General features: G+C 55.4%; 203 protein-coding genes, 2 tRNA genes, 1 other RNA gene and 1 riboswitch (2 of these 207 running past the window's edge). Of the genes, 137 read left to right on the top strand and 69 right to left on the bottom strand.

Features of this window, described 5'->3' with window-relative positions:
* The 22 genes from QOY30_RS11435 to QOY30_RS11330 form a co-directional block, all read left to right on the top strand.
* Nucleotides 1-217, top strand: partial view of an NADH-quinone oxidoreductase subunit A gene (locus tag QOY30_RS11435; protein WP_283744749.1) — the 3' portion only. It extends 140 nt beyond the left edge of the window; only the last 217 of its 357 coding nucleotides appear in the window; the start codon falls outside the window, past its left edge; it ends in the stop codon at nucleotides 215-217.
* Nucleotides 208-687 carry a NuoB/complex I 20 kDa subunit family protein gene (locus QOY30_RS11430; RefSeq protein WP_283744748.1) on the top strand — a complete coding sequence of 160 codons (480 nt, stop codon included), beginning with the start codon at nucleotides 208-210 and terminating at the stop codon, nucleotides 685-687. The genes QOY30_RS11435 and QOY30_RS11430 overlap by 10 nt, the downstream gene beginning before the upstream one ends.
* Nucleotides 688-693: 6 nt before the next feature.
* Entirely contained in the window at nucleotides 694-1,323 is a 630-nt protein-coding gene (locus tag QOY30_RS11425) for an NADH-quinone oxidoreductase subunit C (protein ID WP_283744747.1), read from the top strand.
* Between the two features lie 21 nt (nucleotides 1,324-1,344).
* A complete protein-coding gene (locus tag QOY30_RS11420) occupies nucleotides 1,345-2,598 on the top strand; it encodes an NADH-quinone oxidoreductase subunit D (RefSeq protein ID WP_283744746.1) in 1,254 nt (417 codons plus the stop codon).
* Nucleotides 2,598-3,077 carry an NADH-quinone oxidoreductase subunit NuoE gene (nuoE, locus tag QOY30_RS11415; RefSeq protein WP_283744745.1) on the top strand — a complete coding sequence of 160 codons (480 nt, stop codon included), beginning with the start codon at nucleotides 2,598-2,600 and terminating at the stop codon, nucleotides 3,075-3,077. The genes QOY30_RS11420 and nuoE overlap by 1 nt, the downstream gene beginning before the upstream one ends.
* A gap of 23 nt (nucleotides 3,078-3,100) precedes the next feature.
* The gene (gene nuoF / locus QOY30_RS11410; RefSeq protein WP_502958711.1) at nucleotides 3,101-4,339 is read left to right on the top strand and encodes an NADH-quinone oxidoreductase subunit NuoF; all 1,239 of its coding nucleotides are present in this window, start codon (nucleotides 3,101-3,103) and stop codon (nucleotides 4,337-4,339) included.
* Between the two features lie 20 nt (nucleotides 4,340-4,359).
* Nucleotides 4,360-6,666 carry an NADH-quinone oxidoreductase subunit NuoG gene (gene nuoG / locus QOY30_RS11405; protein ID WP_283744742.1) on the top strand — a complete coding sequence of 769 codons (2,307 nt, stop codon included), beginning with the start codon at nucleotides 4,360-4,362 and terminating at the stop codon, nucleotides 6,664-6,666.
* A complete protein-coding gene (gene nuoH / locus QOY30_RS11400) occupies nucleotides 6,663-7,763 on the top strand; it encodes an NADH-quinone oxidoreductase subunit NuoH (RefSeq protein ID WP_283744741.1) in 1,101 nt (366 codons plus the stop codon). Before nuoG ends, nuoH begins: the two co-directional genes overlap by 4 nt.
* Before the next feature lie 17 nt (nucleotides 7,764-7,780).
* Nucleotides 7,781-8,269, top strand: a complete 489-nt coding sequence (nuoI, locus tag QOY30_RS11395) for an NADH-quinone oxidoreductase subunit NuoI (RefSeq protein WP_283744740.1) — start codon at nucleotides 7,781-7,783, stop codon at nucleotides 8,267-8,269.
* 112 nt (nucleotides 8,270-8,381) lie between these two features.
* Nucleotides 8,382-9,029 (top strand): NADH-quinone oxidoreductase subunit J, encoded by a 648-nt coding sequence (locus QOY30_RS11390; protein ID WP_502958689.1) that lies wholly within the window; start codon nucleotides 8,382-8,384, stop codon nucleotides 9,027-9,029.
* A gap of 15 nt (nucleotides 9,030-9,044) precedes the next feature.
* The gene (gene nuoK / locus QOY30_RS11385) at nucleotides 9,045-9,356 is read left to right on the top strand and encodes an NADH-quinone oxidoreductase subunit NuoK (protein WP_283744739.1); all 312 of its coding nucleotides are present in this window, start codon (nucleotides 9,045-9,047) and stop codon (nucleotides 9,354-9,356) included.
* A 5-nt stretch (nucleotides 9,357-9,361) separates the two neighbouring features.
* Entirely contained in the window at nucleotides 9,362-11,362 is a 2,001-nt protein-coding gene (gene nuoL, locus QOY30_RS11380; RefSeq protein ID WP_283744738.1) for an NADH-quinone oxidoreductase subunit L, read from the top strand.
* 32 nt (nucleotides 11,363-11,394) lie between these two features.
* A complete protein-coding gene (locus QOY30_RS11375; protein ID WP_283744737.1) occupies nucleotides 11,395-12,888 on the top strand; it encodes an NADH-quinone oxidoreductase subunit M in 1,494 nt (497 codons plus the stop codon).
* Between the two features lie 7 nt (nucleotides 12,889-12,895).
* Nucleotides 12,896-14,344, top strand: coding sequence for an NADH-quinone oxidoreductase subunit NuoN (nuoN, locus tag QOY30_RS11370; protein WP_283744736.1), 1,449 nt, complete (start codon nucleotides 12,896-12,898; stop codon nucleotides 14,342-14,344).
* A 64-nt stretch (nucleotides 14,345-14,408) separates the two neighbouring features.
* Entirely contained in the window at nucleotides 14,409-14,960 is a 552-nt protein-coding gene (locus tag QOY30_RS11365) for an NUDIX domain-containing protein (RefSeq protein ID WP_283744735.1), read from the top strand.
* A 164-nt stretch (nucleotides 14,961-15,124) separates the two neighbouring features.
* Complete coding sequence (locus QOY30_RS11360) at nucleotides 15,125-16,327, top strand: ammonium transporter (protein WP_283744734.1); 1,203 nt, start codon at nucleotides 15,125-15,127, stop codon at nucleotides 16,325-16,327.
* Between the two features lie 693 nt (nucleotides 16,328-17,020).
* On the top strand, nucleotides 17,021-19,495 hold the full coding sequence (gene hsdR, locus QOY30_RS11355) for an EcoAI/FtnUII family type I restriction enzme subunit R (protein ID WP_283744733.1): 2,475 nt from the start codon (nucleotides 17,021-17,023) through the stop codon (nucleotides 19,493-19,495).
* A 17-nt stretch (nucleotides 19,496-19,512) separates the two neighbouring features.
* Complete coding sequence (locus tag QOY30_RS11350) at nucleotides 19,513-21,297, top strand: class I SAM-dependent DNA methyltransferase (RefSeq protein ID WP_283744732.1); 1,785 nt, start codon at nucleotides 19,513-19,515, stop codon at nucleotides 21,295-21,297.
* On the top strand, nucleotides 21,290-22,336 hold the full coding sequence (locus tag QOY30_RS11345) for a PDDEXK nuclease domain-containing protein (protein ID WP_283744731.1): 1,047 nt from the start codon (nucleotides 21,290-21,292) through the stop codon (nucleotides 22,334-22,336). Before QOY30_RS11350 ends, QOY30_RS11345 begins: the two co-directional genes overlap by 8 nt.
* Complete coding sequence (locus QOY30_RS11340; RefSeq protein ID WP_283744730.1) at nucleotides 22,336-24,264, top strand: restriction endonuclease subunit S; 1,929 nt, start codon at nucleotides 22,336-22,338, stop codon at nucleotides 24,262-24,264. The genes QOY30_RS11345 and QOY30_RS11340 overlap by 1 nt, the downstream gene beginning before the upstream one ends.
* Before the next feature lies 1 nt (nucleotide 24,265).
* The gene (locus tag QOY30_RS11335; RefSeq protein ID WP_283744729.1) at nucleotides 24,266-25,888 is read left to right on the top strand and encodes an AAA family ATPase; all 1,623 of its coding nucleotides are present in this window, start codon (nucleotides 24,266-24,268) and stop codon (nucleotides 25,886-25,888) included.
* On the top strand, nucleotides 25,885-26,742 hold the full coding sequence (locus tag QOY30_RS11330; RefSeq protein ID WP_283744728.1) for an HNH endonuclease family protein: 858 nt from the start codon (nucleotides 25,885-25,887) through the stop codon (nucleotides 26,740-26,742). The genes QOY30_RS11335 and QOY30_RS11330 overlap by 4 nt, the downstream gene beginning before the upstream one ends.
* Nucleotides 26,743-26,915: 173 nt before the next feature.
* On the opposite strand, the gene QOY30_RS11325 is transcribed toward QOY30_RS11330, so the two are convergent.
* From QOY30_RS11325 to QOY30_RS11300, 6 genes are all read right to left on the bottom strand, one after another.
* On the bottom strand, nucleotides 26,916-28,376 hold the full coding sequence (locus QOY30_RS11325) for an efflux transporter outer membrane subunit (RefSeq protein ID WP_283744727.1): 1,461 nt from the start codon (nucleotides 28,374-28,376) through the stop codon (nucleotides 26,916-26,918).
* Nucleotides 28,373-29,263, bottom strand: a complete 891-nt coding sequence (locus tag QOY30_RS11320; RefSeq protein ID WP_283744726.1) for an efflux RND transporter periplasmic adaptor subunit — start codon at nucleotides 29,261-29,263, stop codon at nucleotides 28,373-28,375. Before QOY30_RS11320 ends, QOY30_RS11325 begins: the two co-directional genes overlap by 4 nt.
* Before the next feature lie 8 nt (nucleotides 29,264-29,271).
* Nucleotides 29,272-29,478 carry a DUF1656 domain-containing protein gene (locus QOY30_RS11315; RefSeq protein ID WP_283744725.1) on the bottom strand — a complete coding sequence of 69 codons (207 nt, stop codon included), beginning with the start codon at nucleotides 29,476-29,478 and terminating at the stop codon, nucleotides 29,272-29,274.
* Entirely contained in the window at nucleotides 29,475-31,502 is a 2,028-nt protein-coding gene (locus QOY30_RS11310) for an FUSC family protein (RefSeq protein ID WP_283744724.1), read from the bottom strand. Before QOY30_RS11310 ends, QOY30_RS11315 begins: the two co-directional genes overlap by 4 nt.
* 4 nt (nucleotides 31,503-31,506) lie before the next feature.
* On the bottom strand, nucleotides 31,507-31,977 hold the full coding sequence (locus QOY30_RS11305) for a MarR family winged helix-turn-helix transcriptional regulator (protein ID WP_283744723.1): 471 nt from the start codon (nucleotides 31,975-31,977) through the stop codon (nucleotides 31,507-31,509).
* 241 nt (nucleotides 31,978-32,218) lie between these two features.
* Entirely contained in the window at nucleotides 32,219-33,607 is a 1,389-nt protein-coding gene (locus QOY30_RS11300; RefSeq protein ID WP_283744722.1) for an Hsp70 family protein, read from the bottom strand.
* A gap of 160 nt (nucleotides 33,608-33,767) precedes the next feature.
* Between QOY30_RS11300 and QOY30_RS11295 the strand changes: the two genes are divergently transcribed.
* Nucleotides 33,768-33,998, top strand: a complete 231-nt coding sequence (locus QOY30_RS11295; protein ID WP_283744721.1) for a hypothetical protein — start codon at nucleotides 33,768-33,770, stop codon at nucleotides 33,996-33,998.
* A 104-nt stretch (nucleotides 33,999-34,102) separates the two neighbouring features.
* Nucleotides 34,103-34,531: a bacteriohemerythrin gene (locus QOY30_RS11290; RefSeq protein WP_283744720.1), complete on the top strand. Its 429-nt coding sequence runs from the start codon at nucleotides 34,103-34,105 to the stop codon at nucleotides 34,529-34,531.
* 127 nt (nucleotides 34,532-34,658) lie between these two features.
* Here the strand turns inward: QOY30_RS11290 and QOY30_RS11285 are convergent, their stop codons facing one another.
* Nucleotides 34,659-35,492 (bottom strand): prohibitin family protein, encoded by an 834-nt coding sequence (locus tag QOY30_RS11285; RefSeq protein WP_283744719.1) that lies wholly within the window; start codon nucleotides 35,490-35,492, stop codon nucleotides 34,659-34,661.
* 306 nt (nucleotides 35,493-35,798) lie between these two features.
* Nucleotides 35,799-35,879, top strand: a riboswitch (cyclic di-GMP riboswitch).
* A 132-nt stretch (nucleotides 35,880-36,011) separates the two neighbouring features.
* On the opposite strand from QOY30_RS11285, the gene QOY30_RS11280 reads away from it, so the two are divergent.
* Both QOY30_RS11280 and QOY30_RS11275 read left to right on the top strand, forming a co-directional pair.
* Complete coding sequence (locus tag QOY30_RS11280) at nucleotides 36,012-36,527, top strand: bacteriohemerythrin (RefSeq protein WP_283744718.1); 516 nt, start codon at nucleotides 36,012-36,014, stop codon at nucleotides 36,525-36,527.
* Nucleotides 36,528-36,712: 185 nt separating this feature from the next.
* Nucleotides 36,713-37,291: a rhomboid family intramembrane serine protease gene (locus tag QOY30_RS11275; RefSeq protein ID WP_283744717.1), complete on the top strand. Its 579-nt coding sequence runs from the start codon at nucleotides 36,713-36,715 to the stop codon at nucleotides 37,289-37,291.
* Nucleotides 37,292-37,300: 9 nt separating this feature from the next.
* On the opposite strand, the gene QOY30_RS11270 is transcribed toward QOY30_RS11275, so the two are convergent.
* The 6 genes from QOY30_RS11270 to QOY30_RS11245 all read right to left on the bottom strand — a co-directional run bounded on the left by QOY30_RS11270 (nucleotide 37,301) and on the right by QOY30_RS11245 (nucleotide 41,640).
* The gene (locus tag QOY30_RS11270; RefSeq protein ID WP_283744716.1) at nucleotides 37,301-38,407 is read right to left on the bottom strand and encodes an NAD(P)/FAD-dependent oxidoreductase; all 1,107 of its coding nucleotides are present in this window, start codon (nucleotides 38,405-38,407) and stop codon (nucleotides 37,301-37,303) included.
* The gene (locus tag QOY30_RS11265) at nucleotides 38,394-39,716 is read right to left on the bottom strand and encodes an SAM-dependent methyltransferase (RefSeq protein WP_283744715.1); all 1,323 of its coding nucleotides are present in this window, start codon (nucleotides 39,714-39,716) and stop codon (nucleotides 38,394-38,396) included. The genes QOY30_RS11270 and QOY30_RS11265 overlap by 14 nt, the downstream gene beginning before the upstream one ends.
* Before the next feature lie 218 nt (nucleotides 39,717-39,934).
* Nucleotides 39,935-40,141, bottom strand: coding sequence for an SAP domain-containing protein (locus tag QOY30_RS11260; protein ID WP_283744714.1), 207 nt, complete (start codon nucleotides 40,139-40,141; stop codon nucleotides 39,935-39,937).
* Nucleotides 40,142-40,434: 293 nt separating this feature from the next.
* Entirely contained in the window at nucleotides 40,435-40,686 is a 252-nt protein-coding gene (locus tag QOY30_RS11255) for a hypothetical protein (RefSeq protein ID WP_283744713.1), read from the bottom strand.
* A 139-nt stretch (nucleotides 40,687-40,825) separates the two neighbouring features.
* Nucleotides 40,826-41,113, bottom strand: a complete 288-nt coding sequence (locus tag QOY30_RS11250; protein WP_283744712.1) for a hypothetical protein — start codon at nucleotides 41,111-41,113, stop codon at nucleotides 40,826-40,828.
* 83 nt (nucleotides 41,114-41,196) lie between these two features.
* Nucleotides 41,197-41,640 carry a universal stress protein gene (locus QOY30_RS11245; RefSeq protein WP_283744711.1) on the bottom strand — a complete coding sequence of 148 codons (444 nt, stop codon included), beginning with the start codon at nucleotides 41,638-41,640 and terminating at the stop codon, nucleotides 41,197-41,199.
* 450 nt (nucleotides 41,641-42,090) lie between these two features.
* Here QOY30_RS11245 and QOY30_RS11240 point away from each other — a divergent pair, with 450 nt between their 5' ends.
* Nucleotides 42,091-43,575: a tetratricopeptide repeat protein gene (locus QOY30_RS11240; RefSeq protein WP_283744710.1), complete on the top strand. Its 1,485-nt coding sequence runs from the start codon at nucleotides 42,091-42,093 to the stop codon at nucleotides 43,573-43,575.
* A gap of 120 nt (nucleotides 43,576-43,695) precedes the next feature.
* Here the strand turns inward: QOY30_RS11240 and QOY30_RS11235 are convergent, their stop codons facing one another.
* Nucleotides 43,696-44,781, bottom strand: coding sequence for a TIGR03790 family protein (locus tag QOY30_RS11235; protein WP_283744709.1), 1,086 nt, complete (start codon nucleotides 44,779-44,781; stop codon nucleotides 43,696-43,698).
* Between the two features lie 259 nt (nucleotides 44,782-45,040).
* Between QOY30_RS11235 and pal the strand changes: the two genes are divergently transcribed.
* The 4 genes from pal (at nucleotide 45,041) to QOY30_RS11215 (ending at nucleotide 47,999) form a co-directional block, all read left to right on the top strand.
* Nucleotides 45,041-45,553 carry a peptidoglycan-associated lipoprotein Pal gene (gene pal, locus QOY30_RS11230; protein WP_283744708.1) on the top strand — a complete coding sequence of 171 codons (513 nt, stop codon included), beginning with the start codon at nucleotides 45,041-45,043 and terminating at the stop codon, nucleotides 45,551-45,553.
* 409 nt (nucleotides 45,554-45,962) lie between these two features.
* Complete coding sequence (locus QOY30_RS11225) at nucleotides 45,963-46,385, top strand: bacteriohemerythrin (protein ID WP_283744707.1); 423 nt, start codon at nucleotides 45,963-45,965, stop codon at nucleotides 46,383-46,385.
* A gap of 76 nt (nucleotides 46,386-46,461) precedes the next feature.
* Nucleotides 46,462-46,734 (top strand): hypothetical protein, encoded by a 273-nt coding sequence (locus QOY30_RS11220; RefSeq protein ID WP_283744706.1) that lies wholly within the window; start codon nucleotides 46,462-46,464, stop codon nucleotides 46,732-46,734.
* 227 nt (nucleotides 46,735-46,961) lie between these two features.
* Nucleotides 46,962-47,999 (top strand): GGDEF domain-containing protein, encoded by a 1,038-nt coding sequence (locus QOY30_RS11215; protein ID WP_283744705.1) that lies wholly within the window; start codon nucleotides 46,962-46,964, stop codon nucleotides 47,997-47,999.
* 125 nt (nucleotides 48,000-48,124) lie between these two features.
* On the opposite strand, the gene QOY30_RS11210 is transcribed toward QOY30_RS11215, so the two are convergent.
* Nucleotides 48,125-48,511 (bottom strand): hypothetical protein, encoded by a 387-nt coding sequence (locus tag QOY30_RS11210; protein ID WP_283744704.1) that lies wholly within the window; start codon nucleotides 48,509-48,511, stop codon nucleotides 48,125-48,127.
* Nucleotides 48,512-48,764: 253 nt separating this feature from the next.
* Between QOY30_RS11210 and QOY30_RS11205 the strand changes: the two genes are divergently transcribed.
* The 3 genes from QOY30_RS11205 to QOY30_RS11195 all read left to right on the top strand — a co-directional run bounded on the left by QOY30_RS11205 (nucleotide 48,765) and on the right by QOY30_RS11195 (nucleotide 50,424).
* Nucleotides 48,765-49,166 carry a surface-adhesin E family protein gene (locus QOY30_RS11205; RefSeq protein WP_283744703.1) on the top strand — a complete coding sequence of 134 codons (402 nt, stop codon included), beginning with the start codon at nucleotides 48,765-48,767 and terminating at the stop codon, nucleotides 49,164-49,166.
* A gap of 83 nt (nucleotides 49,167-49,249) precedes the next feature.
* Entirely contained in the window at nucleotides 49,250-49,879 is a 630-nt protein-coding gene (locus tag QOY30_RS11200; protein WP_283744702.1) for a CBS domain-containing protein, read from the top strand.
* 23 nt (nucleotides 49,880-49,902) lie between these two features.
* Entirely contained in the window at nucleotides 49,903-50,424 is a 522-nt protein-coding gene (locus tag QOY30_RS11195; protein ID WP_283744701.1) for an HPP family protein, read from the top strand.
* Nucleotides 50,425-50,504: 80 nt separating this feature from the next.
* On the opposite strand, the gene QOY30_RS11190 is transcribed toward QOY30_RS11195, so the two are convergent.
* Together QOY30_RS11190 and QOY30_RS11185 are read right to left on the bottom strand one after the other, a co-directional pair.
* A complete protein-coding gene (locus QOY30_RS11190) occupies nucleotides 50,505-51,323 on the bottom strand; it encodes a M48 family metallopeptidase (protein WP_283744700.1) in 819 nt (272 codons plus the stop codon).
* Nucleotides 51,324-51,486: 163 nt separating this feature from the next.
* Nucleotides 51,487-51,792: a PepSY domain-containing protein gene (locus QOY30_RS11185; protein ID WP_283744699.1), complete on the bottom strand. Its 306-nt coding sequence runs from the start codon at nucleotides 51,790-51,792 to the stop codon at nucleotides 51,487-51,489.
* A gap of 231 nt (nucleotides 51,793-52,023) precedes the next feature.
* Here QOY30_RS11185 and QOY30_RS11180 point away from each other — a divergent pair, with 231 nt between their 5' ends.
* Nucleotides 52,024-52,431 carry a hypothetical protein gene (locus QOY30_RS11180; RefSeq protein WP_283744698.1) on the top strand — a complete coding sequence of 136 codons (408 nt, stop codon included), beginning with the start codon at nucleotides 52,024-52,026 and terminating at the stop codon, nucleotides 52,429-52,431.
* 116 nt (nucleotides 52,432-52,547) lie between these two features.
* On the opposite strand, the gene QOY30_RS11175 is transcribed toward QOY30_RS11180, so the two are convergent.
* The gene (locus tag QOY30_RS11175) at nucleotides 52,548-53,048 is read right to left on the bottom strand and encodes a hypothetical protein (RefSeq protein ID WP_283744696.1); all 501 of its coding nucleotides are present in this window, start codon (nucleotides 53,046-53,048) and stop codon (nucleotides 52,548-52,550) included.
* Nucleotides 53,049-53,198: 150 nt separating this feature from the next.
* Between QOY30_RS11175 and QOY30_RS11170 the strand changes: the two genes are divergently transcribed.
* The 7 genes from QOY30_RS11170 to QOY30_RS11140 all read left to right on the top strand — a co-directional run bounded on the left by QOY30_RS11170 (nucleotide 53,199) and on the right by QOY30_RS11140 (nucleotide 60,022).
* Nucleotides 53,199-53,795, top strand: coding sequence for a LexA family protein (locus QOY30_RS11170; protein WP_283744695.1), 597 nt, complete (start codon nucleotides 53,199-53,201; stop codon nucleotides 53,793-53,795).
* Between the two features lie 74 nt (nucleotides 53,796-53,869).
* Complete coding sequence (locus QOY30_RS11165; RefSeq protein WP_283744694.1) at nucleotides 53,870-54,664, top strand: 3'-5' exonuclease; 795 nt, start codon at nucleotides 53,870-53,872, stop codon at nucleotides 54,662-54,664.
* 228 nt (nucleotides 54,665-54,892) lie between these two features.
* On the top strand, nucleotides 54,893-56,197 hold the full coding sequence (gene rlmD / locus QOY30_RS11160; protein ID WP_283744693.1) for a 23S rRNA (uracil(1939)-C(5))-methyltransferase RlmD: 1,305 nt from the start codon (nucleotides 54,893-54,895) through the stop codon (nucleotides 56,195-56,197).
* 108 nt (nucleotides 56,198-56,305) lie between these two features.
* On the top strand, nucleotides 56,306-57,904 hold the full coding sequence (locus QOY30_RS11155; RefSeq protein ID WP_283744692.1) for a bifunctional aminoglycoside phosphotransferase/ATP-binding protein: 1,599 nt from the start codon (nucleotides 56,306-56,308) through the stop codon (nucleotides 57,902-57,904).
* Between the two features lie 52 nt (nucleotides 57,905-57,956).
* Nucleotides 57,957-58,982: an ATP-dependent Clp protease ATP-binding subunit ClpX gene (clpX, locus tag QOY30_RS11150; protein WP_283744691.1), complete on the top strand. Its 1,026-nt coding sequence runs from the start codon at nucleotides 57,957-57,959 to the stop codon at nucleotides 58,980-58,982.
* A gap of 214 nt (nucleotides 58,983-59,196) precedes the next feature.
* Nucleotides 59,197-59,502, top strand: a complete 306-nt coding sequence (locus QOY30_RS11145) for a glutathione S-transferase N-terminal domain-containing protein (protein ID WP_349496688.1) — start codon at nucleotides 59,197-59,199, stop codon at nucleotides 59,500-59,502.
* A gap of 289 nt (nucleotides 59,503-59,791) precedes the next feature.
* Nucleotides 59,792-60,022 carry a hypothetical protein gene (locus QOY30_RS11140; protein ID WP_283744689.1) on the top strand — a complete coding sequence of 77 codons (231 nt, stop codon included), beginning with the start codon at nucleotides 59,792-59,794 and terminating at the stop codon, nucleotides 60,020-60,022.
* Between the two features lie 124 nt (nucleotides 60,023-60,146).
* Here QOY30_RS11140 and QOY30_RS11135 read toward each other — a convergent pair whose 3' ends face one another.
* From QOY30_RS11135 to QOY30_RS11080, 12 genes are all read right to left on the bottom strand, one after another.
* The gene (locus QOY30_RS11135) at nucleotides 60,147-60,275 is read right to left on the bottom strand and encodes a hypothetical protein (RefSeq protein WP_283744688.1); all 129 of its coding nucleotides are present in this window, start codon (nucleotides 60,273-60,275) and stop codon (nucleotides 60,147-60,149) included.
* Between the two features lie 126 nt (nucleotides 60,276-60,401).
* Nucleotides 60,402-60,839: a helix-turn-helix domain-containing protein gene (locus QOY30_RS11130; RefSeq protein ID WP_283744687.1), complete on the bottom strand. Its 438-nt coding sequence runs from the start codon at nucleotides 60,837-60,839 to the stop codon at nucleotides 60,402-60,404.
* 479 nt (nucleotides 60,840-61,318) lie between these two features.
* Nucleotides 61,319-63,082, bottom strand: a complete 1,764-nt coding sequence (locus QOY30_RS11125) for a sensor domain-containing protein (protein WP_283744686.1) — start codon at nucleotides 63,080-63,082, stop codon at nucleotides 61,319-61,321.
* Between the two features lie 35 nt (nucleotides 63,083-63,117).
* Nucleotides 63,118-63,537, bottom strand: coding sequence for a hypothetical protein (locus QOY30_RS11120; RefSeq protein WP_283744685.1), 420 nt, complete (start codon nucleotides 63,535-63,537; stop codon nucleotides 63,118-63,120).
* A 72-nt stretch (nucleotides 63,538-63,609) separates the two neighbouring features.
* Nucleotides 63,610-66,639, bottom strand: coding sequence for a bacteriohemerythrin (locus QOY30_RS11115; RefSeq protein WP_283744684.1), 3,030 nt, complete (start codon nucleotides 66,637-66,639; stop codon nucleotides 63,610-63,612).
* Between the two features lie 10 nt (nucleotides 66,640-66,649).
* A complete protein-coding gene (locus QOY30_RS11110) occupies nucleotides 66,650-68,449 on the bottom strand; it encodes a methyl-accepting chemotaxis protein (RefSeq protein ID WP_283744683.1) in 1,800 nt (599 codons plus the stop codon).
* Nucleotides 68,450-68,496: 47 nt separating this feature from the next.
* Complete coding sequence (locus tag QOY30_RS11105) at nucleotides 68,497-68,739, bottom strand: hypothetical protein (RefSeq protein ID WP_283744682.1); 243 nt, start codon at nucleotides 68,737-68,739, stop codon at nucleotides 68,497-68,499.
* Nucleotides 68,740-68,798: 59 nt separating this feature from the next.
* Complete coding sequence (gene lldP, locus QOY30_RS11100) at nucleotides 68,799-70,439, bottom strand: L-lactate permease (protein WP_283744681.1); 1,641 nt, start codon at nucleotides 70,437-70,439, stop codon at nucleotides 68,799-68,801.
* A gap of 65 nt (nucleotides 70,440-70,504) precedes the next feature.
* Nucleotides 70,505-73,279, bottom strand: a complete 2,775-nt coding sequence (locus QOY30_RS11095; RefSeq protein ID WP_283744680.1) for an FAD-binding and (Fe-S)-binding domain-containing protein — start codon at nucleotides 73,277-73,279, stop codon at nucleotides 70,505-70,507.
* Nucleotides 73,276-74,709: a LutB/LldF family L-lactate oxidation iron-sulfur protein gene (locus tag QOY30_RS11090; protein ID WP_283744679.1), complete on the bottom strand. Its 1,434-nt coding sequence runs from the start codon at nucleotides 74,707-74,709 to the stop codon at nucleotides 73,276-73,278. Before QOY30_RS11090 ends, QOY30_RS11095 begins: the two co-directional genes overlap by 4 nt.
* Nucleotides 74,706-75,377: a LutC/YkgG family protein gene (locus tag QOY30_RS11085; RefSeq protein ID WP_283744678.1), complete on the bottom strand. Its 672-nt coding sequence runs from the start codon at nucleotides 75,375-75,377 to the stop codon at nucleotides 74,706-74,708. Before QOY30_RS11085 ends, QOY30_RS11090 begins: the two co-directional genes overlap by 4 nt.
* Nucleotides 75,374-76,177, bottom strand: a complete 804-nt coding sequence (locus QOY30_RS11080; RefSeq protein WP_283744677.1) for a (Fe-S)-binding protein — start codon at nucleotides 76,175-76,177, stop codon at nucleotides 75,374-75,376. The genes QOY30_RS11085 and QOY30_RS11080 overlap by 4 nt, the downstream gene beginning before the upstream one ends.
* Before the next feature lie 153 nt (nucleotides 76,178-76,330).
* Between QOY30_RS11080 and QOY30_RS11075 the strand changes: the two genes are divergently transcribed.
* Entirely contained in the window at nucleotides 76,331-77,095 is a 765-nt protein-coding gene (locus QOY30_RS11075; protein ID WP_283744676.1) for an FCD domain-containing protein, read from the top strand.
* A 391-nt stretch (nucleotides 77,096-77,486) separates the two neighbouring features.
* Here QOY30_RS11075 and QOY30_RS11070 read toward each other — a convergent pair whose 3' ends face one another.
* Together QOY30_RS11070 and lplT are read right to left on the bottom strand one after the other, a co-directional pair.
* On the bottom strand, nucleotides 77,487-78,788 hold the full coding sequence (locus tag QOY30_RS11070; RefSeq protein WP_283744675.1) for a hemolysin family protein: 1,302 nt from the start codon (nucleotides 78,786-78,788) through the stop codon (nucleotides 77,487-77,489).
* 20 nt (nucleotides 78,789-78,808) lie between these two features.
* On the bottom strand, nucleotides 78,809-80,047 hold the full coding sequence (gene lplT / locus QOY30_RS11065; RefSeq protein ID WP_283744674.1) for a lysophospholipid transporter LplT: 1,239 nt from the start codon (nucleotides 80,045-80,047) through the stop codon (nucleotides 78,809-78,811).
* 320 nt (nucleotides 80,048-80,367) lie between these two features.
* Here lplT and alr point away from each other — a divergent pair, with 320 nt between their 5' ends.
* The gene (gene alr / locus QOY30_RS11060) at nucleotides 80,368-81,432 is read left to right on the top strand and encodes an alanine racemase (protein ID WP_283744673.1); all 1,065 of its coding nucleotides are present in this window, start codon (nucleotides 80,368-80,370) and stop codon (nucleotides 81,430-81,432) included.
* On the opposite strand, the gene QOY30_RS11055 is transcribed toward alr, so the two are convergent.
* Nucleotides 81,429-85,631, bottom strand: a complete 4,203-nt coding sequence (locus QOY30_RS11055) for a PAS domain S-box protein (RefSeq protein ID WP_283744672.1) — start codon at nucleotides 85,629-85,631, stop codon at nucleotides 81,429-81,431. The genes alr and QOY30_RS11055 overlap by 4 nt on opposite strands.
* 1,013 nt (nucleotides 85,632-86,644) lie before the next feature.
* Here QOY30_RS11055 and QOY30_RS11050 point away from each other — a divergent pair.
* The gene (locus tag QOY30_RS11050; protein WP_283744671.1) at nucleotides 86,645-86,971 is read left to right on the top strand and encodes a cupin domain-containing protein; all 327 of its coding nucleotides are present in this window, start codon (nucleotides 86,645-86,647) and stop codon (nucleotides 86,969-86,971) included.
* Nucleotides 86,972-86,983: 12 nt separating this feature from the next.
* On the opposite strand, the gene QOY30_RS11045 is transcribed toward QOY30_RS11050, so the two are convergent.
* Entirely contained in the window at nucleotides 86,984-87,955 is a 972-nt protein-coding gene (locus tag QOY30_RS11045) for a helix-turn-helix domain-containing protein (protein WP_283744670.1), read from the bottom strand.
* 106 nt (nucleotides 87,956-88,061) lie between these two features.
* On the opposite strand from QOY30_RS11045, the gene QOY30_RS11040 reads away from it, so the two are divergent.
* The 3 genes from QOY30_RS11040 to QOY30_RS11030 are packed head-to-tail and all read left to right on the top strand — an operon-like array spanning nucleotide 88,062 to nucleotide 90,385.
* Nucleotides 88,062-88,688 (top strand): cysteine hydrolase family protein, encoded by a 627-nt coding sequence (locus tag QOY30_RS11040; protein WP_283744669.1) that lies wholly within the window; start codon nucleotides 88,062-88,064, stop codon nucleotides 88,686-88,688.
* The gene (locus QOY30_RS11035; protein ID WP_283744668.1) at nucleotides 88,685-89,572 is read left to right on the top strand and encodes a GNAT family N-acetyltransferase; all 888 of its coding nucleotides are present in this window, start codon (nucleotides 88,685-88,687) and stop codon (nucleotides 89,570-89,572) included. Before QOY30_RS11040 ends, QOY30_RS11035 begins: the two co-directional genes overlap by 4 nt.
* A 42-nt stretch (nucleotides 89,573-89,614) precedes the next feature.
* Nucleotides 89,615-90,385, top strand: coding sequence for a haloacid dehalogenase type II (locus tag QOY30_RS11030; protein ID WP_283744667.1), 771 nt, complete (start codon nucleotides 89,615-89,617; stop codon nucleotides 90,383-90,385).
* Between the two features lie 96 nt (nucleotides 90,386-90,481).
* Here the strand turns inward: QOY30_RS11030 and QOY30_RS11025 are convergent.
* Nucleotides 90,482-90,556: transfer RNA gene (locus tag QOY30_RS11025), tRNA-Arg, on the bottom strand.
* A 77-nt stretch (nucleotides 90,557-90,633) separates the two neighbouring features.
* Here QOY30_RS11025 and QOY30_RS11020 point away from each other — a divergent pair.
* From QOY30_RS11020 to QOY30_RS11010, 3 genes are read left to right on the top strand one after another with little or no spacing between them, the layout of a single operon-like run.
* Nucleotides 90,634-91,173: a peroxiredoxin gene (locus tag QOY30_RS11020; protein ID WP_283744666.1), complete on the top strand. Its 540-nt coding sequence runs from the start codon at nucleotides 90,634-90,636 to the stop codon at nucleotides 91,171-91,173.
* Nucleotides 91,173-91,619 (top strand): hypothetical protein, encoded by a 447-nt coding sequence (locus QOY30_RS11015; RefSeq protein WP_283744665.1) that lies wholly within the window; start codon nucleotides 91,173-91,175, stop codon nucleotides 91,617-91,619. The genes QOY30_RS11020 and QOY30_RS11015 overlap by 1 nt, the downstream gene beginning before the upstream one ends.
* Nucleotides 91,620-93,518, top strand: coding sequence for an ATP-binding cassette domain-containing protein (locus QOY30_RS11010; RefSeq protein WP_283744664.1), 1,899 nt, complete (start codon nucleotides 91,620-91,622; stop codon nucleotides 93,516-93,518). It abuts the gene before it with no gap.
* 46 nt (nucleotides 93,519-93,564) lie between these two features.
* On the opposite strand, the gene QOY30_RS11005 is transcribed toward QOY30_RS11010, so the two are convergent.
* The 7 genes from QOY30_RS11005 to grpE all read right to left on the bottom strand — a co-directional run bounded on the left by QOY30_RS11005 (nucleotide 93,565) and on the right by grpE (nucleotide 100,448).
* Nucleotides 93,565-94,107: a peroxiredoxin gene (locus QOY30_RS11005; protein ID WP_283744663.1), complete on the bottom strand. Its 543-nt coding sequence runs from the start codon at nucleotides 94,105-94,107 to the stop codon at nucleotides 93,565-93,567.
* A 133-nt stretch (nucleotides 94,108-94,240) separates the two neighbouring features.
* A complete protein-coding gene (locus QOY30_RS11000; RefSeq protein ID WP_283744662.1) occupies nucleotides 94,241-95,137 on the bottom strand; it encodes a hypothetical protein in 897 nt (298 codons plus the stop codon).
* Nucleotides 95,138-95,175: 38 nt separating this feature from the next.
* Nucleotides 95,176-95,904 carry a DUF6588 family protein gene (locus QOY30_RS10995; RefSeq protein WP_283744661.1) on the bottom strand — a complete coding sequence of 243 codons (729 nt, stop codon included), beginning with the start codon at nucleotides 95,902-95,904 and terminating at the stop codon, nucleotides 95,176-95,178.
* A 90-nt stretch (nucleotides 95,905-95,994) separates the two neighbouring features.
* The gene (locus QOY30_RS10990; protein WP_283744660.1) at nucleotides 95,995-96,567 is read right to left on the bottom strand and encodes a LemA family protein; all 573 of its coding nucleotides are present in this window, start codon (nucleotides 96,565-96,567) and stop codon (nucleotides 95,995-95,997) included.
* Between the two features lie 70 nt (nucleotides 96,568-96,637).
* Nucleotides 96,638-97,762, bottom strand: coding sequence for a molecular chaperone DnaJ (dnaJ, locus tag QOY30_RS10985; RefSeq protein WP_283744659.1), 1,125 nt, complete (start codon nucleotides 97,760-97,762; stop codon nucleotides 96,638-96,640).
* A 79-nt stretch (nucleotides 97,763-97,841) separates the two neighbouring features.
* Complete coding sequence (dnaK, locus tag QOY30_RS10980; protein ID WP_283744658.1) at nucleotides 97,842-99,770, bottom strand: molecular chaperone DnaK; 1,929 nt, start codon at nucleotides 99,768-99,770, stop codon at nucleotides 97,842-97,844.
* A 93-nt stretch (nucleotides 99,771-99,863) separates the two neighbouring features.
* Complete coding sequence (gene grpE, locus QOY30_RS10975) at nucleotides 99,864-100,448, bottom strand: nucleotide exchange factor GrpE (protein ID WP_283744657.1); 585 nt, start codon at nucleotides 100,446-100,448, stop codon at nucleotides 99,864-99,866.
* A 62-nt stretch (nucleotides 100,449-100,510) separates the two neighbouring features.
* Here grpE and QOY30_RS10970 point away from each other — a divergent pair, with 62 nt between their 5' ends.
* Nucleotides 100,511-101,677 carry an MFS transporter gene (locus tag QOY30_RS10970; protein WP_283744656.1) on the top strand — a complete coding sequence of 389 codons (1,167 nt, stop codon included), beginning with the start codon at nucleotides 100,511-100,513 and terminating at the stop codon, nucleotides 101,675-101,677.
* On the opposite strand, the gene QOY30_RS10965 is transcribed toward QOY30_RS10970, so the two are convergent.
* Nucleotides 101,678-102,139 (bottom strand): Lrp/AsnC family transcriptional regulator, encoded by a 462-nt coding sequence (locus QOY30_RS10965; RefSeq protein ID WP_283744655.1) that lies wholly within the window; start codon nucleotides 102,137-102,139, stop codon nucleotides 101,678-101,680.
* A 176-nt stretch (nucleotides 102,140-102,315) separates the two neighbouring features.
* Between QOY30_RS10965 and leuA the strand changes: the two genes are divergently transcribed.
* The 25 genes from leuA (at nucleotide 102,316) to QOY30_RS10840 (ending at nucleotide 129,531) form a co-directional block, all read left to right on the top strand.
* Nucleotides 102,316-104,013: a 2-isopropylmalate synthase gene (gene leuA / locus QOY30_RS10960; protein WP_283744654.1), complete on the top strand. Its 1,698-nt coding sequence runs from the start codon at nucleotides 102,316-102,318 to the stop codon at nucleotides 104,011-104,013.
* 169 nt (nucleotides 104,014-104,182) lie between these two features.
* Complete coding sequence (gene leuC, locus QOY30_RS10955; protein ID WP_283744653.1) at nucleotides 104,183-105,586, top strand: 3-isopropylmalate dehydratase large subunit; 1,404 nt, start codon at nucleotides 104,183-104,185, stop codon at nucleotides 105,584-105,586.
* A gap of 3 nt (nucleotides 105,587-105,589) precedes the next feature.
* Entirely contained in the window at nucleotides 105,590-105,826 is a 237-nt protein-coding gene (locus QOY30_RS10950; protein WP_283744652.1) for a hypothetical protein, read from the top strand.
* Complete coding sequence (gene leuD / locus QOY30_RS10945) at nucleotides 105,826-106,464, top strand: 3-isopropylmalate dehydratase small subunit (RefSeq protein ID WP_283746058.1); 639 nt, start codon at nucleotides 105,826-105,828, stop codon at nucleotides 106,462-106,464. Before QOY30_RS10950 ends, leuD begins: the two co-directional genes overlap by 1 nt.
* Before the next feature lie 18 nt (nucleotides 106,465-106,482).
* Nucleotides 106,483-107,547, top strand: coding sequence for a 3-isopropylmalate dehydrogenase (gene leuB, locus QOY30_RS10940; RefSeq protein WP_283744651.1), 1,065 nt, complete (start codon nucleotides 106,483-106,485; stop codon nucleotides 107,545-107,547).
* A gap of 123 nt (nucleotides 107,548-107,670) precedes the next feature.
* The gene (asd, locus tag QOY30_RS10935; protein WP_283744650.1) at nucleotides 107,671-108,774 is read left to right on the top strand and encodes an aspartate-semialdehyde dehydrogenase; all 1,104 of its coding nucleotides are present in this window, start codon (nucleotides 107,671-107,673) and stop codon (nucleotides 108,772-108,774) included.
* A 169-nt stretch (nucleotides 108,775-108,943) separates the two neighbouring features.
* Entirely contained in the window at nucleotides 108,944-111,595 is a 2,652-nt protein-coding gene (locus QOY30_RS10930; RefSeq protein WP_283744649.1) for a motility hub landmark protein FimV, read from the top strand.
* A gap of 55 nt (nucleotides 111,596-111,650) precedes the next feature.
* A complete protein-coding gene (locus QOY30_RS10925) occupies nucleotides 111,651-112,271 on the top strand; it encodes a CbiQ family ECF transporter T component (protein ID WP_283744648.1) in 621 nt (206 codons plus the stop codon).
* Nucleotides 112,268-113,038 carry a tRNA pseudouridine(38-40) synthase TruA gene (truA, locus tag QOY30_RS10920; RefSeq protein ID WP_283744647.1) on the top strand — a complete coding sequence of 257 codons (771 nt, stop codon included), beginning with the start codon at nucleotides 112,268-112,270 and terminating at the stop codon, nucleotides 113,036-113,038. The genes QOY30_RS10925 and truA overlap by 4 nt, the downstream gene beginning before the upstream one ends.
* A gap of 20 nt (nucleotides 113,039-113,058) precedes the next feature.
* On the top strand, nucleotides 113,059-113,694 hold the full coding sequence (locus QOY30_RS10915) for a phosphoribosylanthranilate isomerase (protein WP_283744646.1): 636 nt from the start codon (nucleotides 113,059-113,061) through the stop codon (nucleotides 113,692-113,694).
* Entirely contained in the window at nucleotides 113,669-114,883 is a 1,215-nt protein-coding gene (gene trpB / locus QOY30_RS10910) for a tryptophan synthase subunit beta (RefSeq protein ID WP_283744645.1), read from the top strand. The genes QOY30_RS10915 and trpB overlap by 26 nt, the downstream gene beginning before the upstream one ends.
* Nucleotides 114,880-115,677, top strand: a complete 798-nt coding sequence (gene trpA / locus QOY30_RS10905) for a tryptophan synthase subunit alpha (RefSeq protein ID WP_283744644.1) — start codon at nucleotides 114,880-114,882, stop codon at nucleotides 115,675-115,677. The genes trpB and trpA overlap by 4 nt, the downstream gene beginning before the upstream one ends.
* Nucleotides 115,678-115,689: 12 nt before the next feature.
* Complete coding sequence (gene accD, locus QOY30_RS10900) at nucleotides 115,690-116,574, top strand: acetyl-CoA carboxylase, carboxyltransferase subunit beta (RefSeq protein WP_283744643.1); 885 nt, start codon at nucleotides 115,690-115,692, stop codon at nucleotides 116,572-116,574.
* 5 nt (nucleotides 116,575-116,579) lie between these two features.
* Nucleotides 116,580-116,930 carry a DUF3147 family protein gene (locus tag QOY30_RS10895; protein WP_283744642.1) on the top strand — a complete coding sequence of 117 codons (351 nt, stop codon included), beginning with the start codon at nucleotides 116,580-116,582 and terminating at the stop codon, nucleotides 116,928-116,930.
* Between the two features lie 14 nt (nucleotides 116,931-116,944).
* Nucleotides 116,945-118,210, top strand: a complete 1,266-nt coding sequence (folC, locus tag QOY30_RS10890) for a bifunctional tetrahydrofolate synthase/dihydrofolate synthase (RefSeq protein ID WP_283744641.1) — start codon at nucleotides 116,945-116,947, stop codon at nucleotides 118,208-118,210.
* A gap of 18 nt (nucleotides 118,211-118,228) precedes the next feature.
* Nucleotides 118,229-118,891: an SPOR domain-containing protein gene (locus QOY30_RS10885; RefSeq protein WP_283744640.1), complete on the top strand. Its 663-nt coding sequence runs from the start codon at nucleotides 118,229-118,231 to the stop codon at nucleotides 118,889-118,891.
* An 8-nt stretch (nucleotides 118,892-118,899) separates the two neighbouring features.
* Nucleotides 118,900-119,379, top strand: a complete 480-nt coding sequence (locus QOY30_RS10880) for a CvpA family protein (RefSeq protein ID WP_283744639.1) — start codon at nucleotides 118,900-118,902, stop codon at nucleotides 119,377-119,379.
* A gap of 34 nt (nucleotides 119,380-119,413) precedes the next feature.
* Entirely contained in the window at nucleotides 119,414-120,940 is a 1,527-nt protein-coding gene (gene purF, locus QOY30_RS10875) for an amidophosphoribosyltransferase (protein ID WP_283744638.1), read from the top strand.
* Between the two features lie 174 nt (nucleotides 120,941-121,114).
* Entirely contained in the window at nucleotides 121,115-122,281 is a 1,167-nt protein-coding gene (locus QOY30_RS10870) for an O-succinylhomoserine sulfhydrylase (RefSeq protein WP_283744637.1), read from the top strand.
* 2 nt (nucleotides 122,282-122,283) lie between these two features.
* On the top strand, nucleotides 122,284-122,826 hold the full coding sequence (locus tag QOY30_RS10865) for a CinA family protein (RefSeq protein ID WP_283746057.1): 543 nt from the start codon (nucleotides 122,284-122,286) through the stop codon (nucleotides 122,824-122,826).
* A gap of 85 nt (nucleotides 122,827-122,911) precedes the next feature.
* A complete protein-coding gene (recA, locus tag QOY30_RS10860) occupies nucleotides 122,912-123,991 on the top strand; it encodes a recombinase RecA (RefSeq protein WP_283744636.1) in 1,080 nt (359 codons plus the stop codon).
* Nucleotides 123,975-124,436 carry a recombination regulator RecX gene (recX, locus tag QOY30_RS10855; RefSeq protein ID WP_283744635.1) on the top strand — a complete coding sequence of 154 codons (462 nt, stop codon included), beginning with the start codon at nucleotides 123,975-123,977 and terminating at the stop codon, nucleotides 124,434-124,436. The genes recA and recX overlap by 17 nt, the downstream gene beginning before the upstream one ends.
* A 92-nt stretch (nucleotides 124,437-124,528) precedes the next feature.
* Nucleotides 124,529-127,150 carry an alanine--tRNA ligase gene (gene alaS, locus QOY30_RS10850; RefSeq protein WP_283744634.1) on the top strand — a complete coding sequence of 874 codons (2,622 nt, stop codon included), beginning with the start codon at nucleotides 124,529-124,531 and terminating at the stop codon, nucleotides 127,148-127,150.
* Between the two features lie 162 nt (nucleotides 127,151-127,312).
* Entirely contained in the window at nucleotides 127,313-127,771 is a 459-nt protein-coding gene (locus tag QOY30_RS10845; protein WP_283744633.1) for a response regulator, read from the top strand.
* 41 nt (nucleotides 127,772-127,812) lie between these two features.
* Nucleotides 127,813-129,531, top strand: coding sequence for a sensor domain-containing diguanylate cyclase (locus tag QOY30_RS10840; protein ID WP_283744632.1), 1,719 nt, complete (start codon nucleotides 127,813-127,815; stop codon nucleotides 129,529-129,531).
* Between the two features lie 2 nt (nucleotides 129,532-129,533).
* Here the strand turns inward: QOY30_RS10840 and QOY30_RS10835 are convergent, their stop codons facing one another.
* The 4 genes from QOY30_RS10835 to QOY30_RS10820 are packed head-to-tail and all read right to left on the bottom strand — an operon-like array spanning nucleotide 129,534 to nucleotide 133,105.
* Complete coding sequence (locus QOY30_RS10835) at nucleotides 129,534-130,910, bottom strand: phosphomannomutase/phosphoglucomutase (RefSeq protein WP_283744631.1); 1,377 nt, start codon at nucleotides 130,908-130,910, stop codon at nucleotides 129,534-129,536.
* Nucleotides 130,907-131,926 carry a lipopolysaccharide heptosyltransferase II gene (gene waaF / locus QOY30_RS10830; protein WP_283744630.1) on the bottom strand — a complete coding sequence of 340 codons (1,020 nt, stop codon included), beginning with the start codon at nucleotides 131,924-131,926 and terminating at the stop codon, nucleotides 130,907-130,909. Before waaF ends, QOY30_RS10835 begins: the two co-directional genes overlap by 4 nt.
* A 33-nt stretch (nucleotides 131,927-131,959) precedes the next feature.
* Nucleotides 131,960-132,160 (bottom strand): zinc-finger domain-containing protein, encoded by a 201-nt coding sequence (locus tag QOY30_RS10825; protein WP_283744629.1) that lies wholly within the window; start codon nucleotides 132,158-132,160, stop codon nucleotides 131,960-131,962.
* A 24-nt stretch (nucleotides 132,161-132,184) separates the two neighbouring features.
* A complete protein-coding gene (locus tag QOY30_RS10820) occupies nucleotides 132,185-133,105 on the bottom strand; it encodes a branched-chain amino acid transaminase (protein ID WP_283744628.1) in 921 nt (306 codons plus the stop codon).
* Here QOY30_RS10820 and QOY30_RS10815 point away from each other — a divergent pair.
* On the top strand, nucleotides 133,104-133,307 hold the full coding sequence (locus tag QOY30_RS10815) for a hypothetical protein (RefSeq protein WP_283744627.1): 204 nt from the start codon (nucleotides 133,104-133,106) through the stop codon (nucleotides 133,305-133,307). The genes QOY30_RS10820 and QOY30_RS10815 overlap by 2 nt on opposite strands.
* Entirely contained in the window at nucleotides 133,282-134,598 is a 1,317-nt protein-coding gene (locus QOY30_RS10810) for an adenylate/guanylate cyclase domain-containing protein (RefSeq protein ID WP_283744626.1), read from the top strand. The genes QOY30_RS10815 and QOY30_RS10810 overlap by 26 nt, the downstream gene beginning before the upstream one ends.
* On the opposite strand, the gene QOY30_RS10805 is transcribed toward QOY30_RS10810, so the two are convergent.
* Nucleotides 134,595-135,341 (bottom strand): [protein-PII] uridylyltransferase family protein, encoded by a 747-nt coding sequence (locus tag QOY30_RS10805; protein ID WP_283744625.1) that lies wholly within the window; start codon nucleotides 135,339-135,341, stop codon nucleotides 134,595-134,597. The genes QOY30_RS10810 and QOY30_RS10805 overlap by 4 nt on opposite strands.
* Nucleotides 135,295-137,298: a bifunctional [glutamate--ammonia ligase]-adenylyl-L-tyrosine phosphorylase/[glutamate--ammonia-ligase] adenylyltransferase gene (gene glnE, locus QOY30_RS10800; RefSeq protein WP_283744624.1), complete on the bottom strand. Its 2,004-nt coding sequence runs from the start codon at nucleotides 137,296-137,298 to the stop codon at nucleotides 135,295-135,297. Before glnE ends, QOY30_RS10805 begins: the two co-directional genes overlap by 47 nt.
* A 140-nt stretch (nucleotides 137,299-137,438) precedes the next feature.
* Here glnE and QOY30_RS10795 point away from each other — a divergent pair, with 140 nt between their 5' ends.
* The 9 genes from QOY30_RS10795 to QOY30_RS10755 all read left to right on the top strand — a co-directional run bounded on the left by QOY30_RS10795 (nucleotide 137,439) and on the right by QOY30_RS10755 (nucleotide 154,843).
* Nucleotides 137,439-141,281 (top strand): YhdP family protein, encoded by a 3,843-nt coding sequence (locus QOY30_RS10795; protein WP_283744623.1) that lies wholly within the window; start codon nucleotides 137,439-137,441, stop codon nucleotides 141,279-141,281.
* Nucleotides 141,282-141,341: 60 nt separating this feature from the next.
* Nucleotides 141,342-142,211 (top strand): carbon-nitrogen hydrolase family protein, encoded by an 870-nt coding sequence (locus tag QOY30_RS10790; protein WP_283744622.1) that lies wholly within the window; start codon nucleotides 141,342-141,344, stop codon nucleotides 142,209-142,211.
* Complete coding sequence (gene tldD / locus QOY30_RS10785) at nucleotides 142,208-143,644, top strand: metalloprotease TldD (RefSeq protein ID WP_283744621.1); 1,437 nt, start codon at nucleotides 142,208-142,210, stop codon at nucleotides 143,642-143,644. Before QOY30_RS10790 ends, tldD begins: the two co-directional genes overlap by 4 nt.
* 118 nt (nucleotides 143,645-143,762) lie before the next feature.
* Nucleotides 143,763-144,689: a bifunctional riboflavin kinase/FAD synthetase gene (locus tag QOY30_RS10780; RefSeq protein WP_283744620.1), complete on the top strand. Its 927-nt coding sequence runs from the start codon at nucleotides 143,763-143,765 to the stop codon at nucleotides 144,687-144,689.
* Nucleotides 144,682-147,549, top strand: a complete 2,868-nt coding sequence (ileS, locus tag QOY30_RS10775; protein WP_283744619.1) for an isoleucine--tRNA ligase — start codon at nucleotides 144,682-144,684, stop codon at nucleotides 147,547-147,549. Before QOY30_RS10780 ends, ileS begins: the two co-directional genes overlap by 8 nt.
* The gene (lspA, locus tag QOY30_RS10770) at nucleotides 147,542-148,018 is read left to right on the top strand and encodes a signal peptidase II (RefSeq protein WP_283744618.1); all 477 of its coding nucleotides are present in this window, start codon (nucleotides 147,542-147,544) and stop codon (nucleotides 148,016-148,018) included. Before ileS ends, lspA begins: the two co-directional genes overlap by 8 nt.
* On the top strand, nucleotides 147,999-148,928 hold the full coding sequence (ispH, locus tag QOY30_RS10765) for a 4-hydroxy-3-methylbut-2-enyl diphosphate reductase (RefSeq protein WP_283744617.1): 930 nt from the start codon (nucleotides 147,999-148,001) through the stop codon (nucleotides 148,926-148,928). Before lspA ends, ispH begins: the two co-directional genes overlap by 20 nt.
* A 196-nt stretch (nucleotides 148,929-149,124) precedes the next feature.
* Complete coding sequence (locus QOY30_RS10760) at nucleotides 149,125-154,398, top strand: pilus assembly protein (protein ID WP_283744616.1); 5,274 nt, start codon at nucleotides 149,125-149,127, stop codon at nucleotides 154,396-154,398.
* Nucleotides 154,399-154,414: 16 nt separating this feature from the next.
* Complete coding sequence (locus QOY30_RS10755) at nucleotides 154,415-154,843, top strand: type IV pilin protein (RefSeq protein WP_283744615.1); 429 nt, start codon at nucleotides 154,415-154,417, stop codon at nucleotides 154,841-154,843.
* A 384-nt stretch (nucleotides 154,844-155,227) separates the two neighbouring features.
* Here QOY30_RS10755 and QOY30_RS10750 read toward each other — a convergent pair whose 3' ends face one another.
* Genes QOY30_RS10750 through QOY30_RS10735 form a run of 4 tightly spaced genes read right to left on the bottom strand, consistent with a single transcriptional unit; the run spans nucleotide 155,228 to nucleotide 158,072 of the window.
* Complete coding sequence (locus QOY30_RS10750; RefSeq protein WP_283744614.1) at nucleotides 155,228-155,803, bottom strand: pilus assembly PilX family protein; 576 nt, start codon at nucleotides 155,801-155,803, stop codon at nucleotides 155,228-155,230.
* A 10-nt stretch (nucleotides 155,804-155,813) separates the two neighbouring features.
* Nucleotides 155,814-156,812: a PilW family protein gene (locus QOY30_RS10745; RefSeq protein WP_283744613.1), complete on the bottom strand. Its 999-nt coding sequence runs from the start codon at nucleotides 156,810-156,812 to the stop codon at nucleotides 155,814-155,816.
* Nucleotides 156,791-157,372, bottom strand: a complete 582-nt coding sequence (gene pilV, locus QOY30_RS10740; protein ID WP_283744612.1) for a type IV pilus modification protein PilV — start codon at nucleotides 157,370-157,372, stop codon at nucleotides 156,791-156,793. Before pilV ends, QOY30_RS10745 begins: the two co-directional genes overlap by 22 nt.
* A gap of 28 nt (nucleotides 157,373-157,400) precedes the next feature.
* The gene (locus QOY30_RS10735) at nucleotides 157,401-158,072 is read right to left on the bottom strand and encodes a GspH/FimT family pseudopilin (RefSeq protein WP_283744611.1); all 672 of its coding nucleotides are present in this window, start codon (nucleotides 158,070-158,072) and stop codon (nucleotides 157,401-157,403) included.
* A 485-nt stretch (nucleotides 158,073-158,557) separates the two neighbouring features.
* On the opposite strand from QOY30_RS10735, the gene QOY30_RS10730 reads away from it, so the two are divergent.
* The 8 genes from QOY30_RS10730 (at nucleotide 158,558) to efp (ending at nucleotide 165,799) form a co-directional block, all read left to right on the top strand.
* Nucleotides 158,558-159,592, top strand: coding sequence for an NAD(P)/FAD-dependent oxidoreductase (locus QOY30_RS10730; RefSeq protein ID WP_283744610.1), 1,035 nt, complete (start codon nucleotides 158,558-158,560; stop codon nucleotides 159,590-159,592).
* A 45-nt stretch (nucleotides 159,593-159,637) separates the two neighbouring features.
* Nucleotides 159,638-159,713: transfer RNA gene (locus QOY30_RS10725), tRNA-Thr, on the top strand.
* Nucleotides 159,714-159,754: 41 nt separating this feature from the next.
* Nucleotides 159,755-160,936, top strand: a complete 1,182-nt coding sequence (locus tag QOY30_RS10720; RefSeq protein ID WP_283744609.1) for an efflux RND transporter periplasmic adaptor subunit — start codon at nucleotides 159,755-159,757, stop codon at nucleotides 160,934-160,936.
* Nucleotides 160,933-161,613: an ABC transporter ATP-binding protein gene (locus QOY30_RS10715; RefSeq protein WP_283744608.1), complete on the top strand. Its 681-nt coding sequence runs from the start codon at nucleotides 160,933-160,935 to the stop codon at nucleotides 161,611-161,613. Before QOY30_RS10720 ends, QOY30_RS10715 begins: the two co-directional genes overlap by 4 nt.
* Nucleotides 161,610-162,818 (top strand): ABC transporter permease, encoded by a 1,209-nt coding sequence (locus tag QOY30_RS10710; RefSeq protein WP_283744607.1) that lies wholly within the window; start codon nucleotides 161,610-161,612, stop codon nucleotides 162,816-162,818. The genes QOY30_RS10715 and QOY30_RS10710 overlap by 4 nt, the downstream gene beginning before the upstream one ends.
* Nucleotides 162,819-162,821: 3 nt before the next feature.
* Nucleotides 162,822-164,021, top strand: a complete 1,200-nt coding sequence (locus QOY30_RS10705) for an ABC transporter permease (protein WP_283744606.1) — start codon at nucleotides 162,822-162,824, stop codon at nucleotides 164,019-164,021.
* Nucleotides 164,011-165,150 carry an elongation factor P maturation arginine rhamnosyltransferase EarP gene (gene earP, locus QOY30_RS10700; protein WP_283744605.1) on the top strand — a complete coding sequence of 380 codons (1,140 nt, stop codon included), beginning with the start codon at nucleotides 164,011-164,013 and terminating at the stop codon, nucleotides 165,148-165,150. Before QOY30_RS10705 ends, earP begins: the two co-directional genes overlap by 11 nt.
* Nucleotides 165,151-165,241: 91 nt before the next feature.
* On the top strand, nucleotides 165,242-165,799 hold the full coding sequence (efp, locus tag QOY30_RS10695; RefSeq protein ID WP_283744604.1) for an elongation factor P: 558 nt from the start codon (nucleotides 165,242-165,244) through the stop codon (nucleotides 165,797-165,799).
* Nucleotides 165,800-165,873: 74 nt separating this feature from the next.
* On the opposite strand, the gene QOY30_RS10690 is transcribed toward efp, so the two are convergent.
* On the bottom strand, nucleotides 165,874-166,776 hold the full coding sequence (locus tag QOY30_RS10690; RefSeq protein ID WP_283744603.1) for a D-hexose-6-phosphate mutarotase: 903 nt from the start codon (nucleotides 166,774-166,776) through the stop codon (nucleotides 165,874-165,876).
* A 35-nt stretch (nucleotides 166,777-166,811) separates the two neighbouring features.
* Nucleotides 166,812-168,596: a type IV pilus assembly ATPase TfpB gene (gene tfpB / locus QOY30_RS10685; RefSeq protein ID WP_283744602.1), complete on the bottom strand. Its 1,785-nt coding sequence runs from the start codon at nucleotides 168,594-168,596 to the stop codon at nucleotides 166,812-166,814.
* A 241-nt stretch (nucleotides 168,597-168,837) separates the two neighbouring features.
* Between tfpB and QOY30_RS10680 the strand changes: the two genes are divergently transcribed.
* On the top strand, nucleotides 168,838-169,794 hold the full coding sequence (locus QOY30_RS10680; RefSeq protein WP_283744601.1) for an alpha/beta hydrolase family protein: 957 nt from the start codon (nucleotides 168,838-168,840) through the stop codon (nucleotides 169,792-169,794).
* Nucleotides 169,795-169,853: 59 nt separating this feature from the next.
* Nucleotides 169,854-170,192: a DUF4156 domain-containing protein gene (locus tag QOY30_RS10675; RefSeq protein WP_283744600.1), complete on the top strand. Its 339-nt coding sequence runs from the start codon at nucleotides 169,854-169,856 to the stop codon at nucleotides 170,190-170,192.
* 164 nt (nucleotides 170,193-170,356) lie between these two features.
* Here the strand turns inward: QOY30_RS10675 and QOY30_RS10670 are convergent, their stop codons facing one another.
* Nucleotides 170,357-170,650, bottom strand: a complete 294-nt coding sequence (locus QOY30_RS10670) for a putative quinol monooxygenase (RefSeq protein WP_283744599.1) — start codon at nucleotides 170,648-170,650, stop codon at nucleotides 170,357-170,359.
* Nucleotides 170,651-170,902: 252 nt separating this feature from the next.
* On the opposite strand from QOY30_RS10670, the gene QOY30_RS10665 reads away from it, so the two are divergent.
* From QOY30_RS10665 to QOY30_RS10630, 8 genes are all read left to right on the top strand, one after another.
* Nucleotides 170,903-171,478, top strand: a complete 576-nt coding sequence (locus QOY30_RS10665; protein WP_283744598.1) for an ANTAR domain-containing response regulator — start codon at nucleotides 170,903-170,905, stop codon at nucleotides 171,476-171,478.
* 315 nt (nucleotides 171,479-171,793) lie between these two features.
* Nucleotides 171,794-173,068 carry a CmpA/NrtA family ABC transporter substrate-binding protein gene (locus QOY30_RS10660; RefSeq protein ID WP_283744597.1) on the top strand — a complete coding sequence of 425 codons (1,275 nt, stop codon included), beginning with the start codon at nucleotides 171,794-171,796 and terminating at the stop codon, nucleotides 173,066-173,068.
* A gap of 393 nt (nucleotides 173,069-173,461) precedes the next feature.
* A complete protein-coding gene (locus QOY30_RS10655; protein ID WP_283744596.1) occupies nucleotides 173,462-174,673 on the top strand; it encodes a nitrate/nitrite transporter in 1,212 nt (403 codons plus the stop codon).
* Nucleotides 174,674-174,727: 54 nt separating this feature from the next.
* Nucleotides 174,728-176,416 carry a bifunctional protein-serine/threonine kinase/phosphatase gene (locus QOY30_RS10650; protein WP_283744595.1) on the top strand — a complete coding sequence of 563 codons (1,689 nt, stop codon included), beginning with the start codon at nucleotides 174,728-174,730 and terminating at the stop codon, nucleotides 176,414-176,416.
* A 247-nt stretch (nucleotides 176,417-176,663) separates the two neighbouring features.
* Entirely contained in the window at nucleotides 176,664-179,111 is a 2,448-nt protein-coding gene (nirB, locus tag QOY30_RS10645) for a nitrite reductase large subunit NirB (RefSeq protein ID WP_283744594.1), read from the top strand.
* Between the two features lie 10 nt (nucleotides 179,112-179,121).
* Nucleotides 179,122-179,448, top strand: coding sequence for a nitrite reductase small subunit NirD (gene nirD, locus QOY30_RS10640; RefSeq protein WP_283744593.1), 327 nt, complete (start codon nucleotides 179,122-179,124; stop codon nucleotides 179,446-179,448).
* A 58-nt stretch (nucleotides 179,449-179,506) separates the two neighbouring features.
* Complete coding sequence (gene nirC, locus QOY30_RS10635) at nucleotides 179,507-180,328, top strand: nitrite transporter NirC (protein ID WP_283744592.1); 822 nt, start codon at nucleotides 179,507-179,509, stop codon at nucleotides 180,326-180,328.
* A 2-nt stretch (nucleotides 180,329-180,330) separates the two neighbouring features.
* Nucleotides 180,331-183,093: a nitrate reductase gene (locus QOY30_RS10630; protein WP_283744591.1), complete on the top strand. Its 2,763-nt coding sequence runs from the start codon at nucleotides 180,331-180,333 to the stop codon at nucleotides 183,091-183,093.
* A gap of 344 nt (nucleotides 183,094-183,437) precedes the next feature.
* On the opposite strand, the gene QOY30_RS10625 is transcribed toward QOY30_RS10630, so the two are convergent.
* Nucleotides 183,438-186,851, bottom strand: coding sequence for a hypothetical protein (locus QOY30_RS10625; RefSeq protein WP_283744590.1), 3,414 nt, complete (start codon nucleotides 186,849-186,851; stop codon nucleotides 183,438-183,440).
* Nucleotides 186,852-186,983: 132 nt separating this feature from the next.
* Complete coding sequence (locus tag QOY30_RS10620) at nucleotides 186,984-189,245, bottom strand: CHAT domain-containing protein (protein WP_283744589.1); 2,262 nt, start codon at nucleotides 189,243-189,245, stop codon at nucleotides 186,984-186,986.
* A 165-nt stretch (nucleotides 189,246-189,410) separates the two neighbouring features.
* On the opposite strand from QOY30_RS10620, the gene QOY30_RS10615 reads away from it, so the two are divergent.
* A complete protein-coding gene (locus tag QOY30_RS10615) occupies nucleotides 189,411-191,291 on the top strand; it encodes a patatin-like phospholipase family protein (RefSeq protein ID WP_283744588.1) in 1,881 nt (626 codons plus the stop codon).
* A 381-nt stretch (nucleotides 191,292-191,672) separates the two neighbouring features.
* On the opposite strand, the gene QOY30_RS10610 is transcribed toward QOY30_RS10615, so the two are convergent.
* Together QOY30_RS10610 and QOY30_RS10605 are read right to left on the bottom strand one after the other, a co-directional pair.
* The gene (locus QOY30_RS10610; RefSeq protein ID WP_283744587.1) at nucleotides 191,673-192,185 is read right to left on the bottom strand and encodes a hypothetical protein; all 513 of its coding nucleotides are present in this window, start codon (nucleotides 192,183-192,185) and stop codon (nucleotides 191,673-191,675) included.
* A gap of 77 nt (nucleotides 192,186-192,262) precedes the next feature.
* Nucleotides 192,263-192,616, bottom strand: a complete 354-nt coding sequence (locus QOY30_RS10605; RefSeq protein ID WP_283744586.1) for a CZB domain-containing protein — start codon at nucleotides 192,614-192,616, stop codon at nucleotides 192,263-192,265.
* A 197-nt stretch (nucleotides 192,617-192,813) separates the two neighbouring features.
* Here QOY30_RS10605 and QOY30_RS10600 point away from each other — a divergent pair, with 197 nt between their 5' ends.
* Nucleotides 192,814-194,307 (top strand): 2Fe-2S iron-sulfur cluster-binding protein, encoded by a 1,494-nt coding sequence (locus QOY30_RS10600; protein ID WP_283744585.1) that lies wholly within the window; start codon nucleotides 192,814-192,816, stop codon nucleotides 194,305-194,307.
* A 100-nt stretch (nucleotides 194,308-194,407) separates the two neighbouring features.
* Here the strand turns inward: QOY30_RS10600 and QOY30_RS10595 are convergent, their stop codons facing one another.
* Together QOY30_RS10595 and QOY30_RS10590 are read right to left on the bottom strand one after the other, a co-directional pair.
* A complete protein-coding gene (locus QOY30_RS10595) occupies nucleotides 194,408-195,490 on the bottom strand; it encodes a hypothetical protein (RefSeq protein ID WP_283744584.1) in 1,083 nt (360 codons plus the stop codon).
* A gap of 148 nt (nucleotides 195,491-195,638) precedes the next feature.
* The gene (locus QOY30_RS10590; protein WP_283744583.1) at nucleotides 195,639-196,322 is read right to left on the bottom strand and encodes a GntR family transcriptional regulator; all 684 of its coding nucleotides are present in this window, start codon (nucleotides 196,320-196,322) and stop codon (nucleotides 195,639-195,641) included.
* A gap of 341 nt (nucleotides 196,323-196,663) precedes the next feature.
* On the opposite strand from QOY30_RS10590, the gene dctP reads away from it, so the two are divergent.
* The 14 genes from dctP (at nucleotide 196,664) to QOY30_RS10520 (ending at nucleotide 208,868) form a co-directional block, all read left to right on the top strand.
* Entirely contained in the window at nucleotides 196,664-197,689 is a 1,026-nt protein-coding gene (dctP, locus tag QOY30_RS10585; RefSeq protein WP_283744582.1) for a TRAP transporter substrate-binding protein DctP, read from the top strand.
* Complete coding sequence (locus tag QOY30_RS10580; RefSeq protein WP_283744581.1) at nucleotides 197,686-198,243, top strand: TRAP transporter small permease; 558 nt, start codon at nucleotides 197,686-197,688, stop codon at nucleotides 198,241-198,243. Before dctP ends, QOY30_RS10580 begins: the two co-directional genes overlap by 4 nt.
* Entirely contained in the window at nucleotides 198,240-199,595 is a 1,356-nt protein-coding gene (locus tag QOY30_RS10575) for a TRAP transporter large permease (protein ID WP_283744580.1), read from the top strand. Before QOY30_RS10580 ends, QOY30_RS10575 begins: the two co-directional genes overlap by 4 nt.
* Nucleotides 199,596-199,620: 25 nt before the next feature.
* Nucleotides 199,621-201,282, top strand: coding sequence for a malonate decarboxylase subunit alpha (gene mdcA, locus QOY30_RS10570; RefSeq protein ID WP_283744579.1), 1,662 nt, complete (start codon nucleotides 199,621-199,623; stop codon nucleotides 201,280-201,282).
* A 14-nt stretch (nucleotides 201,283-201,296) separates the two neighbouring features.
* The gene (gene mdcC, locus QOY30_RS10565) at nucleotides 201,297-201,614 is read left to right on the top strand and encodes a malonate decarboxylase acyl carrier protein (protein WP_283744578.1); all 318 of its coding nucleotides are present in this window, start codon (nucleotides 201,297-201,299) and stop codon (nucleotides 201,612-201,614) included.
* Complete coding sequence (locus QOY30_RS10560) at nucleotides 201,611-202,507, top strand: biotin-independent malonate decarboxylase subunit beta (RefSeq protein ID WP_283744577.1); 897 nt, start codon at nucleotides 201,611-201,613, stop codon at nucleotides 202,505-202,507. The genes mdcC and QOY30_RS10560 overlap by 4 nt, the downstream gene beginning before the upstream one ends.
* Entirely contained in the window at nucleotides 202,504-203,226 is a 723-nt protein-coding gene (gene mdcE / locus QOY30_RS10555; protein ID WP_283744576.1) for a biotin-independent malonate decarboxylase subunit gamma, read from the top strand. The genes QOY30_RS10560 and mdcE overlap by 4 nt, the downstream gene beginning before the upstream one ends.
* A complete protein-coding gene (mdcG, locus tag QOY30_RS10550) occupies nucleotides 203,223-203,900 on the top strand; it encodes a malonate decarboxylase holo-[acyl-carrier-protein] synthase (protein ID WP_283744575.1) in 678 nt (225 codons plus the stop codon). The genes mdcE and mdcG overlap by 4 nt, the downstream gene beginning before the upstream one ends.
* A 1-nt stretch (nucleotide 203,901) precedes the next feature.
* A complete protein-coding gene (gene mdcB, locus QOY30_RS10545; RefSeq protein ID WP_283744574.1) occupies nucleotides 203,902-204,789 on the top strand; it encodes a triphosphoribosyl-dephospho-CoA synthase MdcB in 888 nt (295 codons plus the stop codon).
* A 1-nt stretch (nucleotide 204,790) separates the two neighbouring features.
* Entirely contained in the window at nucleotides 204,791-205,723 is a 933-nt protein-coding gene (locus QOY30_RS10540) for an ACP S-malonyltransferase (protein ID WP_283744573.1), read from the top strand.
* Nucleotides 205,724-205,790: 67 nt separating this feature from the next.
* Nucleotides 205,791-206,597 carry a sulfite exporter TauE/SafE family protein gene (locus QOY30_RS10535; protein ID WP_283744572.1) on the top strand — a complete coding sequence of 269 codons (807 nt, stop codon included), beginning with the start codon at nucleotides 205,791-205,793 and terminating at the stop codon, nucleotides 206,595-206,597.
* Between the two features lie 18 nt (nucleotides 206,598-206,615).
* Nucleotides 206,616-206,876 carry a hypothetical protein gene (locus tag QOY30_RS10530; protein ID WP_283744571.1) on the top strand — a complete coding sequence of 87 codons (261 nt, stop codon included), beginning with the start codon at nucleotides 206,616-206,618 and terminating at the stop codon, nucleotides 206,874-206,876.
* A 100-nt stretch (nucleotides 206,877-206,976) separates the two neighbouring features.
* Nucleotides 206,977-207,864 (top strand): ABC transporter ATP-binding protein, encoded by an 888-nt coding sequence (locus QOY30_RS10525; RefSeq protein WP_283744570.1) that lies wholly within the window; start codon nucleotides 206,977-206,979, stop codon nucleotides 207,862-207,864.
* Entirely contained in the window at nucleotides 207,861-208,868 is a 1,008-nt protein-coding gene (locus QOY30_RS10520; RefSeq protein WP_283744569.1) for an ABC transporter permease, read from the top strand. The genes QOY30_RS10525 and QOY30_RS10520 overlap by 4 nt, the downstream gene beginning before the upstream one ends.
* Nucleotides 208,869-208,912: 44 nt before the next feature.
* Here the strand turns inward: QOY30_RS10520 and QOY30_RS10515 are convergent, their stop codons facing one another.
* Nucleotides 208,913-209,263: a c-type cytochrome gene (locus QOY30_RS10515; RefSeq protein WP_283744568.1), complete on the bottom strand. Its 351-nt coding sequence runs from the start codon at nucleotides 209,261-209,263 to the stop codon at nucleotides 208,913-208,915.
* A gap of 537 nt (nucleotides 209,264-209,800) precedes the next feature.
* Nucleotides 209,801-211,474 carry a methyl-accepting chemotaxis protein gene (locus QOY30_RS10510; RefSeq protein ID WP_283744567.1) on the bottom strand — a complete coding sequence of 558 codons (1,674 nt, stop codon included), beginning with the start codon at nucleotides 211,472-211,474 and terminating at the stop codon, nucleotides 209,801-209,803.
* Nucleotides 211,475-211,879: 405 nt separating this feature from the next.
* Here QOY30_RS10510 and QOY30_RS10505 point away from each other — a divergent pair, with 405 nt between their 5' ends.
* Nucleotides 211,880-212,689, top strand: a complete 810-nt coding sequence (locus QOY30_RS10505; protein ID WP_283744566.1) for a hypothetical protein — start codon at nucleotides 211,880-211,882, stop codon at nucleotides 212,687-212,689.
* A gap of 2 nt (nucleotides 212,690-212,691) precedes the next feature.
* Here QOY30_RS10505 and QOY30_RS10500 read toward each other — a convergent pair whose 3' ends face one another.
* The 3 genes from QOY30_RS10500 to QOY30_RS10490 form a co-directional block, all read right to left on the bottom strand.
* Complete coding sequence (locus QOY30_RS10500; protein WP_283744565.1) at nucleotides 212,692-213,417, bottom strand: pseudouridine synthase; 726 nt, start codon at nucleotides 213,415-213,417, stop codon at nucleotides 212,692-212,694.
* Between the two features lie 13 nt (nucleotides 213,418-213,430).
* On the bottom strand, nucleotides 213,431-214,027 hold the full coding sequence (locus QOY30_RS10495; protein WP_283744564.1) for a malonic semialdehyde reductase: 597 nt from the start codon (nucleotides 214,025-214,027) through the stop codon (nucleotides 213,431-213,433).
* A gap of 64 nt (nucleotides 214,028-214,091) precedes the next feature.
* A complete protein-coding gene (locus QOY30_RS10490; RefSeq protein WP_283744563.1) occupies nucleotides 214,092-215,411 on the bottom strand; it encodes an MFS transporter in 1,320 nt (439 codons plus the stop codon).
* A 117-nt stretch (nucleotides 215,412-215,528) separates the two neighbouring features.
* Here QOY30_RS10490 and QOY30_RS10485 point away from each other — a divergent pair, with 117 nt between their 5' ends.
* Entirely contained in the window at nucleotides 215,529-217,319 is a 1,791-nt protein-coding gene (locus QOY30_RS10485) for an N-acetylglutaminylglutamine amidotransferase (protein ID WP_283744562.1), read from the top strand.
* A 235-nt stretch (nucleotides 217,320-217,554) separates the two neighbouring features.
* A complete protein-coding gene (locus tag QOY30_RS10480) occupies nucleotides 217,555-218,430 on the top strand; it encodes a DMT family transporter (protein ID WP_283744561.1) in 876 nt (291 codons plus the stop codon).
* Between the two features lie 72 nt (nucleotides 218,431-218,502).
* Here the strand turns inward: QOY30_RS10480 and QOY30_RS10475 are convergent, their stop codons facing one another.
* Nucleotides 218,503-218,892 carry a hypothetical protein gene (locus QOY30_RS10475; protein ID WP_283744560.1) on the bottom strand — a complete coding sequence of 130 codons (390 nt, stop codon included), beginning with the start codon at nucleotides 218,890-218,892 and terminating at the stop codon, nucleotides 218,503-218,505.
* A 219-nt stretch (nucleotides 218,893-219,111) separates the two neighbouring features.
* Here QOY30_RS10475 and QOY30_RS10470 point away from each other — a divergent pair, with 219 nt between their 5' ends.
* The 4 genes from QOY30_RS10470 (at nucleotide 219,112) to QOY30_RS10455 (ending at nucleotide 222,539) form a co-directional block, all read left to right on the top strand.
* On the top strand, nucleotides 219,112-219,384 hold the full coding sequence (locus QOY30_RS10470; protein WP_283744559.1) for a hypothetical protein: 273 nt from the start codon (nucleotides 219,112-219,114) through the stop codon (nucleotides 219,382-219,384).
* A 62-nt stretch (nucleotides 219,385-219,446) separates the two neighbouring features.
* Nucleotides 219,447-221,270, top strand: coding sequence for a bifunctional tRNA (5-methylaminomethyl-2-thiouridine)(34)-methyltransferase MnmC2/FAD-dependent 5-carboxymethylaminomethyl-2-thiouridine(34) oxidoreductase MnmC1 (gene mnmC / locus QOY30_RS10465; protein WP_283744558.1), 1,824 nt, complete (start codon nucleotides 219,447-219,449; stop codon nucleotides 221,268-221,270).
* Nucleotides 221,271-221,276: 6 nt separating this feature from the next.
* Entirely contained in the window at nucleotides 221,277-222,119 is an 843-nt protein-coding gene (locus QOY30_RS10460) for a class I SAM-dependent methyltransferase (RefSeq protein WP_283744557.1), read from the top strand.
* 15 nt (nucleotides 222,120-222,134) lie between these two features.
* A complete protein-coding gene (locus QOY30_RS10455; protein ID WP_283744556.1) occupies nucleotides 222,135-222,539 on the top strand; it encodes a group II truncated hemoglobin in 405 nt (134 codons plus the stop codon).
* Here the strand turns inward: QOY30_RS10455 and ylqF are convergent.
* Nucleotides 222,521-223,426: a ribosome biogenesis GTPase YlqF gene (gene ylqF, locus QOY30_RS10450; RefSeq protein WP_283744555.1), complete on the bottom strand. Its 906-nt coding sequence runs from the start codon at nucleotides 223,424-223,426 to the stop codon at nucleotides 222,521-222,523. The genes QOY30_RS10455 and ylqF overlap by 19 nt on opposite strands.
* 284 nt (nucleotides 223,427-223,710) lie before the next feature.
* On the opposite strand from ylqF, the gene QOY30_RS10445 reads away from it, so the two are divergent.
* From QOY30_RS10445 to QOY30_RS10410, 8 genes are all read left to right on the top strand, one after another.
* Nucleotides 223,711-225,237, top strand: a complete 1,527-nt coding sequence (locus tag QOY30_RS10445) for a fumarate hydratase (RefSeq protein WP_283744554.1) — start codon at nucleotides 223,711-223,713, stop codon at nucleotides 225,235-225,237.
* Between the two features lie 189 nt (nucleotides 225,238-225,426).
* Nucleotides 225,427-225,525, top strand: an RNA gene (gene ffs, locus QOY30_RS10440) — signal recognition particle sRNA small type.
* A gap of 44 nt (nucleotides 225,526-225,569) precedes the next feature.
* Nucleotides 225,570-227,171 (top strand): DNA polymerase III subunit gamma/tau, encoded by a 1,602-nt coding sequence (dnaX, locus tag QOY30_RS10435; RefSeq protein WP_283744553.1) that lies wholly within the window; start codon nucleotides 225,570-225,572, stop codon nucleotides 227,169-227,171.
* 20 nt (nucleotides 227,172-227,191) lie between these two features.
* Nucleotides 227,192-227,515, top strand: coding sequence for a YbaB/EbfC family nucleoid-associated protein (locus QOY30_RS10430; protein ID WP_283744552.1), 324 nt, complete (start codon nucleotides 227,192-227,194; stop codon nucleotides 227,513-227,515).
* A complete protein-coding gene (gene recR, locus QOY30_RS10425) occupies nucleotides 227,515-228,114 on the top strand; it encodes a recombination mediator RecR (RefSeq protein WP_283744551.1) in 600 nt (199 codons plus the stop codon). Before QOY30_RS10430 ends, recR begins: the two co-directional genes overlap by 1 nt.
* Nucleotides 228,111-228,953: a pseudouridine synthase gene (locus QOY30_RS10420; RefSeq protein ID WP_502958688.1), complete on the top strand. Its 843-nt coding sequence runs from the start codon at nucleotides 228,111-228,113 to the stop codon at nucleotides 228,951-228,953. Before recR ends, QOY30_RS10420 begins: the two co-directional genes overlap by 4 nt.
* Nucleotides 228,954-229,052: 99 nt before the next feature.
* Nucleotides 229,053-230,309 carry an adenylate/guanylate cyclase domain-containing protein gene (locus QOY30_RS10415; RefSeq protein ID WP_283744550.1) on the top strand — a complete coding sequence of 419 codons (1,257 nt, stop codon included), beginning with the start codon at nucleotides 229,053-229,055 and terminating at the stop codon, nucleotides 230,307-230,309.
* 35 nt (nucleotides 230,310-230,344) lie between these two features.
* Nucleotides 230,345-230,686 carry the 5' portion of a TssQ family T6SS-associated lipoprotein gene (locus QOY30_RS10410; protein ID WP_283744549.1) on the top strand. The gene runs 57 nt beyond the window's last position, so only the first 342 of its 399 coding nucleotides appear in the window; the start codon lies at nucleotides 230,345-230,347; its stop codon lies beyond the right edge, outside the window.

Below are 230,686 nucleotides of genomic sequence, written 5' to 3'. Positions count from 1 at the left end.
AGCATTCGAAGACGCGCGCATGAAGTTCGATGTGCGTTTTTATCTTGTAGCCATCCTGTTCATCCTGTTCGATCTTGAAATCGCCTTTCTTTTCCCATGGGCGATCGTGCTGAAAGAGATCGGAACATTCGGTTTTGTTTCCATGATGATTTTTTTGGCTATCCTCGTGGTTGGCTTTATTTATGAATGGATGAAAGGAGCCTTGGAATGGGAATAGAAGGCGTTCTGAATAAAGGATTCATCACGGCAAATGCCGATGCGGTAATCAACTATGTGCGTACCGGTTCGCTGTGGCCGATGACTTTTGGCTTGGCCTGCTGCGCGGTGGAGATGATGCATGCCGTTGCACCCCGTTACGACTTATCCCGTTTTGGAGCCGAGGTGTTTCGTCCAAGTCCAAGGCAATCGGACTTGATGATAGTGGCTGGAACGCTGTGCAACAAGATGGCACCGGCCTTGCGTAAAGTCTACGACCAAATGGCCGAACCTCGTTATGTGATATCGATGGGTTCCTGTGCCAACGGTGGTGGTTATTACCATTATTCCTATTCTGTGGTGCGCGGGTGCGATCGCATCGTTCCGGTGGATATCTACGTTCCCGGTTGCCCGCCGACTGCCGAGGCCCTGATCTACGGCATTATCCAGCTGCAGAACAAGATTAAACGCACCAACACCATTGCGCGATAGGAAGATATGGCTACCGACCTGAACATACTTTCCGCAAATCTGAATGAGGCTTTCTCGGGCAAAGTTGTCAGCCTGGTAGAGCATTTAAGCGAACTTACCCTGGTGGTTAATGCCGCAGATATGCTCGGTGTTTTCACTCGCCTGCGCGACGATGCCGACCTGCGTTTCGAAGCACTGGTCGATGTATGCGGCATCGACTATTCAACCTATGGCAGCGAGTTGTGCGAGGACGGCAGGTATCTGCCCGATGCGCCGCGCGTTGGTGCCAGATTTGCTGCTGTCTATCACCTGCTGTCAGTCACTCACAACATTCGTCTGCGCGTCCGCGTATTTGCGGACGATGACGCGATGCCGGTTTTGAATTCAGTTACCGGAATATGGCCGTCCGCCAACTGGTATGAGCGCGAGGCGTTCGACCTGTTCGGCATCATCTTCGTCGGACACCCCGACCTGCGCCGCATCCTCACCGATTACGGTTTTGTCGGCAACCCGTTCCGCAAGGACTTTCCGTTATCCGGCACCGTTGAGATGCGCTACGACGCCGCGCAGCAGCGCGTGGTTTATGAGCCGGTGACGGTGGAGCCGCGCGAAATCACGCCGCGCACGATGCGCGAAGAGAATTACGGTCGTTCCTAACCGAACAAAAAAGGCAACGTTATGGCTGAGATAAAAAACTACACCATGAACTTCGGTCCGCAGCATCCTGCCGCACACGGCGTGTTGCGTCTGGTACTGGAGCTTGATGGCGAAGTGATTGAACGTGCCGACCCGCACATCGGTCTGTTGCACCGCGCGACCGAGAAACTGGCCGAGCACAAGACTTTCCTGCAGTCTGTTCCTTACATGGATCGATTGGACTACGTGTCCATGATGCTCAACGAGCATGCGTATGTGATGGCGATCGAGAAACTGGCGGGCATTCAGGTGCCGGTCCGGGCGCAGTACATCCGCGTCATGTTCGACGAAATCACGCGTATCCTGAACCATCTGTTGTGGCTTGGCGCTTCCGCCCTCGACTGTGGCGCAATGTCCCCGATGTTTTACACCTTCCGCGAGCGCGAAGATTTGATGGATGCCTACGAAGCGGTTTCCGGCGCACGTTTGCATGCGTCTTACTACCGTCCGGGTGGTGTATATCGCGACCTGCCGGATTCCATGCCGCAATATCAGGCGAGCAAAATTCACAATGCGGCAGCGGTGAAGAAGATGAACGAGAACCGCCAGGGTTCTTTGCTGGATTTCATGGACGACTTCACCAACCGTTTCCCCGGCCTTATTGACGAATACGAGACGCTGCTTACCGACAACCGCATCTGGAAGCAGCGCACGGTGGGTATCGGTGTCGTGTCGCCGGAACGTGCACTGGCGCTGGGCTTTACCGGTCCGATGCTGCGCGGTTCGGGAGTGGTGTGGGATCTGCGCAAAAAACAGCCTTACGAAGTTTATGACCGTATCGACTTCGACATCCCTGTGGGTGTCGAGGGCGATTGCTACGACCGTTATCTGGTGCGCGTTGAAGAAATGCGGCAAAGCAACCGCATCATCAAGCAATGTGTCGATTGGCTGCGCAAGAATCCGGGGCTGGTAATGACGGATGATCTCAAGTTCGCGCCGCCAAAACGCGAATCCATGAAAAATAACATGGAAGAACTGATTCACCATTTCAAGCTGTTCAGCGAAGGTTTTCATGTGCCCGCGGGCGAAGTGTATGCCGCCGTCGAGCATTCCAAAGGCGAGTTCGGCATCTATATGGTGTCGGATGGTGCGAACAAACCTTATCGCATGAAGATACGGTCGGCCGGGTTCCCCCATCTGTCCGGTTTGGACGAGATGGTGCGCGGGCACATGATCGCCGATGTGGTGGCCATTATCGGTACGCAAGACATCGTTTTTGGGGAGATAGACCGCTGATGTTATCCCAACAGATCACCACGCTCATCGACAAAGAGCTGAAAAAGTACCCTGCCGATCAGCGCCAGTCAGCCGTGATGGCTGCGTTGCGTTTCGTGCAGGATGAAAAAAACTGGATTGCTCCCGAAGACATGGCGGACATTGCCGTTTATCTGGGTATGCCGCAGATGGCAGTGTACGAAGTGGCAACTTTTTATCACATGTATCTGCTCAAACCGATGGGCAAGTACACGCTGACGGTATGTACCAATCTGTCGTGCCAGTTATGCGGCGCGGACGACACGCTGGCGCATTTGAACAAAAGGCTCGGCATCGGCCTCGGTGAAATCACTGCGGACGGAAAATTCGGTCTGCGCGAGGGAGAGTGCATGGGTGCCTGTGTGGACGCGCCTATGTTCACCATCAACAACAAGAAACTGTGCGGTCGTTTGACCAGCGAGAAGATCGACCAGATTCTGGCGGAACTGGATAAGCAATGAGCGAACCCATCATTCTCACCACGATGCATTTCGACCAGCCGTGGACGCTGGAGAACTATCTCAAAGTCGGCGGTTATCAGGCGCTGCGCAAGATACTGACCGAAAAAATAGCGCCGGAAACAATCATTGCCGAAGTGAAGAATTCCGGCCTGCGCGGTCGCGGCGGTGCGGGCTTCCCTACCGGTTTGAAGTGGAGCTTCATGCCGCGCAACTATGAGGGCGAAAAATATCTGGTATGCAATTCGGACGAAGGCGAGCCGGGTACCTGCAAAGACCGCGATATCTTGCGCTACAACCCGCATCAACTCATCGAAGGCATGGCCATCGCTGCTTACACGATGGGCGTGAAGACCGGTTACAACTACGTGCACGGGGAAATCTTCGAAGCCTACGAACGCATGGAAGCCGCCTGCGAAGAAGCGCGCAAAGCGGGCTATCTGGGCAAAAATATCCTCGGTTTCGATTTCGAGTTCGATCTGCACAACCACATGGGCTATGGTGCCTACGTCTGCGGCGAAGAGACGGCATTGCTCGAATCGCTGGAAGGGAAAAAAGGCCAGCCGCGTTTCAAACCGCCTTTCCCCGCCAGTTTTGGCCTGTACGGCAAACCGACCACCATCAACAATACCGAAACTTTTGCCAGCATTCCTTACATCATTCGCGAAGGCGGTCAAAAGTTTGCCAGTCTGGGTGTGACCAACAGTGGTGGCGTCAAGCTATTCTCCGTGTCGGGCCATGTTAACAAGCCCGGCAACTTCGAAGTGCCGCTGGGCACACCATTCAAGAAACTGCTTGAAATGGCCGGAGGGGTGCGTAACGGGCATAAGTTGAAGGCGGTGATTCCCGGCGGTTCATCCATGCCGGTGCTGCCGGCCGAGATCATGATGGATCTCAACATGGATTTCGACTCGGTGCAAAAGGCGGGCTCCTATCTGGGGACCGGCGCCATCATCGTGATGGACGAGACCACCTGTATGGTAAAGGCGCTGGAGCGCCTGTCCTATTTCTATTACGAAGAATCCTGCGGTCAATGCACACCGTGCCGTGAAGGCACCGGCTGGCTGTACCGCATCATCCACCGTATCGAACACGGCGAAGGCAGGCCGGAAGATCTGGATCTGCTGCTCGATTTGTGCGGCAACATCGCCGGGCGCACGATTTGCGCATTGGGTGATGCAGCGGCGTGGCCGGTGCAGGGTTTCCTCAAACATTATCGGGCAGAGTTCGAATATCACATCGAACACAAACGCTGCTTGGTGTAAGGCTGACGGACGGGTGAGCAATGATCAATATTGAAATTGACGGCAAGCAGATACAGACTGAAAACGGTTCGACCGTGATCGAGGCCGCGCATTCAGCCGGCATCACCATCCCGCATTTCTGCTACCACAAGAAACTTTCCATCGCTGCCAATTGCCGCATGTGCCTGGTGCAAGTGGAGAAGGCGCCGAAGCCGTTACCCGCCTGTGCCACACCGGTGGCCGAAGGCATGAAGGTGTTCACACATTCCGAGCAGGCAGTGAAAGCGCAAAAAGGCGTGATGGAATTCCTGCTGATAAATCATCCGCTGGATTGCCCGATCTGCGACCAGGGCGGCGAGTGCACGCTGCAGGACATGTCGATTGGATACGGTGGCGGACATTCCCGCTATCACGAAGAAAAACGCATGGTGCTGAGCAAGGATATCGGCCCGCTGGTGTCGGCGGAAGAAATGAGCCGCTGTATCAACTGTACCCGTTGCGTTCGTTTCGGTCAGGAGATCGGCGGTCAGATGGAATTGGGGCAGGCGTTCCGCGGCGAGCACGCCGAGATCATGTCCTTCGTCACCGGTGCCGTGAATTCGGAATTGTCCGGCAACATGATCGACCTGTGTCCGGTTGGCGCATTGACCAGCAAGCCGTTCCGCTACAAGGCGCGTTCCTGGGAATTGTCGCGCCGCCGTTCTGTGAGCGCGCATGACAGTCTTGGTTCGGGACTTGCGGTGCAAACCAAGAACAACCTCGTCATGCGCGTATTGCCCATCGAGAATGATGACATCAACGAATGCTGGCTGTCGGACAGGGATCGTTTCGCCTATGAAGGCCTGAATACCAGTGACCGCCTGACCAAGCCGATGATCAAGCAGGATGGCAAGTGGCTGGAAGTGGAATGGCAAGTCGCGCTGGAATACGCGGCGAATGGTTTGCGTCAAATTTCAGAAGAAGCGGGGGCTGAGCAGGTTGGGGCGCTGGCAACAGCCAACTCCACACTGGAAGAACTCTACCTGCTGCAAAAACTCGTGCGCGGCATAGGCAGCCAGAACGTGGATTTCCGCCTGCGCCAATCCGATTTCAGTAACGACGGCAAACAGCAGGGTGCGCCCTGGCTGGGCATGTCTGTCGCCGATGTCAGTCGCGCCGATCGTTTCCTGATCGTCGGCAGCTTCCTGCGCAAGGATCATCCCTTGCTGGCTGCCCGTATAAGGCTGGTCGTGAAAAAGGGTGCGCAAGTCAATATCATTCATTCCGCCGACGACGACCTGTTAATGAAGGTGGCGAACAGGACCATCGTTGCACCGGATTCCATGGTCGAAATGTTGACCCAGGTTTCCAAGGCGCTAACAGCAGAGAAGCAAGGTCAGAGCGCGAGCGGAGAAGCGGGGGCGATTGCCAAGAGTTTGGCCAGCGGCCAACGTGTGGCTGTATTCCTCGGCAATTTCGCGCAACAGCATCCGCAAGCTGCACAACTGCAGGCATTGGCGCAACAGATCGCGGCACTGAGCAACGGCAAGTTCGGTTTCCTCGGCGAAGCTGCGAACAGCGTCGGCGGATATCTGGCGCAAGCCACGCCTGGCGCCAAAGGATTGAATGCGGCTTCCATGCTGGCATCACCGCGCAAGGCTTATATATTGCTGAACGTGGAGCCGGAGCTGGATTGTGCCGACCCGCAACAAGCCATCGGAGCTATCAAGTCTGCCGACACCGTGATCGTGCTGTCTGCCTACAAGCACCGTGCAACGGAATACGCCGACGTGCTGCTGCCCATCGCGCCGTTCACCGAGACATCAGGCACTTTTGTCAGCAGCGAAGGCCGCGTGCAAAGTTTCAAGGGAGCAGTCAAGCCGCTGGGCGAAGCGCGTCCGGCGTGGAAGGTGTTGCGCGTGCTGGGCAATCTGCTGAAGGTGGAAGGTTTCGATCAGGACACATCGGAAGCGGTGCGCGACGAAGCACTGAAAGATATAGATGTTGCCGCCAAATTGAACAATGCCATCGGCGGAGTCGAGGTCAAAGTTGCACCGGCCGCAAATGGCCTGCAGCGCGTGAGCGACGTGCCGATCTACGCGACGGATGCCGTCGTGCGCCGTTCCGCCCCCCTGCAAGCCACTGCGGATGCTGCAATGCCGCAGGCATGGCTGCATAGTGACGAACTGAAGAAACTTGGCGTACAAGCCGGTACAACCGTCAAGATCAGCCAGGGGCTGGGTAGTGCAAACCTGGTGGCTGCTGCGGACGATAAATTGCCCAGGGGCGTGGTGCGTGTGGCGGCGGGCCACGCCGCGACTGCGGCGCTGGGTGCGATGTTTGGAACGATTACCGTGGAGCGTGCATGATGGAAGCCCAGATCCTGCAATTCTTTCAATGGTTCTGGAACCAGTTCGGACTCTGGGATGTATTGTGGAGCTACATCGGGCCGGTGTGGCCGGTGATATGGACGGTGGTGAAGATAGTCGCCATCGTTGCGCCCGTCATGATCGGCGTGGCTTACTTCACGTTGGCCGAGCGCAAGGTGTTGGGTTTCATGCAGGTACGGCCCGGCCCCAACCGTGTGGGCTGGTGGGGGCTGTTGCAACCGATTGCGGATGGCGTCAAGTTGTTGTGCAAGGAAATCATCATTCCGACCCGCGCCAACAAATTCCTGTTCCTGTTGGCGCCGGTATTGTCGCTTTCGACTGCACTGGCGGCATGGGCAGTCGTGCCTTTCGGCGATGAATTGACTCTGGCGAACGTGAATGCGGGATTGCTCTACCTGCTGACGATGACCTCGCTTGGCGTGTACGGCATCATCATCGCCGGTTGGTCGTCCAACTCCAAATATGCCTTCCTCGGCGCCTTGCGTTCCGCCGCACAGATCGTTTCGTATGAGCTGGCCATGGGCTTTGCATTGGTGTGTGTGTTGCTGGCTGCACAGAGCATGAATCTGGGTGATATCGTGCGCGGGCAGGGCGGCGGCTACGGTCTGTTCCACTGGTATTTCATTCCGCTGTTCCCGATGTTCGTGGTGTATTTCATTGCGGGTGTGGCCGAGACCAACCGCGCACCGTTCGACATGGCAGAAGGGGAGTCCGAAATTGTGGCCGGTTTCCACGTGGAATATTCCGGCATGGGCTTTGCGATCTTCTTCCTGGCCGAATACGCCAACATGATATTGATCGCGGCGTTGGCCACCGTATTGTTCCTTGGCGGCTGGCTCAATCCGTTCCATAACTGGCCGGTATTGGGTGAGTTCACCGATCATATTCCCGGCTTGTTCTGGATGATCGGCAAGATGTTCGTCTTCATGTTCATGTTCCTGTGGTTCCGCGCGACGTTCCCGCGCTATCGCTACGACCAGCTGATGCGCCTGGGCTGGAAAGTATTCATCCCCCTCACGCTGGTCTGGGTGGTCGTGGTGGCCGCGTGGATGCAGACGCCGTATTGGTTGTGGTAAGCAAGCGAGGATAGAAAATGAAAAACCTCATTAATTTTTTCAAGAGTTTTTTGCTGCTCGAGTTCCTCAAGGGTTTCTCGGTGACCGGGCATTATTTTTTCGCGCGCCATATCACCGTGGAGTATCCGGAGGAAAAGACGCCGCAAAGTTTCCGCTTCCGCGGTTTGCACGCGCAACGCCGCTATCCCAATGGCGAGGAGCGCTGCATCGGCTGCAAACTGTGCGAAGCCGTATGTCCGGCACTTGCCATCAAGATTGAAGTGGCCGAGCGTGAAGACGGTACGCGCCGCACTACGCAATACGATATCGACCTGGTCAAATGCATTTTCTGCGGCTTCTGCGAAGAATCCTGCCCGGTGGATGCGATCGTCGAAACGCGCATATACGAGTACCACGGCGAGAAGCGCGGCGACCTGTATTACACCAAGCCCATGCTGCTGGCAGTGGGCGACAAATATGAAGCGCAGATCGCCAAGGATCGGGCTGCCGATGCCAAATACAGATAAGGGATAAGAGGGAAGGGAGAAGGGTGAAAAACGAAAGACGCAAAGTGGTGCCGGGGTCACACCCTTCTCCCTTTACCCTTCCCCCTTCCCAGAACCATTAAAGGGCTTATTGATGATGAATGTCGAGACATTGTTCTACCTGTTTGCCGCCGTGACCGTCTTCGCGGCGCTGCGCGTGATCACCTCGCGCAACCCGCTGCATGCAGTGTTGTTTCTGGTGCTGGCCTTTATCAGCTGCGCGGGCATCTGGATGTTGCTTGAGGCCGAGTTCCTCGCCATTGCGCTGGTGCTGGTGTATGTCGGCGCGGTGATGGTGTTGTTCCTGTTTGTGGTGATGATGCTGGATATCAATATCGAGAAGTTGCGCCTGGGTTTCTGGCGCTGGCTGCCGGTGGGACTCTTGCTTGCGGGACTGATCGGGGTGCAGATGGTGTGGGTGCTGGGAGCGAAAGAAACCTCCGCCGGGATGACCGCCGTCAAACATGCCGCCGATTACAGCAATACCAAAGAATTGGGCCGTCTGATCTATACCGATTATGTCTATCCCTTCGAGCTGGCAGCGGTGCTTTTGCTGATAGCGATGATCGCCGCGATCGCGCTGACTTTGCGCAAACGTCGCGATACCAAGAGGCAGAACATCGGCGAGCAGATCAAGGTTAGAAGGCAGGATCGAGTGCGCATCGTTTCCGTACCGTCCGCACACAAAGCGGGTACGGAGAAAAGCTCGGCCGCGCTGCCGAACGGCCATACTGCAGATTAAAGCAAAGGGGGGAATATGTTGAATCTGGGTCTGTCGCATTATCTGGTGTTGAGCGCAGTGCTGTTCGCCATCAGCGTGGTTGGCATCTTCCTGAACCGCAAGAACCTGATCGTGCTGCTGATGGCGATCGAGTTGATGTTGCTGGCGGTGAACACCAATTTCATCGCCTTCTCCCATTACCTGAACGATCCGGCGGGTCAGGTGTTCGTATTCTTTATCCTCACCGTGGCGGCGGCAGAAGCGGCCATCGGTCTGGCAATCCTGGTGGTGCTGTTCCGTAACCTGCACACTATCAATGTGGATGAACTCGGCAGCTTGAAAGGTTGATGCGCATGGAAATGCAGAGTCTATATTTACTGGTTCCCCTGGCCCCGCTGGTCGGCGCCCTTGCTGCCGGACTGTTCGGCAACGTGCTGGGGCGTGCGTGGTCTCACCGGATCACGATCGCGCTGGTCGCCGTGTCATTCTTTGCCTCGCTGGCGATCTACCAGGATGTGATGGCAGGCCACTTGTTCAACGGCACGGTGTACAAGTGGATGTCTTCCGACATTACCAGCTTCGAAGTCGGATTCCTGATCGACCGGTTGACCGTGATGATGATGCTGGTCGTGACCTTCGTCTCGCTCATGGTGCACATCTACACCATCGGATACATGGCAGAAGATGCCGGCTACCAGCGTTTCTTCAGCTACATTTCGCTGTTCACCTTCTCCATGCTGATGCTGGTGATGGCCAACAACTTCATGCAGCTGTTCTTCGGCTGGGAAGCGGTGGGCCTGGTGTCCTATTTGCTGATCGGCTTCTGGTACACACGCCCCACGGCGATCTACGCCAACCTGAAGGCGTTCCTGGTCAACCGCGTCGGCGACTTCGGTTTCCTGCTCGGCATCGGATTGGTACTGAGGGTGTTCGGTACGCTGGACTACCAGTCCGTCTTCGCCAATGCGCACAATTATGTCAACGATATGGCGCCCATCCCCGGTATCTCGGTGGGGCTGCTGACCGCAATCTGCATCCTGCTGTTCATCGGCGCGATGGGCAAGAGCGCGCAGTTTCCCTTGCATGTGTGGCTGCCCGATTCGATGGAAGGCCCGACCCCGATCTCCGCCCTGATTCACGCGGCGACCATGGTGACCGCCGGTATCTTCATGGTGGCGCGCATGTCGCCGCTGTTCGAGCTGTCCGATACGGCCTTGTCCTTCGTGATGATCATCGGCGCGATCACCGCGCTGTTCATGGGCTTTCTCGGCATCATCCAGAACGACATCAAACGCGTGGTCGCATACTCCACCCTTTCGCAACTCGGTTACATGACTGTGGCGCTCGGTGCATCGGCGTATTCCGCCGCTGTATTCCACCTGATGACGCACGCCTTCTTCAAGGCGCTGCTGTTCCTGGCTGCAGGCTCGGTCATCATGGCCATGCACCACGATCAGGACATACGCAACATGGGTGGTCTGCGCAAATACATGCCGATCACCTGGATCACTTCGTTGATCGGTTCATTGGCATTGATCGGGACACCGTTCTTCTCCGGCTTTTATTCCAAGGACAGCATCATCGAAGCAGTCGGCAAGTCGACCTTGTTCGGTTCCGGATTTGCTTATTTTGCCGTAGTGGCGGGGGTGTTCGTCACTGCCTTCTATTCCTTCCGCATGTACTTCCTCGTGTTCCATGGCGAGGAGCGTTTTGGCAAAGAACATCATGGTCATGACAGCCATAGCCACGACGAACATCACGGTCTGGCACCGGGACAAAAACCGCACGAAACGTCGTGGGTAGTGACGTTGCCGCTGATATTGCTTGCCATCCCGTCCGTATTGATCGGCTTCATCACGATAGAACCGATGTTGTTCGGCGATTATTTCCTTGATGCCATCTATATCGGCTCCAACCATCATGCGCTGGTTGAGATGCGTGAAGAGTTCCACGGTGCTTTTGCCATGGCGCTGCATGCACTGGTTTCCTTGCCGTTCTGGCTTGCATTGGCGGGAGCAGGGAGCGCATGGTTCATGTATCTGAAGCGCCCCGATATTCCAGCGGCGATCAAGCAGAGGTTTTCAGCAATTTATACGTTGCTGGACAAAAAATACTACTGCGACATCTTCAACGATTGGTTCTTCGCGGGCGGCGCACGCGGTGCAAGCCGCCTGTTGTGGAAGTTCGGCGACGTGAAACTGATCGACGGATTCTTCGTGAACGGCTCGGCCAAAGTGGTTGGCATGTTCTCCGGCGTGCTACGCGGTTTCCAGACCGGCTATGTCTATCACTACGCATTCTGGATGATCATCGGCGTTTCCGCACTGCTGACAGTGCGGACATGGTTCGAATAAGGCAACACTAGAGAAGAGCTGAAGGAACAAGCATGATTTTCGGATATCCACTGTTAAGCGCTGCCATTTGGTTGCCCATCCTTTTCGGTTTGCTGGTGTTGGCTACCGGCAACGACCGCAATGCAAAAATGGCGCGTACCATCGCTTTGGTTGGCGCAATCCTGAGCTTCCTGATTACGATCCCGCTATATACCGGATTCGACCGCATGACCAGTGACATGCAGTTCGTCGAAATGAAAGACTGGGTCGCGCGTTTCAACATTCATTACCACCTTGGCGTGGACGGCATCTCGGTATTGTTCGTTCTGCTCAACAGTTTTTTCACGCCGCTGGTAGTAATTGCCGGCTGGAAGGTCATCGAAAAGCGCGTGTCGCAATACATGGCGGCGTTCCTGATCATGTCCGGTTTGGTCAATGGCGTGTTCGTCGCGCTGGATGCGATGCTGTTCTACGTGTTCTGGGAAGCGATGCTGATTCCGATGTTCATCATCATCGGCGTGTGGGGCGGACCTAACCGCGTGTATGCCGCACTCAAGTTTTTTCTCTACACCTTGCTCGGCTCGTTGTTGATGCTGGTTGCTTTGCTTTATCTGTACCATCAGTCCGGCGGCAGTTTCGAGATTCTGGACTTCCACCGTATGGCCATGCCATCGATGACCGCACAGATTCTGGTATTCATCGCCTTCTTCATGGCGTTCTCGGTGAAAGTGCCGATGTTTCCGGTACACACCTGGTTGCCGGATGCCCACGTTGAAGCACCTACCGGCGGTTCCGTCGTGCTGGCAGCGATCATGCTGAAAGTCGGTGCTTACGGCTTTATTCGTTTCTCCCTGCCCATTGTGCCGGATGCCAGCCACTATCTGGCACCGGTGATGATCACGCTGTCGCTGATTGCGGTGGTATATATCGGACTGGTTGCGCTCACCCAGTCGGACATGAAGAAGCTGGTTGCTTATTCTTCCATTTCGCACATGGGTTTCGTTACCCTGGGCTTTTTCATTTTCAATGCCTACGGGATGGAAGGCGCATTGTTGCAGATGATCTCGCACGGATTCGTGGCGGGCGCGCTGTTCCTGTGTATCGGCGTGTTGTATGACCGCGTGCACTCGCGCCAGATCGTCGATTACGGTGGTGTCGCAAAGAAAATGCCGATATTCGCCGCATTCTTCATGCTGTTTTCCATGGCCAACAGCGGTTTGCCGGGCACCAGCGGATTCGTGGGTGAATTCATGGTGATCATGGGGGCGGTGAAAGCCAACTTCTGGTATGCCTTCCTCGCGGCCAGCACACTGATCTTTGGCGCGGCCTATACGCTATGGATGTACAAGCGCGTGATTTTCGGTGCCATTACCAACGACCATGTCGCACACCTGCGCGACATCGGGGGGCGCGAGAAACTCGTCTTCGTCTTGCTGACGGTCGCTGTGTTGGGCATGGGTTTGTATCCCTTGCCGTTCGCCGACATCATGCATACAACGGTGAACGATCTGCTGGTGCATCTGGCTACTCCCAAAGTTTTGAATTGAGGAAAACATGAATCTTCTCTCCTCCCTGTCCCCGGCCTACGCAGAGATATTCCTGCTTGTGATGGTGTGCACAATCCTCATCGCGGATCTGTTCATCGTGAATCAAACCAAGACAATCACTTACCTGCTGGTGCAACTCACCTTGCTGGGTTGCTCGCTGATCACAGTATCGACGCATGAGGACGGCATCGTCCATATGTTCCACCATATGTTCGTGGATGATCTCATGTCGGACGTACTCAAGCTGCTGACCTACCTGTCGGTCTCCATGATGCTGGTGTATTCGCGCAGCTATCTGATGGCGCGCGGATTGTTCACCGGCGAGTTCCTGGCGCTGGTCCTGTTTGCCACACTGGGCATGATGGTGATGATATCCGCCAGCAACTTTCTCTCACTGTATCTCGGTTTGGAAGTGCTTGCATTGAGCCTGTATACCCTGGTTGCTTTGCAACGCGACTCGGCAGTCGCCACCGAATCGGCGATGAAATACTTCATCCTCGGCGCGATGGCCTCCGGTTTCCTGCTCTATGGCATGTCCATGCTTTATGGCGCGACCGGCTCGCTGGATGTGAACCGCATTGCCGAAGTCATACACCAGGGCACGGCGAACAAGGCGCTGCTTGTGTTCGGCCTGGCCTTCATCGTGGCAGGATTGGCGTTCAAGATTGGCGCTGTTCCCTTCCATATGTGGGTGCCCGATGTATATCAGGGCGCGCCTACCGCGATGACGATGTTCATCGGCTCCGCACCCAAACTGGCGGCCTTCGCTTTCATCATGCGCCTTCTGGTAGAAGCGCTGCAACCGCTGATGATCGACTGGTCCGGGATGTTGATGATCCTGGCCGTGCTGTCGATGGCCGTGGGGAATATCACCGCCATCGCGCAGACCAACCTCAAGCGCATGTTCGCGTATTCGACCATCGCCCACATGGGTTTCCTGCTCATCGGCGTGTTGAGCGGAACGCTTGAAGGTTACGGTTCCTCCATGTTCTATGCTGTGGTCTATGTGCTGATGAGCCTGGGCGGTTTCGGCATGATCATGCTGTTGTCGCGCGAAGGTTTCGAGGCGGACAATCTCAACGACTTCAAGGGACTCAACCAGCGCAGCCCGTGGCTTGCGTTCATGATGCTGCTGCTGATGTTCTCCATGGCCGGTGTACCGCCGACGGTCGGGTTCTACGCCAAGTTCTCAGTGCTGAACGCGGCAGTTCAGACCGGACATCTCCCGCTGGTCGTGATGGCTGTGCTGTTCTCGCTGATCGGTGCCTTCTACTACCTGCGTATCGTCAAGCTGATGTATTTCGACGCGCCGGAGAGCCACGAGAAACTCTACATCCAGCCGGACAGCAGCCTGCTCATTTCCATCAACGGATTGGCGGTGCTGGCACTTGGCATGCTACCCAATACACTGATGTCTGTGTGTGCCGTCTCGGTGCAGCAATCGTTGCTGCACTGATTGATAACATGTTTTGAATAAACACTCCCGCCACGGCGGGAGTGTTCGTTTGAGGAGAATGAATATGGATCTGACCGAGAAACAACTCGATAGCCAAGTGATGTACAACGGCGGTTTCATTGAAGTACTCAAGGATACTGTGCTGTTGCCGGACGGCAGCAAGAGCTCGCGCGAGTACATCACCCATCCCGGCGCCGTGGCGATGCTTGCCATGCTGGATAACGGCAATCTGGTAATGGAGCGACAGTTTCGCTATCCCCTGCATCGCGAATTTATCGAACTGCCCGCCGGCAAGATCGACGGCGGTGAAGACATCCTCGTCACCGCCCAGCGCGAACTGCTGGAAGAGACCGGCTACGTGGCGAGCGAATGGATACATCTCACCACAGCCTGGCCGTGCATCGGCTATTCCGACGAGCGTATGGAGTATTTTCTTGCGCGCGGATTGAAGCATGTGGGCAGCAAGCTGGACGAGGGGGAATTCCTTGAAGTGTTCGAACTTTCCCTGGATGAAGCTATCGAGTGGATACGGCTAGGCAAGATCACCGATAGCAAAACGATCGTCGGACTGTTCTGGCTGGAAAAAGCATTAAATGGGTGCTGGCCTGCACCATAGTAAGGCGCCAATGTGGTGCATTAATAATTTAATGGCACCAAGATGGTGAATTTATTTTCCTCGAATATTCACTTAAAAATAAAAAAACTATATAAATCAATATATGATTTGTCTGGCACAAGGCTTGCTCGCGTTCCTCCGGATTGCACTTATTTGGAGAGATGATGGAAAACCTGAAGGTCGGAACGGATGCATTATTTATCTTGTTGGGCGCGATAATGGTGCTGGCAATGCACGCTGGGTTCGCATTTCTGGAACTCGGTACCGTACGGAAAAAGAATCAGGTCAACGCATTGGTGAAGATACTTTCCGATTTCGCCATTTCGACACTGGCGTATTTCTTTATCGGTTACAGCATAGCTTACGGTGTCAATTTTTTTTCGGGTGCGGAAGAACTGGCCCAGAAGAACGGGTATGAGCTGGTCAAGTTTTTCTTCCTGCTCACATTCGCAGCTGCCATTCCAGCCATCGTATCCGGCGGCGTGGCCGAGCGAGCGCGTTTCAATCCCATGCTCGCCGCTACTTTCGTGCTGGTCGGCTTCGTCTACCCCTTCTTTGAAGGCATCGCCTGGAACCATCGCTTCGGTGTTCAAAATTGGTTGAATGCCAGCTTCGGTGCGGAATTCCACGATTTCGCAGGGTCAGTGGTCGTGCATGCCGTCGGCGGCTGGATAGGCTTGGCAGCCGTGCTGATGCTCGGTTCGCGCCATGGGCGTTACAACAAGGATGGCCGCATCTCCGCTCATCCTCCTTCCAGCATTCCCTTTCTGGCGCTCGGTGCATGGGTGCTGACTGTGGGCTGGTTCGGCTTCAATGTCATGTCGGCACAGACCATAGACAAGATCAGCGGCCTGGTCGCCGTGAATTCCCTGATGGCAATGGTTGGCGGCACACTGGTCGCCTTGTGGGCTGGCAGAAACGACCCGGGCTTTGTGCATAACGGCCCACTCGCAGGGCTGGTGGCGGTGTGCGCGGGTTCCGATTTGATGCACCCTCTTGGTGCTTTAATCACCGGCGGTGTGGCAGGTGGATTGTTTGTCTGGATGTTCACTCTCACACAGAACCGCTGGAAGATCGACGACGTACTCGGTGTATGGCCATTGCATGGGCTTTGCGGCGCATGGGGCGGCATCGCTGCAGGTATCTTTGGTGCAAAAGCACTGGGCGGAATCGGCGGGGTGAGCATCATGTCGCAACTCATCGGCACCATTCTTGGAATAGCCATCGCATTGATCGGCGGTTTTGTCGTGTATGGCGTGCTGAAAAAAACCATCGGCATCCGTCTCACTCAGGAAGAGGAATTCAACGGTGCCGACCTGAGTATCCACAAGATCACCGCCACGGCGGAGCGCGAGTCGGGTTGGTAAGTATTGGTGATGATGGGAAACAATAAAGTCTGTCGGGTTGTAATTAAGTCTGTCGGGATAAGCTAGTCAGTTTCAACTGGATATTGAGAAATCGACTACCTTTATTAATTGGGAAATATGGAGATAAACAATGAGTGGTTATGTCGGGTTGGTCTTGCTGTGGGTTTGGGTGTTTGGATTTCTTGGAACTCTAATCTACTTGCACAAGAAAAAGTATTTCCCGAAAGACAGTGGAGAAAAAATACTGACTCACGGGCATTGATAAAAATGAGCACAGCGATCAGGTCGCTGTGCTCATTTTCTATGGGGTATCCGTAATCAGCGGTTGATAATGAATTTTTAGATGAAATTCAAGCTGAAACCAGATCGTATTTGGTGGTTGATTTGGAATTGTGATGATCGTTTCAAATCGACCGAAGCAGACCGTCAAGAGTATTTCAAGGAGGGCTCACTCCTCGGCCTGAGCGAACGCAGGTGATTTCCTGAAAATGAAGTCGGCGCGGCCTGCTGCGAGGTCCGCTCCCAACTTATTAGGACAAACACTAAAATCCTTTCGGTCATAAATTTCCACCATCAAGATCAAACCAGTAAGTGATAATCAGTGTTATCACTAGTTATCCTTGTGTATCAAGTGAATGGTAAACTCCGTTCTCAAGAACAATCCACGGTCTGCATGCTGCCGACAAACCATACATGGATAAACGGGACTTATCAGAGCGCGACATCTGTACCAAGTTCATTACTCCGGCTATTCAGCAAGCGGGGTGGCAACAGCACCAATTTCGAGAGGAAGTGCAGCTCACAGACGGTCGCGTCATGGTGCGAGGTAAATTGGCTGCGCGCATCAAGAATCCCGATGCCAAAGGCGGGCCGAAGCGTGCCGACTTTGTGCTTTACGCAAGCCCCAACGTTCCTATCGCGGTAGTCGAAGCCAAGCAGGCAAAATTTCAGGTGGGACAAGGCATGCCGCAGGCATTGCTGTATGCCGAAATGCTGGATGCCCCCTTTGCGCTCAGCAGCAACGGCGAAGGCTTTCTGCTGCATGACCGCACCGGCCTGACGCAGCCGGTTGAGCGCGAGCTACAACTCGGCGAATTCCCCTCACTGGCCGATCTCTGGCCCTTGTATCAGCAGTGGAAAGGGTTAGCAGCCCCCGCCGCCGTTCAACTCATCGAGCAACCATATCACACGGACGGTAGCGGTCGCGAGCCGCGCTATTACCAGCGCGTGGCGATTAACCGCGCCATTGAAGCCATCGCCAAGGGGCAGCAACGCGTGCTGCTGGTCATGGCGACCGGCACCGGAAAGACCTATACCGCGTTCCAGATCATCTGGCGACTGTGGAAAGCAAAATCCAAAAAACGCATCCTGTTTCTGGCTGATCGCAACATTCTGGTTGACCAAACCATACAGCAGGACTTTGCCCCCTTTGGCGAAGTGATGCACAAGGTCACCAATCGCGAGGTCAAGAAAAACTACGAGATATATCTGGCGCTTTACCAGGCTGTGACCGGCAAGGAAGAGTGGAAGCAAATTTACCGGCAGTTTCCGGAAGACTTCTTCGATCTGGTCGTCATTGACGAATGCCATCGCGGCAGCGCCGCCGAAGATTCCGCCTGGCGCGAAGTGCTCGACTACTTCAGCAGCGCCACCCATCTGGGTCTGACTGCCACGCCCAAAGAGAAGACGCAGTTTGATAAGAAAAAGCAAGTGCGGGTCATTGAAGATCCCGAATTCAACTACAAGTATTTCGGCGAACCCATCTACACCTATTCGCTCAAGCAAGGTATCGAGGACGGCTTCCTTGCTCCCTACAAAGTCATTCGCATCGCTACCGATGTCGATGCGCTGGGCTACACCCCCGAAAAAGGCAAGATCGACAAGCTCGGGCAAGTGGTTGAACAACGCCAGTACAACACCAAAGATTTTGACCGCAATCTTGTTTTGGAAAAGCGCACCCAGCTTGTTGCCAGCAAGATTTGGGAATACCTCAAAGCCACCGACCCCATGGCAAAAACCATCGTCTTCTGCGACGACCAGGACCACGCGGAGCGCATGCGCCAGGAGCTGGTCAAGTTGATCCCCGCTGCGGCCAGCAATCGCCGTTACGTTATGCGCATCACCGGCGACGACAGCGAAGGCAAAGCGCAGCTCTCCTACTTCATCGACAACGACGAACCTTATCCCGTCATTGCCACCACATCCAAGTTATTGACCACGGGCGTAGATGCCAAGACCTGCAAGCTCATCGTGCTCGATCAAAACATCAACTCGATGACCGAGTTCAAGCAAATCATCGGACGCGGCACCCGCCTGCGCGAGGACTACCAGAAGCTCTATTTCACCATCATGGATTTCAAGGGCGCGACGCGCCTGTTTGCCGATCCGGACTTTGATGGCGAACCCGTGGTGATCTACGAACCCAAGCCCGATGAGCCAGTCGTACCGCCGGACATCACCAACCCGCCCGGATTCAACGAGCCGGAACCGACACCTTATGACATAAGCGACACGGAAGGAGACGATACCGAACCCGGCGATGACGAAGGTGGCGACGGAGGAAAAGGTCGAATCAAATATGTCATCGGCGACGTGAACGTGCGCTTGGCGGTGGAGCGTTCGCAATACCTCGATGCCGACGGCAAGCTCATCACCGAAGACTACCGCGTCCTGCTCAAGGACGGCATCAAGAAAGCCTTGCAAGCCGAGTTCGGCAATCTCACCGATTTCCTGCGCCGCTGGAACACTGCCGAACGCAAACAAGCTGTGTTGGAGGTACTGGCTGAACACGGCGTACCGCTGGAAATACTGCAACAAGCCGTGGCCAATGGAAGCGAACTGGACGCCTTCGATCTCGTTGCCCATGTCGCCTTCGACCAAAAGCCGCTCACCCGCCGTGAGCGCGCCAACAACGTCAAAAAGCGCAACGTGTTCGGCAAATACGGCGAGCAAGCGCGCGCAGTGCTTGAAGCCCTGCTCGAAAAATTCGCCGACCACGGCGTGCAAGACATCGAAGATGCCAAAGTGCTGGAACTGCCGCCCTTCGACCAGTTTGGCAGCAAGACACAAATACGGCGCGGCATCTTTGGCGGTGTCGAGCAATACACCCAAGCCGTGCATGAACTGGAGCAAGCGCTCTACGACACGCCGGATCAAAAACAAGCCTGACCCAAGAGCAAAACAATATGAACCTCAGCAGCACCATCAAATCCATTCAGGACATCATGCGCAAGGACGACGGCGTAGATGGCGATGCCCAACGACTCGGCCAGCTCACCTGGATGCTGTTCCTCAAAGTTTTCGACCAGCGCGAAAAAGAATGGGAAGACGACAACGCCGCCTATCAATCGCCCTTGCCCGAGCGCTTTCGCTGGCGCAACTGGGCCGCCTACGTGCCCGGCAAAGACGGAAAGAAAGCACCGCAGAAGACGCCGACTGAAATCATCGGTTTCGTCAATAACGAACTGTTCGCCGAGCTGAAAGAAAGAATAGATCCCAGCAAGAGCTCTGCGCACAAGGTCATCAAGCAGGTCTTTGAAGACTCCAACAACTACATGAAATCCGGTCCGCAGTTGCTGGCTGTGATCGAAAAGCTGGAAGACGCCATCCATTTCGACGACTTTAAGGAACGCGCCCAACTCGGAGATGTTTATGAGCAACTGCTCAACGACCTGCGCGGTGCTGGCAATGCAGGCGAGTTCTACACACCCCGCGCCATCACCGCTTTTATGGCTGATCGCGTCAATCCGCGTTTGGATAAACGCGAAACGGTGATGGACCCGGCCTGTGGCACCGGCGGCTTCCTGACCGCCGCCATCGACCATTTTCGCAACCAGTTGGACAATCACTCCTCAGCCGCCGATAAACGAGCCATAGAGGAACTGATCCACGGCATCGAAAAGAAACAACTGCCGCACCTGCTATGCACTACCAACATGCTGCTGCACGGCATCGACAACCCTTATCAGATTGAGCGCCGTAACACCTTGGGCATCCCCTGGAACGAATGGGGCGCCGATAAAGTCAATTGCATCATCACCAACCCGCCCTTCGGCGGCTTTGAAGACGATGGTGTCGGCAGCGACTATCCCGCCGACTTGCGCACCCGTGAAACTGCCGACATGTTCATGGCGCTCATCGTCAAAAAATTGCTGAAAGAAAACGGACGCGCCGCCGTGGTGCTGCCTGATGGTTTCCTGTTTGGCGACGGCATTAAAAACACGCTGAAAAAATTGCTGCTGCGCGACTGCAAACTGCACACCATCGTCCGACTGCCCAAGGGCGTATTCGCGCCTTACACCACCATCAAGACCAACCTGCTGTTCTTCACCAAGGGCGCAGTGGTGGACGACGGTACCGAACATTTCCACACCGACACCATCTGGTTCTACGAACATCCCTACCCGGCGGGCTACAAGAGCTATTCCAAAACCAAGCCGATCCGTTTCGAGGAATTCGCATCGATTCAAGCGTGGTGGGGCAATGAGGAAAACGGCTTTGCCGACCGCGAGGAAAACGAACGGGCCTGGAAATATGAATTCAAGATCGAGCGAGAAAAGGCCGAAGCCGCTGCTGCACCGCACTGGCAACGCGCCGAAGAACTGAACAACGCCGCCGCCAAGCTGGAAAGCGAAGCCTCGGACCTGCGCAAGAGTTTGGTGGGCACGCAGGATGTCATCTGCCGCGAAAAGACCGAAACCCAAATTGCCGACCTGCGCGCGCAGGTCGAACCGCTGCGCCTGCAAGCCCGCGACGCCAAGGCCGCAGGCGACCGACTCTACTGGCCCATCTTCAATCTGGACCAACCGAATCCGCGCGCGCCACAGGACGAAATCCACGACCCCGACTTGCTGCTGGAAAAATACAAAAAACTGCTGGGCGAAATCGAGGAAACCGAAAACCTGCTCAAGAGCGAACTGGCTGCGGCGCTGGCGCATCATTTCACCGGTGTGGAGGCGACGGATGCCTGATATTGCACCGCTGCCGCCGGACTATGTTGACTGGCTCGCCGAACTTAAAACCCGCATACACAACGCCCAGCAGCGAGCCGCACTGGCGGTTAACCGGGAACTGGTTCTGCTGTATTGGCAAATCGGGCGCGACATCCTGGCGCGCCAGGCCCGGCAAGGATGGGGTGCCAAAGTGATCGAGCGGTTGGCGCAAGACCTGCGCGCCGCCTTTCCCGACATGAAAGGCTTCTCCCGCGCCAACCTGATGTACATGCGCGCCTTCGCCGATGCCTGGCCGGACGGGGCAATTGTCCAACAGGCTGTTGGACAATTGCCCTGGGGCCACAACCTCGTCCTGCTGACCAAACTGAAAGAGCCGAAACGGCGGCTGGCCTACGCCGAACGCGCCGTTGCCCATGGCTGGTCGCGCACCCTGCTTGAAATACACATCGAAACCCGCCTGCTGGAGCGGGAAGGACAGGCCGTGACCAATTTTGCCGAGCGCTTGCCCGCCCCCGGAACCGATCTGGCGCGGCAATCGCTCAAAGACCCCTATCTGTTCGATTTTCTGTCCATCGGCAAGGAAGCGGGGGAACGGGAAATCGAGACCGCGCTGGTACAGCACATCACCCAGTTCTTGCTGGAGCTGGGCGCCGGCTTCGCCTTCGTCGGGCGTCAGGTACAACTGGAGGTTGGCGGCGACGATTTTTTTATTGACCTGCTGTTCTATCACCTCAAGCTGCGCTGCTACGTGGTCATCGAACTCAAGGCCGACAAATTCAAGCCCGAGCACCTCGGGCAACTGAGCTTCTACCTCAGTGCCGTGGACAGGCAGGTCAAGGCCGAGCAGGACAACCCCACCATCGGCCTGCTGCTGTGCAAGAGCAAGAACAAGGTCGTGGCCGAATATGCCTTGGGCGACAAGATGCAACCCATGGGCATCGCCGAATACAAACTGCTCGAATCCCTCCCGGAAGAACTGCAAACCAGCCTGCCCAGCATCGAGCAAATCGAGCAAGCCCTGGCTGACGATGGGCATGCCGATGAGGAGCCTGCCTGATGGACGCACAGCAATTTTTGGCGGAGTTTGGGCATATTGCCAATGCGCCGGGGGGCGTGGCGAAGTTGCGGGAGCTTGTACTGCACTTTGCCGTTTCTGGTCGACTAACAAATCAGCTTGTGGGTGAAGATGCCTCGCTATTCTTGGCCGAAATCGCATTACACCGAGAAAAGTTGGGTAACGATGGCGAAATTCGAATCAATCGAAAAATTCGGAATGAAAACTTCCTTGGGTCTTGGCAAATTCCAAATAACTGGCAGTGGTGCAGATTTGGCGAGTTGTGTAATTTTTCAGCCGGGCGGACACCGCCACGAAAAGAAAATAAGTACTGGAATACGGGCGAATACCCTTGGTTTTCAATCGCCGATCTTCAACATGGGCAGGTAATGAGCGTCTCCAGTGAGACCGTGTCTGAAGCAGCGAGAAACGAGATTTTCAAGAGTTCACCCGTTCCTGCCGGTTCTTTGCTAATGAGCTTCAAGCTGACCATTGGAAAGCTTTGTTTGCTCGGCGTAGATGCTTATCACAACGAAGCCATCATTAGAATTGAGCCATTTTCGGATGCCTTGAAGGATTATTTTTTCAAATGTTTAAACGGCTTTGATCTCTCTGCTGGAAACAAGGCTGCAATCAAAGGCAATACCCTCAATCAGGATTCGATTTCGAATATTTTAATTGCATTGCCGCCGAAGAACGAAATACCCCGCATCGTCGCCAAAGTTGATGAGCTGATGGCCTTGTGCGACAAGCTGGAAGCGCAGCAGCAAGCGCGAAGCAAGCTGCAAGACAATCTACGACTCTCCACCCTGCAAGCCGTCGCCGTTGCCAACAGCCCGCACGAACTGCAAGCCGCATGGTCGCGTCTGGCAGACAACTTCGGGCGGCTGTTTCATGCGCCGGAGGATGTCATGGTTCTTCGCGATGCTATTTTTGATTTGGCGATGAGAGGCATACTTCTGCCGGGTGCAAAGATAAACACCGCTTCGGCAGACGAGGACTTGCCCAGTCTGCCCATTGGCTGGGATTGGAAGACGCTCAGCGAGCTGTCTGAGTACATTACGAGCGGCTCCCGTGGATGGAAAAGCTACATATCCTCATCGGGTGACTCATTCATTCGATCTCAAGATATTCGGCATGATGCATTGGTGTTCGAGAATCCTGCGTTTGTCTCTCTACCCGAGAAAGCGGAAGGCAAACGGACATTGGTACGAGAAGGCGACTTGCTTCTGACTATTACAGGTGGGAATGTTGGCAAGTGTGCTACGGTGCCTAACCTGAATCGCAAAGCATACGTGAGTCAGCACGTTGCGCTTATTCGTTTGCATGACAGCAGCATGGCAGAATTCATTCACTTCTGGATGATTAATGCCAATGGCGGCAGAAACTTGTTATCGCGCTACATCTATGGAGACAAGCCTGGGTTAAACCTTACTCAGGTGGCCAGCGTTTCGGTTCCCATTCCTCCGCTAGCCGAGAGAACTCAAATACTTGAAAGCTTGCGGCAATACCAAGTGATCTGTGATCGCTTGGTTCAGCAACTTGCTAGCGGATGCAGGCTGGCAGAATTATTGGCAAGAGCGACTATGGCCAGCATCACTGGCATTACCCCCGACCAACAAGAGGAACCCATGAAAGCCCCGCAAACCGAATTGATTGCTCTCGTGCGCCTGGGGCAAGCCCCCGACATCAAAGCCCAAGCGCCACTGGCCACTCTCCTCGCCCGACACAACGGCGAGATGCCCGCCAAGGATTTGTGGCAACGCTTCGGCGGCGAGATTGATGCGTTTTACGCACAACTTAAAACCGAGGTGGCGCACGGCTGGGTTGAAGACCCCAGCTACGATTTGGCTAAAGATGCACCTCCAGGCCCCAAGCGGTATCCAGATGGGGAACTGGTAGCAAAAGTCATCGTGAAAGAGGAAGCCTGAGATGCAACTGCTTCATTTGGAAATTCCCCATTTTCGCAACCTGCGCGATGTGGTGATGGATTTTGCGGCGCAACTGGAACCCATGCCGGGGCAAGCCGATGAGGCTGCCAAGCCTATCCGCAGCCATGCGTTGATCGGCCAGAATGGCACGGGTAAGTCCAACTTGATCGAGGCGCTGATTACAATTTTCCGCAATGTCGATTTGAACCAGCCCGCAGCTTTTGATTACACGCTGAAATACCGCCTGCGCGGCCATGAAGTGAAGCTGGAGGCGCGCACGGCGGAACAAGGCTTGCCGTTTGTGTGGATTGACCGCGAGCAGCGCACGCAAGGTTTTCTGGTTGAGCATGCGCGGGAATATTTGCCTTCGCATGTGTTCGCCTATTACTCGGGACGCAACGAGCGTATCGAGGGTTTGTTTCGCACGCATCAGGAGCGTTACAAGCAGTTGTTGCGCTCCGACGATGACGATCTGGTGCGGCGCTTGTTCTACTGCCGGGGTGGGCACAGCCAGTTGGTGTTGCTGGCTTGCCTGCTGTCGGATGACAAGGTGTTCCAGGACTTGCTGAAGATGCTGCACATCGAGTCCATTGAGTCGGCGCTGTTTGTATTGAAAAAACCTTATGCAGCGCGGGCACTGGAAGAGCGCGATTACATCGAGGGCGATGCGCGTTTCTGGTGGGCGCGCGGCACAGTAGTCAGCGGCTTCCTGAACAAGCTCTGGCAGGTGGCTTGGGCGCCAATGCAGGAGACCCGGCAGGTGGCGATTGATTTCCGCCGCCGTCCCGAAAAGCAGGAGTTGTTGTACCTCTTCGTACCCAGTAACGAGAAGCTGAAGGAGCTGGGGCGCGAGGTGGGTACGCCCGAACGTTTCTTCCGCTACGCAGAAGCGGCTTACATCGGCGACTTGCTGGAAGAAGTGCGCATCAATGTGCGCAAGCGCAACGCGGAAGGCGATGCCATCGAGTTCAAGCAGCTTTCCGAGGGCGAGTTGCAGATGCTCACCGTGCTGGGGCTGATGCGCATCACACGCGAAGACCATTGCCTGTTCCTGCTCGACGAGCCGGATACGCACCTGAATCCGATCTGGAAATTGCGTTACTTCGACGACATCGAAAAGGTGCTGGAGCCGGAAAAGGGATCGTTAGTGCAAGGTGAGTCGCAAATCCTGATTACCACGCACGACCCGCTGATGGTCGGCAGCCTCAAGCGCGAGCAGGTGCACATCCTGCGCCGCGATGGTGAGCGCACCGTGGTGCATGTGCCGGATGAGAATCCGCAGGGGATGGGGGTGACAGGGCTGCTCAAGAGCGATCTGTTCGGGCTATCTTCCACACTGGACATTGAAACCGAACGCCGCCTGTTCCGTCGCAATGAGTTGTTTGTAAAACAACCGCGCACTGCCGAAGAAAATGCCGAACTGAGCCGTTTGAGCGCCGAGTTGGCGGATTTGGGATTTTCCACCGCCGATTTTCGCGATCCGGACTATGCGCTATTTGTGAGCAAGATGGCGCAGCACCGCAAGTTTAGAAAGCCAGTACTGACCGCAGAGGAGAAGATCGAGCAAGACGCCATTGCGGCGCAAATCATTGATGAGATATTGCGCGAGGAGGATGAGCTGTGATCTGGATCGATCTGGAAAACAAGCTGCCAACCGACACCAATATTCCCGGTTGGACCCCGTGGACACAGGCGCAGTGGGATGCATGGTTTGCCAAATCCCAGCAATTGAAGATCGACTTGGCCGCATTGGATGCGGCAGGGAAGAGCAAGGAGCGCAACGCACTTATTGATGCAAACAGTACCCACTGGGGCGCGTTGAAAGAGTGGCTACAGGCATTATCCGCCGGGAAGTGCTGGTTTTCCGAAGTGCGAGAACTGTACTCTCACTATGACGTGGAGCACTTTCGTCCAAAGAAAGAAGCCAAGTCCCTTGGCGACGCAGAGCGAGATGGCTACTGGTGGCTGGCTTTCGATTACATGAACTTCCGTTTGTGCGGCAATGTCGGTAATCGAAAGAAAGGCGGCTGGTTTCCCCTGAAGGATGGATCATTGCGCTCGACTTACGCTCATCCCTGCGAGGAGTCTGAAGTGCATTACCTGCTTGACCCAATTGACGACGACGATGTGGCACTGCTTGCCTTCGATGAAGAGGGGAAGGTCATTCCGATGCCGGGTATTTCTGCGTGGGACCAAGAGCGTGTCCATGAGACGGTCAAGCGGCTTAAGCTCAATGAGCATGTGCCGCTAGCCGAGGCACGCCGCAAGATCTGGCAGCAGGTGGATACATTGATTGCGGACTTCACCACTGCCAAGGCGCGATGCGGTACGGGCAATAATCCAGCAGCCAAGGAAAAACTTCGCCAAGTGCGGGCACGTGTGCGCGAGATGACTCATCCGGCTGCGGAATTGTCGGCTGTTGCCAAATGGTGTGTGCTTTTCCGAAACGATCCCGGTCTTTCAAGATTGGTCGTTTAGACAATTGGTAACTGTGCTTTTCGTGAGCCAACAGAGCCAACTGACAGCTTCGGTTGTAAAGGCGGAGTTTGCTATTCGATAGAAGACATCAAACCCAGCTGCTCAACCGTTTTTTTCAGAAAATTGCCATCGTCTCTTTTGCCGAGAAACAGACGGTTGAGACCATCATTCATTTATCGATCATTGTCAGTTAGTTTCGGCTGACTCCCTGAAGAAACCTCTTTTTCCCATCCCCCTCCAAGTGCCAGAAATAATTTGACCTGATCTATTGCCACTTGCACATCGGAGGTTGCGAGGTCGGCTTCGGCAGTTGAAAGATTACGCTGGGCGTCGAGATCGTCAAGGTAGGTCAGGCGACCAGCCCGGTAGAGCGTTTGTATTTCGCGGCTGGCTTCGTCGGTTTCATTTCGTGCCTGGCGCAGTGCGGTGTTGCGATCGAGGTCGCGGGCCAGAACGGTAAGCGTATTTTCGACTTCCTGCAGTGCTTTGAGGACGACGGCATCGAAGTGGGCCAGAGCAGCATCGGTACTGGCGTCAGCCTGGCGCAGACGGGCTTTTTCCAGATTGCCCGGCATGCTCCAGGAGATCAGCGGGCCTATGCTCCAACGTTGTGTCTGTTTCTGTCCCATATGCTCAAGAATACCTGTGGCACCGTCCGAGAGTCCGAGCGTAATGTTGGGATAGAGCGCCGCAGTGGCTATGCCGATACGGGCGGTGGCTCCGGCAAGGGCGCGTTCAGCCTGGCGAACATCGGGACGTCGGCGCAGTAGCGCTGCACCATCGCCCACAGGAATAGCGCTGGATAATTTCGGCAACTGTTTGCAACTGGCGATCTCGCGTGGATATTCGCCCGGTGTGTGGCCGGTAAGCACGGCAAGCTGGTAAAGGGCGATGCGTTGGCGCGCGGTGTAGATGGGGATGCTGGATCGGGTTTGATCGACCAGTTTGTTGGCGCGTGGCAGATCAACTACTGTCCTGCGGCCTCCGGCAACCAGACGGGCGACTGCATCCTGATTTTGTTGCTGAAGATCGAGGCTGTGCCGGGCAATCTCCAGTTCCTGTCCGGCAGCGCATGTTTCTGTGTAGGCGAGGGCGACATCGGCGACGATACTGATGCGCGCCAGATCGAGTGCCGCCCGGCTTGCTTCAGCATCAGCTGTGGCTGCTTCGGCTGCGCGTTTCAACCCGCCCACGAGGTCAACCTGGTAGGAAACATTGACACCGGCGTCGCCCAGATTCTCTACGGGTATGGGGGTTGGCAAGAGAAACGCCTCGCCGGATTGGCGGGCGCGAACAGCGGAAGCTGAAGCACTCGCTTTAACGTCTGCAGCACCTTTGACCTCCATTACCACTGCTTCGCTGCGGGCGAGATTGGCAGCCGCAATGCGCAGGTCGGTATTCGCGGCCAGGGCTTCTTCGACAAGATGGTTCAATTGCTCATCGTTATACTGTTTCCACCAGTCGTTGGGTGCATTACCCCGAACGGGATCGCTCTGGGTTGCCCCCATAAATGGCTTCTGGGCACTCGCCGCGTTGATTTTCGCCTGCGCTGGTACGGCGTAATCCGGCCCTACGTTGGTGCAGGCGGCGAGCATGAGGATCAGAGTGCCCCCCAACGGAATCCTTGCGTTCATGGTTGCTTGCCTTCGCCGGAGCTGGACTGAAGAATTGTTACTGTTGCTGTGAGTCCGGCAATCAGCGCAGCCTCGTGCGGGTTGTCGAGGGCGATGCGCACCGGCACCCTCTGTGCCAAGCGAACCCAGCTGAAGGTCGGGTTGACGTTGGGCAACAGGTTGCTCCCGGACGCACGGTCGCGGTCTTCGATACCGGCGGCGATGCTCTGCACATGCCCTTGCAGAAGCTTTGGGTTACCCATCAGCTTCACTCGTGCAGCCTGACCGACAGCGATATGCTGGAGCTTGGTTTCCTCGAAGTAGCCTTCTACGCGGAACGAGTTTGCATCGATCAATGCCATCACGGGTTTTCCAACGCTGACGTAGTTGCCCACCCGCAGACTGAGATCGGAAAGCGTACCATCGGTAGGTGCGACAACGCGGGTGCGTTGCAAGTTGAGTGCAGCCAGGTCGCGGTTGATGACGGCCTGGGACAGGGCGGCTTCGGCTTCTTCAACTCTGGATATGCCCTGTTCCTGATTTTCTTTTGCCACCAGATCACCGAGAGTCTGGTCGCGCCTTGCTTCGCGCTTTGCCTGGTTGAACTTGGAGCGTTGAGCGACAAGGGCTGCTTCAGCTTCGCGTAGCGCCAATGTATAGCGTTCTTGATCAATCTGGAATAACACTTGGCCGCGCTTAACCTGCTGGTCGTTGGTCACGGACAGGTTGGTGACAATGCCCGAAACATCTGGCGCGATTTGGACGATGTCCGCCCGTACCCGACCATCCGGTGTCCAAGGGTCCACTTGATAGTAGATCCATATCTTTCGCAGGGTAAACAAAGCAATGGCAACGAGGATCAGCGTGACCGCAACCCGGCCGAATTTGTCTAAATTTGGTTTGAACATATGCAGATTCATGAAATGGAAGAAGTGGAAAAGTTCAGCACTACGCCCCAGATGATGACGAACAAGGCAGTTTCGAACAGTGCCTGATGCCATACGCGTCGATTCAATCCGAATAAAACCACGATGCGATGCAATGCAAAGGTCAGAATCAGCGCGATTACGCTGGTGACGAATTCGGAGTTCAGATAAATCCCGAAGATTTCGGCATCGCTCATCTTGCAATACCCCCGGCAAGGCGTGAGACGAACCTGGCTTGAGGAAAGAGATTGCGGCGCAAGCCGACAAGGGCGGTCAGTGCCCTTACGCCGCTGGCTGGGAGACTGGATGACAAGGTGTGCAAAGCGCGGTCCAGAGTTGGCAAAAGTTGCCCGTCATCGGCAGCAGCGCCGGCAGTGCGGGCTGCATAGTGTTTGCCTATGGCTTGCAGGAGTTGATCAACAAGGGCTTTTTCAGGTGTTGGTAGCTGGCCCCGGATGTTTTGCAGCGCAACCAGGTCCATTCCGACCCGTAATTCATTGAGTGCATCGATGCCACTTAGCGCTTCGTCCTTGCTTGCTGAAAGACGCGGGACTAGCAGACCCAGGCGATCAACCATGTGTGAAGCAAATGCCGCAGGTTCTTCTTCGCTATTGCCATGGGCTAATTGCGCCAGGCTTTTCCAGGTATGGTGAAGAAGACGTCTGGCACTGGCATCTGTGCTCATCGATCGTAACGTTCGGGTGATAAAGATGGCAGTGAATACGCCGAAGAACATGGATAAATTGAGGTTGAGGAATCTGGCGAAGTCGGTACTCATACGCTCCTGAATGGCCATGGCGTTGCAAAAGTTGAGCAGTGTTACTAATGACAGTAGTGCCCTGTGAGGGTTAAGCATGACCACACCTACAGTCAGCATGGTTGGAGCCAAGGCTATTACCAACATCGGAAAGCTGTCGATGGCTGGAAGAATAATGAACAGATAGATGGCGGCAAGCGGAACTGCGATGAGCAGTGAAATACCGAATGTTTTCATGGCCGGTGTCGGGTCATCCATGGCTGCAAACAGGCAGCTGAGTATGGCTGCGAGCATGGCGCTTGCGCCTCCTTCGGTCCAGCCAAAATCGATCCAGACCGCACAGGTAATCAGGATGGATATTGTGGCGGCTGCACCCGAGAGCAGGGCGAGACCCGGGTCGCTATGCATTGGGCGTTCGTCGGCCTTGACGACGATTTCGCTGAGAGCAGGTGGCAGTGATGATTGTGCATCATTTAAATGGACCAGAAGTGCATGTCCTTCATCCAGCGCCTTGACAAGATCCTGCAGTCGCGCGAACAGGCCGAGCTGGTTGAGCGAATACCAGTCGCTTCGGCTGGTCGCTGCGCTCATCGAATCCAGTTTTTCAATGAGAAGACTTGAAGTGCCAGTCGAATTCTTCGCATTTATCCACTCTGAAACCATCGTGATGGCGTCGAGGCTCTGGGCGTCCAGGCTGGATCGTTCGCTGCGCATTGCCGCCAGTCTGTCTGACATGCTGGAAAGGATGGGGATCAACATCAGTATCCGGTCATGGAGGGCATGCACGACAGCTGTCGTTTCGCGCAAGTGCGAAGTGTCGAACGGCAGGTGCGTGGCCATGATGTGGATTTCGCTGGCTGCTGCGGCCAGACGTGCCCGATCTTTTACCAACGCAGCAGGATTGTCGCTATGAAGTATGTCCAGAGCCCAGCGATCCGCTTCGCCCAGCCAGTTCCGGATGCGGGTGCGCAAAGCTTCACTAACCGGGCGGGGAAACCACAAGCTGTGAACGACTGTGGCGCAGATGATGCCGAGTACGATTTCTTCTGACCTGGCGACTGCCAGGGTGAATATTTCGCCTGGTTGGTTGACGCTGGAGAATCCGATAATGGCTGCCGTATATCCCGCCAGCATCATGATGTAGCTGCGCGGAGAACGATCCAGCAACGAAATTGCGAGACAGCCGCCTACCCAAAATGCCATCGCCAGGCTAAGTAAAACAGGTGTATTGACCAAATTCTGCACCATGACCACCGCCGCGCATGCGCCGAGCAGCGTACCGAGCAGCCGCTGCAGGGCTTTTGAGCGCACAGCGGCAGCGAGCGGCTGGCTGACGATGTACACCGTCATCATTGCCCAATAGGGCTGCTGCAGATCGATGCACATGCTCAAGTAGAGCGCGAGCATGGCAGCGCCAAAAGTGGCGGCCGAAAAATTCAGGTTTTTCCAATTAATCTGAAACACGGACTTATTTCTTATCCTCAATTACCAGGATATTTTCCTTTTCCAGTTCAGCGTGCAATGTCGCAAGAACGCGCAGGGTGGCTTTCAAGTCGGCATCGCTGATCGATGTCAGCAGGCGTTTTCGAATTTTCCCCAGGGCATCCTCAACCAATACAGCCAGTTCCTCGCCTGCTGTGGTCAGGTGCAGTGTTTTGGCACGCCGGTCACCGCTGTCGTCGCGTCGCTCCACCAAGCCATTTGCGCATAATTGATCGAGTAGCCGCACCAAGGACGGGCCTTCCATGCCGATTTCTTCGGCAAGGATGTTTTGGCGCATGCCACCACCAAATCGGGCGATATGCAGGACAGGAAATGCCTGAGCATCTGATATGCCGTAGGCAGTGAGGGCGCGACTGACTTTTTTGCGATAAATACGAGCTACTCGGATGATGTCGCTGGTCAGTTGGAGTTCGTTTTTCCTTCGATTTGTTGTCATTGGACGCGGCCACAGATGAATGAGTTAATTCAATAATAGGTAGCTAACTATCTATTGTCAAGCCAGTTGTTTGCAGGGTTATTCAAAATAGGGGCACAAAACTGACGATCGCCAGGGAGCTAAACGGTTTGCAATTGTGAGTTCAAATATTGAAGCAGACCTTCTGGCAGGCGCAGCCGAGGAGCATTTCAGAAAACCACCAGGGTCACTTCGGCCGAGAGGCAGTCGCCGGTTGGTGTCGTCAGCCGAAGCGGCGTTGCGCCTCTACCGCGAGGCCTGTGCCGATACTGCCGAACAAGTCTCCTTCTATGCGACGTGCTTGGGGCAGCAGGGAGGCGATATGTTCGCGCAGCAATGGCACTCCGCTGGCGCCGCCCGTGAAAAACACCGTATCTACTCTCTCGCAATGCACATCGGCCTTTGCCAGCAAAGCGCTCAGGGTGCTCCCGATCCGCTCCACCAAGTGCGTCGAAGCCTGTTCGAACTCGATACGGGTTAGCGTGTGGCGCAGATCCGGTGCCAGCCGATCCAGATGCAGGATGGCGCTATCGCCAGCGGACAAGGCGATCTTGGCTTCCTCCACTTGCATTGCCAGCCAATGGCCGGCGCGTTCGCGGATCAGCTTGAACAGCCGGTCCAGGGCTTCAGGTGCCTGGGTGTCCAGATATAGTTCCTGCAGGTCGGCCCACGTCCGGCGTGTATAGGTTTGATTGATGGTGTGCCAGGTGGCCAGGTTCATGTAGTAGCTGGAGGGCATTTCCAGGCCCCGCTTGAGCTTGCTGCGATAGCCAAGCAGGGGCATCACCCCGGCCAGACTCAGTTGCTGGTCGAAGTTGGTGCCGCCTATGTGCACGCCTCCGTTGGCCAGCAGATCGTCGCGCCGATCCGCGACGCGAGCCCGTTGCGGCGAGAGCCGGATCAGTGAAAAGTCCGAGGTTCCGCCGCCGATGTCGGCGATCAGCACCAGTTCCTCGCGGTCGATCTGGCGTTCGTAGTGATAGGCCGCGGCAATGGGTTCATACTGAAAACTCACCTCGCGGAAGCCGGTGGCGCGGGCGATGGCTTCAAGGGTCGCCTCGGCTTTGCGGTCGGCTTCCGTATCATCATCCACGAAAAACACAGGGCGGCCGAACACGGTCTGGTCGAAAGATCTATCCGCTGCCGCTTCGGCTCGCTGCTTGAGTTCGGCGATGAACTGGGTTAGCAATTCGACGTACGTCCGCGAGCGCCCTTGAACTTCGGTTCTGCCTTCCATCTGGCTGCTGCCCAAGAGGCTCTTCAAGGCGCGCATCAGACGGCCTTCGTAGCCTTCCAGATATTCGTTGAGGCCGGCCCGACCGACGCTGACGGTGTTTTCGTCGGCATTGAAAAATATCACGGAGGGCAAGGTGAACTTGCCGTCTTCCAGTGCCAGCAAGGGCGGCTGACCAGGGCGCAGCCAGCCAGCCGTCGAGTTGGATGTACCGAAATCGATGCCGCAGGCGCGGGCGGGAGTTTCAACAGGCATGGGCGGGAGATGGCCTAAAACCGGGCCGATAAAAATGGGCGGCGATGCTACCGCCATCGCGGGCAAAAGTCGAATGGATGCGCTTGCCGTGGCCGCTTGGCCGACCGTTGACTCACGCTGCATTATTTGCACTTGGTTTTTGAGCGCGCCCCTATTAAAGAAAGCAGACAATTAACCATTCCTATGATATGGTTATAAGGTAGCTGGTTGCATAGAGTGCAAAACGACTAAAGGCAACATAAAAAATTGCCGTTTTAATGAAGAACCCTTTGGAGGGGAGTTCATGCAAAAATTCAAATTTTCCATAAGGACGCGTGATGGCCTACCAATCGAGCGCCTTATGATCTCAGCCAGGGATCAAGAGGAAGCTGAGCGCAAACTAAAGCAGATGTACCGCCACTGCGAAATAGTCAACTGTGCTGCGCATCATGAAGTAATAATGAAGAAGGGGCAGAATACCTTCATCAAGGACATTGCCTCTTTGCTCGCCACACAAGAAAGTATTTCCGGGTAGTCACAAATACCTCGACTCGATCAGCGCATACGGCAAAACGCTTTATGCAGTGCATTGTAGTTTTTGAGTCGGCAGGCTTGATAGATAGTCATTAGACATTTTCGATGAAAAAACCGCAGTGGAAGATTGAATGGAATGATGGAATGAGTGTGGGCATTCCCGAAATCGATGAGGATCACAAACGCTTCATTTTGCTGATCAACGAGCTTAATCTTTCCATCACAGAAAGAATGAAGGCAACAGAGATCAAGAAGCGATTGCAGGATGTCATTGAGGATGCAAATCAACATTTTGAGCAAGAAGAAAAACTCTTTCGAGAGCGGCAATATCCTAATGCTGAAGGGCATGCAATTTCACACAATATTGTGAAGAATACACTTAAAAGAATTCAGGACTCGTTTGTGCCCTATGGATTAGACGCGGAATGGGTGGACGCTGCGCTGGTCATTAAACAAATTCTGATCAATCATATTCTGACTGAAGATATGCAATACGCTGACTTTTTCGCAACAATCAAAGCGAAGCGTCAATGAAGGCTACCGGTCCAAATATTCTTTATCACATTAAGGCGATCAAATTGGTGCGACATGACCATTATGAACAACCCATTTTTGACATCGGTTCCCCTGAAAATGTGAATGGCCGCTGCTGGAACGGAATTTAGTGCGCCTTCCCCGCGCCATTGGGCTTGGACTCCGGCTCAAAAGTTCTGGTGTCCAGAATCAATGGAAGATTTCCTTTCCCTGCATCCAGAATAATTGTCTTGCTGTTGGGAGATTGAACCAGTTTCTCAATGGCTTCAATCTGTTTCCATTGAAGAAGGGCATCAGTCAAGCCTTTTCCAATCAGTAGTTGATAATCGGCTATCCCTGCGGCTTCAATTTTTTTACGCTCGGCTTCTTTTCTTTCCTTATCGAGGACAAACTGCATGGCGAGAGCCCTTTGCTCTTGCTGGAGTTTCAGTTCGATTGCTTCCTGGACGACTTTGGGAAGGTGAACATCCCGGATCAAGATTCCATCGACCTGAATGTGTTTGGATTGAAGTTTCCGGTTGACCTCCGCGAATATTTCTTTTTCGACTTCTTCACGTTTGGTAGAGTAAATTTCTTCCGGGCTGTAACGTCCTACAACTTTCCGCGCCCCGCTACGGAGAAGCGGGCCAAGGAGAATCCGATAATAGTCCGGTCCGATTTCTGTCTGGAGAAGAAAAAGCTCGGAGTTGACAGGCTTAAATAGGATCGAGGTATCGAGAATGATGGAAAGACCGTTGTTAGCCAGTACATCAAGGCTTTCCTGATGTTCCTGCTCCCTTAAATCGTATTGATAGATTTCGCTGAAAGGCGAGACTATATGGAAGCCTTCTCCGATGGGCTCTTTTAATGTCCCGCTGCTGGGAGTCCATTCGACGGCTCCCATTCCGGACTGGACAGTTGTGCAGGCCGACAATGAAATCACTACGCAACCCATGACAGCAATAAGCAATGAGTTTTTCATAAAACCTCCTGTCATTCCATGCAAATAAAATTGTTGATTTGCGTGCCGCATTCAGACACCGCAGCCAAAATTAGGAGTTCTCAAAAAATTTACGCACAGGCTTGGATAATTATAAGAAATCACTGCGAAGAACTGGATGAATTAAATTTCATGGATCATGGTTACTACCATGCACATTCAATATCCTTGCGCGTGAAATAGGATAAATTCTGAGTTCCACTTGGAAACTTGCGAAATGGGGCCTGCCTGGGAATACATGCCGGGCTGCTGGTCATATTGACCATAAATTGAATAGGGAATATTCTGAACCTTGCTTGGCAAACGTACTGAAAAGTATGGGCGCAAAGTCTCCGGCCTAAGGGTAACTATGGTAGCGGGACTGCGACATGGGTTTCCATTCCTGTGCCTCTCTCCAGCTCCGTCGGTCGTTGAAATCAATTGGGAGGAGATATTTATCTGACTTAATTGAACTCGTTTCAATATCAAGCGAGCACTAATCCATAACGAGGGGAGGTAATAATGTCCGAGTTTGCCATGTCAGACGAAGAGATTTTCTTCAAGTGGTCGCCAGACTACAGCGTCGATATCAATACAATCGACAATCAACATCAGGAGTTGATCTGCATTCTTAATCACTTATTCATCGCTGTCTCAAGGCGGCAAGCCGATAAGGAAATCGCCGTCATACTCGATGACCTTGTGGCCTACACAAAAACGCATTTCGCGCTTGAAGAGAAGCTGATGCAACAGGCCAACTACGAGGGTTTCGAAGCGCATAAACTTGAACACAGGAAGTTAATAGAGCGACTCGATCAACTAAGCAAAAAATTCTTGATCGATGAAAAACCGATTCATTTTGAACTGCTGAGTTTTCTCAAGTTGTGGCTCAAGGAACACATTCAGGATAGCGATAAAAAATATAGCTCCGCACTGCGCAACAGCGGATTCTCGATTGCCGCGTGGGAACGCGAAGCGACGGCAGTCTTCATGGAAATGGTTGAAAAGACCGGTCGTTGGTGGAGGAAAATCTGGTAAGTTAAGCGACGCTTGCTGTGCAAGAACGGTTGGTCGATGAATTCATATCGAACTTGCACATTGCAGCCGGGAATTGCCGGTCGATGTATGACCCCATATAAACAGTGCGTGGTATCGATCAGACATGCGACGGCACGGCCGGTGAAACTCAATCGAGACTCGGCTGAGTGCATAGGAGGTAAGCGGTGCGCAGCCCTTTGTCCACTATTTGGACCATTATATTTTTGACCGTTGCCGGGTTTCTGCTGGAGATCGGCGCGGGTGAGCCTGCCGTCAGCGGATTCGCCCTGTGGCCTTTCGGGGCGGGTTTCATGCCCTGGCAGTTGCTAACGTATGCTTTTTTGCACGCCAGCATCACCCATCTCGCCTTCAACATGTACGGTTTCTGGATGTTTGGCCGTGAACTGGAGTACCTGATGGGGCATCGGTCATTTCTCCTCCTGTATTTTGCCAGCATCCTGTCGGCGGGGCTTATGCAGTTGTTCGTCACGAGTGTGACCGGCAGTGTTTACCCGACGATAGGAGCATCAGGCGGCGTGTTTGGTTTGTTGCTTGCCTACGGTATGTTCTTTCCGAACAGGATGCTCATGCTCATTTTTCCGCCCATTGCTCTCCCGGCATGGTTGTTTGTGACCTTGTATGCAGGCATCGAGCTGATTCTTGGTGCGACAGGAAGCCAGGCCGGGGTTGCGCATTTTGCTCATTTGGGCGGCATGGTGGGTGGTTATATTGTTATCCGTCTCTGGCGCACACGGGACCGCTGAGCTTGATGTTCATATGGCCAGTTGATGTGTGTGCAGAAACCAGCGATCCAGAACCACATGGCGGGTGAACCATTTGTTTTTCAGCAATAACCCGGCGAGCAGTTTACCGGCGAACGATTGCCCTGCGTTGCCTGGCGCGGGCGCAGCGCCAAAGCGCGCAAGCAAGCGAGAACTGTATGGCATTAACTGCTGGCGGCGGTAGTCTCCCTGTGCTTCCAGGATAGTGGCCGCGGCCATGAGACCGGACTCAACAGCCGGCCTGATTCCTTCGCCGCTTTGCGGATACGCCAGCCCGGCCGCATCGCCTACGAGCAGCATGCCGTCATCGATCTGGTTGCGAACGGAATGCCCATAAAGCAGGTACGCATGTCCATGGAATCTGTCCGGAATACCCATCGGAATTCTGCCGCGCTCTTTGAGATATTCGCAAAAACGTTCAAGTTGCTCAGAAAGCAGGTGGTTGTCTTCGCGTCCGAGCCCGATATTGAGATAGTCGCCTTTGCGGAAGCACCAGCCGTATCCCTTCATATCACGGCAAAAGTAGAGTTCAGGAGTGTCACCTTGAACTCCGCAAACACTGCTCTGCTCCAGGCTCATTTTGAATTCGATTTCCTTGGCAGTGATTGCAGGTTCGCTCCCTCCTAGCTGAGCACCCATGAAGCGCGCAACCGGGCAAAAATGTCCGCCTGCGCCGATTATCAGAGGAGTCGAGACCGCATCGTTGACGATGAATTGATTGCCGTTCCTTTGTATCGATTTCAATGCCTGACCAAGTTGCAGACGTGCACCAGAGCGGCGCAGCAGATAGTCGTCAAACTCGTAACGGCGTATGCCATAGCTGACCGTGGTTGGATATCTTGTCTCCACATTTCCGCCCTCAATCAGGCCGGTCCGGAAGGCAGTGATCGGCTGGAACACATGTTGCAGGGCATAATCCTGAGTATCCAGTTGCAGCGCTTCCACTACAGCGGGCGTGATCCAGCCGGCACAAACCTTTTCGCGAGGGAACAATGCCTTGTCCATTACCAGGACGTCCATGCCATACTGGCGCAGTTGCCGTGCACAACTTGATCCTGCGGGGCCGCCGCCTACGATAAGCGCATCACAGGTTTCCATCAGCTTCTCCGGTGGGTTGGTATTCCGGTTCATACAGGTATCGTCTGGTCCAGGGTATCTGGTTGTTGCCCGCGCGGGAGAAGGTCACCTGGAAAAGTTGCATGTTTCCGGTCTTGAAGGATGTAAGAGAACCTGCAAGGTAAAGGCGCCATGCCAGCACGAATTGCTCGTCAAACATTCTGCTTACTTGCTCGACGTTCTCTTCATACCGTTGCAACCAATGTTCAAGCGTCTTGGCATAGTGCAGCCGCAAATTTTCCACATCCAGAACCGAAAAGTCATAGGGCTCGAAGATCTGCATCATCTGGGCAAGGCTGGGAGGGTTGGCGCCTGGGAAGATGTGTCGCTCCGCCCATGCATCCATGGGCCGCGGATAATTCAGGCCTATCGTGTGGATCAGGCCGCGGCCGCTATCCTTCAGGCTGCGATCTATCACTTTCCCCAGTTCCCGGTAGTGATCCGTCCCGACATGTTCGAGCATGCCGACCGAAACAAAGGCATCGAACTTGCCTTTCACGTTGCGGTAGTCGTCTTCAATGAACTCGACCTTTCCGTCCAGTCCTTCAGCGTGCGCACGGTCCCGTGCGTGGGATATCTGCTCACGGGAAATATTGTAGGCTTGCACCGTGACGTCGTAGTGTTTCGCCATGTGCATTGCCAGGGCGCCCCAGCCGCAACCGGCTTCAACAACCTTATCTCCGGGCCTTAAGCCCAGCTTGCGGCAGACGTGATCCATCTTGGCAATTTGCGCATCCTCCAGACTCGCGTCCGGGTGCGGGAAATATGCGCAAGTGTAGAGCATGCGTTCGTCGAGCCAAAGCTTGTAGAAGTCGTTGCCAATATCGTAGTGGTGCCGGATGTTGCGGCGCGATCCTATGATCGTGTTGTTCCGTATATCAATGAACGGAGCCAATAGTCTGTCGATCGTCTTGTCCTGAGTAGGTAACGGCCAGACCCGAAACACGGCTTCCAGGAAATCCAATAGATCGCCCTGTACCTCTATGCGTTTGGCCGAGTACAACTCCCCGAAATTGAGTTCATGGTTCAGAAACAATTTAAATAACGCATCCCGGTCGCGGATGAATATTCGCGCCACCGTATCGCCATTATGGTTCTGGATTTCAAGGCCATTCCATAGCACGACATGCACGGGAGGATTCCCGAAAGCCTGCATGATCTTCTCTAGTAGGAATTTTTCTGCAGCGGAAAGCATTTTCCCGAGAGATGGGCGCTGTTCCTGAGCGGTCGCCAGATAACTGAAGCCACCGTTTATCGGATCACTCGTAGGTTCGGATCGCTCTCGTTCCATGCCGGCCTCCTTGCGCGCACTAGTTCTGCGTGATCAAGCTCCAATTGCTCCCGCTAAGGTAATGATAAAAATATGCAAAAAAGCGGATCCGGTCAACCCGTGGCATATCAGGGTTATGGAAGCTTGGGATAATTCTAAGCGTGTGCTCTGGCAATCCTTGAACGATTTGAAGCCATCGCTGTGGGTTGAGGACACGAGTTCATATTACAAGCGCATGATCATGATGGTGATCCTCGTTTTGATGCTTCAAAACAGTCCTCACGCCAGATGCATCCTGTTTGATCGCATATTCCATCGTGGGCGGATGCAAAGCAGTCGAAGTTGCCCTCGATCTTCTGAATTGCCCTGATCAATTCGCTTTTAGAAAGTATGCCGGGATCGATACTTTGCAACTTGGCCATGCGTTGTATTTCTTTCAGAGTCACGACGATTCTCCTTCGAATTTCCATGTTGTACGGAAGCCGATCTGGACATCTACCATCACCCTCAGAACCCGATTTTGTTCCTCCCTAAATTTGTGACGGGTTAGACTACGGAAGTGTCATGCTGGCCAAGCGCCATGATGTTCTGGAATTGAATCCGTTCCTGCGGTAGTAGCGGTAGTTTCCGATGGAGCGGGTAATGTTGGCCAATTTGTGTGACATGTTTACTTCCTTTTCGATTTCAGGACTAATTCCTTAATCAATATCAGCACCCAGAAAGCAAGCCGACCACCGGGTCATTTAAATATACAGCGGGCACTCTGCATTTCCTCGATACCCAATATGCCAGATGGTCGCAATGAATCCGGGCTGTGGGCCTTCCTGTATGCAGCACGGTATGCAGAAATATCGCCAGTATTCCAGCCTTGCTGAGCAACTTCTGCGGAAATGGGTTTGTCGGTGATCTGTGCATCAGCCGTTGCGGCGATTTGCTCGAATGCGATTGGAAAACCATCGAATTTTTTGTGCGTTGCCGGATTTGTATCCATGACATTTCTTTCCAATCGAAAAGAAGAAACAGCAGAAAATACGGGAGGTACGAAGCTACAGCAGACCGATGGTCAAATATATACGCAGAAGTACCTAGACTGGGATGAGTAATACCAGGCAGGCAGTGCAGCCAAGAGGCTACTCGCTACTGCGGTGTGGAGACATATCTTCGGCGGGTTCACCGGTTTCCGGATCTATCCAGTCGGCGATGCCGATTTCGGATTCCGCTTCTTCCAGCGATTCACCTTCTTCGAAGCCGTCGCCTTCGTGGCCCTGCAAGTCCTGCACTGCTTCGAGCAGGGTAGCAAAGGATCCGGAAAGTTCGCCAGTCAGTTTGTCTTGCCAGTAGAAACCATCCGGCCTTTCGAATACTCGTGTACGGTCGAAATCGGGTGACGTCTCAGGGATGGATATATTCGTGGTCATCGTTGCCTCCATTTACCATATGGCGAAGTGGAATAGCGGGTAGATACTGTATTGCATCGGGCCTGATGGCCGCCTAACTCGGCTCATTCAGCACGAATCAGCAGCACGGGAATCGATGCCAGGCGCACTACGCCTTCGGCAACACTTCCCAAGAGAAAACGGTTCAAGCCGGAACGCCCATGTGTTCCGATCACGATCAGGTCAGCGTGCCATTGCTGTGCATCTTTCCCGATCACGCTGGCTACGCGTTCTCCGGCGGCTTCGATCAGCGCGGTTTCAACAGCCATTCCCGTCTTGCGTGCTTGTTCATCAGCGAGGGCCAGAGCGCGTTCTCCGGACAGCCTCATTGTTTTTTGAAGCTCGGCAAAATCAATATAAGCATAGCCTTCGGCATCGACGAATTGAATTTCCTCCAGCACATAAATCAAGCGTAGCCGAGCCTCCTGGTTTGCTACCTTGATTGTCTCCTGCAAGGCGCGTTCGGATGTTTTGCTGCCGTCAATTGGAACCAGAATGCGTTGATACATGATGACCTCCCCATTTTCAAATCGGCACACAGACTGCCAATCATTCTATGCTTCTTTGCATACGATGTGGCATGCAGATGACGATTGCAGCGAAGCAACTTAAGCCCTCCTTGTTGAAAGAGTCCGGTAATTGGCAAATTTCATTGCCACAAAGCAGAACCATCATAATTCTGGATATTTATTTTTGTAATAGTCGGAAGTCCTTCCTGGCTGTGGGAGTGTTGTGCTGGCAACGTTATGCAATTGCTGAATTATTTTCGCCGCGATCGAGTAAGTAGCCTGAGAGTAGAAAAGTGCATTGATGTATAAAGCTACAGTAAATCCGTTGCTCAATGGATAAGGCGAATATCTATAATCATGAGGGCGTTGGGGATTGAACATATTTAAATTATTATGGCAGCTCGGGCGTGAACACTGCATTTCATGCCCACACGAACAAGGAGCGGATATATGTGGCAACTGATATTTCTCGGGTGTTTTTCACTTCTGACTGGAGTTGCATATGCGGAAGAGACTGTTGTCCTTCCGCTGCCTTTGGAAAGTGGCGCCACTGTCATTCAGTCGGGTAATCCTGCGCCTAATGCGGAAACGCTGCCTACCATCGTCATACCGGACAATCCGGTTCCGGCCAAGATCGATTGCCCGCCACCGCAGCCCGCTCCCGCGAGCGATGCTGACAAGCTGCGCAAGCAGCGGTCCCAGATCGCAGCAAAGTGGATTGAATCATTCCGCAGCACGATAAAAGACACTGCACGCAACGGCAATTTTTTCACCACTCTTTTCACTTCATCGAAACAGCCGATCGACACAGAGTTGCTGGGAGACATGGACAGGTTCATTGCGCTTCACCCTGATATGCCCGAAGCAGCCGACGTGTATTTGCTCAAGTCGCAGGTGCATACCCGCATGGAGTCCTATAACGCAGCCGCAGTGGATCTGCTGATGGTGATGGCTGGTTACCCTGACTCCAAATCGCTTGCTGAGGCTTCAAAACGGTTGAGCGAGCTGGGCGGGGATCAGTTGAAGAAGCAGGCCTCCGTGATCGGTTTGCTCACGCAAAAGACGAAAGCCTTGACTGGCGATCACGATCATCGTGTAGCCGCTTATCTTGCGGACATAGGTACCACGATGAATGACGCAGACTTTGCGCGGCCGATCGCGTCCGAATGCGCGCTGTTCCTGCAAAGCAATCGCTCGTTTCTGGACGAAGATATCATTGAGCACGCGCTTGCCCGTCAATCGATGCTGATCGATAACCGGATCGCCCTGTATCACTTCAATACATTGCTTGCGCTATATCCATCCAGCCCGATGCTTCCGGACAGCCTGCTGTCGATGGGTAATGTGCAGCGCAAAGGATTGAAGCTATACGCTCAGGCGGTTAAGAGCTATTCGAAACTGATCGAACAATATCCGGAGGCACCAGAAACAAAAAACGGCTATCTGGCGCTGGCCGGCATGTATGACGAGGACATGAGTGACTATCCCAATGCGCTCAAGACCTATGATGCGATCGTGGCAAAATACAAGGACGATCCAGTCGTACTGCAAAGCCTTCGCAACATGGCCTTGATCTACCAGAACAAGACCAGCCAGCCAGCCAAGGCCATCGAGACGTACGTCAAGGTATCGGAAATCTTCAAAGGTGCCGATGCACTTGACGCACTCAACAAGGCCGAGAGCATCGCGACATCTTCCACCCACGATTGGAATGTGGCCATGAATATCAATGACCGCATTATTGCATTGGTTCCCAACACGGATACTGCAGCCAAAGCCGCTTTTGCCAACGGCGAAATTGCCGAATTGAACTTGAAGGATACGGAGCAGGCCAGGAAGCTATATTCGGTGGTGATCGATGGTTATCCCGCTAACGCACTCGCGAAAGAGGCGCAGAAACGCATCGCGGCGATAGATAAGAAAATGCAGAATTGAGAAAATACATGGTTCGGAGGCAACCGCCTCAGCCATCGGAAGAATGCTGGCTGGACTGATGGAACAATTGCGCTGCCGGCTATAAAAGTTGGCTGTTAGTTGGCATTTAATGGCAGTCGCTTATTTTTGTCGCAGCTCCATTCCGTCGAAACCTGTCCGTTGAGAGGAGTGGTAAGGCGAAGCTAGCGGCTCGCCGATGAACACACCCTGAGATGGCCATGCAACGCTTTTCCAGTAGGCTTCGATGGCGCTTTCGCCGGACAGGTAGTGTTTGAGCAAGACCATGGCATTGGGGAATTTTTGCGGGTAGTTGCACGGTTCGGAGACCGTACCGTAGCTCGCTGTGGCGCCTGCTTCCAACCAGCGCAAGCTGCTCATCTGCCCCTGTCCGAGTAAATCGCCGCCAGATGAGGTCAAATGGTCAGCCAATGCTCCCGGAAGGAAATGCAGCGTATCCAGCCCCGGCACAACGGACAAGCCTGTCAGGTAAAACATGATGTCGCTTTCGCCTTCAATGCTGTTGGCCTTTATGGTCTTGATGTCGAGTTTGAACTGCGGGAGGCTGGCGGACTTTGGAAAAAACGGCGCGCGTGAATTGCGGCTCGCGTCCGAAGTCACCAGGAAATATGCGCTGGCAGGCGGCACGCTGAATCCGCTGAGCTTCCCCCGGTTAATGAGAGATTTTGCCTGCATGACCGAATCGGTAGGTAACAGCATGGAGATGCGAATGCCGAAATCGGTGTAGGGATGCGCTGAGTTTGAATTGAAATAGGGGCTGGGCTTGCCCGGCGCGCAGGTTTTTCTGCACTGCGCTGCGTCAAATCCCAGGGTCATGGCTGAAGTGATCGAATTGCATTCGACGGCATAGGGTGCGGTCCACACCATGACGATCGCTTGAACATTCTTGTCCAAGTGCGCTTCTATCTGCTGCTTGAGCGAGTTGAATTCGGCAACCGGAATATTGTGCGGGCTATTTGGAATGCGCACATGCACTACGTTTTTGGAGGGGATATTTCTTGCGTTCCGGTAGTATTCTCCGACCTCGATGCTGTGAGCATCGTCGTCGTTGATTACGACGGCCACATTCTCCGGTTGCAGGCCCTGACTTGCCTGCCCTCCCGCTTTGGAATAGTAAGGCGACTCTCCCGCAGGCGCTTGCGCACAAAGGCATGTTGTCAAGATCACAAACAAGTAAAAGCGAATCACAAATTTCCCCAATTTGAAGTGATACTGTTCTTTTGTATCTTTGTCTTCCGTTTAGCACGGATGCCAACTTTTGCCAAGTTCGGGATTGAGTATTTTGAGAGAATGAGGGCTTCAGGTGGTTAGAGATTAAATTAAATTTAATTAATCATATGGCTGACTTTATCTAAGATATTCCCGCTAGGATAAGTTGCTGTCACAGGATTAGATTAGTGTTTCTTTATGTTTCAATTGCTCAACTATTTCCACAAGGATGCGAATCTTGAAAAAATTAACCGTAATTTTGGCTTCAATATTGGTTGTGGCCTGTTCCTCTGCCCATAAGGCAGATACTGCAGCGGCACCGCAAACAAATACACAAACGGCAGCAAGTCCTGTCACCGCATCAGTGCCGGCAGGCGAGACTGCAGCTAACAAATTGGCAGATGAACAGCAAGTCCTTCAAAAGAAGAGCGTCTATTTTGATTTTGATAAGTATGCTGTGAATCCAGAGTATCAGGAAGCCATTCAGAAGCAGGCCAATTTTATTAACGAACACAAAAATGACATCGTCACTCTGGAAGGTAATGCTGACGAGCGTGGAAGTGAAAAGTACAATCTTGCCCTGGGTAACAGACGCGCCAAAGCTGTTCTGGAAGCGCTGAAGCAATTGGGTGTTTCGGCTTCTCAAATCAAGACCGTGAGTTTTGGAAAGGGAAAGCCACGCCTTTTGTGCCACGAAGAAAAGTGCTGGAAAGAGAATCGCAGGGTCGATTTTGTACATAAGCTTGATTGACGTGCGCAAACAAGCTTGATGATTCAGGTCCGGCCGTTTGCATTACTTTTAATCACTGATTTTGATAGTGCAATCACTTATGTGATGTTGCAACTGCAATGTATCGCATAGGCGTATGGCCCAAGCAGGCCGATATTTTCAAGTAACAAGCGTATGGACCAACTGTCCATACACTTTGCCAATCCCGATTTTCATCCATATCCTTTTTTAGGCTGGATAATCACGACTACATGGCTTCGAGCGCAGCGGCTCAGCAATCGTATTTGAATTATTTTCACTCTTTTCACAGAGCAACATGCCTTTAGACCAAGGTCTTATATTTTTTAATACTTAGGCCTCATGACTTGAATACTGTAATCGTATCTAATCGTACGTCTGCTGGTTAGATTGCTACGCATGGATATTCCTAATGAAGAAGCCAAAGTGGAACCTTGAGTGGGACGATGGCATGAGTGTTGGCATCCCCGAAATAGACGAGGATCATAAAAGATTTATCTCGCTGATCGACGAGCTTAATCTTGCTATTACTGAAAGAATGCGTGCAGCTGAAATTAACAGGCGATTGCTGCATGTCATTGAGGATACAAATCAACATTTCGAGCGGGAAGAACACTTCTTTCGGGAGCGGCAATATCCCAATGCGGAAGGTCATGCACGTTCACACAACAATGTCAGGAACACGCTCAAAAAGATTCAGGATTCATTCATGCCATATGGGTTAGAAGCGGAATGGCTAGATGCGGCACTGATGATTAAACAGATACTGATCAATCATATTCTTGATGAAGATATGCAATACGCGAACTATTTCAAATCGATAAAAGCGAAATGACAATGAAGAGAGTACAAACGACGCTCGTTACGTAATAAGTCAAGGGTAAGAAAATATTGGAAATCAAGCTCAAATCATGACTGATTCGCCCTCCGGCAATAATGAACTTCATATGGATTTCGAAGCGCTCGGTTTATTCCCCGGCGCGACAATGCAAATCCAAGCCGTTGACGATGATTTGCAATCTCACCACTGGGTGAAATTCATTGGCTTCATAAAAAATAGCAGCATACTGGCTACCTTGCCCATTGAGGGTGGTAAGGGAATGTGGATTCAGAAGGGGCAGACCTTTATCTTGCGCGGGTTTAACGGTTTATCTCCCCTAAACATAGATTTTAGACACTCGTAAGGGGGTATCTACAATCTGATCAGGGTAGGGTAAATTGGTCTTGGAGTCTCAAAAGGAGTGAGAAGTAGTCAGATTCTAAAGTCTTGTATTTGATTTTAAATGGGAAACGGCTGTAGCCAGATTACTGGCGAGACCGGAATTGAGCCGATATCATTGGACAAGGTAACGACTGCGGGTAGACTGCATGCAAGTTCAAATCATCAGGTCGCGTTCCGGAAAGAAAAAGAGTGAAATACGAACATGATCGTCAGGCAAGCGAGGAAATCCTGCGCTTGCTGATTCAAAAAATGGCAGAACATCCGGCAGCGTTCACACCGCAAAGCTATGCAGTGTGGTACGAGTATGTGACTGGTATCAACCCGGCCTTGAGCGAGACAATAAGCAAGCTGCTCGATAGTGGCGAAAAACTCGATGACGCTTCCATTGAAAGGCTGTACCTGAAATTCGTGTCCGAGTGCAACATGGACGTGGAGTGGGCATTGCGGGAGGATATCCAGCAGTTGCTAAAAAAACTGGCGGAATCTACCAAAGAGACAGACAATCAGGCACACCGATTTGATACCAGTTTGCATGTATACGGCGACACGCTGAAGCAAAATCCCGATCCGGCCAGTCTGGTCTTCTTGATCAAGAACATGGCCGACGATACAAACAAGATGATCGATTCCATGCAGGATCTGCAATCCGAATTGGCCGTCAGTAAGCAGAAAGTGGAAAAGCTGCATCAAGAGCTTCAGTCTGCCCGTGGTGAAGCATTGATTGATCCTTTAACCGGAATTCTCAACCGGCGTGGATTTGAAAACAGCGCAAAAATTATATTCGCCGATCAGGCGGCTCTGGGCAAAGGTTTGTGCCTGTTGATGGTGGATATCGATCATTTCAAAACAATCAACGACACCTATGGGCACCTTTTTGGTGACAAGGTTATTCGTGCCGTCGCCAAAACGCTCAAGTCCAAAATTCGCGGACAGGATTCGGTAGCCCGTGTGGGCGGGGAAGAATTCGCATTATTGCTGGCGGAAACGGACATATCCGGTGCCCGTACCGTTGCCGAATATATGAGGCAGACGATAGAGGATTGCACAATTCACCGCATCGACGCCCAGGAGAACATAGGTGGAATTACCATCTCTATCGGAGTGGCTGAATACACCAGCGGGAACAGCCTCGTTGATTTGCTGGGTCATGCCGATAAAGCTCTCTACGCTTCCAAAAAGCAAGGCAGAAACAGGACGACTGTATATGCCGATCCAAAGGCGCTATAACAAAACAGCATCGGGCAATGACAGGTAATAATTCAGGCAGGATGTGCTGGCAATAAACGGATGCTGTGCTGTTCGATCAGTAAAAACAAACCAAAGCGAAATGGCGCTAATCGGGTGCACTCAACTTAGGCCGTAACGTTGATATTTGAACCGGGTGCCTGGCCTTGCAAAGCCTGTTGAGCAAGGAAAGCCTGCAAAGCTTGCTGGATTTGCTGTGTCTGATTGGCTTGTTGAGATTGCTGATCCAGCAATGCCTGGGCCTGCAGGGACTGCTGGGCTTGCTGATTAAGCAGTGCCTGTTGAGCCTGAAGTGCCTGCTGACTCTGTTGATCCAGTAGTGTTTGCTGAGCTTGTTGAGTTTGCTGTGTCTGTTGAACTTGCTGATCCAGTACTGCTTGTTGAACCTGTAATCCCTGCTGAGTTTGTGCATCTTGCAGTGCTTGTTGGGCCTGTTGGGCTTGCAGGAATGCTTGCAGTGAGTCCGTACTGGAGCTAATAGCGCTGATAGCCATGATGCCTCCTTGCTGACGAAAGAACCTGTCGCCGGATCATCGTACTCCTGGTTCGATACGGTTACAACAGGAGCCATGGGTAGCTTGGAACCGCTGCATTAGGGATACAAGGAACACTGCAATAAGTTGGACTTGATCTCTGGCCCGATGGCAATCGCTTATTTGACGACGAGCTGGCAGAATTTGACCGGGGCCGTATTTTGGCAGTGTCTTCCATACGGGTAGAGTAATTGCAAAGTTATTGGGTACTACAATGCGAAAAATTATTCTGGCGCTTCTCTTGGCAAGTGTGAGCAGCGGCGCGAATGCCGAGTGGGTCTATTTTGGCACTGCCGTTGTTCGGGAGAGTGTCGTTCTGGCTTATGTAAATCAATCTACCATTCATAAGAATGGCAAGAAAGTGACAATGTGGATTTTGTATGATGCCAAGACACCCAGAAAATTCGAGAATTCAACCTATCTTTCTTCCATGGGGCAAGATGAATATGACTGTGAAGCGGCGCAGTCGAGAAATTTGGCTGTACTGTTGTATTCCCAGAATCTTGGACACGGCAATGTTGTTTCAAAGTCTTCTGCGCCCAGCAACGACTGGGATCCTGCACCGCCAGACTCGATGGCCGGACATCTCTTGAAATACGCTTGTGGAATAAAGTAGGTTTATGTGCCGAATTGAATGTCAGGTTGGACAGCTGAACTGATAGAATAAACCCTTGTAATTTACTTGGTTGATTTTCCGGAATGAAAAGTACTTCGAGCGAACATCCCAAAACAAATTCAGCTGCTGATGAAGTGACGGAAGTCGAATTGGCCGATGAAGACATTCTGGATGCAATGCGGCACATTCCGGGCTATCTGGATATCAGCACTGAAGATTTCAGGACGATCTATCACTTGGCTCACCGTCACGCGATAGAACGCCTATTTGATGGTTTCAGGGCTGAAAGCCTCATGCGCACAGGTGTTGAACCTTTGCGGCCTGAAATGTTCCTCGACGAAGCAGCCAAAGCTCTTGTTCGATCCGGTCTCAAAAGCCTGCCTGTCGTGGATGAAAAAGGCTGCGTGATAGGAATGCTTACTGAAACCGATTTTTTGCGGCGCTTGAACGTAGATACATTCCTGGAGTTGTTGCTGGCAATGCTGGATGAGTCCTTCGAGTTGAAGCATCGTTGTCATGAGACGCATGTGAGCGTAGCCATGACATCTCCTGCGATCACCCTGACCCGGGATGCGAAATTCGTTGATGTGGCAAGTGCATTCCACCAGCATGATGGCCGCAGCACTCCCATCGTGGATAGTGAAGGTCGGCTGCTTGGTATGCTGTTGCGCAAGGATTTTATTGCCGCATTTCATCAGGTAAGTCCCCGTTGAATATCCCTGAATACTTTCGAAAGATGAGTGGTTCTACACGGGGCAGTCCGCCTCGCGTCAGCAACTCCGAAATCGTCTGGTCCTGGATCGGTGCATTTCTGGGTATGTCGGCTGTGGCTTGGGTGGATCACTTCTTTTTTGAAGGAACCGATCTGACTTTAATGATAGGTTCTTTCGGTGCCTCCGCCGTACTTATTTACGGCGCCATACGCAGTCCCCTGGCGCAGCCGCGCAATCTGGTGGGAGGACATGTGCTCTCTGCCATCGTTGGCGTGACTTGCTGGAAGCTGTTTCAACATTATCCCTGGCTCGCGGAAGCGATGGGGGTAGCTACTGCCATCGCGATTATGCATGCCACCAAAACGCTGCATCCGCCAGGAGCGGCCACAAGCCTGATCGCGGTAATGGGATCCCCGGCGATTCACAAATTGGGATACTGGTATGTATTGATACCCGCCACCTTGGGCCCCCTGATTATGTTGCTGGTGGCAGTGCTGGTTAACAACGTTCCCGAGTCAAGGCGCTATCCGGAAATCTGGTTCTGACGTATCAAGAATTGCGACGAAGATAGTATTCAGTGCCCTTCTTGGCAATTCAATGCAGACTTGATGTGAATTTTCCTCGATCAGTGATGCGCGTCTTCATATAGCGGCATGACGGTCGGCAGCAAAGCCTGGATTTGCTGGATGCGGTTCTCTTCAGCCGGGTGTGTGCTGAGAAATTCCGGAGGCCGCCCGCCACCTTTGCTGGCCTGTATCATCTTCTGCCACAGGCTGACCCCGGCGCGTGGATCATACCCGGCGCGTGCGGCCAGCTCGAGGCCGATTCTGTCGGCCTCGCTCTCGTCGGTGCGGCTGAACTTGGTTGCGATGAATTTATCGTATCCGGCAGATGCCAGATCCGCAGATCCTCCGCCGAAGCCAAGCAAAGCCGTGCCGATTCCAATCGCGGTTTGGGCAGCGATCGCCTGCGATACCTGTTCACGCGAGTGTTCACGCAAGGCATGCGAAATCTCATGTCCCATCACGATGGCGATCTCGTCGTCGCTGAGGTGGAGCGTGTTGATCAACCCGGAATAGAACATGATCTTGCCGCCCGGCATGCAGAACGCATTGAGCTCGCTGCTGGTGATGACATTCACCTCCCATTTCCAGCCTGGCGCGTCCTGGCGAAACACTGCTGTCTGTGGCTCGATGCGCGCGGCCACAGCACGAACGCGTTGGAGCATTGCATGGTCTTCATTCAGCTTGCCTTTGCTGACAGCATCTGAGGTCAGTTTGGCATAACTTTGTGCAGCCATCTGATCGAGTTTGTCAGAAGAAATAAGCATCAGCTGCGGACGGTCGGCACCTACCGCGCCACTGGCGGTGGTGGTCGTACAGCCGTTCAGTACCCCCAATGACAAACCGATCAGAATGGTTGCGAGGGCTTGGAAGGCTGGCATAATTTTCAATGCAAAAGTAACGGATTAGTAAATCGTACCGTAATTTATAGCTTAGGGTCACGGGTAAAGACCGTTTGCCAGTCAAGACCAGCTATTGTTGAATTTATCCACTCTGGCTTATTTTTCATCCATTTCAGATGACAGGAACATTCAAAAATATTTCTCAAGCAGGTAATGAGTAGCCGTCGCGCTTGTCCAGAATTTTTCCAGTGTAGGCATCGACGCAGACCCGCCATGTATTCAAGCCGCGGGTAATTTCGACATGGTAAACACTTCCGCTTTCTTTATCGGTCGAAACGGGAAATTGTTCATTGGATGCGCCTTCGGCATCATTGCTTGAATCTCGATTTGCAATCATCGTTCTGCAAAAATCGCCCTCTTCACATTCCCTCAGATCGCGTGCAAAACTGACTGTAGCAGTCAAGGCAATGATGCCTGCTGCTGCAGGAAATATCTTGAGAAATCCCATCGTCTTCCTTCCATAAAAAATCCCATACCTGCCAGACCTGGAGAACCACAACGTATAAGCCATTCGGGTTGATACGAGTGTCATCCTGAAAAATAGTTCCGTGGAGCATGAACTCGATCGCACGTTATCCGCGTCTGCAAACGGGCACCCAGAATAGTTCCCGAATGTAAAATTTGGATGACGGCTTTAGAGTAAGCTGCCAAAATCCTTCATGAGTCTTCTGTCCTGAATATGAAACCCTTACGCTCGCCGGGAATATTATTTGTTGCAATTCTTGCTGCCATCTTCCTGCTTTCCGGGTTCGATGCCATTCCGCACGACAAGAATTATGAGTGTGCGGGCAAAAGCGATAATGGGATGGTGCCTTATCGGGAGTTCCCAACTCTTCATTTTGAGGGGCGCCGACTGAAAATTACCGGATCCGATATTTTTTCGACTTACAGCTACGAGATTTGCGAAGCAAGTGGCCCACTTTTGACTTTTGCCACGCAACAGGAAATATGTCATACGGGACCGGCTAACCCGATCGCATCAAGATCTTCAAAAGGGTCTTTAAATACAGCTTCCGGTTTTTTGGAGCTTATCGGCGCACAAGGACTGCATGGTGAGTACCAGTGCAAAGAAGTCGCCAGGAAATAATGATCACCAGGTATTCAGGCAATACAGCGTCAAAGCCTCGGATCGGCTGATCTCGGGAACGCTAGGCAGAATCTGTTGCGAAGAAATTTCAAGGTTCAAGTGCCTCTGGCGTTTCTTCAGGGTTTACGTTTGAAGCGCGCTTTGAAGGCACCAACCACATCGAGAATGCGATGCTTGATATGCTGATACGCGGCCCAGTTATCCAGATAGGCGTGGATGCGGTTGCGGTAATGCATCACGAAAGCATACAAGCGCGCGAACCAGCCGAGTTGCATCAGCGCCGGGCGGGTGAGGTTGAAAATGCGCGAGAACAGCGCCATGCCCATCAGCTTCGCCAGCACGAACACGGTGCTGCCGATGAGCCAGTGTCCGGCGGCGATGGCATGCAGGCCGATGAGTTTTGCGGGTATCAGGATCAGGCTGGGCAGCAGGAACGTGACCAGCGCCCAGCCCGGGTGCAGCGTGGCGACGCGCTTTTCGATGGCCCGAACCAGAAGCATCGCGCCCAGTCTGGCCATGAATGCCGCCGTCCAGTCCCAGATCGCTTCCTCGATCAGAAAAATGATCGCGGTCAGCCATGTGAGCGGTGCGAGCAGCAGTCGACTGATCTTTTTCAAAATGTGTCTCCGTGGATAGTGGCGGCATTCTAGCAAGGGGGCGGCAAAGGCTACCCCGACTCTCCGCTGCACTCTTTTGTGCCTTGTGTATTGACAGCAGAACGCTCGTTCTTTAGGATACAAGAACGTTCGTTCTGTATAGGAGACATCATGACTGATTCCGACCCCAGCGCCAGAGATGCGGAGTATCTGGGCAAGTTGCAGGATTACTATGCTGACTGGAAGAGCATACCTTCCTATGCGGCGCTATGCGATGTGTTCGGCATCGCCTCCAAGTCCTGGGTGAAGGCCATCCTGGACAGGCTGGAGAAGGCCGGATTCGTCGAGCGTACGCCGGACGGGATGTGGATACCCAGTCGCCAGTTCTTTGCCCGGCCTTTTGCCGAATCCGCCGTGCAGGCCGGCATGCCTGTCGCGGTGAGCGAGACGCAGGGCGACTATTTTGTCATCGACGAGATGTTGATCGATAAGCCTTCCACGACCACAATGATCCCGGTTAAAGGTGATTCCATGATCGACGCAGGCATCCGCGAGGGCGACATCGCCGTGGTGGAAAAGCGCAACCTCGCCAATATCGGCGATATCGTGGTGGCCATCGTGGACAACGAATTCACGCTGAAGACACTGGACAAGGAACGCGGCCAATATATCCTACGTCCGGCCAACCCGGCGTATCCGGTGATACGCCCGCAGGGGACACTGGAGATATTCGGCGTGCTGGTGGGGTTGATCCGCAAATACAAGTAGTCCGGCTAATTCACGGGCGGATAAGGGGCAGGGTTTGCTAAAATCGCACCCCGTTCGCAATTCGCACTCCCACCATGAATCCGACTTTAGTTTTTGACATCGAAACCATTCCCGACATCGCCGGTCTGCGTGCCCTGTATGAGCTCGACAGTGCGGTGAACGACGCCGAGGTGGCGGAGATGGCCTTCCAGATGCGCCGCCAGAAGACGGGCAGCGATTTTTTGCCGCATCACCTGCAGCGCGTCGCGGCTATCTCCTGTGCCCTGCGCGAAGGCGACAACTTCAAGGTGTGGACACTGGGCGAGATGGACGAAGACGAAGGCAGCATCATCCAGCGTTTCTTCGACGGCATCGAAAAATACACCCCGCAGATCATTTCGTGGAACGGCAGCGGTTTCGATCTGCCGGTGCTTCACTATCGCGGGCTGATCCATGGCATCCAGTCTCCGCGCTACTGGGATCAGGGCGAGGACGACAAGGATTTCAAGTGGAACAACTACATCAGCCGCTACCACTCGCGTCATCTCGATCTGATGGACTTGCTGGCGATGTACACCGGGCGCGCCAACGCGCCGCTGGATGAACTGGCGAAGCTGATCGGTTTTCCGGGCAAGCTGGGGATGGACGGCAGCAAGGTATGGGAGGCGTATCAGCAAGGCAAGCTGGCCGAGATACGCAACTACTGCGAGACTGATGTGGTGAACACGTATTTGGTATTCGCTCGCTTCCAGTTGATGCGCGGGCAATTCACCAAGGCGCGCTACGAAAAGGAATGCGAATTGATCCGCGCCACTCTGGGCAAATCCGATGAACCGCACTGGAAAGAATTTCTCGCGCAATGGCCTGAAAAGAAATCCGGGCACCTCTAATAATCCAAATTTCGTCGCAATACTGCGTTGCTTACAAAAAATTACTCCTTACATATGCGCCATCGACACGTTACTGCGAAGCAGCCGTTTGCGGGAGATGGCGCTTGCGATCATTCCCGCACCGACGGCTCCGCCGCACCGTGTCATGACCGCATATGCCGCGTCGCAATTTTTTGCTCGCGCCTTGTCTTACTTAGAACTTTGAATTATTAGAAGGCGCCCATCCGCATGAACCCAGTCATCATTGAATCCCTCGACCACGAAGGTCGCGGCATCGCGCATGCCGACGGCAAGGTCATCTTCATCGAGGGTGCGCTGACCGGCGAGCGCGTGACCTATTCCTCGTACCGCAAAAAGAACAACTATGAACAGGCCAAGGTCGAGCAGATCCTGAAACAGTCGTTCATGCGCGTGCAGCCGAAGTGCCCTGTGTTTGGTGTCTGCGGCGGGTGTTCCATGCAGCATCTGGATCCGCGTGCACAAGTCGCCGTCAAACAGCGCGTGCTGGAAGACAATTTGCAACGCATCGGCAAGGTCAAACCCGAAGTCGTATTGGCGCCGATTTACGGTTTTTCCTGGGCCTATCGCCAGCGTGCGCGATTGTCGGTGCGCCATGTGTTGAAAAAGAACAAGACGCTGGTGGGCTTCCGCGAGCAGAACGGCAAATACGTGGCGGACATGCAACATTGCGAGATACTGACGCCCAAGATCGCCGGCCTGCTGCCGCTACTGGGTGAGCTGAACGAGAAATTCACTGCGCGCGACATTCTTCCACAGATCGAAGTGGCGGTAGGGGAGCATGTGGACGTGCTGGTGCTGCGCATCCTCGCCGCGCTCACGCCGTCGGATGAAGCCCTGATCAGGGAATTCGCCGATACGCATCATGTGCAGTTCTGGACGCAGACCAAAGGACCGGAAACCGTCGTTCCGTTCTACCCGCTGGATGCACCCCAGCTAAGCTATAGCCTGCCTGAATTCGCAGTCACCATGCCGTTCGCACCGACCGAATTCACCCAGGTGAATAGCGACATGAATCGTTTGATGGTCAGCCGTGCCATGCGTTTGTTGAAGCCGCAAGCGGGTGAACGCATCGCCGATTTCTTCTGTGGTTTGGGCAACTTTACATTGCCCATCGCCAGAAGCGGGGCGCGGGTGCTGGGTATCGAAGGCAGCGACGCACTGGTGAAACGCGCCAGACAGAATGCCGAATACAACGGTTTGACGGGCAATACCGAATACCGCGCTATGAACCTGTTCGAGATGAATGAAGCCCTGCTGGCCCAGTTGGGCGGCTTTGATAAATGGCTGGTTGATCCGCCGCGCGACGGAGCCATCGAGCTCATGAGGTCCATCACGCCGGAGATCGCGCCTCAACGTATTGTGTATGTCTCCTGCAGTCCCTCTACGCTGGCGCGCGATGCCGAGGTGCTGGTGCATGCAAAGGGCTACACGCTGAAAGCGGCCGGCGTGATGAACATGTTCCCGCAGACTTCGCACGTGGAGTCCATCGCGCTGTTTGAACTGAACAGATAGAGCCTGTTCCTGCAGCAACGGGACAGGCAACGTTATCTGCTTGGGGGGAGATTGCCTTTGGTAAGATGGGCGTATCGGTCCCGGCAGTTTCGACGGAATGCAAAGCCCATGAGCGCTCCCCAAAGCAGTTACACGATCCAGCAAAAACTCATCGCAGCATTGCGCGATCCGAGCCGCTATCCAACGACCCAGTCATCCGTTCAACTGATCGAGACGCATATCTCATGGGTGCTGCTGGTTGGGAGTTTTGCATACAAGATCAAGAAGGCGCTCGATCTCGGATTTCTGGATTACTCGACACTGGAATCGCGGCGGTTTTGCTGCGACGAAGAGATCAGGCTCAACCGGCGCACTGCTCCCGGTATTTATCTAGACACCATTCCTGTCGGGGGTAGCCCGGACAACCCGGAGCTAGGTACGCAACCCGCGATCGAATATGCTGTCAGGATGCGCCGCTTTGCCCCTGAAAACCTGATGGACGGCTTGCTGGTGCATGGCAAGGTGACGCCGCAGCACATCGACAATCTTGCCGCCGTCATCGCCCGTTTTCATGCCGGCCTGCCCGCAGCGGATGCGGGTTCGGGGTTCGGGACCGCCGCATCGATCGGTGCGGCAGCGAGGCAAAACTTTGAGCAGCTGCGCGAGTACCTGACAGAAGAGACAGACAGGGCGGTTATCGCCGAGCTGGATGCCGCCACCGATGCCGAGTTCGCCGCATGCAAAGAAAGGTTTGAGCAACGCCGCACACTGGGTTTTGTGCGCGAATGCCATGGCGATCTGCATCTGGGTAACATCGTACTTGACGGAGATATTCCCTTTCTATTTGACTGTATCGAGTTCAATCCCTCTTTGCGCTGGATAGACGTGATGGATGAGGTCTCGTTCACGGTGATGGATCTTCTGCACCGAGGCCATCCCGAATATGCATGGCGTCTGCTGAATGCGTGTCTGGAGGCTAGCGGCGATTACGCGGGCGCCGGCGTGCTGCACTTCTATCTTGCCTATCGCTCGACCGTGCGCGCCAAGGTTTGTGCCATTCGGGCCGGCCAAAGCGGAATATCCGGACGCGCAAGATCGAATGAGTTGGCGATGTGTCGCGGTTATCTGGCGCTGGGGCGGCAATTCCTGGGCAGACACCGTCCCGTGTTGATCATTACGCACGGCCTGCCCGGTTCTGGCAAGACGACGTTCTCCCAGTTTGCACTGCAGCAGATGGGGGCCATACGCATTCGTTCGGATGTCGAACGCAAGCGTCTTTTTGGTCTGAATGCGCTCGAAAGCAGCGGCCCGCGTGTCGGAGACATCTACGATCCGGAGGCGACCATCGCAACGTATGCGCGCCTGCACGAACTGGCAAACGAACTATTGGCAGCAGGATTCCCCGTGATCGTGGATGCGGCTTTCCTCAAACAGGAGGAACGCAAAATGTTCCGCCGGCTCGCACAAAGTTTGTCGGTGCCATTCGCCATTGCCACGTTGCAGGCCAAAGATCACACCTTGCGTGAACGTATCCGGCAGCGGCGCAATGATGCTTCGGAAGCAGATGTGACCGTGCTGGAAAAACTGGGAACAGCGCAAGAACCGTTGTCCGGGCTTGAATTCGCATATGCTGCGAGTTTTACCACCGAAGAGCTTCCCGGCAGCACAGCGAATACGGAAGCCTGGGGCAGGCTTCAGGATTTGCTGACAAGTCGGGCATCAGGGTAGAGTGCCAGGACATCGCGATGAAGTTTGCGCCAGATCGAAGAGGAAGAATGGTATGGATGATTCAAACGGGCAGCAAGCGACAGCAAGGAAACTGACCCCCAGTGCAATTGCCGATTATCTGAATCAGTATGTTGTCGGGCAGGAAGATGCGAAGAAGGTGCTGTCCGTGGCCTTGTATTCGCATAACCGCAGGTTCGGAAAACGGCAACCGGGGAGCGTTGAGATCGCCAAGAGCAATATCCTGTTGATCGGGCCGACGGGAACCGGCAAGACGCTGCTTTGCGAAACCCTGTCCCGCATCGCACGGGTACCTTTCGTCACGGCCAATGCCACTTCGCTGGCGCAATCCAAATATGTCAACGAAGAGATCGAGGCGCTGCTGCAGCGCCTGCTGGAAAAGGCGGACGGGGATATCGCCATGGCCGAGCGCGGCATTGTCTTTATCGACGAGATCGACAAGCTGAAAACTTCCGAAGGCGAGCAACGCGGCACGTCGGGAGAGCGGGTGCAGCACGCACTCTTGAAGATCATGGAAGGAGCCTCGGTCAGACTGGGCAGCGCGCAGACGCTCGACACGATGAATATTCTTTTCATTTGCGCGGGCGCTTTCGTCGGTCTGGAGAGCATCACCGCAACGAGCCACGCATTCGGTTTCATTTCCGTCGACGGCGGCGAGAATCAAAAAGTCCTCGATCGATTGAATTCGCGCGTGAAGCCGAACGATCTGTTCAAGTTCGGGCTGATACCGGAGTTTGCCGGGCGTCTGCCTGTCGTCGCCAACCTCCAGAACCTGTCCAAGGAACTACTGGTGAAGATCATGATCGAGCCGCGCAATTCGATCTATAACCAGTTTTGCGAAACGCTCAGGGAAGAGGGTGTCGAACTGGAAATCGAGCACGCGGCTTTCCTGCAGATCGCCGAAATGGCGTTCGAGTACAAAGTGGGTGCCCGCAGTCTGAGGGGGATCTTCGAGGAGATGCTGACGCCGGTGCTGTTCCAGATCCCCGACCGCCCGGAGATTCGCAAGGTCGTGATCAAGTCGCTGTATGAAGAGCCGCAACTGGTAGTCGCATCCTAGCGTCCCATAGCCCATTTGCAAAACAAGGACATATTCGTCCTGCATTCAACCATGAATTCAGTAAAATTCACCCCGTTCATTTGCAGCAGTAACCCTGCATTTGGAACATCAATATGTTTTAGGGATAGATATGATCAGATGGATGATAAGAAAGTTTTTCAGGGCATTGCGGCTGATGTTGACTCCTTTCATGTTGTTATGGGCGAAACTGTCCATGCCTGAAGGAATGGTGCGTGCCGACGAAGCGCAACAAAAAATAGACAAGGAGTGCGCCAGCCTGGCGCTTTACCATTTCAAGACCTGCCCGTTCTGCATCAAAGTGCGCAAGGAAATGTCAAGGTTGTCGTTGCCGATAGAATTGCGTGATGCGCAACTTGATTCCTCCATACGCGCCGATTTGCTGCAGGGTGGCGGAAAGATTCAGACACCTTGCCTGCGGATTGCGGACGCCCGGGGCAATGTTCAGTGGATGTATGAATCCGACGATATCATCAAGTATCTGCAGCAGCGATTTGCATGAGGCTAAATGCATGTTGCCATGCAATCAGCCTTGGCAATGAATTTTGAATGAATAGTGGCAAGTGTGTTTGCATGCATGTCGAGTTTCCTGTGTTGGGTTCCGCACTGAGTTTTCGATATTGTTTACGTATACTCTTGTGGCGTTGGTATCGGATTCGATGCAAATGGCGAGCTTCACGTCATGAGAGGTTTATAACTCTCCGAGTTTTCATCCGTATCGGAAGCTGGGGAAATCTCATTTACCCCCAATGCAGAAGAGAGCAAACTAATCCAGGCGAAAGGAAACCGTCATGACACAAAAATCGGAAGTAACCAAGCTGCAAGAAGCGCAACAATTAAAACGGGAAGAATTGCAGCTTCAGGAAGGCAAGCTGAAAGAGTTGCATGCGGAACTTGAAAAGCTGAATTCAAAAATTGTCAACAATGAGAAGCTTTCAACGGATGACACCAAATATATCAGCGAACTCGGTTGGCTGGCCGCATTGTCTGTGACGATAGCCACAATAGCATCCAGCCTCTAACCATATTTGTGAAGTGCGGCATCAAGCTCAAGTCGAAAAATCCGGGTGTGCCGTGGTATGGATAGATAACGGCGTTCGCATCTGGTTTTCTAGACGGGAAAGATCGACGCGAATTCCGTCAGGTTCAAACGAAAAATGCACCGATAATAATAAACACAAAAATGGCTGCAGCAAATATGACCACTTTTTTCAAAGTTTTTTCGGTTCGTTCTTTGTGCTGAATGTATCGTTCTTCGTCCAGTTTGTCAGGCAAAATTAACTCCTAAAATATATCAATTAACGCAAAGCGGCATGGGCGGATTTGCCAATGCATACTGCGGCTGCTACATGCGATATCCCGAGAGGCAGCTTCCTCGCTTGGTACGAAACTCTAATGAGTTTACTTGGAAAGATTTTGCAGTATGGCACGGATTTCCCGTTTGCCCATACCTCTCAATACAACTATCCGTTCCAATTGCTTGGCACGGGGAGTGGAATTGCCCGCCTCCCAGTTATAAACCGTTGGTGCCGACACATCAAGCAAAGTTCCAATTTCCATGGCAGACAATCCAAGGCGCTGCCGTAGCGATTTAAATCCCTTGGCAGTAAACCGTGCCTTGTTGGCCGCTTCGGGATTGGCCTTTACTTCGGCATTATTTGAAATTGACTTTGCGATACGGGACAACTGTTGTTCGAGGGAGGCTGTGCGGCGTTTCAATGCTGCAATTTCGGCCCGATAATGCGCCGAAGATTTTTTCAGACTTTGAGTCTCGCTACGTAACTCCTTGCGTGTCAGCCTGGAAATTTCCTGTTTTAATACGGTTCCGATGTTTGTCAATTTTAATTTCCTTCAGACAGGTTGGGTTATTAAGAAGGTGGGGTCTTGCAAATGAATGGGCATGGCTGATATTCGGGTCAGGCAGACTAGGTAATGATCGATCGGCACAAACATGGTGTTCAGATGCATGGTTGCTCGTTTCAGTTTACCGGATAAACCTGCCAGCGAGAATCCGCACGGTTTTATAATTGTAGCCCTTCCCGCAACAAAAGCGCTAGTTATCAACGAAGCCTGCAAATCAAAAATAAGAAAATAGTGCGTTGTGCATCCCTATAGATTCCCGGTTATTTAGCACCCAAAGATTCAGCAAGTCATTCAATTGTTCGCGCATGAGTTTCAACGGTTCACCCCGCGCTGATTTTGCTGTACGGTTTGTCAGCCTACCGGGCAAATGAGGCAGCTTTCCAATGTCGTTTAATGTCTCGAACCGTATTGTCAGATTTCTCATAAATGGATCGAATCTGGCATGAAAAGCATGGCTAGTTAAGTTCCGCGTCATATAAATAATAGCGACTCTTTCCAGCCTGCTTGGCAATATACATGGCCTGATCGGCATGGCGCAACAGGGTGTCACCGTCTTCATTACCGGAAGAATAGAACGTCACGCCGATGCTCGCCGATACAACGGTTTCATGCTTGCCAATAAGAACCGGCGTGGCGACTATAGCCAGAATGCGATCCAGTATTTGGAGGCACTCATCCTCACTCACAAGATCATTGAGTAGCACTACGAACTCATCCCCGCCCAGACGGGCCAAAGTATCCTCTGCGCGCAATACCTTCTGCAAACGACGGGTAACTTCCACAAGCAATTGGTCACCAGCAGCATGCCCATACTGATCGTTGACTTGCTTGAAGCCATCAAGGTCCAAATAGCAGACGGACAAAATCTTTCCACTCCGTTGTGCCCGCACGATGGACTGTTCAAGACGGTCGGCCAGCAATCGCCGGTTGGGAATGCCGGTGAGTGCATCGTAATTGGCAACTTGACTCAGTTCCGCCTCATGTGTTTTGACATAGCTGATGTCAGAAAATACCCCCACATAACGCTGAACGCTGCCGACATCGTCACAAATGGCTGAAATTGAGAGTAGCTCTGCATAAATCTCGCCGGACTTGCGGCGATTCCATATCTCGCCGCGCCACGCCTTCTTCTGTTGCAGAGTTTGCCAAATCGCGCCATAAAATTCTTTGTCTTGCCGGCCTGAACTCAGCATTTTGGGGTTTTTGCCAATTACCTCGTCCCGGGTATAGCCTGTAATCTGGGTAAAAGCCGGATTGACGTCCAAAATGTTGTTGTTCGAATCAGTGATCAATATCCCGTCATTGCTGTTGGCAAATACGCTGGCGGTAATTTTCAGGTTTTCTTCGTTACGTTTGCGTTCGGTAATGTCCTCCTTGGAAGAAATAAACTGGGTGATTTCACCTTTGCTGTTGCGCATGGGGGATATGCTTACATTTTCCCAGTAAATCTCTCCATTCTTCTTTCTGTTGCACATCTCGCCATGCCATTCGCGCCCGGATGAGATCGTCGCCCAAAGTTCGGCAAAGAATTCCCTGGTATGTACATCTGCGTTAAGAATGCTGGTGGTTTTTCCGATGGCCTCATCGGAGGTGTAACCGGTAATCTCGTGGAACTTGGGATTGACATACTGGATCACCCCATCGACATCGGTGATGATATTCATCACAGGACTCTGCTCGATTGCTCTTGATAACACTCTTAAATTCTGGGTAGATTCATCCAGTTTTTGAAGCGCATTTTCCGCAGCCGCCTTTGCATCCATTAATCCCAGCTCGGCCAACTTGCGTTCAGTCATGTCGCGCAGAGTTTCGACCACGGCAATCAAATGACCGTCTTCGGCATAAATCGGACCGGCGTCAATAGCCAGGTAAAGACGCGTCCCTAGCCGGGGCATGACGCACCAGTTCTCCGCTTTGAGTCCAAATCCGTGCTCGGAGGGTTCGGCGTGGGAATTGTAAAGTGAGGGCAGGTCTTCCACGCAACCCTTAACAACAATGTCCGCAAGACACAATCGTTCTTCGGAGTAAAAAGCCTGCCAGTGGTTGCGCGTGCCAACCACTTCGGTCGCAGGAACACCCGTCAGGCGCTCACAGGCGCGATTCCAAATCAACACGCGGCAGTCGGCGTCAAGAACATAGGTTGGAACAACCATATCCTGCATCATGCTGATCGCAAATGCCTGACCTGAATTATTCTGGTTTGAGTTTTTATTGTTCAATATATGCCCCTTCTTGCTTGTACCCGCTTACCGATTCAAGGCTTTTTGCGTTTGGCGAGGTTCAGCAAGTCGTTCGTCTGTCCGCGCATGAGTTTAAGTAGTTCACCCCGCGCAGTTTCAGCAGGACATCCCATTCCGCCCAGTTTGTCTACCATATCCTGAAATCGCATGCGACGCTTGATACCGTCTTCGCTAAGATCACGCCGATTCCAAAAACTTTCAAGCAAGGTCGAACCGCAGACGCAGTTTCGGAAGAGATCCACGATGACATGGTCATCATCATCACGGCTTTGCTTCAACCCGCTGGAATCGGCACGCAAGGGCTGCGTGGCAGTGAGGAACTCAGCGGAGTCCCGATATTCCCGGCCGCAATTTTTGCAGTGTTTTGGAAAAGACGATTCAGCCAACTCCCGCAGTCCGGCAAACAAATCTGCGTCAATATCTTGTTCAGGCACTCGACCTCCTGTTGAAGTTGCGCTTGTATCTATAAATTATCTGCCAATCATCGAATAAGAAAAGTTGGTGACTTAATGCTCCCTGGCGAACGTTTCGAATTCATTTTTCGTTAGGGGCTTGCTGAAATAGTAGCCCTGAACTTCATTGCAACCCTGCAAACGTAGAAATGCCAACTGACTGGCGGTTTCCACACCTTCCGCGATGGTTTGCATGCCGAGACTGCTTGCCATGTTGATGATGGCGGTCACGATTGCTTTATCATCCTGATCGTTGGTGATGTCACTGACGAAGGACTGATCAATCTTTAACTTGTACACGTTGAATTGTTTTAGATAACTCAAGCTGGAGTAACCCGTTCCAAAGTCGTCAATGGACAGGCGTATGCCGTGTTCACGCAGTTTGTCCATCGTCTCAATAGCTGCAAGGGGGTTATCCATCGTCGCTGCTTCGGTTAATTCAAGCTCAAGATATTGATATGGCAGCTTCACATCATCCAGAATGCGGGTAATCAATTCAGACAAATCTTTTTGGCGGAACTGCACAGCGGATAGATTCACTGCCATCATCATCGGCGATAGTCCTTCATCCATCCAATCTTTCAATTGCTCTGTTGCGGTACGCAACACCCATTCTCCTATAGGAATGATCTGTCCATTATTTTCGGCTATCGGGATAAATTCCGCTGGTGAAATCATTCCTAATTCCGGATGCTGCCAACGAAGCAAGGCTTCCACGCCAACAATGCGGCTATCTTGCAAAGACAATTGGGGTTGGTAATGCACTTGAAATTCGTTTCGCACCAATGCGTGCCGCAGGGCATTCGCCAGCTTCAGATTGCGCTCAGACTGCGCTTGCATTTCAGCCGAATAAAAATGATAGTTATTGCGCCCTTCATGTTTGACACGATACATGGCAGCGTCGGCATTTTTGGACAGCAATTCTTGTGTATCACCATCATGTGGATAGATTGCGATGCCAATAGAAGGCGTGACTATCAATTCACTCGTCCCGACAACACAAGGCTGTGAAATGATTTCGATCAGTTTCGTGGCTACCAATGCCGCACCATCCGCATCAGATCCTGGCAGAATCAATATGAATTCATCTCCGCCTTGACGTGACAGAGTGTCTTCTTCGCGCAATGCTGACTTGAGTCGCCTGGACACCTCCATCAAAACCTGGTCACCAATACTGTGCCCCAGTGTGTCATTGATGTCCTTGAAATGATCGAGATCGAGGAACAACACCGCCAAAAACTTACCACTCCGTTGCGCCAGATTGATGGCGTATCTGAAGTGGTCATTAAGCAGAGTTCGATTTGGCAAGCCGGTGAGTTGGTCGAAGTTTGCCAACCTGATAATTCGTTCTTTAGCCTTTCTTTGTTCGGTGATGTCCGTTCCGATACCCACAACGTATAAACGATTGTTGATGCTGGTGCGTCTCCCGGTAAAGTAGTATGGGATTTTTTGCCTGGACTTGGTTATTAATTCAATTTCTGCTTCAGCGTTGCCATTTTCAAAGACTTCTTGCGCCTTCTGTATGAGCAGGAAACTGTCTTGCTCTTCAAACAGACCTAATGCGTTCATGCCATCAAGTTCGGCTTTAGAATAACCGGTCACTTCCATAAATTGAGAGTTCACACGAACGAAATTTCCTTGCAGGTCCACCATGTAGAATATACCGGGCAGGCTGTTGATGATATCTTCAGAGAATTGATTTTGCTGTAGCAGTGCTATTTCGGCTTGCTTGCGCTCTGTTATGTCTCGCGATGAGCAAAACATTACTGGTTCACCATTCAACTCAAGAGGGAAGATGCTGACTTCCACCTCAATAATCGTTCCATCTTTGCGCAGGTGACTGGTCTCAAACTGGGAACGTTTATTTTCCAGGTATATTAATTTTGCACGTTCATTTAGCTCGAAATCGCTGAATTTGGCGTCCCAATGTGAAACATTCATGCCAATTACTTCACTATGGTTGTAGCCCAGCAAGGCACAAAATGAGTCGCTTGCCTCGATAATGTTACCTTGAGCATCAAGAATGTGAATGCCGTCGCTGGCATTTCGCAAGAGTATGAGGTTCTTCTCGCTTTCACTTCTCAAATCTTGCTCGACTTTTACGCGCTTGGTTATATCCGTACCAATGCCCAACACACTGATTATGTTCCCCGCAGGATCGTGTTCAGGAATTAATCGAAGGTCGGAATAAATATCTTCCCCACTTATATTCTTCCATTTCAGCAAAAAAGTACCTGGCTGGCCATTCCTGATTACTTCCTTGATTGTTTCCTCATACGCCAACATTTCTGGTTGAGCAGATTCTGCAGGTGTTGTACCAATAATCTCATCGAATGGCTTGCCAATTTGGCTCACCAGGACCGGGTTTGCGTATATGCGACGACAATTACCATCATAGCGGACAATAGTATCCGGGGTGTTTTCTACCAACGTACGGAAAGCAATTTCACGTTCCGCAATCCCATTGCGAGATTGCACGAGTTCAGCTTCGATAAGTTTATGTTTGGCCAGTTCCCGATTCAAATGCGATGTGTTGGTTGATAGGTTGCCGAAGAGGGAATGGATGATGTCTCTATATACCCTCGATGCCCCGTTCATTTTTTCCTGCGCATGCGCCTTGGCAGACTCCAATGGCATGCCTGACTGCATTGCCAATATAACCATCGCTATGTGCCGGTCCTCGTCCAGGATATGCGAGGCCAGCCAACGTATCAAATATCCGAGCACTTCTTCTGTCAATCTTTCCGATAGATTGGTGCTTTGTTCTGCTTTTAACTTGAGTATATTGGCGAGAAAACCGTGATGAACAGCGATATGTATGGATTCTAAATCGTCGTCAGGGAGATACCTATGCCAGATTTCTTCTTCGGTTTGGAAATGATGCGTGGCATAGTCCAGAAGCTCATTGAAAACAAGATTCAGTTCAGGACTGTTGGACTGAAATGCGATATGACTTGCGAGAATATTGATTAATTTGACTAGTTTCTTGTGCTGTTCATCGATCTTGGGAATTCCCGTGTTGAAGTTATCGTCCCACGTGAATATATCTATCGATTCTATGACGTCTTCTGATTCTCGATTCATACCGCAGACCTCAATTTACGCTAACGAGATTTTCAGCCGTGATCCCGACCCGGACATTGCCCCACAGGCGGCCATCTATCTCGATGGGCATGGCGATATCACACAGCACCTCTCCGGTGTCGCGCCGATAGGTGCGCAATAACACCGGGTTGGTGTTCTTTGCCGCCCGCAGCTCACCAGGGGCATCGAATTTCCGGTTGCAGCGGTTGCCAACTATATCCACCGCATCGTCCCCAGTCAGCGGCTTGGAAAACTTCAAATTGTGTGACGACAAGTAACCATCCGTATTGACACCCACCGCGTATATGCATCCCGGAATAAGGCGTAATGCATCTTCCAGTAGCGACTGACAGCGCCGCGTGTATTCTTCGCCCCAGGACACACGGTATTTTTGCGGTTTTCTTTTGCCAATTGGCGCGTAGTTCTTGTCGAAGATGTCTTGACCGGAATGGGCCATCGCTTCCAGTTCCGCTTTAAGTTTGTCGCGGAATATACGTGTCTTCCCGACTACTTCTTCAAATATTCCAACACCGATATTGAAACGGGAAACCAGTTCCTGTATGCCCTCGGTCGATTGGGACAGAACTGCAGTACGTTTGCTTGAATCCGTCATGTGACCGGATACACGAGCAGATAAATCATGAATGGAACCCACATTTTCGTGAACCTGAGCATTCGTTGCCGATAACTGCTCCATCGCGGCAGCGATTTGGAGTAACTGTTCGCCTGTAAGCTCGAAGTCTCCCACCATTTTCCGGAACTGCGCGGAAGACCTGCCAACAACATCACGCGTATGCTGTACGTCGATGTTGATCTCGTCGTTCTCGGTGCGCGTGCTCTTGACCTGAGACAGCATGGCAGCGACGTTGCCCGTGATTTCAGTGGCTGCTTTATTGACGCTGTCGGCGAGTTTCCTGACCTCGTCGGCGACGACGGCGAAACCGCGTCCGGCCTCGCCGGCTCGAGCTGCCTCAATGGCAGCATTGAGGGCCAAAAGATTGGTCTGGTCGGCCACCTTGCGGATAACCGTGGCGAACTGATTGACGCTTTCGGAGCGATGCCACAAATCATCGACGGTGTGGTTGAAGTGCAGCACTTTTTCGCCGACAGAGTTGATTCTTTCGGTAATGTCCTGCATTTCCTGCAGCGAGACTCGCGCTTGCTCCAGATTGACATTGGTCGAGTTGGCAATGATCTGGGTGCTTCGCGATACTTCATCGATCGCCTTGGTCGCCTCGTTGCTGGCAACAAATACGCTATCCGTCAACTTTGCCTGCTGATGAACATTGGTCGCCGTTTCGTCCAGGTTTACATTGACCAGGACAGCATCGCGGGCGATGGAAACGCTCACATTGCGTACCTCGCCGATGATCTGGCGCATTTTGTTGGCAAACAGATTGTAGCTTTCAGCCAATTGCCTGAATTCGTCGTGGGTGGTGAGCGGCAGGTCGCGCGAGAAATTACCTTCACCCTTGCTGATTTCTTCGAAAATTCCCGTGATGGTTTTTACCGGATGTACGATCAAATGCCGCATGTAGAGAATCTGGAGGATATTCCAGACTAGGGCGATCACCGTGAGGACGAGCAGTATTTTCAAGCCGAAATTCAAATCCGCCATGACCGAGGTCGTGGCCAGATCGGAGACACCGTTACTCGACAGTGTGTCCTGTATATCGTGACGTACCTTGAAATAGGTGAAGAGATAGAAGAGATCGATCATGAACAAGAAGAGGAAGCTCATCAGCTTCTTCGTCAGCGTGTTCCAGATTTCTCTTTCGGACCATTCGTAGACTTCTTGAAAAGTATTCATGATGCCCTCCTGGTTCGGTACCAACTCTTTGGATAGCACCGTTATATCTACATTGCTTTCATTTCAGGATTCAATGCTGTGCCCGGACGTCGCAAGCGACTTTCAAACAATAGCGCAAGAAACATACCCAGCTGCAGTCGCAACGCAAAATCATCCCGGTTGGGGCATGTCCAGAGGTGGCAGGTTGCATAACAGTATTTGCCGGTATCTGCATTGGACAGAGTACTCTGTAATCGGCTGGAACAATTGATCCTTTTTGCAACAGTTGTCATAAATTGGAAAGTATTCATGATGCCCTCCTGGGCCGGTGCCAACTCTTCGGTTGGCACCGTTGTTTCTGCTACGTCCGTTACGGAATCATCCACGGCAGCACATAGGCCTGCACCGTCGTGATGACACCGACGAGTCCGGCAAGCATCAGGCTGTGTTTGAGCGTGAACCGGAACAGGTCGCCTTCATGTCCCACCAGGCCTACAGCCGCGGTGGCGACTGCGATGGACTGCGGCGAGATCATTTTTCCTGTAACGCCGCCGGTCGAATTTGCCGTGACCATCAAGGTATCGCTGACGCCGATCTGATGGGCGGTGTTGGCCTGCAGGTTGCAGAACAGCGCGTTCGATGAGGTATCCGACCCGGTGAGGAACACACCTATCCATCCCAGGAAAGGCGAAAAGAACGGAAAGGCGGCACCCGTACCCGCCAGCAGCAATGCCAGCGTTGCGGACAAGCCGGAGTAGTTGGCGATAAACGCGAAGGCCAGCACCATGCCGATCGAAAAAATCGGCCACTTCAAGTCATACAAAGTGCTGCCGAAGGTTTTGATGGCATCCAGCGGCTTCATGCGCAGCACTACCACCGTCACAATGGCGGCAAGCAGGATCGCCGTACCGGTGGCAGCCAGCCAGTTGAAAGAGTAAACGGCCGGATAGGGAGTGGGTGCGTTGACGATAGGCGGCATTTTTATGACCAGCTTGTCGAGCATCGGCACCGGTGTGTTGATGACCGTCCAGACCAGATCGCCTCCTTTGGCGAATAGCGCCTTGAAGGGTTTGAGCGACCAAATAGTCACGAAGATCGTCAGAATGACAAAGGGCGACCATGCTTTCAACACCTGACTGAACGAGTGGCTTTCAGCTTTCAATGTCACTTCCTGCCCGGGGAAGCGGAATATGTTTTTGGGCTTCCAGAATTTCAGGAACACCGTAAGCGATATCAGACTCACCAGGGCGGAAGTGATGTCAGGCAACTCGGGGCCAATGAAGTTGGAGGTCAAAAACTGGGTGACTGCAAAGGTTGCGCCGCAAACCAGAATCGCCGGCCATGTTTCGCGGACTCCGCGCCAGCCGTCCATGACCATGATCACCCAAAAGGGGATGATGAGCGACAGCAAAGGCAGTTGGCGTCCGGCCATCGCGCCTATCTTGAAGGCATCGATGCCGGTGACCTGTCCTGCGACGAGGATGGGAATGCCCATTGCGCCGAAAGCGACCGGGGCAGTGTTGGTGATCAGGCACAGACCGGCAGCATAGAGCGGGTTGAACCCCAGTCCGACCAGTAGTGCGGCAGTGATTGCCACGGGAGCGCCGAACCCGGCTGCGCCCTCAAGAAAAGCGCCAAAGGAGAAACCGACCAGCAGCATTTGCAAACGCTGATCTTCGGTCACGGATACGACCGAAGAACGGATGATATCGAACTGCCCGGTCTTGACGGTGACCTTGTACAAAAACACGGCGGTGACGATGATCCAGGCGATCGGCCACAAGCCGAAGAAGAATCCGTATCCGGCTGAAGCCAAGGCCATTGCCACCGGCATGTTATAAAACAGAATTGAAACCAGCAGCGCCAGAACAACAGTGATGGTGCTGGCGATATATCCCTTCATTCGAAACACAGCCAGGGCAACAAAGAAAAAAATGATCGGTATTGCGGCGATCAGCGATGAGAGCCAAAGGTTGGCTGCGGGATCGTATATTTGTTGCCAGGGCTGCATGGTGTATCTCCTCCGTTATGGTTGGTTGGGGTGGTGCAGGGCATGAAATATTTGGGGGTTTATTTTCAGGGCATGGCTTCGGCCCGGCTGCATTCTTCGAGCAGGTATGCGACGGAGCGGTAAGGACGCCCAGTTTCAGAAGTCAGGCCGATTTCGCAAGTGCGATTTGTGGAAACGCCCTCGCTGCAATTCGCCGGCAGGGCATCATGGATTTTGCGCAGTGCGTGGACATTGAGTTCCGGAACCAAAAAACCGCGATCACCGCCGAATCCACAGCAGTTAACTCCCGCAGGCTCGATTACCTGTTCGGCGCATGCCGCGACCAGGCGACGAAGTTTCGCGTCCGAAGCCGAGAGTCTCACGCTGCAATTGATATGCAGTGCAATCGGCCCCGACTTGCGGGTGATCATCAGGCGCGGTAGCAGCGCATCATGGGCAAACTCGTGAAAGTCCATCAGAGTAAATCGGCCCGCAAGATGCTTCTGCATACGTACGGAACAAGTACTGGCATCCATAATGATGGGATAGCGTCCGCCCTTGCCGTCGTCCGCCGCACGCAGGAGTGCTTCGGCAAGGGTATCGGCCATTTGACCGGCTTCATCCGCCATTCCTTTGCTGGCGAGCATCTGGCCGCAGCAAAGCTTGTCCAAGCCTTCCGGCAGGCGCGGTGCGTAGCCAGCACGGACTAAGATTTCAATAATGACTTCCGACAGAACGGGTTCGCCTGCATTATTGGCACCGAAGATGCGACCGCCACAAGCGGGGAAATACACCACCGGATCGCCTGCAATTTTGTGTAGAGCCGGTAATTTACCGGCACGCGGCATGCCTTGTTTCCACGCTCCTCCCGAGATTTTTGCGACTAGGCTGTCGCCAATCACGCTGGAAGCAGCGTGGCCAAGGCTCAGTCCGATACGCGATATGGCGCTCACCTTGCCGAAATTGCCGACTGTCCATTGCCCGAGTTTGCGCGAAAACTTTCCTGCTTTGTGTCCGCGCAATCGACGCGTCATTGCGCCGGTATCGATGGCGACAGGGCAGGCGCTGGAGCACAAGCCGCATCCGGCGCAGGTGTCGAGACTGTTGTAGGAAAAAGCCGCCTCGACATCCGCAGTGTCCTCGCCCGCGGCAGTACGGCGCGAAAGTTCACGCAAGGCGACGATGCGCTGGCGCGGAGAGAAAGTAAGCAGGTGCGATGGACATAGCGGTTCGCAAAAACCGCATTCTATGCAGCGGTCGACTATTTCGTCGGCAGCCGGCATCGGCTTGAGATTTTTCAAATGAGCTTTGGAGTCGTCGTTCAGGATCACGCCCGGATTAAGCAGATTGCCAGGGTCGAACAATTGCTTGATTTTGCGCATCAGTTCGGTTGCTTGGCGGCCCCATTCCAATTCGACGTACGGTGCCATGTTGCGCCCGGTACCGTGCTCGGCCTTGAGCGAACCATCGTACTTGCCGACAACCAGGTGGCAGACGTCGTCCATGAATCTGGCATAGCGTTCTATTTCTGCGGCATCGCCGAAGTCCTGTGTGAATACAAAGTGCAAGTTGCCTTCAAGCGCATGCCCGAAAATGATCGCCTCGTGATAACCGTGTTGCCGCAATAGCCGCTGCAAGTCGAGAGTGGCAGCAGCCAGCGATTCGACCGGGAACGCGACATCCTCGATGATCACGGTTGTCCCGGCGCGGCGCACGGCGCCGACAGAAGGGAAAGTCCCCTTGCGCACTTTCCAGTACATTTCGCAGGTGGCGGAATCGGTTGAAAAAGCGGGGGGTTCAATCGTTTCAATACCAGCCAGCGCGCCGAGTGTGCCGTCGATACGCTGCTGCAATATGAGTGCCGATTCGGCGCGTACCTCGATCAGCAATGCGGCGGCATCGTCGCCTAAAGAACGCATCTGCCGGGGCAGGCCGGGTTTGTTTTCAACCGAGCGTAATGCGGGGCGGTCAAGTAGTTCTACCGCAGACACAGGTTCCTGTTTAAGTCGTATCACGGCCTGACAGGCGGCTTCGATGCTGGGAAAGAACACCAGAGCGCTCGCCTTGTCGGGATCTTCAACGACGGTGCGATAGGTAATGCTCGAGATGAAGCCTAACGTGCCCTCAGAGCCGATCATCAGATGGGACAGGATATCTATCGGGTCTGCATAATCCACCAGTGCGTTCAAGCTGTAGCCGGTCGTGTTCTTGATCTTGAATTTGTGGCGGATGCGCGCAGCGAGTTCCGCATCGGCGCGGGTGGCTTTGCCCAGTCGGTCGAGTTCATCGACCAATGCGGCATGACTCTGACGGAATTGTGCGACGCTGACGCTATCCTCGGTATCGAGCACGGCACCGTCAGCCAGGACCACGCGCATGCCGGACAAGGTGCGGTAGCTGTTCTGCGCCGTACCGCAACACATGCCGGACGCATTGTTGGCGGCAATGCCGCCGATCTTGCAGGCATTGATAGAAGCGGGGTCGGGACCGATCTTGCGCCCGTGCGGAGCGAGCCGGGAATTGACCTCGCCGCCAATGATGCCAGGTCCAACGCGAACCGTTGCGGCATCGGCCGAGATTTCGCAGGTGGCGAAACCTTCGCCAACGAGTGCCAGTATGCTGTCGGTGACACCCTGACCCGACAGGCTGGTACCGGCTGCGCGAAAGGTTACCGGCCGTCCGTGAGCCCGAGCGGATTGCAGCAGTGCCTGCACTTCCTCTTCGGACTCGACGATGGCGACGACCTCGGGAACCATGCGGTAGAAACTCGCATCCGTTCCGTAAGCCAGGCGACGCAAGTCGTCTGTGATGATCCGGTTTCCTGGCAATATGAGTGAAAGCGCCTGGATGACCGGACTCATGGTTTGCGTTCACGCAAAAGATCACGCAAGCGCTTCGGAGCGGGGGTGAGCGGGGTGCGGCTGCGTGTCCAGGCGCCCTGATCGGTGGGAGAAAGCGCGCGGCCGCGGCTGATGAACCACGATGTCAGGCGATAGAGTCCGAGCCGGCTGTAGACGAGCGACCAGCCTTTCCATATCGCGCTTGTGAAAGATTTTCGACCGGCACCACTGCCGCGCAAAGAGGCGTCCACGCTGCCCGGTCGTGCCTGTGCTTCGTTGCGTAAACGGATCAGGATGTCGGTGATGGGTATTTTCACCGGGCAGACTTCGACACAGGCTCCGCACAACGTCGAAGCAAAGGCCAGCGGATAGGTGGCATCAAGGCCCAGCATGTGCGGAGAGACGATGGCGCCGATGGGGCCGGGATAAGTCGTACCGTAGGCATGGCCGCCTATCCGCGCATACACCGGGCAGTGGTTCATGCAGGCTCCGCAGCGGATGCACTGCAGGGTGGCACGCAATTGCTCGTCGGCGTAAGCCTGGCTGCGGCCGTTATCGATGAGGATCAGGTGCACTTCTTCGGGGCCATCCTTTTCTCCAGCCTGGCGCGGGTGACTGATCATGTTGAAGTAGGTCGTGATCGGCTGGCCGGTCGCCGAACGTGTAAGCAGGCTGTAGAGCGGCGGCACGTGCTCGAGTTTTTCGACGACCTTCTCAATGCCGGTGACGGCAATATGCACTTTGGGAACCGTGGTACACATGCGTCCGTTGCCCTCGTTCTCGACGAGACAGAGCGTGCCGGTCTCGGCCACCGCGAAATTGACGCCGGAGAGGCCGATGTCAGCCTCGGCGAACTTGCGGCGCAGCACCTGGCGGCCGATCCTGATCAGCGCGTCGACGTCCTCGGTATAGTCGACACCGGCAATCTTCTCGGCGAACAGCGCGGCAATCTCCTGCTTGGTCTTGTGGATGGCCGGCATGATGATGTGGGAAGGCTTTTCGCCGGCCAGTTCGACGATGTATTCGCCCATATCGGTTTCGAACGCATCGATGCCGGCATCCGCCATCGCGTGGCTGAAACCGATCTCTTCACTGACCATGGATTTGCCTTTGGCGATGGTGCGCGCGTTGTGCCTGCGGGCAATGCCGAGTGCGATGCTGTTGGCTTCGTCGGCCGTTTCCGCCCAGTGCACCTGAATGCCGTTGGCAGTGAGATTCTTCTCCAGTTGCTCCAGCAATTGCGGCAGTTTGGCAAGGCTGTAGCGACGAATCGCGGCACCGAGTTCGCGCAGGCCGGCCAATTCATCCTGATCGGGGAACTGGACGCGCCGCTTCTCCTGCAGGAAATCCATCGCGCCGCGGAAGTTTTTGCGTTGGGCGGGATTGTGCACGGCAGCGCTGCTGCGTTCCTTGAAATCGTCGTCCGGCTGGAAATGAATGACCTGGTTCATGCCATGCCTCCTTTCGGGTGGCACAGCAATACGACCAGTTCACGCGGGCCGTGTGCACCGTAGGCCAGTGTTTGCTGGATATCAGCCGTTTTGGAGGGACCCGAGATCAGTAGTGCGTTGGTGGGCATCGAGCCCTGCCAACCTTCGGCGCTCATCGCAGAATGGAAATCGGCATGTATGTTCGTTGCATCGACCAGGACGAAATGCAGCGGCGGCACCAGCGACATCAGGCGCGGTTCGGCAGGGGTGGGCCACAGGATCAATGTACCGGTTTCCGCGATGGCGCTTCTGGCTGATGTCAGTGACGCATCTATACCGTCGAACAACTGGTCACGCCAGGATTCGATCGGGTTGGCATAGCGAACCAGCTGCAAGTTTTGCAGATTGCGCGATTCAAGCTCCGCACCGTGCGGAGTGTTATCGCCAATGAGCAGGTTGCGCAGTCCCTTGCTAGCTGCAATCCGCAGCAACAGTTCCGGCCAGTCGGCGGCAGTAGTGACATGTACTTCAGTGTGGACGGCTTCGAGGGCGGTGCGCATGCGCGCGATACGTTGGGATATGTCTTCGTTGCGACGGTGGGTGGCGTACCAGTTGCCGACATCCGGCAATGATTGAGCCGCAGCGCTTGCGCCGCGCAAACGACCGAGAATCTTGTCGCGGGCGCTCATGACTGGCCTTTCGACGTGCGGTGCCAGAGGAAGCTGGCAATGTGCTCTCCCGGCAACGAAGCCGTATCGCGCCCGGCCATCTCATCCAGCTTTGCGGCACGCCCGAGGATATTGAACAGGCAACCACAGTCCGCGCTGACGACGCGTTCGGCGCCGGTCGCGCGCAGGCTGTCGACCTTGTCGCTGACGATCGCTTCGGAGATCTCCGGATAACGGATGGCAAAGGTCCCTCCAAATCCGCAGCACTCCTCCGCGCGCGCCTGCTGTACTACATTCAGGTTCGCCAGGCTGCCCAGCAGCGCAGCACTCGTTTCGTGCGACCCCATTTCGCGACGGGCATGGCAGGAAGTATGCAGCGCAACCGTGCAGTGCGTTCCAAGATCCTGCTGCCGGAAATCGACGACATGCACAAGAAATTCGGTCAGTTCGAAAATGCGTCCGGCCAGTTCCTGTGCCTTGGCCAACAAGACCGGATCGTCTGCAAACAACTTGGGGTAATGATGGCGCATCATCGCCGCACAGGAACCGGAAGGCACGACCACCGGCCAGGGCTGGGGAAACAAATCGAGTTGCTGGCGTGCTACGGCGCGGGCCTCGTCGGGATAGCCGCTGTTATAGGCCGGTTGGCCGCAGCAAGTCTGCTGCTCGGGAAAGTGGACCTTTATGCCTTCGCGTTCCAGCAAATTGACTGTGTCGAGTCCAGCTTCAGGTGCAAACTGATCCACAAGGCAAGTGGCAAATAGGTAGGCATTGGATGGTTTCGGCGGGTAAAGCCGGTCTTTGGGTGTATCAGTTGCCATGATTGCCTCTCCCCGTTTATGACATTTGGTAAAGTGGTCTTACCATTGATGTGCGAACTATAAATTGATAAATAAGCATTTGTCAACGACTTATTATTGACTAATTTCAAAACGGGAAATATTATTCAAGTGGTCTTACCAAGGAGGAAGTTGATGATACCAAGCCGTCCCACTGTTATTCGCATTTCCGATAGCGTCGCAGGGGAACTCGAAAAACGCATACTTGAGGGTTCGCTGAAAGCCGGAGATAGATTGCCTTCGGAGCGCGATTTCGCCGTTGAACTGGGTGTGTCGCGCCCGACATTGCGCGAAGCGATCCAGAAGTTGATTTCGAAGGGTCTGTTAGCCTCGCGTCATGGTGGGGGAACATTTGTTACCAACCGTCTGGAAGCGCACTTCGTTGATCCCTGGCAGGAGATGTTGAGCGGGCACCCGATGCTTCACAGCGACCTGCTCGAATTTCGCCAGATGCTTGAAAGCCATGCCGCATACCTGGCTGCGGAACGAGCCACCAATGTCGATATCGAGCGCCTGGATGCGCTGTATGCCACATTGGACTCCGTTTATGGAAGTAACGACATACCAGCCTGCATTGATGCAGACGTTGCCTTCCATCAGGCGATCGCGGAGGCAGCGCATAATGTGCTGATCGTACATATGAATGCCAGCCTCACGCGGCTGATCCACGGGCACATTTCGGCAAATCTGGAACATCTGCACGCGCGACCGCAGCGATGGGATCAGTTGCGCTCGCAGCACTACACGATCTGGCAGGCAATCCGTGACCACCAGCCCGATATCGCGGCCCGCGCCTCACGCGACCACATCGAATTCGTGCGCCAGAGCATGACGAACGCAAACAAGGAAATAGAAAATCGTCAAAGCGCTCTGAGACGGCAAGGTGAAATTGTTGCCTGACTAAGCGGGGGTGGGTGGATAGTTAGTCTTCATGCAGGCACATGAATGCGACCGCCGACTACGTAAAATTTTATCCCGGAACCATATTCCGGCAATTCCTGAAATTATCCGGATATCCGAATACCGCGGCAGTTCACTTCGTTTGCTGTTCTATCGCCTTCCTTTGTTCGTCATCCTGTTTCTGCATCGCCGGGTCGACGGTCTTCGCCTTGTCGAGCACGTCGCGCTGATCCTTGAACAGTTTTGGTGCAGGCTGGTTGTCGCTTTGGCCGCATGCGCCGAGCAGAAGGGATGCGCCAGCAGAACAACGGTACGGAAGGTCATGGTGTACTCCTCGGTTGACGGAACAGCGCTTGCTGGCAGTTGCCTGAATGCGGCACTGCGCCGCTCATCATTCGTCTGGGATCGCAGGGCCGATTGGGCGGGCGAATATCTCGTCGACGCGGTTCTTGTCCATGTCGACCACTTCGAAGCGCCAGCCGTTCCAGTCGAAGGTCTCGGCCTTTTTCGGGATGTGGCCGACGGCAGTGATGACGAAACCGCCGACGGTGTGGTAGTTGCCGAGTTCTTCTTCCGGGAGTGCATTGAGGCCGAGCTTGTCCTTCATCTCGTCCAGCGGCAGCAAGCCATCCAGTAGCCATGAGCCATCCTCGCGCTGCACGGCGAGCGGCATTTCATCCACCGAGCTCGGCACGTCCCCGACGACGGATGAGAGCAGGTCGCTCATGGTGACCAGCCCTTCGGCCTGGCCGAATTCGTTGACGACGACTGCAATGTGGGTCTTTTGTGCGCGGAAGAAATCGAGCACCCCGATCAGCGACTGCGTGTTGGGAATGTAATGAATGGCGTGCGTTGGCAATTTTCCGAGATCGAGCGGCTCGTTCTCCAGCAGGTGCTGCAACAGTTCGCGGCTCTCGATGTAGCCGACCAGCTGGGTGAGGCCGCCCTTGCACACGAGGAAGCGCGAGACACGCTGGGTCTTGATCTTCTCCAGATTGATCTGGCTCGGCGCCTGCAGGTCGAGGTAGATGATGTCGTTGGCGGGCGTCATCACGCTCGCTACCTTGCGGTCGTCCAGACGGAACACGTTGCCTAGCAATTCGCCTGAGGTTTCGTCCAGGTCGCCGTCGCGCCGTCCGGCGGCGATCATGGCGCGTATTTCGTCGGAAGCGAGGTACTCCGCGCTTTCCTTGAACGGGAAAAGTGCGAGTATCTTTTCGCTCGCGACTGCCAGTGCCCAGATGAACGGGCGGTTCAGCCGGGCGAACAGCGCCATCAGGGGGGCAAGCGTTGAGGCGATGGCCTCCGGTTTGGCCAGTGCGATGCGCTTGGGGATGATCTCGCCGACCACGATGGTGACAAAGGTGATACTGCCGACCACCAGCATCAGCGACAGCGGATATTTCGCAAAGGCGAGCATGGCGATGTCGGTCTCGATAGCGGATTCGATGCGCGGCACCCACATTGATTCGCCGAACACGCCGAGCAGGGTGGCCAATGCGGTGAGGCCGATCTGCGTAGCGGCCAGCAAGCGGGACGGCTGGTTGCGCAACTCGCAAGCGATCCTGGCTCCTTCGTTGCCGGTTTCGGCCATCTGCGTGAGGATGGGCATGCGGCTCGCGCCTATGCTCATCTCCGACATGGCAAAGAAACCGCTGAGCAGAATCAGCAGCAGGAGTATCCAGATTTCCATGTTGAACTCCTTGGTGGAGGCTAAGTAAGGCCGGTATCTTGGTCGTGGCCGTGTTTCTTGTAAAGCAGACTCATGATGCCGGCCATCAGCAGGCCGAACACGATGTTGATGGTGTAAATCGAGAAATCGAGTTTCGCCATCAGGGCGTAGATTCCCAGCATGAGGAAGATGCTGATGTTTTCGTTGAAGTTCTGCACGGCGATGGAACTGCCGGCTCCCATCAGCAAGTGCCCCCTGTGTTGCAGCAGGGCATTCATCGGTACCACGAAGAAACCGCCCATTGCGCCGATACCGATCAGCAGCAGGGTGGCAAGCAGCGGGCTGGTAACGGGCGTCATCACCAGCACCAGCAGGCCCATGCCGATACCGACCGGCAATACTTTCACGGCATGATCGAGTTTGACCATGCGTGCCGCCAATATTGCGCCGATCGCGATGCCTACGGCGACCCAGGCGGTGAGTTTGGCGGCACTGCTCATGTCGTAATGCAGCGCGACCGCAGCCCAGGTCAGTACGAGCAACCGCAATGTCGCACCCGCACCCCAGAACAAGGTGGTCACGGCAAGCGAGACCTGACCCAGCGGGTCTTTCCACAATAATTTGAAACAGTGGGCAAACTCTTTGATCAGGAATACCGGGTTGCGCCTGAACGGTTTGTGGTCGATGGGAAGAGTCGGGATGTAAAGGTTGAATATTGCGGCAACAAAATACAGCCCGAGGACAATAGTGATGGCAAGTTCGGGCGCGGTATCGATACCCGTATCGATGAACGGCACATCCCACCAGTGCAGCATCGCATCGGCAATAGAAGGGCTGATGAGGATGCCGCTCAATACCGCACCGAGGATGATTGCAGCAACCGTGAGGCCTTCCATCCAGCTGTTTGCCAGCACGAGTTTTTCCGGCGGCAGGTACTCGGTGAGGATGCCGTACTTTGCTGGCGAATAGGCCGCCGCGCCGAAACCGACAAGGCCGTAGGCGAAAAGAGGATCGACACCGAACAGCATGGCAAGGCAGCCCATCATCTTGATCGCGTTGCTGATGAACATCACGCGCCCTTTGGGTAGCGAATCGGCGAACGCGCCGACGAACGGCGCCAGCACGATAAACGAGATGATGAACGATTGTTGCAATACAGGCGTATGCCAGCCGGGGGAGTTTTCCTGCTTGAGGAGGGCGATGGCGGCGAACAGAAGCGCATTGTCGGCAAGCGCTGAAAAGAACTGCGCCGCCAGGATGGTGTAGAAACCGCGGTTCATGTTCCAGTTCTTTCGGCGAAGGCTAACGCGCATAGCGCGTTAAAGACGGTCTCTTCGTCTGGCCGGAACCAAAAGAGCTGCGCCGCCAGAATGGTGTAAAAACCGCGGTTCATGTTCCAGTTCTTTCGGCGGAGGCTAATGCGCGTAGCGCGTTAAAGACGGTTTCTTTGTCTGGCCGGAGCCAAAAGAACTGCGCCGCCAGGATGGTATAAATGCCGCGATTCACTATAGATTTATCTTTTGTGGGACAGTCTTTTATAACACGAAAATTTATGGCCTGCTATCATTCGCGGCAGTTTAACTGCTTCAGCCTTGAATCCATGTCCCGCCCGATACAAGCCCATATCGATCTTTCCGCCCTTCAGAACAACCTGCGAGTAGCGCGCCGTCATGCTTCCAGCCGCATCATGGCTGTCGTCAAGGCCAATGCCTACGGCCATGGTCTGCTGCGCGTGGCCGAGGCGCTGGGCGAGGCGGAAGGTTTTGCGATGCTTGATGTGCGCGACGCCATCGCCCTGCGCGAAGCCGGTTTTCGCCAGACCATCCTGTTGCTGGAAGGTTTTTTTAGTGCAGACGAGCTGCCGTTGATCGCCGAATACGAATTGTCTACGGTCATCCACAGCATGCACCAACTCGACATGCTTGATGCCTACCCGCGCCGCAGCAGCTTGCAGGTGTGGCTAAAGATCAACACCGGCATGAACCGTCTGGGTTTTGTACCGGAGCAGGTTCCGGCAGCCATGGAAAAGCTGAAATCGCATCCGGCGGTGCGAGAAATCACCCTGATGACGCACTTCTCCCATGCTGATGAAGCGGAAGGCGTTGCGGACCAACTCGAACGTTTCAGGAGTCTGACAGCGACCTACCGCGCGCCGCGCTCCCTTGCCAATTCCGCCGCGCTGCTGCGTTATCCGTCCTCGCACAGCGAATGGGTGCGTCCCGGCATCATGCTCTACGGTGCGTCGCCGTTCGCCGATACCAGTGCACAGCAACTCGGCCTGCGACCTGTGATGACATTGAGCAGCGGGGTCATCTCGGTGCGCGATGTCAAAGCAGGTGACCGCATCGGCTATGCCGGACTGTTTCGTGCCGGTACAACCATGCGCATCGGTACGGTGGCCTGCGGCTATGCCGACGGCTATCCGCGTCACGCACCGACCGGCACGCCGGTCCTGGTGAATGGACAGCGCACCCGTACCTTGGGGCGCGTGTCGATGGACATGCTGGGTGTCGACCTGAGCGGGATAGCAGATGCCGACGTCGGCAGCCGCGTCACCTTGTGGGGAGCCGGCTTGCCGGTGGAGGATGTCGCAAGTTCGGCCGGAACGGTCAGCTACGAGTTGATGTGCGCGCTGACGGCGCGGGTGCCGATCGTGGCTGACTAATTTTTTCCGACGAAGTTCGCGATTACGGTTTCAGCCAGTTCCGGCTTGCCGAACAGATAGCCCTGATGGATGACCGGACCGCGCAGATTCAGGAACGCGGCCTGTTCGACTGTCTCCACGCCTTCTGCCACAACTTTCACGTGCATGAGTTTTGCCACGGCAAGAATGGCTTCAACCAGGGCGTCGTCCTCGGGATCGATGGTCAGATCCTGGATAAAACTCTTGTCTATCTTGAGTTCATGGATGGGCAGGCGCTTCAGGTAGGACAGCGAAGAATAGCCGGTACCGAAGTCGTCCATCGAAAAGTGAATGCCCATCGCGCTTAATTCGGTCATTTTGGCGATCACATCATTGATGTTGTCGATCACCAGACCTTCCGTCACTTCCAATGTGAGGTGCGTCGGGTCGGCGCCTGTGCTGGCGAGCCCGTTCTTGATCTGGTCGATGAAATCGGGCTGGCGGAAATGACGCGGACTGATGTTGACCGCGATGCGGATCGGCAGGGCAACCATATCCTCGCGCGTCAGCAGACGGCAAACTTCGGTGAATACCCAGTTGCCGATCTCGACGATGAGATTCGATTCCTCCGCGATCGGGATGAATGCGCCCGGCGCTACCAGTCCGCGTTGCGGATGTTGCCAGCGTACCAGCGCTTCCGCCCCGACGATGCTGCCTGCCGCATCCACCTGTGGCTGCAGGAACACCCTCAACTCGTCGGCCGTGATGGCTTGGTGCAATTCGCGTTCGATATCGAAGCGTTGCTTGGCAATCTCATCCAAAGCGCCTTCAAAGAATGCAGTCTGTCCTCTTCCCCTCGTTTTGGCGTGATGGAGCGCGGTATTGGCGCGGCGAAGGATGTCCAGCGGCTGGTCTTCGTCGCTTTCCGGGAAGAGCGCGATGCCAAGGCATGCAGTGAGAGCGAGGTGTTCATTGCCGATATGCAGTGGTTCCCGCAGACCGGAATGAATTTTCTCCGAGATATGCAGGGCAAGATGCGCAGCAGTTTGATGTTGCGGTGAAAGGTCGGTCAGCAGGATGCCGAACTCGTCCCCGGAAATACGTGCAACGACATCTCCTTCACGCATGCTGTAAATCAGCCGTTCGCTCACCGCCCTGAGCAGTGCATCTCCCAGTGTCTGGCCGCCCGCATCGTTGATGGTCTTGAAGCGATCGATGTTGAACGAGATCATCGCGCTGTGATGGCTGAATCGACGGGTCATGGCCAGGGTCTGAGCCATACGCTCCAGCAGCAGGGAGCGATTGGGAAGTCCCGTGAGTGTGTCATAGAAGGCCAGGCGGTTGATCTCGGCTTCGGCGCGCTTTTTTTCGGTGATATCTTCCTGAACTGACACATAGTGCGTAATGCGCCCGTCCGGCTGGCGGATCGGGCTGATGATGGCGTGTTCGGTGTATTCGCTGCCGTCCTTGCGTTTGTTGTAGAACTCCCCCTGCCAGGTATTGCCGGCCAGCAGGTTTTGCCAGAGATCTTCATGCGTGCTTCTCGGCGTCTTGCCTGAATGCAGGATACGCGGGTTGCGGCCGATGATTTCGTTGAGGCCATAGCCGGTGTTGCGCACAAAAGATTCATTGACGTATTCGATATTGCCATTGAGGTCCGTGATATAGATACTCTCCGGACTTTGTTCTACTGCCAGAGAGAGTTTGCGCAACGTCAACTCTTTTTCACGCAGCGGTCGCAGGTCGAGGTAGCTGGCCACATACCCGGCGCACTTGCCGCCTTCGCCCCGGATCAAAGCGATGGTCACTGCGGTGGGGATCAGCGAACCATCGCTGGCTAATCTGTCCACCTCGCCCGACCAATTTCCGGACTCTTGGAGATGTATGATAATTTCATCGCGTTCGGATGTGTACTTGCCGGTGGCGGGGATGATGAGCGAGACATGCCTGCCTGCCACATCTGCCAGCGGGTAACCGAATAGATTTGAGAAGGCTGGATTGACATAGGTGATTTGGAACTCGGCGTCAGCCAGCAATAGCGGGTGCGCCGACTGGCGCAGTGCGTCGCTGAACAGGTCGCGCTGCGCTTGGGCCTGTTTGCGTGCGGTAATATCCAGAAGCATGCCAATGATGGCCGTATGTCCTGCATATTGATAACGGCGCCCATATACCTCCAGATCGATACTTGCACCGTCGCGGCGCAGGCCTTTGGTGGTGTAATGGATGGCATCAGATTCTCCCGGTTCGCGTTTGCTGGTTATTTCCAATACCTTTTCACGATCCTGCGGGATGACTAGTTCGATGGCGGGCACCATATCTATCAACGCATCCGGCGAGTTATAGCCAAAGATTGCGGCGAAACCGGGATTGACGTAACGGAGCTGACCATCCTGAAGGATGTATATTCCGGCCAGGGATTGTTCCACCAGCGCGCGGAACTGTTCCTCGCTTTCGCGCAGCGCCAGTTCTGCCTTTTTCCGTTCGGTGACGACATCGAACACGGCGACGAAATGTTCCGGCTTTGGGCTGTATACCGAAACCGCGAACCACATATCCAAAGCTTGAACGAAAAGTTCAAAGTGTTCAGGTTTGCCACCCGAAGCGACACGTCCGTATTTCTCGAACAATTCCGGATCGGCCTCGCGGATCCCGGGAATGACTTCGCTGACCTTGCGTCCGGCGACATCTTTCAGTCCGGTTTGGGAGGTGAACGCGTCGTTGACGTTCAGGTAGATGAAATCATCGGGGCGGCCGTTCACATATAGCATGCGGCAATGGGCAAAGCCGTTGAGCATGTGCTCGAACAGCGAGCGGTAAGTCTCCTCGCTCGCGCGCAGGGCTTCCTCCGCTTTTCTGCGATCGGTAACGTCCTCGCCCGAGCTGAGCGTGCCGACGATGTTGCCCGCTTCGTTCCTGAAATAATTATTACGCCAGGAGATCATCCGCTGACTGCCGTCGCGGCAAAGCACCGCATTTTCCATATGCTGATGACCTTCAAGGTCTCCCGCCAGGATCCGGCGGAATATCGGCAGGATGGTCTCCATTCCTTCCGGCTGCGGCAGACACGTCTTGAACCAGTTTTCATCCAGCAGTTCGTTTTCGCGGTAACCCAGTAACTCACAGCCGTAGCGGGAGATCATGGTGATGCGACCGGCATCATCCAAGGCGACCATGATGCTCTGGGCCGTATCGAGGTAGCGCTGGCTGAGGTCGCGTTCGCGGCGCAACGCAAATTCGGTCGTCTTGATCCCGGTGATGTCGCGTGATATGCCGAACACGCCGGTCACGTTGCCTGCGTCGTCATGCAATGGGCCCTTGGTGGCAAGGAAAAACGATTTGCCGTCTTTGGTGTCGAGATTCTCCTGAAAAGTCGTGACGCGATTGTCCTGCATCACCTCGCGGTCGTTTCTCTGGATGAGAGCGGCCTGATCGGGCGGAAAGATACCGGCGTCATCCTTGCCAATGACCTCCTGAACGGACTTCCCGACGAAGCGTGCCGCGGCCTGATTGAACAGCAGGTAGCGTCCATCGACATCCTTGACGAAAATCGCATCGGTGGAACCTTCGGTAATGGCATCGAGCAGTTGCAATGCCCGGGATTTTTCATCCAGGCTGGCCAGCGCTTTTTTGCGTTCCTGGTCGGATTTGTGTCGTGCTTCGTGCAGCATCAGGCTCAGGATGCTGACGAGCAAGCCGTTTACGATCAGGAATCCCAGTTGAAGCAAGTCGTAGGAATGCTCCAACTGCAAGCTTGCGGCAGTGGAAAAATCAATAAAGATGACGTAAACAGCTGCAATGAAAGTGGAGATCATGCCGGGACCGAATCCACCGATCGCCGCGCTCAGAATGACGGGGAACATGAACAGAATCAGCAGAGGTCGTTCCCCGAAAGATATGGAGATGCTTTCGCGCAACAGCAATGTGGTGAGCGTGACTGTTGCTGCGAAAAGATATTGTTGCCAGGGCTTCCAGTTGACAAGGCCGACGTATTGTTGCGGTTCGTAGGTGCTGTCGTTCCGTTCGACTGTTCGTTTAAGCAGGAAGTAGAGCAACAGGGATGTGACTGCTACGTAAAACCAGCCCTTGAAAGTTTGTGCGATCTGGAGGGTTGACGAGTCTCCGATAAACCATTCCAAAGCCTCGTCCGAAAGCACAATCCACAGTCCGGCAAAGACGGCATAGATCAGAACGATCCTTTTGATATCAAGTTTGCTCAAACGGTTAAGTCGGGGGCCATCCATTCTGTGTCTCCATCAGCTTCAATTTGCTTCGACAGTACGAATAAAGCAGTACAAATCAAACGGGCAATAATTTGCTTGTTAAACCAGCTGGACTTCCCCAATTGTGCGCGCCGAATTCACTGGCCAGGGTAATGGAATGTCTGAATACTTTTTGGTCTTGGGCGGCCTTATTCTCGATTTAGGTCATGTTACAGGCAAGTGAAGGAATCTAACTACCGTCAGCCGAAAAAATCATTAAATGGATTTTAGGAATTGCGCTTGCTTGCGAATTCGACGGTAAGTTTTTATTGGGTGCGCGCCAGGTGCAGCTTTATCCCGCAATGAGCAATATGCAAAAATATCCATAATTTCAATTATATATTGTGCGGACGATATGATTGAACCTTAGCTTCCGTATCGGGAGATATTCGAAATAAAAAGGCCTGGCTAAAGCCAGGCCAACCCTGATATTGCAGTTTAGGGTAAAGCAAATTGACGTTTCTTCTTTAAGATTTCCCGGACAACAAAATCATGAAGGACAGCAGCATAAATGGAGCCATAACGAAGAAAACCGGAAGAGATAGTCCTAACACGATTGCACCTCCAAAATAAGTTTATGAAAACTTGCGCTTGCCACACCAGTTTGTTTCGGCTTCGATAACAATCCATTAGTCAAAAACGGCTGAGGGCGTGTTAGTAGTGTGGTTATTTGATAGTGTCATCGGTTTGCGTAAAATGCAATAAATATCTAAATTTATCAAAGATTTAACAAGACTAAATTACTGAGCTACTCGGACGCAATTGAGCAATTGCCTGCGCTGGGACAGGTGACGATAAGAAAAACGAACAGTTGCACACTGGTTGGCGAGTGGATGCTCGCAGGTAAGGAAGGAAGACTGGATCACCCGAAAATTTTGAAAGCAATGGAATGGACTCAGCCTCACCAAAACGGCATCAATGTGCAAACTGGAGTTGCCACGATGTTGTCCAACCCTGACTTATAACTGTTATGTTGAATCAATCGAAGGAGTGCGATGGTGATTAACCTTGAAGGCGTAGTTTCGGCGAATTGGCGAGACCTTCCTGCGAAGGAAATCTTTCCGGGGATTCGAAAACGTATTCTCTGGCAGGGAGCGAACGGTGCCAAGGCCCAGATTCTCGAAATCGACGCCGGTGCCAAATTCACAACCCTTGATACCCACTCTCCCGGCCCTGAAGAAATCTTCGTGGTATCTGGCGTGTTTTGCGACGGTGTCCACGATTATTCGGCAGGTACTTTCATTCACAATCCCGTTGACTCCGCGCATATCCCCCAGTCAAAGCATGGCTGTGTAATCTTTGTATATTTCCCTGAGGGTTGAGCTCATGCAACCCTACTCGCCGCGAAACTCTTTGCGATAGGCTGAAGGTTTGATGCCGAATGCTTGTCCGAAACTGCGGCGGAATATCGCGGGCGAAGCAAACCCGGCCGTTTCTGCAACGATCTCAATCGGCTTGTCGGTCGTTTCAAGCATGCGTTGCGACAAGGCCAAACGCTGGTTCAGCAACCATTCCCCAACGGTTGTTCCTGCCATCTGGCGAAACCGGCGCGTAAACGTTCGGCGGCTCATCAATGCCCGTTCTGCCAGATCGTCCAGAGTATGCGCAGCATCCAGATTTTGGGACATCCAATCCATCAGTAGAGAAAGACGGTCCGGTGTAACCGAGCTGAATACGGGTTGTTCGATGAATTGAGCCTGCCCTCCCTGCCGAAATGGGGAAACGACCATGCGTCGTGCAATGTGATTTGCGACTTCGGCTCCATGCTCCGTACGCAGCAAATGCAGGCAGCAGTCTATGGCTGCGGCACATCCGGCAGAAGTAACGATGTCCCCCTCGTCTACATACAAGACATCAGGCTTTACATCGATGAGCGGATACCGCTCTGCCAATTCAGCCGCACATTTCCAATGGGTGGTTGCCCTGCGACCATCCAGCAGTCCTGCCGCAGCCAACACAAATGAGCCGAGACAAAAGCTGACGATTTTGGCGCCGCGCTGATGAGCTTTGCGCAACGCATCGATCAACGTTTTTGGCGGTAACTCAGCGGTGTCGTGCCAGCTCGGTACGATGACCGTTCCTGCATCTTTGAGCGCGGCGAAACTGTGTGTGGCATGGATCGCATAACCGGCGTTGGTCTGTATGGGAGAGGGGTCAGCCGCGCACACCTTAAGCTTGAAATCGGGCACCTTACTGTTATTGGCGTCAGGGCGAAAAATGATGCAAGGCACTGACAAATGAAATGGACTGATGCCATTGAAAGCGATGACAGCGTACAAATCCGAATTTTTTGCAGGAGTTTTCATAATGGCCCGATTGTATCTGAAAATGGCATTCAGGCCACTTATGTCAAAAGCCAAAGCCGGAAATACTTCGCCCTGTTCGTTTTGATCAACTTGTAAGGAGGCCGCTATGACACGCCGTGCTTTGATTGTTGTCGATGTCCAGAATGATTACGTTGGCGGAGAATTGCCGATTGAATTTCCCGAGGTGCAAGACTCATTGCGCAATATCGGGACAGTTATGGATGCCGCCCGCGCTGCTGCGATTCCGGTGGTGGTCGTGCAGAATATCCTGCCCCCCAACGCTCCATTCATGGCCGAAGGCTCTGCAGGAGTAGCGTTGCACGAGATCGTTGCTTCGCGTCCTTACGACCATTATGTTGCCAAGAAATTACCCAGCGCATTTGCGGGGACTGACTTGGAAGCATGGCTACGCCAGCGCGACATCGATACCGTTGCGGTGGTCGGTTATATGACTCATAACTGCAACCTATCGACCATGCTGCATGCCTTCCATAGTGGCTTCTCGGTGGAATTCATAAGCGACGCCTCCGGCTCGGTGTCGTATGAGAATCGCGCCGGTCGGGTGACGGCGGAGGAAATACATCGGGTGATGAGCGTGGTGCTGCAATCGCGCTTTGCGGCGGTGATGTCGGCTGCCGAATGGGTAGAGATGTTGCGACAGGGCAACGCAGCGGAACGCGATTCGATCTACCGATCTAACCGCAGAGCGCGCGGTTTGGAAGTCGCTGTATGAAGCATTGCAAATCGGATGACATGATTCAATTGCGTGCTTTTGCGGCGCAAGATGAAATTACCATCGAAAACTGGCCGCCCTATCCGGCGGAATTCGCGGCTCTGGATCATGCCCTGAGACAAACTGGCTGGATTGCGCAATTCCGTGGCCAGCCGAATGCACGGATTTATGTCGCGGAGCAGTCAGGTGAACTGATCGCCTTCACTATCCTTTGCCTGAACGCGCAAGGCGAAGCCGAGTTTCGTATTGCCTTGCGTGCGGACAAAATTGGCCGTGGTTTTGGCCGGATCATCAGTGACAGAACTTTGCAGATAGGCTTCGATGAGCTTGGATTGCAACGCATTCATCTCATTGTTCGCAAAAACAACCCGAGAGCGATAGAGCTGTACAGGCAGCGGCGATTTTCCCCCTGCGGCGAATGCCAATTGGTCGTCAATCATAAGCTGACCGATTTTCTGAAGATGGAATTACTGCGCAGAGATTATTTCAGGCCGATTACCCAAGGGGCGCATCACATCGGTTTAACGGTTTCCAAGTTGGAAGAAAGTGCAAACTTCTTTGTATCCCTACTGGGCTGGAAAGAAGTACGCAGGAATGAGGAATATCCTGCCGTCTATGTCAGCGATGGCACCATGATGGTGACCCTTTGGACGATCAAGGAGCAGCCGTCTAATCAATTCAATAAGAACAGGAATGTCGGCCTGCATCATGTGGCGTTTCAGGTTGGAAATGAAAATGATCTAAACGATATACATGAAAGGCTAATCACCAACGACATCCAAATTGAATTTTCTCCAGAGCTATTAGGGCAAGGGCCTGCAAAACATCTGATGTGCTATGAACCGAGTGGAATCCGGGTCGAGTTCATTTGGCCTGGTCGCTAATACACAAATTTTCTTTCAAAGTACTTTTAGGAAGGGCTCATCATGCAATTAGATCGCCGAGAGTTTCTCAATCTCGCCGCCGCAGGCGCTGCAGCTGGCTTTCTGGCGTCCATCCCGCTAGCTCATGCTAGTGCAAAACAAAAGATCAAAGCTATTGCCTTCGATGCTTTTCCGATCTTTGATCCACGATCTGTTTTTGCGCTTGCTGAGCAACTCTTCCCTGGCAGTGGCGCTGAACTCAGCAACGCATGGCGCACCAGACAGTTTGAATATCAGTGGTTGCGCGCCTTATCCGGCCACTATGCGGATTTCTGGCAGGTAACGGAAGATGCTTTGGTGTTTTCATGCGAAATGCTGAAGCTTGATTTGACTCCGGACAAACGCAAACTACTGATGGGTAAGTATCTTGAACTCAGGGCTTGGCCCGATGTGCCGCCAGCATTACAGTCACTTAAAAGTAATGGCATCCGACTGGCGTTTCTATCCAACGCAACATCCAAGATACTCGACGCAGGCATTAAGAACTCCGGACTTGAGGGTGTTTTTGAACATGTTCTTAGCACCGACAAAATAAAAACGTATAAACCCGACCCTCGCGCTTACCAGATGGCGATCGATGCGTTTAATCTGAAACGAGAGGAAATTCTCTTTGTCCCATTTGCCGGATGGGATGCGGCTGGGGCGAAGTCATTCGGTTACACAACTTTCTGGGTTAATCGTCTTAATCTTCCCGTAGAAAGGCTCGGCGCAGTGCCTGATTTGGTGGGGAAAAGCTTGACCGACTTGGCGGACTTCGTAAGAACTTCAAGTTGAATGGATATCTTTGCCGTCGCTGATTTGGAAGCATAAGCCTGCCAGAGCGGCAATGTTATGGTTCCCGGCACAAACTGGATGGGGTGATCGGATATTTGGTGTCCCCGACAGGAATCGAACCTGTAATTGACCCTTAGGAGGGGCCGGTTATATCCATTTAACTACGAGGACCTGAGCGAATCATTCAGAATCGGGCGCATTCTAACGTAAAATCCGTCCCCCAATTATCCGAAGACATGGGGAGCCTCATGAAATGGCTGATTCTGCTCGGTTTGCTTGCTTCATTATCTTTACTGGTGAGCCAGATGGCGCGCGCGGGTGAGTTGCCCAAGGTGGGCGAGGGTGCGCCGGACTTCGATTTGCCCGACCAGAACGGGGTGCGGCATAACCTCGAGGAATTCGCGGGTAAATGGCTGGTGCTGTATTTCTACCCCAAGGACGATACGCCGGGTTGCACGCAGGAGGCTTGCGCTTTTCGCGATGACTTGCACAAGCTGGCGGCGTTGGGTGCGCAGGTGGTGGGTATCAGTGTGGACGCCAGCGACAGCCATGCCGAATTTGCCAAAAAATATCACCTGCCGTTCCCTTTGCTGGCGGACAAGTCCGCCGAGGTGGCGGCGCGCTACGGTGCGTTGATGAATCTGTGGCTGTTCAAGTTCGCCAAACGCTACACTTTTCTGATCGACCCTAAAGGCAAAGTCGTCAAAGTGTACACAAAGGTCGAGACTTCCAGACACTCGACCGAAATCATCGAAGATTTACAGCAGCTGGCTGCGAAAGAAAAGTAATGAAACATCAAAATTTGAACATATTTGCCGCGTGGTTCTTTATGTTGCAGACACTGGCCATGGGATGGGTGGCTGCAGCAGGGAATGCCCTGCTGGAGATGCTGGGCGCGCCTACCCCGGAAGGCAGTGTGGCGGGGCGCATCGTCGGCGCGCTGCTGTTGCTGCTGATCATCTATGTGGCATGGCACTTCATGCGTGGCTTGCCACCGCAAGGAAAACCGGAAGGCAATGGTTACAAACTTGGACGACGGGTGTTATTGGCGGGAAATGTACTGGCGTGTCTGTTGTTCGTGTTCCAGTTATTCGAGTCCGGTATCGAGGGCCACAACACGCATCTGGTTCTGGATACATTCACCACGGCTTTCGGTTACTTCGCGATGGGCTGTTTTGCCATCGGGTTTTCGCTGCTCTATCAATCCTCACTGCCACAAGAAAAGAAAAGTTAAATGCCGTATATCACGCTGGATAAAGCCTCGCTGGCCTTTGGTCACGTAGCACTGTTGGACCATGTGGAATTTCAACTCGACGAAGGGGAACGCGTCGGGCTGATCGGGCGCAACGGCGGGGGCAAATCCAGCCTGCTCAAGGTGCTCGCCGGACAGGCGCATCTCGACGACGGGACACTGTGGCGCCAGCCCTCCGCGCGTATCTGTTTTGTCAGCCAGGAGCCGGTGCTGGATGCCAATGCCACGGTATTCGACGAAGTGGCGCGCGGCCTCGGCGAGTTGCATCAGCTCATCACGGATTACCACCATCTGTCGCACCAATTGGCCGAACCCGATGCCGATTACGACAAACTGCTGGAAGAGATGCAACCGCTGCAGACCAAACTGGAAGCGCAGAACGGGTGGGCGGTACAGGCGCGCATCGAGACCGCTATCCAGCGACTCGAACTCGATCCTGAAGCGCTGGTGGGTTCCTTATCCGGCGGTGTGCGCAAGCGCGTGGCCTTGGCGCAGGCGCTGGTGGCTGAACCGGAAGTGTTGATCCTGGACGAGCCGACCAACCATTTGGATTTTGCCTCCATCGAATGGCTGGAGGGGCTGCTGACGGGCTTCCGCGGCAGCGTGCTGCTGGTCACGCACGACAGGCGTTTCCTGGATAACGTCGCCACGCGCATCGTCGAGCTCGATCGCGGCAAGCTGTCGAGTTTTCCCGGCAACTTCGCGGCGTACCAGAAGATCAAGGAGCGCATGCTGGCGGACGAGGCGGTGGTGAATGCCAAGTTTGACAAGGTGTTGGCGCAGGAAGAGGTATGGATACGTCAGGGCGTCAAGGCGCGGCGTACGCGCAACGAGGGGCGTGTGCTGCGGCTGGAATCGTTGCGGCTGGAGCGTGCGGCGCGGCGTGAAAAGCTCGGCAAGGTGGAGATGAATCTGGACGTCGGCGACCGCTCCGGCAAGCTGGTGGCGGAACTGTCGCATGTCAGCAAGTCATTCGGCACGCGCAAGGTCATAGACGACTTCTCCTGCCGCATCCAGCGCGGCGACAAGATCGGTTTGCTCGGCCCCAACGGTGCGGGCAAGAGCACGCTGCTCAAGATCATTCTGGGCGAGATGGAGCCGGACAGCGGCGAGGTGAAACTGGGCACCAAACTAAGCGTGGCCTACTTCGACCAGTTGCGCGCGCAGCTCGACGACAACGCCACGCTGGCAGACACCATCAGCCAGGGCTCGGATTTCATCGAGATCGGCGGTGCGAAGAAACATGTGATCAGCTATCTCGGCGACTTTTTGTTTGCACCGGAACGCGCGCGTTCGCCGGTAAAGAGCTGCTCCGGCGGCGAACGCAACCGCCTGTTGCTGGCGCGCCTGTTTACGCGGCCTTCCAACGTGCTGGTGCTGGACGAACCGACCAACGACCTCGATATCGAAACGCTGGAATTGCTGGAAGAATTACTGATGCAATATGACGGTACGTTGTTCATCGTCAGTCACGACCGTACTTTCCTCGATAATGTGGTGACGCAAGTGATTGCCTTCGAGGGCGACGGCAAGCTGATGGAATACGTCGGCGGTTACGAGGACTGGGTGCGCGTGAAGAAATTCGAATCTGCTCAAAAGTCATCAGCCGCGTCGCCACAGAAGTCGGCGGCCAAGGCCGTTGCGGAGAAGCCGAAGACTTCGGCCAAGCTCAGTTTCAAGGAGCAGCGGGAACTGGACGAGATGCCGCAGCGCATTGAAGTGCTGGAACGCGAGCAGGAGGAGATCACTGCAGCCTTGGGGGCGGGTGCGCTTTTTCGCGACAATCCGTCGCATGCCAAACAACTTCAGCAGCGTGCAACAGAGATCGAAAACGAGTTATTGCAGCTGATGGCGCGCTGGGAGGCGCTGGAGAACAAATAGGGAGTTCCGAAGAGATTCCTGATAACGCCTTTTTGTTCCCTCTGGGTCAATTCGGCTTGTGTTCCGCATTCCATTTCCGCACGGCTTCAAGCGTGTATTCGACATGTTTGTCCGGGTTCATGTCGGCGTATGAAAATATGACATTGCCGGCGGGGGAGATGACGTAGGAAACCCGGTTGGCATATTCCGGTTTTGCCGCGAGTATCGCATCGTAGGATTTCATGATGCTCTGGTCCGGATCGGCCGCCACCGGGAATTTTTCCCGGCATTCGCTCACTGAGAACTTGTTCAACTTCTCGATATCGTCATGCGAAACACCTATCACTGTCGCACCGAGAGCCTTGTATTTTTCGATGGCATCGGCAAAGTCATGTGCTTCGATCGTACAGCCCTTTGTGAACGCGGCCGGATAGAAATACAGCACCACAGGCCCCTTCTTCAGTGCATCGCCGAGGGAGTATGTGAATACTTTGCCGCCCAGTGATGCCTGGGTAACAAAATTCGGCGCTATTGCACCGGTGCTGAGTGCTGCATAGGCAGGCAGTGAAACTGATAGTGCGAAAAGCCCAATGGCAAGATAGTTTTTCATCGCAAGCTCCTCTCTGTTTGTTGCAAACGGATACCCGATGTCCAGGGGAAAACAATACCGGTGGTGGTTGTATTTCCCGCATTCCCACCATCAACTTATATTAGACCATTTCAGAGAAAAAGATTTCCGAAAGTCAGGGCTGCCTCACTATCCAGGCCATACTGAGAAGTGCGCCAAAGAGGATGACGATGTGCGCCCATGCCCACAGTTTGTAGCGAAGCGCGAGCTTGTCTTGGTCGAAATTGCTGATGAGGAACAGCTGCCCGTCACGCGGCTGCAGCATGAAATTGACATCCGGTTCCGCGAGCACTTCGTTCATGCGTTTTTCTGCTTCGCGTTTGGCGGCCGAGCGCGCCAGCATCCATTCCTGCATGTCGAGTACACCGTTATTGTCGAGGTCAAAGCGTTTGAGCAGGTTGGCGTTATCCGCTTTCCATTCGGACAGCACTTGCTTGACCAAGTCGTCTTGCGTGAGGGTCGTGTTGCTGCCGCCCACTGTCTTGAATTCGCCCAGGACATAGATGTAGTCGATATCCAGCAGTCGCCATTCAGTGTATCGATAGTCGCCCTTGGTCCAGCTGTCCTTGTGTTTGGTCAGCACCTCCGCACCTTGCGGATCGACCACGCACCGGCCGCTGCCGTCGTCAATGATGAACGGAGCGCTGTTTTCGCCGTGTTCCTCGGTATTCCATCCCTTGTTGTCGCTGCGTTTGCGCTCGAGTTTATAGCGACACCACAGGCAGGGCAGATTTGAATATCGGGAGAGTATCGGGACACCGTCCGCTCTGCCCTGTCCGATCAACTCCACATAGCCTTGCGCGGCGGAAGCGATGCGCGATGTGGGTGTGCCGCTGATCGCACGCAGGCGGTACAGGGTGGAGTACCACGCGAACAGGCTGACGACAGCCATGATGCCCAGGCACCACAACCATCCGGCAGGCGATTTCAGTTTGATGCCGACGAGCAACAGGAGAAGTTGTCCGCCGGAGGTGATGTGTTGTGTGTATTCGCGACGGAGGGTGGTCAGCATCGCCGTCCTCTTTGGCTACGCGTAGCTGGGGCAGCTTGTCAGAAACGGAAACCCAGTTTCATGCTGATCGACCGTATGCCACCCGTCTTGTCCACTTCGGCAGCCAGGTTGCTGAAGCCGAGGTTCAGGTTCGCACCGGCGAATACCTTGCCCTGAGTGAAAGATTGCGACAAGGCAGTGCCACCCTGACCGGTGACATTTGCAGAACTGTTGACCCAGACCTCACCGACACCGGCATAGGGAGTGAACATGGCGAAGCCCTTGGAGATGGAAAGATCCAGCCCTTTGGTATCGAAAGATAGTTGATCTACTCCGCCCAGCCTGGTGAAGGAGCCGCGAATGGCGACTGCGGGTTCGGCGAGGCCACCATCGAGAATCGCATAGCGCAATTCACCGCCGTAAAGCGAGATGTTGGTGGTGGGTATCTTGGAATAAAAAGCTGCAACATCGATGCCGAACGGCAACCCCTTGTCAATTTGAAGCTTGGGGATGTACAGGTTGCTGATAGAACTGCCGCCGCCAGTGGCTTTGCTCCAGATTTGTGAACTTCTGGACATGTCGGTCTGTGTGACTACTATGCCCATGTCGAATCCGGTGACGCCAAGCGGAGTTGCCGGAGTGACCGGCTTGTAGCTCAATGCGGCGCCGAGATCTTCGGAAAGTGTGCGGAAATCCGTTTGATTGAGGGCGCCTAGCGTGGAAATGCTGGCGGCCATCGCTGGTTGTGCGATTCCCAGTATGCAGAGCAATGCGAGCAGCTTCTTCATGATGTTTTCCTTTCTCTGGATAATTTAATTAGTCGATCACGCCGGAGTGTGAAAGACATGAGTTGAAGCGCGACGAAAATCGTTCCAATTTTATTGGCTGAACAGTGACTTCATATCCACATCCGCTTTTTCGGCAGTGGAGAACTCCAGCAAGGGTTTTGCAGTGTAGGCAAACATGTTGGCGATGAGTACACCGGGGAATTGTTCTATGCCGACGTTATAGATGTTCACCGAATCGTTATACAACTCTCGCCGGTCGGCAATGCCATTTTCCAGTCCGGTGATGCGGGCCTGGAGTTGCATGAAATTCTGGTTGGTTTTCAATTCGGGATAGGCTTCGGCTACCGCAAACAGACCGCCCAGACTGGCCCGCATCGCACCTTCCGCTTTGCCCAGGGCTTCGATGTCTTGTCCCTCGCGCGCGGCTTGTACTTGCGAACGTGCGGAGATCACGCGCTGCAATGTCTCCTGTTCGAACTGCTTGTATTGCTTGCACACTTCGACCAGCTTGGGCAGTTCGTCATGCCGCTGCTTGAGCAGAACGTCGATGTTTGCCCAGGCCTTGCTGACGGCATGCTTGAGACTGACAAGATTGTTGTACAGGGTGATGCCGTAGATCAGTGCAACGACACAGATGCCGAGAAGGATAATAGTGATACTCATTGAAGGAGCTCCTTGTGCAAGTTGAACGACGCGGCGAATCATAAATCAATCGCCGCGCCGTTGCACAAGATTACTGCGCGAAGAAATCCTTCACCTTGCCCATCCACGACTTGGCGCGCGGGCTGTGCCGTTCACTGTCATTCTGGCTGATGGTCTCGAACTCGCGCAGCAATTCCTTCTGGCGATCGGTCAGCTTGGCAGGCGTTTCCACCACGACATGGCAATGCAGGTCGCCATGGGTATGGGTGCGCATGCCCTTGATGCCCTTGCCGCGCAAACGGAAGATCTTGCCGCTCTGGGTCTCGGCGGGAATCTTGATGCTGGCCTTGCTGTCCAGGGTCGGTATCTCAATTTCGCCTCCCAATGCCGCGGTGGCGAAGCTGATCGGCATTTCGCAATGCAGGTCGTCGCCGTCGCGCTGGAATACGCTATGCGGCTTGATGTGGATCTCCACGTACAAGTCGCCGTGCGGCGCGCCGTGGCTGCCGGCTTCGCCGTGGCCGCTGTGGCGCAGGCGCATGCCGCTGTCGATACCTGCCGGGATCTTGATCTCCAGCGTCTTTTGTTTCTTGATTCGTCCTGTGCCGTGGCAGTCCTTGCACGGCGAACTGATCTGTTTGCCGCTGCCATGGCAGCGCGGGCATGTCTGCTGGACCGAGAAGAAGCCCTGTTGCATGCGCACCTGGCCATGACCTGCACAGGTCTGGCAGGTGGTGGCACTGGTGCCGGGTTTGGCACCGGATCCGCTGCAAGTCTCGCACTCCTCCATGACCGGAATACGAATCTGTTTTTCCGCGCCGCGCGCGGCTTCTTCCAGCGTGATCTCCATGTTGTAGCGCAGGTCGGCACCGCGATGGGCCTGGCTGCGCCCGCCGCGGCCGCCGCCGAAGATGTCGCCGAAGATGTCGCCGAAGTCGAAGCCCTGTGCACCGCCGGCTCCGAACGGACTGCCGCCTCCCATGCCGCCAGCTTCGAATGCCGCATGACCATATTGGTCGTAAGCAGCACGTTTCTGCCCGTCGGACAAGGTCTCGTAGGCTTCCTTCGCCTCCTTGAATTGTTCCTCCGCTTTCGGATTGTCCGGATTGCGGTCGGGATGGTGCTTCATCGCCAGCTTGCGATAAGCCTTCTTGATCTCTTCTTCCGAGGCATCGCGATTGACACCGAGGACTTCGTAATAGTCTTTTTTGCTCATGCTGAAAAGGCTTGAGGATTGAAGGGCGAGTTACCCGATTAAGGTATTTCTCGCTCCGCAATCCTCGTTGCCTTGCTCCTTATTTTTTATCTTTTACTTCGGTGAACTCTGCATCCACCACGTCGCCTTCGTCAGCTTTGGCTTCGTGGCCGGGGGCAGCACCACCCTGTGCACCTTGGGCCTTGGCCTGTTCGGCAGCGTACATTTTCTCGCCCAGCTTTTGCGCGGCAGTTGCCAGTGCTTCAGCCTTGGCGTCGATGGCAGCCTTGTCGTCGCCCTTGACCACACTCTCCGCATCTTTCAGTGCGGCTTCGATGGCTGACTTTTCATCGGCAGACAGTTGCTCGCCGTATTCCTTCATCGATTTATTGGTGGAGTGGATCAACGCATCCAGCTGGTTGCGCGAAGTCACCAGTTCCACGGCCTTCTTGTCTTCGTCCGCGTGCGCTTCGGCATCCGACACCATGCGTTGAATCTCTTCTTCGCTCAGGCCGGAGCTGGCCTTGATGGTGATGTTGGCTTCCTTGCCGGTGGCCTTGTCCTTCGCGCCCACGTGCAATATACCGTTGGCGTCGATGTTGAAGGTCACTTCGATCTGCGGCATGCCGCGCGGTGCGGGCGGGATGTCGGACAGGTTGAACTGGCCCAGGCTCTTGTTGCCGGAAGACATCTCGCGTTCCCCTTGCAGCACATGGATGGTCACGGCGGACTGGTTGTCGTCGGCGGTAGAGAACACTTGCGAGGCCTTGGTCGGGATCGTGGTGTTCTTCTTGATCAGCTTGGTCATCACACCGCCCATGGTCTCGATACCCAAGGACAACGGAGTCACGTCCAGCAACAGCACGTCCTTCACTTCGCCTTGCAGCACGCCGCCCTGGATCGCCGCACCAACCGCCACGGCTTCGTCCGGGTTCACGTCCTTGCGCGCTTCCTTGCCGAAGAATTCCTTAACTTTCTCCTGCACCTTGGGCATACGGGTCTGACCACCCACCAGGATCACGTCGGCGATGTCGGCGTTGGTTACGCCCGCATCCTTCATCGCGATCTTGCACGGCTCGATGGTGCGTGCAATCAGGTCTTCCACGATGCTTTCCAGCTTGGCGCGGGTGATCTTCACGGCCAGGTGTTTCGGGCCGGTCGCATCGGCAGTGATGTAAGGCAGGTTCACTTCGGTCTGCTGTGCGGAAGACAGTTCGATCTTGGCTTTTTCTGCCGCGTCTTTCAGGCGCTGCAAGGCCAGCATGTCCTTCTTCAGGTCGACGCCGCTTTCCTTCTTGAACTCGTCCACCAGGAATTCGATCACGCGCATGTCGAAGTCTTCACCGCCGAGGAAGGTGTCGCCGTTGGTGGACATCACTTCGAACTGGTGCTCGCCGTCGATCTCGGCGATGTCGATGATGGAGATGTCGAACGTGCCGCCGCCGAGGTCATACACCGCGATCTTGCGGTCGCCTTCCTGCTTGTCCAGACCGAAAGCCAGTGCGGCTGCGGTCGGTTCGTTGATGATGCGTTTTACGTCCAGACCGGCGATGCGGCCTGCATCCTTGGTAGCCTGGCGCTGGCTGTCGTTGAAGTAGGCCGGAACCGTGATGACGGCCTCGGTGACGGGTTCGCCCAAGTAGTCTTCGGCGGTCTTCTTCATCTTCATCAGCACTTCGGCGGAGATTTCCGGTGCGGATATTTCCTTGTCGCGCACCTTCACCCATGCGTCGCCGTTCTTGGCCTTGACGATGTTGTAGGGAACCATGTTGATGTCTTTCTGTACCATCGGCTCTTCAAAACGGCGACCGATCAGGCGCTTTACGCCGTACAGGGTGTTCTTGGGATTGGTCACGGCCTGACGTTTGGCGGGCGCACCCACCAATACTTCACCGTCTTCCATGTAGGCGATGATGGACGGGGTGGTACGGGCGCCTTCGGCGTTCTCGATCACCTTGGTCTTGCCGTTTTCCATGATGGCCACGCAGGAGTTAGTCGTGCCCAGGTCGATACCGATGATTTTTCCCATGATGCTTTCCTTTCAGTTGAATTCGTAAGTGTTGAATACTTTGTTGCCTTGCCGCCTAACATCAGGGCGGCATTGGATATTTCAAGTGCTTTATTATTCTTTTGCCTTGGCGACCATGACCAGTGCCGGGCGCAAAACACGGTCATTCAGCGAGTAACCCTTTTGCATGACGTTGACTACTGTGTTGGCTTCCTGCTCGCTTTCCACCATGCCGATGGCCTGATGCTTGTGCGGGTCGAGTTTTTCGCCGACCGGGTTGATTTCCTTGATGTTGAACTTCTCGAACACGCTGGAAAGCTGTTTCAGCGTCAGATCCATGCCGCTCTTGAAGCTCTCGATATTGTCGGTCTGCACGGCCATGCCGGCTTCCAGGCTGTCCTTTACTGCCAGCATCTCGTTGGAAAAACGCTCCACGGCGAATTTCTGTGCTTTGCTGATATCTTCGGCAGCGCGTCGGCGGATGTTTTCGCCCTCGGCCTTGGCATACATCCAGGCATCGTAGTGTTCCTGTGCCTTGAGTTCGGACGCCTTCAGCATCTCTTCCAGGCTGGGTATGGCCTCGGCCGGAGTTTCAGTGTTGGCTTGTGGCTGCTCGTTCTGCGGGGTGTTATCGTTCTGTGCCATGCTGCTCTCCTTATTTCGACTGGTGCGTAATTGGGGCGGGGATTTCGATTTCAAGTGCCGTGACGAAAATATTTCTTTGCATGAGATAATGCGTGCCGTTCAGTTGCCCGTCTGTTATGTCCACCACCAAGAACTACCACTGGCGCATCGCCGGCTTCTATTTCTTCTATTACGCCTTCGTGGGGATGTTCTCGCCCTACTGGAGCCTGTATCTCAAATCCATACACTTCGATGTCATCGAGATCGGCATCCTGATGTCCATCCAGCCGGTCATGCGCATGATTGCGCCGAGCATTTGGGGCTGGCTGGCCGATCGTTCGGGGAAGCGCTTGCTGGTGGTGCAAGTGGCGTCCGCCTTGAGTGCGCTGTTCTATCTCGGGGTATTCGCCACCACCAGTTTCTGGGGGTCATTCCTGGTGCTGGCTTTTATGAGTTTCTTCTGGAGCGCGTCCATGCCGCTGGTGGAGGCGACCACGCTCAGTTATTTGGGCAAGAATGCGGCGCATTACGGGCGCATCCGCTCCTGGGGCTCCATCGGCTTCATCCTGACGGTGGTGGGATTGGGTTTCGCCTTCGACTATGTCGCCATTGCCTGGCTGTTGTGGGCGGGATTGGTTTGCGAGCTCGGCATTCTGGTATTTGCGCGCCAGTTGCCCGCGACCGAAGTGCTTGCACATCACACCGACCACCAGCCTATCCGCCAGATCGTGCTGCAACCGCGCGTGCTGGCGTTGTTCGGCGCATGCTTCCTGATGTCGGTCGCGCATGGTCCGTACTACACCTTCTATTCCATCTATCTGGTCGAACACGGTTACTCCAAGAGCGCAGTAGGCGGGCTATGGGCTTTGGGCGTGATATGCGAGATCGGCGTGTTCTTCCTGATGCCTGCGCTGGCGCGACGCTTTGGGTTCACGCGCATCCTGCTGGTCAGCTTCGGCGCTGCTGTATTGCGTTTCCTGCTCATCGGATGGGCCGTGGATTGGGTGGTGCTGCTGTTGTTTGCGCAAATGTTGCATGCGCTCACCTTCGGTGCATACCACGCCAGTGCGCTGGGCTTGGTGCACCAGTTCTTTCAGGGGAAGCACCAATCCAGGGGGCAGGCCCTTTATGGCAGCATCTCCTATGGCGCGGGCGGCATGCTGGGCGGTTTGGCCAGCGGCCCGATCTGGCAGCACTGGGGTGCGAGCGCTTTGTACACATTCAGTGCGGGTGCGGCGCTGTTGGGGTTGCTATTGATGTGGTGGAAGCTGCGTAACATGGCGGTAAACAGCCATCAGCCCTGATCAAAGCGGCAGCGCAGTTTTGTCTACCACCCGGCGCAAGATAAAGCTGGAGTGCACGCCGGTGACGCCCTCGATACGGGTGATGCGGTTGAGCAGCAGTTCCTGGTAGGCATCCATGTCCCTGACCGCCACCTTGAGCTGGTAATCCGCATCCTGCCCCGTGATCAGCAGGCATTCCAGTACATCCGGGATTTCCACCACTTTCGCCTCGAAGTTGCCCAGACGTTCGGGCGTGTGCTTGTCCATCGAGATCAGGATCAGGGCCATCAACGACAGGCCAAGTTTCTTGGCGTCCAGCAGCGCGCGGTATCCGGTGATGAGTCCCGCTTCCTCCAGCGCGTGCAATCGGCGCAGGCAAGGCGAAGGCGTGAGGCTGATGCGGTCGGCCAAATCCTGGTTGCTGATGCGCCCATCCTCTTGCAATACCCGCAATATCTGTAAATCGTAGGGATCGAGTTGCATGATATTTCCTTAGATGTGAATTGCTTGGCATATGTATATAAATATATCGCAATTATGCGCAATATTGTTGCCAATAAGTCAATTTTTAGGGTGAATTACGCAAGCATCTGCCGTGGGCGTTTTATTAATATGTAACTCATTGAGTTCTTATCCAAATTACTTAAGGAGTGATCATCATGTTGCAACATCCCGAAACCAAATACAGGCCGTTTCCGCCAGTCGATCTTACAGACCGTCAATGGCCGAACCGCACCATCACCCAACCGCCGATCTGGATGAGTACCGATCTGCGCGACGGCAACCAGTCGCTGTTCGAGCCGATGAACGGCGAACGCAAGATGCGCATGTTCCGCATGCTCTGCGACATCGGCTTCAAGGAGATCGAAGTGGCGTTCCCTTCGGCGTCCGCCACCGATTTCAATTTCGTGCGCGAACTGATCGAGGGCGGCCACATTCCCGAGGATGTGACGATCGAAGTGCTGACCCAGGCGCGCGAGCACCTGATCCGGCGCACGATGGAATCGCTCCGGGGGGCGCGGCGTGCCATTGTGCACGTCTATAACCCGGTCTCGAAAACCTTCCGCGACGTCGTCTTCGGCATGAGCAAAGCGGAGGTCGTCGACATGGCCGTTTCAGCCGTGAAGCTGGTCAGGCAGTTGGCCGCAGAACAGCCGGAAACGGAGTGGGTACTGGAGTACAGCCCGGAAACGTTCACCGCTGCCGAACTCGATTTTTCCCTCGAGATCTGTGATGCCGTGACTGCGGCTTGGGGCGCGACGCCGTCCAACAAGGTGATCATCAATCTTCCCACTACCGTCGAGGTGGCCACGCCCAATGTCTATGCAGACCAGATCGAGTGGATGCACCGCCATCTTGCGCGGCGCGACAGCATCGTGCTCAGCCTGCATACGCATAACGACCGGGGTGCGGCCGTGGCGTCCGCCGAGCTTGGCTTGATGGCCGGCGCCGACCGCGTCGAGGGTTGCCTTTTCGGCAATGGGGAGCGCACCGGCAACGTGGATATCGTGACCCTGGCCTTGAATCTATATACGCAGGGCGTAGCCCCCGGCCTGGATTTTTCGGATATCAACGCTGTGGCGCGCACCGTCGAGCATTGCAACCAGTTGCCCATACATCCGCGCCATCCATATGTCGGGGATCTGGTGTTTACCGCCTTTTCCGGGTCGCACCAGGACGCGATCAAGAAGGGCTTTGCGGTCCAGCAGCCCGGCGAATTCTGGAATGTACCCTATCTTCCCGTCGACCCGAAGGATGTCGGGCGGAGCTACGATTCGGTGATCCGGGTGAACAGCCAGTCCGGCAAGGGCGGCATTGCCTACTTGCTGGAAACGGAGTACGGGATTGTCATGCCGCGTCGCTTGCAGGTCGAATTCTCCGGTGTCGTGCAAAAACATACCGACAGCCACGGCGGAGAGATCAGTGCTGTGGAGATATGGCAACTGTTCTCGACGACCTATCTGGAAACCTCGGAACCCGTGCGCTACAGGGAACATCATCTGTTCGAGCATGGCTCGGCACAAGGCATAAGGCTGAATGTGGAGATTCACGGTACGTCGCACTTGCTGACGGGCGAAGGAAATGGCCCCATCGATGCGGCTGTCCACGCCTTGCAAAGCGCCGGGTTCGGCGTTCAAGTCCGCAGCTATGAAGAGCGCTCAATGAGCGCAAGCAGTGAGGCGGGTGATGCGCGCGCATGCGCATTCATGGAGATCGCGAACATGGAGGGGGGTGCCGGGTGCTACGGCGTAGGGCTGGATTCCAATATTGTTACTGCTTCGATCAAGGCGCTGGTGAGCGGGATCAACCGGGCTGAGTCATCCCTGCAAAGATTGATCCAAAGGCAGGCAGCGTAACTTGTTGGACGAGAACCGAAGTTCAAGATCGGGGTGATCTTGGGCTTTCCGGGCGCAGCGCCCCGTGTTTTGGGCGATTGCCAGCCCGCAAGTATCTGTGACGGTATCGTCGCGGTTTGGGACGCCGCCGCCGCTGTGGCATAATTACCCGCTAAATCGAGGTGTGAAAATGAGCACAAAAACGTTATACGACAAACTCTGGGATTCTCACGTGGTACGGCAGGAAGCCGACGGCACCGCGTTGCTGTACATCGACCGTCATCTGGTGCATGAAGTGACCAGTCCGCAGGCATTTGAAGGCCTGAAACTGGCGCAGCGCAAGCTCTGGCGTACCTCGTCCATCCTGGCGGTGGCCGATCACAATGTGCCGACCACGAACCGTGCGGCGGGCATCGCCGACCCGGTGTCGCGTTTGCAGGTGGAGACGCTGGACGCCAATTGTGCCGAATTCAAGGTGACCGAATTCAAGATGAACGACGCGCGCCAGGGCATCGTGCATGTGATCGGGCCGGAGCAGGGTGCCACCTTGCCGGGCATGACGGTAGTATGCGGCGACTCGCACACCAGCACGCACGGCGCGTTCGCGGCGCTGGCCCACGGTATAGGCACTTCCGAGGTCGAGCATGTGATGGCGACGCAGTGCCTGGTGGCGAAAAAATCGAAGGCCATGCTGGTCAAGGTGGAGGGCGCTCTGGGCAAAGGGGTGACCGCCAAAGATATCGCACTCGCCGTGATCGGCAAGATCGGCACCGCAGGTGGTACCGGCTATGCCATTGAATTCGCGGGCAGCGCGATCCGTGCCTTGAGCATGGAAGGGCGCATGACCTTGTGCAATATGGCGATTGAAGCCGGTGCGCGCGCGGGCATGGTGGCGGCGGATGAAACGACTTTCGCCTACATCAAGGGTCGTCCGTTCGCGCCGCAGGGCGAGCAATGGGACAAGGCGGTGGCGTATTGGCGCACTTTGCATTCCGAGGCAGGCGCACAGTTCGATGCGGTGGTGGAACTGAATGCGGCCGGCATACGTCCGCAGGTGACCTGGGGAACGTCGCCCGAGATGGTGACGTCCATCGACGGGCGCGTGCCGGACCCGGCATCCGCTCCGGACGCGGTGAAGCGCAGCGACTGGGAGCGTGCGCTGGCCTACATGGATCTCAAAGCCAACACGCCGATCGGCGAGATCAGGATCGACAAGGTGTTCATCGGCTCGTGCACGAACGGCCGCATCGAGGATATGCGCGCAGCGGCAGCCGTGGCCAAGGGCAGGAAAGTCGCCGCGAATGTGAAGCTGGCGATGGTGGTGCCCGGTTCCGGCCTGGTGAAGGCGCAAGCGGAAAAAGAGGGGCTGGACAAGGTGTTCATCGAGGCCGGCTTCGAATGGCGCGATCCGGGTTGCTCGATGTGCCTGGCGATGAACGATGACCGTCTTTCGCCGGGCGAACGTTGCGCGGCAACTTCCAATCGCAATTTCGAAGGCCGTCAGGGGCAGGGTGGTCGTACACACCTGGTCAGCCCGGCGATGGCTGCAGCAGCGGCGATCGCAGGACATTTCATTGATGTAAGCAAGGAGTGAATCATGAAACGAATATTCATTTTGCTGGCGTTGTTGATGACGGTGCAGCTTGCACAAGCCGAAGAGGAAAAGAGTCTGCCCAAGAAGATCGGCGATGGCGTGAAAAAAGGCGGCGAAGCCGCCGGACGCGGCATCGAGAAGGGGGCTGACGCTACGGTTAAAGGGCTCAAAAAGGCCGGAGAATGGGTCGGCAAGAAGATGGAACAGGGCGGCGAAAAGTTGAAGAAAGAGAGCAAGTGATGCGTAAATTCGAGTTGCTCGATGGTTTGGTCGCGCCTTTGGACAGGGCCAACGTGGATACCGATGCGATCATCCCGAAACAGTTCCTGAAGTCGATCAAGCGCAGCGGTTTCGGCCCGAACGCGTTCGACGAATGGCGCTACCTCGACCACGGGGAGCCCGGCATGGACAACAGCGAGCGCCCGTTGAACAAGGACTTCGTGCTGAACCAGCCGCGCTACCAGGGCGCGCAGATATTGCTGGCACGCGAGAACTTCGGTTGCGGCAGTTCGCGCGAGCATGCGCCGTGGGCGCTGGAAGATTACGGCTTCCGCGTCATCATCGCGCCGAGTTATGCCGACATTTTCTTTCACAACTGTTTCAAGAACGGCCTGTTGCCGATCAAGCTTGAGGCGGCAAAAGTCGATGCCTTATTCAAGGCGGTCGAGGCCAACGCCGGATACAGATTGAAGGTCGATCTGGAACGGCAGGACATCACGACGCCGGACGGCACGGTATACAAGTTCGAGGTGGATGCGTTCCGCAAGCATTGCCTGTTGAATGGTCTGGACGATATCGGGCTCACCTTGCAGCATGTGGAAGACATCAGGGCTTATGAAACGAAACACCGCGCGGCGCAGCCATGGCTGTATGCGTAATTTTCCGGGGATAACCAAATGAAGATAGCAGTATTGCCGGGTGACGGCATCGGGCCCGAGATCGTCGCCCAGGCGGTCAGGGTATTGGAAGCATTGCGCAGTGACGGACTGAAGATCGAGATGGAATACGCGCCTATCGGCGGCGCCGGCTACGATGCGGCGAAAGACCCGTTGCCGGAAGCGACGCTGGATCTGGCGAAAGCTTCCGACGCGGTGCTGCTCGGTGCCGTGGGCGGCTACCAGTACGACAATCTGCCGCGCCCGCAGCGTCCCGAACAGGGCTTGCTGCGCATCCGCAAGGGGCTGGGGCTGTTCGCCAACTTGCGTCCGGCGATGGTGTATCCCGAGCTGGTGAGCGCGTCGACGCTGCGCCCGGATATCGTGTCCGGCCTGGATATCATGATCCTGCGCGAACTGACGGGCGATATCTACTTCGGTCAGCCGCGCGGCATCCGCACGCTGGACAATGGCGAACGCCAGGGTTTTGATACCATGCTCTACAGCGAATCGGAGATCCGTCGCGTGGCGCATGTCGGCTTCCGGATCGCGATGAAGCGCAACAAAAAACTGTGCTCGGTGGACAAGGCCAATGTGCTGGATACCAGCATGTTCTGGCGCGAGATCGTGACCGAAGTGGCGAAGGAATATCCGCAAGTCGCCACTTCGCATATGTATGTCGACAACGCCGCGATGCAGCTGGTGCGTGCGCCCAAGCAGTTCGACGTGATCCTGACCGGCAACATCTTCGGCGACATCCTGTCGGACGAGGCGTCGATGCTGACCGGTTCCATCGGCATGCTGCCGTCGGCGTCGCTGGATTCGAACAACAAGGGGCTGTACGAACCTTGCCACGGTTCTGCGCCTGACATCGCCGGAAAGGATATCGCCAACCCGCTGGCGACGATCCTGTCGGTGGCGATGATGATGCAATATACGTTTGCCCGTGCGGATGTGGCTCAGCGCATCGAGGCGGCGGTGCGCAAGGTGTTGCAGCAAGGCCTGCGCACCGGCGACATTTATGAAGAAGGCATGAAGAAAGTCGGTTGCAAGGCGATGGGTGATGCGGTTGTCGCAGCCCTGTGATTAATTGAGTAGGGAGAAGAGGATCGGGAGAAGGGTAAAGGCGGTGCAGCAGTATTCACCCTTCTCCCTTGCCCCTTGAGCACCGCAGGTGCGATCCCTTCCCGGTTTAACGAAGGAAAAGAAATGAAAGTAGGACTGATCGGTTGGCGCGGCATGGTGGGTTCGGTACTCATGCAACGCATGCGCGAAGAGAAGGACTTTGAGCTGTTTGAATCGGTGTTCTTCACCACTTCGAATGCGGGCGGTGTAGCGCCTGCCGAAGGCCGCGGCGTGCCATTGAAGGATGCGCATGACCTGAACGAACTGAAGGCGATGGACGCCATCATCTCCTGCCAGGGCGGCGATTACACCACCGAGATATTTCCCAAGCTGCGTGCTGTAGGTTGGCAAGGCTACTGGATCGATGCAGCTTCCACGCTGCGTATGGAAGATCACGCGGTCATCATCCTCGATCCGGTGAATCTCGACCTGATCAGGAAATCTCTGGCGAATGGCGGCAAGAATTTCATCGGCGGCAACTGTACCAACAGCATCCTGTTGATGGGTCTTGGCGGCTTGTTCCATGCAGGTCTGGTGGAGTGGGTATCGTCCATGACGTATCAGGCAGCCAGCGGCGCGGGTGCCCAGAACATGCGCGAACTGCTGAACCAGATGGGGGTGGCCTACAACTCGGTGGCGGATCTGCTGGCCGATCCGAAGTCGGCCATTCTGGACATCGACCGCCGTCTGGCGGAGACGTTGCGCTCGGACAAGATGCCAACCGAACATTTTGGTGCACCGCTCGCGGGCAGTCTGATCCCCTGGATCGACAAACAGCTCGACAACGGCCAGTCCAAGGAAGAATGGAAGGGCTGTGCCGAGGTCAACAAAATACTGGGAACGAACCGGCGTATTCCGGTGGATGGCTTGTGCGTTCGTATCGGAGCGATGCGCTGTCATAGTCTGGCGTTGACGCTGAAGCTGAAGAAAGATGTTCCGTTGAACGAAATTGAAGCGCTCATCAAGGGGGGCAATCCGTGGGTCAAGTTCGTACCGAACCAGCGCGAAATCTCGGTGCGTGAACTGACCCCGGTTGCCGTGACCGGCAAGCTGGACGTGGCTGTCGGGCGCGTACGCAAGATGGAGTTGGGGCCGGAATATGTAAGCGCATTCGTTTGCGGAGACCAATTGCTTTGGGGCGCAGCGGAACCGTTGCGCCGCATGCTCAGAATTTTGTTGGGCAAGTAGTTAGGGTAAGGTAAATCCGGTTTTTTACTGGTGGTTAACGCACGAACTTAAGGGAAAAGTGAGCTTGCATCACTAACCCTATGATGTTAATCTGAATAACGTCTGGGACAACAAATAGGGTGGCGGCGTGCTGAAATCAATTCTAAAAGCGTCAGTTTATATAGCCTGCTTGGCTGGGTCTGGTATCGTCTACGCGGCGGGATTAGGCGGGATTAATGTTACTTCTGCACTGGGGCAGCCTCTGAAAGCAGAGATCGAAGTAGTTTCCGTCGACAAGGCTGACAAATCCAGCATCAAAGCCAAATTGGCTTCAGCAGAAGCCTATAAGAACGCGGGCGTCGACTTTCCTTACAATGTCCCAAAAATCAAGTTCCAGGTTGAAGAGCGTGCCAACGGTGACTCCTATATCAAGGTGACGACTGCCCAGCCAGTGAACGATCCATTTGTCACGCTAATGGTCGAGTTGACTTGGTCCTCGGGAAAATTGTTGCGTGAATACACTTTCCTTCTTGACCCGGTCGATTACAAACCGGAGCAACCCAAGGCGGAAGAAGTCAAACCTATCGAGCCGGTTTTGGCAGTACCTGCCGCTGTTCCCCCCGCGCCTGTTGCTGCGAGCGAACCTGTTGTTGCTCCTGTTGTTGCAGCTTCCGAGCCTGTTGAAGCCCAGCCTGTTGAAGCTCAGCCCGTGGTGGAAACACCTGTTGCCGCTGGAAACCCAGTTGTTGCACCTGCCGCGGAAAGTGCAGTTGCTGCAGCACCGGCTGAAGCTGCGCCAGCCGAGCAAGAGTTGGCGCAGGCGAGTGCTCCGGTCGCGGTGGCGCCCATTGAGACGACACCAATCAAGCAGGATGCTCTAAGCAAGGAAGAGTCGCTGGCGGAAGCCGCACCTGCTACGGCACCCGAACAAATTGTCGTTATGCGCGGTGACACACTTGCCAAAATTGCAGCACAAATCAAGCCTGACAATGTCAGTCTGGAGCGTATGCTCGTCGCGCTGTATCGTGAAAACGCCGGTGTGTTCGATGCACACAACATGAACCGGATCAGGGCCGGAAAGATACTGAATATCCCGCAAAACGACGCTGTCCAGAAGATGCCGCAGGCTGATGCGGTAGAAGAAATACGCGTACAAGCAGCGGATTGGAATGCATACCGTCAAAAACTGGCTGCAGCCCGCACGGCGCGAACAGAGAGTGCAGGTAAACAAGAGGCGGCGGGCAAGATCAGCACGGCAGTAACCGATAAATCGGCTTCAACGAAGGAGCCGGCCAAAGAAGTGCTGAAGCTTTCCAAGGGCGAAGCACCGAATGACAAGGCTGTCGGAGCGGGAAAATCCACTGCCCAAGAGAAGGCCATCGCCAAGGAAGAGGAAGCTATTGCCAAGAGCAAGGCTTTGAAAGAAGCGCAAGAACGTACCGCGATCCTGGAAAAGAACGTACAGGACATGAAAAAGCTGGCAGAGTTGAAAAAGGAATCCGCATCGGTACCTGCATCGGAACCGGTCAGCTCGGTCACGATGAATACAGCCTCTGTCCCGAAACCGGCAAGCAGTGCGATTGCGGCCAAGCCCAGAATTGTGGTTCCTCCGAAGGTTGTTGAACAACCATCCCTGATTGATGAAGTGATGGAAGAGCCGCTCTATCTTGCGGCCGGTGCAGCGTTACTGCTGGCTTTGGGTGGACTGGGCTTCGTAGTGGCGCGTCGCCGCAAACAGGGTGGCAGCAAGAATAAAGCGCCAGCAAAGAAGAAAGATCAAGACGAAGGAAGTACAACCGGGCGTATCGCGGCTCCGGTCTCGCCTTCCCCGGACACCGGTGATTTCACTGCCGCTGCCCAAACAGCTGCTGTAGCCGCAAGTTCCGATTCGGAAGAGGTTGACCCCATTGGCGAAGCCGATCTGTTTCTGACTTTCGGACGCGATGCTCAGGCTGAAGAAGTTCTTAAAGAAGCACTGAAAAAGAATCCGAACAATATTCCGGTGAAGCTCAAACTGCTTTCCATTTATTCGACGCGCAAGGACACTAATTCTTTCTATAGTTACGCACGCGAGATCAAAGAGTCCGGCGATGAGTCTGCATGGAGTCAGGCTGTTTCGATGGGACGGGAGCTGGATCCAAGCAATCCGTTCTATGGTGGTGACGCCAGTGCAGCACCTGCCGCCGAGAAGAAAATTGAGGCGGTTGCGCCAACGGTGGACTTCGATCTGGGTTTCGGTGCAGCGGCACCTGCTGCATCCGCGTTCGCCAATCAAAACACGATAGTGCTCGAAGCGCCGACATCGCAAGAGACGACCGCCATCATGTCGTCGGATGTTTTGCACAGCGCTACTCAATCAACGCCAATGGATTTTGACATCACCGGAACTAATCCGGGCTTCCCTGCGATGAAGCCTGCGGGAGGAGCGCATGAGGATACGACGGCGCTGAGTATGGATGATCTGGTGTTCGATGTGACCGCGACCCACCCTAGGGTGCCGGTTTCCGCAACGCCTGCACCGACCGCGCCGTCGAAAGATGAGGGGCTCGCATTTACGCTCGATTTCCCGTTGGAAAGTCCGGTGAAAACAGTCGCGCCTGCTCCTGATCTGGGTTTGGGTGAGATCAGTTTGAACATGGACAACCTGAGGACCCCTTCGGGGGCTGGAGTTGCTGAGCCGAAGAACGAACATTGGCAGGAAGTTGCCACCAAGCTCGATCTGGCCAAGGCATACCAGGAAATGGGCGATGCAGCCGGTGCGCGCGAAATTTTGGAAGAGGTGTTACGCGATGGCGACGATCAGCAGCGTGAGTCCGCGCAAACTCTGATGCAGCAGTTGTAATTTGCCGGAGTTAATTGAACGGCAGCCTCACGGCTGCCGTTTTCATTTGAACGATATGAAACTCATTCCACATCCCGCTGTTCAGATACTTGTCTGGGTGTTGCTTGCCTTGCTGGCGCAACGCTTGCAGCCCATGGCTTTGCTGGCACTGAGCACTGTATTGTTCGGATTGGCATTGAAACTTTGCGCCAAGCAATTGCTGAGTCTGCTCCGGCGCACACGCTGGATATTGTTCTCCCTGTTGTTGATATACGCCTTTACGACACCGGGCGCCGCCGTGTGGGGGAAACTTGGTGCTATTTCACCAACCTGGGAAGGCCTGCAGGACGGAATGTTGCAACTGGGCCGCTTGTTGAGCGTGCTGTCAGGGCTGGCGATCCTGCTGGAGCTGTTGCCGCAGTCACTGCTCATCAGTGGTCTTTACACTCTGGCATATCCGCTACGCTGGTTAGGCCTGTCGCGTGAACGCATCGCCGTGCGTTTGGCGCTGACGCTGGAATATGCCGAATCGACCATGCGCGATACGGCGAGCGATTGGCGCTTTACCATCCGGGCTGCCATGCAGCCAGCGACAAGCGGAGCAGAGCATATCGAATTGCAATTGCATCCGTTTCGCATTGTCGATGCCTTGATACTGGTATTGGGTGGGGCAGTATTGGCGGGAGTGTGGCGATGAGGATCGCGCTCGGCGTGGAATACGACGGCAGTGCTTACAACGGATGGCAGAGCCAACCCGATGTGCCGAACGTGCAGCTTGCGTTGCAAGCGGCGCTGGGTGAAATTGCGGGCGCAAACATCGCCATCCTTGCTGCGGGACGCACCGATACCGGTGTGCATGCGCTGGAGCAGGTCGTGCATTTCGATACGGACGCTAGCAGGCCGCTCAGTGCATGGGTGCGCGGAACAAATGCACTGCTGCCGCAGGATATTGCCGTGTTATGGGCGCATCCCGTTGCGGATGAATTCCATGCGCGTTTTTCTGCGCAGGCACGCAGCTATCAGTATGTGCTTGTCAACCGTCCTTCGCGCAGTGCGGTACATCACGGCAAGGTGGGTTGGTTTCACGCGCCGCTGGATGTTGAAGCGATGCAGTCCGCCGCGCAATTCCTGCTGGGCGAGCACGACTTCAGCGCTTTCCGTTCCTCGCAATGCCAGGCCAAGACCCCTGTGAAGAACCTGGTTCAGCTCGATATCCGGCAGCAGGGCGACACGATCATTTTCGATCTGACGGCCAATGCCTTCCTGCATCATATGGTGCGCAACATTCTTGGTTGTCTGTTGTATGTAGGAAAGGGCAAATACCCTCCGCAGTGGGTGCGCGAGGTGCTGGTAGGGCGCGACCGCAAGTTCGCGGCGCCGACCTTTGCCCCGGATGGCCTTTATTTGCGTCACATCACCTACGATGCGAAGTGGGGCCTGCCTCAAGGTACAATGCCATCTTGATTTTGAGTTGAAGCATTCAAATGAACCGAAACACCAGAACACGGATAAAAATCTGCGGCATCACGCGCGGGCAGGACGCATTGGCCGCGGTCAGCAATGGTGCGGATGCGCTCGGTCTGGTGTTCTATGAGAAAAGTCCGCGCCACGTCAGCTTGCAGCAAGCGGCGCAACTTGCGCGTGCCATTCCCCCCTTCGTCACTATGGTTGGATTGTTCGTCAATCCAGCCGTTGAATATGTGCGCGAAATCCTGGCACAGATTCCGCTGGATATGCTGCAATTCCACGGTGAAGAAGAACCCGAGTTCTGTGCGCAGTTCGGCAAGCCCTATCTCAAGGCGATCCGGGTCAGGAACGGGGTGGATTTGATACAATGCGCGGCTCGTTACTCCGCTGCGCGGGGATTGTTGCTCGATGCCTTCATCGAGGGGGTGCAGGGTGGCACCGGCGAGTCGTTCGACTGGACGCTCATTCCGCAAGGTCTGCCGTTGCCGGTGATCCTGTCCGGCGGTTTGCATACGGGCAATGTTGCAGCAGCGATCACGCAAGTGCGGCCTTACGCGGTGGATGTATCCAGCGGCGTGGAGGCTGCAAAAGGAATCAAGGACGCGGCGAAGATCGCCGCGTTCATCAATGAGGTCAAACGAGCAGATGTATAACTATCCAGACAGCACGGGGCACTTTGGCCAATTCGGCGGTATCTATATGGCCGAGACGCTTATTCCGGCCGTGGAAGAATTGAGCCAGCAGTATCTGCGTTTTCGCGACGATCCCGAATTCAAGGCCGAATTCGCCTACGAACTGAAACATTACGTCGGCCGTCCGAGTCCGATCTATCATGCCAAGCGTTTGTCCGAGAGCCTGGGCGGTGCGCAGATATACCTGAAGCGCGAAGACCTGAACCATACCGGCGCGCACAAGATCAACAACGCCATCGGCCAGGCCTTGCTGGCCAAGCGCATGGGCAAGAAGCGCGTGATCGCGGAAACCGGTGCGGGCATGCACGGCGTGGCGACAGCGACGGTGGCAGCACGCTTCGGCATGGAATGCATCGTCTACATGGGGGCGGAGGACATCCAGCGCCAGGCGCCCAATGTGTTCCGCATGAAGCTGCTGGGCGCAACAGTGGTGCCGGTGGAGAGCGGCTCGAAGACGCTCAAGGATGCGTGCAACGAAGCGATCCGCGACTGGGTCACCAACGTTGAAAGCACGTTCTACATCTTCGGCACGGCGGCGGGCCCGCATCCGTACCCGATGATGGTGCGCGACTTCCAGTGCGTGATCGGCAACGAAGCCAAGGTGCAGATGCCGGAAATGATCGGACGCCAGCCGGATGCGGTGATCGCCTGCGTCGGCGGCGGCTCCAACGCCATCGGCCTGTTCTATCCCTACATCGAGGAAAAGAGCGTGCAGATCATCGGCGTGGAAGCGGGTGGTCACGGTATCGCCAGCGGACAGCATGCCGCGCCGCTTACCGCGAACGCCAAGGTGGGTGTGCTGCACGGCAACAAGGTGTACCTGATGCAGGACGAGAACGGCCAGATCATCGAGACGCACTCCATCTCTGCCGGTCTGGATTATCCCGGCGTCGGTCCCGAGCATTGCCTGTTGAAGGATCAGGGTCGTGCGCAATATGTTGCGATCAACGACGACGAGGCACTGGCCGCGTTCGATGCGCTGTGCCGTTTCGAAGGCATCATCCCCGCGCTGGAATCCAGCCATGCCTTGGCGTATGCGATGAAATTGGCGCCGACTTTGGCCAAAGACAAAGTGTTGCTGGTGAATCTCTCCGGCCGAGGCGACAAGGATATGAACACCGTGGCTCGTATCAAAGGAATCACGCTATGAGTCGCATCGACACAACCTTCGCCAAACTCAAACAGCAGCAGCGCAAAGCGCTCATCCCCTTTATTACCGCAGGTGATCCGTCGCAGCAACTCACCGTGCCGCTGATGCATGGGTTGGTGGCGGCAGGTGCGGATGTGCTTGAACTGGGTGTTCCATTCTCCGATCCGATGGCGGACGGCCCGGTGATCCAGCGTGCTTCCGAACGTGCACTCAAACACGGCATGTCGCTGCGCGGCGTACTGTCGATGGTGGCGGAATTTCGCAAACAGGATACGACCACCCCGGTGGTGTTGATGGGTTACGGCAACCCGATCGAGGCGATGGGGTGGGAAGCATTCGCCCGGCGTTGCGCGGAAGTCGGCGTGGACGGCGTGCTGACCGTGGATTTTCCGCCGGAAGAAAGCCACGAAGCGTTCGAGCATCTGCAACGCCACAACATCGCGCCCATTTTCCTGCTGGCGCCGACCACCAACGAGGCACGCATAGCCCAAGTCGCCAAGCTGGCGCGCGGTTATGTGTATTACGTTTCGCTCAAGGGCGTGACCGGTGCGGGCAACCTTGACCTGTCGGCCATCGAGCAAAAAATCCCGCAACTGCGCAAACACATCAAACTGCCCATCGGCGTCGGCTTCGGCATCCGCGATGCGGCGACAGCCAGGGCTGTATCCAAATTGTGCGATGGCGTGGTGGTGGGCAGCCGCATCGTGCAGGAAGTCGAAAATTCGACCGCACAAAATGTAGTCGCCAATGTGGGCAAATTGGTGAAAGAATTGCGTCTAGCAATCGATCAATAAGAGGAGAGCAACATGAGCTGGTTTCAAAAACTGTTACCCCCCAAGATCAAGCGCCGCGAAAGTGCAGACATCAAAAAGAGCGTGCCTGACGGCTTGTGGCACAAATGCCCGTCCTGCCAGGCCGTGCTGTATCACGCCGACCTGGAAAAGAACCATAGTGTCTGCCCCAAGTGCAATCACCATCACCGCATCACCGCGCGCACTCGTCTGGATTGGCTGCTGGATAACGAAGGCCGATTCGAGATCGGCGCCGAAGTGTTGTCGGTCGATACGCTGAAATTCAAGGACCAGAAAAAATACAGCGACCGTCTGGTCGAGGCGAGAAAGAAGACCGATGAGGACGATGCCTTGATCGTGCTGCAGGGCAGTATCCATGCCCTGCCTGTCGTGGCCGCCTCATTCGAGTTCGATTTCATGGGCGGTTCGATGGGCTCCGTCGTCGGCGAACGTTTCGTGCGCGGCGTGCAGGTTGCGCTGGAACAGCAATGCCCCTTCATTTGTTTTTCAGCCAGCGGCGGCGCGCGCATGCAGGAAGGACTGCTGTCATTGATGCAGATGGCCAAGACCAGCGCTGCGCTCACGCAATTGAGCGAAGCCAGATTGCCCTTCATTTCCGTGTTGACCGATCCCACCATGGGCGGTGTCTCGGCCAGTTTTGCTTTTCTCGGTGACGTGGTTATTGCCGAGCCCGGTGCGCTGATCGGTTTCGCCGGTGCGCGCGTGATCCAGCAGACTGTGCGCGAGACCCTGCCGGACGGTTTCCAGCGCGCAGAGTTTTTGCTGGAGCACGGTGCCATCGACATGATCGTGGACAGGCGCCAGATGCGCGACCAGTTGGCGACGCTGATCACTTTGCTGACCAAGCAGGATGCGGTAGCGAAGCTGGAGGCGGCTTAACACTGATGCTTTACTACGTGCTCAAGGTAGGGATTTCCGCATTCGTCATCGTGGCGATAGCGGAGATCGCCAAACGGAGTACCGGCTTCGCCGCCTTGTTTGCTGCAATACCGCTCACTTCCTTGCTGGCGTTCATGTGGATGCACGTCGAGGGCGCTGAATCCGCACGTATTGCCGAGCTGTCCAGCCAGATATTCTGGCTGGTATTGCCATCCCTGATCCTGTTTCTGCTGCTTCCGATACTGCTCAGGCAAGGACTGAACTTCTGGTTAAGTCTCGCGATTTCCGTTGCGGTTACCGCAGCTTGTTACCTGGCGATGCTGCCCTTGTTGCGCAAGTTCGGCGTGCAGTTGTAATCGCGAAACACAGAATGCCCAATACCCTGGCTGACTGGCTGACCTACCTCGAATCCCTGCATCCAAAAACCATCGCGCTCGGTCTGGAGCGCGTGGCGCAAGTCAAACAGCGGCTGAATCTCCAACCTGATTTTCCGGTCATTGTCGTAGGCGGTACCAACGGCAAGGGTTCGGTATGCGCCATGCTGGAATCCATTCTTCACGCTGCAGGCTACAAGGTTGGCTGCTATACCTCGCCGCATCTTTTGGATTACAACGAACGGGTGCGCATCGCCAAACAGCCGGTGAGCGATGCGGAACTGTGTGCTTCGTTTGTCCAGATCGAGCAGGTGCGCTGTGATATACCCTTGACCTACTTTGAGTTTGGCACGCTGGCCGCGATGCAATGCTTCATCGCGCATCGGGTGGACGTTGCCATCCTCGAAGTCGGGCTGGGAGGCCGGTTGGATGCGGTGAACGTATTCGATGCGGATTGCGCGGTGGTGGCCAGTGTAGATATCGATCATGTCGATTATCTGGGAGACACACGAGAAAAGATTGCGTTCGAAAAGGCTGGCATCTTCCGCCGGGGGCGGGTGGCGATCTGTGCAGACAGCGATGTGCCGCAGGCGATACGCACGCAGACACAGCAGGTGGGTGCGGAGCTGTGGTGCATCGGGAGCGAATTCGGGTTTGCCAGGCATGAAGGGCAATGGGATTACCGCAGCAAAATCGGCTCGCGCAGTGCCATGCCTTATCCGGCCTTGCGCGGTGCATTTCAGTTGAACAATGCCAGTGCTGCATTGGCAGCGCTGGACGCCCTCAAAGGCAAATTGCCGGTGAATATGGGTGTCGTGCGGCGCGGGCTGGTTGAGGTCGAGCTTGCCGGGCGTTTCCAGTTTGTGCCGGGCAAGCCGCAGTTGATCCTGGATGTCGCACACAACCCGCACGCGGCGCGTTCGCTGGCACAGAATCTTGCCAATCTTCCGCCCGCGAAGACCTTCGCCGTATTTGCCATGCTCAAGGACAAGGACATGGACGGGGTGGTGCGGGCGCTGGATGCGCAGATCGACGTCTGGCTGGTCGCCGGGATCGATGCACCGCGTGGCGCGACGGTCGCCGAACTGGCGCAGGTGCTGCACAATGCGCAGGTTCAAGGTGAGGTTAAACCCTGCGCATCCATCGCCGATGCTCTGCATGAGGCCAGCAATCGGGCCGGCGAAAATGATAGAATCACGGCCTTCGGATCATTCTATACGGTGGCGGAAGTGATGCGGGCGCGCGGGATGCGCGGCGGCTGACCTTTCAGGCATAGCGCAATGGCAAAACAGACGACGGAAGAAGAATTCAATTTGAGGCGGCAGACGAGACGCCGCTTGATCGGTGCAGTGGCGCTGGTTTTGCTGGTGGTGGTTTTGCTGCCGGTGGTGTTCGACAGCGAGCCCGCACCCAAGGCGGGCAACGACATCGAATTGCGCATTCCGAACAAAGACAGCGCAGGCGATTTCCAGCCCAAGATCAACTTGCCGGAATTGGACAAGATGGCTTCTGCAGTAGCTGCGACCTCCGACGCGGCAAGTGCACCGGTAGTTGCCTCTGCACCCGTAGCCACTTCTGCGCCTGTTGCGGCAATTGTGCTTTCCCCGGTTGCAAAGCCTGTTGCGCCAGCTCAGGCGGTGAGCAAACCCAAGCAGGATGTAAAGTCCAAGCCTGAATCCAAGCCCAAAGTCGAGAGCAAGCACGCCGCACAGGCAGTGCCGAAGACGGGCTGGGTATTGCAAGCCGGTGCCTTCGCCAATGCGGATACCGCCAGGATCTTGCAAGCCAAGCTGAGCAAACAGGGTTATCACGCTTACACAGAGAAAGCGGGCGGCGTCGTACGCGTGCGTATAGGCAGTTACCCGACACGCGAAGCCGCAGAAAAGATCAAGAGCAAACTTGAAAAACAGGGCACACATTCCAATGTGCTCAACCTCGAATAGGTTAGTTTGTGACTTCGTTTGATTACGCGGTCATTGCGATCATCCTGTTGTCCGCATTGGTGGGCTGGTGGCGCGGTTTCATGTATGAGCTGTTCTCGCTGATCGGCTGGGTCGCAGCCTACATTGTGGCGCGAACCTTTTCGGCACAGGCGTTACCGTATGTACCCCTGGCGGTGGGCGAGCAGAACATCCGCTCGGCGGCGGCATTTGCGGCCCTGTTTATCGCAACGCTGATCGTGGCTGCGTTGTTCGCCTGGTTTCTGGCGCGGCTCGCGAAGTTCGCCGGCCTGTCCGGGATGGATGGCAAGTTCGGTGCGATATTCGGCATGTTGCGCGGCGGTCTGGTGGTGATCGCGCTGGTGTGGCTGGGCGGGTTGACCGATCTGCCGCAGTTGCCGTTCTGGCGCAATGCCTTGTCGAGCAAGCCGTTGCAGGAAGCGGCCCTGTATGCCAAAGATTATTTGCCGGAAGATGCGGCGCGGAAATAGACTGATCAATTTCAACTGGGAAGCATAAACGTATATGTGTGGGATTCTAGGTGTCGTTTCGCAAAGTCCGGTCAATCAATTGCTGTATGACGGGCTGCAAGTGTTGCAACATCGCGGGCAGGATGCGGCAGGCATTGCCACGCTGGAGCGCAATACCTTCCATTTGCATAAAGGCAACGGGCTTGCACACGATGTGTTCCGCACCCGCAACATGCGCGCGCTGACCGGCAATGCCGGCATCGCCCATGTGCGATATCCGACGGCAGGCTCCGCTGTCGATCACAACGAGGCGCAACCGTTCTACGTGAACTCGCCGTTCGGCGTGGTGCTCGGGCACAACGGCAACCTCACCAACACGGCGCAGCTACAAAAGGAATTGTTTCTCGATGACATGCGCCATGTGAACACAAACTCGGATTCGGAAGTGCTGCTCAATGTGCTGGCACACGAACTGCAAGCGAATGCGACGAACTTTCGTCTCGATCCAAAGATCATTTTTGCTGCGGTTGCCGCCGTGCATCGCCGCTGTCGCGGCGCATATGCGGTGGTAGCGATGATCTCGGGTTACGGTTTGCTGGCATTCCGCGATACACACGGCATCCGGCCGCTGGTGGTGGGCTCGGCCAATACGGATAAAGGTGTTGATTATCTGGTGGCGTCCGAAAGCGTCGCGCTGGATACGCTGGGCTTCAAGTTCTTGCGCGACATCGCGCCGGGAGAAGCGGTGTTCATCGATCTCGACGGCAACTTCCACAGCCAGCAGTGTGCCCAGCATGCGGAACTGAATCCCTGCATCTTCGAGTATGTCTATTTCGCACGCCCCGATTCGATGATCGACGGCATCTCGGTGTACGAGACGCGCCTGAACATGGGTGAATACCTGGCGGAAAAGCTTCTGCGCGAATGGCCGGATCACGACATCGACGTGGTGATTCCCATCCCCGATTCCAGCCGCCCCAGTGCGCTGCAATTGGCCAACCATCTCGGCATCCCGTTCCGCGAAGGGTTCGTGAAGAACCGCTACATCGGCCGCACCTTCATCATGCCGGGTCAGGCGATGCGCAAGAAATCAGTGCGCCAGAAGCTCAATGCCATCAGCGTCGAATTCAAGGGCAAGAACGTGCTGCTGGTGGACGATTCCATCGTGCGCGGCACCACCAGCCGCGAGATCGTGCAAATGGCGCGCGATGCCGGGGCGCGCAAAGTGTATTTCGCGTCCGCCGCACCACCCGTGAAATTCCCCAACGTTTACGGCATCGACATGCCCAGCCGCAAGGAACTCATCGCCACCGGCCGCACCGACGAAGAGATCTGCCGCGAGATCAGCGCCGACCGCATTATCTACCAGGATCTCGACGACCTGAAGGCGGCGGTGCAGAAGTGCAACCCGAATATCACCAAATTCGACTGCTCCTGTTTCGACGGCGAATACATCACCGGCGACATCACGGCCGACTATCTGGATCGTGTCGAAGCCGCGCGTGCGGGCGGCAAAGCGAACAAGACCCTGGAAGAGGACCAGCTGGAACTGGATTTGGTGATGAGCGCGAGCTCAATGTGATGCGTTGACAATTCGCGGCGGAGGGTGTTACTTTCTGTCTGCGCCGATTTGAGGAACAGCTTGCGGGCGCGTTACAAATACTGCTAAAGCGAGGGAAACCCGGTTTAGCGCTAAGCTTTCCGGGTTTTTTATTGGCGGCACTGTCGGCGTGGACAGGCCGCAAGGACGAAGAACATGACCGAATCATACCAACCGGAAACGCTGGCGCTGCGCGCGGGCAGCGTGCACAGCCAGTTCCATGAGCACAGCGAGGCGCTGTTCCTGACTTCCAGCTTTACCTTCGACAGCGCGGAACAGGCAGCAAAACGCTTCATCGGCGAGGAGCCGGGCAACATCTACTCGCGTTTTACCAATCCCACTGTCACCATGTTCGAGGAGCGACTGGCCGCGCTGGAAGGTGCAGAGCAATGCGTGGCGACGTCATCCGGCATGTCCGCCATCCTGTCCGCCTGCATGGGCTTGCTCAAGGCAGGCGACCATGTGGTTGCGTCGCAGAGCATCTTCGGTTCGACGGTGAACCTGTTCAACAACGTACTGAAAAAATTCGGGGTGGAAACGACTTTCGTTTCCGCCACCGATGTCGGGCAATGGCAGGCAGCGGTGCGCACGAATACCAAGCTGTTCTTTCTGGAGACGCCGTCCAATCCGCTGACCGAGATTTCCGATATCGCGGCGATTGCTGCGGTGGCGAAATCCTGCGGCGCGCTGCTGGCAGTGGACAACTGTTTCTGCACGCCCATCTTGCAAAAGCCGCTGGAGCTGGGGGCGGACATCGTGATCCATTCCGCGACCAAGTACATTGATGGCCAGGGACGCGTGCTGGGTGGCGCGGTGCTGGGCAGCAAAAAATTGATGGAGCCTGTGTACGGTTTCTTGCGCACCACCGGCCCGACCATGAGTGCGTTCAACGCGTGGGTGTTCCTGAAAGGGATCGAGACACTCAAGCTGCGCATGGACGCGCACAGCGCGAATGCACTGCAACTGGCGCAATGGCTGGAGAAGCAGCCCAATGTGGCGCGCGTGTTCTATCCCGGCCTGCCGTCGCACCCGCAATATGCACTGGCGCAGAAACAGCAAAAGACCGGCGGCGGTATCGTGGCGTTCGAGGTGAAGGGCGGCAAGGCTGCTGCCTGGAGCGTCATCGACAACACCAAGTTGCTTTCCATCACCGCGAACCTGGGCGACACCAAGACCACCATCACCCATCCGGCGACCACGACGCATGCGCGCATCTCGCCCGAAGCGCGGGCGGCGGCGGGCATCGGTGACGGGCTGATCCGCATTGCGGTAGGTCTGGAAGCGGTAATCGATATCCAGAACGACCTGGTCAGGGGGTTATGAAGATGAAGCGGGCAAAGAAGAGGGCGCGTCCCGCAGTTGCAGGCGGACAGGATTCGGGGAAACTGTTGGCGCAGCAGGTTGGCGCCGCGCTCAAGCAGCATGGCATGATGCTGGTGACGGCGGAATCCTGCACGGGTGGTGGTGTGGCGCAGGCGGTTACCATGATATCGGGCAGTTCCGACTGGTTTGATCGCGGCTTCGTGACTTACTCCAACGGTGCGAAAGAAGAAATGCTGGGCGTATCACCGGATACGCTGGAGGCGCATGGCGCCGTGAGCGAGCAGACGGTGCGCGAAATGGCGGACGGTGCGTTGCAATACAGCCGCGCCCAGGTGGCGGTCTCGGTGAGCGGCGTTGCCGGGCCCACCGGCGGCTCGCCGGAAAAGCCGGTCGGCATGGTCTGGTTCGCCTGGGCGACCAACGATACCGTGCGCACGGCTTGCCATCAGCTTTCCGGCGACCGCGATGCGGTGCGCGCGAAATCGGTGCAAATCGCCCTGCAAGGTGTTGTTAACATTTTGAATAACAGCACTAAGATCGTTTGAAATATAAAGAGAACGAACGTTCTGTACAAGTCCGAATTGTTGTGCCACAATCTGCCCCATCGAATTTTTGAAAGGGGTAACGTAAATGGATGACAACAAGAGCAAGGCACTCGCGGCGGCCCTGAGCCAGATTGAAAAACAGTTCGGCAAGGGTTCCATCATGCGTCTGGCCGAGGGCGAAGCGATCAAGGATGTCGAGGTGGTCTCCACCGGTTCGCTGGGGCTGGACATCGCGTTGGGCGTAGGCGGTTTGCCGCGCGGTCGCGTGATCGAGATCTACGGCCCGGAATCTTCCGGCAAAACCACGCTTACCCTGCAAGTCATCGCCGAGATGCAAAAACTCGGCGGCACCGCCGCTTTCATCGACGCGGAACACGCGCTTGACCCACAGTACGCGCAGAAACTGGGCGTCAGGGTAGAAGATCTCCTGATCTCGCAGCCGGACAACGGCGAACAGGCGCTGGAAATCGTCGACATGCTGGTGCGCTCCGGTTCCGTGGATATCGTGGTGGTGGACTCCGTTGCCGCCCTGACCCCCAAAGCCGAAATCGAAGGCGAAATGGGCGATGCGCAGATGGGCCTGCATGCGCGGTTGATGTCGCAAGCCCTGCGCAAGCTCACCGCCAACATCAACCGCTCCAATACCATGGTCATTTTCATCAACCAGATCCGCATGAAGATCGGCGTGATGTTCGGCAACCCCGAAACCACTACCGGCGGCAACGCGCTCAAGTTCTATGCCTCCGTGCGTATGGATATCCGCCGCACCGGCGCGATCAAGAAGGGCGACGAAGTCATCGGCAATGAGACCCGCGTCAAAGTGGTCAAGAACAAGGTCGCCCCCCCGTTCCGCGAAGCTAATTTCGACATTTTGTACGGGGAAGGTATTTCGCGTGAAGGCGAGATCGTCGAACTGGGCGTGTTGCACAAACTGGTCGAGAAATCCGGTGCCTGGTACGCCTACAAGGGAGAAAAAATCGGCCAGGGCAAGGACAACGCGCGTGAATTCCTGAAGGCCAATCCGGATATCGCTGCCGAGATCGAAAACAGCATACGCGAAGCTGTCGGCGTGGCGAAACTGGATGTCGTCGAAAAAACGACTGCGAAAGGAAGCGAAAAATCCAGCGCCAAGGCAGGATCTAAAGCAGTTGAGGAACAAGCCTGAGTTAAGCCTGCGTGTTCGCGCCATGCGCTATCTGGCGCGGCGCGAGCATAGCCGGGCAGAGTTGCACACCAAGTTGCAGCCTTACGTTCAGGAAGGCGAAGACCTCGATGCCGTGCTGGACGAGCTGGAAAAACGTAACTGGCTCTCCGATGCGCGCGCCGCCACGCAATGGGTGGACGCCAAGCGCGGTCGTTTCGGCACCCAGCGCATCGCCCACGAACTCCGCCAGAAAGGCATCGCCGAAGATCTGATCGCCGAAACCCTGCCGCAACTGAAAGAAACCGAACTGGATGCGGCGCGCGAGGTGTGGCACAGGAAGTTCGGTATCCAGCCTCAGGATGCCAAGGAAAAAGCCAAACAGGTGCGGTTTCTGCAATCGCGCGGGTTTTCCATGGATGTGATCTTCAAGGTCCTGAAACTTTCCTCCGCAACGGGGGAGGACTGACAGGACAAGGGCATCAAATGGTATGATTCATGCCTTGATGCCGCCATTCGGGCGGCGTATTTATTGAATAAATCGCGTCGATTGGTGTCCAGATGAAAAGCAGCGAAATCCGCCAGAAGTTCCTCGATTATTTTGCCTCCAAAGGCCATACGATAGTTGCCTCCAGTTCGCTGGTCCCGCACGAAGACCCGACGCTGTTGTTCACCAACGCGGGCATGAACCAGTTCAAGGACGTATTCCTTGGTTTCGACAAGCGTCCCTACACTCGCGCCACGACTTCGCAGAAGTGCGTGCGTGCCGGCGGCAAGCACAACGACCTGGAAAACGTCGGCTATACCGCACGGCACCATACCTTCTTCGAGATGTTGGGTAACTTCAGTTTCGGCGATTATTTCAAGCGCGACGCCATCAATTATGCGTGGGAACTGCTCACGGTGGTGTTCAAGCTGCCCAAGGACAAACTCACCGTCACCGTGTATGCCGAGGACGACGAGGCTTATGACATCTGGACCAAAGAGATCGGGATGCCGGCCGAGCGCGTGATCCGCATCGGCGACAACAAGGGTGCGCGTTATGCGTCCGACAATTTCTGGATGATGGGCGATACTGGCCCTTGCGGCCCCTGCACCGAAATCTTCTACGACCACGGAGAGCACATCCCCGGCGGCCCTCCCGGCAGTCCCGGCGAAGACGGCGACCGCTTCATCGAGATCTGGAACAACGTGTTCATGCAGTTCAACCGCGACGAGGCGGGCGTGATGCATCCGCTGCCCAAGCCTTCGGTGGATACCGGCATGGGACTGGAACGTATCTCGGCGGTGCTGCAGCATGTGCATGCGAACTACGAGATCGACCTGTTCCAGGCACTGATCAAGGCGGCGGCACGCGAGACCCATTGCACCAATCTGGATTCGCCTTCGCTCAAAGTACTGGCGGACCACATCCGCGCCTGCTCATTCCTGATCGCCGACGGTGTGATCCCCGGCAACGAAGGCCGCGGTTACGTGCTGCGCCGCATCATACGTCGTGCCATCCGTCACGGTTATAAGTTGGGCGCACGCGAGGCGTTCTTCTACAGAATGGTGCCAGACCTGGTGGAGCAGATGGGGGCGGCATATCCCGAGTTGACCACAGAGCAAACGCGTATCAAGGGGATACTCAAGCTGGAAGAGGAGCGCTTCTTTGCGACCATCGAACACGGAATGGCGATCCTTGAAGCCGACCTGGCCGAAATGGACAAGGCGGGCAGCAAGGTATTCAACGGGGAGACCGCATTCAAGCTGCACGATACTTATGGTTTTCCGCTTGATCTCACTGCCGACATCTGCCGCGAACGTGGCGTGACAGTGGACGAAGCGGCATTCACTACTGCAATGGCTCGTCAGAAGGAGCAGGCGCGCGCGGCAGGCAAGTTCAAGATGGCGGCAAACCTCGAATACTCCGGTCCGGCGACCATTTTCCATGGCTACGACACATTGGAGCACAAGGGAAACATCCTCGCCTTGTACAAGGATGGCGTTGAAGTGAATGAACTGAACGAAGGCGACACGGGCGTGGTGGTACTGGACGACACTCCGTTCTATGCCGAATCGGGCGGCCAGGTCGGCGACTGCGGCGAACTGCGCAGCGTGCACGGCATCTTCGCGGTGGAAGACACGCAGAAGATACAGGCTGCCGTGTTCGGGCATCACGGTGTGGTGAAGACCGGCAAGATGACGGTGGGCAACGGCGTCGCCGCCAGGGTGGATGTCGCTGCGCGCAGCCGTACGGTGCGCAACCACTCCGCAACGCACTTGATGCACAAGGCGTTGCGCGAAGTGCTGGGCAACCACGTGCAACAAAAAGGTTCGCAGGTTGATGCGGACAAGACGCGTTTCGACTTCGTGCAAACGCAACCGATGACGGATGCCGAGATTCGCAAAGTGGAAAACATCGTGAATGCCGAAATTCTGGCCAATGCCGAATGCCAGGCGCGTGTGATGAATATCGAGGATGCGCAGAAGACCGGCGCGATGATGTTGTTCGGCGAAAAATACGGCGATGAAGTGCGCGTGCTGGATATCGGTTCATCGCGCGAACTGTGCGGCGGTACGCACGTGAAACGCACCGGAGACATCGGCCTGTTCAAGATCGTGGCCGAGAGCGGTGTGGCGGCGGGCGTGCGCCGTGTCGAGGCAGTGACGGGCGAAGGCGCACTGGCGCTGGTACAACGGCAGGAGCAACAGTTGCAGCAAGTGGCTGACACAGTGAAGTCGCAGCCGCAGGAAGCTGCTGCTCGCATCGGCCAAATCCTCGACAATGTAAAATCGCTGGAGAAGGAACTGGCCGCATTGAAGTCCAGACTCGCTTCCGCCCAGGGTGACGAGTTGCTGGCGCAAGCACAAGATATCAACGGGGTCAAAGTGCTGGCCGCCAGGCTGGAAGGCGCTGATGCGGCAGTGTTGCGCGAAACGCTGGACAAGCTGAAAGATAAACTTAAATCTGCCGTGATCCTGCTGGCCTCGGTGAGTGACGGCAAGGTGAGCCTGATCGCCGGTGTAACAGCTGATGCCACAGGCAAAGTGAAAGCGGGAGAGTTGGTCAACTTTGTCGCACAACAGGTCGGCGGCAAAGGCGGCGGTCGCCCGGACATGGCGCAAGCAGGCGGCACGCAACCCGAACATCTGGCTACAGCGCTGGCCTCAGTTGCCGATTGGGTGAAGTCCAAGCTTTAATCAAAACCCGGATACTCCGCGCCTGATTGTCGCTCAGTCCGGTTGCCAAGGTTCGTTCCGTTAGTGTAGGGTTACACTCGGAAATGGAGATGATTTTTGGGGCTAGGCTGTGCGTGCCGGATACATGCATCGTTTCCTGATAATTCAAGGTTGAAGCGGGCGATGCTCAGACAAGCGAACGAAACGATTTTGTTGGTTGAAGACGGCGAAGCCGAAGTTCTTCTGATACAACAGGCGGTGGCGAGCTGTCCGGACGAATTGCACCTCGCAGTGGCGCGCGATGCGACCGAGGCATTGGAATGGCTGTCCGACACTGTCAAGCGGGGTTATTCTATGCCGCGCCTGATTCTGCTGGACCTGAAACTTCCCAAGCTGGCCGGCCTTGCGGTATTGCGCACATTGCGCATGGAGTCGCGTCTGCAGGAAGTACCCATTGTCGTGTTCTCGGAACTGCATGAGCCATCCGACGTGGTGCTGAGTTACCAGATCGGGGCCAACAGCTTTGTCAAAAAACCGGTGAATCACGCCGAATTCACGCAACTCCTGCGAGAACTTGCCGCTCTGGGCTGGCTGAGCGGCAAGGGCTTGAAGCATTCTTATCCACACTCTGTTCCGCTATGAATGAATTGCGCATATTGTTTGCCGCGACATCGGTGGGCAATATGGCGAAGATCATCGGGCATTTGCAGGCCGAGAATTGCGAAGTGCATTACGAGCAAGCAAACGATGAGGTGATGCTGGACGGTCATCTGCAGCAAAATTGGGACGTATTGCTTCTTGGCTCATCTGCCGAACTCACCATCGAAGCCGTAGTGCATGCATTGCGCTGCCGCACGCTGGATATTCCACTGATCGTATTGAATGACGGCATGGTACCGCTTCGGCTTGGCGAAGCGATGCGCCTCGGTGCGCAGGATTGTATTGCGCTCGATCAGATGGAACGTCTGTTGCCCAGCATGCAACGCGAGATGGTCAGTGCGATCCTGCGCAGCAACCTGCGCGAGCAAGTGGTGGCGGACTATCTGATGCAGGAGATCGACCAGCTCATTCTGCTCGGCTACGACATGCGTTCGTTGAACGAACGTATCTGCCGCCGCATGGCAGAATTGTTCGATTTCAAGCTGGTCTGGATCGGGGCCAAGATGCCTGATGGCCGGGTTGAACCCGTGGCGTCGGCCGGTGAAATTGCCTATCTGGAGGGCATCGAGGTGCGTTGGGACGACACACCGCAGGGGCAGGGAATTACAGGCAGGTCGATACGCGGCAACAAGGCAGAGTCCATGTCTTCGGAATCGCCGCGGTTCGCGCCGTGGCGCGAGCGTGCGGAACGGTACGGCATGCGCAGCGTCCTAGCCATGCCGCTGGGCATAAAGAATGAAGTTGCAGGTGCGCTGGTCATGTATTCGGCGCACGAAAACACCTTCGATAAATTGACGATCAGCCGCCTGTCCGCATTTGCCGGGCGCGTCACGGTGGCGATGCTGGGGGCGCAGGAGCAGCAGGAATTGCGCCTGATGCAGGCTGCCATGAGCAATGCGGCGAACGCCATGTTCATTACCCGCCGTGACGGTGCCATCGAATGGCTGAACGAGGCGGTAAGCCGCTACAGCGGCTATACGACAGATGAGATAACCGGCGCCAACCCGCGAATATTCAATTCCGGCCAGCATCCGCAGTCGTTCTGGAACGAGATGTGGGCGACCATTCTGAACGGCCATCATTGGCGCGGAGAAATCGTGAACCGCACCAAGGCCGGCGAGCTTTATACCGTCGCGCAAAGTATCTCGCCCTTGTATAACGATAAAGGCGAACTGACGCACTTTCTGTCGGTACAGCAGGATATTTCCGAGAAGAAACGCCTGGAGGAAGAGATCCATTACCTGGCCTACCACGATCCCCTGACGCACCTGCCCAATCGCATGCTGTTCCGGGATCGCGTGCAGCAGGCCATTGCGCAGGCACAGCGCGCACATACCAAACTGGCGGTGATGTTCATCGATCTCGATGGATTCAAGGCGGTGAACGACATGCACGGGCACAACAACGGAGATTGTCTTCTGGAATCGGTTGCGGAACGTATCCGGCTATGCGTGCGATCCGGCGACACGGTGGCGCGTCTGGGCGGCGACGAGTTCACCGTATTGCTGCGGGACGTGAAGGATATGGAGAGTATCGAAGTCGTGGCGCAAAAGCTGCTCGATATCGCAGTGCAGCCCTACGTGCTGGATAGCGAGACACCGGCCACGGTATCATTCAGCGTCGGAATCAGTGTCTATCCGGAGGATGGGGAAAGTTTTGACGCTCTGCTTTCGCGGGCCGATCAGGCGATGTACAAGGCCAAGCAGGGCGGCAAAAGCCGCTACTTTTTTTACAGCGAATAAATTTAGAACGGTAAGGACAGCTCGGGCGCTGCTGTCAGCAATACGCGACGGAAATCGTTCTGGATGCGCTGCAGTGCACCGGCATTGTCGGCCTCGAAGCGCAGCACGATCACCGGCGTGGTGTTGGAAGGGCGCATCAGGCCGAACCCGTCGGCGTACTCCACGCGCAGTCCATCGATGGTGATGATGTCCTTTGCATCCGTGAAGCGGGCATCTTTTTGCAACTGGGCGATCAGCGCATGGTTTACGCCTTCCGTTGTGTGGATGTGCAATTCAGGCGTGCACACCGCATCCGGCAGCGCATTCAGCGCGGCGCCGGGATCGCCGGTGCGGCTCAAAATCTCCAGCAACCGTGCGCCGGCATAAAGTCCGTCGTCGAAGCCATACCAGCGTTCCTTGAAGAATACATGACCGCTCATTTCTCCGGCCAGCAAGGCGCCGGTCTCACGCATTTTGGCTTTGACCAGCGAATGGCCGGTCTTCCATAGCGTCGGTTTGCCGCCATGCTCGCGTATCCAACCGAATAGGTTGCGCGTGGATTTCACGTCGAAAATGATCTCGGCGCCTGCGTTGCGGCTCAGTACGTCGGCGGCGAACAGCATCAACTGGCGGTCGGGGAAGATGATTTTGCCGTCTTTTGTGACCACGCCCAGACGATCGCCGTCGCCATCGAAGGCCAGGCCCAGTTCGCTCTCGTTGTCGCGCAGGGCGGCGATCAGGTCTTCCAGATTATGCGGATCGGACGGATCGGGATGATGGTTGGGAAAGTTGCCGTCCACTTCGCAAAACAACTCGGTGACGCTGCAGCCGATGCCACGATAGAGCTTGGCGGCGAAATCCCCGGCCACGCCGTTGCCGCAATCGACCGTGATATTGAGAGGGCGAGCCAGCTTGATGTCGCCGATGATGCGCGCGAGGTATTCAGGCGCGATGTCGTATTGCGAGTAGCTGCCGTTGCCATGGGCAAGGTCGTTCTGCTCGATGCGCAGGCGCAGCTTTTGGATGGTCTCGCCGGACAGTGTTTCGCCCGCCAGCACCATCTTCAGTCCGTTGTAATCGGGCGGATTGTGGCTGCCGGTGATCATTACAGCGCAGTCGGTCTTGAGCTGGAAGGCAGCAAAATAAGTCATCGGCGTGGCAACCATGCCTACGTCAATCACATTGATCCCGCTTCTTTGGATGCCGCGCGCAAGTGCCTGTGAGAACTCGGGGCCGGACAAGCGGCCGTCGCGGCCGATGGCGATGCTGTGCTGCTTGCGCGCGACTGCTTCCGAACCGATGGCGTGTCCGATGCCTTCCACGATCTTGCCAGTCAGCGTCTTGCCGACGATGCCACGTATGTCATAAGCCTTGAAGATTTCTTTGGGAACGCTAGTCATGATTGATGTTTCAAATGAATGGAAATATGTCGTGCAACTTCTTTCGGCGGCAACTTGATCATGCAGTTGAAATGTCCAAGCGGGCACTCGCGCTTGAAGCAGGGGCTGCAGGGCAAGTCGAGCTTGAGCACCTGGGCATTGTTGGATAGCGGCGGCGTAAACTGCGGGCTGCTGGAACCGAAGATTGCCAGCAGGGGCCTGTCCAGTGCCGCGGCGATATGCATCAATCCCGAATCGTTGCTGACCACCAGATCGGCGCAGGACAGCAGCGCGATCGCCTCGGAGAGGTCGGTCACCCCGCACAGGTTGCGGCAAGGCTCGTTGCCGAGCGCAACGATCTTGTCGGCGACCTCCTTGTCTTTGGACGAGCCGACCAGCCAGACTGCATAGCCTTGCGTGCGCAGGTACTGGGCCAGTTCGGCATAGTACTGGGGAGGCCAGCGCTTGGCCGGGCCGTATTCCGCTCCGGGGCAGAACACGGCAACAGGCTTGTCCAGCGACAGTTCGAATTTGGCAAGCGCCTGCTCGCGCTGTGTGTCGCTTGTTTTTAATTGCGGAGACGGCAAGGGGCGCGCGATTTCTTCGTCCGGCCCTTCCGCGAGTTGTGCAAAACGCTCCACCATCAGTGGCAGTTTCTTCTTGCTTAGCTTGCGGGCATCGTTAAGCAGGCCGTAACGCTTTTCGCCGACGAAGCCGGTCCGCAAAGGGATATCCGCAAAATACGGAACCAATGCCGATTTCCATGAGTTGGGCAGCACGATGGACTGATCGTATTGCGCGTTCAGTAATTGCATTCCAAAGCGGCGTCGGGCAAGCAAACCAAGATTGCCGTGCGGGAATGGGTTGATCAGGACATCATGAACTTCTGGCATTTGTCGTAGCAGCTTTTCCGTCCAGAGCGGAGCCAGTATATCGATGTTGGCACCGGGATGACGTTGCTGCAGGCGATACAGCATGGGCTGCATCAGCATGCAGTCGCCCACCCAACTCGGGGCGATGATGAGGATTTTTTTCACGCGATGACGGACAGGGAATGAGAACGTTGCGCTTCAATGATGGCCGCGCGGGAGCTCACCCTTGAACTTGTACAAAGTACCGCAATACGGGCAACGGGCCTCGCCCAGTTTATCGACCGGGATGGCGACTCGCGGGTGTGCGCTCCACAGACTGACTGCAGGTGTCGGGCAGAACAGAGGCAAAGCTTCCGCACCGACTTCTACGTAACGCTGTGTGTTGTTTTCGTTGGACATGTTTTCCCTTTGCTAGTCAGTATATTATACGTGTGCCAGCCAGTCGGCATACTTGGCGTTCCTGCCTGCGACGATATCGAAGAATGCGGCTTGCAGCTTGGCGGTGATCGGACCGCGGCTTCCCGCACCGATGGTACGGTTGTCGAGTTCGCGTATTGGCGTGACTTCTGCCGCAGTGCCGGTGAAGAAGGCCTCTTCGGCGCAATACACTTCATCGCGCGTGATGCGCTTTTCAATCAGTTCCAGCCCCATATCCTTTGCCAATGTGACGATGGAATCACGCGTGATACCTTCCAGGCATGAAGTCAGATCGGGCGTGTAGAGCTTGCCCTTTTTCACGATAAAGACGTTCTCTCCCGCGCCTTCGGCCACATAGCCATCCACATCCAGCAGCAATGCCTCGTCGTAGCCGTCGTGGGCGACTTCCTGATGCGCGAGGATGGAATTGGTATAGGTGCCGACGGATTTAGACCTGCACATGTTGATGTTCACATGATGGCGGGTGAAGCTGGAAGTCTTCACGCGTATACCCTTCGCCATGCCTTCCTCGCCCAGGTATGCACCCCAAGGCCACGCCGCCACGGCTACATGCACACTGATGGCGGTGGCGGCTATGCCCATTGCCTCGGAACCGTAGAATACGATGGGTCGGATGTAGCAGGATTCCAGCTTGTTGGAGCGTACCACTTCTTTTTGTGCTTCCAGCAGGGTCGCTTTGTCGAACGGCATTTTCATCTTGAAAATGTGGGCCGAGTTGAACAAGCGGTCGGTATGTTCCTGCAAGCGGAATATCGCAGTCCCTTGTGTGGTCTTGTATGCGCGCACCCCTTCGAACACGCCCATGCCGTAATGCAGGGTATGGGTGAGTACGTGGGTGGTGGCTTCGCGCCAGGGTACGAGCTTGCCATCGTACCAGATGAAGCCGTCGCGGTCGGACATGGACATGTTGATTTCCTTAATTCGTTTTGTTGTTGCGAGGGCAGCGATTCTAGCCGTTTCTGCATTGATAATGAAGCGCGAGGTTCAAACAGGTGGACGAGGGATATCTTTCGGTGTATTTCTTTTGTTGCGCGTTCATGTAATCATCGCGCACGTTGGGCAGCGAGATATCCGGGGGCAGTATGGTGCAGCACATCAATTCGAATGAAATCAAGCCGGAAATGATGGACACGCAGGAAGAAAAACTGCGCAAGAGTCTGCTCATTTTTGCGGCGGCTTTCATGACATTTGCGGTCATGTTCTGGCTGGCCATTTATTGGATGATGGGACTGAACTTTTCCAGCAATGTCCCTCTCGGATACCAGGCGATCTCGGTTGCTTCGCTGGTTTACTACATGCGCACCCGCAATTTCGAGGTGCTTCGTTTTATACAACTGACGTTGTTCCTGTTTGCGCCGTTCATCATGCAATGGAGCATAGGCAGTTCGGTCACTTCCAGCGGCGTGGCGTTGTGGGCCTTGTTGGCACCGATCGGGGCGCTGGTGGTGTCGGGCTGGCGCGAATCCATCCCCTGGTTCATTGCCTATATCGTGATGACGGCAGTGTCCGGTTTCTTCGACTACTATCTGAGCACCGGCGCAACTACCGGTGTTCCGTTGAATACCATTGGAATATTTTTTGCGCTCAACTTTGCGGCGATGTCTTCCATCCTCTATTTCCTCGTGCGCTACTTCGTGATTGAGACCGAGAAGATCAAAACCCAGCTCGACCAACAGCATGCCTTGCTGGCTGAAGAGCAGAAGAAATCGGAGCGGGTGCTGTTCAACGTACTTCCATCCAATATTGCCGAACGCCTGAAGAATAACCAGGGGTTGATCGCCGACGGCTATGCGGATGTCACCGTGATGTTCGCCGACTTGGTGAATTTTACCCAGCTGACGGAGCAAATGTCCCCGGAGCAGATGGTTGGCTTGCTCAATACGGTGTTTTCCGGTTTCGACGATCTTTCCGAGAAATACGGCCTGGAAAAGATCAAGACCATCGGCGATGCTTATATGGTGGTTGGCGGGCTGTCGCGCGAACGTCCGGACTACGTGGAAGACATGGCCAACATGGCGATCGAGATGCTGGATTTCGTATCCAGGCATCCGGCATTGGTCAAGCGCAACCTGGGCATACATATTGGTATCGCCACCGGGCCCGTGGTGGCGGGCGTGATCGGTACCAAACGCTTTATCTACGATCTGTGGGGCGATACGGTGAATATTGCCAGTCGCCTGACCGATGATGCGAAATCGGGGCACATCCTGACCGACAAGCTTACCTACAACCGCCTGCGTTTTGGCTACTTGTTCGAGCCCCCCAACATACTGAACGTGAAGGGGAAGGGTGAGATGACCTCGTATCGCATGATCGGTCGCATCGGCCACGCCAACGAAGCTGCAGGCGGGAATGTTTTTCACCTTCCCGCTGCCGGTAATGCACCGGCTGCCGTTTAGATCTTTTCCAGCAAAGAATTCCACAATAAAGAGACAGGGGCCGTATCCAGTCGGTCCCGTTCGATACGGCACGGGGTTTGGTTGTTCAGGCGCATCTGATGCTGTATGCGACGCAGTTCACGATACAGTTCGCGCACCTGATTGCCAACCTTGCCGTCGATCAATTTCAGTTTCGCTGCGGCCTCCAATAGTGCAAGATTTCCGCTGTTTGCAGTGAGCTCGGGGTGGGTGGAGGAATGGGCAAGTACCATAAATTGCACCATGAATTCGATGTCCACCATGCCGCCGCTGTCTTGTTTGATATCAAACAGTTCGGTCTTGTTCGGGTGGCCGTCATGCATCTTCTGTCGCATTTCGATGACTTCCCGGCGGAGCGCAGAAATGTCGCGCGGCCTGCGCAGTATTTCGATGCGGACGCGCTCGAATTGCGCGCCGACTGCTTCATTGCCGGCACAGAAACGGGCCCGCGTCAGCGCCTGGTGCTCCCACACCCAGGCGTGCTGGAGTTGATACTCTTCGAATGCAGTGATCGAACTGACCAGCAACCCGCTTTCGCCGTTCGGACGCAGGCGCAGGTCGACTTCATACAAGCGGCCGGATGAAGTGTAGCTGGAGAGCATGGTGTTGATACGTTGCGCCAGGCGCGCGTAAATTTCCCCCGCATCGGGATGTTCATCGTCGTACAGAAATACCAGATCAAGGTCGGAGGCATAGCCCAGTTCGCGCCCCCCCCAATTTGCCATAAGCAACGATGGCAAACAGCGGGTCTTCCCGGTGTTTCTTGCGCGCGTCGCGCCAGCACAGATCAAGCACATGACGCAGGATGAGATCGGCAAGATCGCTCAGGTGGTCGCTTAATTTTTCCAGGGGCAGCAGGCCCTGCAGGTCCATCGCCAGGAGATGAAAAACCTGTGCCTGCTGGAACTGGCGCAGAGCGTCCATCTCGCGCTCGGTATCTCCGGCATGGGCTGCAAGCAGTGCGGCAAGCTGGGCATCCAGCGCCACCCAATCGGGGGCGACATACAGTTCCCTCGTGTCCAGCAACTCGTCGAGAAGAATAGGATGCTGTGTCAGGTAGTCGCCTGCCCAGGCGCTTGCGGAGAGCAGGCGCACAAGACGCGGCAACACCTGGGGATACTCGGTCAGGAAGGCGAGGTAGGCGGCACGGCGCGCGATGGCTTCCAGCAATACCAGTGTGCGGCGCAGTGCATTGTCGCGGCTGGATGCCGTTGCGCACAGTTCGGCAAGACGCGGCAATAGTGCATCGAGACGCTCGCGGCTGATTTCAGGCAACAGTTGATAGCGACTGCCTTTGCGGAACTGCATGAGATTTTCGGCGAGGGAAGTGCTCTCCCGGTAACCGAGATCGGTGAGCGAGGCAGCAATTCCTTCCGCAGTTGCGTCGTCGCGCCACCATGTATTCCCATTCGCTTCCTGTTTTGTACCGAACACAGTCTCGAATTGCCGGCTGACGAAATCGCGCAGCGGGTCCAGTGCTGCCCTCAACGCTGCATAGTCGGCATAACCCATTGCGGCGGAGATGATTTCTTGCTGTTCAGCGTCTTCAGGCAGCTCCTGCGTCTGCTGGTCGTTGAGGTATTGCAGGCGATGTTCAAGATTGCGCAGAAATACGTAACTTTCGTCCAGTCGTTTTACCACGTCGGCGCTCAATTCGCCGTCCAGCGCAAGCCGTTGCAGCACTTGGCGGGTCGGGCGGATGCGTAATGCCGCATCGCGCCCCCCGCGGATCAACTGGAACACTTGTGCGATGAACTCGATCTCGCGGATGCCGCCGGGGCCGAGTTTGATATTGTGATGGCGGTCACGGCGAACGACCTCGGCGCGGATCTGTGCGTGCAGCTTGCGCATGGAATCGAATGCACCGAAATCCAGGTATTTGCGGAACACGAAAGGCTGGGCGAGCTTTTCCAGTTCTGCGGTATGTGTCGAGGATTCCGGAGATATGACGCGCGCCTTGATCCAGGCATAACGTTCCCATTCGCGGCCCTGCGCGACCAGGTATTCTTCCAGTGCAGCGAAACTCATGGTCAGCGGGCCGCTGTCGCCATAGGGACGCAAACGCATATCCACGCGGAACACATAACCGTCGGCGGTCGGTTCGTTGATGAGTGCGATGATCCTGCGTCCGAGGCGGTTAAAAAATTCGTGGTTGCTTAACGATCTGGGGCCGTTGGTTTCTCCGTCTTCGGGATATACGAAGATCAGGTCGATATCGGAAGAGACGTTCAACTCGCCCCCGCCCAGTTTGCCCATGCCGATCACCAGAAGTTCCTGGTATGCGCCACTCTCTTCCCCGATGGGCTGCCCGAACTGTTCAATCAAGGCTTGCATGGTCAAGGTTTGCGCGCGCCTTACTGCATGTTCTGCCAATGCGGTCATGCTGCGCATCACTTCGCCGAGATCGGAAAGTCCGTTCAGGTCGCGGGTCAGTACATGCAACATCACGCGCTTGCGGAGGGCGCGCAATGCTTTAGACAACTGTTCTTCAGTTTCGGCGGGAAGCGCATCCGACCAGACACGCATGACCTCACCATCGCAAGGGGTGAGATGATTTTCATGCAGCCAGCTCAGCAGTTCCGGTTCTGCATCCAGCAAGCGGCTCAGGTAACGGCTGCAGCGTCTGGCATGTCGTACCAGATGGTCGAAGTCGGCCGAGAAGCGGGGGGTTTCGGTATTCATGGCGAGGGGTTCAGGTTAAAATGCGTACACTGGCCTTCTGTCCTGCATTATAGGTTCTTCATGCGTCACCTGTCCCGCCTCTTCATGTTGTTTTGCCCCGCTCTATGCTGAAAGTCTCTTTTCTTCTGGCATGGCGCAGCATGGGGAAGTTGACCCGCTTTGCGTTTGAGCTCGTTTTGCTCTTGGCCATTGTTGGCGCGCTGTTGCTGCTGACCTTGCGCTACAGCATCTTGCCCGGTATCGAGCGTTATCACGAACAGATTACTACTGCAGCCAGTGCCGCCATCGGACAGCCGCTGACCATAGGCAAGATCGAAGCGGACTGGGACGGTTTGCGTCCGCGTCTGTTGCTGTCTGACGTGCAAATACTGGACAAGCAGGGAAATGTCGCGTTGAACCTGCCTCACCTTGAGGATACGGTGTCCTGGACGAGTTTGCCTGCCCTGGAGTTGAGATTCTATAGTCTGGTGATAGATAGTCCCGATTTATCCGTGCGGCGGGATGTGCAGGGGCTGTGGTACGTTGCAGGGATTCTGTTGACTGCGCAATCGCCGGATGCCGGGAGTTCTTCAGACTGGCTGTTGCATCAGGCGCGAGTCGTTATTCGCAACGGGCGCATCACCTGGCAGGACGAGTTGCGTGCGGCGCCCACGCTGGCGCTGGAGAAAGTCGATTTGAGTATCGACAACCGGTACGGGCACCATCGCTTTGCGGTGCGCGCATCGGCGCCGGAGAAACTGGCTTCGCGGCTGGACGTGCGCGGCGACTTCAACGGCGACAGCTTTGCCGACATGAACGAGTGGCGCGGGCAATTGTTCACCCAACTCGACTATGCGGATGTGCTGGCCTGGAAGCCATGGGTGACGTTGCCGAGCGCGTTCAAACATGGCAAGGGTGCTTTGCGTATGTGGCTGGGTTTCGAACAGGGGCAGTTGAGCAGTGTGGATGCCGACGTGGCTCTGGCGGGGGTGCAAGCTCGTTTGTCTGAAGAACTGCCCCAACTTGATCTGCGCGAATTGCGCGGCCGCATCGGCTGGCATCAATTGGACCGCGGGTTCGAGGTCACCACTCAGCGCCTGTCCTTGCAGATGCGCGACGGTTTCAAATTGAAGCCTACCGACTTCTATTTGCGCCTGGCCGACGGGCATGAAACCAAATTTTCTTCAGGCGAGATCAGGGCCAATGCGCTGGATCTGGGGGAAATCAGCGTACTGGCTTCCTACCTGCCGCTTGGGGATGGACTGAAAAAGCAGATCGCCGAAGCATCGCCGCAAGGACGCATCGCCGATTTGCACGCCTTATGGCAAAGCAATGCCGGAGAGAGCCTGCGTTATGAAATCAAGGCGCGTTTTTCCGGCCTGTCTATGCATCGTTTCGGCGACCTGCCCGGCTTTGCGGGTTTGACCGGAAAAGTGGATGGAGTCGAGACCGCCGGTACGCTCATACTCGACAGCCGCAAATTCATGCTTGATGCACCGCAATTGTTTGCGGAGCCGGTCGAGTTCGATACGCTTGCGGCGCGGCTCGGTTGGGATCGCAATTCGCGGGGGCTGGAGGTCAAGCTCAGCAACGTCGAACTTGCCAACGCCGATCTCGCAGGAACGATCTACGGCAGTTATCAGGCGGAACACGAGGGTCCGGGTTCGGTCGATGCCACAGTCGACCTGTCGCGTGTCGCGGTGCAGCGTACCGGGCACTACACCCCCATACCGGCGGTGAACAAGGTAACTCGCGACTGGTTGCAGACAGCGTTGCAGGGCGGCCAGGCGGACAAATTTCATATACGTTTGCGTGGAGATCTGCGCGACTTTCCCTTTGTAGGCGACGACCGGGGCATCTTCCGCCTGGAAGCGCGAGCCAAGGGGGGGGTAATGGAATTTGCCAAGGGATGGCCGCTCCTGGAGGATGCGCAGATCCGTCTGTTGATTCAGGGAAACAAACTGAACGTCGATGCAGTCAGCGCCACGACAGCGGGAGTGCATCTGCAGAACGTCAAAGTCAGCATTCCGGATTTGCTCGACAGCAAGCCGATGTTGCAAGTGCGCGGGGAAACAGCTGATACCACACAGCATTGTCTGGATTACATCAACCAGAGCCCTGTGAATGGCTACTTGGACGGTTTTACCGGAGGCGTCAAGGCAAGTGGCGACGGCAAGCTTGAGTTGCAACTCGACATCCCGTTGGGCGGAGATGCGCCAGTCAAGGTTCGGGGGGGCTACCATTTTGTGAACAACGAGGTCGATTTCGGCAAGAATGTTCCGTTGTTGCGCAAAGTGAATGGCATTTTGGCATTCACCGAATCATCGGTGAGCGCGGGAGACATCGGGGCGCAGATATTGGGCGGTGACGCTCACCTGACAGTGTTGAGCGAAAATGGTGCGTTGTTGACCAAGGCCAGAGGCAGACTTGATCTGGATAACCTGAACAAGCTGATCCCGCTTCCGGTGTTGGGGCGCGTGCATGGTTCTACCGATTGGAGTGCCGAAATCCGCGCCCAGAACAAATCAGTAGAGGTGACGGTAGATTCCGATCTGCAAGGGATTTCGTCGAATTTGCCGATACCTCTGGCCAAGTCGGCAAGCGAGCGTGTTGCGCTGCACTTCGAGCACAAAAACATCAGCCCGAGACGGGATGCACTGGGCTTTCGTTACGGACCTTTGATCGATGCAAGATTTTTGCGTCGATTGGGGGCGGATGGTGCATGGAATATCCGGAGCGGCCGCGTTGCATTTGGCGGAACAAACGTTTTGGGCGGCAAAGACGGAATATGGGTCGTGGGCAAGTTGCCGCAGGTGTCGTTCGAGGGATGGAGCGGTTTGGGCCTGACCTCGGGGGGTGACGGACAGCTACCCAATGTGGCCGGCATCGAAGTGACTGTGGACAAATTGACCGGTTACGGAAATACGGTGAATTCGTTGAGTATCAATGGCAGCGGGCGCAACGGCTTGCTCAGTTTGCGCATGGCATCCAGGGAGCTGAATGGCGACTTGATCTGGCAGCCGCAAGGGAATGGCAAACTGCTAGGACGTTTCAAAAATGCAATGCTGGGTGAAGGACATAGCGAACCTGTGAAAACCTTGCCGCTTGCGCCCGAGATGAAAACCAGGGTCGACAACTCGTCGTTTCCCGAGGTGGATGTGGCGGTTGAGAAGCTTTCCTACAAGGGGCGCCAACTGGGCAGGCTGGAAATGACGATGAGTGAATCCGGTGGTAACGTATTACTGGACAATCTGCTGCTCATCAATCCGGATGGCGTGTTGAATATGACCGGCAAGTGGCAGGCAGAACCCGAACAAACTCAAATCAACGTGCGGGCCGATATCAGCGATGCAGGCAAGATTCTGTCGCGCTCCGGCTACCCGGACAGTGTCAAGGATGGCAGCGGTACGCTGGAGAGCGACCTGAATTGGACCGGTGCTCCGGATTCCTTCAGTTATTCCAAACTTAACGGAACCATGCACCTGAACGTGGGCAAAGGGCGCTTTCTTAAGGTCAGTGATTCCCAAGTGGGAGCGTTGAAATTGATTAGTGTGTTGAGTTTGCAGCGTCTCTCGCTTGATTTCACCGATGTGTTCAGCAAGGGTTTTCAGTTCGACAGCATCACCGGCAATGCCCGGATCGTGAACGGACTGTTGCTGACCAACGATATGAAACTGACCGGCACGGGCGCAAAGGTCACCATGGCCGGGCAGGTCGATTTGGGCCGTGAGACGCAGGAACTGAAGGTTCGCATCTTGCCGTCGATTGGTGATAACGTGTCGCTACTTTCCTTTGCTGCGGGTCCTGTGGTCGGAGTGGGTGTATTGTTGGCAAACAAGATTTTGCGCGATCCGCTCGATAAGCTGGTTTCGTTTGAATACAATGTCAGCGGCAGCTGGGCTGATCCCAAGGTAGAAAAGGTGGGGCAGTCCAAACCTGCTTCAGGTGGAGTACCTGCCCAGAGTGGAGTATCTCCTCAAGGCGGATCAGGTTCCGGAGATTAGTTGCTTGAATCCTTGTCGTGTCCGAATAACCAGAATTTGAAACTTTGAAAGTTACAGCATATGTCTTCCCTCGATAGCACCCAAACGCGGATCGCCGCACAACTCAACGCATTCAAGGTTGCCGCCATCCAGATGGCCTCGGGCCCCAAGGTCGAAGGCAACCTGAGCGAGGCGCGACGCCTGATCGCAAAGGCGGCAGAACAAGGGGCGAAGCTGGTGGTGCTGCCTGAGTTCTTCGCCATCATGGGCATGAACGAACAGGACAAGGTCAAGGTGTGCGAACAGCCCGGTCGGGGGCCGATCCAGAGCTTCCTTAGTGAAATGGCGCGCAAACACAGGATATGGCTGGTGGGAGGCTCCATTCCTTTGGCGGCGAGTACGCCGGACAAGGTGCGCAACAGCCTGCTGGTGTTCGACGAGACCGGTGCGCAAGTGGCACGTTACGACAAGATCCATCTGTTCAACCTGACGCTGGGCAACGAACACTACAACGAAGCCAGCACCATCGAGGCGGGCGACAAGATCGTGGTGGTGGATAGTCCCTTCGGCCGAATCGGCTTGGCCATATGCTACGACCTGCGCTTCCCGGAGCTGTTCCGCGCCATGAAGGATGTCAACATCATCGTGCTGCCTTCCGCATTCACCGCCACCACCGGCAAGGTGCACTGGGAGCCGCTGGTGCGCGCGCGGGCCATCGAGAACCTGTCCTATGTCATCGCCGCAGCGCAAGGCGGTTACCATGTAAGCGGACGCGAGACGCACGGCCATACCATGATCGTCGATCCCTGGGGGCGCATCATGGATGAATTGCAGCGCGGTTCCGGCGTAGTCATCGCCGATGTGAACCCGAACTATCAGGCCAGCTTGCGCAGCAGTCTGCCCGCGCTGTCCCACCGCACGTTGTCTTGCGACAATCTGGAACAGGCATGAACGCCGCCCTGCAATTGGCGCAAAGTGCGCTGCTTACCGCGCACGGGCTGGAATCCCGCCATCTGGAACAGGTGTTCGGCAAGATGTTGGCGCATCGCGTGGACTACGCCGATCTTTATTTTCAATACAGCCGCGCCGAGAGCTGGTCGCTGGAAGAAGGTATCGTCAAATCGGGCAGCTTCAATATCGATCAGGGAGTCGGTGTCCGCGCAATCAGCGGCGACAAGACCGCTTTCGCCTATTCCGACGATATTACGCTGCCTGCCCTGGAAGAGGCGGCGCTGGCTACCCGTGCGATCGCCCGCCAGGGCGGCAAACAGACAGCAGCCCATCTGCATGCCGGCAAAGTGCGTGAACTCTATTTGCCGCACGATCCCATTGCCACCCTGAAAGCCGACGAAAAAGTCGCGCTGCTGGAGCGGCTGGAACGCCATGCACGCGCCCTCGATCCGCGCGTTACGCAAGTGATGGCTAATCTGGCCGGCGAATACGACGTGGTGCTGATGGCGCGCAACGACGGCCTGATGAGCGCCGACATCCGACCATTGGTGCGCCTGTCGCTACAGGTGATCGTCGAAAGCAACGGTCGCCGCGAGCAAGGTTCGGCGGGCGGCGGCGGGCGATTCGGCTACGACTATTTCAGCGACGAGGTGCTGCAACGCTACGCCAAAGAAGCTGTGCATCAGGCCGTCATCAACCTTGATGCACGGCCCGCACCGGCAGGCAACATGACCGTGGTGCTGGGCAGCGGCTGGCCCGGTATCCTGCTGCACGAAGCGGTGGGGCACGGTCTGGAAGGCGACTTCAACCGCAAGGGCAGTTCAGCTTTTTCCGGCCGTATCGGCGAACGGGTGGCGGCGAAAGGGGTGACTGTCGTGGACGACGGTACCATCGCCGACCGGCGCGGTTCGCTCAATGTGGATGACGAAGGGAACCCCACGCAACGTACAGTCTTGATTGAAGACGGCATCCTGCGCGGTTATCTGCAGGACACGATGAACGCCCGCCTGATGGGCGTGCCGGTGACCGGCAACGCGCGGCGCGAATCGTTTGCGCATCTGCCGATCCCGCGCATGACCAATACCATGATGCTGAATGGGGACAAGACGCCGCAGGAGATCATCGCTTCGGTCAAGCACGGCTTGTATGCGGCCAATTTCGGCGGGGGGCAGGTGGACATCACCAGCGGCAAGTTTGTGTTTTCAACCACCGAGGCCTATATGATCGAGGATGGCAAGATCACCTATCCGGTCAAGGGGGCGACGCTGATTGGCAACGGCCCGGAAGCGCTGATGCGGGTGAGCATGATAGGCAACGACATGGCACTCGATCCCGGCGTCGGCACCTGCGGCAAGGAAGGGCAGAGCGTACCGGTCGGGGTAGGGCAACCGACATTGCGCATCGACGGGTTGACCGTGGGCGGGACGGCATGAACGTCCTCGACTGAAGTGACAAAAGCGGGCGTTGAGCCCGCTTTTATTTTGTAACGCCTTCTTTGGGATGATGCTCAGAGAGGCTCAACAGGATATCTCACGGTATAATCCGCGCCCTATGCAGATTCTACGCGGACTACATTCTACAAACACTCAAGCTGTGGCTGTCACCATCGGTAATTTCGACGGTGTGCATCTGGGCCATCAGGCGATGCTCAAGGAATTGCGTGCTGCCGCGCAGGCTCGCGGGTTGCAGACTGCAGTGGTCATCTTTGAGCCGCATCCGCGCGAGTTTTTCACGCCGCAGCAGGCGCCGGCGCGGCTCACCAGCCTGCGCGAAAAGCTCGAGTTGTTCAGCACGATGGGGGTGGACCGCGTGCATGTCTGCCGTTTCGATGCGCTGTTCGCGCGCAAGACTGCCGCAGATTTCATCCATGCACTGCATGAAAAGCTGCATGCGAAATTCGTGCTGATCGGCGACGATTTCCGCTTCGGTAGCGGTCGGGTCGGCGATTTCGCGCTGATGGAGAAGATTGGCGGGGAACGCGGCTTTGAGGTGCAGGCAGTGCACAGCGTGTTGCATGACGGGGTGCGCATCTCCAGCACCGCGATACGTGCGGCGCTGGCGGCAGGGCAGATACGCATGGCGCGCGAGTACCTGGGGCGTCCTTACAGCATCAGCGGCCGCGTTGTGCATGGCGACGGCATGGGGCGCAAACTCGGCTTCCCCACCGCGAACATCCAGTTGAAACACAATCTGCCGCCGCTCAAGGGCATCTATGTGGTGCTGGCGCATACCGAGGGGTTGGGCGTGCTGCAGGGCGTGGCGAGCCTGGGTGTGCGCCCGACACTGAAGCAGAATGCGAAACCGGTACTCGAAGTGCATCTGTTCGAGTTTTCACAGCAAATATATGGCAAGCATCTGCGCGTGGAATTCCTGCAGAAGCTGCGTGACGAAGAGAAGTATCCGAATCTTGAAGCATTGACCCGGCAGATCGCGCTGGATGTTGACAAGGCAAAGAAATGGTTTATCGAACATGAGTGATGACAAAAAGAAATATCCGCTGAATCTTCCCGATACGACATTCCCCATGCGTGGCGATCTGGCCAAACGAGAGCCGCTGATGCTGGCGCAATGGCAGGCGCAGCAGCGCTACCAGCGCATCCGCAAGGCCGCGGCAGGGCGCCCGAAATTCATCCTGCACGACGGCCCTCCTTATGCGAACGGCGATATCCACATTGGCCATGCGGTGAACAAGGTGCTGAAGGACATCATCATCAAGAGCAAGACCCTGAGCGGCTTAGATGCGCCTTACGTTCCGGGATGGGATTGTCACGGCTTGCCCATCGAATTGCAGGTGGAGAAGAAACACGGCAAGGCGATCCCCGCTTCGCAGTTCCGCGAACTGTGCCGCGAATACGCGAAAGAGCAGATTGAGCGCCAGAAGAAAGATTTCATCCGTCTCGGCGTGCTGGGAGACTGGGACCGTCCCTACCTGACCATGGATTTCCGGACCGAAGCGGACATCATCCGCGCGCTCGGCAAGATCCATGAACGCGGGTATTTGTATCAAGGCCGCAAGCCGGTGAACTGGTGCCTGGATTGCCAGTCGGCCTTGGCTGAAGCCGAAGTCGAATACGAGGACAAAGTGTCGCCCGCCATCGACGTCGGTTTTGAGGTGAAAGACAAACACGCAGTAGAAAAGGCATTCGGTGTGTCGCTGCCGGGCAGTGCCAAAGTGTACGCGGTGATCTGGACCACCACGCCGTGGACGTTACCCGCCAACCAGGCCGTGAGTGTACATCCTGCATTGCAGTACGACCTGATCCGAACCGAGAAGGGATATCTGATCCTGGCATTCGATCTGGCGGCTGCATGCCTGAGCCGCTACCAGTTGGGCGGCAGCAACGACCGGGGCGACGGTCTTGCGGCCACCTGTTACGGCGCGGCGCTGGAAGGTTTGCCGTTGCAACACCCGTTCTACGACCGCATCGTGCCCGTCATCTGCGGCGAGCATGTCACGCTGGAAGCGGGTACCGGTCTTGTGCATACCGCACCGGCACACGGTGTGGACGACTATGTGGTCGGCCAGCGTTACGGCCTGCCGAACGAGAATCCGGTTGGCGACGACGGCAAGTTCATCTCCACTACTCCGGCAGTCGGGGGAACGCCATTGGCAGGCGTGTTCGTGTGGAAGGCGAACGACATCGTGCTGCAAGCGATGGAAGCGAGCGGACATTTGTTGCATCAGGAAAAACTCAAACACAGCTATCCGCATTGCTGGCGTCACAAGACGCCGATCATTTTCCGCTCCACACCACAATGGTTCATCGGCATGGAGCAAGTTGCATCATTAACTCACAGAAATAATGAAGATTTGACTCTATCCGTTCGGCATCAGCCGTCCAGTGGTACATCCTTGCGCGACCTCGCCAATCAGGCGGTTGCCGGAACACAATTCTTCCCGTCCTGGGGGCGCGCGCGGCTCGAAGCGATGATCAAGAACCGTCCCGACTGGTGCGTATCGCGCCAGCGCAATTGGGGTGTGCCGATGCCGTTCTTCGTGCACAAGGAAACGATGCAATTGCATCCGCGCACGCCGGAATTGCTGGAGCAAGTTGCCAAGCGCGTCGAGCAATCCGGTATCGAGGCCTGGTTCAGCCTGAACAGCGTCGATCTGTTGGGCGAAGATGCTGCGCACTACCGCAAACTCTCCGATACGCTGGACGTGTGGTTCGATTCGGGTGTGACGCATTACGCCGTTCTGGCGAAACGCGAAGGGCTGCGTGTGCCGGCCGATCTGTATCTGGAAGGCTCCGACCAGCATCGCGGCTGGTTCCAGTCGTCGTTGCTGACTGGCTGCGCCATCAATGGCCGCGCGCCTTACGATGCGCTGCTCACGCACGGCTTTGTGGTGGACGGCAATGGCCACAAGATGTCGAAGTCCAAGGGTAATGTCATCGCGCCGCAGAAGATTCTGGATACGCTGGGTGCGGACATCCTGCGCTTGTGGGCGGCTTCCACCGATTACTCCGGCGAACTGACAATATCGGACGAAATTTTGAAGCGGGTGGTGGAAAGTTACCGCCGTATCCGCAATACGCTGCGTTTCCTGCTGGCAAACATCGCCGACTTCGACGTGAATCGCGATGCCATGCCAGTGGAGCAATGGCTGGAGATCGACCGATATGCGCTGGCATTGACGCAGAAATTGCAGGAAGGAGTGTGTGGCGATTATGAGCGTTACGAATTCCACTTCGCGGTACAAAAGTTGCTGGGTTTCTGCTCGGAAGACTTGGGTGGTTTCTATCTCGATATTTTGAAAGACCGCCTTTACACTGCCGGCGAGAATTCCAATGCACGCCGCTCAGCGCAGAATGCGCTGTATCACATCGCGCAATCCTTGGCGCGTTTGATCTCGCCGATATTGAGTTTTACCGGCGAAGAGGTCTGGGCGACTTTGAATGGCAAGGATGATGCGAGTGTGTTCGAAACTGTTTGGTACAAATTGCCGAATTCCGGATTGGATGGTGCGGCAATGAGCGCCTGGAGCGACATTCGAGCGGTGCGCGATCAAGTGAACAAGAAGTTGGAAGAACAACGCGCAACGAGCGCTATCGGTTCCGCATTGCAGGCTGAAATCGATGTGTATGCGCCGAATGATATTTTTGAATTGCTGGCACGGCTGGGCGATGACCTGCGGTTGGTGTTCATCACATCGCGTGCCAATGTGCATCTGCGCGAAGGCGAACTGGAGATCAAGGTTTCGCCAAGTGCGCACGCCAAATGCGAACGTTGCTGGCACTACCGCTCGGACGTGGGCAGCGATGCCGCTCACCCGACACTTTGTGGCCGTTGCGTGAGCAACCTGTACGGCAAAGGCGAGGCGCGTCGCTATGCTTAGTCGCTGGCTTCTGGTTTCAGTCGTGGTCATCGTCCTTGACCAGTTGAGCAAGGCAGCGATCAGCAATCATCTTGTCTATGGCGAAAGTTTTGCCGTGATGCCGTTTTTCAATTTGGTATTGGCACACAACACGGGCGCGGCCTTCAGTTTTTTGAGCGACGCAGGCGGTTTGCAGCGCTGGCTGTTCAGCGTCGTTGCACTCGTTGCTTCGGCATGGATCATCTGGCTGCTACGCAAGCACCAGTCGCAAAAACTGTTCTGCTTTGCGTTGGCATTCATTCTTGGCGGGGCGCTGGGCAATCTGATCGACCGTATCGCTTACGGTTATGTGGTGGACTTCCTCGATTTCTATTGGGGCAGCGCCCACTTCGCCGCATTTAACCTGGCCGACTCTGCGATCACCTGCGGTGCAGCGCTGTTGATCTGGGATAGCTTCAAAGGAAAAAAACATGGACCTGTTACTCGCTAACCCGCGCGGCTTCTGCGCCGGAGTCGATCGCGCCATCGAGATCGTGGAACGGGCTTTGGTATTGCACGGCGCGCCCATCTATGTGCGGCACGAAGTGGTACACAACAAATTCGTTGTCGACGGCTTGAAAGCCAAGGGCGCGATCTTCATCGAAAATCTGGCAGATGTGCCTTCCGGCAGCATTCTGATTTTCAGTGCGCACGGCGTTCCGCAATCGGTGCGCCGCGAGGCCGAGTCGCGCAATCTGACCGTATTCGATGCGACTTGCCCATTGGTGACCAAGGTGCATCTCGAGGTTTCCCGCATGCGTGGTCAGGGTAAAGAGATCGTGATGATCGGTCACAAAGGCCATCCCGAAGTGGAGGGTACGATGGGGCAGAGCAACGGCGGCATGTATCTGGTCGAAACGCCAGCCGACGTACAAACACTGCAGGTACAGGACGGGCAGAATCTGTCCTATGTGACGCAGACCACGCTTTCGGTGGACGATGCCAGCGCCATCATCGCCGCGCTCAAGACGCGCTTCCCGTTTATCACGGGGCCGAAAAAGGACGACATATGTTATGCCACGCAGAACCGGCAGGACTCGGTAAAGTTGTTGGCGAAACAATGCGACCTGGTCATCGTGGTCGGCTCGCCGAACAGTTCCAATTCCAACCGCCTGCGTGAAGTTGCACGCAACCTTGATGTCCCGGCCTATCTGGTTGATAACGCCGATGAACTCAAGCCGGAATGGTTGCAGGGCAGGCAACATGTCGGCATTACAGCCGGCGCATCCGCTCCGGAAGTGCTGGTGCAGGCAGTCATCTCACGGCTCAAACAACTGGGTGCAATCAGTGTGCGCGAGGCAGAAGGCATTCAGGAGAATGTCGTTTTTCCGCTTCCGAAAGCCCTCATTCCGAGCAACTGATTGCATTCCCATCAAGTCGTCTCTCCCGAATGCTGTAATCGGGTTACCGTCCGTCTTTCAAAATTAACCACTTGTCGCACAGATTTGACATTGAATTGAAAGAAATTAAACTCAACTCGAGATTCTAATGGCTTGTCATGGGCACATTGTTTTTGGATATGTCGGTGATTCGTTTGGAGCATAAAGGGGTAGCGTTATGAACATGATCAGAATTCAATCGAATCTTATTGCTGCCGCATTGATGGCTGCAATTTCGATTTCATCTTTGGCCGGAACGCTGTCCCAGTTGCCCTTGAGCCTGAAAAGCGGTGTGCCACCCAACATCATGTTTGCGCTTTCGGTGGAGTTCCCGACGGCGATCACGCCGGCCTATCAGGACGCCAGTTCCTATTCACGCAACAATACCTACCTTGGCTATTTCGACGACCAGAAGTGTTATGCCTATAACTCCGCATTGACCAGCGGTTCAGTGTCGGGCTGGTTTTACCCGATTGCCTATTCGACTACTGTATCCAGCTCGCCTCACGCATGTGTCAGCGGCTGGAGCGGGAACTTTCTGAACTGGGTGTCGATGGCGGGTCTGGATGAATTCCGTTTTGCCATGACTGGCGGCAACAGGGTAGTTGATCTTCCCAACTCCACGACGAATCCGGGCGGGTTGACAGTGCTGGAAAGAAGCTATCAATCTAACCAGGGTGGCAACTTCATTAATAAAGCTTATACGGAGGATGGGGTTACAACAGGCTATGCGGCGGGCGTAGCACTGACCATTGTCAACAAGGGGAACGGGGTCACGATGGTGGTAACCCCTAGCAACGCAACAACTGCTACGGCGACTTGCCTGGGACCCCAACTGCTTTCGGGTGGCGGTTTCAATTGCGGCGGTACAGGCTCCTCAATTGGTTATGGCTATTCCCTTTCGAGCGGAGATGCGGTGAGTTGTGCGACCTATATTGGTAATGGTACTTCAACGAGCCCTTATCAATGTTCAGTTTTCCAAACCGACTCAGCTGGTGTCCCGGTTACTTCGCCGAGTGCTATGACATCCAGCGTGCTGACAGCATCGTCGGTAGCGGGCAGTGTGAACATCAGTTGCCCTGCCGGTAGTTTCTCGGCTAAACCTCCAAGTTGTACGGCTGCTTTGTCGAATGGGACAACAGGGAGCTGCAATAGCTGGATTGGAAGTGGGACAGCGAGTTCACCTTATATTTGCAGTGGATTTGGACTGTTTTCGGGAGGTGCAGGATTCGCTACTACAATGCCGCTGTCTGCTCCCAATGTGGGCGGGCTAGCTTCGACCCCAGGTACGTCTTCAACTCCCTACCTGAACAACAATGTGACGTGTTCTGTTTCTGGCACCACACCAACGACTACCTGTACCTCACTGGACAATAACGGTACTACGTCTACATGTTCAAGTTATACCGCTATCTCATACGGTGGCAATACATATTATCAATGCTCATCTTTTACGCCTTCCTCGCCGTCAACGGATACCTATGTGTCAAATTCACCCGCATCGTATTCGTATACGACCGTATCCAAAAAGAAGTATCTCACCAATTACAACATCACAAATAACATAAACAGCCCTATCACTGTTTACTATGATGCAACTAATACTGGCACCTATGGTGCACCAATTTATTATTATTCCTCATATAACGTGACGTTGGGCAGTGGCACCACTACCTATAATGTACGTGCAAAAGTCTGTGATCCGACGGTAGGCGTCGAGAGCGATTGCCAGCAATATAGCGACAACGCGACATGGAAGCCGACCGGTGTTTTGCAGGGAAATAGCATTTCGATGCGTTTCGGGGTGACATCCTATTTCATGAACAGCGGCGGTGTTGCAAACAGCGGGGGAGGAATTTCGGATATTGACAATGCGGTATTGCGCTCCAAGGCGAAATATCTGGGGCCACAACAGTTGTTGCTGGCGGGCGGGTTCGGGCCCAATGCGGCTGCCGAATGGTCTGCGACCGACGGGACGTTCATCAACAATCCCGATTCCGGGGACACGGCGACAATGACGACCCCATGGGGAGTGGCACCAGCCAATTCCGGGGTCATCAATTACATCAACAAATTCGGAAGCACAGCCAAGTATTACAAAACCTACGACGATATAGGCAAGCTTTATTATGAAACCCTGAAATATCTACGCGGGGGAAATTATAACGGCACGACAGCAACCGGAACCCCCGCACCTACGACCGCCTTTTACAATGGTGCGAAAAGTGCAACGAGTGACGGCTTTCCAGTGATCACCACTTGGGATGATCCGGTGAAGTATTCCTGCCAGAAAAACTACATCATCACGATGGGAGACGCGCATACTTGGTGCGACAAACGCCTGCCCGGAGGCACGTATACCACCACTGGCAGTTCGGTGTGTAATGCCTATACAGATGGGAATAATAACGCTCACCCGAATGATTTGGGTTCTTTGTCAGGCGATACCGGAATTTTAGGGAAGATTAATGGCACCACAATCTCAGCGGCCACTGGTACAGCTGATGCAACCAACGCGGTTGGGGCGATGGAGGGGATGGGAGGTATTGCCCAGTCCATGACCGGAGCAGGGGGCGCCAGCTTCTATATGGCTGGATTAGCAGCATGGGCAGCCACGAATAACATACGCCCTGATCTCGCGCCCAACAGCAGCCCCATGACCGTCAAAACCTTTGTCATTGATGTCCAGGAAGACAAGGATTGTGCATACCAAAAACAATTTTGGTTGACCGCAAAGTATGGCGATCCGACTAATTATGATGCTTCCGGCTTATGGAGTTCCACTGCCGCGTGGTACAACTCGCTTCTGGGCAACAGTTTTCCGTGCAATACAGGTTATTCTTCCCCTCCAAACTACGGCAGTTCTACCGCCTATATGAACTGGCCCAAAAATCTGCTGCGTGCGGGTGATCCGATATCCATGATCGCTTCCGTGAAAAGTGCGATCCAGAGTATTGCCGCAGCCCAAGGCGACGAAGCGGCTTTGGCCCAGTCGGCCGGTACTCTGAACACAGGGACAGGTGCCTATATCTACCAGGCTGGTTACAATTCCGGTGGCTGGACAGGCGATGTGCAAGCCTTTGTGATATCCCAATCGGGAACGTTCAATACGACTGCCAACTGGACTGCATCGCAGATGCTTCCCAATCCGTCGGTGCGCAACATTGTTTCCTTCAACCGTACGTCATACGCGGGTATCCAGTTTGCTCCGGATTCCAGCAATGGACTGTCCAATTTTGATTCGTACCAACAGGGTTTGCTGAACACGAGCGACCTTGGTGTTGTGGATGGTTTTGGTGTTGACCGCGTGACATACATCCGGGGAGACATGACAAAAGAAGCATATCTGCCCAGCGCGACGGGTGCTGCAAGTCCAAATACACAGGCAAACCATTTATGGCGTTCGAGGCGAGCTGAAGGTTTGGCCTGCAGCTCTGGTTGTCCAACATTGGCGTCCTATACAGCGGGACCGACGGGCCAGTTGGGCGATGTGATTTTTTCAAATCCGCTCTATGTTTCTGCCCCGTCTGCTGCATTTCCCGACGCCTCATACAAATACTTTGCGCAAGTCGAGGCTTCACGTACGCCCATGATCTATGTGGGTGGCAACGATGGCATGCTTCACGCTTACAATGCAGCATACTACATCGATCCCACAACCAACCTTCCCAGCAGTTGCCCACAGATGTCGGGTAGTACTCCTGCCTCCACGCAACCCGCAAATTGCAAAGCAGGTCTTTCCACTTCATATAGTGGAACCGAGGTGTTCGGTTACGTTCCCTATGCAAGCTATTCATCGCTCAGTATGCTCATGAGCCCGAATTACGCCCATAGGTATTACGTCGATGGCAGTCCCGTCACGTCGGATGTTTGCATCAGAAATGGCTCGGGTTCGGCATATTGCGATGGCACCAACGACACATGGATGACGATGCTGGTCGGTGGTTTGAATGCCGGTGGAAAGGGAATTTATGCCCTGAATATTACAGACCCGGTGACGGGATTCGGTTCCTCAAATGTACTCTGGGAATTTACCGACAAGGACGACCCGGATCTGGGCTACACCTTCAGCCAGCCTATCATCCGCAAGCTCAATAACAAGCGCTTCGCCGTGATTTTCGGGAACGGTTTCAACAGTGTTGATGCGACTGGCAATCCGAACAACAATAACGCCTACCTGTACATCCTGTACGTTGACCCGAATCTGAGTACTACCCAGCCATGGACACTGGGGACGAACTATTTCAAAATTACCCTGACAAGCCCCGGTACTCCGAACAATGCTTCCAATGGCCTCGCTTCGGTGACGGCCATCGACATCAATCAGGACGGAATGATCGATTATGTCTACGGCGGCGACAGAAACGGCAACATGTGGAAGATTGACTTGACTTCCATCAGTCCCACTTCCTGGGGACCTGCTTTTTCCGGTTCTCCTCTATTCTCGGCAGTGGATGGGGCTGGACACCGGCAACAAATTACGACCGCGCCAACAGCTGCGAGAAACCCGAATGGCGGATTTATGGTCATGTTTGGCACTGGTTCGTGGATAGATCAGGCAGACGTGAACCCTCAGAGTGGCACGCTTTTCTATACCGACACGCTGTATGGGATATGGGATATGGGTGCCCCGGTGGCGGGCCGAAGCGCGCTGCAGCGCCAGGCGATTATCGGGACGTATTCCGTCGACAGCAACGGTAATTCATGTACACCTGGCACGGGCAACTGCACAACCTATACCATTCAGTCGTCATGCGATCCGAATTTTTCACCGACCCCGCTGGCGACTAGTAACGCGACCAACCTGTGTCCGGCGACCGTTCCGAACGTGACGCCCGCTACCCAGCTTGCATCATTATCGGGAACTCCCCAGCAATTCGGCTGGTTCTTCGATCTGCCGGGCAATGGGGAGCGTTCGCATTCGGACCCCCCTGTTCTGACCGGATCAGTAATTCAATTTACGACACTGACGCCGGCCACGAATCCATGCACCGGCAACACAAGCGGCTTCGAATACAACCTTTCCTATTTGACGGGGGGAGCTGTTCCCGCAGGACTATTCCTTATCCCCGGCAATCCAAGCGGATATGTTTCCTTTATTCCGCCCGGCTCGACGGTGGCCATCCAGGTACCTGCAAGCGGGAAATCCTTGGTTGGCGGCGCCGCATTGAATCCGGTGTCATTTGATATTCCTCCTTCTGCGGCCGGGGCTGCGGCCGCGGGGATTGCACCTCCGGCAGGTTTGCCGACACAACAACCGAATCCTTGCACTGCAGGGAACTGTAATGCGGCTAACTACTTCGTACCCGGCTGGGGATTTTTGAACAATTTGGCCAGAACTTCCTCTGCACTGGTACAGTCCTGTTACCCGAGTGAGATGGGCGGAGGGCTCAATTGCGACATTAGACACAAGTTAGGAAAGTTTGGACGCCTTTCATGGAAGCAATTTTAACTAACCTGGGAACGCCATGAGAACACGCATTAATGGGTTTACGCTTATCGAGGTATTGATTGTGCTCGCCATTATCGGAGTGCTGACCGCGATCGCTATTCCGTCTTACCGGCAATATGTGGTCAGGGCTAGTCGCCATCAAGCCGAAGCTACCATGCTTAATTTGTCGCAGATGGAGGAGCGCTACTTCACCAATAATTATTCCTATTATGCGGTGAACACACCTCCGCCGACACCGGAACCGAACGGATGGAGCAATTTTTCCGGTGACAACATCAACGCATTGAAGTACACAATCACTATTACCGTCACTACCACTCCGGACACTTACAAAATTATTGCTACGCCGGGGAACGGGTTTGTCGATGCTGATTGTGGAACACTGACCCTGGATAACATGGGTATTAAAGGCAGCGCTCCGGGAAGTCCTTCAACTTGCTGGTAGCGTATTGCCCGCTGATTATTGATCTGGTCAGTTGAAACATTCACACCGCTATGCTGCTCCCCCTCAACCTTCCTGTGACAAGAGGCGCGCTTTGCCTTCTGGATGAGGAGGTGTATCTACTATTCCATGTGCTCTTTGCAGCTTAAATCGTGTCTATTATGCTGATTGTGGTCGGACCGCACAGTATGGAAAGTATCGCTGCCGGTATGGTGATCAATATGTAAATATTGGTACTTGAAAATTCAGCGGATTTCGTCACTCGCTTAACAGGCATGACCTGTAATTTCTTGTGGTCAGTCGCCTTCAGAAGGCAGAAATTACATGCCTCATCTCACATGCCGCACATAAAACTATTGTGTTCGGAAGTCTGAAAACAGGAAATCATTACGGGTTATATAGCTCCTGCAAAGTAACACGAGTGTCCATCGATTTTCCGACACTCTGCGCAGTAATTCTATATGCAATTGGATTGTTACCACTGGGGTCGTTGGTGTTAACAACTTCGATCAAATAGCGTGGTTGGCTAGCCACTCCATTTATCTTTGGAGAATATGTGGTGGGAGTGACTCCATCGGAGGCATAGCCCAGGACATTGCTTTTGCTGCCGTAGATGTCGGGGCTGAAAAAATCACGTATTCCCAGATTGACGGGAGTAGATCTCAAGTCGCACAGGGCGTTAGGGCAATTGCTGGTGTATAAAGCAACGTTTAATTTTGGATTGTACGGGTACATATAACTGCCTGAAATATACATCTCTGCATCGCGCAATGCGGCTTCAGCTGCCGCGAAGGCGAGATCCTTGTCGCGAGAGTTGCGAGCGATTTTTTCGTCTGAACTCGTCACGTTGACCATGCTGAGCACGATCAATGTTAGAAAAACCATGAAACCAAGTGCCATGATCAGGCTGAACCCTTGCTGGTTCTGCCTGGATCCAATTGCGCTTAATTGCCAATTATTCATTTGCACTCACCTATTGGCAAAAGCTGAAATTCCGCACGGCAATTTCAGCAGACATTGGCGGCAGGCGCAGCCGCATTTTCGCGTCGTTCGGGATGGTGGGCGCAACAAATATTGTTCCGGGGCTTGAGCCGCCTGTCGGGTCTGTATATGGCATTATTGAGCCGACGGAGCCAGCTACTCCAGCAGTTGCGCCGCCGAAGTGATAAAAGGTTTTTGCTGTGGTGTCGAGCGCAACAGGATTGGGGCTGCGGGCGACAATGGAAACCTTCACGCTCAGGATGTTGTCAGGGTTTGTAACCAGCTGCCAGGGGACGTAGCGATCGATAATTCCGTCCAACGGAGACGAAATATCCTCCCCGTAGAGAATCTGCAGACTTTCCACCCCGGCTACCATGGGTAGCGTAGAGTTAACCCCAGCATTGGGATTGCTCGTGTGGCACCACAAGGTTGGCTCATTCTTGTTGTTCGGATCTGCAGCAACGTACATCGTATCTTCAATCAGCGTCCCAAGTGCTATAGGGTTGCCAAGGCAGTCTTGCGAGGTATTGGTCGAGGGAGTGGGGGCAAATGTTCCCGCGATGGTGTCTTCCCCGTAATAACGGACGCGGATTGCATCGCTTTGGTTCATAACTATTGTTGAACCTGCGGGCAAGTGTCCGGTGGGTCCGGCAGGTACGGGGCCAGCCGGGTTGATATTGGCGGGGTCGTTGACGCCTACAATGGAACTCCCTACCGTCGTAGTAGAACAGAAGCTGAGTTCATTCATCAATGACGTGGTTGTGTTGGTGTATCCAGCTTGTTTGATCTCTCTTGATAGCAGATCGATTGCAAAGCGTATGGTTTCATTCAGCCGGCTTACGTCGGTCTGGCTTTGCTGAGTCTTGAAGCCGCTCTGCCAAGCAACTGCTACAGCCAGCATGATAATCATCGAAATGGTAATCGCTATCATGAACTCGACAAGCGAATACCCTTTAATGCGTGAATTGTTCACAGGTTGGTATAGGTGCATAGCAATCCTCCCCCTCCGGATATTACGCTGCCAACGCCTGAACCTGCTGTGGGGACGGAGGATGATGCGGCAATGCGCGATTCGTTCCAGCATACCTTGACGACGTAGGGGGCATACAATCCGTTATCGCATGCCCAACTTGTTGGGCTGCCGTCACTCGGCGTGGCGTCCTGGCAGACGGTACCTGCACCGGAAGGCAGTACCGCCGCCAATTGTTTGTTCCATGCATCGATCATTGTGTTGAGATAAAAATTACGGGTACATCCTGTGGAATTCCAGCAGCTTGTGCTGGTAGCTCCCGTTCCCGGGTTTGCAAAAGTCACTGCCACTGTTGAATTAATCGTTCCGGTGGTGGTGGGATTGGCTCGCAGCATTTCGGCCATCGCGTAGGCTTGCTGTGACGCGATGGTCCGGTAGACGGACGATGAATTCATCTGAAGGCTGACGGTGATCACCGCCAGTATGCTGAAGATTCCAATCGAGACGACGAGCAAGGTCACCAGGACTTCAACCAGTGAAAATCCTTTTGCTTTGACAGGCATGGTATTCATGGAAGGCATGAAGTTTTTTCCTGAAGTTGTCTGTCGATCACCATGGCACTTTCGTGACCGATGGCCGACCGCTGAAATCAATCGAGATCTGCCTGCACTGGCTGGCACCTTTAACACAAAGCTTGAAGTTTCCCGATGTTATTGCTCCGCCAGGATTGATCATCGCTCCGTATGGATTGAAAGCAAGCCAGTTATTTGGATTGCCGGTAAAGTTCGGCACAATCGATGTCAATGCTCCAGATGTGTCAGGCGTCAGCGTGGGGGCGGTGTACCTGATTATTGTCTCGTTGCCATCGCATTTTCCATTTAAATTTACGTCTATGAATACGATCCGGCCCAGAAATATCCAGTCGTTTGGGGTGGTCGAACATGAGACTGTAGCGGCGCATGAAGTATTCGCTGTCGGGGCATTCGACGGAGGACAGACAATCGCTGGATATTGATTCGAAGAAGCCAGACTGCGGGTAAACATCAGGTCGCTGACCAGATCGTTGGCGGCGGTTGAGGTACGGGCATTTGCAATGAAGTTTGCAAGATTCGGTAGCGCAATGGACATCAAAATGGCTGCAACGGCAATAACAACCAAGACTTCAATCAATGTGAAACCGGCCCCAACATTTGCACTGGACTGAGAGTAAACGTTCAAAGGCAACACGGCCCTGCGACGGTTCTGTGGATGCAGCAACAATGGTGTCGTAATGGTATGCATTATTCTTCTGCTACAGCCCCGGTCCATAATTGGCACAAAGTCTAGCCTTTTCAATCGCTAGGTCAAAAGTATTTACGACAAAAGGCTGCTTTTTGAGGATGGGCGGTTGATGGCAAACACTGTATATGTCACCGATGCTGATTTTTGGCATGAAGTGGTTACAATAGGGCTCAGCATGTTCCGATATCGACCGCCCTCCTAAAGTCAGGAGTAAAGTCCGTCGTTCTGAACGATAGTCTCAAAGTCTTGCTGGCTCACAAGCAAATTTAGGGTTTGTGCAAGCAATCCTCCATCAAGTGAAGTAATACATGTGCGCTCGAAATAGGAATGTTGAGGGGGATAGGGTGACCATGAGCTCGATCAACGAAGTGTCTTTGTCAAATATCAGGCGCTACTTCGGAAAGTTGTGAAATTAAAGCCAGAACAAGACGTAGCTATGGTTGCTGCGATGGTTTCATGCCGTCGGCAATTAAGGAAAAGTGATTTTGAATTCTAAGTTTGTAGTGATCGGTGCAGGGGCGCTGGGGCTGGCTTCGGCAGAAGGTTTGTTGCGGCAAGGTGCAGAAGTGACAGTGCTGGAGCGCGGTTTGGCCGGGCGGGAATCATCCTGGGCAGGCGGTGGAATACTTTCGCCTTTGTGCCTTTGGGACTATCCCGACGAGGTGAACCGGCTGGCGCTGCGCGGCATGGCTCTGTTCGGCGGTTTCGCCGGGGCGCTATACCAAACGACCGGCATTGATCCGGAATATCAACGCAGCGGCATGCTGGTGTTGCCGCCGTCCGATGTTCAGGTTGCGCAGAAATGGTGTGCAGCACATGGCGTGAATATGGAAATGCAAGATGACGGCATGCTTTTGCCGGATATTGCCCAAGTGCGCAATCCGCGTTTGATGCAAGCCTTGCGAGCACGGGTGGAGCAACTTGGCGGACGTATCGTCGAGCAGTGCGAGGTAAAACAGATCGTCGAGGAAGCAGGGCGGGTCAGTCAACTCGTGACGACGCAGGGCAGCTTCAGCGCGGATGCGTACATCGTTACTGCGGGAGCATGGAGCAAAGTGCTGCTGGGCGAACATGCCTTGCAGGCCGATATCAAGCCGATACGGGGACAGATGTTGCTGTTCAAGTTCGATGCGCCGCCCCTGCCGCACATCATGCTGCAAAAAGACCTGTACCTGATTCCGCGCCGTGATGGTCACTTGCTGGTGGGCAGTACGCTGGAAGATGCCGGTTTTGACAAAAGTACGACCGAGGAAGCGCGCACAATGTTGCTGCGGCGTGCGATCGGGCTGCTGCCGGCCTTGCGCGATATGCCTGTCATCCGGCACTGGGCGGGCTTGCGCCCGGGTTCGCCGGACAACATTCCTACCATCGGACGCCATCCGAATTTGCCCAATCTTTACATCAACAGCGGTCATTTCCGTTATGGCATAACCATGTCACCGGCGAGTGTCGAGGTACTGTTGAATGTGATCAATGGAACGCCGCAACCATTCGATGTTGCACCATATCTTTGGCATTAAGCGTTGCCGCAATGAAGGCTCTCCGCTTATAATCCGCGCCGGAACGCCGATGTAGCTCAGTTGGTAGAGCAACGCACTCGTAACGCGTAGGTCACCAGTTCGATTCCGGTCATCGGCACCACCCTCCAGTTCCATCACGGCAGCGAACAGTCAGGAGCAGCAATGACTTTCCCGCAACTTGGCAAGGCTTCTTCCCATTACGCAAAAATCGCACTCATCGTCGTCATCGTCGTCACCCTGATGGGCGGCGTCGCTTACCTCTCGCGCAGCAAACCGATCCCGGTGGTGCTGCAAAAGGTGGAGCGCGGCACGGTGGAGGCGTCGGTCAGCAACACCCGAGCGGGTACGGTGAACGCTTGCCGCCGCGCCAAGATGTCGCCGCCCGCTGGCGGACAGATATCCGGGCTGCTGGTGAAAAAAGGGCAGCGTGTGCGCAAGGGGCAGGTGCTGCTGGAATTATGGGATAACGATCTGCGTGCGCAGGAAAGACTGGCGCAGGAGCAGCTTAAGACTTCGGTGACGCACGTGCAGGAGGTATGTACGCTGGCCGAAGCGGCGCAGCGCGAGGCGGATCGTTCGCAGGAACTGAAGAACAAGGGATTCATTTCCTCGCAGCTATTGGATAAGGCAGTCAGCGATGCCGCATCGCGCAAGGCTTCCTGCGAGGCCGCGCGCGGCGACATCGAACAGAGCAAATCTCGCATCGCGCTGGCCCGGGCCGGGCTGGATCGCATGGTTTTGCGGGCACCGTTCGACGGCGTGGTGGCCGACATCAGCGGCGAACTGGGCGAATACGCCACGCCGTCACCTCCCGGCATTCCGACCTTGCCGGCTATCGATCTGATCGATGACAGTTGCATGTACGTGAGCGCGCCCATCGACGAGGTGGATGCTTCCAAAATAAAGGTCGGGCAGCTTAGCCGCATCACGCTGGATGCGATCAAGGGGCGCACTTTTGGCGGCAAGGTCAGGCGCATCGCACCGTATGTGCTCGATCTGGAGAAACAGGCGCGCACCGTCGAAGTGGAGGTCGAGTTCGACAAGCTTGCCGCGAAAGACAATCTGCTGGTGGGTTACAGCGCCGATGTCGAAATCATCTACGATGTGCGCGACCATGTGCTGCGCATTCCGACCCAGACGCTGATGGAAGGCAACAAAGTGCTGTTGTTCGGCGGCAACGGTGTACTGGAAGCGCGCAAGGTTACGACCGGATTGTCCAGTTGGGAATATGTCGAGGTAACCTCCGGCCTGGAGGAAGGCGACAGGATCGTGTCCTCGCTGGATCGGGAGGGAGTCAAAGCCGGGGCGCGCGTCGTGCCGGAAGCAGCCAAGCGCGCGATATGATCGAGTTGCAGAATGTCTGCCGCACCTTCACCGTAGGCGACCAGCAAGTCGCCGCGCTGCGCGACATCAACCTGCGCCTGGATGCCAGCGAATACGTATCCATCATGGGGCCGTCCGGCTCCGGCAAATCTACCCTGCTCAACCTGCTGGGACTGCTCGACCGGCCAACTTCCGGCACTTATCTGCTGGATGAAGGCAACGTCACCGACTTGAGCGACGAGCAGCAGGCGAACGTGCGCCGCGACAAGATCGGCTTCGTGTTCCAGTCGTTCCATCTGGTACCGCGACTCACTGCAGCGCAGAACGTCGAGTTGCCGATGATCCTGGCAGGCGTTCCGGCCGAGGAGCGCAAGGCACGCGTACAGGTGTTGATGCAGAATTACGGCCTGTCGGAGCGCGCCGATCACCGGCCCGACCAACTCTCGGGCGGTCAACGCCAGCGCGTTGCTATCGCGCGAGCCACCGTGATGAACCCGACCGTGCTGTTGGCCGACGAACCCACCGGCAATCTGGATCGCACTACCGGCTGGGATGTGCTCAAGCTGCTGGAAGGTTTGATGGATCGGGGCATCACCCTTGTAGTAGTGACCCACGACGCCGAGATCGGTGCGCGGGCCAGGCGCCAGATACATATGCTCGACGGGCGCATCATTTCCGACAACCCGCAGGCAAAATGAAACTCGCCGACACGATCCAGTTCGCCTCCGGCAGCCTGCGCGGCAGCCCGACACGCACGCTGCTCATGATCCTGGCGATGGCCATCGGTGTTGCGGCGGTGGTAGTACTCACCGCGTTGGGTGAGGGCGCTCGACTCTACGTGGTCAACCAATTCGCTTCGCTCGGCACCAACCTCGTGATCGTCCTGCCCGGGCGTACCGAAACGGCAGGTATCGGCCCCGGCATGCTGCTGGGGCAGATTCCGCGCGAGATCACTCTGGACGATGCCGAAGCGCTCCTGCGCAGCCGCGGCGTGAGGCGCATCGCGCCGCTGACCGTCGGTTCCGCCACGCTGTCGCACGGTGCGCTGAATCGCGAGGTCGTCGTGTTGGGTTCCACATCCGACCTGCTGGCAGTGAGGCACATGAGCATCGGTATCGGCCGCTTCCTGCCGCCGGGCGACATGCATGACAGCGCTTCGGTATGCGTGCTGGGCAGCCAGATGAAGCGCGAACTGTTCGGCAACGAGCAGGCAGTGGGACAGTGGGTGCGCCTCGGTGACCGGCGCTTTCGCGTGATCGGCATCCTGGCTTCACAGGGCGAATCCATGGGTATGCGCACCGACGAGTTGGTCATCGTGCCGGTCGCGTCTGCACACCTGTTGTTCAATACTTCCGGCCTGTTCCGCATCCTCGTCGAGGCCAAGAACCGCGACAGCATCGAGGACGTCAAACACGACGCGGAACAGATCATGTTCCAGCGCCACGGCGGCGAAAAGGACGTGACCGTCATCACGCAGGATGCCGTACTGGCCACCTTTGACCGCATCCTCACCGCGCTCACCATGGCAGTGGGCGGCATCGCCGCCATCAGCCTTGCCGTGGCCGGCGTGCTGATCATGAACGTGATGCTCATTGCAGTGGCGCAGCGCGTCAAGGAGATCGGCCTGCTCAAGGCGCTGGGTGCGCCGCCCGCACAGATACGCGCCTTGTTCTTTGCCGAAGCGGCGCTGCTGTCCGGCATCGGCAGCGTGGCCGGGCTGGTGCTGGGCTATGCGGGAAGCATGGTTATCGGGCAGATATATCCCATCCTGCCGGTGAGCCCGCCTTGGTGGGCGGTGGTCGCCGCCTGCGGTACTGCACTTGGGACCGGCATCCTGTTCAGCGTGTGGCCGGCGCGGCGCGCGGCGCAGCTGGATCCAGTTGCGGCACTCGCCGGGAGATAAGCGATGTACTTCCGCGACTTTTTGACACTCACTACTTCCAGTTTCCTCACTTCAAGGATGCGCAGCTTTCTCACGGGACTGGGCATTGCCATCGGCATTGCGGCGGTCATTCTGCTTACCTCCATCGGGGACGGCCTGCATCAATTCGTGCTGGCTGAATTTTCCGAATTTGGTACCAACATCATCACGATACAGCCGGGCAAGACGCAGACGCAGGGCGGCAATGTCGGCGTCATCGGCTCGGTCAGGGCCTTGTCGCTGGACGACGCCGATGCGTTGCGCCACTTGCCCTACGTCGAGAACGTCAATCCCGGATTGATGGGCAACGCGGATATGCGTGCCAACGGCAAGACACGGCGCGCCACCGTATTCGGTGAAGGGCACGATTTTGCCAAGGCGTTCACGATGAAGCTGGAGAGCGGCACGTTCTGGCCCGACGAGGATAGCGAGCAGGCGCGGGCGATGGTCGTAATCGGCACGAAAGTGCGGCAGGAGCTCTTTGCCGGGCAGAACCCGTTGGGCAGCTACCTGCGCATCGGCGGGCAACGCTACCGCGTGATCGGCGTGATGGAACCGAAGGGACAGATACTCGGCATGGACATGGATGATGCCGTGTTCATTCCCGCCGCCCGTGCGATGGAGCTTTTCAACCGTCCGGGCCTGATGGAGATCAACGTGAGTTATCGCGCCAGCGCCGATGTGAACACAGTGACGCGCCTCATCACCGAGCGTCTGAAAGAAAAACATGGGCGCGAAGACTTCACCACCATTTCGCAGGAGCAGGCGCTCGAGGTATTGAGCTCCGTGTTGAACGTTCTCACCTTCGCCGTAGGCGCACTGGGCGGCATCTCGTTGTTGGTGGGCGCCGTCGGCATCCTCACCATCATGACCATGGCCGTCACCGAACGCACCGCTGAGATCGGCTTGCTGCGGGCGCTGGGGGCGCAAGAAAAACAGGTGCTCATGCTGTTCCTGGGTGAAGCCATCATGCTCTCGGCCATGGGCGGCGTGATGGGACTGGTCATCGGCATCGGCATCGCGCAGGGGCTGCATCTGCTGGTTCCGGCGCTGCCGGTGCACACGCCTTGGCTGTTCGCGGTGCTGGCCGAGCTGACCGCGGTCAGTATTGGCCTAGTCGCTGGTGTCGCTCCGGCGTTGCGCGCGGCGCGGCTCGATCCGGTGGAGGCGTTGCATGCGGAGTGAGTCATGCGACATCTTCTGCACAGTGGTCGATAACTACGGCGACATCGGCGTGTGCTGGCGTTTGGCGCGGCAGCTGTCCAATGAGCACGGCCTGACAGTGCGACTGTGGGTGGACGATCTGCGCAGTTTCGGCAAGTTGTGTCCTGAGTTGGATATGGGGCTAGACGAGCAGCGTTGTCGCGGGGTGCAGTTGCGACACTGGACTTCCGATTTCCCCGCTGTCGAACCAGCCGATCTGGTGATCGAAGCATTTGCCTGCCGCTTGCCGCAAACCTATATAGAAGCAATGTCAGCGCGAGATCCCAAGCCGGTTTGGTTGAATCTGGAATACCTCTCTGCGGAAGACTGGGTGGAGGGGTGTCACAAGCTACCTTCGCCACATCCGACATTGCCATTGATCAAATATTTCTTCTTCCCCGGCTTTACCGAGAAGACCGGCGGTCTGCTTTTGGAACGCGATCTGCTGGCGCGACGCGACGCGTTCCAGTCCGATGCCGGGATGCAGCAGCGCTACTGGCGCAGCCTGGGCGTGCCGCAGCGCGTTGAAGGCGAGTTGCGAGTGTCCATGTTCAGCTATGAGAACGAGGCGATGGAAGCGTTGCTGGATTGCTGGGAAGAGGGGGATAAGCTCGTTACCTGTCTGCTACCGGAAGGTCGTTCCTTGCCGCAGGTGGCGGCCTACTTCGGGATGCAGGCCGGCAAGGCGGGCGACATTTGGCAACGCGGCAATCTGAGAGTGCATGTGCTGCCCTTCGTCGAGCAGGAGCGCTACGATGAACTGTTGTGGGCTTGCGATGTCAATTTTGTGCGCGGCGAGGATTCGTGCGTGCGTGCTCAATGGGCGGCCAAGTCGTTCATTTGGCAGATTTATCCGCAGCACGACGGGGTGCATCTGGTAAAACTGGAAGCCTTGCGGTTGCGCTATACGGTGGGTTTGCCGCCCGCAGCTGCACAGGCGGTGAAGGATTTGTGGCTGGCGTGGAACGGTGGACAGGGAATTGCCGGGGCCTGGTTGCAGTTCGTGCAGCAGCGCAAGACCTTGGCTGCGCATGGCGTCGTTTGGGCGCAGCGACTGGCGGGAAATAACATTTCATTGAATTTACTGGATTTTTTCCGTGACGCTCATTAACTCGGGTATTCCACAAATTTGCACGGTCATCTCGCATATTTGCCGGATATTCGGGTAAAATCCGCGCCTTGAATTTTGAGGGGCAGTAAACATGAAAACAGCACAAGAGCTACGCGCCGGTAACGTGATCAATGTAAGCGGCGAACCCATGGTAATCCTTAAGGCCGAATACAGTCGCTCGGGCCGTAACGGTTCCGTGGTGAAGATGAAGATGAAAAACCTGTTGACCGATTCCGCCAAGGAGTGGGTCTATGCAGCGGACGACAAGTTCGACCAGATCATCCTGGATCGCAAGGAAGTGACCTATTCTTATTTTGCCGATCCGATGTATGTGTTCATGGATGGTGAGTACAACCAGTACGAAATCGAAGCCGAATGCATGGGCGATGCGCTCAACTACATCGAGGACGGTATGCCTTGCGAAGTGGTGTTCTACAACGACAAGGCGATCTCGGTAGAGTTGCCCAATACCATCGTGCGCGAAGTGATCTACACCGAGCCGGCCGTGCGCGGCGACACTTCAGGCAAGGTGATGAAGCCGGCCAAACTCAACACCGGTTTTGAGTTGCCCGTATCTGCATTCATTGAGATCGGCGACAAGATCGAAATCGACACTCGCACCAACGAGTTCAGAAAACGCGCGAACTGAGTCCGGTTTGCCGATGCAATAAATTAAAGAGCCGCTGTGTAGCGGCTCTTTTGTTTTGAGACTTGCAGCCGAACCTACAGCTTCTCGACGCTGTATACCGCTACCAGTTTGTGCGTTGCGCCCGGTGCAAGGGTAACGATGTTCTCCATCGCGTTGCCGCTTTCAACGCACACCATGCCGCGATGTCCATTCTCGCCGAAATCGCCCATCTTGTCGGCCTTTTCGGTCCACGGGTTCCATACGACGGTACTCATGCTGTCTTGCTTTGCGATGCGGATAGCACGCTTCAGGCCTTTATCCTCGATCACGCAATCCGCAGCGGTATTGATGTACACGCGATCCACTTCGCTCTCGATGACGATGCCGTCCTTCTGCGTGCAGTGCGCAAAGTTCTGCACCTTGTCCAGATAGGCGCAATTATCCAGACCGCGGATGGTCGTTTTCGCGACATCGCTGATATGGAAATAGGTGTGCAACGCTTCGCCTAGTTCGAACGCTTTTGTATCCGTATTGGTTGTGATCAGCTCCACGCGCAGGGCTTTTCCGACGGTGACTGCAAGTTGCACTGTGGAAGCGTGGGGCCATTGCGCACGGGTGGTTTCACTTTCGATGAGACCAAAACGCAGGAAAGTCGAGCCGTCCGGCAAGGCTTTTGTTTCCAATACTTCCCACGGTACTGTGCGGGCAAATCCGTGTCCGGGCAATTTGCTGTCGGATTTGTGCGGGCCGAACCAGGGCCAGCAGATCGGTACACCGCCACGGATGGATTTCCCGGGTGCGAACTTGGCATAGGGTGACAGCCAGATCACAGGTTCCTCGCCGCGCGGCTGGAAGGTGGCGATATGCGCACCCTGCAATACGATGTTGGCGAGCGCGTGCTGGTTGGCGACTTCGGCAACGATCATGCCCGCGGCGATCTCCTTGAACTGCACGTGGTTGCCGATGGCGAAACGCTGGTTGAGTTCAGCTAGTGTCATTAGTTGTTCCTTTTTTCTTAAATGAATGATTTCGATCAATCTGCGGGCGGGGCAACTTTCAGTACTTCTTCCAAAGTGGTGAGTCCGGCCGCGACTTTTTGTGCACCCGAGATGCGCAGCGGTTTCATGCCCTCGCGGTTGGCCTGGTCGCGCAACGCGGCAATGTCAGTCTCCTTGCTGATGATTCTGCGCAATGCGGGCGACATGAGCAGTATCTCATAGATGCCGATGCGTCCGGAATAGCCGGTCTTGCGGCATTCCAGACAACCTTGAGGAGTTTGCAATTGGGCCGGCCTGGCGGCTTTCCAGGGGGCGACCAGATGATCCCACACATCGTTATCGTTTTCGGGCATGGGTATCGGTTGCTTGCAATGCGGGCACAGCGTACGCACAAGACGCTGCGCCATGATGCCAAGCAGGGTCGCGTTGATCAGGTAGTACGGCACGCCAAGATCGAGCAGGCGGGTGATGGCGGACGGCGCGTCGTTGGTGTGCAAAGTGGAGAGCACCAGGTGGCCGGTCAGCGCAGCCTGGATCGCCATCTCGGCGGTCTCCAGATCGCGTATCTCGCCCACCATGATGATATCCGGATCCTGCCGCATCAGCGCGCGCACGCCTTCGGCAAAAGTCAGGTCAAGTCCCGTCTGTATCTGCATCTGGTTGAACGCGGGCTCAACCATTTCGATGGGGTCTTCCAGTGTGCACACGTTCACCTCGGGAGTCGCCAGATGCTTGAGCGTGGAATACAGCGTGGTGGTCTTGCCCGAGCCGGTGGGACCGGTGACGAGGATGATGCCGTTGGGTTGCGAGGTCATGTATTGCCAGCGCGCACGGTCGTCGTCGGAAAAGCCGAGTTCGGAGAAATCGCGCAGCAGCACTTCCGGGTCGAAGATACGCATCACCAGCTTCTCGCCGAATGCGGTGGGCAGGGTGGAGAGCCGAAGCTCTATCTCCTGTCCGTCCTCGGTTCGCGTCTTGACTCGCCCATCCTGTGGCCGCCGTTTCTCCATCAAGTCCATGCGTCCCAGCAGTTTGATGCGGCTGGTCATCGCGGTGACTACGGACATCGGGAGTTGATGCACTTGATGCAGAACTCCATCAATGCGGAAGCGCACGATGCCGACATCGCGGCGCGGTTCGATATGGATATCCGATGCGCGCTGATCGAATGCGTATTGCCACAACCAGTCCACGATGTGGACGATGTGCTGATCGTTGGCATCGAACTGTTTGTTGGTCTTGCCGAGCTCAACCAGTTGTTCGAACGAGGCAGGGCTGGACGCATTGGGTGTGGCCCTGGTTGCGCTCTTCACCGAACGGGCAAGATTATAGAATTCGACCAGGTAGCGATTGATGTCCGCGGGCGAAGAAATGACGCGGCGGATATTCTTGCGCGAGGTGTGTTTGAGAGTACTCTCCCAGTCGCGCAGGTACGGCTCGGCAGTTGCCACGATCAGGTCGCCGCCTTCGATACGGAGCGGCATGATGGCGAAGCGGTTCGCATAATCGATCGACATCAGGTCGGTCAGGTCGGAGAAGTCGATCTTCAGCGGGTCGATGTGGAAGTATTCCATGCCAACATGTTTTGCCAACCATTCGGTCAGGGCATCGAGTGTCAGGATACGGTGCGGTGATTTTTGCGATTTCCAGTGCTTATCCGAAATGACTGCCAGCGGATGCACGTCTTGCCGATGGAGGCGGCGTTCGGCGATGAGGGTTTCAGCTTCGGCTTTTCCAACCATGCCGTCGACAATCATCATATCCAGCACTTCGGCCAGTTTCAGTTTATGTTCCGGAACATCTTGCGCAGCCATATTCATGCCTTGATTGAGGTTTTGCGGACTATACCGTTATCGGGCGGGGGCTTCAATCAACTTGGAATATAGGCGGAACGCCTTGCCACCGAACGAACTATAGATGCTCGCCGGGGTATGAATTGCGACCAGGCCTTTACTCATGATAGCTTTTGGATCGGTACGCCGTGAAAGATCAGAAGCATCAATGGAAAGTCGGATATGTCATTATCAGTGAACGCAATAATTGAATAGTCCCCGGAATGCCATGCAGAATGTGCAAGTTACCCCTGTCACGCTGATCGCGACTGATGGCTACAAACTTGCAGCCCATCATTGGACGCATACGACCTTGCCAATCAGGGCTATCGTCGTTATTAATCCTGCAACCGCAGTCAAGGCATCCTACTATCACAGATATGCACAATTCTTGGCCACTAACGGGATGTCGGTACTGACTTTCGATTATCGTGGGATAGGGAAATCGCGCAGAGGAAGCTTGCGCGAATTCAAGAATATTTCGAAGCTGGACTGGGGGCGGCTGGATTGCGATGCTGCGCTGCAATGGGCCCGCAACAACCACATCGATACACCTGTCCATGTGGTGGCACATAGCATCGGCGGCTTGTTGGTGGGACTGGCAAAAAACAATACCTGCGTCGAGCGCTGCGTTACCGTGGGTGCACAGTATGCGTATTGGCGGGACTATGAACGAGGCAAAAGACTGTCCATGTGGCTGCGTTGGCACATATTGATGCCTGTTCTGACAACGCTGTTCGGCTATTTCCCGGCAAAGGCACTGGGCTGGCACGAAGACCTTCCCGCGGCGGCGGCATACGAATGGGCGTTCCGGCCGGCCAGACTTGAAGAGTCCTATCTGAAAATGACCGAATCTGCCCCCGATGCGCTTGCCCATTTTTCGGGAATGACCGGGGACATACTTGCCATTGGAATGACTGACGATCCCTTTGGTACACCGGCCGCGCTTGATCGCCTGCTTGCCTATTTCACGAGCAGCCGACGCGTGCATGTGCGCATCTCACCCGAATCCATCGGCGAAGAAAGTATCGGGCATTTTGCGTTCTTCCACGATCGTTTCAAGACAACGTTGTGGCAACAATCTTTGGACTGGCTGATTTCCGGGAACATTCCCGAAAGTGCAGTTTCATCGATAATTACTCCTGCAATTCATTCCAGTACCCAAGTGCCCGCAGATGGCAGATGATGTGGATATAAAGTACACTGAATAAACGATACAGCTTGCCAAACAAACCAGGAGGCATCATGCGATTTACAAAAGGAATGCTATTAACCGCCGCCATCGTTCCGCTGGTTGCCGGATTGAGTGGATGCGCCAGCAGCTTTATCGAAGTAAAAAAAGGGACGGAACGAGTCTCGGTAGCAGATGCCAACCAGATCGCTGCATGCCAATCCAAAGGCAAGATCACCGTCAGCGTTCTTGCCAAGGTCGGATTTATCACTCGCAGTGCTGACGACGTGGAAGCCAACCTCCTGCAGATGGCACGCAACAATGCGGTCGATGCGGGTGCCGATACGGTCGTGAAGGGTGAGTCGCAGGAATTCGGCAAGCGCACTTTCGATATGTACAAATGCAGGCCCTGATCGGATCGTGAAAGCGGGGTAGAGCAGCCCCGGTTGAAATCGGGGCTGCTCCACCTGTTTTTTGCTCAGGCACCAGAGCGCGGGTTTGTTCCAATGACTGTTCATGAGCAGTCTTGCCAGTTTGTCTTCAGGCTATGCTCCATCGTAACAAGATGGATACGTTTTCAGCCTTCGATCGTTTCGTAAGTCTCGACCTCGCGGGACTCCAGGTAGTGAATGGCGTAGCCGAGTACATGAGTCCGGAAATACTCGGTGGCCTTATGATCTTCGTACGCCTGTGCATCGGTGTACTGTTCGTACAGGAAGAACTTCGCGGGATCCCGGGATGAAACCTGGGCTTGATAGAACAAGTTCCCCGGCTCGTTCCGTGACAGCGGCGTCACCAGTCTGATGACTTCGCGAATTCTCTCCTCTTCCCCAGGCTTTGCCTTCCAGGTTGCCGCGACCACGAATGCCATGACGTATTCCTTTCTCTGATTCAGACAATTCAACAGCTATTGTGCTCGATAGAGCCAATGGCCAAGGATTCCTGATAGCCGGTTTTGTTCTTTATGTTCATGCGATCCTGTCTTGTTGGCCGCACCAATACATTGCGTGGTGCACATTGCCAGTGCACGAGGAATGGCGATTTCCGGTGAACTCCTTTAAAACCATGTACTCACATCTTGGCTCGCTTATTGCTGCCTTTTATCGCAAATAGGGAGATCAAGTTGAAACGAATCCTAATCATAGACGATGTCAGGGATCGGGCGGCGTGGTTGAAGGCCAGTCTTGAGCTGGCTGAATTCGCCGTCGTCGGGATTCTGGCCTGGGAGCAAGTGGACGAGAGCGCGATACAAGCCGCCGCAGCGGATGTGATCATCGTGGATGCCAATGCGCCCGGGAGGGACACGCTTGAGCAGATCAGCCTGATGTCCACCACGCTGGAAAAGCCGGTGGTCGTGTTGAGTGCCAGGAACGACCAGCAGAGTATCCAGGAAGCGATGCGCGCCGGTGTCAGCGCCTATGTGGCGCATACGATACAGAGCGAAGATCTGAGCAGCATCATACATGTGGCCGCTGCCCGCTTTCTGGAACACAAGCGCTTGCGGGATGAGCTGAAGGAAGCGAAAAGCCAGCTGACCGAGCGCAAGCTGGTGGACCGGGCCAAGGGGATCCTGATGGCCGATTACGGTTACAGCGAGCCCGAGGCCTACAAGCGGATGCGCAACATGGCGATGAGCAAGGGTAAGCGCATGGCGGAAATCGCCGAGGCGATCATTTTCGCCAAGGAACTGAGTGCTTGAAAATTCTGTTCCTGATCTTTGCTAGATCTGTGTATTAGAACCGATTGCTACGTGCCCTGATGGAATATCGTGCGGAACTTCGATACATACCATCCTGTGGATCAATCAAAAACGTTCGCACGCTTGACGGTTGGCATGACAGTTGCGAGGAGTGGGATATCAAGAAGTCGACGGTGGTTCGGAGAATCGGCGATCAAGGGCAAAGGCGTCCCGCTACGGGTGGCAAAGTTGGATGCCTTTATCGTTTTCGGGCCATGGATTCAAATATAGAGGTGGGTGATGGACTGGACAAAGAAGGTAATTGGCGGAAATGACATGACAGTTGCATCGAATGTGCATGTTCCCGAAAAGACAGGCCGGCAGGAATTGGCGAAAGAATCGGGAGCGGATTCAGATGCAGCGGGAGTCACGGGCGAGGAGCCGATGGGAACGCGGTCATCCGCATGGATTGCCGGCTCGGATGCGCCCGAATTGAATGAAGTCAAAATCGGTTTTATTCCGCTCACCGATTGTGCGTCGGTGGTGATCGCCTCGGTGATGAAATTCGACGAGAAATACGGCATCAAGATCGCTCTTTCCAAAGAGGCGTCGTGGGCGGCGGTGCGCGACAAGCTGGTCAGCGGCGAACTGCACGCCGCCCAAGTGCTGTACGGACTGGTGTACGGCGTGCACCTTGGCATAGGCGGACTCAAGAAGGACATGGCGGTGTTGATGAGCATCAACAACAACGGCCAGGGCATCACGCTTTCCAACAGGCTGCGAGACAAAGGCGTGACCACGGGGGAATCGCTGAAGATGCTCATCGGTACGGATAAGCGCGACTATACCTTTGCGCAGACCTTTCCGACTGGGACACACGCCATGTGGCTTTACTACTGGCTGGCCAATTACGGCATCGACCCGTTCAGGGATGTAAAGAATATCGTCGTGCCGCCGCCGCAAATGGTGGCCAACATGCGGGTCGGCAACATGGATGGATTCTGTGTCGGCGAACCCTGGAATAACCGCGCCATCGCCGACAAGATCGGATTTTCGGTGGCGACGAGCCAGGATATCTGGAAAGACCATCCGGAAAAAGTCCTGGGCACCACCGCGGAGTTTGCCCATCAATATCCAAACACCGCGCGGGCTTTGATCATGGCCGTGCTGGAGGCCTCCAGGTACATAGATGTCATGGCCAACCGCCGGACAGTCGCGGAGATCATCGCCGACAAGTCCTATATCAACTGCCCGGTCGATATTATCAATCAACGTATGGAAGGTCACTACGAGGACGGTCTCGGCAAGAAATGGGACGACCCGAATTACATGAAATTCCATAACGAAGGTGCGGTCAACTTCCCCTATCTGTCCGATGGCATGTGGTTCCTCACGCAGCACAGGCGCTGGGGCCTGCTCAAGGAAGATCCGGATTATCTGGCGGTCGCCAAACAGATCAACAAGATCGGGCTGTATATGCAGGCCGCGGCGCAAGTCAAAGTGCCGGTCCCCGGGGATGTCCTGCGTACTTCAAAGCTGATAGATGGAACAGTATGGGATGGCAAAGACCCCGGGAAATATGCAGCCAGCTTCAAGGTGAGGGCGGGATGAGCGGTCCCGCGCAAATCTCAGCTGAAATCCTCATTAGCGTGCACAGAACCGGGGAAACGCACCAAAAGATTGCGGCCCGAGTAGCGCCAGATCTGAATAAGCAATCCTGATCATTACGAATCCCCCTGAATCTATTGGGTGCGGATCTCAATGCCGGTCCTTGGCACAAGTATTGCTGCGTAATCCTATAACCGGATCAATGACGATCTGACTAAAGTTCAAATGGACAAAGGCGTCCCACTGCGCAACCGCGCAGTTGGACGCCTTTTTCATTTGCCGCTTTGTTACAGCTTTTATCTCTTTCAGGAACGGTGTGGTGTTTGATTCGACCATCGCGCAGGGCTTGGTCGATGGACCTGGAATTTACGCGTAATGTTATCAAGGAGAATCGAAATGGCATCAGGATTTTGGCAGGCAGGACACAGGCCGACATTGTTTGCGGCATTCTTGTATTTTGATTTGAGTTTCATGGTGTGGGTAATACTCGGCCCGCTGGGTGTTCAAATCGCCAACGACCTCGGACTCTCGGCGGCACAAAAAGGCCTTATGGTGGCGACACCGGTATTGTCGGGAGCGTTGTTGCGCATTGTCTTGGGCATGCTGGTGGATCACCTCAAACCCAAGCTGGCCGGAGCCATCGGCCAAGTAATCGTGATTGCGGCGCTGGCGATTGCATGGTTCCTGGGGGTACATGACTTCCAACAAGTACTGGTGCTGGGTGTGATGCTGGGCGTTGCAGGCGCGTCGTTCGCGGTAGCTTTGCCTCTGGCTTCGCGCTGGTATCCTCCTGAACATCAGGGCACCGCGCTTGGCATCGCCGGGGCCGGGAATTCAGGCACCGTATTGGCTGCCTTGTTTGCCCCGCTGTTGGCAACATATTACGGGTGGCAGAATGTGCTTGGCATGGCCGCAATACCATTGACGGTCGTGTTTTTCGTTTACTTGGCCATGGCAAAAAACAGTCCGAACTGTCCGCCGGCGAAATCGGTCGGGGATTATTTCGCTACGCTGAAAGATAAAGATGCCTGGTGGTTCATGTTCTTCTATAGCGTGACGTTCGGCGGATTTGTGGGACTGGCTGCATCGTTGACGATCTATTTCAATTCACAGTATGGATTAAGTCCCGTGATTGCGGGTTACTTCACCGCGGCCTGCGTATTCGCGGGATCCATGGTTCGCCCGATCGGCGGCATGGTGGCCGACAGGATCGGCGGCATTCGCTCCTTGACCACCATGTATTTGTTGGCGGCCGTCTTTCTGGCGATCGTGAGCGTGGGATTGCCGCAGGCATGGATGGCACTCGTGGTTTTTATCGCAGCGATGCTAGCACTCGGCATGGGCAACGGCGCGGTGTTCCAGCTTGTGCCGCAACGTTTCCACAAGGAAATCGGCGTAATGACCGGACTGGTCGGCATGGCAGGCGGCATCGGCGGGTTCTATCTGGCATCGAGTCTGGGTTATGCCAAGCAACTGACCGGCAACTACCAGTACGGTTTCCTGATATTTTCCGGTCTGGCTCTGCTGGCCCTGGCCGGGCTTTCCAGCGTCAAGACTCGCTGGCGTACCACATGGGGGGCATCACATTTGACTGCCGCGAAAATCTGATTGAAATCAGGTTGCCTTCAGATGCTCCGGGGGTGATTTGCTTCGAAGGGGAATATGACACTTGAAATCTTGAGCGCCTATGCGAGCGAAATCGGGACGAGAGCTTCCAACGAAGACTTCTGCGGCATTGTTACGCCGCAAGGGAGCGTACTGGAATCCAAGGGGATAGTGGCTGCGCTTGCCGACGGCGTGGGTAGCAGCGGCGGCGGGCGGGAGGCTGCTGAATACAGCGTGCGCGGATTGCTGGCAGACTACTATGCAACTCCCGATACCTGGTCGATTCCCTATGCGCTGGAACGTGTATTGCGCGCGATCAATCGCTGGTTAATCGCGCAGAGTTTTTCGCAATACGATACTCACCGATTGCTGAGCACGCTCAGTACCCTGGTATTGCACGGCGATCGTTTTGTGGTTGCGCATATCGGGGACAGCCGGATATATCTGTTGCGCGACCATAAGTTGTGCCAGTTGACGGTTGATCACGTCTGGGACAAACCGGAGATGCAGCATGTGCTGAAACGCGCCATGGGTTTGGATCGACATCTGGTGCTGGATTACCATGAAGACACGCTGCAAGCCGGCGATGTCTTCCTGCTGGCGTCAGACGGCATTTGGGAAGTGTTGGGCGACAGGACGATTCAGGCATTACTCGATGCGGAACAGGAGCCGCAGCAGGTCGTGAACAACCTGGTTGCACAGGTTTCAATAAAAAAAGGGCAGGATAATGCCACCGCGATGGTGATCAAGATCTGCAGCCCCGGCACCACCGGTCGCCATTATGCCAGCGCGGAAGCCATCCATCTGGCGGTACCCGATCTTCTTGAGGCAGGACAGGTGTTCGATGGTTTCGAGATTCTGAAGTTGCTGCATGAATCCCAGAATTCGATGCTGTACCAGGTTCGACGGGTGGCTACAAAACAACTGCTGGTGCTCAAGACATTGCCTCCGGCATTGCGGGATGACCTGCCGTGCCGGGAAGGCCTGTTGGTCGAAGAGTGGCTGGCCAAGACCATCGTGTCGCACCATTTTCCGCAGGTGATCCCCCTGTCGGGCAAAGAGCGCCACTTTCTTTACTATGTGATGACCTTCCATGAAGGTGCGACGCTGCAACAGCATCTGCAGCATGACCGCCATTTTTCGATTGCCGAGGCAGTACAGATCGGTATCCGGCTGGGAAAGGCGCTGGGTTCCCTGCATCGCATGAACATCATTCATCGCGATATCAAGCCGGATAACATCCATCTGGATACGGAAGAAAAATTGCGTCTATTGGATCTTGGCGTAGCGCTGAACCCGTCGACGATGCGTTCAGCAGGCCGGCCGGGTACGCCGAGTTTCATTGCGCCGGAATTGTTTGCCGGAGAAGCGGCGTCGTGCCGGAGCGATCTGTATGCGATCGGGGTCACGCTGTACCATCTTCTGACGCGCAAGTATCCCTACGGCGAAATCGAACCATTCCAGCATCCGCGTTTTACGGAGCCGATCCCGCCATCGCGCTATCGTCCCGACATTCCGCAATGGTTGGAGAACATCCTGCTGAAGGCGGTCGCCAAAAAACCTGAGCAGCGTTTCGAAACAGCCGAGGAATGGGTGGTCTCGCTTGGCAAGGGCGAATACAGCGATTCCGAACCTTACCGGCGGCCATCGTTGGCCGAAAGCGATCCGTTGAGGCTGTGGCAGATGATACTGGCGATTTCCTTGTTGACGAATCTATTGATGTTGTATTTGCTGTTAGCCCGATAGCAGCGTGCATACAGCCGCCCAATGCGGACAGGCCGCACCAAAATAAAGTGCGGCGCACTAAAAGGATGCGTTTATTTGCATGGAGATTCCAAAATCGCCAATGAATTCAAATGGCACATGAATTGCTTAAGTAAAGATTGAGTAATCATTCTTGCCCAATGGCGGGCGGAAAAATATTTTGAAACACCGACAAAGGCGTCGTTCCGGCATGAGGGCCGGACGACGCCTTTTTTATTGCGAGGATGGCATGAAGACAACAAAGAGAAATCGACTGGTGGTGATCGGCAACGGCATGGCGGGCATACGCACCCTGGAGGAACTGCTCAAGATGTCCTCGGGCGAATTCGACATCACGGTGTTCGGCGCCGAGCCGCAGCCCAATTACAACCGGATACTGCTGTCGCCGGTGCTGTCCGGCGAGATGTCGTTTCAGGATACGATACTGAACGACTGGAGCTGGTATGAGCAGAACCATATCACCCTGCATGCGGGGAAAACGGTGACGAGGATCGACCGGGTCGGCTGCACGGTCGAAACGATGGACGGGATGATCGTGCCCTATGATCGCCTGCTCATCGCAACGGGTTCCAATCCGATCATGCTGCCGGTTCCGGGTATCGACCTGCCCGGTGTGCTGAGCTACCGCAGTATCGTCGATGTGGAGAGCATGCTGGGCATGTCCGGTGCTGGCAAGCGCGCGGTCGTGATCGGAGGTGGCCTGCTCGGGCTGGAAGCGGCAAACGGCCTGTCGCTGCGCGGCATGGATGTGTCGGTCGTGCACCTGTGCGAATGGCCGATGGAGCGCCAGCTGGACAAGGTTGGTGGCGACCTGCTCAAGGACGCACTGGAAAAACGCGGCCTGAAGTTTTATCTGTCGCGGCAGACCGAGGCCATACTCGGCGAGACGGCCGTCACAGGTCTGCGCTTCAAGGACGGCGAGGAGATCCCGGCCGATATGGTCGTGATGTCGGCCGGCATCCGACCCAATATCGCGCTGGCCAAGTCGGCCGGAATTCACTGCGAACGCGGCATCGTGGTCAGCGACACCATGCAGACTTACGATCCGAAGATATATTCGGTGGGGGAGTGCGTGCAGCATCGCGGACAAACCTACGGGCTGGTCGCACCGCTGTTCGAGCAGGCAAAAGTCGCTGCGAATCATCTCGCCCGTTATGGCGGGATGCGCTATGAAGGTTCCTCGGTATCGACCAAGCTCAAGGTGACGGGCATCGATCTGTTCTCTGCCGGCGACTTCAACTCCGGCGCACTGGACGAAGAGTTGCTGCTGCAGGATTCCGCACGCGGCGTGTACAAGAAACTGGTGCTGCGCGACAACAAGTTGCGCGGCGCGGTGATGTACGGCGACACGGTCGACGGCCCCTGGTATTTCCAGATGATGCGCGACGGAACGGATGTGTCCGAATTGCGCGAACATCTCCTGTTCGGGCAGGTGCATATGGGGGATTCCGGCCTCGGCGGTGTATCGAGCGTGGCGAACATGCCGGATACGGCCGAGATCTGCGGATGCAATGGCGTATGCAAGGGCGCGATCGTGAATGCCATCGTCGACAAGAAACTGTTCACGCTGGAAGAAGTGCGCGCGCACACCAAGGCATCCGCTTCGTGCGGCTCCTGCACCGGACTCGTGGAAGCGCTGTTGGCGAACACGGTGGGCGGCGACTATTCCGCCAAGCCCAGCAAGAAGCCGATCTGCGGCTGCACCGAACACGCGCACCAGGATGTGCAACAGGCCATCCGCGAGCTCGGCGTGAAGACCATCCGCGACCTGATGCAGGCATTGAATTGGAAGACACCGGACGGCTGCCATGTGTGCCGTCCGGTGCTGAACTACTATCTGCTGGCCGCATGGCCGGGCGAATACGAAGACGACAGCCATTCGCGCTTCGTCAACGAACGCGTTCATGCCAACATCCAGAAGGACGGCACGTATTCGGTGATACCGCGCATCTGGGGCGGCGTCACTTCGCCCTCGGAATTGCGCTCGATCGCGGAGATCGCCGAACGCTATGAAGTGCCCACCGTCCACATCACCGGCGGACAGCGCATCGGCCTGTACGGGATCACCAAGGAGAATCTGCCCAAGATGTGGGGCGAACTGGTCGAGGCCGGATTCGTTTCCGGCCATGCATACGGCAAGGCATTGCGCACGGTGAAGACTTGCGTGGGCTCCGACTGGTGCCGATTCGGCACGCAGGATTCGACCGGCCTGGGCATCAAGGTCGAGAAGATGACCTGGGGTTCCTGGACGCCGCACAAATTCAAGATCGCCGTTTCAGGCTGCCCGCGCAACTGCGCTGAAGCCACCATCAAGGACTTCGGCGTGGTGTGCGTGGATTCCGGTTACGAGATACATGTGGGCGGGAACGGCGGCGTCAAGGTTCGCGTCACCGATTTTCTGTGCAAGGTCGAGAACGAAGCGGACGTGCTGGAGTACTGCGGCGCGTTCATGCAACTCTATCGCGAAGAAGCCAACTACATGGAACGTACTGCCCCGTGGATAGAGCGCGTCGGGCTGGCCTATATCAAACAGCACGTCGTCGAGGATGCGGCGGAGCGGCGCGAACTGTACGCGCGCTTCCTTGAGTCGCAACGCTACTCGCAGGACGACCCGTGGAAAGAACGTGCCGAGGGGAAAGACGCTCAGGAATATACCCCGCTTGCCACCATCGAATAAGGAGAACGCAATGAACTGGATACAAATTGGCAGGCTGGAAGATATACCCCGTCAGGGTTCGCGCGTGATCAATACCGCGTCCGGCGAGATCGCCCTGTTTCGCAGCGTGGACGACCAGGTGTTCGCGCTGGGCAACCGTTGCCCGCACAAGGGCGGGCCGCTGGCGCAAGGCATCGTGCATGGCAAGCGCGTCACCTGCCCTTTGCACAGCTGGGTGATCGACCTGGAATCGGGCTCCGCCGTCGCGCCAGATGTGGGCTGTGCGCGGCGTTATGAAGTGCGGGTTGCACATGACGTGTTGTTTCTCGAAGCCGAGGCCGGGGTATGTCAGGCATGAATTATCCGGACAGACTCCGCTTTACCTGTAATCAGACTACTTGCAAAGGAAAGTGACCATGTACATTGAAACGATCCGGAAGTTCGCGGAGCTGGCGGAGCAAAAGGCCGCCGCCGTGCGTGATTCGGCGCCGGCATTTTTTGTTGCCTCCATGATGGCAGGAGCTTATGTTGGGCTGGCGATCATTCTGATCTTCAGCGTCGGCGCGAAGGCCGACCCTGCCTACCAGAAACTCATCATGGGTGCGTCTTTCGGCATCGCCCTCACGCTGGTGGTTTTCGCAGGCTCGGAACTGTATACAGGGCACACCATGATCATGCCGATCGGATGGTTGCGGCGGCGGATCGGACTTGCCGATGTTGGCAGCGTCTGGGCGGTCGGGTGGTTCGGCAACCTGGCAGGTGCGCTGTTACTGGCATTGATCTTCGTTGCGGGCGGCGGCGGCGCGCTGCTCTCGGACGGCGCCCCGCTGCTGTTCAAGGTCGCCAGCGCCAAGATGAATGCGCCTGCATTTGAGCTGGTCATGCGGGGAATACTGTGCAACTGGCTGGTGTGCCTGGCACTCTGGATGGCGGCTCGCACCTCAAGCGATGCGGCGAAATTGGGGATGATCTTCTGGTGCCTGTTTGCATTCATTGCCAGCGGCTATGAGCACTCCGTTGCCAACATGACGATCTTCGCCATCGCACTGCTGGGTGAACATCCGGATACTGTCAGTCTGGCCGGCATGGGACATAATCTATTGTGGGTGACGTTGGGCAACACGATCAGCGGCACGGTTTTCATGGCTGCAGCCTACTGGTTTGCTTCAGGCTCATCCACGGACCTCAAGACTGTGGATGCAACGACCGGAAGTGTTGCCACCGACCTGGAGAGTTGACCGTGCCGGGTACAGTTTATTCAGCAACCATCCGCAGCACCTGCCCCTATTGCGGGGTAGGCTGCGGGGTGGCGGTGACGGTCGCGGCTGATGGCGTGAACCTGACAGGAGACTCCAAACATCCGGCGAACCTGGGCAGGCTGTGCTCCAAAGGCGTGGCATTGGCCGAGACGCTGGACCGCGAAGGAAGATTGCTGTATCCGCTGGCGAACGGACAGCGCGTTTCCTGGGATGAGGCGCTTGACCAGGTTGCGCACAAGTTCGGGAAGATCATCGCCGAACACGGACCGGACGCGGTGGCATTCTATGTTTCCGGCCAGCTGCTGACCGAAGACTATTATGTCGCCAACAAGCTGATGAAGGGATTCATCGGCAGTGCGAACATCGACACCAACTCGCGCTTGTGCATGTCCTCGGCGGTGGCTGCGCACAAGCGCGCCTTCGGCGCCGATGTGGTGCCTGTCTGCTACGAGGATATCGAGGCTGCCGATCTTGTCGTCATCGCGGGTTCGAACTATGCCTGGGCGCACCCCGTGCTCTACCAGCGGCTGGCCGCCGCGAAAAAGGCGCGCCCCGACATGCGGGTGGTGGTCATCGATCCGCGCCGCACGCCGACTTGCGACATCGCCGATCTGCACCTGGCAATCGCACCGGGATCGGACGCCTATTTGTTCAACGGCCTGCTGAATTTCATCCGTCGCGAGGATGCACTCGATCTGGTGTATATCGAGGCGCACGTGGAGGGGTTTTCCGCCGCGTTCGAAGCGGCGCGTGCCGCCGGCTCGATCCCGAAAGTGGCGCAGGTGTGCGGTATTCCGGAGGCCGAAGTCAGCGAGTTCTTCCGCCTGTTTGCGCGCACCAAACGCACCGTGACGATCTTCTCGCAGGGCATCAACCAGTCTTCCAGCGGGGTGGACAAAGGCAATGCGATCATCAACGTGCACCTTGCTACGGGGCGGATCGGACATCCCGGCATGGGACCATTCTCTGTGACCGGCCAACCCAATGCGATGGGCGGGCGCGAGGTGGGCGGCCTGGCCAATCAACTGGCGGCTCATCTTGATTTCTCCGATGCGGCAAGTATCGAATTGGTGGCACGATTCTGGAATGCACCACACATCGCTCAAGCGCCGGGGCTGAAAGCGGTGGACATGTTCCATGCCATCGCATCAGGCAAGATCAAGGCGGTGTGGATCATGGGCACCAATCCGGCGGTCAGCATGCCGGATGCGGACCGCGTGCGCACAGCATTGCTGGATTGCGAGCTGGTCGTGGTATCCGACTGCGTGCAACACACCGACACAACCGCATGTGCGGACATTCTGCTGCCAGCTGCGGGCTGGGGCGAGAAGGACGGCACCGTGACCAATTCGGAGCGGCGGATTTCGCGGCAGCGATCCTTGCTGGCTATGGCGGGCGAGGCCAGGCCGGACTGGTGGATCATCACCCAGGTCGCGCAGCGCATGGGTTTTGCCGAAGCGTTTCCCTACACGCGCCCTGCACAGATATTCCGGGAACATGCGCGCCTGTCGGGTTTTGAGAATGCAGGCAAGCGTGCGTTCGACATCAGTGCACTGGTTGAGCTGGACGATGTGGAATACGACGGGCTGCAGCCTGTGCAATGGCCGGTGAATCGCCAAGCGCCGCAGGGAACTTTGCGTTTGTTCGAGGACGGACATTTCTATACTCCCAGCGGCAAGGCTCGCATGATCGCAGTTACTCCCCGCCTGCCGGCGGTGGCGGCAGATAAGGATTTCCCGCTGGTGTTGAACACCGGTCGGATCCGCGACCAGTGGCATACCATGACCCGTACCGGAAAAGTGCCGCGCCTTAATGCGCAGGAAGTAGAGCCATTTGTGCAAATGCATGCGTCCGATGCACACCTTCATCGACTGCAGCATGGCGGACTGGCGCGTTTGACGAGTCGCAACGGAACCATGCTGGCACGGGTGCAAGTCAGCGATGATCAGCGTCCGGGTTCGGTGTTCGTGCCGATGCACTGGAACGATACCTTTGCAAAATCGGCTCGGGCAGATGCTCTGGTTGCACCGATCACCGACCCGATCTCGGGCCAACCGGAATCCAAACACACGCCGGTACGAGTCGAACCATATCTGCCCGCCTGGCAGGGATTCGTGCTGAGCCGTACCCGGCTGGATTTCATGGATGCCATCTATTGTGCTTGTGCACTGGGCGAAAGTTACTGGCGGCATGAGATTGCCGGAGAAGTCACGCCGGAAGATTGGCGCGATTGGGCGCAAGCCGCATTGGAGGATTTCGGAACACCCGCAAGGAGTACACCAAAGGCAGGCAATCTGCTATCGAGCCAGCTCGATTCAGAATTGACGCCACCGGTGGGTGCCCGGCAGCTTCGCTGCCACCCTTCCGCAGACTGGCTTGAATATCGCGATGCATCGATGGGGCGCTATCGCGCTGCAAGTCTGCGGGATGGCAAGCTGGAGGCGGTATTTTTTATCGCAACCGATCAGCGTCTGCCGGAGCGGGAATGGTTGGGCAGCCAGTTTGGCAAGCAACAACTTGGACCCGGCGATGTTGCAGGGTTACTGGTGGCGCGACCACCCAATGGATCAGTCGACGTCGGGCGCAACGTGTGTGCCTGTTTCAACGTGGGTGAAAAAACAATTCTCAATGCCATACACACAAACGAATTGAACAGTATCGAAGCGGTTGGCGCATGCCTCAAAGCAGGTACGGGCTGCGGCTCATGCGTGCCGGAAATCCGGCGCATACTTGATCGTGCCTGAGATTAACTGTTAATTTTGGTCTAGAGTTGGTCGTGAATGGCTGCGGTGCTGAAAAAATATGGTTAGACTTTCGTTGTCTGCCATCAAGAGTCAGTCGCGACTGCCTGCTTTCCGGAAGGCACTTTGAGCACATGAAGTTCGGCTGTGTGCCATTTTCCGACGCTCGATGCACTGCAGGAAAAGCTCACTCTTCGGCCAAAGCGGACGACCGCTATCTACTGAAATAGATGTTGGTTCTGGCAATATGGATGTCGGCTCCCGAAGGACGAGCGGACATAAAAGCTAGCCGCAATTAGTCGGTATGGCTGGCTCTAGCCAACCCTTGGCGAATCCCAGCCCACGCATTAACAACCAGATTTTGGGCGAACGAGATCAAGATAACTGGTTTCACCTTTGGAAGACAGGAAGCTAACAAGTGATCGTACGCGACCATTTGTTTCTACTGCTCCATTTGTTAAACCGTCAGTTAATATGGTGCGGATAGATACCTTCTGAGTCGTGCAAATCATAAAGCTGACGTGTTGATTGGTTAGAAGCGCCTCAAGCGCTTCGACTGCTCTATCAGCATTCTTTCGGCCAACTTTGGCGAGCCACTCAACGATCATGAAATCATTATTTGGTACAAAATCGGCCTTGAGCATTGCGAGCAGCTTATCCAATAACCAACTACTGTCAATTTGATCGTATGAAGACCATTGACCAATAGCTCCAATTTCTTTACGAAACGAATCAGGGCTGGCAGATTGTTTGGCTATCTCAAACCGTCGCTCCCAATACCTTAATCCGCGCTTGCGGCATGTATCGGAAAGCTGTTCTGCTGCTGATCCCAATATAACTCCTATATTCAACATTGCATGTTGCCGCAAACTTTCTGACGAAACCTGCAGAAAGTGTTCAAGAATCTTATCAGGTAAGACATCCAAAACGTGTAAGAGAATTAAATAATTTGCCAAGCGTTTAGGATAGTAATTTTGATTGCGATCTTGTTCTGCGTTGACGAGGCTCGCAACCTCATCTTCGTAACATTTGAGAAGTTGCGGCATTAGATCTTTGATTGGTCCTTGGTCGTGCCCAAGATGAGCAATCCATGCTGAATTCCGAAGACTTCCATCGGCTGACGGAAATATTTTGCCAATATTTGCTGTCAGCCATTCTTTGCCGTAATAGTAAATATACCCGAGATATCTCCCGAGTATGGCGCGCGGTATACGCCCATCTGGCGACTTGTCCGCCAACTGTTTTTCCAGCGCAGTTTGAAGTCTAGGCATATTCGCAAATGCATCTTGTGGTGCATTTGCAAATGGTGATTCTCGAAGTTTGCTTAGCCAAAAAACATAAAAAAGGCATAGCTCGACTGCTGCGCCGCGAAGCGTGGCTGCTGCCCCAAAGTAGGCATCGCGCTGAAAGCGTTCTTCAAAATCATTTAATTCCGGTTGTTGTGGCGCTTGATCCAGCAGTCCAAATACAAGGGACTGAACGAGGTCAGCGTACTGAAAGCTAATTCCCTCTGCACCTCTTCCCAGTCCCGCCTGCAACAACTCAGCTCCTGATTTGCAGGCCCATTGCCAATTGGGATCGTCACCTTCTACCATTGAGCAATTCTCAACCGGCTCAGACATTTTTGAGAATGTCATATGTATAAGTTTAAGAACATTCTCCTGGATAATATCGCGTCCACCCCCAACTGCATTCTTAATGCCTTCGAAGAAGTGACGGACGTAGATGGGAGCAATGCCGATGAATTTATCTGCTTCGGCCGCATAGCGTATTGAATCTCGTTCGGCGGCCAGCCGTAATTGTTGCGACAGGGCAGTGGGAGTGTATTTGCGCATTTTCCCTTCCGGATGCCAGGATTTTAAGAACGCGGCGATCTCAACTATAGGGCGATTTAACAGGTCAGCCTCAATCAATGGACTTTCTTCGATTGGGAATATCCGATCCCAACGCGCATCAGGAGCACCATGCTTCTCAGCAACAATGGAAAGTGCCTCTTGGCGCTCCGTTGAAAGTGCGGAACGCCACTTCCATAAGGTTTCCATAATGACGTTGTCACAAAATTCTTGCTCGTCTTTTCCAGTTGGCGGGGTTTTATAGCGCTCTTCGAAGCGAATCTTCCATACTGGCATACATTTTTCAGGAATTGAATCAACGGCCCTTAGAATTTCCTGTTGCTTCTCAGGTGTCAAGGATGGATACCCTGCAAGTGCCAACTCAGCATACTCGTGGTTGCATCCATCCGCTTCAATGAGTTTGAGATTGGTCAGGTAGCTTTCGACCAAGTCGGTGGCAGACTTTGGATTCATTGCTAGTAAGTGCAAAGCTAAGCGTGAGAATACAATGGGAGAATGTTCAGCCAAAATGGTCATAACGCCGCGTATGGATGTGGCATCCTCGCCAACCACTATTTCTGCAGACCGCCGGACAGATTTTCTAAGCGCACTGTAAATGCCATATTCGGCCATTTCGTCATCTGCTATGGGCTGTGAAGAAAGATATTCATAGTTAATTTGGTCGCTGATGTTTGCAGCTTGATCAAGTAGATCGCTAAATAGGCGAAGAGCATCCTCTCCACACACCTTGGTCAGCACCTCTACAAACCCAGGAAGAAAATACTCATACATTTGCTGTTCGAATAAACTGGCAATCTGGCTGTCTTCATCCCAAATTTGTAATAGCTTTCGGGCTATTTTCAATGCGGCAACGTTTTGCCCTCCTTCAGCCAATTTTGTCAGCAGATATTTATAGGGGAGTTGATGTCTGAAAAAGTCAGCATCGCGATCCAGCCACGCCAATGCTATATCTATGAGAGGCGCAGATTCATCTGGCGGAAGTTTGGCTAGAATTTCTAACCCAACCTGTTGCACTTCTGGATGTTTTGATGAAGCAATATTGCGAACGGCCTCGATCACGAGTTTTCGTGTTGGTGCATCGGAAGATTCTGCCATTCGTAGTAGATAGCTTCCGGCAGGCCACGTTCCAAGTGGAATACCGCCGATACTTTGATCTAAACCAGAAATTGGCCCGCCGAGCAGTCCCTCCTTAGCTAAATGAGGTAACCAATCATGTGTTTTAAGATTTGTGAAAAAGTGCCATTGCAGTGGGAGCGCCCCTGGTATTTCGTTCCTGTAGCACTTGACGGCTTCCTTCTCGTCCGGCATCGCCGTAAGCTCCTCGACGCGTAGCATAAGTGTGCTGTAACGGGTCTGCAATGCGATAACTATGGCTCTGATAACGGTTTCAAATGGCCTTTGATATTGGGAGCGAAATTCATCGTCTACGACCAATGAATGATGAAATGAACGTTTATGTGCGCTACCAGATAGACGTTGAATTGACAGCCAAGATGTTGCGATATCACCATCAGGAGCCAACCCCAAATTTGCGACGATATTTTTAATTTGTGCCTTGTGGTCGATACGTGGCTTCAATGCGGTTAATGCGCGCGCAACAGCCTCAGTATCAAAACCCTGCGCAACGAGCGACTCGCCGGCTAGCTCACGGCGTTGTGTGTCCATCTCAGTTTCTTGTGGCGCATGTGCTTCTAGTGGAACTATGAGCGCATACCGAATCGTCGATTCCAACTCTCGTAATGCGTGAGCTGCGACGGGATGGGACACACGAAGCGAAAAAGCACCTGCAGCCAAACGACAGAAATCGACATAACGATCTGAAACAGTTTTTCCAAGCAGGCGCTCAAGCAAAGTTGCCGTATCTTGTTGCTCAGCAGACAGATCGTAGGTATTTGGTAACTCTTCCATGAATAGACTCTTGACTATGGGTACATTGGGCAGGATTTCTGCATAACTCATCGCCTGCCGGTTGAGAAAACAGTTGATTCGCGCCTAGAGCTTTTCGCATATGAATTTACACATGCTAGTACCCACCAGTTATCAAGTAGAGTTGGCAGCGCCTTGGACTAAACTATCAGCTTCTGTTCCAACCAGCCAAAGCAGTTCTGGGTTTCCAAGTTGGACGTGCATTAAAGCATCTGTTAGCCCAACGTCCTCGCTCAAGTACTTCCAAGCTTCTTCGGTCGGACACCCCAAGCGTTTTGCCAATCTTTCGACGCAGCGCTCAAACCAATTAGGATTGAGGTCGTTGATATCTTTATTCGCCTCGAAGTGCAACTGATCAAAGCTAGTAGGATCAAGCATTCCTTGCTTAGATAGATACCATAGGCATTCTGTCATATGTGACATCTTTGTCATGCCGGACACCACTTCGCGCCAAGAGACGCGCCGCTTCATTCTCAACGCTGTTGGAACAAACTCTCCAATTCTGAAAAATAAACGACAGAGAAATATTGCAGCTTTTCGCGAGTCGATTGGAAGCAATGTGGACAGTACCGTCCTTGCTCCAAGCTGCAACATCCCAGAAGCAACCGAGGCATGGGAACCGTCAACAGGTAGTGTATCGCACGCACTTAATAGAACGATGGGCGGCATTCGCTTGATGCTCTTTCTCAGTTCCCAGAGGCGAACCGGTCTGCCTCCTACTATCAGCGACGAAAAGTATTCATCAGCCGCAAAGTTACCGTGACAATCGAAGACTACGATCGCGCCAGCATGGCTATTTAGAGCCTTGACGATTTCATCAGGTGTTTCAACGTCAACAAAGCGGTAATTTACCCGCCATGCAGCTCCATCGTAAGGGGAGCTCTCTAGAGCTTTTTCCAACACTAGACGAATTTGATCATTTTGGTCAAACGACCGAATGATGAGAACGTCGGTCAATATAGAAGGCGGAATAAGTACAGGGTCTTGGTCTGTTGCGACGGCATACGCTAAGCTGCTTGGTACGAGAGGGATGCGCGAACATTCATGTCGCAGCATTATAGGCACCCCTTGGATTCTTAGCCATTCCAACGGTAGGTCGCTCACGAGTTTTATGCCTTGGACGCTCTTGCCCAATAGCTGAAGTCTATTTGCGAACTGATCATCGAGCCCAGCCTCAAGCGCTACTTGGGCGCCCAAGTACAGACGCCTAAGTTTCCTATGTTTGTGCGGGCCTTCTATGCGAGCACAGTCAGCCAAATGCTTAAGGTGGCCCCAAGCGCGATTTGCATAAGGGATTAAGCGTAGTGTTGGCAGGAGTGATTCTGCAGAAATGCGTGTGAGAATTGCACAATAGAGCTGCATTTCTGCACGACGAATGGCCATCATCGCTTGGCCCATCGCATTACCGAAAAATTCTTTTAGCTCGCCCTCCTCAGCATGGATTAAGTAGGTTGGCGAATCGATAATTATTCGCATAATCCGGCCTATCGGAGCCTTCGACGTACCGATGCTCCGCCGGATACTGTTGATGTACACCTTTTTCCGGTGGCCTCGATATGTTGCGGGTAAAGTTAGTAGCAAAGCGTTTACGGATAAAGCGGCTTGTGCTTCAGACAATAATTCACGGCGTCGTCGCAACACGAAATCTACGGATCGAACAATCCATTGTGCAGCGCGCTTTTCCGTCAACGGTGATTCATGCCCCTCTGAAAGCCTGCAACCGAATGCCTGTAACGCTATCTCGTTAGGACGTGTGAAATTGTGCCTTGTACCTGGAAGTGCAATTCTTCTCGATCCTGGCAGATTCGATGTAAGAAACGACCGGATTATAGGAACCATGTCGCTGTAATTCGACTCGCCTTCCATTTGGTCGATACGTCGTCTGACATAGTCAAGAAAAGTGCGCCGTGTAAGCTTGAGAAGTTCGTGTCGACTTTCGCCAGGCAGTGTCGATACATGTAGCCACTCATCCTTCCGCGAATGCAGACATTCATCAATGAATTCGGCATTCTCGTCTGTACTGATGACGCAGCGAAAGGGTAGCCCATGAGGCCATGTGACAATTTGCTTGAAAGCTGAGTGTTCAGCCGGCAGCACCTTATGTGAGATCAGACCTGCCGTCCGAAAAAATGCGATCTCGCGCCATGAAGCTGACAACTCACGAACATCAGCCGGATGGTCCATCACATCTTCGAGGAGTTTTGCAGTAGTAACCATTCCTTTTGTCGCGCCCTGAAATGGTGATGCCTCTTCGAGATTTTGGTCCGGATGAGGAATGAAATAACAGATACGGTATCTGGGATCAGTCAGATAAATTTCTGAGGCTATTCTCCTCAAATTCCTGTTTTTATCGTCGTTCTGGTTTTTATTGCCCATTATCATTGCTGATGCGGAATCCACAATTAGGTATATTCGTATATTCCAAGTTCTCTAGCAGGTCGCAAGTGGATGTAAGGTTAGTTATCTGCATGCCACATGCATAGCTGTCAGGTACAATGATTCGATGCATCTGCCACTACTAACATCTAATACCACGGCCATATGTTAAAACAAACAAAGTATGTATTTGGGCTTTTTGAGGGAGGTGGCGCAAAGGGAGTCGCTTATGCCGGGGCAATTGAAGCATGTCTGGCTGAAGGTTATCGGTTTGAGGGGGCATGTGGTGTATCTGCCGGTTCAATTGCAGCCTGTCTTGTGGCAGCCGGACTTTCAGGTGACAAGTTAACAGCTTTGCTCAATCAGCCCCTAAATAAGATCCTAAAAAGAAGTAGACGTGGATGGTTAGCCAGAATTATTGCTATGGTGGCTAGGCGCGTTCTTCTGAAAGGGTGGAGGTCGTCCGAAGGTATTGAGCTTTGGTTAGACGAAGTGTTAGAAGAAGAATTAGGTAAAACCGCAGTACGGTTCGTTGATCTGCCGCGCCCGCTTGCATTGCTAGCATATGATGCGGGGTGCGGCAAAGCAAAAGTGTGGAGTTCTACGAGCACACCAAACGAATTGGTTTCCAAGGCCGTACGGGCATCTTGCTCGTTGCCCGTATACTTTGAACCTGTAGAGAATGGAGGGGAGATTCTTTTCGACGGCGGGATAATCGAAAACCAACCCACGTTTCTTCTGCATGAATTATCAAATCATACGGTTTTACCTTGCTTGGTGTTCAAGCTGTTAAGCAGCGACACCCCTATCGTTAAAAAACGGATGCCCAGCTTACTTAACGGTCTTCTGAGGAAGATTGGATGGGTGATTGAAGCGCGGAGCGCGATGGTTCGCGTGCCGGGCCTTGAAATAATTGACATACAAATTGACTGTGGGAATGTAAAAACAACAGATTTCAATTTAAAGGAGGATGAAAGAAATGCTTTAGTGCAGGCTGGCATTGCCGGGGTACTGAAGATTAAATCGGATTCCTTGAGAAGAGCAACTGGGGCAGATGTTTTTCAATGGGGCGTGCCGTACTCAGGGCATTTTCGTAGTGATCGCGAACTGGAGAGCTCCAAACGTAGACATGCGAACCTGGCAAAAACAGGCCAAGTAATCAGCTCGGCAACAATCAGTGTGACAGTTTTTGCCGGTGATACTTCTTGGTTAGAAGAGTTGGCGCCCTATTTCTTGCATGCGAAATTTAGAGGTTTGCGCACAAGAATGCTTGTCCCGAGTAATTGTACTAACACGGCTGTACCGTATGCCGTAGCGCTGGGTATAGACGTGGGCGTTTGTGCCGGTGACCAAGCACTAAGAGGTACTGTGGCGGACCTTGAAACGCCCGACGGAAATGTAATCTTAGTTGAGAACAGTTTAGTCGGATATCCGCTCGAATTCAGGGGGCAGGAACGTCCAAAACTCTTTAAATTCCTCCTTGACGCGTTTAATCTTCAGTGGAGAGAATCAGAAAAGCACCCAGGTAAGGAACCGAATGTTCGGTCGCTTTCCGCAGATGATGTGATACATGGTCTGAAAAAAATCCCTCAGTATCGGTCAAGTCATTTCACAATAGAAAGCTTAGATCCGCTCAAAGTGAGGCCGGCGAGCAAGTACGTAGAGACGTTCAAGCTCGACCGCATCTCTCAAGTAGCGCAGTTGTATTTGGATCATCGAATTGAATTTGGATACGTGGTGACAGGAATTCCTTGGTACTCGGTACTTCCTATTGTTGAACGTGTTCCGGGTGAAAACTCGGAGGAGTTAGTAGTTATTGACGGGACCCATCGATTTTACGATGCGTACATAAGAGGAGAAAAAGTTCGTTGCTTTGTGGTTAATGAATGTGATGCGACTCTTCCTTCAAACCCGGAGCAGTCTTGGGACAAAGTCCGTCTTTCTACAGCTAAGCAACCCCGAGAGAAACGGTATGATGGCTACCAGCCTGAGCATTTCCGTCGTATTAAAAGCACTCTCAGTAACAGCTTTATGACAAACCAATAACTGGCTCTACCTGTTATTGTTGAAATCGGAAGCAGCGGGCACATTAGGTCAGCAAAGGGAAGCGACCTTCGATCACCATCAAAACACAGCAAAGCAATGTCTGCTTCTATTGGAAGCGGACATTCTTCTGGCCTGCGCAGATGACAATTTTAGAAAATCTCCGCAGTCAGTTTTGTCTGAGAAGTGTGCCTTCATTGAAATTCTACTGGAAGTCGGCATCGGGTCGGAAGCGAAACTTGGCGAATGGCGGCTATAGGGAAGCGAAAAACTGTAGGCGGCTGTTCGCTCCGGTCAATTCAATTTCAAATCGCATGGCGGTCAGGCCGGACAAGGGCTGGAGCAGTCTCCCAGCTTGTGCGAGATAACGTTAGACCTGATACGCTAATAAGGTGTGTGCGGCGATCCGATGCAATACATCTTGCTGGATGCATTTTTATCGTAATACTTGATCAATACTCCTGAGGTTGATCCACTCCACGTTTCATTGCCTGTTTGCTTGTAATCTACTCCTATTGAGTCTCTGATATTTGATATGAGTTTCTCCGGAGTATCTTTAAACGTGGCACCAATAAAATCCTGGCCGTATCCCACAAAAATATATTCGAGAGGCGAGTTGAATATACTCTCGCTAACTTTCCACCAGCTTGCTCCTCCTGCTATGAATGCGGGATTGCCAAAGTATGTCTTCATGTAATCATTGAAATAGTCGACACTAATCTGATCCCTGCATATGAGGGCTGAGCCTATTACAATCGGAAAGTGACTCGGGGCTGCCAAGGCCATGCTGCCAAGGCATAGTGATGACAATATCGTTATTTTCAAAAAATAAATCATGCGCATTTTTGAAGGATGCGCCACTTTAACGGCGGAGTAAAGCCGGGTGTTGTTGAGCAAGCTTCGAAAGCATGGCCGCTCAAAACTGGCCGGCTTTTATTGGGCGATAAAACAACGGTTTCTTGCTTATCGAGCAACTACAACTTTGCGTCACTCTTCAATTTCATGATTGCGGCAGCGATTTTATCCGCCGCATTTGTATAGGTCGTTCCACTTTCAAGCATGCTTTCAGCTTCGACGTAGTTTTTTTCATTGATGGTTTGGGCTACTTTTCCGGCTTCCGCATGGAATGCCGCATGGATCGAAATGCATTCGGCGTGACTACTCAAATTGCCGAACTTTGTCTTTCCTTCCCGATGTAGCCATTTCCCGAGTTCGCAGTAGCTGTCCATGGAGATGATGACCGGGTCAAGTGCCTGGTGCTGGGCTATTGCGGAACGGAACCTCGTCTTCCATTCTACATGTCTCTGAATTGCAGCCTCGAAATCCATAATTGCCTTTATTCTGAAGTTGAATATCGCGAAATAGTAAACCAAGACTGCTTGGTCAAATGCAGTACGGGATTGTAGACTTAGTGCGGCGGGATAGGAACCTCCGAAGGCTGGGCATCTACGATTCGCCAATATGCGGGCATAATGCAGCCAACAGATGGAATTGACTACTAGTCTGACAAAAATTGGAATACGGCGTGAGTGAAATACTAAGTCTGACGCGTGCCGCAAGATTGATCGGCGTTGCCCGCACAGAGCTGCAAAGGAAAATACAGCGCGGCGAACTGGTTTCGCACGACGGGATGGTTGCTGTCGAAAATCTGTTGGTCTGCTATCCGGATGCGCAATTGGAAGATACGGCGGAGTCGAGGCGGGTTGCTCAAATCAAGGAACGGGCTTTTGGCAAGCGTGTGTTTGAGAGAGCCATGCCCGATGCGGAAGTGCTGGCAGCGCGCATCACCGAACTCAGCAAGACGCTGGCGACCAGCCAGGGGCAGGTAAAGCAATTCAATGCACTGCTGGGAAGACTTTGGGACAAGATTACAGAGGCTGAATCACAGCTCAATGCAGAGTCGCTCCCGATGATGGAAAATCTGAAGACTTGGATCAGGAAGGAGGTTGATTTGGCTATGGAACCGGGGTTCGTCAATCCGATGGCGATTAAGGACACTGTCCTGAGTATCATCACTGCCCAAGTGACGGTATTGCCAAGCAAGCATGATTTCCTGGTAGAAGGGCACGACTCGCTTCTGGAAGCCGCGATGCGTTCCGGCATACCGCTCAATTACGGCTGCAGCGGTGGTAATTGCGGTTTATGCAAAGCCAGGGTGCTGTCGGGTGAAGTCAAGAAAACACGCCATCATGATTTTGTGATTTCCGAGTCTGAAAAGAACCAGGGCTATATTCTCCTGTGCAGCAACACAGCGGTCAGTGATGTGGTGATCGAAGCAGCCGTGGCTGGCAGTGTGCAGGACATTCCTTTTCAACAGATCAGCGCACATGTTAAAACGATGGGGCCTATCAATGAGGATATGCTCCTGCTGCATCTCCAGACCCCGCGCACCCAGCGCCTGCGTTTCCTGGCAGGACAGTCCGTGACCCTGCGTGTCGGGCAATCTTTTAGCGCTGAGCTGCCTATCGCCAGCTGTCCCTGCGACGACCGCAATGTGTTGTTTCACATAAACAGGCAAAGCGGCAACCTGTTCTCCGATTTCGTTTTTGATCACCTCAAACAGAATGATGTGGTGGAGATTGAGGGGCCGCAGGGAGAATTCATACTGCATGAAAAATCCACCCGGCCGTTTTACTTTTTTGCCTTCGATACCGGCTTTGCACCGATCAAGAGTCTGATCGAACACGCGCTATCGCTCGAAGCCGAAGCCATATATTTGCACTGGTTTGGATCAGGTCCAACAAACATTTACCTCCCGAATATTGCGCATGCATGGAGGGATGCATTGGATAATTTCCACTATGAAGAACATATTGCGGGTTTCGACCTGCGTTCCGTAAACGGAAAACGCGCGAAGACCTTGATCGAAAAGCTTAACGATATCAATATTAGTGACACCAACCTTCTTCAGGGTGACATCTATATTGCCGGTCCGGAAGCAGCTGTGTGCGTGGCCGAACAGTATTTCCTGGATAAAGGTTTGCCCAAGACGCGCATTTCTGTTGCAAGCGTTAAATGAGCTTCCGCGAACTCAGCTTTGATGCACACTGTCTGACTTGAAGAATACCTGACTGCGCTGATCTGTTCCGGGCACTATTTCTGTGTCAGGTATTCATACCTTATTGCCCTGATACTAAACGGTAACTCTCGGGCACCGTGAAGAGGCTGTCGTGCAGTTGATCAAGCTTGAGCGACTTCACTTCGACGGTGAACGATAGTATCGGTTCGCCATCGGCCTCTTTCATCGCCTCGTCGGTTTTCTTCTTCACGAACATCCCGGTGAGGCTGGAGACCAACCCGCTTGTGCCGGAAGGGATCGATTCCTGGCTGGAAGATTCTTTTTTCGTTTCCTTGGCGGCGCAGGCGTTGCCAGCCATGTTCCATTCAAGATGAGTTGAGATCGGATATCCCTTGATCTTTTCCATTTGCCTGCCGGCATCCAGGAAGGCCTTGAGGTCGGCCTGCTTCAGGGAGCTGGACATATAGGCCGAGATCAATTTGGCGGCATCGGACGGGAGGATTTGCTGCTTGACGGTATTGGCAACAGCTCCCGCATAGGCACGGGCATAGCTCTCTTCCATATCCAGAGCATCCCGCATGGAGCGGTTTACCGGTGTCGTCCAGATATCCATATTCATGGTGCTGGTCGAATTGCGCGCGGTGTTGTCACGCAGTTTGACTACCCAGGCGACCTGGTATTCGTCGGTGTCAAAACCGTTGATGGTTTTTTTCTGTCCGGTCGACTTTACGGTGAAACTCGTGTTCGCAATCGTCATGGTACAACCGGATTCATGCTGCGCCTTTGGAGGCTGCTCGGTATCATTCTGCTTGGGGGGCGCCCGTTTTGCGGTTTCGGCGCAGCCCTTCAGGGGACATTCAGTGTATTCCTGCTTTTCGGTATCTAGCTGCCACTGCAGGTTGCGGTCGATGCGAGAAATTTTCGTTCCGGATTTCTTTCCGATCAGATAGCCCGAGAATGTGCCCGTCCCCTTGAACATCGATTCGTCCCGTCGCATATTGCTGCGCACAAAATTCTGCTCGGTGCTTTCGGTCGGGAAGAACCCTTTGATCCCGTTGTTGACGATCTGCCGTTCTATGACGGCGGTGGCGTGGAGCGGGGTGTTGTCTATCTCGACCGGCTTCGTGGCGCATCCGGCAAGAATGGAAGTAACGGCAATGGTGCAAAGGGAATTGCGCAACATATCACCTCCTGCTTTGATTTCCGGTATTTATCAGGGATCAATTGCGACCGGATGGCTAAAGTTTATCAAACCTTACACCAGTTTGCGGCTGAGTTGTTGACTGCTTGGTGCCCACGCATCGGGCGGTTATGACCATATTGTCACCGGTCTATCCGCGACTGGGACCGCCGAGCATCGGCAATGTGGCGACCAGATCGGCGAAGCGTTGTCCTTGCACGACGACATGGGCGGTGATGCGCGTCGCCGCAAGTTCGCCATCCTGTGCGAGGATCGCTTCGACGATTCCGGCATGTTCCGCGAATGAGGAATTCATCCGGTCCCGGACGCGAAGCTGGAGGCGCCGGTACGGCCTCAAGCGTTTACCCAGGGCGTTCGCCTGTTCTTCCAGAAACCCGTTATGGCTTGCCGCGTATAGCAACTGGTGGAACTGCTCGTTCAACTGGTAGTAGGAGTCCGGGTCGTTCGCCTTTTGGGCTGCTTCGCAGGCTTGGTGGGCAGCCATGAGTGCCTGTTGTTCCGGGTGTGTGATACGGCGTGCAGCGAGGCGTCCGCACATGGCCTCCAGTTCGGCCATCACTTCGAACATCTCATACAGCCGGTTCTGCGCGATTTCGGCGACGATCGCCCCGCGCCGCGGCCGTATCTCTACCAGGCCCGCGGATGCCAGCTGGATAAGCGCTTCGCGGATCGGAGTACGGGACACGCCGAAGCTGTTTGCCAGTTCGGTCTCGTCCAGGCGCATGCCCGGCGGATAGACGCCGGTGACGATGCGTTCCTCGATTTGATCGCCCATTTGTTCCGAGCGCCGTGACGTGCGTTGCTTGTTTTCCATGCGGCTCCTGATGAGGCTGCTAAAAAATTATGGCATTGACAACAATTGCCGGGGCAGTCAATATTGCATACATTGTATGATATTTTGTATACAAAGTAATTATTGATTGATTTTGGGTATTTAAGGGCGCTTCTAAAATTCAAAGTTCTAAGCAAGACAAGGCGCGAACAAAAAATTGCGACGCAGCATATGCAGGATATGTAAGGAGTAATTTTTTGTGAGTAACGCAGTATTGCGACGAAATTTGGATTTTCAGAAGTGCCCTTAAGATAGAGGCTGTTGCTTCAGTAAAAATTAACTGCCTGCCAGTGTTTCGTTCATACATCAAAGGGAGATTTCCAATGGCCATTACTCGTCGCAGCATTCTTCTGTGTTTTGCAGCAGCCTCACTTTGTGCCTTGTTCACCCGCCCGGCCTTGGCTGCCGACCCGGTGACGCTGAAGATATCGCACCAATTCCCCGGCGGCACCATCGACGCCGGTGACTTCCGCGACCGCTTGTGCCGTCGCTTTGCCGCCGAGATCGAGAAGCGCAGCGGGGGGGCATTGAAAGGAACCGTGTACGCGGGGTCCTCGCTCATGAAGACCAATGCACAGTTCAGCGCCCTGAGAAAAGGCGCACTGGATATGTCGCTGGTACCGCTCAACTATGCCGGCGGCGAAGTCCCGGAAACGAATATCGGCCTGATGCCCGGCATGGTCACCTCCTACGAGCAGGCTGCGAAATGGAAGAATGCCGAAGTCGGCAAAGCCCTGTCTGAAGTGCTGGCCAACAAGGGTGTGATCATCGTGAGTTGGATATGGCAGGCGGGCGGTGTTGCAAGCCGCACCGCGCCGATCGTCGATCCGTCGGATGCCAAGGGCTTGAAGATCCGCGGCGGCAGCAAGGAAATGGACATGGTGCTCAAGGCAGCCGGTGCAGCGGTGCTGGATATGCCCTCCAACGAGATCTATGCCGCGATGCAAACCGGCGCACTGGATGCCGCGATGACTTCATCGACCAGCCTGATCTCCTTCCGCCTGGAAGAAGTTGCAAAGCACCTGACTACCGGTCGCGGCAAGACCTACTGGTTCATGCTGGAACCGCTGATGATCTCGAAGTCGGTGTTCGACCAGCTTCCCAAGGCCCAGCAGGACCTGATCATGACGATAGGCGCCGAGATGGAGAAATTCGCCATGGAACAGGCTAAAGCCGACGACCAAGCAGTCGCGACGGTATATCAAAAGGCTGGTGGAAAAGCCTATGACCTGTCGGACGCTTCGGTCAAAAAATGGCAGGCGATCGCCCGTGAAACGGCATGGAAAAACTATGGTGAGAAGAGCGAGAGCTGTGCGCATATTCTTACTCTGGCCGAGAAGTTGTTGTGAGCCACGGAGTTGATCTGGAAGGCCGCAAGCCTGCCCTGACCCCGCAAGTCGGGGGTGTGCTGGGAACGCTGGTCAATTGGCAGGCGAAGATCAACAGTTACGTGCTGTTTGTGTCCATGCTGGCACTGCTGGCTGCCTGCCTGGTTCTCACACTGAGCGTGGTAATGCGTTATTTCCTGAAGTTGCCCACCGATTGGCAGGACGAAGTCTCAGTTTTCCTGTTGATCGGGGCCGTGTTCATGTGCGCCGCATTTGTGCAGTCGGAACGCGGACATATCGGCATCAGCGCGCTGGAGGGATTCTTCTCACCCGCGGCCAACCGGTTGCGCCTGCTGTTCTGCGACATTGCTTCACTGGCGTTCTGCACATTCTTTACTTACAAGACCTGGAGCATGCTGCATGAAGCTGTCGTCGAGGGACAGACGACCTCCTCGACCTGGGGGCCGCCCCTGTGGATACCTTACGGCTTGATGGCCGCAGGGATGACTTTGCTTTGCATACAGATGCTGCTGCAGATATTGATCGCGTTGAAGACCAAAGGAGAGGCAAATTGAGCGTCGGAATCATTGGGGTACTTTACGGGCTTGGCACCCTGATATTCATGTTCTCGGGCATGCCGATCGCATTTGCCCTGGGCAGTATCGCTGTCCTGTTCATGTTCATCTTCATGCCGGGATCGTCGCTGGATACGGTCACGCTGAACGTCTATGAAGAGATGGCCAACATCACACTGTTGTCGGTTCCTCTCTTCATCCTCAAGGGCGCGGCCATCGGCAAGTCGCGCGCCGGCGCCGACCTCTATTTGGCCATCCATGCCTGGATGCACAAGATCCCCGGTGGTCTGGGCATCGCGAACGTGTTCGCGAGCGCATTGTTCGCCGCCATGTCCGGTTCCAGCCCGGCCACCTGTTCCGCCATCGGCAGCGCGGGCATCCCGGAGATGCGCGCACGCGGCTATTCGCCGCGTTTCGCGGCAGGCATCATCGCGGCCGGCGGCACGCTCGGCATCCTGCTACCACCGTCCATCGTGATGATCCTGTTCTCTGTCGCAGCCGAGCAGTCCCTGGGCAGGCTGTTCCTGGCCGGGATCGGCCCAGGAATTTTGATGGTGGTCCTGTTCTCCGGCTATGCGGCATTCCGCTACAAGAAAGAATACAAGGAAGCGCTCGACACCTACAATCACGGCGGCAAAAAATCACCCTATCTCGATGCCATGACATTAACGCTCTACGACAAATTCAGGCTGCTGCCCCGTGTCGTTCCGTTTGTCACCCTGCTGGTCGGCGTCATGGTTGCACTTTACGGCGGATTCGCCACACCTTCCGAGACCGCCGGTCTGGGCGGACTCCTGGCGTTGTGCCTGATCGCGGTCATCTACCGGATGTGGAGGCCGTCGCAGCTCAAGCCCATCCTGTCCAGCACGCTGAAGGAGTCGACCATGCTGATGTTCATCATCGGCATGTCGTTGCTCTACTCCTATGTTATGAGCTACCTGCATATCAGCCAGTCCGCGGCGGAAGCAATCGTCGCACTGAGCCTGTCCAAGTGGGCGTTGCTGAGCGTGATTTTGCTGATGGTCGTGGTGCTGGGTTTCTTCCTGCCGCCGGTATCGATCATCCTGATGACGGCACCGATCATATTGCCGCCGCTCAAGGCAGCCGGTTTCGACCTGATCTGGTTCGGCGTGGTCATGACCATCGTCATGGAGATGGGACTGATCCACCCGCCAGTGGGGCTCAACATTTTCGTCATCAAGAACATCGCGCCGGACATTCCGCTGAAGGACATCATCTGGGGAGTGGTGCCCTTCGTCGCCCTGATGATGTTTGCGGTGCTGCTGATCTGCATCTTCCCCTCGATCGCCACCGGCTTCCCTGATGCAGTGTACGGACTCAGCACCAAGTGATCGCCATGAGCTTTGGGAAAACATCATGAACGCGCCGGACACTTCCGCGAAGCGCTGGGACAATCTGGCGCGCAACCGTGCCGCACGCCTTGCCAGAGCGGGGCGCCTGGCTTCCGGTTGCATCGTGCCAGCAGAGCAAATCGTGCAATTGCTTGAGGCCGTGATCGAACCGGGAGACCGCGTCTGCATCGAGGGCAACAACCAGAAACAGGCGGACTTCCTTGCGCGCAGCCTGATCAAGACCGATCCTATGCAGCTGCGCGACCTGCACCTGGTGCAGTCGGTGCTGGCACTGCCCGAGCATATCGACCTGATCGAACGGGGGCAGGTGAGCCGCATCGACTTCTCTTTCTCCGGCCCGCAGGCCGCGCGCCTGGCACGCCTGGTGGAAAGCAGGAAGATCGCGATCGGTGCGATCCATACTTATCTCGAATTGTTCGCGCGCTATTTCGTCGATCTGACGCCGCGGGTCGCGCTGATTGCGGCGCAGGCAGCCGACCGCGAGGGCAACCTCTATACGGGGCCCAATACCGAGGACACGCCGGCCATCGTCGAGGCGACGGCCTTCAAGGGCGGGATCGTTATCGCCCAGGTCAACGAGATCGTGGACAAGTTGCCGCGCGTGGACATCCCCTCCGACTGGGTGGACTTCGTCGTCAAGGCGCCGACGCCGCATTACATCGAGCCATTGTTCACCCGCGATCCGGCGCAGATCACCGAGATCCAGGTGCTGATGGGCATGATCGCGATCAAGGGACTGTATGCCGAATACGGCATCAAGCGCCTCAATCACGGCATCGGTTTCGATACCGCGGCGATCGAATTGCTGCTCCCGACTTACGCTGCAGACCTGGGGCTCAAAGGGAAGATATGCACCCACTGGGCGCTGAACCCACATCCGACGCTGATCCCCGCGATCGAAGCCGGCTTCGTCGAATCGGTGCATTCCTTCGGTTCCGAGGTCGGCATGGAGCGCTACACCGCCGCGCGATCCGATATTTTCTTTACCGGGGCGGACGGTTCGATGCGCTCCAACCGTGCCTTCTGCCAGGCCGCCGGTCATTACGCCTGCGACCTGTTCATCGGCTCGACCCTGCAGATCGACCTGCAGGGCAACAGCTCGACCGCGACCAAGGGACGCATCGCCGGATTCGGCGGGGCGCCCAACATGGGCGCCGATGCGCGCGGACGCCGCCATGCCTCGCCAGCCTGGTTGCGTGCCGGACGTGAAGGACGCGGCGACATCGCGATGCCGCGCGGACAGAAACTGGTCGTGCAGATCGTGGAGACGTTCCGCGAGCATATGGAACCGGCATTCGTCGAGCGCCTCGACGCCTGGGATCTTGCAGCGACGGCGAACATGGAACTGCCGCCAGTGATGATCTACGGCGAGGACATGACCCACATCATCACCGAGGAGGGCATTGCCAACCTGCTGCTGTGCCGGACGCCACAGGAGCGCGAACAGGCCATCCGCGGCGTGGCGGGCTACACGCCGGTCGGCATGGCGCGCGACCTGCGCATGGTGGAGAACCTGCGCGACCGCGGCATCATCCGCCGGCCGGAAGATATGGGTATCCGAAAGAGCGACGCGACGCGCGACTTGCTTGCCGCGCGCAGCGTCAAGGATCTGGTGTATGCCTCCGGCGGCCTGTACGACCCGCCCAGGCAATTCCGTAACTGGTGACAGGACAACAGACCATGGAACAATTCACGCTCACGCTGCCGTCAGCCGCGATTCCGCAAAACGTCACCAGTGCCACGCTATGCGGTGTCGTCTCTTCGGGCAATCTGGAGATACTGGTCGAACCGGCCGCGACTTCCGATGCCTGCCGGATCGTGGTCAATACCTCGGCGCACGGCTTTCGCGATATCTGGGAAGCGGTGCTGAAGGACTTCGCCCGCCGCCATAGTGTCGGCGGTCTCAGCCTGTCCATCAACGATGCGGGCGCCACGCCGGCGGTAGTCAGCCTGCGTCTCGACCAGGCCTTTGAAACATGTCGCGGAGAGCTCGCATGAACGGCCTGCAGATCAGCTATTTTGAGGCTTCCGCGCGAAAGCGCCTGAGCGGTTTGGTCGATGCCGGTTCCCTGGTCGAGTTCTGTCCTCCGGAAATGAGGCAGACCAGTCCGCATCTGGCGCTGCTGGACGCGCCGCTCGCGTTCGACGATGGCGTGGTGGTCGGCCGTGCCATGCTGGCGGGGCACAAGGTGCTGGTCGCGGCTCAGGAAGGGCGCTTCAACGGCGGTGCGGTAGGCGAGGTGCATGGTGCGAAGATACGCGGCCTGCTCGACCGTGCGCTGAGCGAACGTCCGGCTGCGGTGCTGCTGTTGATCGATTCGGGCGGTGTGCGCCTGCACGAAGCCAACGCAGGGCTGATCGCCATCTCGGAGATCATGCGCGCCGTGTTGCGCGTCCAGGCTACGGGCATTCCGGTGTTCGCGCTTGTCGGCGGATCCTGCGGCGCATTCGGCGGCATGGGCATCGTCACCCGCTTATGCACGGAAGTGGTCATGTCGGAACAGGGCAGGCTCGGCCTGTCAGGGCCCGAAGTGATCGAAACGGTCAAAGGCGTGGAGGAGTTCGATTCGCGCGACCGTGCATTGGTGTGGCGCATCACCGGCGGCAAGTTGCGCCGCACACTGGGCGAAGCGACGCTGCTGGTCGACGACCTGATCCCGGCATTCCGTACTGCTGCTGCCAACCTGATCGAACGCTATCTGGCGCACCCGCTTGTGCCTGCCGATCTCGATGAACTGCTTGGGGCACAGGGAGAATTGACTGAACGCAGCGCACGATTTGCCGCTGCGCGTGATGGACGGGAGATTTGGGCGAGCATCTTCGCCGAGGCATCCCGTGTTCCAGAAATGACCGTTGCAGAATTCAATATCCAACTTGGAGAAGCCGCATGAACGGGGAGACGATGTTCGACCGCCTGTTCGGGGCGGGCGCTCACGCACTGACGACCGAAGGACTCTTCCTGTGCGGAACGGCCAGGATCGGCGCGCAGGATGTGGCTGTGATCGGTACCCGCGACCATGCCGCCATCGACGGGACGATCGCTCTGCGGATCGCGGAAGCGGTCCTGCATGTGGTGCGCGACGATGCCGCCGGCGGCAAACCGCCGCGTCCCATCGTATTCATTGCGGACACCCAGGGCCAGGCGCTGTCGCGGCACGAGGAACTGCTCGGGCTCAATGGCTATTTTGCGCATATCGTGCGCTGCGTCGATCTGGCGCGCAGGCGGGGACACCGCCTGCTGACCGTGATCAGCGGCGAGGCGGTCAGCGGAGGCTTCCTTGCCTACGGCATGATGGCCGATCGCATCTGCGCTCTGCCGAAATCCCAGGTGCGTGTGATGGACCTGCGCGCGATGTCACGCGTCACCAAGATCAGCCTCGAACGGCTTGAGGAACTCGCGAAACAGTCGCCCGTCTTCGCCCCCGGCGCCGAGAATTACTGGCGCATGGGCGGCATCCACGAGCTATGGTCGGAGGATGACGATTGGTCCGAACGCCTGTCCGCCGCACTTGGCAAGGCAGCAAGCCCGGATGAACGCGCCGCGATCGGGCTTGAGCGCGGGGGGCGCTTGGTTGCCGCGCCGACGGCACAGCTCGTGGCGAACCCGTGAACACTTTCAGCCTCCATCGTCACGATCTGGTCTGGCTCGACCCGACGATCGATGCGGGCCTGTTTGCAGCCGCCGGTCAGCGCGACCTGGCACGCGACTGGGTGCATCGGGCTTTTCCGCTGGTCGTTGCCCGCCAATCCGGTAACCTCATGCAGGAAGCAGGGCAGATCATGCTGGGATTCACGCTGCCGTCCGCGCCGATGCGTACGCGTGTCCTGCTCCGCGCAGATCGCAAGGCGATCATCCGCCACTCGCGTCCGTTGCCGCTGTCGGAAGCGCTGCAGCATGCACCGGCCGCATGGCGAGCCGGACTGGATAGCCTCCATACACTGCTTGAGAGAACCGGGACGGAAGCGCGCGTATACGGTTCGCTGTCGTCCGAGATATTCACCGGCATGCGGTATCTCGACGAGGCCAGCGATCTCGACCTGCTGCTGGAATGCGGCGCAACCACAAAGCTACGCGAACTGCTTGCCGGGCTGGAGGATTTTTCGCCGGAGGTGCTGCGCATCGATGGCGAGGTATTGTCAGCGTCTGGATGGGCGGTTGCCTGGCGAGAGCTGGCGTCAGCTGTGCGTGCCGGCACGCAGCGGCAAGTGCTCGCCAAGTCCGATCGTGAAGCCTGTCTGATCGCGGTCGACGAGTTCACCCAACCGATTCTGCTTCCCGCCTGAGATGGAAACTGCAATCAGTCATCCGGCCGGAAACGTGGAAGATTCCGGCAACCTCGACGAAGAATATTCTCGTCTCGACCGTCTGTGCCTGGAGGCGCTCCGGCATGAGGTGATGGCCTGGCCCAAGCCCGGCCTGGTTTCGCCGGTCGACTCGGGCAGCCACAACGACATGCACCTGGGTACCTTCTTCGCGAGCATGGATGCGCTGCAGGGCAGCTTTGCCGAACTCGCCCGGGCGGGCGAGACCGGATCATCTTTCCCCGTGCTGCAGGCGATTGGTATGGAAGCAGAACGCAAGATGCTTTGCGCCACCGGCGGTATCAATACGCATCGTGGCGCGATCTTCAACCTGGGTCTGCTCGCGGCGGCGGCGGCGCGGCGCATGGCGGATGAGACACTGGCGGGGCTGGAATGCGGCGCTGTCGTGACCAAGGCGTGGGGCGCAGGGATTCTCGCAGGCCGCAAGGAATCGCCTGCCTCGCACGGCAACCATGTGTTCCGGAGATTCGCGGCCGGCGGCGCGCGCGTGGAAGCGGCTGCGGGTTTCCCGACCGTCTACAGCATCGGCCTGCCGGTGTTGCGCCGCCTTCTGCAGGCGGGACATGACCGCGAGACGGCGCTGATAGGCACACTGATGACCTTGATGGAATACCTGCCCGACACCAATGTGCTTTGGCGCGACGGGGAAAGCGGCCTCGATTTCGTGCGCGGCTCGGCCGCCGACTTCAACCGCTCGGGCGGAGTGGATACGCCGGGCTGGCGGGCACGATTGCTGGTCCTTCATCGTGCTTTAATTGCACGCAATCTGAGCCCGGGAGGAAGTGCCGATCTGGTGGCAGCGACCTGGGTGGTGCATCAGCTCGAAACCTTGCATTCGCTTTGCAATTGATATGCGGCTCGCCATATTGTGCTCGGGACAGGCAGGGCAGCATCGCAACATGCTGGACGAGTTGCTGGTCGCTACCGAATGCGAATCCGTCCGCCGGGCGGCAAGCGAAGTGCTGGGGCAGGATGTCGCGCAATGGTGGGGCGAACTCGATGACAGCGAAATATTCCTCAATTCGAATGCGCAATTCGCCATCGCCTATTACCAGGTTGCGACCTGGGCTCGGATCGCCGCGCAATTGCCGGAAGCAGCCCTGGTCGCGGGTTATTCGCTGGGAGAATTGATCGCCTATCATGTTGCCGGAGCGCTGACAGCAACTGAGACTTTCAGGCTGGTGCGAGAGCGGGCGCGCCTGATGGATGAGGCTGCGGCCAGTGTCGATAGAGATGGCGGCTGCATGGTGTTGTGGCGCGGCAGGGTTTCTCCCGCCGCATTGGCCGCACGCGATCGCGCAGTCGCTGAATACGGCCTGGATGTTGCCATCAAACGTCGGCATGGCGAAGAAGTCCTTGCCGGACCGGGAAACTCGATTGCAAGTTTTGTCAGCGATCTGCAAGCGATGAATCCGGGCCTGGTGCGCTTGCCCGTTACAGTTCCAGCTCACAGCCATTATCTCGCGCGGGCTGCCTCTGCGTTCCGCGATATCCTGGCTGCAAGTGCTATTGCGGCGCCGAGGATCACCGTGCTGGGTGCGGTCAATGCGATGCCTGTCCGTTCGCGCGAAGCGGCGATCGATGCGCTGTCGCGGCAGATTGCAACGACTATCCGATGGGACAGTTGCATGGAGGCACTGGCGGAATCCGGTATCGATAGAGTGATCGAACTCGGACCGGGAAACGATCTGTCCAAACTGGTCGGGGCGGAACACCCGCAGATCGCGGCACATGCCGTCGGGGATTTCGGCGATTACAGGGTACTGGCGGATTGGCTGCATTAGGGAGCCGGAACATTGTTTTTAAACCGCGGGCGAACTGTGCAGGTTCCTCCGCAACGGGAGTCAGTCGATGATCAGCTGGGAATTCATTCTGCTTTATATTGCGGCCGGCAGCATTGCCGGATTTTTGGCCGGGCTGTTGGGAGTTGGAGGCGGGGTCGTGATCATACCCATCCTGATGTTCATCTTTGCAGCCCAGCATTTTCCGGCCGACCATATGATCCATATCGCGGTCGGCACGTCGCTGGCCAGCATCATGTTTACATCAGTGTCCAGTTTGCGTGTTCACCACGAGCATAAAGCAGTCAACTGGGGCATCGTGAAAAGCATCACGCCGGGCATCCTGCTGGGCACGCTGATTGGCACGTTCATTGCCGCGAAAATTCCCGCGGGTCTGCTCAAGGCTTTCTTTATCGTGTTCCTGTTCTACGTGGCAACGCAGTTGCTGCTCAACATCAGGCCCAAGCCGGCGCGCCAGCTTCCGGGTACCGGCGGCATGATCGCGGCGGGCGGGTTCATTGGTTTTGTCTCAAGCTTTGTGGGTATCGGCGGCGGTGCCATGTCCGTACCCTTCATGACCTGGAGCAACGTCAAGATGCACAACGCCATCGGCACTTCGGCCGCGATAGGATTTCCCATCGCGGTTGCCGGAACCGTCGGCTATGTGCTGAACGGCTGGTCTGCCAGTGACCTGCCGGACTGGTGCTTTGGCTTTGTTCATCTTCCTTCCCTGGCCGGTCTCGTGGTGGCCAGCGTGCTGCTCGCCCCGTTTGGGGCCAGGGCTGCCCACAAGCTGCCGGTGGAAACGCTCAAGAAGATCTTCGCTGCCTTTCTTTACATTATCGGCATCAAGATGCTGTTCGGTACATTGCAGTAGATATTCATCGGAGGAGCGATGGGCAGGAGAATCGATTATATTGAAATGGCCGCAACAGAATATTTGCAGGAGACTGGAAAGTCTGAGCTGGATTCGCTCTGGATCGCGGAATTTTTCCAGGATTATGGCGAGCTGAATGATTTCCCAAGGCATAATCTGGTCGATTTTTATGCATTGGTGCAGAAAGCGCTGACCATCAAAATCGAGAAGGCTGAAAAACTGGCACGTTTGCAACAGGATAAATCCAACCGCTCTGCGAAGATACAGCGAAAACCTTGATTTACAATCTTGTTCGAAGCGGGCTTCAGTCGTTGTAAAGTGCGGGGCTGATTAACGCATTTCTGGCGCCAACAGCCGCTACTACACAGATTGCTCACACATGACATCTCCAATAATCACTGCCGCAAACCTGGTCAAGCAATACCCCGGCGTTCGGGCCGTTGACGGTATCAATCTGTCGATTCCCAGGGGGATTTGCTTCGGACTGCTAGGTCCCAACGGAGCAGGCAAGACCACGACCATCGAGATACTGGAAGGTATTCATTCCCCGACAAGCGGTTCGGTGCTATACAAGGGTGAGCCGCTGGGAGCTCGCTATCGCGAAGAGGTGGGCATCCAGTTCCAGCACACTGCGTTGCAGGAGTTTCTGACCGTACGTGAAACGCTGGAGTTGTTTGAACAACTCTATCAGCAAACCATGCCCATACCGGAGTTGGTCGAGCTGTGTTCGCTGGCGGATATTCTGGAGCGCGATACGCGCAAGATTTCCGGCGGTCAGCGCCAGCGTTTGTTGCTTGCTTTGGCGCTGATCAACGATCCGGACTTGATCTTCCTGGATGAACCCACGACTGGACTGGATCCGCAGGCCAGACGCAATTTCTGGGACCTGGTCAAGCTGGTCAAGTCCCGCGCGAAGACCATCGTGTTGACCACGCACTATATGGAAGAGGCGTATGCACTGTGCGACGAGATCGCCATCATGGACAAGGGACGGATCGTCTCCCAGGGCACTCCGGCACAGTTGCTGTCCGAGCATTTCGGCGATGTGGTGTTGCAAATACCCAATGATGATTCGGTTGGCAGACTCGCAGAACTTGGACTGAATGCGGTACAGGCGGGAGATCTGCTGGAAATCAGGACCAATCGCCTGCACCATACCCTGCAGCAGTTGATGGAAAATGGCATTAATCTGGATCGCTTGCGCATTCGCGCCTGGACCCTGGAAGATCTGTTTATCAATGTGACCGGAAAGAAGCTGAACCCATGAAAAAATTCCTGGCCGTATTGCATGCCCGTAACATGGAGTTTCTGCGCGATCGCTCGGCTTTGGCATGGAATCTCGCGATGCCGTTTTTGCTGGTGATCGGTCTGGCATTCACATTTTCCAGCAGCAACAAGGAAATCTACAAGATCGGCATCGTTGGAGGTAACGAAAAGTTGCACAGCATTGCTCCCGCACTGCAATCGACCAAACACATCCAGTTCATCCCGTACGATGACCTCGACACGGCCATTGGCAAGGTGAAACACCATCAAATGGATATGCTGATCGATGTCAGCGGTGCGCCGAAATACTGGATCAATTCAAGTTCGCCCAATGGTTACCTGCTGGAGCGCATCATATGGGGGACAGAGGGGAACCGGTTCGAGCGGCAGATTGTTGAAGGGGCAGAGATACGCTATGTCGACTGGTTCCTGCCCGGCATTCTCGGCATGAACATGATGTTTGCCTGCCTGTTTGGCGTCGGTTTTGTGATCGTGCGCTACCGCAAAAATGGTTTCCTCAAGCGACTGAAGGCGACGCCGCTGGGCGCTTTCCAATTTTTGTTTGCACAACTGGTCTCGCGTTTGCTGTTGATCATGGTGATCACCACGATTGTGTATACCGGCTGCAATCTCTTCATTGGATTCAATATGCAGGGATCCTATTGGACGCTGTTGTTCGTGACAACTTTGGGTGCAATGAGCATGATCTCCATCGGTTTACTCATCGCGGCACATACTGCCAGCGAGGAACTGGCAGGCGGCATGCTCAATATCGTGACCTGGCCGATGATGTTGCTGTCGGGCGCGTGGTTTTCACTGGAAGGCGCACAAGTCTGGGTACAAAAGCTGGCGCTGATCTTTCCGCTGACCCATGTGATCTCGGCTGCACGCGCCATCATGAACGAAGGCGCTACCCTGTCCCAGGTGATGCCTCATGTCTGGGTGCTCGCACTGACAAGCGTGATTTTTATCGCGATCGGCGCGTATGTATTCAAATGGGAATGACTTGCACGCAACGATCGGATAGCCCGATAAATTGCAGGCTGTTCCTACTTCGCCAGACTTAATACAAACTGGACCAGTTCCCTGATGTCGGCATCTTTCACCGCTGGAGCGTTGCCGGGCATGGGTACCGAGCCCCAGTTGCCCGAGCCTCCTCTGGAAACTTTCATGATCAATCCTTCCTGCAGGGGATATTCATTTCCCTTGTAGGTATAAGTGGTCGCGTTCCTGTATTTTTTTGAAACATCCATCCAGGCCGGCCCGACAATCTTTTTGTCGACCGAGTGACAAGCCACGCAGTTGTTCTTTTTGGCCAGAGGAGGCATGTCGGTCGCCATTGCGTTGGCTGCAATTGCCATTCCTGCTGCGGTCATGCTGGCGATGATGACGGATTTCATCTTTCCCCCTTTTTATTTTGAATATTAACGTTATTTTTATGTTCCCCGGGCCGATCTAGCGTCCCCGTTAACCGGTGAAGTTCCCATAGGCAGGTAAGGAAGTCAAGCAGGATACGCCGCCATATCTGGTGCGGGACTACATGTGAATCTCAGGCTTGTTATCCAGCATGAAGCCACTTTTAAATAGGGCTATAAAACTGGTGGACCTATAAGGCGGTCAAGGCCGATATCCAACCGGAAATCTGTTGCCACTTCGTTGGCCACGATGTTCGGGCTGGTCATGGTGCTGTCTCCAGCAAGATTGACAGGTTCGATCCGGTGAAAATATGTGGGATCACAAATTAGCGTTTCTATGCGTCATGGCGCCGATCGTTACTGATACGGTTCTCAATAATCGAAAATCCGGGTTGAAGGCAATCAGCTCCACGATGCAATGAGTGGAGAAATATCACGTTGCCGGAGCACGGGTTTCGGGTCGATATTTGCCCAAGTGCTTCTGATTCACGCACACAAACAGTTACTCTGGATCGCGCCGACTCAGGCCTTGTATCCGATGCGGAACCCGCCCCATTGCTTTCCGCGTACGAAGATCGGGCTCGATATGTCGTGTACTACCTCTCCGGTGTCGCGGCGGTAGGTCTGGATCAGGAAGGGCCGGTTGTGGTTGCCGCAACGTTTGCCGACGGGGTCATTAAAGATGCGTTTGCTGCGGGAGTGCAGCGTGTCCTTCTTGATGTCACCCGTTGGCTCCGCCGAGAATTTTCTGTTGTGCGTCGGGAAGTATCCGTTCCTGTCGACAGCGCCGGCATACACGAATTCCGGGTATTGCTGGAGCAGCGGCTCCTGAATAGAGGGAAACAGATCGTCGGTCAGTTTGTCGAAGCGCGTATGGAACTTTGGCGGCTCAACATTGGGAATTCGCTGGTAGTTTTCATCGAACAGATCGGCTTCGCTGATCCGTCCAGATGCAATTGCCTGTTCCAGTGCCTTTTCAATGGCGTGTGCAGCAGCCTGGACCACCTCGGGAGCCTTGCCATGGGTCTCCAGTCCTTTGATACCTGATTCTCCCATTTTGAACACGTTGTCGAGTTCTTTCAGGTTGACTGCCAGATGGTCGAGATGGGTGGCTTGTTCCATCATTTTCACTACGATGCCGGAGTTGCTTTCGACCAGTTGCAGGATGTTGTGCATTTTCTTCCCGACGAGTTCGCTGGCTACGGTCTGCTCGGTAATCGCCGTGGCGATGGAAGCAGACTCATCCAGCATGACTTGGGAGCTGTGGTTGATTTGGGTCAGTGCTTCCGCTGCCTGGCGTGCCAGAGCGGCACCATCGCGAGAAAGAACTGTGCCGGACTGGACTTTGCTGATTGTCGCAGTTGTTTCCGTCTTTATGCTGGAAGTCACCGAAGCAATCTCCCTGGTGGCGGTCGAAGTCCGTTCCGCGAGTTTACGTACCTCGTCTGCAACGACAGCAAAACCGCGACCGTATTCCCCCGCGCGGGCGGCTTCGATGGCGGCATTCAGTGCCAGGAGATTGGTTTGTTCGGCAATGTCGTTGATGGAACTTGCGATGCCGTTGATGAGTTGGGTGCGCTCGCCCAGATGGTTGATCGAGATAGCCGAGTCTTCGAATGCCTGGGCAATGCGCTCGATTTCACTGGCTGCATTCTGGGCGATCCTGGCACCGTTGCTGGAAAGTTCGCGCGATTCGCGCGCATTGTCTGCAGCCAGACGGGCGCTTTCTGCAATGCTCTGGATGTTGCCTATCATTTCTTCAATGGCCTGACTGGCCGCTTCCGCAGCATCCTCCTGGGTTTGCGATCCGGTTGTTACCTGGCGCGCCATGCCTTCCAGAGACTGGGCAGAAGCAGCCACCTGATTGGAATTGAACATTACTTTTCCGACTATGCTCTGGAAATTATCCAGCAACTCATTGAATGTTTTTGCAGTGCTCTCCGTCACTTCGTTGGGGGCAGACAGGCGCAGTGCCAGGTTTCCTTCCATTTTGACTGTCTGGATGGTGGTGCGCAGTTTATCCAGCGGAGCAAACAGGCTGAACCTGATTACCGCGTATAACACCGCCAGCGAGATTGTCGCCACGCCAATGCAGACTGCCCATCCCAGAATGGACGGCCCCAGATTCATTGCAAGAATGACGATGGCAAGCTGGAACAACAACACCGTTGCCAACAATTTTATTTTGAGCGACATAGATACCTATTTTCCAATAACCGAGTGTGGCCAAAGCAGGTCGGATCGATTGGACTGTTACTGCCAATCACACATCTTAATGAAGCTATCCTACGTCTTTAAGTTATCGGCTGAAACCATGGCATCTTTAATGGGCTTTGCTTGAGAGTGCTGTTTGCTAAACCCTATTTCGGGAATATGCATCCTGTCGGCAATACTTGCCTGGCTGACCTGTATTTCCAATACACGGTAATTGACTAAAATCATCGGGCAAGGTTGAATGCCGCCGCTTCCTGACAGAAACGGGGAGGAAATGACCAATCCAGAACAGATAGGGTTATTTTGCCGAAAAGTGCCAATTAAAGCTGACGATCCGATTTGGGGGGATCGTAGCGACGCCAAATTAGAAAGAAAAGGGGATGGGTCATGAGGGGGAACAAATACGCGGCGATGTTGACTTCGGCGCCGCTACGCAAGATTCTGCTGTCGGGTGTGCTGGCGGTCAGCGTGATGCACTGTAGCTGTGTGCTCGCCGCACCGGATGAGATTCAGGTGTACACAGAGGAGATGGATGATCCCGGTCAGTTCGGCCTGGAACAGCACATCAACTACACCGTCCACGGAACGCAGACACCGGACTATCCGGGGCAGATGACGACCAATCATATTTTGCAGGTCACTCCCGAATTTTCTTATGGCATCACCAAGAATCTGGAAGCGGGTCTGTATATCCCGTTCGCATTTGCGCCGGGAGGCAATGCTTTCCTTAATGCGCTGCGCGTGCGCCTGAAATACATTGCGCCGCGGCAGAGCGACGAGAACATGTTCTACGGCATGAACGTGGAGGTCGGACGCGATACCTTGCGCGTATCGGACAGTATTTCGACCATGGAGATCAGGCCGATCATCGGTTATCGCGATGCGCGGTGGCTGGTAAGCTTCAATCCGATTTTGAATCTGGGGTTGGCCAGCAACGTGAGCCGACTGCCTCAGTTCGAGCCGGCGCTGAAGCTGACGCACCGCGTCGAAGAGGGCGTGCGCGGGGGATTCGAGTATTACGGGACATACGGCGCCCTGAATCAGCCCTTGCCTTCAGATCAACGCGGCCATACGTTGTACGCGGTGACCGATGTCGATATCCGGGGCTTCGTTGCCAACTTTGGCATCGGGCGCGGTTTTGTGAATGCGACGGATCCCTGGGTGGTCAAGGCGATCCTTGAGGTACCGCTCGAATAGCTTCAATCGGGCTGGTCACCTGTCAGCAGTGCCCGCTCTGCTTCTTCCAGGTAGCACCATTCTCCTGCCGCCAATCCCAGGGCATCGAGCTTGAGCCTGCCGATCTCGGAGCGGTGCAATGCCGCGCAGTGGTTGCCTGCGGCAGCCAGCATGCGTTTCACCTGATGGTACTTACCCTGTTCCAGCACGATCTCCAGCTTATGCGTGTCCAGTATTTTGCAGACGACTGCGGCCAGCGGGGCCGGCTCATCATGCAGCTTTACGCCATCCAATAGCTGCCTGATGAGTTGCGGTGTCACCGGGTCTTGCGTGGTGGCGACATAGACTTTCGGGATATGGCGCTTGGGCGATGACTGCGCATGAATGAAAGAGCCGTCGTCCGACATCAGCAACAAGCCGGTGGTGTCGTGGTCGAGACGACCGACGGGTTGCACGTCGCGCAATGCGAATTGCTCGGGCAGCAGGGAAAGCACGCCGGGGTGATGGCTGGGCTTGCGCGAGCATTCGTAGTCGGCGGGTTTGTTCAGCGCTATGTACACATGCTTGCGATATTTCCACGGTTCGCCGTATACGCTGAATTCGAGGCCGTCGGTTTCAAAGGTCGATTTGCAATCGGCGACAGTGACTCCGGCGATGCTCACGTCGCCATCTTCAATCAGTTCGCGGCACCATTTGCGCGTGCCGAAGCCCTGCGATTGCAGGATGCGGTCTAGAGGAAGTTTGCTCATGCCGACCCGATGTTCAGGCGATGCTGCAGGCTTCGGCAAACTCCAGTCGTGGGCTGCGCGGATAGACGCCTTTGGCATCGCCGTAGCCGAGGTTGCAGAGGAAGTTGGATTTCACATTCGTTCCCGCGAAGAACAGTTGGTCTACCGCAGCGTTGTCGAAGCCGGACATCGGCCCGCAATCGAGTCCCAGTGCACGCGCGGCGAGGATGAGGTAGGCACCTTGCAGCGTGCCGTTGCGGAAAGCCGTGATGTCCGAAAGCGCGGCGTTGCTTTCGAACATGCCGCGTGCGGTCGGGATGGGCGGGAAGAGCTTGGGCAGTTGCTCGTAGAAACGCGTGTCGTAGCCGATGATGGCAGTAACCGGCGCGGCCATGGTCTTGGCGCGGTTGCCTTCCATCAGGGCCGGGTTGAGTTTTTCCTTTGCCGCTCTGGATTTGACGAACACGATGCGCGCCGGACTGCAGTTCATCGAGGTGGGAGCCATGCGCAAAGTCTCATAGAGGCTATGCAACAGTTCGTCCGAAACCGGCTTGTCCTGCCAGGCATTGTGGGTATGTGCTTCGAGAAAAAGCTGATCGAACGCGGCCGGGGTCAATGGTGTGCCTGACATGGTGTACTCCTATGAGAGATTGAGTGGAAGCGACCCGGCTAGTTTAAACGAAAACCACCCGTTTTTACTTGGGCGCGACGTCGGGAAGATTGGGATGCTGGTCGTGCATCACGATGCGCGAGACGAACCAGATCGCCAGCAGGTTCGCGGCCACTGCCACATAACCCACCCATTGATAATGAACGACCCTGCCCGTGCTGTCCTGCGTGATGATGAAACCGCCCAGCGCGGTGGCGAGACCCATTGCGAAGGATTGCACGGTGGCGTTGAGAGACATGAAGGTACCGCGCAGCCGCGGCTGGGCGGACGAGGTGATGATCGCCATCGCCGGAATGAACCGGCCCGAAACCAGAATGAAGAAGGGCGTGGTCGCGACCAGCCACATCCAGAGCGGCGAGGCGCCGATATGCGTCACCACCAGCAGGGGAATCATGGCCGCGACGGCGATCAGGCGATAGACCCGGATCTTGCCGCGCAAATCGGCACAGCGTCCGATGATGCGCGCGGTGAAGAAGGTCGCTGCTCCGCCGGCGAGGTATACGAAGGGAATGTCGTGTTGCGAGATGCCCACGTTGCCCACGGCATATACCGTGATGTAAGGGATGACGGTAAAGCCGGAGAAGATGAGCAGCGCGGAAAATAACAGCGCGCGCAGATGGTTGGCATCGCGCAATACTGCAAACATCGCGCTGAACGGGTGCGCCCGTTTCTCGGCGCTGATGTGATGGCGCAACTCGGGCAGCACGCGGATGCCGACGAATATGAACACCGCGACCAGCGCCGCAATGAAGACGAACGGTGCGCGCCACTGCAGGTGGTTCGCCAGCCACAACGATAGCGGCACGCCGGCAACGGTGGACAGGGAGAAGGCGGTCGATACCGTGCCGCTGGCTCTGGCACGGCGCGCGAAGGGGATGGTGTCGCCTATCATGGTTTGCACCAGCGCACCCATCACACCGCCGAAGGCGCCGGCCAGTCCGCGCGCGGCGATCAGCGTGAGGTAACTGGGGGCGAGGGCACAGGCCAGGGTCGCCAGGCCGAACAGGGCGAATATGGCGAGCAGCAGACGCTTGCGTTCGAAGAGGTCGATAAAGGTGGCGCCGAGGAGGCCGGAGATCGCCGCGCTGAAACTGTACGAGGCGACCAGCAGGCCGAATTCATGGGTGCTGATGCCGAACTCGCGCATCAGGATCGGGCCGAGCGGCATCATGATCATGAAGTCGAGGACGTGGCTGAACTGAATACCTGCGAGGGTAAGCAGGAAATACTTCTCGCGTTGCGGGGTGAGGTGTGTGTGCATCGGCACGATTTTAACAGGCTTCACCCAAATGCTTTGAGGGTAGGCGATAATCCCGCATCCGAACGGACTGGGTTGCAGCGTCATTCCGGAGAATGAACGCCGCAGCAACCTTGTCCGTTCCCCCTCTCCATCTCTCCCCCCAAGAGAGAGAGTGCGATGGAGGCGCTTTGCGACTTTTTAGAAATTGGACAGGAGTTATGCATGTGCGGTATCTGTGGTGAGTTGCGTTTCGATCAATCAGTACCCGATATGGAAGCGCTGAAGCGCATGACCGCGAAACTGGCGCGGCGCGGGCCGGATCACGAAGGGTTCTTCAACGGAGGGGCGTTGGTGTTCGGTCACCGGCGATTGTCCATCATCGATCTGTCCGCACAATCGGACCAGCCGATGGTGGATGACGACCTGAAGCTGGCGCTGGTCTTCAATGGAACGATCTACAACTACAAGGAACTGCGTGCCGAACTGGTCGAGATGGGCTATGACTTTTTCTCCGATGGCGATACCGAGGTGATACTCAAGTCCTACCACGCTTGGGGCGAGCATTGTGTGCAGCGTTTCTACGGCATGTTCGCTTTTGCCCTGTGGGATATGCGCGACAAGTCGTTGTTGCTGGCGCGCGACCGTTTCGGTATCAAACCTATGTACTATGCGCTGGACGGGGCGCGGCTGCGCTTCGCTTCCACCATGCAATCGCTGCTGGCAGGCGGCGGGGTTGATACCAGCATCAATCCGGTTGCGTTGCATCACCACTTCACTTTGCACAGCGTGGTACCCGCGCCGCACACCATGCTGTCCGGCATCAAGAAGCTGCCGCCCGCGCACACGATGAAATTCACCGTGTCCGGCGAGGTGACGCTGCGCCGATACTGGTCACTGGACGCGACACGACCGGCAGTGACCCTTTCCGAACAGGAATGGATCGCCGCAACGCGCACCGTGATGACGCGCGCAGTGGAGCGGCATCGCCTGGCGTCCGATGTGCCGGTGGGTGTGCTGCTGTCGGGAGGGCTGGATTCAAGCCTGCTGGTCGGCATGCTGGCCGACCACGTGGATGACCTGAACACGTTCTCAATAGGCTTCGAGGATGTGGCAGGGGAAACCGCCAACGAGTTCGAGTTCTCGGACTTGATGGCGAAACATTTCGGCACGCGCCATCACCGCTTTTCCATTCCAAACTCGGAAGTACTGGCGCGCCTGCCTGAAGCCATTGCGCAGATGAGCGAACCGATGCCCAGCTACGACGTGACGGCGTTCTATCTGCTCGGCGAAAAGGTGTCCGAGCATGTGAAAGTGGTACTGGCAGGGCAGGGCGCGGACGAGGTGTTCGGCGGCTACTTCTGGTATCCGCGCATGGACGCCGCGAGCGGCACGCCCCTGGAACGTTTTTCGCAGCATTATTTCGACCGCGAGCATGAGGAGTATTTGGCGATGGTCGCCCCGGACTACCATGTGGCGGATGTGACTGCAGCCTGGGTGGCAAGCGAGTTGGCGAAACCGCAGGCGGATGAATTCCTCGATGAGGTATTCCGCCTGGACGTGACCGCGCTGATGGTGGACGACCCGGTGAAGCGTGTGGACAACATGACTATGGCTTGGGGGCTTGAGGCGCGCGTACCTTTCCTGGACCACGAACTGGTGGAGCTGGCGGCGCACATGCCACCGTCGCTCAAGCTCAAGGAGGGCGGCAAATTCCCGCTCAAGGCCATCGCGCGCGGCGTGATCCCGGATGCGGTGATCGACCGGCCCAAGGGCTATTTCCCGGTGCCGGCGTTGAAATATGTACGCGGTGATTTCCTGGAAAAGATGCGTGAGATCCTGAACTCGGAAGCCTGTCTTCGCCGCGGTTTATATCAGCGTGCCTATGTGGAGAAACTGCTGGCCGACCCGGAAGCGCATCTCACCCGCATCCAGGGCAGCAAGCTGTGGCATCTCGCGCTGCTGGAATGGTGGCTGCAGATTAACGTTGACGGCGTTTCGTCCATCCCCGCATAATCCGAGCCATGAACTCCAAACATTCCATTCGTCGCGTCCGAGCCGTCCCCTGCGCATTCATGCGCAAGGCGTGGCATCGCACGCAGAGTGGCCTGGAGAGTTAGTACTTAGCATCTGGTATTCGCTGATTTCATCAGGCCACAGACGAAACTCTGTGGCCTTTTTGTTTTTGGCCGTTTCCCTTCGACAGGCTCAGGGCGAACGGAGCTTTAAGATTTGAGCCGAGGAGAAAATCATGTCGCTGCCAGCAGCATTCGTTACGGTCATTCTGATTTGGTCAACCACGCCGCTCGCCATCAAGTGGAGCGCACTGGGAGTCGGTTTCAGTTTCGCGGTGTTTATGCGCATGGCCATCGGAATGCTGCTATGCGCGGTCTTGCTGGCCGCGTTCCGTGTGCGCGTGCCGCTGCACCGCAAAGCGTTGCAGGCGTATCTCGCGGGCGGGCTGAGCATGTTCGGCGCGATGGCGCTCACATACTGGTCGTCGCAGTTCGTCAGTTCCGGCACGATCGCGGTGCTGTATGGTTTGTCGCCGCTGATCACCAGTCTGGGGGCGATGCTGTGGCTGAAGGAAGAAGCGCTCACACCGAGCAAGTTCGCCGGGATGGTGATGGGGATGCTTGGCCTGTTTCTGGTATTCCGCGGCGGATTGGCGGCAGGTTCGGCTACGGGTCTGGTCGCATTGTTCCTGGCAGTGGTGTCGCAATCTTTTGGCCTTGTGTGGCTCAAGCGCATCGGCGATGACAGCCCGCCGCTGGCAATGACGCTGGGTATCCTGGTGGTGGCGCTGCCGCTGTTCTTTGCTGCGTGGTGGTTTACTGATGGGCGTTTGCCTGCGGCCATACCGGAGCGCGCCGTGGCTGCGACGGTCTATCTCGGCACTTTCGGTTCGGTACTGGGTTTTGCCCTTTATTACTACCTCATCAAGCATATGGAGGCCGGTCGCATCGCGCTCATTACCCTGATCACGCCGGTGATGGCCTTGCTGCTGGGACACGGATTGAATAACGAAGCCGTGCTGCCCCAGGTATGGCTGGGAACGGCGAGCATCGTGTCCGGCTTGTGTCTGCACCGCTGGGGTGAGAGGTGGATGAAGCCGGTGGCTAACTAGGTCGAACCGGTTTGGAGCAGTGAAGCGCCCCGGCATCTTCGTCGGGGCGTTGTGTTTCTGTTGCGAAGCAATCTAATCGCGTTGAGTGATTGGTGCGTAGAAATTCGGGTCGACGCATTGATGCAGATTCCTTTTCAATTCCTGTTGCCCATTTTCTTCGAAATGCAGAAATTCGATCTTGGTCAGAAACTTTCCCTCATTCGCGATGGTGAGGGTAGTGTTGCCGATGATTTTGACAATTTTGTGAGGAGCACCTTTGTTCAGAGACGGGATCATCAATTGCATGGCAATTTTTTTCTGTTCGCAGACAGGGTGGTCGCTTAATAAACTCACGCCATGTGTCGAAATCTGCAGTGCGATGCCCTGATGGACGCTGATATTCTTGTTTTGCTTCCCGCAGTCGCACAGGAAACGCACCCCCCAGTTTGGCAGGCAAGGCAGATGCTCGCGATTCTCTTCCATTTTTGTCTTTGTTCCGTGGTCGACGTTATAGCCGGTTGATGAAGTATCCTTGTAAATAGTAGGGGGGCAATATGCCAAACGGACTAGCCTGTGCATCGAAAGGTATAGATATGGACATATACCCCGACTTTTGAAGGGCTTGGAGGCGGTATAATCGCGGCAGGTAGTGAGCACGTTCGCTATCGAGAATTCATACTAAATTTCTGGAGAATTGAAAACATGCGTAATCTGATCGTTTTTGCTATTGCCTCGCTGTTCGTTGCCAACGCTGCGTTTGCCGCCGATTCAGGCTGCGAAGCCAAAGCCGTCAGCAAGAACGGCAAACCACTGACCGGTGCTGCCAAGTCGGCATTCATGAAGAAATGCGAGAAAGAAGCCGCTCCATCCGCCTCCTCTTGCGAAGCCAAGGCCGTGAGCAAGGATGGCAAGCCGCTGACCGGAGCTGCCAAGGCAGCCTCCATCAAGAAATGCGAAGCAGACGCGAAGAAGTAAGTCGAAATGAACTGAATTAGCGATTTCCGGCGGGTTCATCCCGCCGGAGTCGTTTCGAGACCATGCTCCACTGGAAAGACGGACAGCCTTTTTCTGATCGCTACGGCGATGTGTACTTCTCAATCGATTCGGGACTGGAAGAGACGCGCCACGTGTTTCTGCAAGGCAACCGCCTGGCGGACCGGTTCGCCGCGCTGAAAGCGGGCGAGAACTTCTGCATCGGTGAGACTGGCTTCGGCACGGGGCTGAATTTTCTTTGCGCCTGGCGGTTGTTTGAGCAATGCGCGCCGTCGGGTGCGAGTCTGGATTTTTTCAGCGTCGAGAAGTTTCCGCTGGACGATGATGACCTGCGCGCAGCCCTTGCGCTGTGGCCAGAATTGCACCTGCGTGCCAATGCCTTATGTGAGCGCTGGCGTCGGCGCGTGCCGGGCTGGAATCGCTGGAACTTTGCCGGCGGCCGGGTGCGGCTGACACTGGCTGCGACTGATGTTGATGAAGCATTGCCGCAATTGTCGGCAGGATGTGTGGATGCCTGGTTCCTGGACGGCTTTTCGCCAGCCAGGAACCCCGAGATGTGGAGCGATGCCGTGCTGTCGAACATGGTCCGTGCCTCGTGTGCTGGCGCCACGTTTGCAACCTATACCAGTGCCGGCTGGGTGCGGCGCGGTTTGCAACAGGCCGGATTTGCTGTCGAACGGGTACAGGGCTTCGGGCGCAAACGCCAAATGATGCGTGGAAGCCTGCCGGGAGCGAAGCCTGCCAGCATTCTCCCGTCTTCTGCATTGGTTATCGGTGCCGGGCTTGCCGGCTGCGCTGTGGTCCACGCGCTCGCTCGCCGCGGCATCTCCGTCACTCTCGTCGATCAGGCGCCTATGCTGGCCAGCGCCGCATCCGGCAACCCGCGCGGCATCCTGCATGCGCGTTTCGGTGCAGGCATGGTTCCATTGCATCGCTTTGTGTTGGCGGCTTATGGCCACGCGCTGGCGCTGCTTGATGAGGTGCTGCCGGTAGATGGCGTGACGCGCGCCGAATGCGGCCTGCTGCAACTCGCCACACCCGCTACCGAAGCGCAACGCATCGCCAGACTGGCTACACTGGATTGGCCTTCGCATCTGCTGCAGGCGGTGGATATCGCAAGGGCGTCTGAATTGGCGGGTTTGCAGATGACGCATGGCGGGCTGTGGTTTCCCGCCGGAGGCTGGGTGGTGCCGCCACAGGTCTGCGCACGTTTGGTGCAACATCCGCTTGTCACGCGGCGTCTTGGGTGCGAAGTAGCCGTACTGGAACGCACCGCATCCGGCTGGCGTGCGAGCGGGAATGGATTTTCCATCGATGCGGAGCAAGTCGTGGTTTGCTGCGGCCATCAGGCGCGCGCCCTGAGCCAGTTCTCGGGTTTTCCGCTGCAATCCGTGCGCGGGCAGATCAGCGAACTGCCCGCGACGGCTGCGAGCGAAGCAATGCGTGCCGTGGTATGTGCCGAAGGTTATTGCACCCCCGCCTTGGCAGGAAGGCATGTGGCGGGTGCGACCACCACGTTCGACGACGAGGCGATCGATGTGCGAGAGGCGGATCATGCGGCCAACATCTTGAAGCTCGCCGCGCACATGCCGGGACTGAATCAGGCGCTGGGCAGGCTGGATATGGCCCGGTTGACAGGACGCGCCGGAATACGTTGTTCCGTGCCTGGCGCGACGCCGCTGGTGGGCGAGGTGGAGCCGGGACTGTACTGCAGCCTCGCCCACGGCACGCGCGGCCTGCTCACCGCCGGTATCGCCGGCGAAGTGATTGCCACCGCGATGTGCGGGCAACTGGCACCGTTGCCGCAAAATCTGCTGGATGCGTTGTCGCCGAAACGATTGCGACGAAATGCACTGGATGAGGAATAATGCCGGATGGCCAAAAACACCGCAAAACAGGAATTGAGTGAAATCCGTCCCGGTCAGTCCATCGAGCTGCTGAAGGCGCTGCATATCCTGACGCGCGACGGCAAGATGAACCAGGACTCGCGCCGCAAGCTGAAGCAGGTCTATCACCTGTACCAGTTCATCGAACCTTTGTTGCTTGAAGCGAAGCAGGAACGCGGGGGGCTTACGCTGGTGGATCACGGGGCGGGCAAATCTTATCTCGGGTTCATCCTGTACGACTTGTTCTTCAAGACGCTGAACGATGCATCGCACATCTACGGCATCGAGACGCGCGAGGAACTGGTGAACCATTCGCGTGAGCTGGCCCGGCACCTGGGTTTCGGCGGCATGTCGTTCCTCAACCTGTCGGTGGCGGACTCCATCGTCTCGGACAAACTGCCTGCCAAAGTCGATGTGGTGACGGCGCTGCATGCCTGCGATACCGCGACCGACGATGCGATCAACTTCGCGCTGAAGAAACAGGCGAAGCACATCGTGCTGGTGCCGTGCTGCCAGGCTGAGGTGGCGGCGGTGTTGCGCAAGAACAAAGGCAGGCAACTGGCAAAAGATGCACTGACCGAGCTGTGGCGGCATCCCATCCACACGCGCGAATTTGGCAGCCATCTCACCAACGTGTTGCGTTGCCTGCAACTGGAAGCGCACGGCTACCAGGTGACGGTGACGGAACTGGTGGGCTGGGAGCATTCGATGAAGAACGAGCTTATCATTGCGAGCTACAAAGACCTGCCGCGCAAGCGTGCGGCGGAACGGTTGAACGAGGTGCTGTCCAGCGTGGGCCTGGAAGAGATGCACACAAGATTTTTTATCTAGTCAGAGGTTGGCAACATGCAAATCAGCAAAGACACACGCTCGCATTACGAGCGCATCGGCGGCGAAGAGAAGGTGCGCGCCCTGGTGCAACGTTTTTATCACCTGATGGATGAATTGCCGGAGGCGTACGGCGTGCGCAAGATGCACCAACCCAGCCTGAAAGGCTCGGAAGACAAGCTGTTCAAGTTTCTTTCCGGATGGATGGGCGGGCCGCAGCTTTTCGTGCAGGAGTTCGGGCACCCGCTGCTGCGCCAGCGCCATTTCCCGTTTTCCATCGGCAAGTCAGAGCGCGATCAATGGCTGCTGTGCATGGGGCAGGCGCTGGATGACGTGGTGGAGGACGAAGCGCTACGCAATGAACTCAAACTGGCATTCATCAAGGTCGCCGACCACATGCGAAATCAGTCCGAGTCGGATTGATCTTCGGCAGTTTGTTCCTGGACAGGCGTTGTCGTCCGCAGCATCTCGGTGCGCGTTGCCGGAGTTTCCAGGCTGATGCGTCCGAGCGCGCCCGTGCGGTAGTCCTGTAATAAGGTCATTGCCGCTTTTTCCAGGTCGAAGTCCTTGCCGCGGATGCGGTAGCCGCGCAGCTTGGCAATGGCTTCGATGAGTGCGTAGCCGTCCAGGCCTTCCAGCGGGAATTTGTAACGCGCCAGCAGCAGATTCGGGTAGCGCGCCAGCAGCAGGTCGCCCAGAAAGGCGGCGACTTCTTCGTCGATGATGGCGTTGCGGCCGATGCTGTGGCTGGCGGCAAGCATCAATCCGTCGCTCTCGTATTCGATCTTCGGCCACATCAGTCCGGGAGTGTCGATCAGAATGATGCTGTCGCTAAGGTCGAAACTCTGCTGGTTCTTGGTGATGGCGGGTTCGTCGCCCACCGCAACCGCGCGGCGCTTGAGCAGGGTGTTCATCAGCGTGGATTTGCCGACGTTGGGGATGCCCATGATCATGATGCGCAGCGGCTTGAGCGGTGTGCCGCGGTGCGGGGCGAGCGGCAGGCACAGCTTGGGGATCTTCGTGGCGTCGCCTGCTTTCTTGCACGAGAGGGCGACGGCATGTACACCTTCTTGCCTGTTGTAGTAATCGATCCAGGCCTGGGTCGCGACGGGGTCGGCCAGGTCTGTCTTGTTCAGCACCTTGAGGCAGGGACGCTGCCGATGCATGCGCAACTCGCGGATCATCGGATTGCTCCCCGCTTCCGGCACGCGCGCGTCCAGCACCTCGATGACGACATCGATGCGAGCCATGGTCTCGGCGGCCTTTTTCTTTGCCGAGGTCATGTGTCCGGGAAACCATTGAATCGCCATTCAGTATCACCATAAATCTATTGCGCGCCCCAACTGCGGCGTCGCATGCTCGTTCAGTCCTCGCCTACCACCCACGGTATGTTTCGTCCTTCACTGCGCGGCTCCTTGCTGACAACTCCGCATCGGCAAGCCGATAGCGGATTGCGTAACTTTGTTGCATTTGGGACGCTCATGACGATTTCTGGCGATACTGATAGCTCTTGAAGGCGCGCATTCTAACTGTTATTTGACGCGTACAGCCCTCCCTCCCATAATCGCCTAATCCCTAACTTGGAGTTCCATACATGACCACCATCCGCCAGCAGGATTTCATCGACAGCATCGCCGACGCGCTACAGTTCATCTCCTACTACCACCCGGCAGACTATGTCCAGGCGCTGGCCGACGCATACAAGCGCGAGGAATCTCCTGCCGCCAAGGACGCGATGGCGCAGATACTGACCAATTCGCGCATGTGCGCCCTGGGCAAGCGCCCGATCTGCCAGGATACCGGCATCGTGGTGGCTTTCGTGCGGGTGGGGATGGACGTGCGCTGGGCGGACGCCACGATGAGTATCACCGATATGGTGAATGCCGGGGTGCGCAAAGGATATCTGTTGCCGGACAACGTGTTGCGCGCCTCCATCGTGAGCGACCCCGCGGGCAAGCGCAAAAACACCGGAGACAATACGCCGGCGGTGGTGCATTTCGAACTGGTTCCGGGCGACAAGGTAGACGTGCGCATCGCGGCCAAAGGCGGCGGTTCAGAGAACAAATCCAAGATGGCGATGCTCAACCCGAGCGACGACCTGGTGGAATGGGTGGTGAACCAGTTGCCCAGTATGGGCGCCGGCTGGTGTCCGCCGGGGATGCTGGGCATCGGCATCGGCGGGACTGCGGAAAAAGCGGTGTTGATGGCGAAGGAATCGTTGATGGAGCCCATCGACATGACCGCACTTAAAGCGCGCGGCGCAAAGAATCGTATCGAGGAATTGCGCATCGAGATCTACGACAGAGTGAATGCGCTGGGTATCGGTGCGCAAGGCCTGGGCGGTCTGACCACAGTGCTGGATGTGAAGATTCTGGATTACCCGACGCATGCAGCTTCCAAGCCGGTCGCGATCATTCCCAACTGTGCCGCGACGCGGCACGTCGATTTCGAGCTGGACGGCAGCGGCGTGGCGGAGTTCACACCGCCCCGGATCGAAGATTACCCGGACGTGCATTGGCAACCTGCGGCAGACGCCCGCCACGTGAACCTGGATACCGTGACGCGTGCCGATATCGCCCAATGGCAGCCGGGCGATACCTTGCTGCTGTCCGGCAAGCTCCTGACCGGGCGCGACGCGGCTCACAAGCGCATCGTGGAAATGCTGGCAAAAGGCGAGAAACTGCCCGCCGGCGTGGATTTTAACGGTAGATTCATTTACTATGTCGGCCCGGTCGATCCGGTGCGCGACGAGATAGTCGGGCCCGCCGGACCGACGACGGCGACACGCATGGACAAGTTCACCGAGGCCATGTTGGCGCAGACCGGTTTGATCGGCATGGTCGGCAAAGCGGAGCGCGGCAAGGCCGGTCTGGAAGCAATCAAAAAACACGCGGCGGTGTATCTGATGGCAGTGGGCGGAGCCGCCTATCTGGTGTCCAAAGCGATACGCAGCGCGAAAGTGGTGGCCTTCGCCGATCTCGGCATGGAAGCCATCTACGAGTTCGAGGTGCAGGACATGCCGGTGACCGTGGCCGTGGACACGCAAGGACGCTCGGTACACGAGATCGGCCCGGCAGAATGGAAAAAGCGGATCGGGATGATTCCGGTCAAGCAGGTTTAGTTTTGTGTTTTTGCAGTGATATTCCCTGCAGAAATGCTGAAGTGGCTCAGCAACCGTAGCGAGCAACGTCAGGACAAGGCGCGAAAGGACGAAAAACCGGAATGTACTGGATGTACATGAGGATTTTGAGTTCTTGAGCAACGCAGTCATGGCGATGCGCAGTAGGTTGATGAGTTACTTCTTGAGTTTGGCGGGTCTCCCCGCATTGCACTATGGTGAACCTGGTCAGGTCCGGAAGGAAGCAGCCACAGCCAATCGGTGCAAGTGCCGGGGGTAAGGCTCGCCTCCTTATGTTCGAGGGTGTCACACTCGATGTGTTTTAGGTGGGCGATATGTCAGCAACTTCAGTCTTAGCACGCAAATGGCGTCCCAAGAACTTCGCTCAACTGGCGGGGCAGGAACATGTCGTCCAGGCGTTGACCAACGCGCTCACGCAGAATCGCCTGCACCATGCTTATCTTTTCACCGGCACGCGCGGTGTGGGCAAGACCACCATCGCGCGTATCTTCGCCAAATCCCTGAATTGCGAATCCGGCATCACGGCCACACCGTGTGGCGTGTGCGGCGCCTGTACCGAGATCGACAGCGGACGCTTCGTCGACCTGATCGAGCTGGATGCGGCGTCGAACACCCAGGTCGACAACATGCGCGAGTTGCTGGAAAGCGCGCTGTATGCGCCGACCAGCGGGCGTTTCAAGGTATATATCATCGACGAAGTGCACATGCTGTCGAAGTCGGCGTTCAACGCGATGCTGAAGACGCTGGAAGAGCCGCCGTCGCATGTGAAATTCATTCTTGCCACCACCGATCCGCAGAAGATTCCGGTTACCGTGTTGTCGCGCTGTCTGCAGTTCAACCTCAAGCAGTTGCCGCCCGCGCTGATACTGACCCATCTGCAATATGTGCTGGGACAGGAAAATATCCCGTTCGAGAACGGGGCGCTGAACCTGGTGGCACGCGCCGCGCAGGGCAGTATGCGCGACGCCTTGAGCCTGCTGGACCAAGCCATTGCCTATTCGTCCGGCAAGGTGGACGAGGGATTGGTGCGCACCATGCTGGGCGCAATCGACCAGGGTTACCTGTTTGACCTGTTGCAAACGCTGCGTGCCGGAGACGGTCCTGGTCTGTTGCGCATCGCCGATGACATGGCCATACGCAGCCTGGCATTCGAGGCAGCATTGCAGGATCTGGCAACACTGTTGCATCGCATTGCGCTGGCCCAGACCATTCCGCAGGCGATTCCGGATGACGAGCCGGAGCGTGTACGTTTGTTGGAACTGGCGCAGCAGTTCACGCCGGAAGAAATACAACTTGACTACCAGATCGTTATTCACGGGCGCAACGAAATCAACCTCGCACCGGACGAATATGCGGGATTCACCATGACGCTGTTGCGCATGCTTGCATTCGCGCCGCAAAATGCCGGAGCGAACGCAGTGCAGTCGGCGCCGAGAGCTGCACCGGTGGCGCCGAGTGTATCGAAGCTGATTGCCGCCGAACCTGCGCCGGCACGCCAGACTGTTCATGCGGAGCAAAGCCCGGCGAGTGATTCCGGGCTGGATTGGAATACATTGCTGTCGCAACTCAACCTGCAAGGCATGGCGCGCGAATTGGCGAAAAACAGCGTGTTGGCAAGCTTTACAGAGGGGCGTGTAGTTTTGAATCTGGCCCCGCAACATAAACACCTGCAAAGCAACAAGATCGCCCAGGACAAATTGCAAGCTGCACTGAGTGAGTATTTCGCCAAACCGATCAGGCTGACTGTGGAGCTGGGGGAGGCGAAAGATGCTGCAACCCCTGCCGCTGTCGAACAGCAGGAGAAGCAGACGCGTCAGCAACAGGCTGAAGAAGCCATCAAGCATGATGCTTTCGTGCGCGAAGCTCAGGTGCACCTGGGTGCGCAAGTGATCGAAAACTCGATCAGACCAGTATAACTAAACCGGAGGTAGTGGAAATGATGAAGGGCGGATTGGCCGGGCTGATGAAGCAGGCGCAACAGATGCAGGCGAACATGAAGAAGGCGCAGGACGAACTGGCTACTGTCGAGGTGGAAGGCCAGTCCGGTTCCGGCATGGTCAAGGTGACCATGACTTGCAGCCATGAAGTGCGCCGGGTGAATCTGGACCAAAGTGTGCTGGATGACAAAGAGATGCTGGAAGATCTGATCGTTGCCGCGTTGAATGATGCCAACAAGAAAGTTGCCGAGACTTCGCAAAAACGCATGAGCGGGTTCACCGCCGGTATGAATCTGCCGCCGGGTATGAACCTGCCGTTCTGATGAATCCGCCTTCCAGCCTGGAAGAACTGATCAAGGCCTTGCGTTGTTTGCCGGGTGTGGGGCCGAAATCCGCGCAGCGCATGGCTTACCATCTGTTGCAGCGTGACAGACCGGGCGCTTTGCATCTGGCACGCGCGCTCGATCATGCAGTGGAAAGTGTCAAGCACTGTGTCAAGTGCAATAATTTTTCCGAAGAAGAGATATGTCCCTTGTGCAGTTCGTCACGGCGCGAGACGGATTTGTTGTGTGTGGTGGAAATGCCCGCAGACTTGCTGATGATGGAGCAGGCGCAATGCTTTCGCGGTATGTACTTCGTGTTGATGGGGCGATTGTCGCCGCTCGACGGGTTGGGTGCACGCGAACTGCCGCTGGAGCGATTGCTCAAGCGCGCCCATGAGCTTTCATGCGAAGTGATCCTGGCGACCAACTTCACTGTTGAAGGTGAAGCGACAGCGCATTACCTCGCCACCCTGTTGCGCGCGCAAGGCATCAAGGTGTCGCGCATCGCTCGTGGATTACCGGTGGGCGGAGAGCTTGAGCATGTAGATAGTGGTACTTTGGCGCAGGCCGTACTGGAAAGGCGAGCGGTGACGGAATGAACGAACAAATAGACGTAAATCCGCAAGGTGAACGCCTGCAAAAGGTGCTGGCGCAAGCAGGGATCGGGTCGCGCCGAGAGATGGAAGAATGGATCAGTGCCGGTCGGGTCACGGTGAATGGAACGGTTGCTACGTTGGGGATACGCGTCACTGATGGAGACAAGGTGCAGGTGGATGGGCGCCATATACGCCTGCAGTTGCAGGCGGAGCAAACATTGCCGCGAATCTTGCTCTATCACAAACAAGAAGGTGAAATCGTAAGCCGCGATGATCCCAAGGAGCGTGCAAACGTGTTTGACGCCCTGCCGAAATTGCGCGGGCAGAAATGGATCGCCATCGGACGTCTGGATTTCAACACCAGCGGCCTGCTCATTTTCACGACCTCGGGGGAATTGGCCAATCGCCTGATGCATCCGCGTTTTGAGGTTGAGCGCGAATATGCGGTGCGTGTGCAGGGGCAGATGACGCCGGATCAGATGCACCGGATGATGAAGGAAGGTATCGAACTGGAAGACGGACTTGTGCGTTTCGAGCAACTTAGCGACGAGGGTGGAGAAGGTTTTAACCACTGGTATCGCCTGGTGCTCAAAGAAGGGCGCAACCGTGTGGTTCGGCGTACCTTCGAAGCGCTGGGTTTGCCGGTGAGCCGTTTGATGCGGGTACGTTTTGGCATGATCAATCTGCCGCCGCGCATCAAGCGAGGCATGATGGCCGAATTGGGCGAAGGCGAGGTAAGGGCGATTCTCGAGTGGGTAGGTTTGCCTGCAGGCGTTGCCAGGCAAGTGGTTGACGATGGGCGTGGGAACAAGCTGCAGCGCGCACGGACGCGTAAAAATTAAAACTGGCGAGATTGGCGGACACTCGTTAAAATCCGCGGGCTTAAGCGGCATTCTTAAGTGATAACGGTAACCTAGACGCGAACTGGCGAGCAGGAAGACATGGAAGAGCGGGGCAACAAGACCATCATCTGCAGCGTGTTGTTTTTGGATATAGCTGAATATTCAAAAAAATCCGTTTCGGGTCAGATATCTCTGAAAGAGCGTTTCAACGCTTTTCTTTCTATTGCGATCCGCGATGTGCCGGTTAACGACCGCATTATTCTGGATACGGGGGATGGTGCCGCAATCAGTTTTTTGGGCGATATCAGCGATGCTTTGCATGCAGCGCTGAGCATGCGCAGCAGCCTGTTGAACGAGGGCGTGCGCATGGAGCCGCCGTTGCTGGTGCGCATAGGAGTCAACCTCGGACCGGTGCGCTTGGTCAAAGACATCAACGGTCAACCGAATATCGTCGGCGATGGAATCAACGTTGCGCAGCGCGTGATGGGCTTTGCCGATCCTGGACAGATACTGGTGTCGCGCTCTTATTACGATGCAGTTTCCCGACTGTCGCAGGAATACGCAGGCATGTTCCATTATCAGGGTTCGCGTACCGACAAGCATGTGCGCGAGCACGAGGTGTACGCGATTGGCTATCCGGGCGACTTTACCTCTACCCAACGGACGCTGGCCAAACAGTCCAGACACGCCGGTGCAGCGGGTTTTGATGCGGTGCTGTTCAGGTTGGAGAATTACTGGGATATCTTTGTCGGTACCATGGCCCGGTGGGAACGTTTTGCTGTAGCGACTTTTCGCGATGCATCCGCCAAACAGCGCACTGCGTACGTCGGGGTGGCTGTGGTTGCAGCATTTTTATTGCTTGCGCTTATGGTCAAACTTGCGAGCCGTCCGGAACCCAAACCCGCGCAAATTGCTTCCATAGAGCCTGTTAAGACTGACAAGTTGCCGGCATCTTCGGTTGTCGAGACTGAGCAGGCCAAAATTGTCAACGAGACTACCAAGGAAGTTAAAGAATCGCCCAAGGAAATTGACACAGACGCAAAGAAAGCAGCTCGAAAATCAAGGAAAATTGCCGCTGCCGAAGAAAAAGCCAAGGATGCCAAGAAGAATGCACGCATAAGAACACTGGCTGAGACGACAGGTGCACCTGCCGTGGTGAGTCTGGGGGTTCTGCCTTGGGGCGAGATTTATCTGGATGGTAGAATGCAGGGGGTTAGCCCTCCCCTGATGGAGTTGCAGGTTGTTGAAGGTCAGCACGAGATCAAGATTCGAAATACAACCTTTCCGTCTGTCACTCGCATTATTACGGTGAAATCTGGAGAGAAGATAAAAATCAAGCATAGATTCGCCAATTAGCGATTTTTGCGTTTGTGAAGAACTGGAGTGTTTGGATGTCGGGTTGCCGCAATGCGTTGCTGGGAGTGGTTGTTATTTGGCTCCTGAGTGGCTGCCAGGAGCTGAATTCTTGCGACGAGTGTTGGTGGTACAACAGGACTGCCAGCCATAAGTTGAGCAAGGGTGTCGAGAACTACGAAGATGGAAACTATATTGCCTCGGTGGAGGCATTGAACAATGTGCTGCAAACAAAGCTGGCCGATAGGGATGATAAAGTGAGCGCATATAAATATATCGCGTTCATCGATTGCGTTTCAGGGAGGGAGAAGATGTGCTATGAGGCATTCCGGAAAGCGCTGCTTTTGAATCCGAATTTCGAGCTGACCCCGGCTGAGGCG

This window comes from Sideroxydans sp. CL21 (assembly GCF_902459525.1).
GTDB lineage: Bacteria > Pseudomonadota > Gammaproteobacteria > Burkholderiales > Gallionellaceae > Sideroxyarcus.
The sequence above is the reverse complement of the archived record's forward strand: the minus strand, read 5'-3'. Positions and strand labels throughout refer to the sequence as shown.

Bases quoted from the DNA above. Each gene is read 5' to 3' on its own strand.
- QOY30_RS10605 (WP_283744586.1), bottom strand. From the start codon at position 192,616: ATGGATTTCGAGGCTGCAATTCAGAGACATGTAGAATGGAAGACGAGG.
- nuoL (WP_283744738.1), top strand. From the start codon at position 9,362: ATGGAAATGCAGAGTCTATATTTACTGGTTCCCCTGGCCCCGCTGGTC.
- recR (WP_283744551.1), top strand. From the start codon at position 227,515: ATGAATCCGCCTTCCAGCCTGGAAGAACTGATCAAGGCCTTGCGTTGT.
- QOY30_RS11220 (WP_283744706.1), top strand. From the start codon at position 46,462: ATGACTGATTCGCCCTCCGGCAATAATGAACTTCATATGGATTTCGAA.
- tfpB (WP_283744602.1), bottom strand. From the start codon at position 168,596: ATGAATATGGCTGCGCAAGATGTTCCGGAACATAAACTGAAACTGGCC.
- QOY30_RS11345 (WP_283744731.1), top strand. From the start codon at position 21,290: ATGCCTGATATTGCACCGCTGCCGCCGGACTATGTTGACTGGCTCGCC.
- QOY30_RS11240 (WP_283744710.1), top strand. From the start codon at position 42,091: ATGTGGCAACTGATATTTCTCGGGTGTTTTTCACTTCTGACTGGAGTT.
- QOY30_RS10530 (WP_283744571.1), top strand. From the start codon at position 206,616: ATGGGCAGGAGAATCGATTATATTGAAATGGCCGCAACAGAATATTTG.
- nirD (WP_283744593.1), top strand. From the start codon at position 179,122: ATGAACTGGATACAAATTGGCAGGCTGGAAGATATACCCCGTCAGGGT.
- lldP (WP_283744681.1), bottom strand. From the start codon at position 70,439: ATGCAGCCCTGGCAACAAATATACGATCCCGCAGCCAACCTTTGGCTC.
- ylqF (WP_283744555.1), bottom strand. From the start codon at position 223,426: ATGGCGATTCAATGGTTTCCCGGACACATGACCTCGGCAAAGAAAAAG.
- QOY30_RS11170 (WP_283744695.1), top strand. From the start codon at position 53,199: ATGACTGATTCCGACCCCAGCGCCAGAGATGCGGAGTATCTGGGCAAG.
- QOY30_RS11270 (WP_283744716.1), bottom strand. From the start codon at position 38,407: ATGGAAACCTGTGATGCGCTTATCGTAGGCGGCGGCCCCGCAGGATCA.
- QOY30_RS11420 (WP_283744746.1), top strand. From the start codon at position 1,345: ATGGCTGAGATAAAAAACTACACCATGAACTTCGGTCCGCAGCATCCT.
- QOY30_RS11165 (WP_283744694.1), top strand. From the start codon at position 53,870: ATGAATCCGACTTTAGTTTTTGACATCGAAACCATTCCCGACATCGCC.
- QOY30_RS11285 (WP_283744719.1), bottom strand. From the start codon at position 35,492: ATGAAAAACTCATTGCTTATTGCTGTCATGGGTTGCGTAGTGATTTCA.
- QOY30_RS11085 (WP_283744678.1), bottom strand. From the start codon at position 75,377: ATGAGCGCCCGCGACAAGATTCTCGGTCGTTTGCGCGGCGCAAGCGCT.
- QOY30_RS10455 (WP_283744556.1), top strand. From the start codon at position 222,135: ATGCAAATCAGCAAAGACACACGCTCGCATTACGAGCGCATCGGCGGC.
- QOY30_RS10870 (WP_283744637.1), top strand. From the start codon at position 121,115: ATGACCGAATCATACCAACCGGAAACGCTGGCGCTGCGCGCGGGCAGC.
- QOY30_RS10815 (WP_283744627.1), top strand. From the start codon at position 133,104: ATGTTGATTTCCTTAATTCGTTTTGTTGTTGCGAGGGCAGCGATTCTA.
- QOY30_RS10625 (WP_283744590.1), bottom strand. From the start codon at position 186,851: ATGGAAGAGTTACCAAATACCTACGATCTGTCTGCTGAGCAACAAGAT.
- trpB (WP_283744645.1), top strand. From the start codon at position 113,669: ATGAGGTCAAACGAGCAGATGTATAACTATCCAGACAGCACGGGGCAC.
- QOY30_RS11320 (WP_283744726.1), bottom strand. From the start codon at position 29,263: ATGTTCAAACCAAATTTAGACAAATTCGGCCGGGTTGCGGTCACGCTG.
- mnmC (WP_283744558.1), top strand. From the start codon at position 219,447: ATGCTCCACTGGAAAGACGGACAGCCTTTTTCTGATCGCTACGGCGAT.
- alr (WP_283744673.1), top strand. From the start codon at position 80,368: ATGTCCCGCCCGATACAAGCCCATATCGATCTTTCCGCCCTTCAGAAC.
- QOY30_RS11195 (WP_283744701.1), top strand. From the start codon at position 49,903: ATGAGTGGTTCTACACGGGGCAGTCCGCCTCGCGTCAGCAACTCCGAA.
- QOY30_RS10500 (WP_283744565.1), bottom strand. From the start codon at position 213,417: ATGAGCAAACTTCCTCTAGACCGCATCCTGCAATCGCAGGGCTTCGGC.
- QOY30_RS10705 (WP_283744606.1), top strand. From the start codon at position 162,822: ATGTACTTCCGCGACTTTTTGACACTCACTACTTCCAGTTTCCTCACT.
- QOY30_RS10810 (WP_283744626.1), top strand. From the start codon at position 133,282: ATGGTGCAGCACATCAATTCGAATGAAATCAAGCCGGAAATGATGGAC.
- truA (WP_283744647.1), top strand. From the start codon at position 112,268: ATGAGGATCGCGCTCGGCGTGGAATACGACGGCAGTGCTTACAACGGA.
- QOY30_RS10485 (WP_283744562.1), top strand. From the start codon at position 215,529: ATGTGCGGTATCTGTGGTGAGTTGCGTTTCGATCAATCAGTACCCGAT.
- QOY30_RS11070 (WP_283744675.1), bottom strand. From the start codon at position 78,788: ATGGAAATCTGGATACTCCTGCTGCTGATTCTGCTCAGCGGTTTCTTT.
- QOY30_RS11335 (WP_283744729.1), top strand. From the start codon at position 24,266: ATGCAACTGCTTCATTTGGAAATTCCCCATTTTCGCAACCTGCGCGAT.
- nuoK (WP_283744739.1), top strand. From the start codon at position 9,045: ATGTTGAATCTGGGTCTGTCGCATTATCTGGTGTTGAGCGCAGTGCTG.
- QOY30_RS11080 (WP_283744677.1), bottom strand. From the start codon at position 76,177: ATGGCAACTGATACACCCAAAGACCGGCTTTACCCGCCGAAACCATCC.
- QOY30_RS11105 (WP_283744682.1), bottom strand. From the start codon at position 68,739: ATGAATACTTTCCAATTTATGACAACTGTTGCAAAAAGGATCAATTGT.
- earP (WP_283744605.1), top strand. From the start codon at position 164,011: ATGCGGAGTGAGTCATGCGACATCTTCTGCACAGTGGTCGATAACTAC.
- QOY30_RS11390 (WP_502958689.1), top strand. From the start codon at position 8,382: ATGATGAATGTCGAGACATTGTTCTACCTGTTTGCCGCCGTGACCGTC.
- QOY30_RS10675 (WP_283744600.1), top strand. From the start codon at position 169,854: ATGCGATTTACAAAAGGAATGCTATTAACCGCCGCCATCGTTCCGCTG.
- QOY30_RS11225 (WP_283744707.1), top strand. From the start codon at position 45,963: ATGAAGAAGCCAAAGTGGAACCTTGAGTGGGACGATGGCATGAGTGTT.
- nuoI (WP_283744740.1), top strand. From the start codon at position 7,781: ATGAAAAACCTCATTAATTTTTTCAAGAGTTTTTTGCTGCTCGAGTTC.
- QOY30_RS10865 (WP_283746057.1), top strand. From the start codon at position 122,284: ATGAAGCGGGCAAAGAAGAGGGCGCGTCCCGCAGTTGCAGGCGGACAG.
- QOY30_RS10970 (WP_283744656.1), top strand. From the start codon at position 100,511: ATGTCCACCACCAAGAACTACCACTGGCGCATCGCCGGCTTCTATTTC.
- QOY30_RS10755 (WP_283744615.1), top strand. From the start codon at position 154,415: ATGAGAACACGCATTAATGGGTTTACGCTTATCGAGGTATTGATTGTG.
- nuoE (WP_283744745.1), top strand. From the start codon at position 2,598: ATGTTATCCCAACAGATCACCACGCTCATCGACAAAGAGCTGAAAAAG.
- QOY30_RS11245 (WP_283744711.1), bottom strand. From the start codon at position 41,640: ATGTATCAACGCATTCTGGTTCCAATTGACGGCAGCAAAACATCCGAA.
- nirB (WP_283744594.1), top strand. From the start codon at position 176,664: ATGAAGACAACAAAGAGAAATCGACTGGTGGTGATCGGCAACGGCATG.
- tldD (WP_283744621.1), top strand. From the start codon at position 142,208: ATGAACGCCGCCCTGCAATTGGCGCAAAGTGCGCTGCTTACCGCGCAC.
- hsdR (WP_283744733.1), top strand. From the start codon at position 17,021: ATGGATAAACGGGACTTATCAGAGCGCGACATCTGTACCAAGTTCATT.
- QOY30_RS11265 (WP_283744715.1), bottom strand. From the start codon at position 39,716: ATGGAACGAGAGCGATCCGAACCTACGAGTGATCCGATAAACGGTGGC.
- QOY30_RS11350 (WP_283744732.1), top strand. From the start codon at position 19,513: ATGAACCTCAGCAGCACCATCAAATCCATTCAGGACATCATGCGCAAG.
- QOY30_RS11115 (WP_283744684.1), bottom strand. From the start codon at position 66,639: ATGAATCGAGAATCAGAAGACGTCATAGAATCGATAGATATATTCACG.
- nuoN (WP_283744736.1), top strand. From the start codon at position 12,896: ATGAATCTTCTCTCCTCCCTGTCCCCGGCCTACGCAGAGATATTCCTG.
- QOY30_RS10590 (WP_283744583.1), bottom strand. From the start codon at position 196,322: ATGGAAAACAAGCAACGCACGTCACGGCGCTCGGAACAAATGGGCGAT.
- QOY30_RS10560 (WP_283744577.1), top strand. From the start codon at position 201,611: ATGAACGGCCTGCAGATCAGCTATTTTGAGGCTTCCGCGCGAAAGCGC.
- QOY30_RS10670 (WP_283744599.1), bottom strand. From the start codon at position 170,650: ATGGCATTCGTGGTCGCGGCAACCTGGAAGGCAAAGCCTGGGGAAGAG.
- QOY30_RS10420 (WP_502958688.1), top strand. From the start codon at position 228,111: ATGAACGAACAAATAGACGTAAATCCGCAAGGTGAACGCCTGCAAAAG.
- QOY30_RS11090 (WP_283744679.1), bottom strand. From the start codon at position 74,709: ATGAACCAGGTCATTCATTTCCAGCCGGACGACGATTTCAAGGAACGC.
- purF (WP_283744638.1), top strand. From the start codon at position 119,414: ATGTGTGGGATTCTAGGTGTCGTTTCGCAAAGTCCGGTCAATCAATTG.
- mdcB (WP_283744574.1), top strand. From the start codon at position 203,902: ATGGAAACTGCAATCAGTCATCCGGCCGGAAACGTGGAAGATTCCGGC.
- QOY30_RS11140 (WP_283744689.1), top strand. From the start codon at position 59,792: ATGACACAAAAATCGGAAGTAACCAAGCTGCAAGAAGCGCAACAATTA.
- QOY30_RS11075 (WP_283744676.1), top strand. From the start codon at position 76,331: ATGATACCAAGCCGTCCCACTGTTATTCGCATTTCCGATAGCGTCGCA.
- QOY30_RS11425 (WP_283744747.1), top strand. From the start codon at position 694: ATGGCTACCGACCTGAACATACTTTCCGCAAATCTGAATGAGGCTTTC.
- dnaK (WP_283744658.1), bottom strand. From the start codon at position 99,770: ATGGGAAAAATCATCGGTATCGACCTGGGCACGACTAACTCCTGCGTG.
- efp (WP_283744604.1), top strand. From the start codon at position 165,242: ATGAAAACAGCACAAGAGCTACGCGCCGGTAACGTGATCAATGTAAGC.
- QOY30_RS11005 (WP_283744663.1), bottom strand. From the start codon at position 94,107: ATGAAAAACTATCTTGCCATTGGGCTTTTCGCACTATCAGTTTCACTG.
- QOY30_RS10825 (WP_283744629.1), bottom strand. From the start codon at position 132,160: ATGTCCAACGAAAACAACACACAGCGTTACGTAGAAGTCGGTGCGGAA.
- QOY30_RS10540 (WP_283744573.1), top strand. From the start codon at position 204,791: ATGCGGCTCGCCATATTGTGCTCGGGACAGGCAGGGCAGCATCGCAAC.
- QOY30_RS10510 (WP_283744567.1), bottom strand. From the start codon at position 211,474: ATGTCGCTCAAAATAAAATTGTTGGCAACGGTGTTGTTGTTCCAGCTT.
- QOY30_RS10805 (WP_283744625.1), bottom strand. From the start codon at position 135,341: ATGGCAAATTGGGGGGGGCGCGAACTGGGCTATGCCTCCGACCTTGAT.
- QOY30_RS10715 (WP_283744608.1), top strand. From the start codon at position 160,933: ATGATCGAGTTGCAGAATGTCTGCCGCACCTTCACCGTAGGCGACCAG.
- QOY30_RS10820 (WP_283744628.1), bottom strand. From the start codon at position 133,105: ATGTCCATGTCCGACCGCGACGGCTTCATCTGGTACGATGGCAAGCTC.
- asd (WP_283744650.1), top strand. From the start codon at position 107,671: ATGAAAGTAGGACTGATCGGTTGGCGCGGCATGGTGGGTTCGGTACTC.
- QOY30_RS10430 (WP_283744552.1), top strand. From the start codon at position 227,192: ATGATGAAGGGCGGATTGGCCGGGCTGATGAAGCAGGCGCAACAGATG.
- QOY30_RS11340 (WP_283744730.1), top strand. From the start codon at position 22,336: ATGGACGCACAGCAATTTTTGGCGGAGTTTGGGCATATTGCCAATGCG.
- QOY30_RS11210 (WP_283744704.1), bottom strand. From the start codon at position 48,511: ATGGCTATCAGCGCTATTAGCTCCAGTACGGACTCACTGCAAGCATTC.
- QOY30_RS11430 (WP_283744748.1), top strand. From the start codon at position 208: ATGGGAATAGAAGGCGTTCTGAATAAAGGATTCATCACGGCAAATGCC.
- QOY30_RS10925 (WP_283744648.1), top strand. From the start codon at position 111,651: ATGAAACTCATTCCACATCCCGCTGTTCAGATACTTGTCTGGGTGTTG.
- QOY30_RS11295 (WP_283744721.1), top strand. From the start codon at position 33,768: ATGCAAAAATTCAAATTTTCCATAAGGACGCGTGATGGCCTACCAATC.
- QOY30_RS11375 (WP_283744737.1), top strand. From the start codon at position 11,395: ATGATTTTCGGATATCCACTGTTAAGCGCTGCCATTTGGTTGCCCATC.
- QOY30_RS10520 (WP_283744569.1), top strand. From the start codon at position 207,861: ATGAAAAAATTCCTGGCCGTATTGCATGCCCGTAACATGGAGTTTCTG.
- QOY30_RS10950 (WP_283744652.1), top strand. From the start codon at position 105,590: ATGAAACGAATATTCATTTTGCTGGCGTTGTTGATGACGGTGCAGCTT.
- QOY30_RS11030 (WP_283744667.1), top strand. From the start codon at position 89,615: ATGCAATTAGATCGCCGAGAGTTTCTCAATCTCGCCGCCGCAGGCGCT.
- trpA (WP_283744644.1), top strand. From the start codon at position 114,880: ATGAGTCGCATCGACACAACCTTCGCCAAACTCAAACAGCAGCAGCGC.
- QOY30_RS10525 (WP_283744570.1), top strand. From the start codon at position 206,977: ATGACATCTCCAATAATCACTGCCGCAAACCTGGTCAAGCAATACCCC.
- QOY30_RS10655 (WP_283744596.1), top strand. From the start codon at position 173,462: ATGGCATCAGGATTTTGGCAGGCAGGACACAGGCCGACATTGTTTGCG.
- QOY30_RS11155 (WP_283744692.1), top strand. From the start codon at position 56,306: ATGAGCGCTCCCCAAAGCAGTTACACGATCCAGCAAAAACTCATCGCA.
- folC (WP_283744641.1), top strand. From the start codon at position 116,945: ATGCCCAATACCCTGGCTGACTGGCTGACCTACCTCGAATCCCTGCAT.
- QOY30_RS11040 (WP_283744669.1), top strand. From the start codon at position 88,062: ATGACACGCCGTGCTTTGATTGTTGTCGATGTCCAGAATGATTACGTT.
- QOY30_RS11325 (WP_283744727.1), bottom strand. From the start codon at position 28,376: ATGAACGCAAGGATTCCGTTGGGGGGCACTCTGATCCTCATGCTCGCC.
- clpX (WP_283744691.1), top strand. From the start codon at position 57,957: ATGGATGATTCAAACGGGCAGCAAGCGACAGCAAGGAAACTGACCCCC.
- alaS (WP_283744634.1), top strand. From the start codon at position 124,529: ATGAAAAGCAGCGAAATCCGCCAGAAGTTCCTCGATTATTTTGCCTCC.
- QOY30_RS10965 (WP_283744655.1), bottom strand. From the start codon at position 102,139: ATGCAACTCGATCCCTACGATTTACAGATATTGCGGGTATTGCAAGAG.
- lspA (WP_283744618.1), top strand. From the start codon at position 147,542: ATGCTTAGTCGCTGGCTTCTGGTTTCAGTCGTGGTCATCGTCCTTGAC.
- nirC (WP_283744592.1), top strand. From the start codon at position 179,507: ATGTACATTGAAACGATCCGGAAGTTCGCGGAGCTGGCGGAGCAAAAG.
- QOY30_RS10620 (WP_283744589.1), bottom strand. From the start codon at position 189,245: ATGGGCAATAAAAACCAGAACGACGATAAAAACAGGAATTTGAGGAGA.
- leuC (WP_283744653.1), top strand. From the start codon at position 104,183: ATGAGCACAAAAACGTTATACGACAAACTCTGGGATTCTCACGTGGTA.
- QOY30_RS11050 (WP_283744671.1), top strand. From the start codon at position 86,645: ATGGTGATTAACCTTGAAGGCGTAGTTTCGGCGAATTGGCGAGACCTT.
- QOY30_RS11300 (WP_283744722.1), bottom strand. From the start codon at position 33,607: ATGCAGCGTGAGTCAACGGTCGGCCAAGCGGCCACGGCAAGCGCATCC.
- recA (WP_283744636.1), top strand. From the start codon at position 122,912: ATGGATGACAACAAGAGCAAGGCACTCGCGGCGGCCCTGAGCCAGATT.
- QOY30_RS11205 (WP_283744703.1), top strand. From the start codon at position 48,765: ATGCGAAAAATTATTCTGGCGCTTCTCTTGGCAAGTGTGAGCAGCGGC.
- QOY30_RS11305 (WP_283744723.1), bottom strand. From the start codon at position 31,977: ATGACAACAAATCGAAGGAAAAACGAACTCCAACTGACCAGCGACATC.
- QOY30_RS10480 (WP_283744561.1), top strand. From the start codon at position 217,555: ATGTCGCTGCCAGCAGCATTCGTTACGGTCATTCTGATTTGGTCAACC.
- QOY30_RS11180 (WP_283744698.1), top strand. From the start codon at position 52,024: ATGAAACCCTTACGCTCGCCGGGAATATTATTTGTTGCAATTCTTGCT.
- QOY30_RS11280 (WP_283744718.1), top strand. From the start codon at position 36,012: ATGTCCGAGTTTGCCATGTCAGACGAAGAGATTTTCTTCAAGTGGTCG.
- QOY30_RS10615 (WP_283744588.1), top strand. From the start codon at position 189,411: ATGTTAAAACAAACAAAGTATGTATTTGGGCTTTTTGAGGGAGGTGGC.
- QOY30_RS11290 (WP_283744720.1), top strand. From the start codon at position 34,103: ATGAAAAAACCGCAGTGGAAGATTGAATGGAATGATGGAATGAGTGTG.
- QOY30_RS10735 (WP_283744611.1), bottom strand. From the start codon at position 158,072: ATGCATACCATTACGACACCATTGTTGCTGCATCCACAGAACCGTCGC.
- QOY30_RS11200 (WP_283744702.1), top strand. From the start codon at position 49,250: ATGAAAAGTACTTCGAGCGAACATCCCAAAACAAATTCAGCTGCTGAT.
- accD (WP_283744643.1), top strand. From the start codon at position 115,690: ATGAGCTGGTTTCAAAAACTGTTACCCCCCAAGATCAAGCGCCGCGAA.
- QOY30_RS10760 (WP_283744616.1), top strand. From the start codon at position 149,125: ATGAACATGATCAGAATTCAATCGAATCTTATTGCTGCCGCATTGATG.
- dnaJ (WP_283744659.1), bottom strand. From the start codon at position 97,762: ATGAGCAAAAAAGACTATTACGAAGTCCTCGGTGTCAATCGCGATGCC.
- leuD (WP_283746058.1), top strand. From the start codon at position 105,826: ATGCGTAAATTCGAGTTGCTCGATGGTTTGGTCGCGCCTTTGGACAGG.
- QOY30_RS11035 (WP_283744668.1), top strand. From the start codon at position 88,685: ATGAAGCATTGCAAATCGGATGACATGATTCAATTGCGTGCTTTTGCG.
- QOY30_RS10490 (WP_283744563.1), bottom strand. From the start codon at position 215,411: ATGACGCTGCAACCCAGTCCGTTCGGATGCGGGATTATCGCCTACCCT.
- QOY30_RS10895 (WP_283744642.1), top strand. From the start codon at position 116,580: ATGCTTTACTACGTGCTCAAGGTAGGGATTTCCGCATTCGTCATCGTG.
- leuA (WP_283744654.1), top strand. From the start codon at position 102,316: ATGTTGCAACATCCCGAAACCAAATACAGGCCGTTTCCGCCAGTCGAT.
- QOY30_RS11360 (WP_283744734.1), top strand. From the start codon at position 15,125: ATGGAAAACCTGAAGGTCGGAACGGATGCATTATTTATCTTGTTGGGC.
- QOY30_RS11010 (WP_283744664.1), top strand. From the start codon at position 91,620: ATGCCGTATATCACGCTGGATAAAGCCTCGCTGGCCTTTGGTCACGTA.
- mdcE (WP_283744576.1), top strand. From the start codon at position 202,504: ATGAACGGGGAGACGATGTTCGACCGCCTGTTCGGGGCGGGCGCTCAC.
- QOY30_RS11055 (WP_283744672.1), bottom strand. From the start codon at position 85,631: ATGGATGGCCCCCGACTTAACCGTTTGAGCAAACTTGATATCAAAAGG.
- QOY30_RS10710 (WP_283744607.1), top strand. From the start codon at position 161,610: ATGAAACTCGCCGACACGATCCAGTTCGCCTCCGGCAGCCTGCGCGGC.
- QOY30_RS10780 (WP_283744620.1), top strand. From the start codon at position 143,763: ATGCAGATTCTACGCGGACTACATTCTACAAACACTCAAGCTGTGGCT.
- QOY30_RS10845 (WP_283744633.1), top strand. From the start codon at position 127,313: ATGCTCAGACAAGCGAACGAAACGATTTTGTTGGTTGAAGACGGCGAA.
- QOY30_RS11185 (WP_283744699.1), bottom strand. From the start codon at position 51,792: ATGGGATTTCTCAAGATATTTCCTGCAGCAGCAGGCATCATTGCCTTG.
- QOY30_RS10595 (WP_283744584.1), bottom strand. From the start codon at position 195,490: ATGTTGCGCAATTCCCTTTGCACCATTGCCGTTACTTCCATTCTTGCC.
- dnaX (WP_283744553.1), top strand. From the start codon at position 225,570: ATGTCAGCAACTTCAGTCTTAGCACGCAAATGGCGTCCCAAGAACTTC.
- QOY30_RS10505 (WP_283744566.1), top strand. From the start codon at position 211,880: ATGAGGGGGAACAAATACGCGGCGATGTTGACTTCGGCGCCGCTACGC.
- QOY30_RS10690 (WP_283744603.1), bottom strand. From the start codon at position 166,776: ATGACACTAGCTGAACTCAACCAGCGTTTCGCCATCGGCAACCACGTG.
- QOY30_RS11000 (WP_283744662.1), bottom strand. From the start codon at position 95,137: ATGCTGACCACCCTCCGTCGCGAATACACACAACACATCACCTCCGGC.
- rlmD (WP_283744693.1), top strand. From the start codon at position 54,893: ATGAACCCAGTCATCATTGAATCCCTCGACCACGAAGGTCGCGGCATC.
- QOY30_RS11045 (WP_283744670.1), bottom strand. From the start codon at position 87,955: ATGAAAACTCCTGCAAAAAATTCGGATTTGTACGCTGTCATCGCTTTC.
- leuB (WP_283744651.1), top strand. From the start codon at position 106,483: ATGAAGATAGCAGTATTGCCGGGTGACGGCATCGGGCCCGAGATCGTC.
- QOY30_RS10885 (WP_283744640.1), top strand. From the start codon at position 118,229: ATGGCAAAACAGACGACGGAAGAAGAATTCAATTTGAGGCGGCAGACG.
- QOY30_RS10835 (WP_283744631.1), bottom strand. From the start codon at position 130,910: ATGACTAGCGTTCCCAAAGAAATCTTCAAGGCTTATGACATACGTGGC.
- QOY30_RS10720 (WP_283744609.1), top strand. From the start codon at position 159,755: ATGACTTTCCCGCAACTTGGCAAGGCTTCTTCCCATTACGCAAAAATC.
- QOY30_RS10795 (WP_283744623.1), top strand. From the start codon at position 137,439: ATGGGGAAGTTGACCCGCTTTGCGTTTGAGCTCGTTTTGCTCTTGGCC.
- QOY30_RS11190 (WP_283744700.1), bottom strand. From the start codon at position 51,323: ATGCCAGCCTTCCAAGCCCTCGCAACCATTCTGATCGGTTTGTCATTG.
- QOY30_RS11145 (WP_349496688.1), top strand. From the start codon at position 59,197: ATGCCTGAAGGAATGGTGCGTGCCGACGAAGCGCAACAAAAAATAGAC.
- ileS (WP_283744619.1), top strand. From the start codon at position 144,682: ATGAGTGATGACAAAAAGAAATATCCGCTGAATCTTCCCGATACGACA.
- QOY30_RS10650 (WP_283744595.1), top strand. From the start codon at position 174,728: ATGACACTTGAAATCTTGAGCGCCTATGCGAGCGAAATCGGGACGAGA.
- QOY30_RS10460 (WP_283744557.1), top strand. From the start codon at position 221,277: ATGGCCAAAAACACCGCAAAACAGGAATTGAGTGAAATCCGTCCCGGT.
- pilV (WP_283744612.1), bottom strand. From the start codon at position 157,372: ATGCCTTCCATGAATACCATGCCTGTCAAAGCAAAAGGATTTTCACTG.
- QOY30_RS11365 (WP_283744735.1), top strand. From the start codon at position 14,409: ATGGATCTGACCGAGAAACAACTCGATAGCCAAGTGATGTACAACGGC.
- QOY30_RS10535 (WP_283744572.1), top strand. From the start codon at position 205,791: ATGATCAGCTGGGAATTCATTCTGCTTTATATTGCGGCCGGCAGCATT.
- lplT (WP_283744674.1), bottom strand. From the start codon at position 80,047: ATGAACCGCGGTTTCTACACCATCCTGGCGGCGCAGTTCTTTTCAGCG.
- glnE (WP_283744624.1), bottom strand. From the start codon at position 137,298: ATGAATACCGAAACCCCCCGCTTCTCGGCCGACTTCGACCATCTGGTA.
- QOY30_RS10990 (WP_283744660.1), bottom strand. From the start codon at position 96,567: ATGAGTATCACTATTATCCTTCTCGGCATCTGTGTCGTTGCACTGATC.
- dctP (WP_283744582.1), top strand. From the start codon at position 196,664: ATGGCCATTACTCGTCGCAGCATTCTTCTGTGTTTTGCAGCAGCCTCA.
- QOY30_RS10660 (WP_283744597.1), top strand. From the start codon at position 171,794: ATGACAGTTGCATCGAATGTGCATGTTCCCGAAAAGACAGGCCGGCAG.
- QOY30_RS10445 (WP_283744554.1), top strand. From the start codon at position 223,711: ATGACCACCATCCGCCAGCAGGATTTCATCGACAGCATCGCCGACGCG.
- QOY30_RS10995 (WP_283744661.1), bottom strand. From the start codon at position 95,904: ATGAAGAAGCTGCTCGCATTGCTCTGCATACTGGGAATCGCACAACCA.
- QOY30_RS10495 (WP_283744564.1), bottom strand. From the start codon at position 214,027: ATGTCAGGCACACCATTGACCCCGGCCGCGTTCGATCAGCTTTTTCTC.
- nuoG (WP_283744742.1), top strand. From the start codon at position 4,360: ATGATCAATATTGAAATTGACGGCAAGCAGATACAGACTGAAAACGGT.
- QOY30_RS10745 (WP_283744613.1), bottom strand. From the start codon at position 156,812: ATGCACCTATACCAACCTGTGAACAATTCACGCATTAAAGGGTATTCG.
- QOY30_RS10750 (WP_283744614.1), bottom strand. From the start codon at position 155,803: ATGAATAATTGGCAATTAAGCGCAATTGGATCCAGGCAGAACCAGCAA.
- QOY30_RS10475 (WP_283744560.1), bottom strand. From the start codon at position 218,892: ATGGAAGAGAATCGCGAGCATCTGCCTTGCCTGCCAAACTGGGGGGTG.
- QOY30_RS10680 (WP_283744601.1), top strand. From the start codon at position 168,838: ATGCAGAATGTGCAAGTTACCCCTGTCACGCTGATCGCGACTGATGGC.
- QOY30_RS10840 (WP_283744632.1), top strand. From the start codon at position 127,813: ATGGCGAAGATCATCGGGCATTTGCAGGCCGAGAATTGCGAAGTGCAT.
- QOY30_RS11110 (WP_283744683.1), bottom strand. From the start codon at position 68,449: ATGAATACTTTTCAAGAAGTCTACGAATGGTCCGAAAGAGAAATCTGG.
- QOY30_RS10915 (WP_283744646.1), top strand. From the start codon at position 113,059: ATGAACCGAAACACCAGAACACGGATAAAAATCTGCGGCATCACGCGC.
- QOY30_RS11015 (WP_283744665.1), top strand. From the start codon at position 91,173: ATGAAACATCAAAATTTGAACATATTTGCCGCGTGGTTCTTTATGTTG.
- nuoF (WP_502958711.1), top strand. From the start codon at position 3,101: ATGCATTTCGACCAGCCGTGGACGCTGGAGAACTATCTCAAAGTCGGC.
- QOY30_RS10415 (WP_283744550.1), top strand. From the start codon at position 229,053: ATGGAAGAGCGGGGCAACAAGACCATCATCTGCAGCGTGTTGTTTTTG.
- QOY30_RS11255 (WP_283744713.1), bottom strand. From the start codon at position 40,686: ATGGATACAAATCCGGCAACGCACAAAAAATTCGATGGTTTTCCAATC.
- QOY30_RS11095 (WP_283744680.1), bottom strand. From the start codon at position 73,279: ATGAGTCCGGTCATCCAGGCGCTTTCACTCATATTGCCAGGAAACCGG.
- nuoH (WP_283744741.1), top strand. From the start codon at position 6,663: ATGATGGAAGCCCAGATCCTGCAATTCTTTCAATGGTTCTGGAACCAG.
- ispH (WP_283744617.1), top strand. From the start codon at position 147,999: ATGGACCTGTTACTCGCTAACCCGCGCGGCTTCTGCGCCGGAGTCGAT.
- QOY30_RS11315 (WP_283744725.1), bottom strand. From the start codon at position 29,478: ATGAGCGATGCCGAAATCTTCGGGATTTATCTGAACTCCGAATTCGTC.
- QOY30_RS10515 (WP_283744568.1), bottom strand. From the start codon at position 209,263: ATGAAATCCGTCATCATCGCCAGCATGACCGCAGCAGGAATGGCAATT.
- QOY30_RS11250 (WP_283744712.1), bottom strand. From the start codon at position 41,113: ATGACCACGAATATATCCATCCCTGAGACGTCACCCGATTTCGACCGT.
- QOY30_RS11020 (WP_283744666.1), top strand. From the start codon at position 90,634: ATGAAATGGCTGATTCTGCTCGGTTTGCTTGCTTCATTATCTTTACTG.
- mdcA (WP_283744579.1), top strand. From the start codon at position 199,621: ATGAACGCGCCGGACACTTCCGCGAAGCGCTGGGACAATCTGGCGCGC.
- mdcC (WP_283744578.1), top strand. From the start codon at position 201,297: ATGGAACAATTCACGCTCACGCTGCCGTCAGCCGCGATTCCGCAAAAC.
- QOY30_RS10790 (WP_283744622.1), top strand. From the start codon at position 141,342: ATGTCTTCCCTCGATAGCACCCAAACGCGGATCGCCGCACAACTCAAC.
- QOY30_RS10470 (WP_283744559.1), top strand. From the start codon at position 219,112: ATGCGTAATCTGATCGTTTTTGCTATTGCCTCGCTGTTCGTTGCCAAC.